This is a genomic window from Bradyrhizobium sp. CCBAU 11430, assembly GCF_028128855.1.
Classification (GTDB): Bacteria; Pseudomonadota; Alphaproteobacteria; order Rhizobiales; family Xanthobacteraceae; genus Bradyrhizobium; species Bradyrhizobium ottawaense.
In genome coordinates, this window is sequence record NZ_LBJV01000071.1 from 56,890 (window position 1) to 281,152 (window position 224,263).

General features: G+C 65.2%; 219 protein-coding genes, 3 tRNA genes, 6 pseudogenes and 1 riboswitch (2 of these 229 running past the window's edge). Of the genes and pseudogenes, 116 read left to right on the top strand and 112 right to left on the bottom strand.

Annotated features, from left to right (window positions below; translation table 11 throughout):
• Both XI04_RS31450 and XI04_RS31455 read left to right on the top strand, forming a co-directional pair.
• Positions 1-820, top strand: partial view of a CaiB/BaiF CoA transferase family protein gene (locus XI04_RS31450; RefSeq protein WP_028140413.1) — the 3' portion only. 386 nt of this gene lie to the left of the window's left edge; 820 of the gene's 1,206 nt are visible here — the last part of the coding sequence; its start codon lies beyond the left edge, outside the window; the stop codon is at positions 818-820.
• Between the two features lie 327 nt (positions 821-1,147).
• Positions 1,148-1,794, top strand: a pseudogene (locus XI04_RS31455) (glutathione S-transferase family protein).
• 70 nt (positions 1,795-1,864) lie between these two features.
• Here the strand turns inward: XI04_RS31455 and XI04_RS31460 are convergent.
• The 6 genes from XI04_RS31460 to XI04_RS31485 all read right to left on the bottom strand — a co-directional run bounded on the left by XI04_RS31460 (position 1,865) and on the right by XI04_RS31485 (position 7,068).
• The gene (locus tag XI04_RS31460; protein ID WP_162832258.1) at positions 1,865-2,029 is read right to left on the bottom strand and encodes a hypothetical protein; all 165 of its coding nucleotides are present in this window, start codon (positions 2,027-2,029) and stop codon (positions 1,865-1,867) included.
• A gap of 25 nt (positions 2,030-2,054) precedes the next feature.
• Entirely contained in the window at positions 2,055-3,566 is a 1,512-nt protein-coding gene (locus XI04_RS31465) for a hypothetical protein (RefSeq protein ID WP_271609519.1), read from the bottom strand.
• A gap of 92 nt (positions 3,567-3,658) precedes the next feature.
• The gene (locus XI04_RS31470) at positions 3,659-4,633 is read right to left on the bottom strand and encodes a hypothetical protein (protein WP_271609537.1); all 975 of its coding nucleotides are present in this window, start codon (positions 4,631-4,633) and stop codon (positions 3,659-3,661) included.
• A 289-nt stretch (positions 4,634-4,922) separates the two neighbouring features.
• Positions 4,923-5,420 (bottom strand): TPM domain-containing protein, encoded by a 498-nt coding sequence (locus XI04_RS31475; RefSeq protein ID WP_028140417.1) that lies wholly within the window; start codon positions 5,418-5,420, stop codon positions 4,923-4,925.
• Positions 5,421-5,424: 4 nt separating this feature from the next.
• Positions 5,425-6,441 carry a TPM domain-containing protein gene (locus XI04_RS31480; RefSeq protein ID WP_370093082.1) on the bottom strand — a complete coding sequence of 339 codons (1,017 nt, stop codon included), beginning with the start codon at positions 6,439-6,441 and terminating at the stop codon, positions 5,425-5,427.
• 18 nt (positions 6,442-6,459) lie between these two features.
• The gene (locus XI04_RS31485; RefSeq protein WP_028140419.1) at positions 6,460-7,068 is read right to left on the bottom strand and encodes a LemA family protein; all 609 of its coding nucleotides are present in this window, start codon (positions 7,066-7,068) and stop codon (positions 6,460-6,462) included.
• 263 nt (positions 7,069-7,331) lie between these two features.
• Here XI04_RS31485 and XI04_RS31490 point away from each other — a divergent pair, with 263 nt between their 5' ends.
• From XI04_RS31490 to XI04_RS31500, 3 genes are read left to right on the top strand one after another with little or no spacing between them, the layout of a single operon-like run.
• A complete protein-coding gene (locus XI04_RS31490) occupies positions 7,332-8,186 on the top strand; it encodes an enoyl-CoA hydratase (protein ID WP_028140420.1) in 855 nt (284 codons plus the stop codon).
• Between the two features lie 5 nt (positions 8,187-8,191).
• Positions 8,192-9,331 (top strand): acyl-CoA dehydrogenase family protein, encoded by a 1,140-nt coding sequence (locus XI04_RS31495; RefSeq protein WP_028140421.1) that lies wholly within the window; start codon positions 8,192-8,194, stop codon positions 9,329-9,331.
• A 15-nt stretch (positions 9,332-9,346) separates the two neighbouring features.
• On the top strand, positions 9,347-10,543 hold the full coding sequence (locus XI04_RS31500) for an acyl-CoA dehydrogenase family protein (RefSeq protein WP_212474881.1): 1,197 nt from the start codon (positions 9,347-9,349) through the stop codon (positions 10,541-10,543).
• Positions 10,544-10,766: 223 nt separating this feature from the next.
• On the opposite strand, the gene XI04_RS31505 is transcribed toward XI04_RS31500, so the two are convergent.
• The 3 genes from XI04_RS31505 to XI04_RS31515 all read right to left on the bottom strand — a co-directional run bounded on the left by XI04_RS31505 (position 10,767) and on the right by XI04_RS31515 (position 15,194).
• Positions 10,767-13,091 carry a xanthine dehydrogenase family protein molybdopterin-binding subunit gene (locus tag XI04_RS31505; RefSeq protein WP_271609520.1) on the bottom strand — a complete coding sequence of 775 codons (2,325 nt, stop codon included), beginning with the start codon at positions 13,089-13,091 and terminating at the stop codon, positions 10,767-10,769.
• Positions 13,092-13,296: 205 nt separating this feature from the next.
• Positions 13,297-14,172 carry a dihydrodipicolinate synthase family protein gene (locus tag XI04_RS31510; RefSeq protein WP_038948201.1) on the bottom strand — a complete coding sequence of 292 codons (876 nt, stop codon included), beginning with the start codon at positions 14,170-14,172 and terminating at the stop codon, positions 13,297-13,299.
• A 56-nt stretch (positions 14,173-14,228) separates the two neighbouring features.
• Positions 14,229-15,194 (bottom strand): VOC family protein, encoded by a 966-nt coding sequence (locus XI04_RS31515; RefSeq protein ID WP_271623879.1) that lies wholly within the window; start codon positions 15,192-15,194, stop codon positions 14,229-14,231.
• Positions 15,195-15,380: 186 nt separating this feature from the next.
• On the opposite strand from XI04_RS31515, the gene XI04_RS31520 reads away from it, so the two are divergent.
• Together XI04_RS31520 and XI04_RS31525 are read left to right on the top strand one after the other, a co-directional pair.
• Positions 15,381-16,247: a S1C family serine protease gene (locus XI04_RS31520; protein WP_212474883.1), complete on the top strand. Its 867-nt coding sequence runs from the start codon at positions 15,381-15,383 to the stop codon at positions 16,245-16,247.
• Complete coding sequence (locus tag XI04_RS31525; RefSeq protein WP_028140427.1) at positions 16,244-16,615, top strand: response regulator transcription factor; 372 nt, start codon at positions 16,244-16,246, stop codon at positions 16,613-16,615. Before XI04_RS31520 ends, XI04_RS31525 begins: the two co-directional genes overlap by 4 nt.
• Here the strand turns inward: XI04_RS31525 and XI04_RS31530 are convergent.
• From XI04_RS31530 to XI04_RS31545, 4 genes are all read right to left on the bottom strand, one after another.
• Positions 16,610-17,680 carry a sensor histidine kinase gene (locus XI04_RS31530; protein ID WP_152103531.1) on the bottom strand — a complete coding sequence of 357 codons (1,071 nt, stop codon included), beginning with the start codon at positions 17,678-17,680 and terminating at the stop codon, positions 16,610-16,612. The genes XI04_RS31525 and XI04_RS31530 overlap by 6 nt on opposite strands.
• Complete coding sequence (locus tag XI04_RS31535) at positions 17,667-18,359, bottom strand: response regulator transcription factor (protein ID WP_038948196.1); 693 nt, start codon at positions 18,357-18,359, stop codon at positions 17,667-17,669. Before XI04_RS31535 ends, XI04_RS31530 begins: the two co-directional genes overlap by 14 nt.
• Positions 18,360-18,459: 100 nt before the next feature.
• A complete protein-coding gene (locus XI04_RS31540) occupies positions 18,460-18,906 on the bottom strand; it encodes a hypothetical protein (RefSeq protein ID WP_028140430.1) in 447 nt (148 codons plus the stop codon).
• A 245-nt stretch (positions 18,907-19,151) separates the two neighbouring features.
• Positions 19,152-21,488, bottom strand: coding sequence for a Tex family protein (locus XI04_RS31545; RefSeq protein ID WP_095426745.1), 2,337 nt, complete (start codon positions 21,486-21,488; stop codon positions 19,152-19,154).
• A 1,153-nt stretch (positions 21,489-22,641) separates the two neighbouring features.
• On the opposite strand from XI04_RS31545, the gene XI04_RS31550 reads away from it, so the two are divergent.
• A complete protein-coding gene (locus tag XI04_RS31550) occupies positions 22,642-24,111 on the top strand; it encodes an amidase (RefSeq protein WP_161966352.1) in 1,470 nt (489 codons plus the stop codon).
• A 112-nt stretch (positions 24,112-24,223) separates the two neighbouring features.
• Here the strand turns inward: XI04_RS31550 and XI04_RS31555 are convergent, their stop codons facing one another.
• Positions 24,224-24,544: a hypothetical protein gene (locus XI04_RS31555; protein ID WP_028140433.1), complete on the bottom strand. Its 321-nt coding sequence runs from the start codon at positions 24,542-24,544 to the stop codon at positions 24,224-24,226.
• 116 nt (positions 24,545-24,660) lie between these two features.
• Between XI04_RS31555 and XI04_RS31560 the strand changes: the two genes are divergently transcribed.
• Together XI04_RS31560 and XI04_RS31565 are read left to right on the top strand one after the other, a co-directional pair.
• Positions 24,661-25,569 (top strand): PaaI family thioesterase, encoded by a 909-nt coding sequence (locus XI04_RS31560; protein ID WP_271609522.1) that lies wholly within the window; start codon positions 24,661-24,663, stop codon positions 25,567-25,569.
• A gap of 67 nt (positions 25,570-25,636) precedes the next feature.
• A complete protein-coding gene (locus tag XI04_RS31565) occupies positions 25,637-26,002 on the top strand; it encodes a hypothetical protein (protein ID WP_038971066.1) in 366 nt (121 codons plus the stop codon).
• Here the strand turns inward: XI04_RS31565 and poxB are convergent.
• The 3 genes from poxB to XI04_RS31580 all read right to left on the bottom strand — a co-directional run bounded on the left by poxB (position 25,999) and on the right by XI04_RS31580 (position 29,407).
• Positions 25,999-27,735 carry a ubiquinone-dependent pyruvate dehydrogenase gene (poxB, locus tag XI04_RS31570; RefSeq protein WP_271609523.1) on the bottom strand — a complete coding sequence of 579 codons (1,737 nt, stop codon included), beginning with the start codon at positions 27,733-27,735 and terminating at the stop codon, positions 25,999-26,001. The two genes, XI04_RS31565 and poxB, sit on opposite strands and share 4 nt — an antisense overlap.
• A 111-nt stretch (positions 27,736-27,846) precedes the next feature.
• Complete coding sequence (locus XI04_RS31575) at positions 27,847-28,479, bottom strand: 2-dehydro-3-deoxy-6-phosphogalactonate aldolase (RefSeq protein ID WP_028140437.1); 633 nt, start codon at positions 28,477-28,479, stop codon at positions 27,847-27,849.
• Position 28,480: 1 nt separating this feature from the next.
• Complete coding sequence (locus XI04_RS31580) at positions 28,481-29,407, bottom strand: 2-dehydro-3-deoxygalactonokinase (RefSeq protein ID WP_271609524.1); 927 nt, start codon at positions 29,405-29,407, stop codon at positions 28,481-28,483.
• Between the two features lie 261 nt (positions 29,408-29,668).
• On the opposite strand from XI04_RS31580, the gene XI04_RS31585 reads away from it, so the two are divergent.
• Positions 29,669-30,766 (top strand): LLM class flavin-dependent oxidoreductase, encoded by a 1,098-nt coding sequence (locus XI04_RS31585; RefSeq protein ID WP_271609525.1) that lies wholly within the window; start codon positions 29,669-29,671, stop codon positions 30,764-30,766.
• Between the two features lie 58 nt (positions 30,767-30,824).
• Positions 30,825-31,394: a flavin reductase family protein gene (locus XI04_RS31590; protein ID WP_271609526.1), complete on the top strand. Its 570-nt coding sequence runs from the start codon at positions 30,825-30,827 to the stop codon at positions 31,392-31,394.
• A 101-nt stretch (positions 31,395-31,495) separates the two neighbouring features.
• Here the strand turns inward: XI04_RS31590 and XI04_RS31595 are convergent, their stop codons facing one another.
• The 4 genes from XI04_RS31595 to XI04_RS31610 form a co-directional block, all read right to left on the bottom strand.
• On the bottom strand, positions 31,496-33,361 hold the full coding sequence (locus tag XI04_RS31595; protein ID WP_271623880.1) for a sigma-54-dependent Fis family transcriptional regulator: 1,866 nt from the start codon (positions 33,359-33,361) through the stop codon (positions 31,496-31,498).
• Positions 33,362-33,456: 95 nt separating this feature from the next.
• Positions 33,457-36,762 (bottom strand): acetyl-CoA carboxylase family protein, encoded by a 3,306-nt coding sequence (locus XI04_RS31600; RefSeq protein WP_271609528.1) that lies wholly within the window; start codon positions 36,760-36,762, stop codon positions 33,457-33,459.
• A gap of 125 nt (positions 36,763-36,887) precedes the next feature.
• Positions 36,888-37,556: an aspartate/glutamate racemase family protein gene (locus XI04_RS31605; RefSeq protein ID WP_271609529.1), complete on the bottom strand. Its 669-nt coding sequence runs from the start codon at positions 37,554-37,556 to the stop codon at positions 36,888-36,890.
• A 1-nt stretch (position 37,557) separates the two neighbouring features.
• Positions 37,558-38,328 (bottom strand): GntR family transcriptional regulator, encoded by a 771-nt coding sequence (locus tag XI04_RS31610; RefSeq protein WP_212474890.1) that lies wholly within the window; start codon positions 38,326-38,328, stop codon positions 37,558-37,560.
• 212 nt (positions 38,329-38,540) lie between these two features.
• On the opposite strand from XI04_RS31610, the gene XI04_RS31615 reads away from it, so the two are divergent.
• Genes XI04_RS31615 through XI04_RS31635 form a run of 5 tightly spaced genes read left to right on the top strand, consistent with a single transcriptional unit; the run spans position 38,541 to position 43,275 of the window.
• A complete protein-coding gene (locus tag XI04_RS31615; protein WP_370155037.1) occupies positions 38,541-39,653 on the top strand; it encodes an ABC transporter ATP-binding protein in 1,113 nt (370 codons plus the stop codon).
• Position 39,654: 1 nt separating this feature from the next.
• On the top strand, positions 39,655-40,704 hold the full coding sequence (locus XI04_RS31620; protein WP_271592417.1) for an ABC transporter substrate-binding protein: 1,050 nt from the start codon (positions 39,655-39,657) through the stop codon (positions 40,702-40,704).
• A complete protein-coding gene (locus XI04_RS31625) occupies positions 40,705-41,562 on the top strand; it encodes an ABC transporter permease (protein ID WP_271592418.1) in 858 nt (285 codons plus the stop codon).
• Entirely contained in the window at positions 41,552-42,361 is an 810-nt protein-coding gene (locus XI04_RS31630; RefSeq protein ID WP_212474893.1) for an ABC transporter permease, read from the top strand. The genes XI04_RS31625 and XI04_RS31630 overlap by 11 nt, the downstream gene beginning before the upstream one ends.
• A gap of 2 nt (positions 42,362-42,363) precedes the next feature.
• Positions 42,364-43,275 carry a polysaccharide deacetylase family protein gene (locus tag XI04_RS31635; RefSeq protein ID WP_271609530.1) on the top strand — a complete coding sequence of 304 codons (912 nt, stop codon included), beginning with the start codon at positions 42,364-42,366 and terminating at the stop codon, positions 43,273-43,275.
• Here XI04_RS31635 and XI04_RS31640 read toward each other — a convergent pair.
• Positions 43,272-44,954 (bottom strand): methyl-accepting chemotaxis protein, encoded by a 1,683-nt coding sequence (locus XI04_RS31640; RefSeq protein WP_038948182.1) that lies wholly within the window; start codon positions 44,952-44,954, stop codon positions 43,272-43,274. The genes XI04_RS31635 and XI04_RS31640 overlap by 4 nt on opposite strands.
• Before the next feature lie 286 nt (positions 44,955-45,240).
• On the opposite strand from XI04_RS31640, the gene XI04_RS31645 reads away from it, so the two are divergent.
• Both XI04_RS31645 and XI04_RS31650 read left to right on the top strand, forming a co-directional pair.
• Positions 45,241-45,741 carry a hypothetical protein gene (locus tag XI04_RS31645; protein WP_038948180.1) on the top strand — a complete coding sequence of 167 codons (501 nt, stop codon included), beginning with the start codon at positions 45,241-45,243 and terminating at the stop codon, positions 45,739-45,741.
• A gap of 11 nt (positions 45,742-45,752) precedes the next feature.
• Entirely contained in the window at positions 45,753-46,220 is a 468-nt protein-coding gene (locus tag XI04_RS31650) for a hypothetical protein (RefSeq protein WP_271609531.1), read from the top strand.
• A gap of 3 nt (positions 46,221-46,223) precedes the next feature.
• Here XI04_RS31650 and XI04_RS31655 read toward each other — a convergent pair whose 3' ends face one another.
• A complete protein-coding gene (locus XI04_RS31655; protein WP_028140447.1) occupies positions 46,224-46,823 on the bottom strand; it encodes a TetR/AcrR family transcriptional regulator in 600 nt (199 codons plus the stop codon).
• A 160-nt stretch (positions 46,824-46,983) separates the two neighbouring features.
• Between XI04_RS31655 and XI04_RS31660 the strand changes: the two genes are divergently transcribed.
• Complete coding sequence (locus XI04_RS31660) at positions 46,984-47,361, top strand: tautomerase family protein (RefSeq protein WP_038971074.1); 378 nt, start codon at positions 46,984-46,986, stop codon at positions 47,359-47,361.
• Between the two features lie 19 nt (positions 47,362-47,380).
• On the opposite strand, the gene XI04_RS31665 is transcribed toward XI04_RS31660, so the two are convergent.
• Positions 47,381-48,307, bottom strand: coding sequence for a CobW family GTP-binding protein (locus XI04_RS31665; protein ID WP_038971075.1), 927 nt, complete (start codon positions 48,305-48,307; stop codon positions 47,381-47,383).
• 3 nt (positions 48,308-48,310) lie between these two features.
• Positions 48,311-49,801 (bottom strand): amidohydrolase family protein, encoded by a 1,491-nt coding sequence (locus XI04_RS31670; protein ID WP_152103541.1) that lies wholly within the window; start codon positions 49,799-49,801, stop codon positions 48,311-48,313.
• 996 nt (positions 49,802-50,797) lie between these two features.
• Here XI04_RS31670 and XI04_RS31675 point away from each other — a divergent pair.
• The gene (locus XI04_RS31675) at positions 50,798-51,751 is read left to right on the top strand and encodes an alpha/beta hydrolase (protein ID WP_049801859.1); all 954 of its coding nucleotides are present in this window, start codon (positions 50,798-50,800) and stop codon (positions 51,749-51,751) included.
• 156 nt (positions 51,752-51,907) lie between these two features.
• On the opposite strand, the gene XI04_RS31680 is transcribed toward XI04_RS31675, so the two are convergent.
• On the bottom strand, positions 51,908-52,927 hold the full coding sequence (locus tag XI04_RS31680) for an NADP-dependent oxidoreductase (RefSeq protein ID WP_028140452.1): 1,020 nt from the start codon (positions 52,925-52,927) through the stop codon (positions 51,908-51,910).
• A gap of 70 nt (positions 52,928-52,997) precedes the next feature.
• Positions 52,998-53,852, bottom strand: coding sequence for an oxidoreductase (locus XI04_RS31685; RefSeq protein WP_028140453.1), 855 nt, complete (start codon positions 53,850-53,852; stop codon positions 52,998-53,000).
• Positions 53,853-53,967: 115 nt separating this feature from the next.
• On the opposite strand from XI04_RS31685, the gene XI04_RS31690 reads away from it, so the two are divergent.
• Both XI04_RS31690 and XI04_RS38940 read left to right on the top strand, forming a co-directional pair.
• Positions 53,968-54,519 (top strand): TetR/AcrR family transcriptional regulator, encoded by a 552-nt coding sequence (locus tag XI04_RS31690; RefSeq protein ID WP_028140454.1) that lies wholly within the window; start codon positions 53,968-53,970, stop codon positions 54,517-54,519.
• A 219-nt stretch (positions 54,520-54,738) separates the two neighbouring features.
• Positions 54,739-54,923: pseudogene (locus XI04_RS38940) on the top strand (hypothetical protein); the annotation flags it as partial.
• An 18-nt stretch (positions 54,924-54,941) separates the two neighbouring features.
• Here XI04_RS38940 and XI04_RS31700 read toward each other — a convergent pair.
• Positions 54,942-56,759: a DEAD/DEAH box helicase gene (locus XI04_RS31700; protein ID WP_095426753.1), complete on the bottom strand. Its 1,818-nt coding sequence runs from the start codon at positions 56,757-56,759 to the stop codon at positions 54,942-54,944.
• A 449-nt stretch (positions 56,760-57,208) separates the two neighbouring features.
• Between XI04_RS31700 and XI04_RS31705 the strand changes: the two genes are divergently transcribed.
• Entirely contained in the window at positions 57,209-57,679 is a 471-nt protein-coding gene (locus tag XI04_RS31705; RefSeq protein ID WP_028140455.1) for an aminoacyl-tRNA deacylase, read from the top strand.
• 182 nt (positions 57,680-57,861) lie between these two features.
• The gene (locus XI04_RS31710) at positions 57,862-58,281 is read left to right on the top strand and encodes a CBS domain-containing protein (RefSeq protein ID WP_028140456.1); all 420 of its coding nucleotides are present in this window, start codon (positions 57,862-57,864) and stop codon (positions 58,279-58,281) included.
• Positions 58,282-58,599: 318 nt separating this feature from the next.
• Here the strand turns inward: XI04_RS31710 and XI04_RS31715 are convergent.
• Together XI04_RS31715 and XI04_RS31720 are read right to left on the bottom strand one after the other, a co-directional pair.
• Positions 58,600-58,674, bottom strand: a tRNA-Glu gene (locus tag XI04_RS31715).
• Positions 58,675-58,731: 57 nt separating this feature from the next.
• Complete coding sequence (locus XI04_RS31720) at positions 58,732-59,076, bottom strand: hypothetical protein (protein WP_028140457.1); 345 nt, start codon at positions 59,074-59,076, stop codon at positions 58,732-58,734.
• On the opposite strand from XI04_RS31720, the gene XI04_RS31725 reads away from it, so the two are divergent.
• The 3 genes from XI04_RS31725 (at position 59,075) to XI04_RS31735 (ending at position 61,723) form a co-directional block, all read left to right on the top strand.
• Positions 59,075-60,082, top strand: coding sequence for an RluA family pseudouridine synthase (locus XI04_RS31725; RefSeq protein ID WP_028140458.1), 1,008 nt, complete (start codon positions 59,075-59,077; stop codon positions 60,080-60,082). The two genes, XI04_RS31720 and XI04_RS31725, sit on opposite strands and share 2 nt — an antisense overlap.
• Before the next feature lie 217 nt (positions 60,083-60,299).
• Complete coding sequence (gene rpoH, locus XI04_RS31730; RefSeq protein WP_018318222.1) at positions 60,300-61,199, top strand: RNA polymerase sigma factor RpoH; 900 nt, start codon at positions 60,300-60,302, stop codon at positions 61,197-61,199.
• A gap of 182 nt (positions 61,200-61,381) precedes the next feature.
• Complete coding sequence (locus XI04_RS31735; protein WP_271609532.1) at positions 61,382-61,723, top strand: hypothetical protein; 342 nt, start codon at positions 61,382-61,384, stop codon at positions 61,721-61,723.
• An 8-nt stretch (positions 61,724-61,731) separates the two neighbouring features.
• Here the strand turns inward: XI04_RS31735 and XI04_RS31740 are convergent, their stop codons facing one another.
• The 4 genes from XI04_RS31740 to XI04_RS31755 form a co-directional block, all read right to left on the bottom strand.
• Positions 61,732-62,358 carry a peptidoglycan recognition protein family protein gene (locus tag XI04_RS31740; protein WP_271609533.1) on the bottom strand — a complete coding sequence of 209 codons (627 nt, stop codon included), beginning with the start codon at positions 62,356-62,358 and terminating at the stop codon, positions 61,732-61,734.
• 33 nt (positions 62,359-62,391) lie between these two features.
• Positions 62,392-63,603 (bottom strand): GGDEF domain-containing protein, encoded by a 1,212-nt coding sequence (locus tag XI04_RS31745; RefSeq protein ID WP_038971079.1) that lies wholly within the window; start codon positions 63,601-63,603, stop codon positions 62,392-62,394.
• An 810-nt stretch (positions 63,604-64,413) separates the two neighbouring features.
• Positions 64,414-65,025 carry a LysE family translocator gene (locus XI04_RS31750; RefSeq protein ID WP_028140463.1) on the bottom strand — a complete coding sequence of 204 codons (612 nt, stop codon included), beginning with the start codon at positions 65,023-65,025 and terminating at the stop codon, positions 64,414-64,416.
• A gap of 240 nt (positions 65,026-65,265) precedes the next feature.
• The gene (locus tag XI04_RS31755; protein ID WP_028140464.1) at positions 65,266-65,640 is read right to left on the bottom strand and encodes a response regulator; all 375 of its coding nucleotides are present in this window, start codon (positions 65,638-65,640) and stop codon (positions 65,266-65,268) included.
• A gap of 120 nt (positions 65,641-65,760) precedes the next feature.
• Here XI04_RS31755 and XI04_RS31760 point away from each other — a divergent pair, with 120 nt between their 5' ends.
• On the top strand, positions 65,761-66,591 hold the full coding sequence (locus tag XI04_RS31760; protein ID WP_271623881.1) for an SDR family NAD(P)-dependent oxidoreductase: 831 nt from the start codon (positions 65,761-65,763) through the stop codon (positions 66,589-66,591).
• A gap of 213 nt (positions 66,592-66,804) precedes the next feature.
• Here the strand turns inward: XI04_RS31760 and XI04_RS31765 are convergent, their stop codons facing one another.
• On the bottom strand, positions 66,805-67,611 hold the full coding sequence (locus tag XI04_RS31765) for a lytic murein transglycosylase (RefSeq protein ID WP_028140466.1): 807 nt from the start codon (positions 67,609-67,611) through the stop codon (positions 66,805-66,807).
• A 216-nt stretch (positions 67,612-67,827) separates the two neighbouring features.
• On the opposite strand from XI04_RS31765, the gene XI04_RS31770 reads away from it, so the two are divergent.
• The 4 genes and pseudogenes from XI04_RS31770 (at position 67,828) to XI04_RS31785 (ending at position 70,665) form a co-directional block, all read left to right on the top strand.
• Positions 67,828-68,355, top strand: coding sequence for a hypothetical protein (locus tag XI04_RS31770; RefSeq protein WP_028140467.1), 528 nt, complete (start codon positions 67,828-67,830; stop codon positions 68,353-68,355).
• Positions 68,356-68,501: 146 nt separating this feature from the next.
• A pseudogene (locus XI04_RS31775) lies at positions 68,502-69,414 on the top strand (OmpA family protein).
• 117 nt (positions 69,415-69,531) lie between these two features.
• Positions 69,532-69,880, top strand: a pseudogene (locus tag XI04_RS31780) (hypothetical protein).
• A gap of 548 nt (positions 69,881-70,428) precedes the next feature.
• Positions 70,429-70,665, top strand: a complete 237-nt coding sequence (locus tag XI04_RS31785; RefSeq protein WP_028140470.1) for a hypothetical protein — start codon at positions 70,429-70,431, stop codon at positions 70,663-70,665.
• Between the two features lie 7 nt (positions 70,666-70,672).
• Here XI04_RS31785 and XI04_RS31790 read toward each other — a convergent pair whose 3' ends face one another.
• From XI04_RS31790 to dnaG, 3 genes are all read right to left on the bottom strand, one after another.
• Complete coding sequence (locus XI04_RS31790; protein ID WP_404536975.1) at positions 70,673-71,005, bottom strand: thiol-disulfide oxidoreductase DCC family protein; 333 nt, start codon at positions 71,003-71,005, stop codon at positions 70,673-70,675.
• A 472-nt stretch (positions 71,006-71,477) separates the two neighbouring features.
• On the bottom strand, positions 71,478-73,619 hold the full coding sequence (gene rpoD, locus XI04_RS31795; RefSeq protein ID WP_271611342.1) for an RNA polymerase sigma factor RpoD: 2,142 nt from the start codon (positions 73,617-73,619) through the stop codon (positions 71,478-71,480).
• Positions 73,620-73,994: 375 nt separating this feature from the next.
• Entirely contained in the window at positions 73,995-76,016 is a 2,022-nt protein-coding gene (gene dnaG, locus XI04_RS31800) for a DNA primase (protein ID WP_271610698.1), read from the bottom strand.
• 161 nt (positions 76,017-76,177) lie between these two features.
• On the opposite strand from dnaG, the gene XI04_RS31805 reads away from it, so the two are divergent.
• Positions 76,178-76,741, top strand: a complete 564-nt coding sequence (locus tag XI04_RS31805; RefSeq protein ID WP_152103548.1) for a chlorite dismutase family protein — start codon at positions 76,178-76,180, stop codon at positions 76,739-76,741.
• A 77-nt stretch (positions 76,742-76,818) separates the two neighbouring features.
• On the opposite strand, the gene XI04_RS31810 is transcribed toward XI04_RS31805, so the two are convergent.
• Positions 76,819-77,217: a gamma-glutamylcyclotransferase family protein gene (locus XI04_RS31810; RefSeq protein WP_095426760.1), complete on the bottom strand. Its 399-nt coding sequence runs from the start codon at positions 77,215-77,217 to the stop codon at positions 76,819-76,821.
• Between the two features lie 76 nt (positions 77,218-77,293).
• Between XI04_RS31810 and XI04_RS31815 the strand changes: the two genes are divergently transcribed.
• On the top strand, positions 77,294-78,097 hold the full coding sequence (locus XI04_RS31815) for an N-formylglutamate amidohydrolase (RefSeq protein ID WP_152103549.1): 804 nt from the start codon (positions 77,294-77,296) through the stop codon (positions 78,095-78,097).
• Between the two features lie 3 nt (positions 78,098-78,100).
• On the opposite strand, the gene XI04_RS31820 is transcribed toward XI04_RS31815, so the two are convergent.
• Together XI04_RS31820 and XI04_RS31825 are read right to left on the bottom strand one after the other, a co-directional pair.
• Positions 78,101-78,721, bottom strand: coding sequence for a LysE family translocator (locus tag XI04_RS31820; RefSeq protein ID WP_271610699.1), 621 nt, complete (start codon positions 78,719-78,721; stop codon positions 78,101-78,103).
• Positions 78,722-79,039: 318 nt separating this feature from the next.
• Positions 79,040-80,485, bottom strand: coding sequence for an LVIVD repeat-containing protein (locus XI04_RS31825; RefSeq protein WP_095426762.1), 1,446 nt, complete (start codon positions 80,483-80,485; stop codon positions 79,040-79,042).
• Between the two features lie 208 nt (positions 80,486-80,693).
• On the opposite strand from XI04_RS31825, the gene XI04_RS31830 reads away from it, so the two are divergent.
• The 3 genes from XI04_RS31830 to XI04_RS31840 are packed head-to-tail and all read left to right on the top strand — an operon-like array spanning position 80,694 to position 81,980.
• Positions 80,694-81,008: an ArsR/SmtB family transcription factor gene (locus tag XI04_RS31830; protein WP_028140478.1), complete on the top strand. Its 315-nt coding sequence runs from the start codon at positions 80,694-80,696 to the stop codon at positions 81,006-81,008.
• On the top strand, positions 81,001-81,471 hold the full coding sequence (locus tag XI04_RS31835) for an SRPBCC family protein (RefSeq protein ID WP_152103550.1): 471 nt from the start codon (positions 81,001-81,003) through the stop codon (positions 81,469-81,471). Before XI04_RS31830 ends, XI04_RS31835 begins: the two co-directional genes overlap by 8 nt.
• Entirely contained in the window at positions 81,468-81,980 is a 513-nt protein-coding gene (locus XI04_RS31840) for an SRPBCC family protein (RefSeq protein WP_271610700.1), read from the top strand. Before XI04_RS31835 ends, XI04_RS31840 begins: the two co-directional genes overlap by 4 nt.
• A gap of 18 nt (positions 81,981-81,998) precedes the next feature.
• Here the strand turns inward: XI04_RS31840 and XI04_RS31845 are convergent, their stop codons facing one another.
• On the bottom strand, positions 81,999-82,178 hold the full coding sequence (locus XI04_RS31845) for a hypothetical protein (RefSeq protein WP_028140481.1): 180 nt from the start codon (positions 82,176-82,178) through the stop codon (positions 81,999-82,001).
• A gap of 389 nt (positions 82,179-82,567) precedes the next feature.
• Here XI04_RS31845 and XI04_RS31850 point away from each other — a divergent pair, with 389 nt between their 5' ends.
• Both XI04_RS31850 and XI04_RS31855 read left to right on the top strand, forming a co-directional pair.
• Complete coding sequence (locus tag XI04_RS31850; RefSeq protein WP_271610701.1) at positions 82,568-83,374, top strand: transglutaminase-like domain-containing protein; 807 nt, start codon at positions 82,568-82,570, stop codon at positions 83,372-83,374.
• On the top strand, positions 83,374-83,565 hold the full coding sequence (locus XI04_RS31855) for a hypothetical protein (RefSeq protein WP_271610702.1): 192 nt from the start codon (positions 83,374-83,376) through the stop codon (positions 83,563-83,565). The genes XI04_RS31850 and XI04_RS31855 overlap by 1 nt, the downstream gene beginning before the upstream one ends.
• Before the next feature lie 28 nt (positions 83,566-83,593).
• On the opposite strand, the gene XI04_RS31860 is transcribed toward XI04_RS31855, so the two are convergent.
• Positions 83,594-84,367 carry a DUF2189 domain-containing protein gene (locus XI04_RS31860; protein WP_028140484.1) on the bottom strand — a complete coding sequence of 258 codons (774 nt, stop codon included), beginning with the start codon at positions 84,365-84,367 and terminating at the stop codon, positions 83,594-83,596.
• A 240-nt stretch (positions 84,368-84,607) separates the two neighbouring features.
• Here XI04_RS31860 and XI04_RS31865 point away from each other — a divergent pair, with 240 nt between their 5' ends.
• Positions 84,608-86,839 (top strand): ATP-binding protein, encoded by a 2,232-nt coding sequence (locus XI04_RS31865; RefSeq protein WP_028140485.1) that lies wholly within the window; start codon positions 84,608-84,610, stop codon positions 86,837-86,839.
• A 1-nt stretch (position 86,840) separates the two neighbouring features.
• On the opposite strand, the gene XI04_RS31870 is transcribed toward XI04_RS31865, so the two are convergent.
• The 7 genes from XI04_RS31870 to XI04_RS31900 all read right to left on the bottom strand — a co-directional run bounded on the left by XI04_RS31870 (position 86,841) and on the right by XI04_RS31900 (position 92,515).
• Positions 86,841-87,284, bottom strand: a complete 444-nt coding sequence (locus XI04_RS31870) for a hypothetical protein (RefSeq protein WP_028140486.1) — start codon at positions 87,282-87,284, stop codon at positions 86,841-86,843.
• A 2-nt stretch (positions 87,285-87,286) separates the two neighbouring features.
• A complete protein-coding gene (locus XI04_RS31875; protein ID WP_271596191.1) occupies positions 87,287-87,673 on the bottom strand; it encodes a nuclear transport factor 2 family protein in 387 nt (128 codons plus the stop codon).
• Positions 87,674-87,753: 80 nt separating this feature from the next.
• Positions 87,754-88,221, bottom strand: a complete 468-nt coding sequence (locus tag XI04_RS31880; protein ID WP_095426765.1) for a MarR family winged helix-turn-helix transcriptional regulator — start codon at positions 88,219-88,221, stop codon at positions 87,754-87,756.
• Positions 88,222-88,263: 42 nt separating this feature from the next.
• Positions 88,264-89,874 carry an acyl-CoA synthetase gene (locus XI04_RS31885; protein WP_038948147.1) on the bottom strand — a complete coding sequence of 537 codons (1,611 nt, stop codon included), beginning with the start codon at positions 89,872-89,874 and terminating at the stop codon, positions 88,264-88,266.
• Between the two features lie 159 nt (positions 89,875-90,033).
• Positions 90,034-91,170 (bottom strand): epoxide hydrolase family protein, encoded by a 1,137-nt coding sequence (locus tag XI04_RS31890; RefSeq protein WP_028140490.1) that lies wholly within the window; start codon positions 91,168-91,170, stop codon positions 90,034-90,036.
• Between the two features lie 127 nt (positions 91,171-91,297).
• A complete protein-coding gene (locus tag XI04_RS31895; RefSeq protein ID WP_095426766.1) occupies positions 91,298-91,753 on the bottom strand; it encodes a GatB/YqeY domain-containing protein in 456 nt (151 codons plus the stop codon).
• Positions 91,754-91,804: 51 nt separating this feature from the next.
• Entirely contained in the window at positions 91,805-92,515 is a 711-nt protein-coding gene (locus tag XI04_RS31900) for an alpha/beta fold hydrolase (RefSeq protein ID WP_038948144.1), read from the bottom strand.
• A gap of 146 nt (positions 92,516-92,661) precedes the next feature.
• On the opposite strand from XI04_RS31900, the gene carA reads away from it, so the two are divergent.
• Positions 92,662-93,852 carry a glutamine-hydrolyzing carbamoyl-phosphate synthase small subunit gene (gene carA, locus XI04_RS31905; RefSeq protein WP_271610703.1) on the top strand — a complete coding sequence of 397 codons (1,191 nt, stop codon included), beginning with the start codon at positions 92,662-92,664 and terminating at the stop codon, positions 93,850-93,852.
• Positions 93,853-94,025: 173 nt separating this feature from the next.
• Entirely contained in the window at positions 94,026-94,547 is a 522-nt protein-coding gene (locus tag XI04_RS31910) for a cupin domain-containing protein (protein WP_271610704.1), read from the top strand.
• 131 nt (positions 94,548-94,678) lie between these two features.
• Here XI04_RS31910 and XI04_RS31915 read toward each other — a convergent pair whose 3' ends face one another.
• The gene (locus tag XI04_RS31915; RefSeq protein ID WP_271610705.1) at positions 94,679-95,203 is read right to left on the bottom strand and encodes a Dps family protein; all 525 of its coding nucleotides are present in this window, start codon (positions 95,201-95,203) and stop codon (positions 94,679-94,681) included.
• A 115-nt stretch (positions 95,204-95,318) separates the two neighbouring features.
• Between XI04_RS31915 and XI04_RS31920 the strand changes: the two genes are divergently transcribed.
• Positions 95,319-96,020 carry a class I SAM-dependent methyltransferase gene (locus XI04_RS31920; protein WP_028140496.1) on the top strand — a complete coding sequence of 234 codons (702 nt, stop codon included), beginning with the start codon at positions 95,319-95,321 and terminating at the stop codon, positions 96,018-96,020.
• Between the two features lie 54 nt (positions 96,021-96,074).
• Positions 96,075-96,150, top strand: a tRNA-OTHER gene (locus XI04_RS31925).
• A 114-nt stretch (positions 96,151-96,264) separates the two neighbouring features.
• Here the strand turns inward: XI04_RS31925 and XI04_RS31930 are convergent.
• Positions 96,265-96,636 (bottom strand): ArsR/SmtB family transcription factor, encoded by a 372-nt coding sequence (locus XI04_RS31930; RefSeq protein ID WP_028140497.1) that lies wholly within the window; start codon positions 96,634-96,636, stop codon positions 96,265-96,267.
• A gap of 113 nt (positions 96,637-96,749) precedes the next feature.
• On the opposite strand from XI04_RS31930, the gene XI04_RS31935 reads away from it, so the two are divergent.
• The 3 genes from XI04_RS31935 (at position 96,750) to greA (ending at position 102,222) form a co-directional block, all read left to right on the top strand.
• Complete coding sequence (locus XI04_RS31935) at positions 96,750-97,919, top strand: MFS transporter (RefSeq protein WP_028140498.1); 1,170 nt, start codon at positions 96,750-96,752, stop codon at positions 97,917-97,919.
• Between the two features lie 142 nt (positions 97,920-98,061).
• The gene (gene carB / locus XI04_RS31940) at positions 98,062-101,526 is read left to right on the top strand and encodes a carbamoyl-phosphate synthase large subunit (RefSeq protein ID WP_028140499.1); all 3,465 of its coding nucleotides are present in this window, start codon (positions 98,062-98,064) and stop codon (positions 101,524-101,526) included.
• Between the two features lie 222 nt (positions 101,527-101,748).
• On the top strand, positions 101,749-102,222 hold the full coding sequence (gene greA / locus XI04_RS31945) for a transcription elongation factor GreA (protein WP_007596674.1): 474 nt from the start codon (positions 101,749-101,751) through the stop codon (positions 102,220-102,222).
• Between the two features lie 165 nt (positions 102,223-102,387).
• Here the strand turns inward: greA and XI04_RS31950 are convergent, their stop codons facing one another.
• On the bottom strand, positions 102,388-102,867 hold the full coding sequence (locus XI04_RS31950; protein WP_026201989.1) for an Lrp/AsnC family transcriptional regulator: 480 nt from the start codon (positions 102,865-102,867) through the stop codon (positions 102,388-102,390).
• A gap of 266 nt (positions 102,868-103,133) precedes the next feature.
• On the opposite strand from XI04_RS31950, the gene trxB reads away from it, so the two are divergent.
• The 5 genes from trxB to XI04_RS31975 all read left to right on the top strand — a co-directional run bounded on the left by trxB (position 103,134) and on the right by XI04_RS31975 (position 107,007).
• On the top strand, positions 103,134-104,099 hold the full coding sequence (gene trxB, locus XI04_RS31955) for a thioredoxin-disulfide reductase (protein ID WP_038971099.1): 966 nt from the start codon (positions 103,134-103,136) through the stop codon (positions 104,097-104,099).
• A gap of 5 nt (positions 104,100-104,104) precedes the next feature.
• Positions 104,105-105,028, top strand: coding sequence for a LysR family transcriptional regulator (locus XI04_RS31960; protein ID WP_026201990.1), 924 nt, complete (start codon positions 104,105-104,107; stop codon positions 105,026-105,028).
• Positions 105,029-105,487: 459 nt separating this feature from the next.
• Entirely contained in the window at positions 105,488-106,396 is a 909-nt protein-coding gene (locus XI04_RS31965; protein WP_271610706.1) for a 4-hydroxy-tetrahydrodipicolinate synthase family protein, read from the top strand.
• A gap of 160 nt (positions 106,397-106,556) precedes the next feature.
• Complete coding sequence (locus XI04_RS31970; protein WP_154694126.1) at positions 106,557-106,709, top strand: hypothetical protein; 153 nt, start codon at positions 106,557-106,559, stop codon at positions 106,707-106,709.
• A gap of 133 nt (positions 106,710-106,842) precedes the next feature.
• Positions 106,843-107,007, top strand: coding sequence for a hypothetical protein (locus tag XI04_RS31975; protein WP_131233054.1), 165 nt, complete (start codon positions 106,843-106,845; stop codon positions 107,005-107,007).
• A gap of 78 nt (positions 107,008-107,085) precedes the next feature.
• Here the strand turns inward: XI04_RS31975 and XI04_RS31980 are convergent, their stop codons facing one another.
• Both XI04_RS31980 and XI04_RS31985 read right to left on the bottom strand, forming a co-directional pair.
• A complete protein-coding gene (locus tag XI04_RS31980; protein WP_025032179.1) occupies positions 107,086-107,763 on the bottom strand; it encodes a ParA family protein in 678 nt (225 codons plus the stop codon).
• Between the two features lie 383 nt (positions 107,764-108,146).
• Positions 108,147-108,491 carry a hypothetical protein gene (locus XI04_RS31985; protein ID WP_271610707.1) on the bottom strand — a complete coding sequence of 115 codons (345 nt, stop codon included), beginning with the start codon at positions 108,489-108,491 and terminating at the stop codon, positions 108,147-108,149.
• Positions 108,492-108,919: 428 nt separating this feature from the next.
• On the opposite strand from XI04_RS31985, the gene XI04_RS31990 reads away from it, so the two are divergent.
• Complete coding sequence (locus tag XI04_RS31990) at positions 108,920-110,086, top strand: CaiB/BaiF CoA transferase family protein (RefSeq protein ID WP_271610708.1); 1,167 nt, start codon at positions 108,920-108,922, stop codon at positions 110,084-110,086.
• Between the two features lie 2 nt (positions 110,087-110,088).
• Positions 110,089-111,009: an HpcH/HpaI aldolase/citrate lyase family protein gene (locus XI04_RS31995; RefSeq protein WP_271610709.1), complete on the top strand. Its 921-nt coding sequence runs from the start codon at positions 110,089-110,091 to the stop codon at positions 111,007-111,009.
• A 48-nt stretch (positions 111,010-111,057) separates the two neighbouring features.
• On the opposite strand, the gene XI04_RS32000 is transcribed toward XI04_RS31995, so the two are convergent.
• Positions 111,058-112,224, bottom strand: a complete 1,167-nt coding sequence (locus XI04_RS32000; RefSeq protein WP_271623882.1) for a helix-turn-helix transcriptional regulator — start codon at positions 112,222-112,224, stop codon at positions 111,058-111,060.
• Positions 112,225-112,508: 284 nt separating this feature from the next.
• Here XI04_RS32000 and XI04_RS32005 point away from each other — a divergent pair, with 284 nt between their 5' ends.
• Both XI04_RS32005 and XI04_RS32010 read left to right on the top strand, forming a co-directional pair.
• Positions 112,509-113,447, top strand: coding sequence for an AEC family transporter (locus XI04_RS32005; protein WP_212474909.1), 939 nt, complete (start codon positions 112,509-112,511; stop codon positions 113,445-113,447).
• 84 nt (positions 113,448-113,531) lie between these two features.
• On the top strand, positions 113,532-113,936 hold the full coding sequence (locus tag XI04_RS32010; RefSeq protein ID WP_212429202.1) for a nuclear transport factor 2 family protein: 405 nt from the start codon (positions 113,532-113,534) through the stop codon (positions 113,934-113,936).
• A 35-nt stretch (positions 113,937-113,971) separates the two neighbouring features.
• On the opposite strand, the gene tenA is transcribed toward XI04_RS32010, so the two are convergent.
• The 4 genes from tenA to XI04_RS32030 all read right to left on the bottom strand — a co-directional run bounded on the left by tenA (position 113,972) and on the right by XI04_RS32030 (position 116,809).
• Entirely contained in the window at positions 113,972-114,655 is a 684-nt protein-coding gene (gene tenA, locus XI04_RS32015) for a thiaminase II (protein ID WP_271610712.1), read from the bottom strand.
• Positions 114,656-114,818: 163 nt separating this feature from the next.
• Complete coding sequence (locus XI04_RS32020) at positions 114,819-115,238, bottom strand: hypothetical protein (protein WP_271610711.1); 420 nt, start codon at positions 115,236-115,238, stop codon at positions 114,819-114,821.
• A gap of 594 nt (positions 115,239-115,832) precedes the next feature.
• Positions 115,833-115,909: transfer RNA gene (locus XI04_RS32025), tRNA-His, on the bottom strand.
• Positions 115,910-116,374: 465 nt separating this feature from the next.
• Positions 116,375-116,809: a phasin gene (locus tag XI04_RS32030; protein ID WP_028140510.1), complete on the bottom strand. Its 435-nt coding sequence runs from the start codon at positions 116,807-116,809 to the stop codon at positions 116,375-116,377.
• A 584-nt stretch (positions 116,810-117,393) separates the two neighbouring features.
• Here XI04_RS32030 and XI04_RS32035 point away from each other — a divergent pair.
• Positions 117,394-120,855 carry a PAS domain S-box protein gene (locus XI04_RS32035; protein WP_271611347.1) on the top strand — a complete coding sequence of 1,154 codons (3,462 nt, stop codon included), beginning with the start codon at positions 117,394-117,396 and terminating at the stop codon, positions 120,853-120,855.
• A 131-nt stretch (positions 120,856-120,986) separates the two neighbouring features.
• Here the strand turns inward: XI04_RS32035 and XI04_RS32040 are convergent, their stop codons facing one another.
• The 12 genes from XI04_RS32040 to XI04_RS32095 form a co-directional block, all read right to left on the bottom strand.
• Positions 120,987-122,960: a methyl-accepting chemotaxis protein gene (locus XI04_RS32040; protein WP_028140512.1), complete on the bottom strand. Its 1,974-nt coding sequence runs from the start codon at positions 122,958-122,960 to the stop codon at positions 120,987-120,989.
• 247 nt (positions 122,961-123,207) lie between these two features.
• Positions 123,208-124,380, bottom strand: a complete 1,173-nt coding sequence (locus XI04_RS32045) for a thiolase family protein (protein ID WP_028140513.1) — start codon at positions 124,378-124,380, stop codon at positions 123,208-123,210.
• A 234-nt stretch (positions 124,381-124,614) separates the two neighbouring features.
• Positions 124,615-126,204, bottom strand: a complete 1,590-nt coding sequence (gene serA / locus XI04_RS32050) for a phosphoglycerate dehydrogenase (protein WP_038947431.1) — start codon at positions 126,202-126,204, stop codon at positions 124,615-124,617.
• Positions 126,205-126,372: 168 nt separating this feature from the next.
• Positions 126,373-127,545, bottom strand: coding sequence for a phosphoserine transaminase (locus XI04_RS32055; RefSeq protein WP_212474913.1), 1,173 nt, complete (start codon positions 127,543-127,545; stop codon positions 126,373-126,375).
• An 81-nt stretch (positions 127,546-127,626) separates the two neighbouring features.
• Positions 127,627-127,818 carry a hypothetical protein gene (locus XI04_RS32060; RefSeq protein ID WP_240536301.1) on the bottom strand — a complete coding sequence of 64 codons (192 nt, stop codon included), beginning with the start codon at positions 127,816-127,818 and terminating at the stop codon, positions 127,627-127,629.
• A 172-nt stretch (positions 127,819-127,990) separates the two neighbouring features.
• Positions 127,991-128,455: a GNAT family N-acetyltransferase gene (locus tag XI04_RS32065; RefSeq protein ID WP_212474914.1), complete on the bottom strand. Its 465-nt coding sequence runs from the start codon at positions 128,453-128,455 to the stop codon at positions 127,991-127,993.
• Positions 128,456-128,472: 17 nt separating this feature from the next.
• Positions 128,473-129,063, bottom strand: coding sequence for a glutathione S-transferase family protein (locus XI04_RS32070; protein ID WP_028140517.1), 591 nt, complete (start codon positions 129,061-129,063; stop codon positions 128,473-128,475).
• A 74-nt stretch (positions 129,064-129,137) separates the two neighbouring features.
• Positions 129,138-129,947: an outer membrane protein gene (locus XI04_RS32075; protein ID WP_038947435.1), complete on the bottom strand. Its 810-nt coding sequence runs from the start codon at positions 129,945-129,947 to the stop codon at positions 129,138-129,140.
• Positions 129,948-130,115: 168 nt separating this feature from the next.
• Positions 130,116-130,967 (bottom strand): outer membrane protein, encoded by an 852-nt coding sequence (locus XI04_RS32080; RefSeq protein ID WP_244625847.1) that lies wholly within the window; start codon positions 130,965-130,967, stop codon positions 130,116-130,118.
• Positions 130,968-131,193: 226 nt separating this feature from the next.
• Entirely contained in the window at positions 131,194-132,438 is a 1,245-nt protein-coding gene (locus tag XI04_RS32085) for an MFS transporter (protein WP_173015920.1), read from the bottom strand.
• A 269-nt stretch (positions 132,439-132,707) separates the two neighbouring features.
• Positions 132,708-134,051: a phosphoglucosamine mutase gene (gene glmM / locus XI04_RS32090; RefSeq protein ID WP_028140521.1), complete on the bottom strand. Its 1,344-nt coding sequence runs from the start codon at positions 134,049-134,051 to the stop codon at positions 132,708-132,710.
• Between the two features lie 220 nt (positions 134,052-134,271).
• On the bottom strand, positions 134,272-134,439 hold the full coding sequence (locus XI04_RS32095; protein WP_162832259.1) for a hypothetical protein: 168 nt from the start codon (positions 134,437-134,439) through the stop codon (positions 134,272-134,274).
• Between the two features lie 116 nt (positions 134,440-134,555).
• Here XI04_RS32095 and XI04_RS32100 point away from each other — a divergent pair, with 116 nt between their 5' ends.
• Complete coding sequence (locus XI04_RS32100) at positions 134,556-135,692, top strand: alpha-hydroxy acid oxidase (protein WP_028140522.1); 1,137 nt, start codon at positions 134,556-134,558, stop codon at positions 135,690-135,692.
• 236 nt (positions 135,693-135,928) lie between these two features.
• Here XI04_RS32100 and XI04_RS32105 read toward each other — a convergent pair.
• From XI04_RS32105 to XI04_RS32140, 8 genes and pseudogenes are all read right to left on the bottom strand, one after another.
• Positions 135,929-136,530: pseudogene (locus tag XI04_RS32105) on the bottom strand (hypothetical protein).
• Positions 136,531-136,559: 29 nt separating this feature from the next.
• The gene (locus XI04_RS32110) at positions 136,560-137,186 is read right to left on the bottom strand and encodes a hypothetical protein (protein WP_018318290.1); all 627 of its coding nucleotides are present in this window, start codon (positions 137,184-137,186) and stop codon (positions 136,560-136,562) included.
• A 56-nt stretch (positions 137,187-137,242) separates the two neighbouring features.
• The gene (locus XI04_RS32115) at positions 137,243-138,082 is read right to left on the bottom strand and encodes a shikimate dehydrogenase (RefSeq protein ID WP_028140524.1); all 840 of its coding nucleotides are present in this window, start codon (positions 138,080-138,082) and stop codon (positions 137,243-137,245) included.
• 73 nt (positions 138,083-138,155) lie between these two features.
• Positions 138,156-139,898 carry a SulP family inorganic anion transporter gene (locus tag XI04_RS32120; protein ID WP_028140525.1) on the bottom strand — a complete coding sequence of 581 codons (1,743 nt, stop codon included), beginning with the start codon at positions 139,896-139,898 and terminating at the stop codon, positions 138,156-138,158.
• 95 nt (positions 139,899-139,993) lie between these two features.
• Entirely contained in the window at positions 139,994-140,266 is a 273-nt protein-coding gene (locus tag XI04_RS32125) for a helix-turn-helix domain-containing protein (RefSeq protein WP_026201995.1), read from the bottom strand.
• A 317-nt stretch (positions 140,267-140,583) separates the two neighbouring features.
• A complete protein-coding gene (locus XI04_RS32130) occupies positions 140,584-142,632 on the bottom strand; it encodes an elongation factor G (protein WP_028140526.1) in 2,049 nt (682 codons plus the stop codon).
• 183 nt (positions 142,633-142,815) lie between these two features.
• Positions 142,816-143,295: a DUF992 domain-containing protein gene (locus XI04_RS32135; protein WP_028140527.1), complete on the bottom strand. Its 480-nt coding sequence runs from the start codon at positions 143,293-143,295 to the stop codon at positions 142,816-142,818.
• Between the two features lie 428 nt (positions 143,296-143,723).
• Positions 143,724-144,926, bottom strand: coding sequence for a pyridoxal phosphate-dependent aminotransferase (locus XI04_RS32140; RefSeq protein WP_026201996.1), 1,203 nt, complete (start codon positions 144,924-144,926; stop codon positions 143,724-143,726).
• Between the two features lie 638 nt (positions 144,927-145,564).
• Between XI04_RS32140 and XI04_RS32145 the strand changes: the two genes are divergently transcribed.
• From XI04_RS32145 to XI04_RS32170, 6 genes are all read left to right on the top strand, one after another.
• Complete coding sequence (locus XI04_RS32145; RefSeq protein ID WP_271623883.1) at positions 145,565-146,215, top strand: glutathione S-transferase family protein; 651 nt, start codon at positions 145,565-145,567, stop codon at positions 146,213-146,215.
• Between the two features lie 150 nt (positions 146,216-146,365).
• Positions 146,366-146,542, top strand: a complete 177-nt coding sequence (locus XI04_RS32150) for a hypothetical protein (protein ID WP_018318299.1) — start codon at positions 146,366-146,368, stop codon at positions 146,540-146,542.
• Between the two features lie 73 nt (positions 146,543-146,615).
• Entirely contained in the window at positions 146,616-146,771 is a 156-nt protein-coding gene (locus XI04_RS32155) for a hypothetical protein (protein WP_092255007.1), read from the top strand.
• 128 nt (positions 146,772-146,899) lie between these two features.
• Positions 146,900-147,712: a PAS-domain containing protein gene (locus XI04_RS32160; protein WP_028140529.1), complete on the top strand. Its 813-nt coding sequence runs from the start codon at positions 146,900-146,902 to the stop codon at positions 147,710-147,712.
• Positions 147,713-147,783: 71 nt separating this feature from the next.
• Positions 147,784-148,239 carry a GNAT family N-acetyltransferase gene (locus XI04_RS32165; protein ID WP_028140530.1) on the top strand — a complete coding sequence of 152 codons (456 nt, stop codon included), beginning with the start codon at positions 147,784-147,786 and terminating at the stop codon, positions 148,237-148,239.
• Positions 148,240-148,491: 252 nt separating this feature from the next.
• A complete protein-coding gene (locus XI04_RS32170) occupies positions 148,492-149,433 on the top strand; it encodes an aldo/keto reductase (protein WP_028140531.1) in 942 nt (313 codons plus the stop codon).
• Between the two features lie 16 nt (positions 149,434-149,449).
• Here XI04_RS32170 and XI04_RS32175 read toward each other — a convergent pair whose 3' ends face one another.
• The 3 genes from XI04_RS32175 to XI04_RS32185 all read right to left on the bottom strand — a co-directional run bounded on the left by XI04_RS32175 (position 149,450) and on the right by XI04_RS32185 (position 152,627).
• Positions 149,450-149,764, bottom strand: coding sequence for an antibiotic biosynthesis monooxygenase family protein (locus XI04_RS32175; protein ID WP_028140532.1), 315 nt, complete (start codon positions 149,762-149,764; stop codon positions 149,450-149,452).
• A gap of 86 nt (positions 149,765-149,850) precedes the next feature.
• Positions 149,851-151,068 (bottom strand): DUF1501 domain-containing protein, encoded by a 1,218-nt coding sequence (locus XI04_RS32180; protein WP_271592891.1) that lies wholly within the window; start codon positions 151,066-151,068, stop codon positions 149,851-149,853.
• A gap of 2 nt (positions 151,069-151,070) precedes the next feature.
• Entirely contained in the window at positions 151,071-152,627 is a 1,557-nt protein-coding gene (locus tag XI04_RS32185) for a DUF1800 domain-containing protein (RefSeq protein WP_271610029.1), read from the bottom strand.
• A 114-nt stretch (positions 152,628-152,741) separates the two neighbouring features.
• Here XI04_RS32185 and XI04_RS32190 point away from each other — a divergent pair, with 114 nt between their 5' ends.
• Entirely contained in the window at positions 152,742-152,948 is a 207-nt protein-coding gene (locus XI04_RS32190; RefSeq protein ID WP_271610028.1) for a cysteine-rich CWC family protein, read from the top strand.
• Between the two features lie 172 nt (positions 152,949-153,120).
• Here the strand turns inward: XI04_RS32190 and XI04_RS32195 are convergent, their stop codons facing one another.
• Positions 153,121-153,825 (bottom strand): glutathione S-transferase family protein, encoded by a 705-nt coding sequence (locus XI04_RS32195; RefSeq protein WP_271610027.1) that lies wholly within the window; start codon positions 153,823-153,825, stop codon positions 153,121-153,123.
• 194 nt (positions 153,826-154,019) lie between these two features.
• On the opposite strand from XI04_RS32195, the gene XI04_RS32200 reads away from it, so the two are divergent.
• Together XI04_RS32200 and XI04_RS32205 are read left to right on the top strand one after the other, a co-directional pair.
• Positions 154,020-155,135, top strand: a complete 1,116-nt coding sequence (locus XI04_RS32200; protein WP_271610026.1) for an MBL fold metallo-hydrolase — start codon at positions 154,020-154,022, stop codon at positions 155,133-155,135.
• A 29-nt stretch (positions 155,136-155,164) separates the two neighbouring features.
• On the top strand, positions 155,165-155,740 hold the full coding sequence (locus XI04_RS32205) for an SCO family protein (RefSeq protein WP_244611395.1): 576 nt from the start codon (positions 155,165-155,167) through the stop codon (positions 155,738-155,740).
• A gap of 32 nt (positions 155,741-155,772) precedes the next feature.
• Here the strand turns inward: XI04_RS32205 and XI04_RS32210 are convergent, their stop codons facing one another.
• A complete protein-coding gene (locus XI04_RS32210; protein WP_038947450.1) occupies positions 155,773-156,003 on the bottom strand; it encodes a hypothetical protein in 231 nt (76 codons plus the stop codon).
• Positions 156,000-156,775, bottom strand: a pseudogene (locus XI04_RS32215) (TSUP family transporter). Before XI04_RS32215 ends, XI04_RS32210 begins: the two are co-directional and overlap by 4 nt.
• A gap of 274 nt (positions 156,776-157,049) precedes the next feature.
• Between XI04_RS32215 and XI04_RS32220 the strand changes: the two are divergent.
• The 4 genes from XI04_RS32220 (at position 157,050) to uvrB (ending at position 161,647) form a co-directional block, all read left to right on the top strand.
• Entirely contained in the window at positions 157,050-157,967 is a 918-nt protein-coding gene (locus XI04_RS32220) for a LysR substrate-binding domain-containing protein (RefSeq protein ID WP_028140186.1), read from the top strand.
• Positions 157,968-158,069: 102 nt separating this feature from the next.
• On the top strand, positions 158,070-158,294 hold the full coding sequence (locus XI04_RS32225) for a hypothetical protein (protein ID WP_018318312.1): 225 nt from the start codon (positions 158,070-158,072) through the stop codon (positions 158,292-158,294).
• Positions 158,295-158,348: 54 nt separating this feature from the next.
• A complete protein-coding gene (locus tag XI04_RS32230) occupies positions 158,349-158,579 on the top strand; it encodes a hypothetical protein (protein WP_095424825.1) in 231 nt (76 codons plus the stop codon).
• Between the two features lie 92 nt (positions 158,580-158,671).
• Positions 158,672-161,647, top strand: a complete 2,976-nt coding sequence (uvrB, locus tag XI04_RS32235; protein ID WP_271610025.1) for an excinuclease ABC subunit UvrB — start codon at positions 158,672-158,674, stop codon at positions 161,645-161,647.
• A gap of 59 nt (positions 161,648-161,706) precedes the next feature.
• Here the strand turns inward: uvrB and XI04_RS32240 are convergent, their stop codons facing one another.
• Complete coding sequence (locus tag XI04_RS32240) at positions 161,707-162,093, bottom strand: hypothetical protein (protein WP_038947454.1); 387 nt, start codon at positions 162,091-162,093, stop codon at positions 161,707-161,709.
• A 138-nt stretch (positions 162,094-162,231) separates the two neighbouring features.
• Positions 162,232-162,468 carry a hypothetical protein gene (locus tag XI04_RS32245; RefSeq protein ID WP_028140181.1) on the bottom strand — a complete coding sequence of 79 codons (237 nt, stop codon included), beginning with the start codon at positions 162,466-162,468 and terminating at the stop codon, positions 162,232-162,234.
• 295 nt (positions 162,469-162,763) lie between these two features.
• Here XI04_RS32245 and XI04_RS32250 point away from each other — a divergent pair, with 295 nt between their 5' ends.
• From XI04_RS32250 to XI04_RS32270, 5 genes are all read left to right on the top strand, one after another.
• The gene (locus tag XI04_RS32250; protein ID WP_028140180.1) at positions 162,764-163,210 is read left to right on the top strand and encodes a nuclear transport factor 2 family protein; all 447 of its coding nucleotides are present in this window, start codon (positions 162,764-162,766) and stop codon (positions 163,208-163,210) included.
• Positions 163,211-163,441: 231 nt separating this feature from the next.
• A complete protein-coding gene (locus XI04_RS32255; RefSeq protein ID WP_271610024.1) occupies positions 163,442-163,882 on the top strand; it encodes a nuclear transport factor 2 family protein in 441 nt (146 codons plus the stop codon).
• 271 nt (positions 163,883-164,153) lie between these two features.
• Positions 164,154-165,071 carry a hypothetical protein gene (locus XI04_RS32260; protein WP_028140178.1) on the top strand — a complete coding sequence of 306 codons (918 nt, stop codon included), beginning with the start codon at positions 164,154-164,156 and terminating at the stop codon, positions 165,069-165,071.
• Between the two features lie 328 nt (positions 165,072-165,399).
• Entirely contained in the window at positions 165,400-165,822 is a 423-nt protein-coding gene (locus XI04_RS32265) for a hypothetical protein (RefSeq protein WP_028140177.1), read from the top strand.
• A gap of 279 nt (positions 165,823-166,101) precedes the next feature.
• Positions 166,102-166,239: a hypothetical protein gene (locus XI04_RS32270; RefSeq protein WP_164936752.1), complete on the top strand. Its 138-nt coding sequence runs from the start codon at positions 166,102-166,104 to the stop codon at positions 166,237-166,239.
• 39 nt (positions 166,240-166,278) lie between these two features.
• On the opposite strand, the gene XI04_RS32275 is transcribed toward XI04_RS32270, so the two are convergent.
• The 3 genes from XI04_RS32275 to XI04_RS32285 form a co-directional block, all read right to left on the bottom strand.
• Entirely contained in the window at positions 166,279-166,425 is a 147-nt protein-coding gene (locus XI04_RS32275) for a hypothetical protein (protein ID WP_028140176.1), read from the bottom strand.
• Between the two features lie 198 nt (positions 166,426-166,623).
• Complete coding sequence (locus tag XI04_RS32280; protein WP_028140175.1) at positions 166,624-167,103, bottom strand: MaoC family dehydratase; 480 nt, start codon at positions 167,101-167,103, stop codon at positions 166,624-166,626.
• Entirely contained in the window at positions 167,103-167,555 is a 453-nt protein-coding gene (locus XI04_RS32285) for a MaoC family dehydratase (protein WP_271610023.1), read from the bottom strand. Before XI04_RS32285 ends, XI04_RS32280 begins: the two co-directional genes overlap by 1 nt.
• Positions 167,556-167,723: 168 nt before the next feature.
• On the opposite strand from XI04_RS32285, the gene XI04_RS32290 reads away from it, so the two are divergent.
• Complete coding sequence (locus tag XI04_RS32290; protein WP_038947458.1) at positions 167,724-168,020, top strand: DUF4282 domain-containing protein; 297 nt, start codon at positions 167,724-167,726, stop codon at positions 168,018-168,020.
• A gap of 134 nt (positions 168,021-168,154) precedes the next feature.
• Here the strand turns inward: XI04_RS32290 and ychF are convergent, their stop codons facing one another.
• The 4 genes from ychF to XI04_RS32310 form a co-directional block, all read right to left on the bottom strand.
• The gene (ychF, locus tag XI04_RS32295) at positions 168,155-169,252 is read right to left on the bottom strand and encodes a redox-regulated ATPase YchF (RefSeq protein WP_028140173.1); all 1,098 of its coding nucleotides are present in this window, start codon (positions 169,250-169,252) and stop codon (positions 168,155-168,157) included.
• Positions 169,253-169,257: 5 nt separating this feature from the next.
• The gene (gene pth, locus XI04_RS32300; protein ID WP_271610022.1) at positions 169,258-169,863 is read right to left on the bottom strand and encodes an aminoacyl-tRNA hydrolase; all 606 of its coding nucleotides are present in this window, start codon (positions 169,861-169,863) and stop codon (positions 169,258-169,260) included.
• A 58-nt stretch (positions 169,864-169,921) separates the two neighbouring features.
• Positions 169,922-170,632 (bottom strand): 50S ribosomal protein L25/general stress protein Ctc, encoded by a 711-nt coding sequence (locus XI04_RS32305; protein ID WP_028140171.1) that lies wholly within the window; start codon positions 170,630-170,632, stop codon positions 169,922-169,924.
• A 264-nt stretch (positions 170,633-170,896) separates the two neighbouring features.
• Entirely contained in the window at positions 170,897-171,157 is a 261-nt protein-coding gene (locus tag XI04_RS32310; RefSeq protein WP_095424820.1) for an accessory factor UbiK family protein, read from the bottom strand.
• Between the two features lie 162 nt (positions 171,158-171,319).
• On the opposite strand from XI04_RS32310, the gene XI04_RS32315 reads away from it, so the two are divergent.
• From XI04_RS32315 to XI04_RS32340, 6 genes are all read left to right on the top strand, one after another.
• Positions 171,320-172,057, top strand: a complete 738-nt coding sequence (locus XI04_RS32315) for a dienelactone hydrolase family protein (RefSeq protein WP_271610021.1) — start codon at positions 171,320-171,322, stop codon at positions 172,055-172,057.
• Positions 172,058-172,065: 8 nt separating this feature from the next.
• Entirely contained in the window at positions 172,066-172,911 is an 846-nt protein-coding gene (gene lgt, locus XI04_RS32320) for a prolipoprotein diacylglyceryl transferase (protein ID WP_038947460.1), read from the top strand.
• 20 nt (positions 172,912-172,931) lie between these two features.
• Positions 172,932-174,050 carry a class I SAM-dependent methyltransferase gene (locus XI04_RS32325; RefSeq protein ID WP_271592844.1) on the top strand — a complete coding sequence of 373 codons (1,119 nt, stop codon included), beginning with the start codon at positions 172,932-172,934 and terminating at the stop codon, positions 174,048-174,050.
• Complete coding sequence (pgeF, locus tag XI04_RS32330; RefSeq protein WP_271610020.1) at positions 174,047-174,814, top strand: peptidoglycan editing factor PgeF; 768 nt, start codon at positions 174,047-174,049, stop codon at positions 174,812-174,814. The genes XI04_RS32325 and pgeF overlap by 4 nt, the downstream gene beginning before the upstream one ends.
• 186 nt (positions 174,815-175,000) lie before the next feature.
• The gene (locus XI04_RS32335; protein ID WP_028140165.1) at positions 175,001-175,615 is read left to right on the top strand and encodes a hypothetical protein; all 615 of its coding nucleotides are present in this window, start codon (positions 175,001-175,003) and stop codon (positions 175,613-175,615) included.
• A gap of 191 nt (positions 175,616-175,806) precedes the next feature.
• The gene (locus XI04_RS32340; RefSeq protein ID WP_026202002.1) at positions 175,807-176,760 is read left to right on the top strand and encodes a ribose-phosphate pyrophosphokinase; all 954 of its coding nucleotides are present in this window, start codon (positions 175,807-175,809) and stop codon (positions 176,758-176,760) included.
• Between the two features lie 113 nt (positions 176,761-176,873).
• On the opposite strand, the gene XI04_RS32345 is transcribed toward XI04_RS32340, so the two are convergent.
• Positions 176,874-177,434: a 6,7-dimethyl-8-ribityllumazine synthase gene (locus tag XI04_RS32345; protein WP_038971140.1), complete on the bottom strand. Its 561-nt coding sequence runs from the start codon at positions 177,432-177,434 to the stop codon at positions 176,874-176,876.
• Between the two features lie 75 nt (positions 177,435-177,509).
• Positions 177,510-177,670, bottom strand: a riboswitch (FMN riboswitch).
• 411 nt (positions 177,671-178,081) lie between these two features.
• Here XI04_RS32345 and XI04_RS32350 point away from each other — a divergent pair.
• Together XI04_RS32350 and proC are read left to right on the top strand one after the other, a co-directional pair.
• Positions 178,082-178,582: a YbjN domain-containing protein gene (locus XI04_RS32350; protein WP_271610019.1), complete on the top strand. Its 501-nt coding sequence runs from the start codon at positions 178,082-178,084 to the stop codon at positions 178,580-178,582.
• Between the two features lie 127 nt (positions 178,583-178,709).
• Complete coding sequence (proC, locus tag XI04_RS32355) at positions 178,710-179,585, top strand: pyrroline-5-carboxylate reductase (protein WP_271610032.1); 876 nt, start codon at positions 178,710-178,712, stop codon at positions 179,583-179,585.
• 95 nt (positions 179,586-179,680) lie between these two features.
• Here the strand turns inward: proC and XI04_RS32360 are convergent, their stop codons facing one another.
• From XI04_RS32360 to XI04_RS32380, 5 genes are all read right to left on the bottom strand, one after another.
• Positions 179,681-180,085, bottom strand: a complete 405-nt coding sequence (locus tag XI04_RS32360) for a thioesterase family protein (protein WP_271610018.1) — start codon at positions 180,083-180,085, stop codon at positions 179,681-179,683.
• Between the two features lie 196 nt (positions 180,086-180,281).
• On the bottom strand, positions 180,282-180,548 hold the full coding sequence (locus XI04_RS32365; RefSeq protein WP_109866587.1) for a tautomerase family protein: 267 nt from the start codon (positions 180,546-180,548) through the stop codon (positions 180,282-180,284).
• Positions 180,549-180,603: 55 nt separating this feature from the next.
• Entirely contained in the window at positions 180,604-182,124 is a 1,521-nt protein-coding gene (gene hisS, locus XI04_RS32370; RefSeq protein ID WP_271610017.1) for a histidine--tRNA ligase, read from the bottom strand.
• Positions 182,125-182,269: 145 nt separating this feature from the next.
• The gene (locus XI04_RS32375; RefSeq protein WP_271610016.1) at positions 182,270-182,794 is read right to left on the bottom strand and encodes a YegJ family protein; all 525 of its coding nucleotides are present in this window, start codon (positions 182,792-182,794) and stop codon (positions 182,270-182,272) included.
• Positions 182,795-182,929: 135 nt separating this feature from the next.
• On the bottom strand, positions 182,930-184,012 hold the full coding sequence (locus XI04_RS32380; RefSeq protein WP_028140158.1) for a branched-chain amino acid aminotransferase: 1,083 nt from the start codon (positions 184,010-184,012) through the stop codon (positions 182,930-182,932).
• 336 nt (positions 184,013-184,348) lie between these two features.
• Here XI04_RS32380 and XI04_RS32385 point away from each other — a divergent pair, with 336 nt between their 5' ends.
• From XI04_RS32385 to XI04_RS32395, 3 genes are read left to right on the top strand one after another with little or no spacing between them, the layout of a single operon-like run.
• Positions 184,349-184,891 carry a MarR family winged helix-turn-helix transcriptional regulator gene (locus XI04_RS32385; protein WP_028140157.1) on the top strand — a complete coding sequence of 181 codons (543 nt, stop codon included), beginning with the start codon at positions 184,349-184,351 and terminating at the stop codon, positions 184,889-184,891.
• Positions 184,888-185,619, top strand: a complete 732-nt coding sequence (locus tag XI04_RS32390) for a response regulator (protein WP_028140156.1) — start codon at positions 184,888-184,890, stop codon at positions 185,617-185,619. The genes XI04_RS32385 and XI04_RS32390 overlap by 4 nt, the downstream gene beginning before the upstream one ends.
• 18 nt (positions 185,620-185,637) lie before the next feature.
• Positions 185,638-187,026: an ATP-binding protein gene (locus tag XI04_RS32395; RefSeq protein WP_028140155.1), complete on the top strand. Its 1,389-nt coding sequence runs from the start codon at positions 185,638-185,640 to the stop codon at positions 187,024-187,026.
• Positions 187,027-187,104: 78 nt separating this feature from the next.
• Here the strand turns inward: XI04_RS32395 and XI04_RS32400 are convergent, their stop codons facing one another.
• Together XI04_RS32400 and XI04_RS32405 are read right to left on the bottom strand one after the other, a co-directional pair.
• The gene (locus tag XI04_RS32400) at positions 187,105-187,635 is read right to left on the bottom strand and encodes a DUF3617 domain-containing protein (RefSeq protein WP_028140154.1); all 531 of its coding nucleotides are present in this window, start codon (positions 187,633-187,635) and stop codon (positions 187,105-187,107) included.
• Between the two features lie 45 nt (positions 187,636-187,680).
• Positions 187,681-187,980: a hypothetical protein gene (locus XI04_RS32405; protein ID WP_028140153.1), complete on the bottom strand. Its 300-nt coding sequence runs from the start codon at positions 187,978-187,980 to the stop codon at positions 187,681-187,683.
• A 185-nt stretch (positions 187,981-188,165) separates the two neighbouring features.
• On the opposite strand from XI04_RS32405, the gene XI04_RS32410 reads away from it, so the two are divergent.
• The 4 genes from XI04_RS32410 (at position 188,166) to XI04_RS32425 (ending at position 190,951) form a co-directional block, all read left to right on the top strand.
• Positions 188,166-188,627: a hypothetical protein gene (locus XI04_RS32410; protein WP_028140152.1), complete on the top strand. Its 462-nt coding sequence runs from the start codon at positions 188,166-188,168 to the stop codon at positions 188,625-188,627.
• Between the two features lie 131 nt (positions 188,628-188,758).
• On the top strand, positions 188,759-189,451 hold the full coding sequence (locus XI04_RS32415) for a ribonuclease T2 family protein (RefSeq protein WP_028140151.1): 693 nt from the start codon (positions 188,759-188,761) through the stop codon (positions 189,449-189,451).
• A 155-nt stretch (positions 189,452-189,606) separates the two neighbouring features.
• Positions 189,607-190,467: a 23S rRNA (adenine(2030)-N(6))-methyltransferase RlmJ gene (locus tag XI04_RS32420; protein ID WP_095424814.1), complete on the top strand. Its 861-nt coding sequence runs from the start codon at positions 189,607-189,609 to the stop codon at positions 190,465-190,467.
• A 268-nt stretch (positions 190,468-190,735) separates the two neighbouring features.
• Positions 190,736-190,951 carry a cold-shock protein gene (locus XI04_RS32425; protein ID WP_008544396.1) on the top strand — a complete coding sequence of 72 codons (216 nt, stop codon included), beginning with the start codon at positions 190,736-190,738 and terminating at the stop codon, positions 190,949-190,951.
• Between the two features lie 114 nt (positions 190,952-191,065).
• Here XI04_RS32425 and XI04_RS32430 read toward each other — a convergent pair whose 3' ends face one another.
• Complete coding sequence (locus tag XI04_RS32430; RefSeq protein WP_028140149.1) at positions 191,066-191,689, bottom strand: outer membrane protein; 624 nt, start codon at positions 191,687-191,689, stop codon at positions 191,066-191,068.
• Between the two features lie 249 nt (positions 191,690-191,938).
• Here XI04_RS32430 and uvrC point away from each other — a divergent pair, with 249 nt between their 5' ends.
• The 9 genes from uvrC (at position 191,939) to XI04_RS32475 (ending at position 200,736) form a co-directional block, all read left to right on the top strand.
• On the top strand, positions 191,939-193,993 hold the full coding sequence (gene uvrC / locus XI04_RS32435) for an excinuclease ABC subunit UvrC (protein ID WP_271610014.1): 2,055 nt from the start codon (positions 191,939-191,941) through the stop codon (positions 193,991-193,993).
• Positions 193,994-194,090: 97 nt separating this feature from the next.
• Positions 194,091-194,708 (top strand): CDP-diacylglycerol--glycerol-3-phosphate 3-phosphatidyltransferase, encoded by a 618-nt coding sequence (pgsA, locus tag XI04_RS32440; RefSeq protein WP_018318354.1) that lies wholly within the window; start codon positions 194,091-194,093, stop codon positions 194,706-194,708.
• Positions 194,705-194,956: a molybdopterin converting factor subunit 1 gene (gene moaD / locus XI04_RS32445; protein WP_018318355.1), complete on the top strand. Its 252-nt coding sequence runs from the start codon at positions 194,705-194,707 to the stop codon at positions 194,954-194,956. The genes pgsA and moaD overlap by 4 nt, the downstream gene beginning before the upstream one ends.
• A 3-nt stretch (positions 194,957-194,959) precedes the next feature.
• Positions 194,960-195,442 carry a molybdenum cofactor biosynthesis protein MoaE gene (locus tag XI04_RS32450; RefSeq protein WP_028140147.1) on the top strand — a complete coding sequence of 161 codons (483 nt, stop codon included), beginning with the start codon at positions 194,960-194,962 and terminating at the stop codon, positions 195,440-195,442.
• Positions 195,442-196,401, top strand: coding sequence for a 50S ribosomal protein L3 N(5)-glutamine methyltransferase (prmB, locus tag XI04_RS32455; RefSeq protein WP_028140146.1), 960 nt, complete (start codon positions 195,442-195,444; stop codon positions 196,399-196,401). The genes XI04_RS32450 and prmB overlap by 1 nt, the downstream gene beginning before the upstream one ends.
• Positions 196,402-196,492: 91 nt before the next feature.
• On the top strand, positions 196,493-197,080 hold the full coding sequence (locus XI04_RS32460) for a hypothetical protein (protein ID WP_028140145.1): 588 nt from the start codon (positions 196,493-196,495) through the stop codon (positions 197,078-197,080).
• Positions 197,081-198,211 (top strand): YihY/virulence factor BrkB family protein, encoded by a 1,131-nt coding sequence (locus XI04_RS32465; protein ID WP_271610013.1) that lies wholly within the window; start codon positions 197,081-197,083, stop codon positions 198,209-198,211.
• A gap of 149 nt (positions 198,212-198,360) precedes the next feature.
• Positions 198,361-199,866, top strand: a complete 1,506-nt coding sequence (locus XI04_RS32470) for an EAL domain-containing protein (protein ID WP_271610012.1) — start codon at positions 198,361-198,363, stop codon at positions 199,864-199,866.
• 15 nt (positions 199,867-199,881) lie between these two features.
• On the top strand, positions 199,882-200,736 hold the full coding sequence (locus tag XI04_RS32475) for a TIGR01459 family HAD-type hydrolase (protein ID WP_271610011.1): 855 nt from the start codon (positions 199,882-199,884) through the stop codon (positions 200,734-200,736).
• Between the two features lie 185 nt (positions 200,737-200,921).
• On the opposite strand, the gene XI04_RS32480 is transcribed toward XI04_RS32475, so the two are convergent.
• The gene (locus XI04_RS32480) at positions 200,922-201,317 is read right to left on the bottom strand and encodes a response regulator (protein ID WP_008567674.1); all 396 of its coding nucleotides are present in this window, start codon (positions 201,315-201,317) and stop codon (positions 200,922-200,924) included.
• 229 nt (positions 201,318-201,546) lie between these two features.
• On the opposite strand from XI04_RS32480, the gene XI04_RS32485 reads away from it, so the two are divergent.
• The 7 genes from XI04_RS32485 to arfB all read left to right on the top strand — a co-directional run bounded on the left by XI04_RS32485 (position 201,547) and on the right by arfB (position 210,539).
• Positions 201,547-202,518 carry a bifunctional riboflavin kinase/FAD synthetase gene (locus XI04_RS32485; protein WP_271610010.1) on the top strand — a complete coding sequence of 324 codons (972 nt, stop codon included), beginning with the start codon at positions 201,547-201,549 and terminating at the stop codon, positions 202,516-202,518.
• A 203-nt stretch (positions 202,519-202,721) separates the two neighbouring features.
• Positions 202,722-205,730 carry an isoleucine--tRNA ligase gene (gene ileS, locus XI04_RS32490; RefSeq protein ID WP_271610009.1) on the top strand — a complete coding sequence of 1,003 codons (3,009 nt, stop codon included), beginning with the start codon at positions 202,722-202,724 and terminating at the stop codon, positions 205,728-205,730.
• 10 nt (positions 205,731-205,740) lie between these two features.
• Positions 205,741-206,235 (top strand): signal peptidase II, encoded by a 495-nt coding sequence (gene lspA / locus XI04_RS32495; RefSeq protein ID WP_028140139.1) that lies wholly within the window; start codon positions 205,741-205,743, stop codon positions 206,233-206,235.
• A 95-nt stretch (positions 206,236-206,330) separates the two neighbouring features.
• Positions 206,331-207,056, top strand: a complete 726-nt coding sequence (locus tag XI04_RS32500) for a hypothetical protein (RefSeq protein ID WP_271610008.1) — start codon at positions 206,331-206,333, stop codon at positions 207,054-207,056.
• 190 nt (positions 207,057-207,246) lie between these two features.
• Positions 207,247-208,641 carry a M16 family metallopeptidase gene (locus XI04_RS32505; RefSeq protein ID WP_038974639.1) on the top strand — a complete coding sequence of 465 codons (1,395 nt, stop codon included), beginning with the start codon at positions 207,247-207,249 and terminating at the stop codon, positions 208,639-208,641.
• Positions 208,638-210,005: a M16 family metallopeptidase gene (locus XI04_RS32510; RefSeq protein ID WP_271610007.1), complete on the top strand. Its 1,368-nt coding sequence runs from the start codon at positions 208,638-208,640 to the stop codon at positions 210,003-210,005. The genes XI04_RS32505 and XI04_RS32510 overlap by 4 nt, the downstream gene beginning before the upstream one ends.
• Before the next feature lie 117 nt (positions 210,006-210,122).
• Entirely contained in the window at positions 210,123-210,539 is a 417-nt protein-coding gene (arfB, locus tag XI04_RS32515; protein ID WP_018321949.1) for an alternative ribosome rescue aminoacyl-tRNA hydrolase ArfB, read from the top strand.
• 62 nt (positions 210,540-210,601) lie between these two features.
• Here arfB and XI04_RS32520 read toward each other — a convergent pair whose 3' ends face one another.
• Positions 210,602-210,910: a hypothetical protein gene (locus tag XI04_RS32520; protein ID WP_028140134.1), complete on the bottom strand. Its 309-nt coding sequence runs from the start codon at positions 210,908-210,910 to the stop codon at positions 210,602-210,604.
• Between the two features lie 334 nt (positions 210,911-211,244).
• On the opposite strand from XI04_RS32520, the gene XI04_RS32525 reads away from it, so the two are divergent.
• Genes XI04_RS32525 through XI04_RS32540 form a run of 4 tightly spaced genes read left to right on the top strand, consistent with a single transcriptional unit; the run spans position 211,245 to position 214,177 of the window.
• The gene (locus tag XI04_RS32525) at positions 211,245-211,598 is read left to right on the top strand and encodes a c-type cytochrome (protein ID WP_333916314.1); all 354 of its coding nucleotides are present in this window, start codon (positions 211,245-211,247) and stop codon (positions 211,596-211,598) included.
• A complete protein-coding gene (locus XI04_RS32530) occupies positions 211,599-211,994 on the top strand; it encodes a VOC family protein (protein WP_028140132.1) in 396 nt (131 codons plus the stop codon).
• Between the two features lie 35 nt (positions 211,995-212,029).
• Positions 212,030-212,578 (top strand): gluconate 2-dehydrogenase subunit 3 family protein, encoded by a 549-nt coding sequence (locus XI04_RS32535; RefSeq protein WP_271610006.1) that lies wholly within the window; start codon positions 212,030-212,032, stop codon positions 212,576-212,578.
• Between the two features lie 30 nt (positions 212,579-212,608).
• Positions 212,609-214,177, top strand: a complete 1,569-nt coding sequence (locus XI04_RS32540) for a GMC family oxidoreductase (RefSeq protein WP_018321944.1) — start codon at positions 212,609-212,611, stop codon at positions 214,175-214,177.
• A 220-nt stretch (positions 214,178-214,397) separates the two neighbouring features.
• Here XI04_RS32540 and XI04_RS32545 read toward each other — a convergent pair whose 3' ends face one another.
• Positions 214,398-214,715 (bottom strand): ribbon-helix-helix domain-containing protein, encoded by a 318-nt coding sequence (locus tag XI04_RS32545; protein WP_271610005.1) that lies wholly within the window; start codon positions 214,713-214,715, stop codon positions 214,398-214,400.
• A gap of 254 nt (positions 214,716-214,969) precedes the next feature.
• Here XI04_RS32545 and mutL point away from each other — a divergent pair, with 254 nt between their 5' ends.
• The gene (gene mutL, locus XI04_RS32550) at positions 214,970-216,784 is read left to right on the top strand and encodes a DNA mismatch repair endonuclease MutL (protein WP_271610004.1); all 1,815 of its coding nucleotides are present in this window, start codon (positions 214,970-214,972) and stop codon (positions 216,782-216,784) included.
• A 107-nt stretch (positions 216,785-216,891) separates the two neighbouring features.
• Here the strand turns inward: mutL and rsmD are convergent, their stop codons facing one another.
• A complete protein-coding gene (gene rsmD, locus XI04_RS32555) occupies positions 216,892-217,446 on the bottom strand; it encodes a 16S rRNA (guanine(966)-N(2))-methyltransferase RsmD (protein ID WP_271610003.1) in 555 nt (184 codons plus the stop codon).
• A gap of 140 nt (positions 217,447-217,586) precedes the next feature.
• Positions 217,587-219,719 (bottom strand): pseudouridine synthase, encoded by a 2,133-nt coding sequence (locus tag XI04_RS32560; protein ID WP_271610002.1) that lies wholly within the window; start codon positions 219,717-219,719, stop codon positions 217,587-217,589.
• A 120-nt stretch (positions 219,720-219,839) separates the two neighbouring features.
• On the opposite strand from XI04_RS32560, the gene XI04_RS32565 reads away from it, so the two are divergent.
• The gene (locus tag XI04_RS32565; RefSeq protein WP_038947486.1) at positions 219,840-220,298 is read left to right on the top strand and encodes a nucleoside deaminase; all 459 of its coding nucleotides are present in this window, start codon (positions 219,840-219,842) and stop codon (positions 220,296-220,298) included.
• On the opposite strand, the gene XI04_RS32570 is transcribed toward XI04_RS32565, so the two are convergent.
• Entirely contained in the window at positions 220,295-221,200 is a 906-nt protein-coding gene (locus XI04_RS32570) for an alpha/beta fold hydrolase (protein ID WP_097669100.1), read from the bottom strand. The genes XI04_RS32565 and XI04_RS32570 overlap by 4 nt on opposite strands.
• A gap of 188 nt (positions 221,201-221,388) precedes the next feature.
• Complete coding sequence (purD, locus tag XI04_RS32575) at positions 221,389-222,672, bottom strand: phosphoribosylamine--glycine ligase (protein WP_095424798.1); 1,284 nt, start codon at positions 222,670-222,672, stop codon at positions 221,389-221,391.
• 212 nt (positions 222,673-222,884) lie between these two features.
• Between purD and XI04_RS32580 the strand changes: the two genes are divergently transcribed.
• Entirely contained in the window at positions 222,885-223,652 is a 768-nt protein-coding gene (locus XI04_RS32580; RefSeq protein WP_049801865.1) for an IclR family transcriptional regulator, read from the top strand.
• Here XI04_RS32580 and XI04_RS32585 read toward each other — a convergent pair.
• Positions 223,649-224,263: the 3' portion of an SDR family NAD(P)-dependent oxidoreductase gene (locus XI04_RS32585; protein ID WP_212429191.1), read on the bottom strand. The gene runs 144 nt beyond the window's last position; the window shows 615 of its 759 coding nt (coding positions 145-759); its start codon lies beyond the right edge, outside the window — the gene reads right to left on this strand; it ends in the stop codon at positions 223,649-223,651. The two genes, XI04_RS32580 and XI04_RS32585, sit on opposite strands and share 4 nt — an antisense overlap.

Consider the following 224,263-nt stretch of genomic DNA (forward strand, 5'->3'; position numbering starts at 1 on the left):
CGGCTATGGCGAGAAGGGCGAAGAGGCCAACAAGCCCGGCTTCGACAGCAATGCCTATTGGGCGCGCTCGGGCCTGATGGACCTGGTCCGTGCCGACATCGACACCACCCCGGCCCGCTCGGTCGCCGGCATGGGCGACCACCCCTGCGCCATGGCGTTCTACGGCGCCATCGTCACCGCGCTCTATCAGCGCGAGAAGACCGGCAAGGGCTCGCACGTCGCCTCCAATCTGATGGCGAACGGGGTGTGGGCCGCGAGCGTGCTGGCGCAGGCAAAACTCTGCGGCGCCAAGTTCGGCGAGCGGCGTCCGCGTGAGCGCGCGCTGAACGCAGTCGCCAACCACTATCAATGCAGGGACGGCCGCTGGCTGATCCTGTCGCTGCTGAGCGAGGAGAAGCAGTTTCCGACGCTGGCGAAATGTCTGGGACGCGAAGACCTCATCACCGATCCGCGCTTCGCCACCAAACCCGACCGTCACGCCCGTTCGGTGGAGTTGATCAAGATCTTCGACGAGACTTTCGCGACCAGGGATCTTGCCGAATGGCGCAAGATTCTCGACGGCAACGGCCTCGTGTTCGGCATCGTCGGCATTCTCGACGACATCCCCAACGACAAGCAGATGCTCGACAACGAGGTGCTGGTGCCGTTCGAGAACGACACCATGCTGACCATCTCCAGCCCGATCTGGATCGACGGCACCAAGAAGGTCCAGCCGCGCAAGCCGCCCGCTGTCGGCGAGCACAGTGACGAGATTTTGCGCGAGGCGGGATACGACGAAGCGGCGATCAAGCAGCTGAGGTCGTCGGGGGCGGTGGGCTAGGAGCGCACTCACACTCCGCCGTCGTCCCGAGGCGCGCAAAGCGCGAGCCCGGGACCCATAACCACAGGGAGTGGTTGTGGGCGCGACTGGTCACTCCGAGTCTTCGCCAAACCACGGCCTGTGGCTATGGGTCCCGGATCTTCGCTTCGCTCGTCCGGGACGACAGCGGGGAGACAGCCCGTCTTCACGACCTCCGTCATTGCGCGCAGCGAAGCAATCCAGAGTATCTCCGCGGCTGCATTGCTGGATTGCTTCGCTACGCTCGCAATGACGATGCCGGGCGATCTCGCTATAAACTACCGGCCCAAAACCACGCCGCGAGGTCCCATGCCCAGTTACCGCCTGCACTACTTCCCCGAATCCGGCAACAGCTACAAGCTGGCGCTGATGCTGACGCTTTGCGGCGAGAGGTTCGAGCCGGTCTGGACCGATTTCGGCGGCGCGTCACGCGCACGGCAGAATGGCGCAAGGCCGTCAACGAGATGGGCGAAATCCCGGTGCTCGAAGTCGATGGGCTGAAGATGACGCAGACTGCGCCGCTCCTCTTGAAGCTCGCCGAGCAGTACGGCCGCTTCGGCGCCGACACGGAGGAAGAGAAGTTCGAGCTGCTGCGCTGGCTGTTCTGGGACAACCACAAGCTCACCGGCTACATGGCGACCTATCGCTTCATGCGGGCCTTCACCGAGAAGAACGATCCGCAAGTGCTGAAACACTTTCGCCGCCGGCTCGAGGACTTCCTCGGCATCCTGGACGGGCATCTTCAGCACAACGCCTTCGCGATCGGCACTAGGCCGACCGTCGCCGACATCTCGATGATGGCCTATCTGCATTATCCGAGCGACGAGCACGGCTTCGATTTCGCCACGAGCCATCCTGCCATCCACGCCTGGCTCGGCCGCATGGCCGCACTGCCCGGCTGGAAGCCGGCGTACGAGCTGCTGCCGGGCAAGCGGATGACGAACTACGCGACGTGAGGGTGCGAGCACTGAACCCCCAGCCCCGTCATGGCCGGGCTTGTCCCGGCCATGACGAAAGAGAGCGCAGCTACCGCAGCGACAGCCAGCCGAGCGTGAACAGGATGCCACCGACGATAACGGCCATCGCGATCGCCCAGATGCTGACGCGGGCGCCGCCGGTGACCTGCTTGACTTCCTCGTTGCGTGCAATCTCGCGATTGCGCTCCTTGTTGGCGTCGCCGGTATTCGTCATGAATCATCCAAATCGCTTTGCGGGCTCAACGCGTCTTGATGAAGCACATGCCGATGCGGCGCGAGGCCGGGGCAGCCTGACAGGTGAGACCGTTAGCACAGCTCCATGACGTAAAACTCTCATCTCGCGTTCCCGATCCCGCATCTTGCAGGGAACAATGCGCGCCCCAGCCGTCCTGATATTCGCTCCCGGCGAGCTCCCGGCTGCCGCGGGTCTGCGGCCGGCTGGCAAATCCGCGTGAGAAATCAGGGCGTCTGCCTGCGGCGAACGCGGTCAGGATGTCGCGGCGGCGGGGCTGGTCGCCGAGAAAGTGGGGCGAGGCCGGTACGATGCTCGCATTGGACGGCCTGTCCGCCAGCCAATCGACGCCCGGAAAGTGAAAGCCGCCGATGCCGCGAGTCTGGTGGCAGCCTGAACAGGTGACGTCGTTGAGCCGGCGCTGGAAGCCCGCGACCGAGCGGATGTTCTGCATGTCGCCGCGCGCGGCCGCCTGCTTCAACGCACCGACCACGTCGTTATCGGTGAAGACCGCTTTGCCCTCCCCCTCAGCCTGCATCATGCCGAATTCCGGCTGCAGCGCCGAAGCATCGAGGCCGGCCGGCGTCGGCACCACCGCACTCCTTGCCAGGAATTTCTCGGGGATCAGCACGGTGCCGCGATCGAACTCGCGAAGATGCTCGGGTGCGAGCAGCCAATCCTTGAAGTCGCGCCGAAGCGCCTCGTCCGCCATGATCCGGTCGCGGTCGACCTGGTTCTCCAGCGTCGATTCCTCGAAGGCCTTCGTGGCGGAATTGTACTTGAACACCTTGAGCAGATAGTCGGAGCGGAAGTCATGCAGCGCCGACTTGGCCGCGACCGAGAGCTGGATGTTGGTCTCGATGCGTTCGAGCATGGCGTCGTCTCGACTGCCGATCAGCTCCTGCCAGTTGCCGTCGTCGAGCCAGCGCCGCGCGAGTTCGGCGCAATTGATCGGTTTGCCGTTCGCGTCCGTCTGGCGCGCATCCCGCGCCTTCATCACCAGATTGAGCGTCATCGGCAGCCGCGTCGCGGTTGTGCCGTCGAAGCGCGCCAGCCGATAGATCAGGCGGATCTCGCCGCAGGACTCCTCCGAGGCGTAGGCGCGGTCCATGCGGTTGACGATGCCGGCCAGCACGAAGCGCGTGTCGCGCGATTTCAGCATGGCCCGATCGAACAGCTGCACGTCAAAGCCCTCGCCGACGCCGATGCTCGCGCTCGGATAGGCCGCCTTCTGCCCTGTGATGTAGCGGTCGAACTCCGCATCGATCGCCGGCGGAATGTCCTTGAGCTGGAACAGCTCTGAAAACAGCCGGTCGGTCGTCAGCGAACCATTCGCTTTGCGCTCCGGCGCCAACAGGTGCTGGAGCGTGAGAGCGTCGCCGTCGTCGAGCTTGCGCAGCAGATCGGGATCGGTGATGGCGGTGCCGCGCGTCAGCGACGGGGTCTGCGCGGCCGACAGCGCGGCAGTACCGCCGAACAACACGGCGGCAGCAAGGAAAATTCGCAACGCGCGGCTCATGCCTGAGGTAACACCGCGGCGGTCCGCCTATTCAAGCAAAAAGGCGCTTCACATGGTGGTGAAGCGCCTTTCGAAAGTCGTATCTGAGCCGCTCAGCGTCCGGTGATCAGGCCCTTGCTGGTGACGACCACCCAGCGGCCGTCCTGGCGCCGGATCGCATCGACGCGACCAAGGCCGGGGATGGGATCGCCGGGATAGACCTCGTAGAGCCCGTCGCGGCCCTCGATCAGCGCACCGCCATTGCCGGCGTTGCGCAGCCGCCAGCCTTCGACCGTCGGCAGGCGGCCGACCTCGGTCTTGGGTGCGGCAGCCACTGGGGCCGGCGCGGCGGCGGCGGTCGCAACCTGGGTCGGCGCGATCGAGCCGGTGGTCTCCTTGGGCACCGCTGCTGCGGCCTGCGCGGGGGCGGCGGGCGGCGTGGCGCGGAGCTTGTCGACGGTCTCGGACAGCTTTGCGATTTTGGCCATCGGCTCGGCCTGCGCCTTCTCGAGCTTGTCGAGGCGGTCGTTGGCCCGGTTGAACTGGGTGACGCCGGTTTTCGAGCTGTGCTCGACATTGGCCTTGAGCGCGACGAGGTCGGCATCGATCCGGGCGACCGAAGCATCGAGCGCGCTGGTGTCGGCGACCTGCACCGGCACTTGGGCCGGGGCGGCGAAATGCATCATGCCGGCGGTTGCGAGCGCGCCGCTGATGGCGCCAACGCCGGCGGCGATCGCCACCACCGCGGCCATCGCCGACAGGCGGCGCTTGCTGCCGGTCTCACGCGGCTCTTCCGCCTTCACATGCGGAGCAAAATCCTCACGGTCCCAGTTCCGCTCCGACGGCGCCATGACGATCAGCTTGCCGGGCTTCGGCTCGGGCTTGGTTTCGGCTTTGGCTTCGAGCTTCGGTACGTCGATCCGGGATGCCTCAATCTTCGGCGGCTCGATCTTCACCGGATCCGGCTTGGGTGGCGCCTCATGGTCCGGCGCAATCGAGGGAGCCTCGATCCCAGCGGCCTCATTGGCCTGCGGCGCGGTCGCAGCAGCTTCGACGACGCCGGCGTCCTGGGCAGCCTGCTCGGGCATTGGTTCGCTCACGGCTCAAATACTCCAGTCTGGGTTGACCTTTTGGTAACTTTCATTGCTTGCGAAATCCTTACCTGCGGACCCGCTTACCGAAATTTTAGGAAGTTATCCGGGGCCGAATTTGGCCGGGAAAGTGGAACCGGTGTGGCGGGCGTGAAACAAATTGTAATCGGGCGAAGATGAACGGCCGCGGAATAGGCGCTGGGCGTCCCTTGTCACTTCCGTCATCCCCGCGCAACGGCGGAGCCGTTGCGCGGGGATGACGGTGAGAGAACGGAGCGCGCTCCGTTCACATCACGACCGGCGCATCCGGCAGCTCGTTCGCATGCGATGCGCCGGGCGGAAAATGCCGCGCCAGTTCGCGCGACACCGCCGTGATGCCGTCGATTACGCCGCGCTCGAACTGGCCCGACCTGAACTCCGCCTCCATGGCGCGGCAGATGCTCTCCCAGCCTTCGGCACCGACCTTGGCGTGGATGCCGCGATCGGCGACGATCTCGACATCGCGGTCGGCGAGCAGGAGATAGATCAGGACGCCGTTGTTATGCGCGGTGTCCCAGATGCGCAGATGCGCAAACACGTCGAGCGCGCGCTCGCGGGCCGGCTGGTTGCGGAACAGCGGCGCGCCGTCGAGTGCGCCTTCGACCACGAAGCGGACCTGGCCGGAATGGGTGGTCTCGCCCTGCCTGATCGCCTGCTCGATGCGGGCGAGCACGGCCGGCGGAAAGATCTGCTTTGCCCGCCAATGATGCTGCACGAGATGTCTGGCGATGCGCTTGATGCTCATACCGCTACCAGCTCCCCGAGGCGCCGCCGCCGCCAAAACTGCCGCCACCGCCGCTGAAGCCGCCACTGTCACTGCTCGACGATCCGCTGCTCCAGCCGCCCGACGAGGAGCCGCTCGACCAGGAGCCGCCGCGCGAGCGGCCAGTGCCCGGCGTGATCACCGAAAACAGATCGGCGACGAATCCGATGATGAAGCCGAGACCACCCAGCGCGAGGGCAAGTGCGAAAGACCCGAGAATGAACCAGGTCAGCGCCGCAATGATGCCTCCAGTCACGAACGATCCGAGCAGCCGTCCGAGCGCGGCCCGGAAGGCGCCGCCGATGCCCACCGAGACGAACAGCGTGACGATGAAGAGCGGCGCGAGATCGTCGAGACTGCCGAAGTTCACGGTGGGCGAGGGAACCGGCAAGGGTTCGCCGTCGATCACCCGCATCATGCGCTCGACGCCGTCAGCAATGCCGCCGGCGAAATCGCCGCTCCTGAATTTCGGTGTGATGATCTCATCGATGATCCGGCGCGAGGTGACGTCGGTGAGCGCGCCTTCGAGGCCGTAGCCGACCTCGATGCGCAGATGCCGGTCGTTCTTGGCGACGACGAGGATCGCGCCGTCGTCGACCTTCTTGCGGCCGATCTTCCAGGCCTCCGCAACGCGGATCGAGAATTGCTCGATCGTCTCCGGCTGCGTGGTCGGCACGATCAGGACGGCGATCTGGCTGCCCTTGCGTGTTTCGAAGTCCCGCAGCTTTTGCGACAGCGCGGCGGTCTCGCTGCTGGACAGCGTCCCGGTCTGATCGACCACGCGGCCGGTGAGCTGGGGGACGGCGACGTCGGCTGAGGCGGGGAGCGCGAAGGCGAGGACGAGCGCCGCAACGAAAGCCGCGCGCCACCAACTCGCTGTCCTCGCCCGGCTCGACCGGGCGATCCAGTATTCCAGAGACGCCAGAAGCCCACGGAGAGGCCGCGGCGTACTGGATTCCCCGCTTCCGCGGGGAATGACGGCGGTGGGTGGAGCTTGGCGCATTCGCAAAACGGCGCGCGCTTACTTCGACGGTGCCGGCGCCGGGTTGAAGTCCACCTTCGGCGCGGTCGAGATTTCCTTCTCGTTTGCGACCGAGAAGTTCGGCTTCTCCTTGTAGCCGAACATCATGGCGGTGAGGTTGCTCGGGAACGAGCGGATGGTGACGTTGTAATCCTGCACCGCCTTGATGTAGCGGTTGCGCGCCACCGTGATGCGGTTCTCGGTGCCCTCGAGCTGCGACATCAGATCCTTGAACAGCGCGTCCGACTTGAGCTGCGGGTAGTTCTCGGTGACGACCAGCAGTCGCGACAGTGCGCTGGAGAGCTCGCCCTGCGCGGCTTGGAACTTCTGGAAGGCGGCCGGATCGTTCAGCACCTCGGGCGTCGCCTGGACGCTGCCGACCTTGGCGCGGGCATTGGTGACGCCCAGCAGCACGTCCTTCTCCTGCTGGGCAAAGCCCTTCACCGAGTTGACGAGATTGGGCACGAGGTCGGCGCGGCGCTGATACTGGTTCACGACCTCGGACCAGTTGGACTTGATCTGCTCGTCCTCGCTCTGGATCGCGTTGTAGCCGCAATTGGTGAGGCTCAGCGAGGCCAGCGCCGCCAGCACGGTCAGGATCTTGCGCATTAAATTTCTCCCGGTGGAATCCCGTAACTCAATATCAGATAGCGATAACGCGGTACCAGCTTTTCGGGTTCATTCCGGGGCGCGAAGCGAGCTATGGTGCGCCCTTGCGCAACTGAAAATCTCGAGATTCCGGGTCTGGTCCTTCGGACCATCCCGGAATGACTGCGCTGCGCACCCCAGCCGACTGACGCAAGCCTCTTGCCTATCCCTGACCGACATAGTCAACTCGACGAAACAATAAGACAGAACACCGGGGGAACGCGATGACCTCGTTCGAGACCATCCTCGTGGAGAGGCCGGATCCAGCGATCACCCGGATCGTGATGAACCGGCCGGAGGCGCGCAACGCGCAGAACCTGCAAATGACCTACGACCTCAACGCCGCCTTCGACGCGGCGGTGCAGGACGATTCGGTCAAGGTGATCATCCTCGCCGGCAACGGTCCGCACTTCTCCTCCGGCCATGATCTGCGTCCCGGCGGCAAGAATACCGCCGGCGTCGATTTTCCACCGATCGGAAATTGGGGCGGTTTTGCCGAGCCAAATGCCCATGGCCGCTTCGCGCGCGAGCAGGAAATCTATCTCCAGATCACCCGGCGCTGGCGCAATCTGGCCAAGCCGACCATTGCCGAGGTGCACGGCAAGTGCATCGCCGGCGGACTGATGCTGGCCTGGGCCTGCGACCTCATCATGGCCAGCGACGACGCGCAGTTCTGCGATCCCGTGGTGACCATGGGCGTCTGCGGCGTCGAATGGTTCGTGCACCCCTGGGAGCTCGGCGCGCGCAAGGCCAAGGAGTTCCTGTTCACCGCCGACAACTGGAGCGCCGAGGTGGCGCGGCAGCTCGGCATGGTCAATCAGGTCGTGCCTCGCGCGGAGCTTTCTGCGCGCACTCTGGAGCTGGCGCGCAGGATCGCGGCAAAGCCGGCCTTCGCGCTGAAGATGACCAAGGAAGCGGTGAACCGCTCCGTCGACGTGATGGGCCAGCCCGCCGCGATCGACCAGGCCTTCGCGCTGCATCAGCTCTGCCACGCCCACAATCTTCAGGAATTCGGCATGATCGTCGATCCCTCCGGTCTGCATCCCTCCGTGCGCAAGCCGCCGGCGGCCGCGGAGTAATTGCGATGGATCTTAACCTCAGCGACGAGCAAAGACTGCTGCGCGAGAGCGCGGAGCGCTTCGTGGCCGGAAGCTACGATGCCGATCACCGCCGCAAGATGGCGAACGATCCACTCGGCTTCAGCCCGGCGGTGTGGAAGCAGTTCGCCGAGCTCGGCTGGCTGGCGCTGCCGATTGCGGAAGAGTTCGGCGGGCTAGGCGGCGGTGCCGTCGAGATCGGCATCCTGATGGAAGCGTTCGGCCGCGGGCTGGTGTCGGAGCCCTATGTCGCGACCGTGGTGCTGGGTGCTGCACTGATCGACCGCTGCGGCACCAATGAGCAGAAGCAGGAGAGCCTGCCGAAGATCGCGGATGGATCCTTGAAGCTTGCGTTTGCGCATTCCGAGCGCGCGGCGAGGTTCGATCTCGCCAAGGTCGCGACATCAGCCAACAAGACGGCGAACGGCTGGCGCCTTGCCGGCAGCAAGATCGCCGTGCTCGACGGCCATGCCGCCGATGAGATCATCGTCTCCGCGCACATTCATGATCATCAGAGGCCTTCGGGACGGATCGGCCTGTTCCTCGTGCCGGCGACGACGCCTGGCCTCGTCGTCAGCGACTATCCGCGCCTCGGCGGCGGACGCGCCTGCAACATCGAGCTGTCCGACGTGCATCTGCCGGAGGACGCCCTGCTCGGTGACAGCCACGACGCGCTGCCGGCCATCGAATGGGCCATTGACCGCGCCATGGCCGCGCTCGGCGCAGAAGCCGTCGGCATCATGCAGACGCTGCTGGACACCACGCTCGAATACACCAAGATCCGAAAGCAGTTCGGACGGCCGCTGTCGGCCAACCAGGTGATCCGCCATCGCCTCGCCGACATGGCGATGCAGGTTGACGAGGCGCGCTCGATGGCGCTGCGGGCTGCGCTGAAGGCGGATAGCCCGCCGGTCGAGCGGGCCCGTGCGGCGTCTGCCGCGAAAGCCAAGATCGGCAAATGCGCACGGTTCGTCGGCGAGCAGTCGATCCAGCTTCATGGCGGCATGGGCGTCACCGAGGAGCTCGAGGTCGGCGCCTATTTCAAGCGGCTGGTCGCCTTCGACACGCTGTTTGGCGGCAGCGCGCACCACTATGCCCGTCACGCCGAACTTGGCCGCAAGGCCTGATATCGGGAGAGCCTCATGGACCTGTCGTTCAATGCCGAGGAGCGCGCCTTCCAGGACGAGGTGCGCGGCTTCATCGCCAAGAATCTCACCGAGGAGATGAAGCGCGCGACCGCGCTGACGCCGTCGGTATTCTCCGACCCTGATATCGGCATGGCCTGGCAGCGCGCGCTACACAGGCAGGGCTGGGGCGCGCCGGGCTGGCCGGTCGAGCATGGCGGGCCGCGCTGGACGCCGGCGCAGCGCTGGATCTTCGAGACCGAATCCGCACGGGCCGGCGTACCGAACGTCAATGTGATGGGGGTAAAGATGGTCGGGCCCGTCATCATCGGGTTCGGCTCGCCCGAGCAGAAAAACTTCTACCTGCCGCGGATTCTCTCCGGCGAGGATTATTGGTGCCAGGGCTATTCCGAGCCGGGCTCCGGCTCCGATCTGTCCTCGCTGAAGACGCGCGCGGTGCGCGACGGCGACGACTACGTCATCAACGGCACAAAAATCTGGACCACGCATGCGCATCACGCCAACCGCATGTTCGCGCTGGTGCGCACCAGCGACGGGCCGCGGCAGCAGGACGGCATCAGCTTCATCCTGATCGACATGAAGACGCCGGGGATCACGATACGCCCGATCCTGACGATCGGGGGCGACCACGAGGTCAACCAGGTGTTCTTCGACGACGTCCGCGTGCCCGTGGCCAACCGGGTCGGCGAGGAAGGCAAGGGCTGGACCTACGGCAAATATCTGCTCGAGTTCGAGCGCGGCTCGGGCATCGCCTCGGCCAAGCTGCGCGAGGGGCTGAAAGCGATTTCGGATCTCGCCGAATCGGACCTGACCGGCCGCGCCATCGACAGCCCCGATATCGCGGCGCGCATCTCGGAGGTGGAAGTCGATATCGACGCGCTTGAAATGACCGAGCTGCGCGTGCTCTCGGCATTGCAGACCGGACAGAATCCCGGCGCGGTGTCGTCGATCCTGAAGCTGCGCAACAGCGAAATCCGCCAGGCCGTGACGCGGCTCGGAGTCGACGTGATCGGCCACGACGCCCTCGCCGTCGAGCCCATGCGACCGCTCTACCAGCTCAATCACGAGCCGGCGACGCCGGAGGAGATGCTGACAATGGTGCCGGAATATCTCAACGGCCGCGCCTACACCATCTTCGGTGGCACCTCGGAGATCCAGCGCGATATTATTGCGAAGATGATGCTGGGGATTTAGCGCCGTAGCCCGAGCATTTGGCGCGAGCGAGCGCTACACACTCCGCTGTCGTCCCGGACAAGCGTAAGCGCAGATCCGGGACCCATAGCCACAGGGAGATGTGATTGCGGGGATTCGGAGTTACCAGTTCGCGCCACAACCACTCCCTGTGGTTATGGGTCCCGGATCGGCGCGCGCTTATGGCGCGCTTGTCCGGGACGACAGCGGAGTTTGGAGCGAACGACTACCCCGCCGCCTTCGCCTCCTTGATCGCCTGCCAGACCTTCTGCGGCGTCAGCGGCGTGTTGAGCTGGGTGATGCCGAGCTCGGCGAGTGCGTCCATCACGCCGTTGGTGACGCAGGGCGGACCGCCGATGGCGCCGGATTCGCCGCAGCCCTTGGCGCCGAGCGGATTGGTGCGGCACGGCGCGGAATCATCCAGCGTCACCACGATCGGCGGCACGTCGTCGGCGCGCGGGATGCAGTAATCCTGGTAGCTGGCGGTGAGGAGCTGGCCGTCGGCATCATACGAGACGCCCTCATACAGCGCCTGGCCGATGCCTTGCGCAACACCGCCATGGATCTGGCCGGTGACCAGCATCGGGTTCACGGCGACACCGACGTCGTCGACGGTGGTGTAGCGCACGACCTTGGAGACGCCGGTCTCGGGGTCGATCTCGACCTCGCAGATATGCGTGCCGTTCGGCCAGCTCGGACCATCGACCTCGCCTTCGGAATCAACGCTGAGCTTGGCCCCGCTCTCCTTCTCGGCGATGTCGAACAGGCTGATGCGGCGATCGGTGCCGACCACGGTGAGCATGCCGCCCTGATATTCGATGTCCTCGATCGAGGTCTCCAGCACGTTCGCAGCCTTCTCGCGCGCCTTCTGGATCAGATCGTTGGAGGAGACCGCGACCGCCGTGCCGCCGACGAACAGCGAGCGCGAACCGACGCTGCCGAAGCCCATCGCCAAATCGGTGTCGCCCTGGACCACGTCGATCTTGTCCATGGCAATGCCGAGCGTGTCGGAGATCATCTGGGTGTAGGTGGTCTGCAGCCCCTGCCCCATCGCCATGGTGCCGGAATGCAGCACGACGCGCCCTTGCGAGGTCGCGTGCAGGCTGACCTTCTCGGTGTGGGCGCGGCCGCCGGTCCATTCGATATAGGAAGTGAGCCCGCGTCCGTAGAGCAGGCCCTTCTTCTTCGCCGCCTTCTTGCGCGCGGCAAAGCCGTCCCAGTCGGCGAGCTTCACGGCGCGGTCGAGCATGTGCGCGAAGGCGCCGGAATCGTACACCTGTCCGGCGGCATTCGTGTAGGGCAGCTGCGCCGGCTTGATGTAATTGGCTTTGCGGATCGCGCGCGGATCGATGCCGATTTTTCGCGCAGCAGCGTCGAACAGGCGTTCGACGATGAACACGGCCTCGGGCCGGCCTGCGCCGCGATAGGCGCCGACCGGCGCGGTGTGGGTCATCACCGACTGCACCTCGAAATGCACCAGCGGCAGGTCGTAGACGCCGGTCTGCACGAACGGGCCGAGCACCAGCGGGATGATGTTCGCCGCGCCCGAGGAATAGGCGCCGGTGCAGCCGATCGACTTGACGCGATAGGCCAGCACCTTGCCCTTCTCGTCGAGCGCGAAGGACGCCGTCGAGGTGAGATCGCGGCCGTGGGTGCCACCGACGAACTCGTCGGTGCGATCGCCGCGCCAGCGGATCTTCTTGCTCAGCTTGGTTGCGGCGTAAGCGACGATGCCGTCCTCGGGATAGAGGTTGGTCTTCTGGCCAAAGCCGCCGCCGATGTCGCCGACCAGCACGCGCACGCTGTCCTTGGGACGCTTCAGCACGGCCTCGGCGAGCACGTCGCGGGTCGAGGCCGGGGTCTGCGACTGCACGTGCAGCAGCAGGCGGCCGGTCTTCTTGTCGATCTCGGCAATGGTCGAGCGCGGCTCCATCGCGGACGGCACGAGGCGCTGGCTGACGAGGTCGAGCTCGACGGTGTGCGCCGCCTTGGCAAACGCCTCGTCCACCTTGGCGGCATCGCCATAAGCCATCGCGCCGACGATGTTGTCGGGCGCCTCCGGCCACACCACGGGCGCGCCTGATTTCACGGCCTCGACGGGGTCGACCACCGCCGGCTGCACGTCGTACTCGACGACGATTGCCTCGGCCGCGCTCTGCGCCTCGACGCGGGACGACGCCACGACGGCCGCCACGGCCTCGCCGGCGTAGCGGACGACCTCATGGGCGAGCAATCGGCGCGGCGGCACTGTCATCGGCTTGCCGTCGGGGCGCTTGAAGATGCTCAGCGTCGGGATGCTGCCGACATCGTCCTTGACGAGGTCGGCGCCGGTGTAGATCGCGGTCACGCCCGGCATCGCGGCGGCTGCACTGGTGTCGATCGAGACGATCTTGGCGTGGGCATGCGGCGAGCGCAGGACGTAGAGCCACAGGGCGCCGTCGCCCGGCTTGTCGTCGATGAACTGCCCCTTCCCGGTCAGCAGCCGCTGGTCTTCCAAACGCTTGACGGGCTGCCCCGCTCCGAATCGCAAATTGCCGGGAAGAATGTTCATTCCGTGGGGTCCTCGAGGTCTTTTCGAAACTGCGGGCAGCCTTTTAGCGGATCGATCAAGGGCATACCAGCCGCGGTTTTGGGCTGGATATCCGCGGATTCGGCATGCTGTCCCGCGACACGCGAATCCGTGGGGTGGGCAAAGGCGCACTTGCGCCGTGCCCACGATCTCTTTGACGTCAGTCGCTTTGCCCACCCTACGGAAGCTACGCCAGCTCCCGCAGCGCCGCCTCCACTACCTGGCGCGCCTCGGCCGTCAGCGCCGCCTGCGGCGGGACGGGGTCGCCGACGTCGTAGCCCTGGATCGAAAGCCCGGCCTTGATGCAGGCGGCGAGATTGAAGCGGGCGAAGGCCTCGTTGATGCGCCACAGCCGGCGCTGCAGCGCCATGGCCTCGTCCCAGCGGCCAGCCTCGCAGAGGTCGTAGAGCGCGACACTCTGGCGCGGGATGATGCAGGCCGGTCCCGCCATCCAGCCAAGCCCGCCGATCAGCATCACCGCGGCCGGGATGTGGGCGGAGGCCGAGAACACCCGCAAGGCATCGCCGCAACGGTTCATGATCGAGAGCAGCCGACCGGTGTTGGTCGATGCGTCCTTGATGTAGCCGATGCGCGGATGCTCGGCGAGGCGCGCGATCACGTCGAGGGTGAGGTCCGAGCGCTGGAATTGCGGATTGGTGTAGATGACGACGGGAATGTCGACGGCATCCGCGATGGCGCGGAAGTAGGCCTCGACCTGGGCGTCGGTGAGCGGAAAATACGCCTCCAGGATCGCCAGGATGCCGTCGGCCCCACACTTCTGGTAGGTCCTCGCCTGCGCCACCGCATCCGCCGTCGAGGTCGAGGCGACGCCCGCGATCACGGGCACCCGGCCCCTCGCGGCCTCGATCGTGGTCTGCACGACCGCCGTGCGTTGCGCGGCACTGAGATAGGCGAACTCACCGGTCGAGCCCAGCGGCGTCAGTCCGTGCACGCCGGCGCCGATCAGATCGTCGCAGAGCTTTGCGAGGACGCCGGTGCGCACCGTGCCGTCGGCATCGACGGGGGAGACGAGGTAGGGAAAGACGCCGTGGAATTCGGACATGTCGGGGGCTCCGGAAGCTGGCACCCGACGGGTCTTAGCAATGCCCGCCCCCGCGATCAAACCTTGAGCAAGCGTACTCGCGTGCCCCAGGGATCAATCGCCTCCACGCCGTCGGCAAGCGCCGTGACTTTCGCACCGCCTTTGCGCAGGCGCTCTTCCTGCGCGGCGAGCAGCTCCGGCTTCGCCATGACCAGCGAGAACCAGGCGAGACCCGTCATCTGATCGTCGCGCTGGCCGGCACCCTGGCTCTGCCAGACGTTCATGCCGAGGTGATGATGATAGCGCCCCGACGACAGGAACGCCGCGCCATTGCGGCTGCGGGTCGGATCGAGGCCGATCGCGCCATGATAGAAGCCTCCGGCCTGCGCGAGATCGCCGACCCGCAGATGCATGTGGCCGATGCGCATTCCGTCCGGTGCCCTGGCGTAATCAGGCACGCGCGTATTGGTCAGCGACAGCAGGTCGGGAATGTTGAGCTCGTCGGACGCCATCTTCACGCTGCCCTCGCTCCATTGCCATTGCGAGGGATCGCGGTCGGCATAGACCTCGATGCCGTTGCCTTCGGGGTCATCGAGATAAACGGATTCGCTGACGAGGTGATCTCCAAAGCCCGACAGCTTCACGCGGTGCGAGGCCGCGTGCACAAGCCAGCGCGCCAGGTCCTTGCGGGTCGGCATCAGGAAGGCGGTGTGATAGAGGCCAGCGGCATTGCGCGGCTCGATTTCCGCATCGGGGCGGGCCTCCAGCACCAGCAGCGGGATGCCTGATGTGCCGAGCTTCGCCGCAGTCGCCGAGCGCTCCATCACCGTGAGGCCGATGACATCGCGGTAGTAGTCCGCAACCTTGTCGAGATTCTTCACCCGCAGCGTCACCATGCCGACCCGCATCGGCGTGCGGCTGCCAAAGGTCGGGCCGCCGCCCTGCGGGGTGCCCTCGGCGCGCGCCGCGGCCGCGGCGGCCATGGCCAGCGAGGTCGCGCCGGCGAGTTGCAGCAGGGTGCGGCGGGTGAGGTCGATGGTCATGGTCAGTCAGGGCTCGCTGAAAGGGCTTAAGGCCGTGCGGCGCAATCTCGGGCCGATTGCTACACGTTCCCGTGAGCGGCTCCCAATCACATGTTCGTCGGCCGTAACAGGCTCTGTCCTGACCACCCGGCCAGTTTCGCGTTTCCCCCCGACATCCCAGATTGGGGCAGCTTACAGGAGCCAGCCATGACCGACCCAACTCCCCTGTCCTCACTATCGTCCGCCCTCGCGGACGTAGTGGCGCACACCGCGCCCTCTGTCGTCTCCGTGCACTCGCATCGCTCCCGCGCGACCGGCTTCGTCTGGAAGGGAGGCCTGATCGTCACCGCCGACGAGGCGCTGGCCGATGAGGGCGAGGTCGAAATCGGCTTGCCCGACGGCAGCCGGGCGGCCGCCACGATCGTGGGCCGCGACCACACCACCGATATCGCGCTGCTACGCACTGAGGCCGCTGTTACGACGGTCAAGCTCGCCGCAACCGTCCCGCCCCTCGGCGCGTTGTCGATCGTGGTGGCCACCAACCGCGAGACGCCGAGTGCCGCGCTGGGGCTGGTGTCGGCATCCGGCAGCGGCTGGCGCTCCTTGCGCGGCGGCGAGATCGATGCGCGGATCGAGCTCGATGTCCGCCTGCGCGGCAGCCAGCAGGGCGGCCTCGCACTCGATGCTTCGGGTGAAGCCTTCGGCATGGCGGTGCTCGGGCCGCGGCGCGTGCTGGTGATCCCGACGGCGACGATCGAGCGGGTCGCGGCGCAACTCGAGACGCGCGGCCGCATCGCGCGCGGGTATCTCGGCCTCGGGCTCCAGCCGGTCCGGCTCGACGACGGCATCGGCGCGATGGTGATGAATGTCGACAAGGCCGGTCCGTCGGCCGCGGCCGGCATCCGCCAGGGCGACGTGATCGTCGCGGTCAACGACCAGAAGCTATCAGGCGTGCGCGCGCTGTCACGAACGCTGGGACCTGCGAGCGTCGGCGCGGTGGTCGATGTCGCGGCGCGCCGCGGCGGCGAGCCGGTCAGCTTCAAGGTCACGGTCGGCGAGAGGCCGGAGGCGTGAGCGAGGACAACGCACCGGAAATCGTGCTGTCGCTGGAGATCGACGATCCCGCCCTCGCCGATCGCCTGGCGGCTTTGCTCGGCAATATCGCCGGACTTCGCCTTGCCGCGCCGGGCGAGGCCGCCACGGCGACGATCGTCGCCCGCGATCCACGCATCATGCCCGCCGACATCGCGCTGACGCAGCGCGAGCTCGACGTGCTGGCGCTGATGGCCGAGGGCGCGTCCAACAAGATGATCGCGCGACGGCTCGGCATCTCCGTGCACACCGTCAAATTCCATGTCGGCTCGCTGCTCGACAAGCTGGACGCCACCGGCCGCACCGACGCGGTGGCGCATGCGGCACGCCGCGGCGTGATCGAGCTATAGCGCGATCGGGAAGCTGAGTTCGACCGTCAGGCCCGGCGCATTGTCGCTTAGCGCTACTCCCGCGCCGTGAAGGCGCGCGACCGCGGCGACGAGACTGAGACCGAGCCCGTTGCCCGGCGTGTAGCGGCTCTGCTCGAGCCGGTAGAAGCGCTTGAAGACGTGATCGCGCTCCTCCGTGGGAATGCCCGGACCATCGTCGGCGATCGCGATCACCGCGCCGCCCTCGGCGCTGCGGCACGTCACGGTCACCTGCCCGCCCGGCCGGCCGTGCTTGATCGCGTTGTCGACGAGATTGGCGATGGCATCGAACAGCAGGTCGCGATCGCCGGTGATCGGCACCTGGCGGTCTCCGGCAAGGCTGAGGCGGGTTGCGACCTGCTCGGCGGCGGCGTCGTAGAGCTCGACGACCTCGCCGGCGATTTCAGTCAGGTTCAGCGCGCGGAAGGCGCCGGTGCGGGCACGGGTCTCGATCTCGGAGATCCGGGTGATGGAGGCGAACATGCCGAGCACGGCGTCGAGATCGGCGATGGTGTCGCCGATCAGCGCGGCATCCGCCTCGCTGTTGCGCTCGTGGTGATAGGCCTTTTCCAGCCGGCCGCGCATCCGCGTCAGCGGCGTGCGCAGATCGTGGGCGACGTTGTCGCTGACCTGCTTGACCTCGCCCATCAGCGTCTCGATGCGGTCGAGCATCTGGTTTAGGTTTTCGGCGACGCGGTCCCATTCGTCATGGCTGCCGCGCAAGGGGATGCGCTGGTCGAGGCCGGAAAGCATGATGGCGCGGCTGGTGGCGTTGATCTCCTCGATCCGCCCCACCGTGCGCCGCGTCACCAGCACGGCGGCGAGCCCGGCGAGCACCAGCAGCAGCACGGCAACCGCGGCCATCGCAAGCTCGATCATCGCGGTGAACCCACCGTGATCGCCGGCGTCGCCGACCCGGCTCTCCACATAGGCCAGCGTGCCGAAATAGACATAGGCCATGATCGCCGCGACGATCAGCCCGAAGGCCGCGATCGCGATCAGCGCCAGGCGGAAGGTCGAGGAGCGGAGCGTCTTAACCAGGAGCACGGAGGCAATATCCGATGCCGCGTATGGTATGAATCAGCGGATAGGCCTGGGCATCGTCGACCTTGCGGCGGACGCGACCGACATAGACGTCGATGATGTTGGTGGAGGGGTCGAAATGCAAGTCCCAGACGTGCTGGAGCAGCATCGCGCGGGAGACGACGCGGCCCTCGTTGCGGACGAGATATTCGAGCAGCTGGAATTCGCGCGGCAGCAGCGGGATCTTGCGGCCGCGGCGGCTGGCGTTGCGTGCGATCAGGTCGATGGCGAGATCGCCGACCCGCAGCAGCGTCTCCTTGGCGATGGTCTCGCTGCGGCGGCCGAGCGCCTCCAGCCGCGCCAGCAATTCGGTGAAGGAGAACGGCTTGACGAGATAATCGTCGCCGCCGGCGCGCAGGCCGCGGACGCGATCATCGACCTCGCCGAGCGCGGAGATGATCAGGAACGGCGCGGCGACGCCGTCGTCGCGCAATTGCCGCATCACGCTGATGCCGTCGATATCGGGCAACATGCGGTCGATCGTGATCACGGCATAGTCGCGCGCGGCGCCGTGGCTCAGGGCTTCACGGCCGTTGGCTGCGAGATCGACGTCGTAGCCGGAGGTCGTCAATTCCTCGACGAGCTGGCCTGCGGTTTCCGGATCGTCCTCGACGACCAGGATGCGACGGTGACCTCCGGTCATGCAAAACTCCGCGCGACGATCGCCACCAGACTATCCCGTTCCGGGGCTGGACGGAACCGCCCGGTGGCGACCGCGACAATGGTGCGGTACGGCGATGCGACTACCAATAGTCTCCGCACACATTGACCCATTGCCATCCGTAGGGCGTCCAGCTCCTGCGCCAGCAGCCGTCATTGTAGCCGGCGTAAATGAAGGGCGCGCCGAAGACGGCGAAACGACGGAAATGATGATGGTGGAAGCCGCGGTGACCGTGCCAGCCGGCACCGGCGAACCGCGGCCCGATCCCCGCATGCGCGAAGCGTGCGCCGCCAAAGGCGGGACCGCCGACATGGGCGAAGCGCGCGCCGCCCATCCCGCCGACATGCATGCCGCTAAAGCCGCCGGCGCGCATCCCGCCGCCACCGAAATGACCACCACCACCGAAATGGCCACCACCACCGAAGCCGCCATGTCCGCCACCGCCGCCTCTGGCGAGCACCGGTGAAGCTGCCGCCATCACCGCGGCGAGCGTCACCGCGGTGAGGCCTTTGAGAAGCCTGCTGTTCATCGAAGCATCCTCCTTGCAGTGCGGCGGTCTCAACGCCGCACGAGGACGATCAGATGAGAGGAAGCGAGCGGCGCCTGCAACTTACAAACGCGCCAGATTCTGACGCGGGTGTTAGGGAGAGGGAGCCCAACTCTCTCCCCGTCATTGCGAGGAGCCCTTGCGACGAAGCAATGACGACGTGGAGAAAGCTTTCCACCGTCGAGCAGCTCACCTCTCCCCGCAAAGGACGGGGAGAGGTTAAGATCTCACGCCCGCTTGCCGTTGTTCTTCTCCGCTGCCCTGCGCAGGGCTTCGGCGAGCGCACCGCCGCCGGACGATTCCTGCTTGCGCGGTGCGGACGACGTCATGCGGGAAGGGTTGCGCGAGCTGTTGTCGCGCTGCATGCCGGGGGCGTCCTTCTTGGCGCCGACCTCGTCGTCGAGGCGCAAGGTCAGCGAGATGCGCTTTCGCGCGACCTCGAAGTCCAGCACCTTGACCTTGACGATGTCGCCGGGCTTCACCACCTCGCGCGGATCCTTGATGTAGGTCTTGGACATCGCGGAGATGTGCACGAGGCCGTCCTGGTGCACGCCGATGTCGACGAAGGCGCCGAACGCGGCGACGTTGGTCACGGTGCCCTCGAGGATCATGCCCTTCTGGAGATGCTTGATCTCCTCGACGCCTTCCTTGAACACGGCGGCCTTGAACGCCGGACGCGGATCGCGGCCGGGCTTTTCCAATTCCTTCAAGATGTCGGTGACGGTCGGCAGACCGAAGGTCTCGTCGACGAAATCCTTCGGCTTCAAGGTGCGCACGATCTCGCTGCTGCCGATCAGCGCCTTGATGTCGCTCTTGGTGGCGCTGAGGATCCGGCGCACCACCGGATAAGCTTCCGGATGCACGCCGGACGCGTCGAGCGGGTCCTCGCCGCCGAGGATGCGCAGGAAGCCGGCGCACTGCTCGAACGCCTTCGGCCCGAGCCGCGGCACGTCCTTCAGCGCCTTGCGCGACTTGAACGGGCCGTTGGCGTCACGGTGGGCCACGATGCTCTGCGCCAGACCGGAGCCGACGCCCGACACGCGGGCAAGCAGCGGTGCGGACGCGGTGTTGACGTCGACACCGACGGCGTTCACGCAGTCCTCGACCACGGCGTCGAGCGATTTTGCGAGCTTGGCCTGGCCGAGATCGTGCTGATACTGGCCGACGCCGATCGCCTTGGGCTCGATCTTGACGAGCTCGGCGAGCGGATCCTGCAGACGCCGCGCGATCGAGACCGCGCCGCGCAGGGTGACGTCGAGACCGGGCAATTCCTCCGAGGCGAAAGCCGAGGCCGAATAGACCGACGCGCCGGCCTCCGACACCACGATCTTGGTCATCTTCAGCTCGGCCAGACCCTTGACGAGATCGCCTGCGAGCTTGTCGGTCTCGCGCGAGGCGGTGCCGTTGCCGATCGCGATCAGCTCGACACGATGCTTCAATGCGAGCTTGCCGAGGATCGCGAGCGACTCGTTCCACTGCCGCTGCGGCTCGTGCGGATAGATCACGGCGGTATCGACCACCTTGCCGGTCGCATCGGTGACGGCGACCTTGACGCCGGTGCGGTAGCCGGGATCGAGCCCCATGGTGACGCGGGTGCCGGCCGGCGCGGCCAGCAGGAGATCGCGCAAATTGGAGGCGAACACGCGCACGGCCTCGGTCTCGGCGGCGTTCCACAGCCGCATGCGCAGGTCGATATTGAGATGGACCTGAATCTTGGTGCGCCAGGCCCAGCGCACGGTGTCGATCAGCCAGCGGTCGCCGGCGCGCTTGAGGTCGGCGATGCCGAACCGCTTCATGATCTTCAGTTCATAGGCGCTGGGCACGCCCGGCGGCGGCGCCTCGGCCTCGGCCTGGATCTGCAGGTCGAGGATCTCCTCCTTCTCGCCGCGGAACATCGCGAGGATGCGGTGCGAGGGCAGCTTGGTCAGCGGCTCGGAGAACTCGAAATAGTCGGCGAACTTCTCGCCCTCGGTCTTCTTGCCGTCGCGCACCTTGGAGGCCATGCGCGCATTGGTCCACATTTCCTCGCGAAGCGCGCCGATCAGATCGGCGTCCTCGTCGAAGCGTTCGACCAGGATGGCGCGGGCACCATCCAGCGCGGCGGCGGCATCCGCAACGCCCTTCTCGGCGTTGATGAAGCCTTCGGCCACGACCTTCGGATCGTTGGTCGGCTCCGCCATCAGCTGGTTGGCGAGCGGCTCGAGGCCGGCCTCCTTGGCGATCTCCGCCTTGGTGCGGCGCTTCGGCTTGAACGGCAGATAGATGTCTTCGAGACGGGCCTTGCTGTCGGCGGCGAGAATGGAGGCCTCGAGCGCGGCATCGAGCTTGCCCTGCTCGCGGACTGATTCGAGGATGGCCTTGCGGCGGTCCTCGAGCTCGCGCAGGTAACCCAGGCGCTCCTCCAGGGTGCGCAATTGCGCGTCGTCGAGCGCACCGGTCGCTTCCTTGCGGTAGCGGGCGATGAAGGGAACCGTGGCGCCGCCATCGAGCAGCGTCACCGTCGCCTCGACCTGCTCCGCCCGAACCCCAAGCTCCTGCGCAATTTTCTGGTTGATATTTGCCACGCGAGAATTCCTCTATCCAAGCACGCAACGCGGGGGCGAACCACCGGCCACGGGACGCCGCTTATGGACCAACCGGGGTTGATTCATCAAGGTACCGCGGAGGACCGTCGACAGGGGATTTTTTTGTCGAACAGATGCGATCTCGCCACATTCGTGGGGGCGTGCTGCTCTCGTGTCCCGGACGCGCTGCAGCGCGCTAGCGATGCGGTGCAGAGCCGGGATCCAGGAGGCCGCACGGCACAATGCGGGCGAGATGGGCCCCGGCTCTGCAGCGCACCGCTGAAGGAGCGCTGCGCAGCGTCCGGGGCACGAGAGCGCAATTCGCTTCATTTTCATCTTCAAATCGCAGACACGCTTTTTCGTCCTCGCGGCGCATTTCGCCCGAGCTTTGGCTGGTCGCTCCACCCTCGAAGCCAAGAGGGCGCAGGGAAGGCCGGGTGCTGACCTCGCACCCACGGTCTGCTGCGCGAAGTGTAGCGCAAAGAGACCGCACAGCAGCATACAGGTGGCGCCAATCACTCGGCCTTCCCTGCGCGATGGTCGGACGGCTTATGCCGCGCTCTCCCGGGAGCCGAACTTTCCTTCTGGCCTCCCTCGCCCCGCGAATTGACGATGCCGTCCGCCCGGTTGGGCTCGCGCGCATCTCCGCCAAGGGCTTGACCGTAGCAACGACGGCCAGGACCACACGGTTTTGCCGTACGCATCAGCGCCGCTCGTCCGCACGCGGCCAACGGGCTCACAGGGACTACCCGCCCTGCCCTTGACCTCTCGTGACGACGCTGCTGCGTCCATCGCAACCCGGCTCGCATATCGTGACGACGTACGACCGCCCCTCAAGGATGAGCCGGGATGGGCGACACATACGCCGAAACCGAATTTCGGTAAAGTGGAATATTTTTGCGCTTATGGATTGACAGAGGGCGACACAGTAACGATGGATGCAGCGCAGGCGTAATCCGGGATTGGCGCGGCAGGCTACGGGCTACGGTCGATCGTCGCGCCGGCCCGGTTGCAACCATCGCACCACTGCCGGATTGAGACCCGCCTTGCGACCTCTCCGCCCCATGCAACCCTGCCCCTCGTGCCGGCTCAGTTGATTCATGCGGCCCCTTGCTAAAGGAAGGTGGCGCCGCATCAAAGGGATTTGAATTTCATGACTTTGCCGATGAGCTGGACTGAATGGGCGCAGCACGATGGCGTGGGCCTCGCGGCGCGTGTCCGCAAGGGCGAGCTGACGGCGAAGGAATTGGCGCGCCAGGCTGCCGCCGGTGTCGCCAAGGTCAATCCGGCGCTGTCGGGCGTGGTCGAGCTGTTCGAGGACGTGATCGCCGATCCCGCCAAGGACGGCGCCAATCTCGCAGGTCCGTTCGCCGGCCTGCCGTTCCTGATGAAGGACCTCGGGCCGACCATGAAGGGCCGGCTGCAGGAAATGGGCTCGCTGTTGATGCGCGGCAATCGCGCCGCGGCCGATACGTTCCTCACGGGCAAATTCCGCCAGGCCGGCCTCAACCTGATCGGACGCACCACGACGCCGGAATTCGGCGTGTGCTCTTCGGCCGATAATCCCGCCGTCTACGTCACCCGCAATCCCTGGAATACCGACTACACCACCTGCGGCTCGTCGGCCGGCAGCGCCGCGATGGTCGCGGCCGGCGTGGTGCCGATCGCGCATGCGACCGACGGCGGCGGCTCGATCCGCATTCCCGCCGGCGTCAACGGCAACATCGGGCTGAAAGTCTCGCGCGGCGTGTTCTCGCTCGCCCCCCACATGTCCGATCTCACCGGCCTCGTCTCGATCCAGGGCTGCCAGTCGCGCTCGGTGCGCGACACCGCCGCCTTCGTCGATCATGCCCGCGGGCCGGCACCCGGCGAGTTCATGCCGTTCTGGACCACGGCGCAGCCTTATTCCGAGATGATCAAGCGCGATCCCTCGAAGCTGCGCATCGCGTTGTCCCATACATGGGGCAACTACACCGCGACGCCCGAGCTCGCGGCCGAGCTGGAGAAGGCCGGACGCTTCCTCGAAGGCCTCGGCCATCACGTCGACTATGCGCTGCCGGAGATCGACCTTCCCGCTGCATTCGAGGCGCAGACCACGTGCTACATTTCGAATTTCGCGGTGGTGATCTCCAACATGCTCGCCGCCCGCGGGCTGGAAAGACCGCCGGAGGACCTGATCGAGCCGATGAACATCCGGATCTGGGAAGCCGGGCGGCACACCAGCTTCGCCGAGCGGGCGAAGATGCAGGGCGTGTTCAACACCACGTCACGCGGCTTCGGCGCCTTCTTCGAGCAGTGGGACGTGATCCTGACGCCAATCACCGCGCTGCCGACGCCGAAGGTCGGCACCAGGGAATATCTCACCATCTCCGACAATCCCGATGTGCGCGACTGGTTCGACAATCTCTGGCGCTTCTTCGCCTTCACGCCGCTCGCCAATCTCTGCGGCATGCCTGCGATCTCGATGCCGATGGCGGCCCAGGACCACGGCCTGCCGCTCGGCATCCAGGCCATCGGTAAGCAGGCCAATGACGGCCTGTTGCTGCAACTCGCCGCCCAGATCGAGCGCGCCCTCGACGGCAAGTGGAACGGCGGCAAGAAGCCGAAGGTGCATGTGGGCTGAGGCAGGCCTATTTGTTTCGTAGGCCCTCGCGGCCATCCTTCGAGACGCCCGCCGATGGCGGGCCCTCAGGATGAGGTCTTGTTTCGCGACGGGATCCTAGAGCGTTCCGATCTCAATTCTTCACCGCGGGGATCTCCTCCGTCACCGGCTGTTGCTGGCCCTGCCGGAACATCGCCAGTGCCTTGTCGAGGGCTTCGCGCAGCGCAAGCGCTGCGGCGACGCTGCAGCGCAGATGCGCGGTCTGGATCACGTCGACCCTGACGGCCGCGCCGACCGGCATCAGGAGGTTCGCGGCGAGCTCGATCTGGATCGCGCCGTTGTGATGGCCGAAGCAGGACGCACCGTCGAAATAGATGATCGGCGCCCGCTCGGAGCTGGAGCTCGAAATGGTGACGGGCCCCTGATTGTTGGCGGGCGTTTCGGGGTCGGCCATGGGCGCTCCTTGCGGCTAGTCGGCGAACGAAGCGCCCACCATCGGTGCTTCGGCCTGCCCTGTCGAGGCCAATTCGGGGTTTTGCGCGGCGCCCGACACTGGTCTAGAACCTTCCCATGAGCACCATACCAACCACGCTCCCGTTCGAGGAACTCGCCGACGCCGTCCAGGGCCGCCGCTCCGATTACGGCCATATCAGCGGGCTCCAGCTCGACCGCTTTGCGCCGGCTGAGGCCTGGTCGAGCCTGCCCTATCGTCCCGTCTTCGTCGGCGACACCGAGACCGGCGTGCTGCATGGCGGCGTCGTCACCGCGATGCTGGACGAGAGCTGCGGCATGGCGGTGCAACTTGCGCTCGACGGCACGCGCGCGATCGCAACCCTCGACCTGCGCATCGACTACCAGAAGCCGGCGACACCCGGCCTCGACATCAAGGCGCATTCGGTCTGCTACCGCACCACGCGCTCGATCGCCTTCGTGCGCTCCACCGCCTATCAGGAGTCCGAGGACGATCCGGTAGCGACTGCGACCGCCTGCTTCATGATCGGCGCCAACCGCACCAACATGCTCGCCGACCGCAGGATGGATGCGCGCAGCATCCCGGTGCTGGAGGCGCCGGAAGATCCGGATGGCCCCTTCGCGCGCAGCCCGTTCGCGCGCGCTCTCGGCATCCGCGTCAATGACGACGGCACACTGACGATGCCGTTCTCGCCAAAAATCATCGGCAACCCGATCCTGCCCGCGATCCATGGCGGCATGACCGGAGCCTTCCTCGAGACCACGGCTGTCATCGGCGTCGCGCGCGAGCTCGGCGCCGCCGCGCCACCCAAGCCGATCGGGCTCACCGTCAACTATCTGCGCTTCGGCCGTGCGCTCGACACGTTTGCCAACGTCTCGATCGTGAAGCAGGGTCGGCGTATCGTCGCCTTCGAGGCGCGCGCCTGGCAGGATGACGCGGCCAAGCCGATCGCCACCGCCTTCGGCCATTTCATGCTGCGCCCGACGCCCGGAAGTGACGAGGAATAAGCGCATTTTGACTTGACGGCCGCAGCTCCGGCCACAACGATAGCGCGTCCCCGCGAGAGGTATTGAATTGCGGCATCCGCTCGACATCGTCGCCATGTTCGCCGCACTCTGGCTGCTGGCCGCGATGATGCTCGACGCGTTGACGCCGAAGGAGCTGACCGCGATCATGATCGGCGTTGCGATCGGCCCCACGATCGTCATCACCGCCGTGTTCTACTATTTGCGCTGCGCGCGAACGGACTTTGCGGTGATGTTCGCAGCGCTCTGGCTGATCTCGGACATCGCCATCGCCTTCGTCTCGCCGACGCAGCTGCCGCATTTCCTGATCGCGCTCGGCTTCCTGCCGGCCCTGCTGATCGGCAGCGTGCTGCACTGGCAGCGCTTCCAGCGCCGCCAGGAGCAGCTGCCCGCGCCTTCGGTGAAGCGGGGCTAACGCGGCAACAAATTCGTCTTCGCAAGATCAAGCACCTCGTCACCGCGGCCGTTCATCACCGCGCGCAGGACCCAGAGGCTGAACCCCTTGACCTGCTCGGTGGTGATGGTCGGCGGCATCGACAGCTCCTGCTTGGCGGTGACGACGTCGAGCAGGGCCGGGCCGTCATGGGCGAGCATCTCCTTGACCGCACCGGGGAGCTCGCCGAGATCCTCGACGCGTTTGGCAAAGATGCCCATTGCGCGCGCCATCGCCGCGAAATCGGGATTCTCCAGGTCGACATTAGTGTCGACGAAACCTGCCGCCTTCATCTCCAGCGCGACGAAGCCGAGCACGCCGTTGTTGAAGATCACGACCTTCACCGGCAGCTTCTCTTGCGTCAGCGTGATCAGATCGCCCATCATCATGGTGAAGCCGCCGTCGCCGGAGAGCGAGATGACCTGGCGGCCCGGCTGGGCGGCCTGCGCACCGATCGCCTGCGGCATCGCGTTGGCCATCGAGCCGTGCACGAAGGAGCCGATCAACCGGCGGCGGCCGTTCATGTCGAGATAGCGCGCGGCCCACACCGTGGGTGTGCCGACATCGGCGGTGAAGACCGCATCGTCGGAGGCATGATCGCTGATGATCTTTGCGAGATATTGCGGGTGGATCGGCTTGCTGCCCGGCGTGCCCTTGGCGAGCGAGTCCAAACCCTCGCGCGCCTTCTTGTAGTGCGCGACGGCGTCGTCGAGATGCTTGCGCTGCGTCTTCGCTTTCAGCAGCGGCAGCAGCGCTTCGATGGTCAACTTGACGTCGCCGACGAGGCCGAGATCGATCTTGCAGCGCCGTCCCAGATTTTCCGGGCGGATGTCGATCTGCGCGACCTTCGCATCGGTCGGAAAGAATTGCTTGTAGGGAAAATCGGTGCCGAGCATCACCAGCGCGTCGCAGGCGTGCATGGCGGCATAGCCCGAGGAGAAGCCGATGAAGCCGGTCATGCCGACGTCATAGGGGTTGTCGTATTCGACGTGCTCCTTGCCACCGAGCGCATGCACGATCGGGCTCTTCAGCGCTTCGGCCAGCTGCATCAAGGGCGCATGCGCGCCGGCGCAGCCGCGACCGCAGAACAGGGTGACGCGCTCGGTGCCGTTGAGGAGATCGGCGAGCGCCTTCAGCTCATTCGCCTGCGGCACCACATGGGGCGCCGACAGCGCGAGTCCGCGCGTGGTCGACAGCGCGCGCTTGGGCGGGCTGCGGAACGCGACGTCGCCGGGCATGGCGACGACGGCGACACCGCGCAGGCCCACCGCCGCACGGATGGCATTCTCCAGCACGTAAGGAAGCTGGCTCGGGTCGGACACCAGCTCGCAATAATGGCTGCATTCGCGGAACAGGTTCTGCGGATGGGTCTCCTGGAAATAGCCACCGCCGATCTCGGCGGTCGGGATCTGCGCCGCGATCGCCAGCACGGGAACGCGGCTGCGATGTGCGTCGAACAGGCCGTTGATCAGATGCAGATTGCCGGGGCCGCAGGAGCCCGCGCACACCGCAAGGCTTCCGGTCATCTCGGCTTCGCCGGCGGCGGCGAACGCGGCGACCTCCTCGTGGCGGACATGGATCCATTCGATGGTGCCGCGGCGGCGCAGCGCCTCGGTCAGGGCGTTCAGGCTGTCGCCGACGATGCCGTAGATGCGCTTGACGCCGGCCTGCTCGAGCGTTGCCACGAACAGATCGGCCACGTTGTTGATCGCCATGTCGGTCTCCTGATTCAGCCAGTCACATCACACGATGCGCAAATATCAGCATCGCGACTCCATGTGGTGGCACAATAGGCTATGTCAGGATCACGGCTAGTTATTGTCCGTTCAATCTTTCTGAATTGCCCGATCGTAAGCCGCGATCGTCGCCTTCGCGCGCGCGGCGACGTCGGCGACGCTCATGCCGGGCTTGTAGAGGCTGGAGCCGAGCCCGAAGGCGGTGACGCCGCCCTTGATGTACTCGGCAAAATTCTGATCGGAGACGCCGCCGACGGCCGCGATCATGACGCCTGATGGCAGCACGGCGCGGATCGCGGCAATGCCGGAGGCACCTAGCACGCTGGCCGGAAAGAATTTCAGGCCCGATGCGCCGGAGCGCGCGGCAAGCAGCGCCTCGGTCGGCGAGAACACGCCGGGTAGCGTGACCATGGCGTACTGATGCGCACGCACGAGCACCTGCGTGTCCACATTCGGCGAGACCATCAGCCTGCCGCCGGCGTCGTTGAGACGATCGACATCCGCGGTCGCCAGCACCGTGCCGGCGCCGATCAGCACGCCCGGAGGTGCCTGCTTCACCGCCGTTGCAATGGAGCGGAACGGATCGGGCGAGTTCAGGGGGATCTCGATCGCGGTCATGCCGGCTTCGATCAGCACGGCGACGATCGCCTCGGTCTCCTCGGGCTTGACGCCACGCAGGATCGCAACCAGCGGCCGCTTCATCGGCGGAAAGGGAACGCTCATCTCAAAGATCCTCTGATTTCGTCCAGATCGCGGCAGCTGCCATCGAAAGGCCACGGCGGACGGCTTCATCCGCATCGACCGTATCAGCGTTGACCGACAGCGCCTCAAACGCCAGCCGGTACAGCATCGCAAGCCGCCCCGAGGCGATCAGCTTGACGCCCGCTTGCGGCACGAGGCCCGAAAGCCCCGCCGCCAGCTCGACGCCGATCAACGTCCCCGACAGCGTCTCGCGCGCCGCGGCCGGCGTGCCGCCGAACAGAAGCTGGCGCGACCGCGCGCCGAACAAGAGATTGGCGGCGAAGGCCGGCGCCTCATAGGCGGCCTTCACCGCCGCCTTGAAGCTCGCGACATCCTCGGCCTCGTCGGCGCCGGCGACCGCGAGCGACAGGATGGTCTCGCGCGAGACGACGCTGAAGAGCTCGCCGGTCATGAAGGTGGAGAAGCGTTCGACCACGCCGTCCCTCACGCGCACCCATTTCGAATGCGTGCCGGGCATGCAGACCAGCGCCTCGCCCGCGGCATCGAGGCCGAGCGCGCCGAGCAGCTGCGTTTCCTCGCCGCGCATGACGTCCGGCGCGGCTGCATCGCGCTGCGCGATGCCCGGCAGGATGCGGATGTCGCGCGCTTCGCCGGGGACGCGCACGGCCTGTTTCAGGACGGCCGAGAGCGGCGCCGGCGTGTCGACATAGCCGGCTTCGACCCAGCCGTTCCTGGCGCCGGCCATGCCGCAGACGAGAACCGGCAGATGATCCGGCGCTTCGATCGCCGCAAGATGCGATCGCAGCACGGCGGGAAAGCCTGCCTTCGCCGCCGCCAGCATGCCCTCGCCGCTGCGGCGCTCGGTCAGCACCTGGCCGGCACGATCGACCAGCCACAGCCGGAAACTGCTGGTGCCCCAGTCCACCGCGACATAAGCGGGTTCGGTCATTCGAAACTGTCCTCGTCTCACGGCCGGGACGCCGTCTCGCGACAATGAGACGACGTCTTGCGGGTCTACCGCCGGGATACCGGCTATTGTGCGGGCAAACCAGCCCTTTCTCCGCAATTCGAGGCTCAGCCGTGCTGGCACAGCGCTTGCTGAACCGCTGGCACAGCGCTTGCTGAACCGCTGGCACAGCGCTTGCTGAAGCTTCGTTGCTCAACTCCGTCAACGCGCGACAAGACGCGTCAACATCAGATGAGGAAACCCATGGAGATCGGCTATTTCACGATGCCTTCGCATCCGCCGGAGTGCGGCCTGAAGGAAGGGAACGATTGGGACCTGCAGGTCATGCGCTGGCTCGACGAGCTCGGCTATCTGGAGGCCTGGGTCGGCGAGCACCACACCGCGCCCTGGGAACCCAATCCCACGCCGGACCTCCTCATCGCGCAGGCCCTGATGCAGACCAAGAAGCTTCGGATCGGGCCGGGCGGATTCCTGCTGCCCTATCACCATCCGGCCGAGCTCGCCAACCGGGTCGCGATGCTCGACCATCTCTCCGAGGGCCGGCTCAATTTCGGCGTCGCGGCCTCCGGGCTGCCGAGCGACTGGGCGATGTTCAACGTCGACGGCATGAGCGGGCAGAACCGCGATATGACGCGCGAGGCTCTGGAGATCATCCTGAAGCTGTGGACCGAGCCCGCGCCCTTCACCCACAAGGGCAAGTTCTGGACCGTGACCAAGCCGGACACGATGTTCGACTTCCTCAAGCCGCACATCAAGCCGCTGCAGGCGCCGCATCCGCCGATCGGCGTCGCCGGGCTGTCGAAGAACTCGGACACGCTGAAGCTCGCCGGCGAGCGCGGCTTCATCCCGATGAGCCTCAACCTCAACCCGGCCTATGTCTCGAGCCACTGGGACTCCGTCGAGATCGGCGCCGCCAAGACCGGGCGCAAGCCGAACCGGCAGGATTGGCGTCTGGTGCGCGAGGTGTGTGTCGCCGACACCGACGAAGAGGCCTGGAAGCTCTCGACCGGCGACATGATGGGCCGGATGATGGGCGAGTACTTCCTGCCGCTGCTCGGCCATTTCGGCTTCAAGGATTATCTCAAGCACGCCCCCGATGTCCCCGACGGCGACGTCACGGTCGAATATTGCGCCAAGCGGAACTGGATCGTCGGCTCGCCCGCGACCGTCGCCGAGAAGATCGAGAAGATCTACGACGAGGTCGGCGGCTTCGGCGTGCTGCTGGTGTTCGGCTTCGACTACAAGCACAAGGCGGAAGCCTGGCACCACTCGCTCTCGCTGCTGAAGAACGAGGTGATGCCGCGCCTTGCGCATCTCGGCTCCGCGAAGAAGGCGGCTTGACGCTCAGCGGGTGCGGCGCGATCGTGCCGCACCCGCTTCTGTTTTCGGAGATGTTCGCGTGACGTTCGACGCCAGTCCTTTCGACGCAAAGGATTTCAAGCAGGCGATGCGCCAATGTGCAGGAGCCGTGGCGCTGGTCACGGTCGGCGCCGAGCACGGCAAGCGCACGGGGCTGACGGTGACGTCGGCCTGCTCGCTGTCGGATAGCCCGCCCTCGCTGATCGTCTGCGTCAACCGCAACGCCAGCGCACATGCGCGCATCCGCGAGGAAGGCGCCTTCGCGATCAACTTCCTGCACGAGGATCACGCGCTGCTGGCGCTCACCTTCAGCGGCCAGAAGGGCGTCAACGGCGACGACCGCTTTGCGTTCGGCCAATGGACGCGTGACGTGACCGGCGCCCCGGTGTTGACCGACGCGGTCGCCGCGTTCGACTGCGTGCTGGCGCAGGAATTCGAGACGACGACGCATTCGATCTTCGTCGGCGAGGTACGTGGGGTGTCGCACGGCGCGGAAGCGACCCCGCTGATTTATCTCCGCAGCAGCTTCCACACGCCGCGCGAGATGCGCGGCACCGTCACTGTTGGCGATCTCGACTCGCGGCATCTGAGCTGGAGCGACTTTTCGTAAGGAACGGCGCTCTCTTTCCTTCTCTTGTGACCCCTCACCCGTCTCGCCGCTACGCGGCGATCCACCCTCTCCCACAAGGGGAGTGGGGAAGAAAGGGACGCCTACTGCGCGGTCTCGATCTTCAACTGCTTGATCTTCCGATACAGCGTTGCGCGGCTAAGCTTCAGCGCGCGGGCAGCCTCCGTCACGCGGCCGCCGTGCTTGCGCAGGGCCTCGACAATCGTCGCACGCTCGGCCGCTGCGAGATCAGGCTCTGCTCTCCCGCCGAACGGCGGCAGATCGAGATCGGCATCGGTGATCACCCCATCCTCCGCGGTGCAGCCGGCGAGCCGCAGCACGTGGCGGAGCTGGCGCATGTTGCCGGGATAGGAATAGGCCGAGAGCAGCGACCACGCTTCGTCCGAGAAGCGGCAGTTCGGCGCCTCCTCGCGCGCGATCCGGCGGATGACGTCGTCCCGATCCGCGCGCTCACGCAGCGCCGGCAGCCGCACCTCCAGGCCGCGCAGGCGGAAATAGAGATCGGCGCGGAAGGCGCCCTCTTCGGCCATGCGGCCGAGATCGCGGTGGGTGGCGCTGATCAGGCGGATATCGACGCAGACGGGCTTGAGCGCGCCAAGCGGCCAGACCTCGCGGTTTTCCAGCACGCGCAGCAAGCGCGTCTGCAGCGCAATCGGCATGTCCCCGATCTCGTCGAGGAACAGCGTGCCGCCGTCGGCCTGCACGATCAACCCCTTCGAACCGTCGCGCCGCGCCCCGGTGAACGCGCCGGCCTCGTAGCCGAACAGCTCGGCGTCGATCAGGCTCTCCGGCATCGCCGCGCAATTCAGTGCGACATAATTGCTGCGCGCCCGGCTGCTCGCGGCGTGAATGGCGCGCGCGAACACGTCCTTGCCGACGCCGGTCTCGCCATGGAGCAGCACCGGCAGATTGTGATCGCCGATGCTTCGGAGCCGCTTCACGCTCCTGATCAGCCCGGGATCGCGACCGGCAAGCCGGTGCAGCGCGTCGAAGCGATCGACAGGCGCATCGCGGCGCGGCGCGAGCGGACGCGCCGATGATCTCGTCTGCAGGGGCGGCGCAACATGCCCCTGCCCTAACGCACTGCCATCGGCGCGACGCAACTCGACTGTCTCGTCCGCGCCGCGGGCGGCATGACGATCGAACTTGACGTAGCGCGACAGGTCGATGCCGGATGCGATCAAGCCGTCGGTGAGGCCCAGCAGTGCGCGCGCCGAACGGCAGGCGCCGACGATGCGGCGATCGTCGTCATAGGCCAGCAGACCGCTGCCGCCGTCGCCCGGCACGGTCGCGATCCAGGCGTTGCGGAAATGACCGCGGAAGATCGCGCCCTCCATGCGCCGCGTCGCCTCCATCGTCACCGCGAGCGCGAGCTGATGCGCAGCGCGCTCGAGATCCTCTCGGCAAGAGGTGATGTTCACGGCACCGGCGAGGCGACCGGCGTGGTCGAACAGCGGCGCCACGGCGCAGGAGAACATGTGCCACTGCGCGCGAAAATGCTCGTCACGATGCACCAGGATCGGCCTTTGCTCCGCAAGTGCGGTGCCGAGCCCGTTGGTGCCTTCGAAAGCCTCGGAAAAATTCGAGCCGGTATAGACCTTCCAGCGCATGAATATCTCAGTATCGGCCGGGCCGGGCAGCCGGCTCCACAGCATCGTGGCGCTGGGGTCGGCGAGATTGACGCAATAGCCGGCCTCGCGCAGCACCCGCGCGAGGTCTTCGAGCTCCGGCGTCGCCAGCTGGATCAGCTGCTCCATCGGTTCGGCGACATGCCGGACCTCGGCCTCGGTCAGCGTCTGCGGCGGTCCCTGGCGGGCGGGGTCGAGCTTGTGGCTGATCAGGCAGCGCCGCCAGGAATCGGCAATGCGCGAAGAGGCATCGACGTCGGCCAATTGATTGGCGACGGACAAGACGCGGGCGACATGGTTCGAGGCCGACAGGCTGGCCATCGCGGACGTCTCCACCCTGTATTATTGTGCAAAGTCTGGCACCACAGGCGGGGATGTCAATCCGGAACCGAAACGCAGCTATTGCTGCACCGCCCTCACCACGTATCGATGCACGGCCGCTTCTTCCCGGCCCTGGCCGGCGGCTTCGGCACCGAACGGAGTCCGGCCATGATCCAGCGCCGCGTCTCGGCGGGGTCGATGACGTTGTCGATCTCGAACACCGAGGCGATCGAGACCGCCTTGCCGTTGGCATAGAGCTCGGCGACCTTGTTGCGGTAATAGGTCTCGCGCTCCTCGGGGTCGGCGATGGCTTCCATCTCCTTGCGGAAGCCGAGGCGGACGTACCCCTCCAGCCCCATGCCGCCGAACTCGCCGGTCGGCCAGGCCGCGGTGAAGAACGAGGCGTGGAAGCCGCCGCCGATCATCGACTGTGCGCCGAGGCCATAGCCCTTGCGCAGCACGATGCCGAACAGCGGCACGGTGAGGCTCGCGCCCGTGACGAACATGCGGGAGACGTGGCGCACGATCGCGGTCTTCTCCGCTTCCGGGCCGACCATGAAGCCGGGCGTGTCGCAAAGCGAGACGACGGGCAAATCGAAGGCGTCGCAGAGCTGGAGGAAGCGCGCGGCCTTGTCGCCGGCATCGGCATCGATGGCGCCGCCAAGGTGACGCGGATTGTTGGCGATCAGGCCGAACGGTTTTCCTTCGATGCGGATCAGCGCGGTGATCATGCCGACGCCGTAGTCGCGGCGCAGCTCCAGAACGGAATCCTTGTCGGCGACGAGATCGATGACGCTGCGGATATCGTAGACGCGCAGGCGATTCTCGGGGATGGCCCGGCGCAGCAGGCGCTGGTCGGCGGCCTCCCACCCCGTCACCGCGCCCTGGAAATAGGACAGGTATTTTTGCGCGACGGATGTCGCCTCCTCCTCGTCCTCGACGAGGATGTCGATGACGCCGTTCGGCGACTGGAACGAGACAGGGCCGACCTCGGCCGGATGATAGACGCCGAGGCCGCCGCCCTCGATCATCGCAGGGCCGCCCATGCCGATCGAGGCGTTCTTGGTGGCGATGATGACGTCGCAGCAGCCGAGCATCGCGGCGTTGCCGGCGAAGCAATAGCCGGAGACGACACCAATCACGGGCACGAGGCCGGAGAGCCTTGCGAACTGCACGAAGGACGGACCGTCGAGACCGGTCATGCCGAGCCGATCAGTGTCGCCGGGCCGGCCGCCGCCACCTTCGGCATAGAACACCAGCGGCACGCGCCAATCTTCCGCCAAGGTCAGCATGCGGTCGATCTTCTTGTGGTTCATGTGGCCCTGCGTGCCCGCGAGCACGGTGTAGTCATAGGCCACGACGATGCAGCGCGCACCCTCGGGCCCGAACTTCTCGCCATTGACCGTGGCGACGCCCATGACGAGACCGTCGGCCGGCGTGTTCTTGATGAGATCGTCGAGCTTGCGGCGGCGGCGCTGCGCCGCGATGGCAAGGCTGCCGTATTCCATGAACGAGCCTTCGTCGACGAGCTGGGCGACGTTCTCGCGCGCGGTGCGCTGATTGGTGTTGCGGCGGCGCTCGACCGAGGCGGGGCGATTCGCATCCAGCGTGTTGGCCTGGCGCGCGATCAGCTCGGCGAGGTCGGGGCGGATGTGGTCGAGATCGATATCGGCTTCGGCCGTCGTGCTGTCGGCCGCGACGTCGAGCGGCTCCAGATAGAGGATCGCCTCGCCATGCAGCAGCGTGGCACCGTCGCCGGCGGCGAGTTTTGTCACCCGGCCGCCCTGCTCGGCCATCACGAGATGCTCCATCTTCATGGACTCGATCACGGCGAGCTGCTGGCCGGGGCGCACGATCTCGCCCTCCTTCACCTGAATGGTGACGATGGTTCCTTGCAAGGGCGCTGCGACCATCACCGTGCCTTCAGGCACGATCTGCGCGACATGCGTCTCCGCGCCGTAAACGCCACTTCCTTCGGTCGGCGCAAAGTAGAGCGGCTTGGCCGCACCGTCGGCGGCATCGACGAGCTTTGCGATATTGCGATCGATGAAGTCGGTCGCGATTCGGTTGGTCCTGAAATCAGGATGCGCCAGCACCGCCTGCAGGAAGGCGATATTGGTGACCACGCCGTCGATCCGGAACTCGCGCAAGGCGCGCGAGGCTTTTGCAACGACATCATGCCAGGTTTCGCCCGGCGTATGCACGATGACTTTCGCGAGGAGCGAGTCGAAGGCCGCGCTGGTCTTGTAGCCGGCGTAACCAAAGCTATCGACGCGCACGCCCGGCCCTGACGGCGGCTCGAAAACAGCGAGCACGCCGCCGGTCGGATGCGTCGCGCCTGATGCGTCCAGCGTCTCCATGTTGACGCGGAGCTGCATGGCATGGCCGCGCGGCTTCGGGATCGATCCCTGCGCAAGGCCAAGCGAGGCGAGTGTGCTGCCCGCCGCGACCGCAAGCTGGGCGCGGACGAGGTCGAGCCCGAGTACCTCCTCCGTCACGGTGTGCTCGACCTGAAGCCGCGGATTGGCCTCGATGAAGGCAAAGCTGTCCTCGGCCGTGCCGTCGACCAGGAACTCGAAGGTGCCGAGATTGTCGTAAGCAGCCGCTGTCGCAAGCTGCTTCGCCGCCTCGATGATTCGGCCGCGCAAGGGCTCGCTCAGCGAGGGGCTCGGCGCCACCTCGATCAGCTTCTGGTGCCGGCGCTGGATGGTGCATTCGCGCTCCCAGAGATGGGAGATCGCGCCGTGCTTGTCGCCGATGATCTGCACCTCGATATGGCGCGCCTGCCGGATCAGCCGCTCGGCATAGACACCGTCGAAGCCGAAGGCAGCCTTGGCCTCGGACTGGCAGCGCGCATAGGCCTCCGTGAGATCGGCCGCGTTCTCGACGACGCGCATGCCGCGCCCACCGCCGCCAGCCATGGCCTTGATCACGATCGCAGCATTGCTGCCGAGGGAGCTGAAGAACGCCGTGATCTCCTCCAGCGAGGACGGCCCGCTGGTGCCGGCAATGATCGGCACGCCGCAACGCTTTGCCAGTTGTCGTGCCGCGACCTTGTCGCCGAACAGTTCGAGCGCGGCCGGCTTCGGGCCGACGAAGGTGAGTCCTGCATCGGCGCACGCGTTGGCGAATGCCGCGTTCTCGCTAAGGAAGCCGTAGCCGGGATGCACGGCATCGGAGCCGACGCTCTTTGCCGCCGTCACCACCGCATCGATGTCGAGATAGGCCCTGGCGCCACGGCCGGGGATTTCGACCGCTTCGTCGGCAACACGCACGTGAAGCGACAGCGCATCATCAGCGGGATGGATCGCGACGGTCGCGATGCCGGCGTCGGCCGCCGCGCGCGCGATGCGGATGGCGATCTCGCCGCGATTGGCAATCAGGAGCTTCTTGAACGACATGCGGCGGTCTCCATGCCCGCAAGCGGAGCGGGTCGGCAGGTTCGATGGTCCTGCTTCTTCACTTTAGCCGCTGCCGTCAAGGCTGGGGAAGCCGGTTGCGATGACCGCTCCCGCGGGCCGGAATATCAGCCGGCCGCACGCGCTGCGACGAGGCAAATAATCCGCGCCACGGCAGACGGGATCGGCGCGATGATCGGCACGGCGAACATGGGCTGAAGCGTTCGCGCAGCTCCGCCGAGCGGCCCGCCACCGATGATCACAGCCTCAGCTCCGTCCTTCACGATGCAGGCTTCGACCGCGCCGGCAAGAGCCGCGCGCAGCCGTTCCGAATCGCGCATCAGCTCGTGCGGATCGCCATCGGCGAAGCGCGTGCCCGTATAGCTGGATCGCAAGCCCAGCGCTTCAGGCAAGGCGTCGATCTTCGCCCCGAGCAGCGGCGTCGTGGTCGCCACGCCGAAGCGACGACCACCTTCGGCCGCCGCGAGCATCGACGCCTCGCCGATGCCGACTGCAGGCAGGTTCAGCGCGCTCTTGATCCCGGCGAGGCCCGGGTCGCCGAACGCAGCGACGATCATGCCGTCGCAAAGGTTCCGATGCGCGCTCGCGATCTCCTCGACCTCGGGCGCAGCCGCGTCCAGCGCAGCCGCCGAAACGATCATTTGGGGAGCGCGTGTTGCGGTGGCGCCGACGATGTCGAAGCTGTCGGGAATTGCGGACCTCGCAATGGCGACCATCATCGCGGTGGTCGCCTCGAGACTGTTCGGATTGATCAGGAGGATGCGACGGCCTGACATGTCAGGCGCCGGCCCGTGAGCGCGCACCGATCTCCTTGAAGATCGCAGTGAATTCGTCGACCTCGTCCTTGTCCCCCTGCCGGCTGATCCGGCGCTCCATCTCCTCGATGTGATGACGCATCGCGTGGATCGCGCCCGCCTTGTCCCGGGCGAGGATCAACGCCCCGATGTCGGGGTGTGCATCGGGCGAGCAATCCGGCTCGCCCGGCTGCTCGAACGTCGCGATGGCCAGCGATGTCCGCAGCATCAGCTCGCGCGACATGTCCAACAGAACGCGGTTGCCCGCAAGCTTGGCGACCAGGATATGGAATTCCGCCGTAAGCGACAGCGAGGCCCAGCGGTCGTTGCGATCGTGGCGCGCCTCCAGCTCCATGTGCGCCTTCAGCGCGGCTCTGCCGGACTTGTCCAGCCGGTCGACTGCCGCGGCGACCGCGGCGACCTCGATGATGCGGCGCGCGGCAAAGATGTCCTGCGCCTCCTCCCAGCTCGGCCGGTACACGAACGCCCCGCGGTTGGGGATCTGCATCACCACCTTGCGCGAGGCGAGATGGGCGAGCGCCTGCCGGACGTGAATCCGCGTCGTGCCGAAGGCAGAAGCAAGCTTGTCCTCGCCGAGCTTGGCGCCGGGCTTGAGCCGCTTCTGGCTGATGGCGGTCAGGATGCCCTGGACCACCGGATCATCGTCGATGCTGCGCGGATCGACGGCATCTGGCTCCCCGTGTTTCGGCGCGGGGCGCTTCCGCGGGCGCTTGAGGGGGCGGGTTCGCTTCATGCCTCGCTTTTACAGGATTCTGGAATGTTGCCGCAGCCTATTTTTTATACAAACGAGGCCAATATATGTTTACAATGTAGCCACAATATTGGCGCCAATATTTGGCGACAATCAATTACCTGCGTATTCACAATGTGTTGGCGAACCGTCTGCATTGGCACGGCGCTTGCTGACGCCCCTCCGGCAGGACAACGCAAACGACGGAGCTGGCGTTGAGTGACGTGCGCGGACATTCGCTGGATCTGAAGGGCATCGGCCATGCTTTCGGCGCGACGGTCGCGCTGGACGAGATCGATCTTGCCGTCGCAGCCGGAGAGCTGATCGCGCTACTCGGGCCGTCAGGCTGCGGCAAGACCACGATGCTCCAGATCATCGCCGGCTTCCTGCGGCCGTCCAGAGGGGAAGTCCGCTTCGACGGTGCACGCGTCGAGCATATCCCCGCAAACCGCCGCCGCATCGGCATGGTGTTCCAGAACTACGCGCTGTTTCCGCATCTTTCCGTGTTCGAGAATGTTGCCTACGGCTTGCGGGCGCGCAAGACGCCCGGCGCCACGGTCTCTGCCAAGGTCGAGCAGATGCTCGGCCTCGTCCAGATGACGGCGTTCGCGCGCCGGCTGCCCGGAGAGCTGTCCGGCGGACAGCAGCAGCGCGTGGCTCTGGCGCGCGCGCTTGCGATTGATCCAGGCCTCGTCCTGCTCGACGAGCCGTTCTCGGCGCTCGACAAGAATCTGCGCCTCGACATGCAGATCGAGATCAAGAGCCTGCTGAAGACCTTCGGCGTCACCTCCATCATCGTCACGCACGACCAGGAGGAGGCGCTGTCGATGGCCGACCGCATCGTCGTCCTCAACAAGGGACGCATCGAGCAGATCGACAACCCGGACGCGCTCTACGACCGGCCGGCCAGCCTCTTCATATCGAGCTTCATCGGTCACACCAATTTGCTGCGCGGCACCGTCACCGAGGCGGACCGCGTGTTGCTGGAGGCGGGTCCCGAGATCGACCTCGGGCGCTCCGCGCAACGACGGCGCGGCACGCCGGTGACGATCTCGGTGCGACCCGAGAACATCGCATTCGGCGCCGCCGATCGACCCGGCGCCATTCCCGTCACGATCCGCGCCACCGTGCCGCTCGGCGCCGTCAGCGTCACCGAGGGCGTCACCCCGAGCGGCGAGGCGGTGAAGATCAGCCAGGCGCGCGCCGCGACCACGGCGAAGGCGCAGACGGGATCGACCGCCTGGCTCGCAATCTCCGACGTCTCGCGCGTCAGCGTTTTCAGCACGCCGGTCGACGGCGTCCCGGACCATCAGCAAAGGAGCGTTTGACATGAGCCTATCCCGAAGATCGCTGCTCACGACCGGTTCGGCCGCGCTTGCGGCGGCAAGCCTCGGATGGCCGACATCATCGCGCGCCGCGACCTCGATCGTGGCGACGACCTATCCCGGAAGCTTTGACGAAGCGTTTCGCGCCGTGGTCGGGCCGGCCTTCAAGAAGACCAGCGACGGCAGCGTCACCTTTACGCCCCTGCTCGGCGTCGACCAGATCGGCAAGATCCAGGCCTCGCGCAACGCGCCGCCGTTCGACGTGGTGCTGTTCGACGAGGGCCCGCTGATTCCGGCGATCGCAAGCGGCGTGTTGGAGAAATTCCCGGTCGAACAGTCAAAATCATACGCCGACATTCCGAGCGCGTTCCGCCATCCCGACGGCTACGCCCCCGTGATCACCTGTCAATTGATCGGCATCGCCTACAATCCGAAGAAGATCACGACACCGCCGACCTCCTGGGAGGATCTGTGGAAGCCCGAATACAAGGGACGCGTCGGCATCACCGGGCTCGGCTCGAGCCTCGGCACCGCCTTCATGGTCGAGATCGCAAAGCTGAACGGCGGCTCCGAGACCAATATCGAGCCGGCTTTTGAAGCGATGAAGAAGCTGCTGCCGAACGTCGGCGCGATCGCGGCCTCGCCCGGCGCGCTGGCGGCGCTGTTCCAGCAAGGTGAGATCGATATCGCCTTCAACTTCTGGAACAACGTGGCGCTGCTCGCCGCCAAGGGCGTCGATATTGCCTTCGCCAAGCCGAAATCGGGCGCCGTCGTGATCCGCACCAGCGCGCAGATCGTGAAGAACAACCAGGATCCGAAGGCGGTGCTCGAGTATCTCGACACCGCGATGTCAGCCGAAACGCAAAAGGGCATCGAGGCGGCGCCCTGGGTGATGATGCCGACCAACAGAAAGGTCGTGCTGACTGGCGCGAATCTCACTGTCGCCAAGAGCGTCGACGAGCTCGTTTCCAACAATGTGCTGCTCGACTGGACCAAGTTCCAGCCGCTGCGCGGCGAATGGATCACCCGCTTCAGCAAGGAAGTGAAGATCTAGATGATTCGAACTAGCACGAGCGCATCAAGACAGCTGCTGCCGGTGGTCCCGCTGGCGACACTGTTCTTCGCAGCCTTCGTGCTGCCGCTGCTCGCGCTCGTCGCGATCAGCCTGTTCCGCACGCCACAGTTCGCGGAGCTGTCGCTGGCGCAATATCTGCGCTTCTTCACCGATCCGTTCAGCATCAAGGTGCTGACGGACACGTTATGGTTAGGGGCAGAAGTCGCGCTGGCGACGCTGGTCCTCGCCTATCCGCTCGCGCTCGTCTATGCTGCGAGCGGTCCGTTCATGCGCACCCTGATCACCTTCTTGATCATGCTGCCGCTGCTGACCAGCACGGTGGTGCGCACCTTCGCCTGGATCGTCATCCTCGGCCGCGACGGCATCGTCAACTCGGCGATGCTGTCGCTGGGGTTCTGGCAAGCGCCTGCCCGTCTGCTCTACACCTGGGAGGGCATGGTCCTGGCGCTGACGCAGATACAGCTCCCGTTGATGGCGCTGCCGGTCATCAACAGCCTGCTGCGGCTCGACGGCAACTTGACGCGGGCGGCAGAGGGCCTCGGCGCAAGCCGCGCCCGCATCTTCGTCACTGTCATCCTGCCGCTGACGCTGCCCGGCGCCATCGCCGGATGGCTGCTCGTCTTTGCCGCGGCGGCGACCGCCTTCATCACCCAGACGCTGGTGGGCGGCGGACGCATCATCCTGATGCCGTCCTACATCTACCAGCAGGCGGTCGGCGTGCAGGACTGGCCGTTCTCGGCCGCGCTGTCGCTGATCTTCACGCTGGCCGTGACCGGCATCGTCTTTGCCGTCGGTGCGCTGTCCCGCCGCTACGTGCGAGGCGTCGATGCAGCGTAGCTTCGTCGATCGAGTATATTCGGGCGTCGTTGGCACGATCACCGGCCTCGGGATGCTGCTGCTATTGGCGCCGACACTGGTCGTTGTCATCATTTCCTTCACCGGTGGCATCACCCTGAAATTCCCGCCGCCGAGCTGGTCGCTGCGCTGGTATGTCGAACTGCTGCAATCGCAGGAGATCGTCGAGCCCGCGCTGACCAGCTTCAAGGTCGCGGCGGCGGCGACGATCCTCTCCGCGATGCTGGGCGGCGCGGCGGCGCTCGGACTGGCGCGCAGCAGGCTGAAGATCGCTCGCGTGCTGGACGCGCTGTTCATGTCGCCGATGGTGCTGCCCGCGATGGCCTTCGGCCTGTCGCTGCTGCTGGTCTTCAACCTGCTCGGCATCCGCCTGTCCGCGGCGACGCTCGTGCTCGGCCACACCGTCATCTGCGTGCCCTTCGTGATCCGGATGGTCGGCGCTTCCGTGCAGCAGCTCAATCCGGTGCTGATCACCTGCTCGCTCAGCCTGGGCGCCAGCCGCTGGTACACGTTCCGTCGTATCACGCTGCCGTTGATCCGCCGCGGCATCGTCGCGAGCTGCTTTGTCGCGTTCCTGACCTCGTTCGACAATGTGCCGGTGTCGCTGTTCCTCGCCGATGCCCGCACCGAAGTCCTGCCGATCAAGCTCTGGGCGATCCTCGAGGGCAGCCTCGACGTCCGGGTCGCCGCGGTCTCCGGCGTGATCGTACTGGTGACACTCGCCGGGCTCGTCTGCGCCGAGATCTTCGGCGGCGTCAGCCGCCAGATCGGGAATCGCTGATCATGCCGATCGAACGCGATCTTCGCGGATACGGCCGCGCGCGCCCGGATATCGTCTGGCCGAACGGCGCCCGCGTCGCGGTGTCGCTCGTGGTGAACTTCGAGGAAGGCGCCGAGCTCGCAGTCGAGCAGGGCGACGCCGAGACCGAGCGCTACGGCGAGGTCGCATCGACATCACCGCCCGGCGTGCGCGATCTCGTGCAGGAGCAGGTGTTTGACTACGGCATGCGCTCCGGCCTGTGGCGCTTCCTCGACGCCTTCGCCGACGCGAAGGTACGCTCGACCTTCATGATGTGCGGCCGCGCGGTCGAGCGCGTGCCTGAGCTTGCCCGTGCCGTGATCGAAGCGGGACACGAGCCGGCGGTGCACGGCTGGCGCTGGCTGCCGCACGCGCGCTACGGCGATGCCGAGACGGAGCGTCGCGACATCGAGCGGACGCGCGACGTCATTGCCCGCGCCACGGGCGTCACGCCGGTCGGCTTCATGACCCGCGGCAGCCAGAGCGCCTGGACGCGTGACATCCTTATCGATCTCGGCTTCGCCTACGATTCCAACGCACTCGACGACGACCTGCCCTATTGGAGCCGGTCGCCGCACGGATCGATGCTGATCCTGCCCTACGGCTTCGACACCAACGACATGAAGTTCTTCCATCCGAACGGCTTCGTGCAGCCGGATGATTTTTCCGGTTACGTCAGCGCCGCGGTCGCGACGCTGATCGAGGAGGCCGAGCGCGGCCGCTCCGCGATGCTGTCGATCGGATTCCACCTGCGCATTTGCGGCCGGCCCGCGCGTTTCCGCGCAGTGAAGGCCATTCTCGCGGAACTGGCGCGACTCGAGGGCCGCGTCTGGGTGGCGACACGCGTCGACATAGCGAACCATTTTCGCGGCGCCGCAAGCGAGCGCCGGACCTAGGCCGCGCGCACGCCCGCGACGAAAGCGCTGACTTCGTTTTCGAGCGATTGCAGCTTCTGCGTCAGGCGGCCGCTCGATTGCAGCACGAGGCCTGCGGCCTGGCCGGTCGCCGCGGTCGCGTCGCTGACGCCGGAGATGTTCTGCGAGACCTGGTCGGTTCCGGAGGCCGCCTCCTGCACGCTGTGGGCGATCGCCTGCGTCGCGGCGCCCTGCTCCTCGACCGCGGCAGCGATCGATGAGGAGATCTCGTTGACCTCCATGATGGTGGCACGGATGCTCTCGATGTTGCCGACGACCTGATTGGTCTCGGCCTGGATCGCCGTGATCTGAGCGCCGATCTCGTCGGTCGCTTTTGCCGTCTGGCTCGCCAGCGACTTCACTTCGCTCGCAACCACCGCAAAGCCCTTGCCGGCTTCGCCCGCCCGCGCCGCCTCGATCGTGGCGTTGAGCGCGAGCAGATTGGTCTGCGAGGCGATCTGGTTGATGAGGTCGATGACCTCGCCGATCTTGTGCGCGGCCGCTGCCAGCCCCTGCACGGTGTCGTTGGTGCGCTGACCGTCGGCGGCGGCCTTGTCGGCCACCGTCGCGGCCTGTGCGACGCGCTGGCTGATCTCCGAGATCGAGGACGACAGCTGGCCGGCGGCGGAGGCCACCGTCTGCACGTTGCTCGAGGCCTGCTGGCAGGCGGAGGCGACGAAGCTCGCGCGGTCGGTCGCCTTGTCCGCGGTTTCCGACATGCCCTGGGCTGCCTGCTGCATCGCGCGCGCCTCGTTGAAGACGTCGCGGACGACGGCCTGAACGCTCGCCTCGAACTTGCCGGCGAGATCGGTCATCGCCTTGCGCTTCTCGCCGTCGGCCCGCTGCTTCGCCTCCTGCTGCTCGGCATGCATCCGCCCGACGGCCGACGCATTGTCCTTGAACACGGCCAGCGCCTTGGCGAGCCCGCCGACCTCGTTGTTGCGGTCGGTATAGGGCACCTCGAACGCGCTGTCGCCGGCGGCAAGCCGCTCGGTCAGCGCGGTGATTTTTGCCAGTGGCCGGGTCACGCTGCGGCCGATCACGAAGGACGCACCGAGGACCAGGACCAGCACGGCCAGACAGACATAGCCGAACGTCGTCGCGGCCTGGCGGAAGACGGCGTCGACATCGTCGAGATAGATGCCGGTGCCGATGATCCAGCCCCAGGGCGCAAAGCCCTTCACATAGGAGATTTTCCCGACCGGCTGGTCGAAGCCGGGCTTCGGCCAGAGGTAGCCGTAGAAGCCCGCGCCCTGCTTCTTGACGACGTCGACGAAGCCCATGAACAGCGCGTTGCCGGCGGGATCCTTCATCCCGGACAGATCCTTGCCGTCGAGCTCCGGCTTGATCGGATGCATGACCATCTTCGGGGCCATGTCGTTGATCCAGAAATACTCGACCTTGTCGTAGCGCAGGCTCTTGATCTCGGCGATCGCGGCGGCCTGGGCCTGCTCGCGCGGGAGTTTCCCGTCGCTCTCGAGCTTCTGGTAGTGGGCGAGGATGCCGTAGCCGACATCGACCATCTGCTGCGTCTTGGCCTGACGATCGGCGACCATCTGCGTGCGCAGGGTCGACAGCGCGATCGGCGCCAGCGCGATCATGCCGAGAAGGCTGATGCCGACAATCAGGACCAGCTTGAAACTGATGCGGGAGAAAATCATCGGAGCTCACGAAATTTGGCGGGACAGACATGCCAATTTATCCCGATCCTCTTAGCAAAGCTTTAAGCATTCGGGTTCCCCAAGCGGCCGCCGAGGCCCGGCCCGCCGCGCACGGCTTTCGCGCCCTCGCGGCGCCGCGCCCGTCTTCGAATATAAACCTCTTCAAAACTAGAAGACCTCGATATCGCCCCTGCGAGCGTTGACTTGGGGCGGGCTCCGGCAGAACGATCGATGCAGACAATCAGCGCCAGCTGTGGCGTGAGCGCAGCCAAGGGCCAGAGGTTTCATGCATCAATCGACATCATCAGGGTCTGTCGACCTTCCCGCGCTCAGTGCGGCGGAACGGCTCTTCATCTGGGGATTCCGGGCCAAGGCACGCAGCGGCGGCGCCGTTCCGACCGCAGCCGATGTCCAGGAGGTGTACGACCATTTCCGCGTGGGCGATGCCGTGCTCTCGCTGGAATCCATCATCGAGATCTTCGCCTGCACGGCCCACACCGCGATCGAGGTGCACTGCCCGACCTGTCCGCGCATGTCGGACAGCGAGCGCGGGATTCTGCAGGCCATCGCCGCGGCACAACAGGATCGCATCGACATCGTGCGCGAACGGTTCGAGAGCTGGCTGCCGCCGGTCGGCGCCGATTGGGCGCTGGCGCCCGTGCGGGGTCTCGCCACGATCTTCCGCATGGCTGGTCTCATCATGCCCGACCGGCAGGTGCGATCCTTCGACCATGACCGGACCATGGCGATGAAGAGCTGGCTGGTCGGAAGCCCGACATTGCACTGACGAGATCGGTCATGACCCCGGATATTTGCGGTTCTATGCCGGACGCCGGCCAATCGCGGCTCTGTCCGCTCCAGGCCGCGCTTGGAGCGCGCCCCTGCGTCGACAGCTACGATGATTTCTGCCGCGTCGCGCTGTCGCTGTTCCGCTTCATCGGAGCGGCCTACACCACCGGCGCCTCCGATTGCTGGGAGGCCGCCTATCGCTTTGCCGACGAGGCACCTGATATTGCCGACAGTCCGCTGCTGGTTGCGCGCGTGGCCGCGCTGGTCAGAATCCTGCGCAGCGGCCGGCCATGCGAGCTGTGCTTCATGCCGCCGTCCTGTCGTCGGCTGTCGAAAGACGAGACGGAATTGATGCGGTTGCTGGCGGTCGCGCGCCGCAAGCAGCCGGGCGATCTCGAATCCATCGTCTGCGCGTTCGTCGGCTCGGGCAAGGAAGCCGCGGCGACACGGGCGGTCAACGCGCTTGCTCTGTGCTGACATCTAGCCGCCTTTCCTGCCGAGCACGAGATCAATGGTGTGCGCGGCGATCTTGCGCAATTGCGGCTCGTCGCCGAAGGCACGTTCGAGCACGGCGAGGCCGCGCGTCACGGTGACGATGTGCAGCGCCGCGGCCGCGGCATTGCCGTTGAACTCGCCGCGCTCGGCGCCTGCCGACAACGTGTCCTGAACCAGTGCTGTGATACGCGAAATAAGGCCCGCAAAGACCTGGCGCGCGTCTTCGTCCAACCCCTCGCCTTCCGCGGCGCCGAGCTCCATCAGCCCGCGCGTGGTCGGACAGCCGCGCGGCGGCGTGCCCGAGCGGAAATTGGTGATGGTCAGATCGAAGAACGCGGTGAGGCGCTTGCGCAAGGAGCCCGTCCCGAGCGCCTTCTGCAGCGCTGCGAGATAATCCCCGGCATAGCGTTCATAGGCCTGCAGGAACAGCGCTTCCTTGCTGCCGAAGGCGTTGTAGAGGCTGCCGCGCTGGACGCCGGCATCGCGCGCGATGTCCGACAGCGAGGTGCCGCGCACGCCCTTGCGCCAGAACTGGTCGAACGCGATGCGCAGGACCTCGTCATGATCGAATTCGCGCGGCCGCAAGCTCGGCTCCTTTTGGAAGTATTTGACACGACGTCAAGAACATGCTTTCTCGACATCGTGTCAAAAACCAATTGGAATTGATAGCCCGTTTCAACACTGGGCCGAACAGCGGCGCACGCATTCGCCCTGCTGGTCGGGCCCGCATGCAAAGGGACGCGCGATGCCTCTGCTCCACATCTCGATGCGCGCCGGCAAGCCGCAAGCCTACCGGCAGGCGATTCTCGACGGCCTCTACCGCGCCATGCGCGAGGCGCTGAGCGTGCCCGAGGGCGACGAGTTCATGACCATCAGCGAGCACGAGCCGGCGAATTTCCGCTGCGGCAACGCCTACGGCGTCGAGCGCAGCGACGACGCGGTGCTGATCCAGATCACGGTGTTCGCCTCGCGCACTCCCGAGCAGAAGAAAGCGCTGTACCGCCGCATCGCGGACATTCTCGGCGAAAGCCCGGGCATCCGGCCCGAGGACGTGTTCGTCAACGTGCTCGACGCCCCAGCTGAAAACTGGTCGGTTGGAAACGGCATCGCGCAGTTCGCGTGAGACGGCACAGACTGCAGCTTCATTCGGCAACGCACGCCTCCATGATGCCGTCGAGCTCGGTCTTCGACAGCACGCCGAGCTCGGCGATGAAGACGATCCGCGACCGTGGCACGCCTGCCGCCGGCGCCTCGCCAGGCGCGAGCGTGGCGCGGCCGGCGGCGAATTGAAACACCATCAGGCGGCCGGGCTGCTCGACGGTCTCGAACAGGCCTTTTGCGCGCGCGAGTTTTGGCGCCAGCTTGCCGATGGCCTGCTGCAGGCGGGGCAGCGAGATCGCGCGGTCCGAGGTCCAGCTCAGCGTCTCGAAGCGCTCCTCTGCCGGTCGTTTCGGGCCCGGATCGCGCGCCACGGGCGGACGCTCGACGTTCGCGGGGAACAGCAGCGCGGACGGAATCTCGCCATGCCGCGCCTCGACCACCACGGCGGGAAGGCGCAAGGCGCGGATGGCCTGACGCATCCGCGCACCCGCGCCCTCTTCCGCCAGATCCAGCTTGGTCAGCGCCACGATATCGGCGACGCGCAATTGCGAGCGCTGGAGGGCATCGTCCAGGGCGGCCGGCGGTGTCGCGGCGTCGATCACGCACAGCACCGTCTCCAGCGGCGCCTCGCGCAGGATCACGGGGTCCATCAGATTGCGGACGATGTCGGCGGGATCGGCGACGCCGCTGGTCTCGATCACGATGTAGTCCGGTTTCGGATCTCGCCGCAGCAGTGTCGAAAGCGTGCGCAGGAGATCGCCTTCGAGCGAGCAGCAGATGCAGCCGTTGGCGAGGCTGACAACGCCGTCGCTGGCGCCCGCGATCAGTTCCGCATCGATGTTGATAGCGCCGAAATCGTTGACGATCGCGGCGATCCGCCGTCCCTCCGCATGCGCCAACAGATGGTTCACGACCGTGGTCTTGCCCGCCCCCAGAAAGCCCGTCACCAGGAGAATGGGGACCGGCATGGGTCAGCCCCCGACGACGGGGCGGCGCACCGGCTTACCCGGCCGCGCCGCCAGATCCAGCACGCCGTCGCTGATCAGCACCTGGCCGCTGACCACGAGATGCCGCACGCCTTCGGAGGGACGGTTCATCGCCGTGAAGGTCGCACGGTCCGAGAGCTTCTCGTAGTCGAACACGACGATGTCGGCGTCCGCGTCCTTCGTCAGCCGGCCCTTGGCGCGCATCGCCGGCGTGCTCTGCGACAGGATTTCCGCCGGGATCAGCGCGCATTTGCGCACGCCTTCGAGCAGCGACACGGTCTTGCGCTCGCGCACCCATTCGCGGATGAATTTCGTGAAGCAGCCGGCCGAGCGCGGATGCGAGGTGGCATCGTCAGGCAGCGGCCAGGCATCACCGGTGTAGGTCTTGCCGTCCGACGTCGTCCACGGCATCGCGTCGGACGCGATCGCGCCGCCGGGATACAGCACCGACATGTCGAGCAGGTCGCGGTGATGCGCATTGTTATCGATGTCGAGGATGTGCCAGAGCACCAGCGAGGACGGCTCTTCGGCCTGCGCCTTCAAGAGCTCCTCGCGGTCATGGAAGCGATAGCCGTCGGTCACGCGCTGCACGGAATCGTAGCCGGTGCCGTTGCGTTCGACGAATTCGGGGTCGCTGAAGAAGGCGGCGGCCAGCACGGTCGAACCGGTGCCGTAAGGATAGGCTTCGACCGTGATGGGCAGGCCCTGCGCCTGCGCCTTCGCGATCAGCACGCGGCAACGCTCGACGTCGGTCTTGCTCGACGAATTGAAATGGCAGATGTGCATGTGCGCGCCGGTGGCGCCGGCATAGCCGATCAGGCGAATATAGGCTTCCACCGCGCTCTCGGGGTCGATGCGCGACATGAAGGCGACGTGGGTGAAGGTCGGCACGTCCTTGGCGGCGGCGAGCTGGCAGACCGCGGTCAGCTCCTGCACGCCGGCGCCCGGCGCGTAGGCATTGAGGATGCCGACGCCGATGCCGCCTTCATCGAGACCGCGCGAAAGACGCTCGAGAATGCCGGCGACTTCCGCATCACTCGCCACGTTGTCCATCCAGCGGCGGTCGCGCATGGCGTTGCCGAACGCCTCCAGCGAGCTCTCCGCATTGGAGCCGGTCATCGCGCCGATACGCGCAAACGCCCAGTTGGTAGCGGCGCCGTAGTTCAGCACGCGGCCTTTTCTCGCCTGGCGCTCATACCAGGACCCGACCGGCAGCACGCCGGCCTCGAGATCGAGCGTCGTCGTCACCCCGTCGAACGCCTGCATGCGGTCCGCCGGAATGGATTGGCCATGGGCGTGCAGGTCGATGAAGCCGGGGGCGACCACGAGCCCGGTCGCGTCGATCACCCGCTCGGCGCTGCCGAGGCCCGTGCCGACCGCGGCGACCTTGCCGTCCACCACCGCCACGTCGCCGACGGCGTCCATCCCAGTCGCGGGATCCACCACCCGGCCGCCAGAGATCACCAAGCCGCTCATATCGTCACTCCCTCCACCTCGAAAACGCATCAAGGCAGATTCCGGAAGCGACGACCACCTCCACTGAAGCCGACGCAGCATGCTCGCACGGAAGGTCATCTGGCAGGCAACCCGCGGACGCGCGCACGCGTCCTCGCGGCATGTTTTGCCCGAGTGATGCTGCTCTCCTCACCCTCTCGAAAGAAAGGGCGCAGGGAAGGCCGGGCGCCGGCTGGCACCCGTAAAGCCCCCGTGCTGAACAGATTGCACACGCAATGCACAGGGGAGACACAGGGCAGCCGATACCAGGCCTTCCCTGCGCGATGGTCTGACGGCCAATATGCCGCGCTCTCCCGGGAGCCGAACTTTCCTTCTGGCCTCCCTCGCCCCGCGAATTGGATGATGCAGTCTGCCCGGTTGGGCTCGCTCGCATCTCCGCGAAAGGCTTGACCGTAGCAACGACGGCCAGGACCACGCGGTTTTGCCGTACGCAGGAGCGCCGTTCGTCTTCGCGGGTCACGCGCGCTCACGAGGTTCTCTCGCCCTGCACGCGCAAGCTCCGCCTTTAACGCCGCCCGCATCCACCGCAACTCCCCGCCCGCGTTCGAAACGACGTACGACCGCCCCTTTGGTGGGCTGGGATGGCCGACACATACGACAAATCCGAATTTCGGTAAAGGGGAATATTTTTGCGGGGAGGGGTTTGACAGAACTCTGGCCTGTTTCGCTTGACGGGGCGGGGCCTACGCGGCGAAAGCCACGGAGTAAGCCTTGCGCGATTGTGCACGCTCCACGCGATCGGCATCATCGGCTGATGCGGCACCTGTTCGAAGGCCATGACTTTTGAACCGGCCGCGAAGCGGCTCCGCCGTCTTCTCGCCTGCATTGTCATTCAGTGAGCTAGGCGGGGCGGCGTGAGGTGGGCAAAGTTCCCAAAGGTTCCCAGTGATCGTCCGACGTCCTCAGCAACGCGACTCCCGTCATTCCGTTTCGCGCCGCGCTTTCCTCGGCGGGCTTATGTCGGCAGGAAGTGCCGTCGCACTCGGCGGATGCGCTGGCCTGGGTGCAACCGGCGCGCGCTTCGACGCGTCGTCGCTCTCGCTTGACCCGACAGTGCTTGTCACCACCACGCGCAAGCCCGTCAACGGCGCCCGTGCCAAACCCTGGTTTGGGCCGGAACGCGCGACGGCCATGACGGTCGCGCGGGCCAAGCTGGCGGCGCCGGACGAGAGCCGTTTGTCCCTCGCCTCCGTTGGACTTGGCGACTGGCGCCTTGATCGGGTCGAACCGGTGCCGGCCGACGCTGGCGATCTCGCCGCGCAGGCCGGGACAGGCGACGTGCTGATCTATGTGCACGGCTTCAAGCAGACATTCGAGACGGCCGTGCTGGACGGCGCCCATCTCTCCGATGGCATCAAGTTCCGCGGCCGGACGATGGTGTTCTCCTGGCCCTCCAAGGCCGGCCTGTTCGACTATGCCTATGACCGCGACAGCGCGATGTGGTCGCGCGACGATTTCGAACGCGTGCTCTCCGCGCTCGTGTCGGCGCCAAGCGCCGGCCGCGTGCACATCGTCGCCCACAGCATGGGAACCATGCTGACGCTCGAAAGCCTGCGTCAGCTCCATGCGCGATACGGCGACACCGTCACGAGCAAGATCGGCGCGGTCGTGTTTGCCGCGCCCGATATCGACATGGACGTGTTCTCGTCGGCGATCCAGCGCATCGGTCCGCTGGCCGGCAAGATCACCGTGATCGCCGCGACGAACGACCGCGCACTCGCGCTGTCGGGCCAGATCGCAGGTGGAATGACCAGGGTCGGCGCCGCCGAAAAGGCCGTCATCGCGCGGCTCGGCGTGCGCGTGGTCGATGCCTCCCAGGAAGGCTGGGGCATCATCAACCACGATCTGTTCCTGTCGAATTCGGAGGTGCAGAAGGTGATCCGCCGCTCGATCGACGGCACGACGGCGTGAGAGAGTGGCTGCGCCGAGCCATGCGAAAGCTGGCTCCTGAGCATCGTCGTCGCGGCTACGAGGGGAAGGCGGCCGAATTCTGGGGGTGGCCGACGAAATGGCGCTCCCCGGGCCCTTCCGAAACACCTCGTTGTTGGACGCGGTATGGACGTTTTGTTAGCCAGAATTGGCGCTTGACCTCATCTGGACTACGACCTTCCCCTTGGCTCGCCCCTTTTCGAGATACGCCAGCGCCGCCTTCGCCTGTTCGAACGGAAATACCTTGTCGATCACCGGCCGGATGCGCTCGGCCTTGAGAAGCTCGCCGATCTCGGCGAGTTGGCTACCGTCGGGATGCACGAACAGGAATGAATATTCCGCGCCAATCTTGCCGGCATGGCGAATGATCTTGCGGCTCAGCAATCCGAACAGGAACACCATGAAGAAGTTCATCCCTCGGGCGCGCGCGAACGCGGCGTCCGGTGGCCCGATGAGCGAAGCTATCGTGCTTCCCGGCTTCAGGATCCGAAGCGATTTTTCGAGCGCATCGCCCCTGACCGTGCCTAGCACGGCGTCGTAGTCCCGCAGCACGTCCTCGAATTGCTGTGTCTTGTAGTCGACCACCTCGTCAGCCCCGAGGCTGCGCACCAGATCGACATTTCCTGTGCTGGTCGTCGTTCCCACCCGGGCTCCGAGATATGTCGCGAGCTGGATCGCAAAGGTGCCGATCCCGCCGGCGCCCGCGGGGATGAACACCTTCTGATGGGGCTTGAGACGCATGCGCTCCTTGAGCGCCTGCCACGATGTCAGGCCGACCATCGGGATCGAGGCCGCCTGCACGAAGTCCAGGTTTGGCGGCTTGAGCGCGGCGGCATGCTCCGGCACGCGCGCGAATTCGGCGAGAGCACCGGTTCCGAAATCGAAGATGCTGGCGAAGACGGCATCGCCCGGCTTGAAGCGGGTCACGCTGCTTCCGACCTCGACGACGACGCCCGCAAGATCACTGCCCAGCGTTGCCGGCAGCTGAAACTTGAGGATGGGCTTGAATGTTCCTTTGGGAATCATGTTGTCGATCGGGTTCAAGCCCGCGGCGTGAACCTGGACCAGAATTTCGTTCGGCTTGGGCGTCGGCCGGGGAATTTCAGCCAATGCGACCTGATTCGGCTTGCCGTAACGTTTGAAGACAAGAGCTTTCATCTTCCCTCTCGGTCCGAAGGTTCCTTGCAGTCGCGGTGGCAAGTGGCCGCGCGTACGCCGGTTGTTGCGGTCAGAAGGCCCGGGCGGTGCGGGCGGACTGCGACGCCCGCACATCAAGACGCAGGTCTTTTCGTATGCCGGCATCCACCAAGCCGACTGGCGCAAATCGCCGCAAGAATCGCAGGCGCTTCGCGAGGCTGCCAGCCGCGTACCGGACTTGCGGCCGCATCGCGCTCGCCGCCTTCAGCACGGTCTCGGCCACTACGGCCGGCTGTTCGGCCGTTGCCATCACCTCGTTCACCCTCTTGGTCACGCCCGCGCGCGCCTCGCGATATTCATCGAGCTTGGCATCGGGCTCCAGGAAGTTCGCGTCGAACGGCGTCTTGGTGTACGCGGGCTCAATCACCGAGACCCGAATGCCTCTCGTGCGCAGTTCATGGTCGAGCGACTCCGAGTAGCCGGCCACCGCGTGCTTGGTTGCGGCATAGAGCGCGCCATACGGCATCGGTAGAAAGCCAAGCACAGAGCCGATGTTGATGATGCGGCCACTCCCCTGGCGTCGCATGTGTGGCACGACGGCCCGCGTCATCCGGATCAGCCCGAAGAAGTTCGTGTCGAAGATCGCTCGTGCCTGATCCATCGAGCTCTCTTCCGCCCCCGCAGGGGCAACACCAAAGCCGGCATTGTTCACGAGCAGGTCGATGCGGCCCTCGCGCCGTATCACTTCGCTGACGGCTGCTTCTACCGATGCATCGCTGGTCACGTCGAGTGACAGCATCTCGAACGGATGCTTGCCAGCCTGTGTGCCCCGCCTGCTGGTGCCAAACACGTTATAGCCGGCGTTCGCAAGCCGCTCCGCCGTGGCCTGTCCGATTCCTGACGAGGCGCCGGTCACCAGCGCGATCTTCGGTTCAATCCTGTTCATAAGCCTCTCCGGCGCCACCACTCGGCTAGAAACATTTTGATTACGATCGTAACTATTGATATACATGACGACCGTAATTATAATTGTCAAGCCCCGTGATTGAGGACCAGCGAACATGCGCGTTTCAAAAGAACAGGCGGCGAAGAATCGCGAGCGCATCCTCGATACCGCCTCCCGCCTGATGCGCGAGCGCGGCATCTCCGGCGTGGGTGTCGATGCTCTTGCCGAGGCGGCCGGGATGACACACGGCAGCCTGTACAGTCAGTTCGGTTCCAAGGAACGGCTCGTCGAAGAAGCGGTGGCCTACGCGATCGCGGCCAAGGCGCAGGAATTGCCCGAGGCCTTTGCTCTCGACGATTACGTTTCGGACTACCTCTCGCCGGCCCATCGCGACGATCCGGCAAGCGGCTGCCCCTTTGCCGCCCTGGCTTGCGAGATGTCGCGCCAGAGCCGCGGCGTGAGAGAGCGCTTCACGGCCGGCGTGCGGGGCGCGATCGCTTTCCTGAGCGGCCGAATGGCCTCCACGCTGAAGCCACGGCAGAGTAGGGACAAGGCGCTCGCCGCCACCGCCTCCCTGGTCGGGGCCTTGGTCCTCGCCCGGGCGGTGAACGATCCCAAGCTGTCGGACGAGATACTTCGCGCGACGAGGAATTCGCTATCGGGGTGACGGGGCACTCAATTCACCGCTAGTCGAAGCTGCGAATGCAGCAGCTGCCACTGATTGCATTTCCATGGGAGGCGAGATGGTCTGTCTCGCCTTCGCGCAATCATCAGAATTACAAGTGACAGTGTACTCAATTGGATTTCCATAATGAGCCAGCTCTCCGCTATCGAGTAGCGACGATGGAGCGAATTGAGTGCACTGTCACCATAATTGCGCCCGACATCGACATCGATCGCAGGCGGAATGACGCGGGTCGGCGCCGCCGAGAAAGCCGCCATCGCCCGGCTCGGCGTGCGCGTGGTCGATGCCTCCCAGGAAGGCTGGGCATCATCAACCACGACCTGTTCCTGTCGAATGGGGAAGTGCAGAAGGTGATCCGCCGCTCGATCGACGGCACGACGGCGTGAGGGAGCGGCTGTGCCAGTCTACGCAATCAAACGCTGCACCAAGGCGGACTCGCTCGAATAGGTCAGGAGCGCCTCGTGAGTCGCCCGGGTCACCCCGACATAGGTCAATCGGACGCATTCCTCGACGGTCTCACCGTGACGGCCGAGCAAGCCCAGGCCAGCGATGGCGACGCAGGGAAACTCCAGCCCCTTCGCACTGTGCATGCTCAAGAACCGCACGGCCACCCGCTTGATCGAGACTCTGTTGCGATTGTCTTTGGCCATATCGATCGGCACGCCATGCGTGGCGAGTATCTGCGCGACCCGCCCGCCGATCCAGTGCTCCGGATAGAGACACGCCATCTGCGACCACTCGTACCCGGCCTTTTTCCGATCGAGAAACCATTCGGCGACGCAGTGAGCTTCTGCGTCGACGCTCACGCACCGCCGAACGTCCGGCTCCAGTCCTTGCCGACCCGCATCTTCGGGCAACAGGATGGCGTGCTCATCGTCGGCCGTGATGCCCGGAGCGCCAATGACGTCTGCAGCGAAGCGTCTCGCGAAGGCGACGATTTGCGCCGTGTTGCGGTAGTTGACTTTCAACACGGTCGTTCTGCCCTTGGCTTCGATGCCGAGCTGACTCCACACCGGCCGTTCACGTCCTTTGTAGATGGCCTGGATGTCGTCGTAGACGACCATCAACGCCTTGGTGCGCGGGTTCACCATCTTGGCCGCAAGCGCGAGCCATTGCGGCTCGAAGTCGTGGGCCTCGTCAATCAGGACAGCGTCGTACTGCTCCGCCGGGATATGGCCTTCATCTACAGCCTTCACGACCTCTGAAACGCTCGCAGCCAGTCGCTTTGCGTAGTCAGGATAGTCTCGCTCTGATGGGGCGGGAATCCCATACGTCCGCAGCATCCGGTAGCACCAGGAATGAAAGGTAAGAACCTGAACGCGGTTCTCTACGCCCCGGCTCTGCATGGCATCCTCAAGCCGCCCGGCGATGCCATTGGCGTAGCACAGGATGAGCACCGGCTTTGACGCCGCGCGCGCCAGATACTCGGCCCGGAAGGCCAGGATCAGCGTCTTGCCCGATCCGGCGACGCCGCGAATGATCCGATGCCCCTCTCCCAGACTGCGCGCGAACTGCTCCTGATGCATATCCATGACCGCAAGCGTCCGGTCCGCAGGATCGACCCCAGTCGCGTCGTCCAGAGGCAGGGCAATCTGTCGTATGCGTATTTCTGGAAAGAGCAGCGCACGCAGCCGGTCGAACTGCGGCATCGATAGAGGTTCTCCGAGACGCGGATAAACCATGCGCCACAATCTCGACCGGAATTCTTCGGGATCGGCGCCCTCCGTCATTTCATCCTTGAACACACATAAATGCTCGACGAAGACATCCTTGAGATTGGTCTGGTCGAACTGCTTGCGCGTGATATTCGTGAACACGGCCCCGAAGCCGAACGAAAGAAGGGATCGGCCCATGTAGCGATGACCGGGCGGAAACAGCAATTGCCCATCGCGCTCCAAGGTGCGCACGACCTCGAACGTATATTTGCGAGCCTGCTCGAGGGGATTGGTCTCCCGTACGACACCACGACTTGTCAGCAACTCGACCTTGGTCTTGTCCGCCGAAACGATCGTCTCCAGCCGCCAGTCTTTCACCTCGAGCACGAGCAGGCCGCTCGCGGGATGAACGATAATGAAATCCGGATGCCGGTTGAGAGGGCCAACAGGGAGGTTGTGCCAAACGACGGCGTTCTCTTCGAGGAAGTCCTTGAGCCGTTCCGCGAGTCGTAGCTCTCCACGGCTGTCGAAGCGCGCGAAGCCCAGACTGGGGATCAGGATTGCCATGCTGCGACCGCGAGGTTGATTTGAGCATCCGGCGTGACGATGGGAGCGGATGTTCGCGAAGCGCGCTGCATGTGACCCGAAGTCGCCATTGCGGACCATCCTGTGAGGCTACGTGCGTAGCAGAGCGGTCTCTCCAGGCTCACATGGTTGCCCAGAGTGTGCAGGTTTTCAATGGCTTAGGATTTGTCCGGCGCGCCGCTCAGGACATCGCGAACTCTTATGTAATTGAAATTGCCATACAACTTCGGCGAGACCTGGTGCCCAAACGGAGCGCAGCAAGAGCCGGTTCGAAAGAGGAGGCGATTATCCGACTATCTGATGATGATTTGCAGCTTGCGGATGGAAGACCTATGTTGAGTCTCTAGTCAGGCAGCCGCCCATCGTATGGCGAGAGTCTGCAGGGTCGACCTCACGGTGGATGGTTTGCATTCCGCATCGGAGGTGATGTCATGGCCATTGCTCCCACGCTCCAAAAATACCTCGCCGCTGAGAACATCCAGTACGAGGTGATCCCGCACGAACTCAGCATGACGTCGGCTCGAACGGCCGAGGCATGCCATATCTCGGGGGACCGCCTCGCCAAGGGCATCGTGTTGCGGCGCGACGGCGGATACATGCTGGCCATCTTGCCCGCATCGCATCACCTCCGCCTGTCGGACCTGAGGACAAGCCTCGGCGACAATGTCCACATGGCCAATGAAACCGAGGTCAATCGGCTGTTCAGCGACTGTGCACACGGTGCGGTTCCCGCCGTCGGCAAATGCTACGGATTGGAAATGATCGTCGACGACAGCATCGAGGCCCAGCCAGACATCTATATGGAAGCCGGCGATCATGAGACGCTGCTCCATATGGGTCACGCGCAGTTTGCGCGCCTGACGGCCAACGCACCGCACGGGCGCTTCAGCGCGCATGACTGAGGATTTTGTAGACCGCCCATTGCCGTTGCGATCTTGGGCGGGAACTCTGGCCGCGAGGTCGCCGTCATACTGTTCCGCAGGGTGGCGGCGAGAGTGTCTGCGCTTGTCTGGTCGGAGTTCGGAAGATTGGGGGGCCGTTGCATTGCATCAACGCACTTGAAACCCACGAACGGAGGCTCGCCATGAAAGTCAAAGACGTGATGCACAAGGGTGTCGACTGGGTCAGCCCCAACACCCCAATCACCGAGCTTGCCAAACTGATGCGGGCGCATGACATCGGCTGCATTCCGATTGGCGAGGATGACAAGCTGGTCGGAATGGTGACCGACCGCGATATCGTCTGCAAAGGGCTCGCGAGCCACAGCTTCGATGCCGGCCGCGCGACGGCGCGCGACGTGATGACCGAGGGCATCCATTGCTGCCGCGAGGACGATGACCTCGCCAAGGCGATGCATCACATGGAGAAGCTGCAGGTCCGCAGGCTGCCGGTGATCAACAAGAGCAAGCGGATGGTCGGCATCATCAGCCTGGGCGACGTCGGCCATTCCGCGTCCGGTGATATGCTCACCGAGACCGTCAGGAGCATTTCGGCGCATCACTGAACTTGCGGCCAGGACTCACGGCCAAGGCTTACGGCCAGGGCTTACGGCCAGGGCTCTTCTCGCGATCGCCGCTCAAACAGGCGTCGAGCGGAGCCCGAGCCGCGCGCCTCGTCATGCAACCATCGCGCGGCACGGAAGCGACGGCGCGATGTGGCTTACTTTGCGCCGGAGTGAATGTGAGGGCGGGTCCACTCGATCGCTTCATCAGCATCAGCGTCGACGCTGCGGCGCGCAACCTATGACCAAGCGAGATCGCGCGGCCGGACGGGGCCGCCGTCGGATGGGGGCGCAGCAAAAAGTCGAGGAATATCGCGGATTTGGCGCTCCCTAGGGGAATCGAACCCCTGTTTCAGCCTTGAGAGGGCCGCGTCCTAACCGCTAGACGAAGGGAGCGTGAGGGCTAGCCAATAGCCTCGAAATTTGTCCGCCGCAAGGACCCCGAGGAGCCTTTTACGGCTCATTGGCGAATTTCAGCCGTCCGGCCGGCTTGAGGGTATGGGCGTCGAAGGTGCGGATCTCGATGACACCGCCGACATCCAGGCTGACAACGAGGCGGTCGCCGGCGAGGCCGGTCGAGACGATTTTGGCGCCCTTCGGCAGGATGGCGGTGACGTCACTGGCCGCCTCGGCCGCCCTTCCCTCGGACTTGAAAAGGCGGTAGCCCACCGCGATCAGCACGGCGCAGATCGCCAGCGCCGTGGTCAACCCCGCGATCAGCATCATCCGCCGCACCCGCGCGAACAGCGCGGCCTGCTCGGGGCTCGGTTCGGGAACAGCGGTATCAGTCGTCGTCATGGAAAATTCTGGCTCTGCGCAAAGGTTGGAGGTTGTCGTCGCCGGCAACGAGGGCTCGACCCGGCTCGACCGCGTGCTGGCGGTCCACCTCACCGACCTGTCGCGATCGAGGCTGAAAGCCCTGATCCTGGCGGGCGCGGTGAGCCTGAAGGCCTCCGCGGTCCGCGACCCCGCTTATCACGTCACATCCGGCGATACGATCATAATCGACGTGCCGGAAGCGGCCCCGCCGGAGCCGAAGGGGGAGGATATCGCCCTCGATATCGTGTTCGAGGACGACGACATCGTCGTCATCAACAAGCCCAAGGGCCTGGTCGTGCACCCCGCGGCCGGCCACGAGACCGGCACGCTGGTGAACGCGCTGATCGCCCATTGCGGCTCTTCGCTGTCGGGCATCGGCGGGGTGCGCCGGCCCGGCATCGTGCACCGGCTCGACAAGGACACCACGGGACTGATGGTGGTCGCCAAGAACGACCTCGCCCACGCCTCGCTGACCGCGCAATTCGCCGACCACGGCCGCACCGGTGCAATGCGCCGCGGCTACATGGCCTTTGCCTGGGGCGTCCCTGGCCGCCATCGCGGCACCGTCGACGCGCCGATCGACCGCCATCCGCATGCGCGCGAGAAGATGGCGGTGCGCCAGGGCGGCCGCGAGGCGGTGACGCATTGGGAGATCCTGGAGAGTTTTAACGGGCGCGACGGCAAGCCGATCGCGACGCTGCTGGCCTGCGAGCTCGAGACCGGGCGCACCCACCAGATCCGCGTCCACCTCGCCCATATCGGTCATCCCCTGATGGGCGATGCGGTCTATGGCCCGCATTTCAAGACCAAGGCGAACCAGCTCGGTCCCGAGTCGCAGGTCGCGCTGACCGCGCTTGGGCGGCAGGCCCTGCATGCGTATTTGCTGGTATTGGAGCACCCGAGGACCGGAGAATTACTCCACTGGGAGGCGGCTTTGCCGGAGGATTTGCTTCTCCTCCAGGGCTCCCTGAAAGCGGCGGTATGACGCAGGCCCTTTAAGAAAAGCGTTACATTACAAAAAGTTATAGCTGCCACACGGGGTCGTGACGTCAGCAATCCTTCCCTTTTTGGCCCCCCATGGGGTATATTGCGCGTGCGTTGGAAATGACCAACGGAACATCGCAGCTACGGCCGGCTTTAACACAGCGGTCGTCTGCCTGGCCCGCCGCTATCGGGGGCCTGAACCTTTGGAGGGCTTCAGTATGGCCCGTACCGCTGCTTTGCCGGTCCTCAATGGAGAATCCGGCCTTTCCCGTTACCTCGCCGAGATCCGCAAGTTCCCGATGCTGGAACCCCAGCAGGAATACATGCTCGCCAAGCGTTGGCGCGAGCATGACGATCGCGACGCGGCGCACCAACTCGTCACCAGCCATCTCCGGCTCGTGGCCAAGATCGCCATGGGCTATCGCGGCTACGGCCTGCCGATCTCCGAGGTCGTCTCGGAAGGCAATGTCGGCCTGATGCAGGCGGTGAAACGTTTCGAACCCGAGAAGGGGTTCCGTCTCGCCACCTACGCCATGTGGTGGATCAAGGCGTCGATTCAAGAGTACATTCTGCGTTCCTGGTCGCTCGTGAAGATGGGCACCACCGCGAACCAGAAGAAGCTGTTCTTCAACCTGCGCAAGGCGAAGAGCAAGATCAACGCGCTGGACGAGGGCGATCTGCGCCCCGACCAGGTGAAGATCATTGCCAAGCGCCTCGGCGTCACCGATCAGGACGTGATCGACATGAACCGCCGCCTCGGTGGCGACGCGTCGCTCAACGCACCGATCCGCGACGACGGCGAAGCCGGCGAATGGCAGGACTGGCTGGTCGACAATACGCCCAACCAGGAAGCCATGCTGGCCGAGCACGAGGAGTATGACGAACGCCGTGACGCGCTGAACGGCGCCATGGGCGTGCTCAACCCGCGCGAACGCCGCATCTTCGAGGCTCGCCGCCTCGCCGATGAGCCGATGACGCTGGAAGACCTCGCTGCCGAGTTCGGCGTGTCGCGCGAGCGCGTCCGCCAGATCGAGGTCCGCGCCTTCGAGAAGGTGCAGTCCGCGGTCAAGGGCACGATCGCAAGGGCCGAACAGGCCGCGCTGGAAGCCGCGCACTAAGCGGGCTTCGCCGCGGCGAGAAATTGGCGGATCGAAAAGACAGAAAGCCGGCGGCAACGCCGGCTTTTTTGCGTGTGATGTCCAGCATGTTCGCGGAGGCGCGGGGCCAGTCATCTTGAACCGGCCTCGCCGGTCATCCGACCCAGAATGATCGGACCGACAGCATCGATTGGACGATCACCATGTCGATCATCCTGCAATCCACCGTCGGCGGCTTCTCAGCCCAGTTCATGCGCAAGCTGCCGCTGGTCGAGCAGGCGATGCGCGAGCGCGGGCTGGAGCCGTCCGAGTTCGTGATATCGAAGGATTATGCGGGCACAGCGACCATCCCGCTCATGGATCCGTTCTTCTTCAGTTACAGCGTGTTCTTCGGCGAGGAGAATTTCACCGTCACCGAGCCGAACGACGTGGTGTTTTTGGATTACTTCTTCAAACGCGTGCTGGCGGCAGATGGACCGCCCGAATTGCCGGAGCGGCCGGGATTGATGCGACGGTTCTTCGGCTGGATGGCGCAGGCGGTGTGACGCCTCCGTCACTCCCCCCACATCCTCGCCAGGGTCGCGAGCCAGCAGCCTTCGCAATAGCGCGCGTCCTTGTAGTCGATCCAGTTGTGGGCATAGACGCGTTCGAGCGGGATGTCGTAGCGCGCGCGCAGCACCTTCACGAGGATCTGCCACGCAGCGACCTGCGCCTCGGTGGGGCCGGCCGCGACATCAGGATAATTGCCGGCGAACTCGACGCCGATCGAATTGTCGCGCACGACCTGGCGATAGGTCGCGCGGTTGTCGATGAACTTGTTGTCGTTGCGGTTGGCGCCGTCGCCATGGGTCGGCACCAGGTTTTCCGCGACCGCCCAATAGACCGTGCCGTCGGTCTCGACCCACACGGTGACGCCGCGCCGCGTCGGGGTCTTCGCTTGCGCTTGCGCGCCGCCGCGCGCCGAGCCCGCCGGCCCTTCGGTCTGGTGCACGATGATGTTGCGCCAGGGTCTTGCGCTCCGGACGTCACCCCATGGCGCCAGCCAGACTATCTTCAGGCCGGGAATGTCGGGCGTGCCGGAGGCGCGGGCGAGCTTTGCGAGCTCAGCATCCACGGCAGCGGCGGGGGCGGTCAGAAAGAAAACGGCCAGGGCGGCCGCGAGCAGGCGAGCGATCATCATGCAGGTCCAACAGAGACCAAACCTAGCATGGCCTCAGGCGAAATGGCGCGCGGTCTCGCCCCGGCCGATCGGCTCAGGCGAGAGCGGCGGCGACGGATCGTAGACGGCAAAATCGTTCTTGCCGTTCTTCTTGGCGGCATAGAGGGCGTGGTCGGCATTGGCCATCAGGCGATCCGGGAATTCTCCGATGCCGCGATCCCACTGCGCGACGCCGATCGAGATCGCGATCGGGATCTCGCTGCCGGTACAGGCCTCGGCATCCTGGCGGCAGACCTCGAGCACGCGGCGGGCGATCGCGGCGGCCTCGCGCAAGGACGAGGACGGCAGCACGACGCAGAACTCGTCGCCGCCGGTGCGGGCCAGCATGTCGCCGGGCCGGAGCCGCGTCTGCGCCATCAGTGTGAAGTGCTGCAGGCAGGCATCGCCGGCGGCATGGCCGTGGGTGTCGTTGATGGTCTTGAAGCCGTCGAGATCGATCACCAGCAGCGAGAACGGCGCGCCGCTACGCTCCGAGCGGGCGCATTCCTCGGTCAGGCGCTGCAGCAGATGCCGCCGGTTGGCGACGCCTGTGAGATCGTCGAGCAGCGCGAGATCGGCGACCTCGCCGCGCAGCCGGTCCATCGCCATCAGCAGGAAGCCGAAATTGAGCGTCATCGACAGGAACAGCAGCCCCAGCACCATGACGGCATGGGTCTGGCCGCCGGCCTTCGCCGAGAGATCATGCCCGAGCAGATTGCCGATCGTGCGGGCAATGAGGATCGCGATGATGGTGAGGATGACGATGCCGGACAGCCGCGCGCCCGGGCTGACGCGCCCTTCCGGCGGCGACAGCAGCAGGCGCAGCGCCAGCACCAGCGGCAGGGCCTGACCGAGCGTGTAGCTGAGCATGCGCAGTTGCATGTGCTCGAAGCCGACCATGAAGACCACGACGCCGGCAAGGCTCAAGCCTCCCGTAGCCGTCATGAGGCGCCAAGAGACCGGCCGGCCATAGAAGCGCTCAATGCCCATCGCGGCGAGGCAGCTCGCGGCGATGACGCCGGCCGCGCCGAGCAGAAGCGGGAGGGGAGAGGCGACGAACAGGCGGACCAGGGCCGTCATCGCCCCGATCGCGCCGACGAAGGACGATGCCATCCAGAACCGCGCGGCGGCGAACTTCGGATAGGAGCGCGTCACGTAGGCCCAGATCACGCCGAGCGCCAGGAAGTTGACGACGAAGACGGTCCAGAGCGTCGGTACGTTCAGCATGACGCGCGCGGCATGCGCAGCGTCGCGCCCCCCGTCCCTGGCAGCCGTCCGTCCATGACCCATCCCCGTTTTCTTGCGGAGAAGAATGCGGCCCTCGCGCTTAATGGAGTCTCACCGCGATCCGGCAAAACGCGCCTTTGGTTTTGGATTCATGAACGGCGCCGCTTCGTTGTCGGATCGTTAGGGATGTCGGCGACGACGCGGCTTCGACGCCGCGATGCGGATTCGCGCACCAAAATCACCCGAAAATGCATCTGAGCTGTGGATAACGCGATGACACGGATGTGACAGCGCGGGGCAGAGACCCGCGAATCTGCTGAGTTTGTCGTCGAGGATGTTGCGAGGCTGGCCCTCCGCCGAGCATCCCTCGTGTCGCGTTCCACCATTAACCCTTAAGAGGATCCTATGGCTAAGAAAGCGAAGAAGGCGACGAAGAAGAAGGCGAAGAAGGCCAAGAAGGCGAAGAAGAAGTAACGAGGCTTCTGTTTCTTTGCCCGGGTGGAGCCTCGCTCCGCCCGGGCTTCGGGTAGAGAGTTTGAAGGCGGCGGGCGCGAGGCCCGCTTTTTTATTGGCTTGCTCTCTCAATCGTACGACCGAGCAATGGCCTATAGCGGCTGCACCTGAACGCACGCCTCGTCCTTCGAGACGACCGCCTCCGGCGGTCTCCTCAGGATGAGGCTAAGCGGCACTGTGCCCGTTGAAGCAGCCGCTACGCACCCCGCCCTCATCCTGAGGAGCCCGCCTAAAGCGGGCGTCTCGAAGGATGGCGGCAAGTGCAAATGCCTAGCCACGAGCGACCGGAAGAAGAGCCTACCGTTCCGCGAACGCCAGCTTGGCGCCGAGCGCGGCGAAACCGGCGGCGAAGCTGCGGCGCAGCCAGGCCATGATGCGCGGGCGGGAGATGACGTGCTCGCGCACCGAGGCGGCGCAGAGGCCGTAGACCACGAACACCGCAAGGGTCATCGCCATGAAGGCGCCGCTCAACTCCAGCATGCGCGCCAGCACATGGGCTTCGTCCGCGGCGATGAACTGCGGCAGGAAGGCGAGGAAGAAGATCGACAGCTTCGGATTGAGGATGTTGATCAGAAAGCCGGTGACGATCACACGGCCGACCGAACGCTCGCGGATCTCGCCCTCGACCGCCAGCGCACCTTGTTCGCGCAGCGCCTGCCAGGACATGTAGAGCAGATAGAGCACCCCGCCCCATTTCAGCGCGGCAAAGGCGAGCGCGCTGGTGTGGAGCACGGCGGCGAGCCCGAGCATCGCCGCCATCATGTGCGGCACGATCCCGAGCGTGCAGCCGAAGGCGGCGGCGAGGCTGGCACGCGAGCCGCGCGTCAGCGCCGCAGCCAGCGTGTAGAGCACGCCGGTGCCGGGGGAAGCGACGACGATGAGCGAGGTGAGCAGGAAGGACCAGGACATGGGCCGACGCTATCACCCGGCGTCACGGCGGGAAAGTCGGGCCTTGGGCCTTCAGGTTCTCATCCGTCACCCCCGCGCAACTGCGGAGCCGTTGTCGCTGGAGGTGCTAGCCTCTTCGGCGAGCCTCGAAGGGCGAGGGCCCGGCTGCATCTCGGGCGTGCATCCTTCGAGGCTCCCGATGGGGCGCTGAGCGCCCCATCACTCGCCTCAGGATGACGGATTTGATAGTGAAACCTTCGCTCAAGCCAGTTGCGCGAGCTCGGCTTCGCGCAGCACGTCGAGTGGCGCCCAGGGTTTGGCCCAGAACTTTGCGCCGTCGGGCAAGGGCTGCCTCAACGGTCGGCCGGAGGTGACGACGACGTCGAGCTTGGGATTGCGGTCCTTGGCGACGTGCGCGAGCTCGACGCCGGTCATGCGCCCCGCGAGCTGGACGTCGGTCATCATCAGGCAGAGCGCGCCGGCGCTCTTGTCGAGGACGCGCTCGGCGGCCTCGGCGCTTTCGCACTGGATGACCTGGTAGCCGCTCTCCTCCAGCAGCAGGCTGAGCATCTCCCGCTGCATGACGTCGTCCTCGACGATCAGCGCAGTCGCGCGAAATGGTTGTGCTTGTCCCATCGGCGTCTCCCAATGCTTGCTCGCGTAACGTAAGTTAAGGAGCCAACTCGGCTGCGGTTCGGTTCCATTCTGAAAAAATGTAAAGCATAGTTCCCGCATCAGGGGTTGACGGGGAACATCATGACCACGATTCGCGGCGCCGCCGCCATCACGGGAGCCGCCAGCGGCATCGGCCGGGCGCTGGCGATCGAGCTTGCGCAGCGCGGCCGCGATCTCGCGCTGGCCGACCGTGACGAGGCCGGGCTGAAGACGCTCGCGGCCGAGATCGGTGCGGGACGCAAGGTCAGCGTGCACCGCATCGACGTCGGCGAACCCGACGACATCGCGCAGTTCGCAAACGAGGCGATCTCCGCGCATCCCGCGCTCGGCATCGTCGTCAACAATGCCGGCGTCGCGCTGATGGGCTCGTTCGAGGAGATCGACCAGGCGCAGATGGACTGGCTGTTCGACATCAATTTCTGGGGTGTGGTGCACGGCACGCGCGCCTTCCTGCCGCATCTGAAGACGAGGCCCGAGGCGCATATCGTCAACCTCTCCTCGATCTTCGGCATCATCGCGCCGCCGGGGCAATCGGCCTATGCGGCGGCGAAGTTCGCGGTGCGCGGCTTCTCCGAGAGCGTGCGGCACGAGCTCGCGGTGGCGGGCAGCCCGGTCAGGCTGTCGGTCGTGCATCCCGGCGGCGTCGCCACCGCCATCGCGCGCAACTCCCGCACCGGGGTCGGCGTCACCGACAATTCCCGCCGCGCGCAATCAATCGAGCGGTTCGAGACCGCGGCAAGGACCACGCCGAAGGACGCTGCGCTGCGCATCATCAGGGGTGTCGAGAAGAACGAACCCCGCATCCTGATCGGCAACGACGCGCGCTTCATGGACCTGTTGCAGCGCTTCCGCCCGGCAACGTATTGGGCGCCGCTGCAGCGGCGGCTGGAGAAAATGGCGAAGGGGACGTGAATTCGTAGGATGGGTAGAGCGCAGCGAAACCCATCATGTTTCCGCAAAGAGAGTACGCGATGGGTTTCGCTGCGCTCTACCCATCCTACAAACGACAAGCTGGGCCGTCGTAGGGTGGGCAAAGCGGAGCGTGCCCACGACTTCCGACGACGGATGGAAATGGTGGGCACGGCGCTTTGCGCCTTTGCCCACCCTACGAGACTGCGTGTGTCGTCACTGCCCCGCGAGCCGATCGGCGAAATACCCGATCGTCTTGCGATACACCACCGCCCTGTTCCACTCGCGCATCGCTTCGAAATTGGCGGTGCCTTCGCCGTAGGGCTGGCCCATCTTGAAGCCGCTGGTGTGGAGCAGGTTTGCGGTCGAGGCGAGCACGTCGGGGACGCTGTGGCGGAGGTCGACATGGCCGTCGCCGTCGAAATCGACGCCGTATTTGATGTAGGACGACGGCAGGAACTGGGTCTGTCCGATCTCGCCGGCAAAGGCGCCGATCAGGTCGCGCAGCGGCAGGTCGCCGCGCTGCACGATCTTCAGCGCAGCGAGCAGCTCGCCCTGGAACAGGTCGGTGCGGCGGCAATCATGCGCGAGCGTCGCCAGCGTACGCACCACCGGCATCTTGCCGATGTCGCCCTTGCCGAAATCGCTCTCCAGGCCCCAGATCGCGACCAGGATAGTGCGGGGCACGCCGAACTGCTGCTCGATGCGCGAGAGCAGCGCGGCGTGGCGCTGCAGCAGCGCGCGGCCGCCATTGATGCGGCCGGGGCCGACGCGGGTCGAGACGTACTGCTCAAAGCTCTTGTTGAAGGTGTGGCGCTGGCGCCGGTCGAAGGCGAGCACCGCGCCATCGGGGGTGACGCCGCTGAGCGCCGCGCTGGTTACGCTTGCCGAGACGCCGGCCGCTTGCGCTTCCTGGGCCATGCTGGCGACGAAGCTGTTGAAGTCGCCGCCGCAGCGCGCGGCCTGCGCCGATCCGCCGGCCAGACAAATGACGGACGCGGCGGCGAGAAGCAGTCTCAGCATGTGGAGCAATCCCCTGAAAAACCTGCGCGAAGCAGCGCGCGGATCATGCCCGGGAAAGCTGCGAGCGTCAAAGCGCAAGGCTTGAAGGCTCAAGGCTTGAAAGCGCAAGGCTTGAAGGCGCAAGGCTTGAATCAGAAGGCTTGATCCGCATCAAACTGTCTCACGTCCCGCTTCCTAGATTGCAGCGAACAGGAGAGTCGCCCAGGAGAAGCGTCCATGACCGGAATTACCTTGACCGCCGAGCAGATCCGCAATGCCCCCGCAGCGGTACGGCAATGGATCGAGCAGGAGGTCATCACCTCGCTCGGCCTTGCGCCGCGCGCGCCCGTGACGATCCCGCCCCAGGCCTCCCATCTCGTCGCCTGCAGCGTGGAGGACGTTGCCGGCGTGCTCGAGCACATCAGGGGCGTGCTTCCGGCCGTGAACGTGCTGCTCGAGCTCGGCCGTCCCGGCATCAGCTTCGGCCAGCCCGCGGTGATGACCTTCCGCCTGATGGACATCCTGCATCACACCCGCCTGCCCGACATCGGCGGGGTCATGACGTGCCTGGAGATGATCAACCAGGCGCTGATCGAAGTGAAGAAGGACCCCTCGGTGCGGTTCTGCGGCTTCGACAATGAAGGCCACTGCCTGATCGCGCCGCAGACACAAGCGAGCATCGCAACGCTCTGGCAGACCATGATGGAACGGCAGCAGGCGGCGCAGGAGCGTGCGGCCGTCGGCCGGGCCACACCTGCGGCCTGAGGCGGCAGCGCGCTTTCCGGGACAATCGAACCGGGATTGGTTCGTCGGTTAGAACCGGCAGGACGGCGCGCGAGACTAACGTCTTGCGTCCCGTCCCCCGCAACCGACAGAGAGTGCCGATGTCCGCGCCGCAGAACATCCCGGGAATGCTCGTCCTTGCCGCCCTGCTCGTCCTGCACGCAATCCCCGCCTCCGCGCAGACGCGCGACGTGGCGGGCGCGCGCGACTATCCCGGCATCGGCCGGTTCGCCGGCAGCGTCGTCACCGGCTATGTGGTGAAGGATTTTGACGCGGCACGGATGCAGGCCGCAAGCTTCAGGGACGGCCAGCCGACCGACGCGCGGCGGCTCGAGGGCCGCATCATCCGCATCGCCTATCGCACCAATCCCGGGCCCTCGATCCTGGAGGTGTCACGCAATTTCGAGACGCAGCTTGCCAAGGCCGGCTTCGAGACCTTGCTGGCCTGCGACACCGACGCCTGCGGCGCCATCCCCTTCACCGAAAGCATCGACACGCTGCCGGTGCCGCAGATGTGGGTCGACGGTTTCAACTACCGCTATTTTGCCGGCCGCAAGGCCGAAGGCGGGCGCGAGATTTATGCCAGCGTCATCGTCAGCCAGAACAACCAGGACATCACCGCGCAGGTCACGATCGCCGAGCTCGGGGCCATCGCGAACAAGATGGTCGACGCCGCCGCGATGGCGAAGGGTCTTGGCGAGACCGGCCACATCGCGCTCTACGGCATCTATTTCGACACCGACAAGGCGGTGCTGAAACCGGAAAGCCGGCCGACGCTGGAGCAGATCGCCAGGCTGCTCGCGAGCCAGCCGCAACTGAACGTCTTCATCGTCGGCCACACCGACAGCCAGGGCGCCTATGAGTACAATCTCGACCTCTCCAAGCGCCGCGCGGAGGCGGTGGCCGCCGAGCTGGTGAAGAGCTTTCGGATCGTGCCGACACGCCTGCGCACCGCCGGCGTCGGATTGCTGGCGCCGGTCGGCCCGAACGCGACGGACGCCGGCCGCGCTCAACCGGCGCGTGGAGCTGGTGGCGCCGTGAAACGTCGCGCGGGAGTTTGATGCGGGTCAACATCGCGGCGCGGACGGCGTGAGATGGATGCCGCAGACTTCTCTCTCTCGTCATTCCCGGGCGCGACAAAGTCTGAGGCAACCAGCGATGCCCGACCATCAGAACAAGCCGGCCCGCCCCTCGCTCCTGCGCATCCCCTTGTTCCGCCTGCTCGCCATCAACCTCGCGATCGGCGCCTGCGCCGCGGCGCTGCTCGTCGGCGGCCTGCTCTGGCTCAACCCCGGACATCTGCGCGAGCTGATCTTCGCCGACAGTTCGCCCGGCATCGCGCTCGCGCTGCTGCTGGCATCCTTCCTCATCACCTTCGGCTCGGCTGCGATGGGCAGCGCGATCATGGCGCAGGGACTTAAAGAGCACAGCGGCAAGGGCGGCGGACACGGATCGCGGCTCGCGGCTCGCGGTGCAGGAGACGGCGCGGCGCACGCGCACGCATTGAGACATGAGCGGCGACGATGGAACCCGCTATTGCGGATCGGGATCACACTGTCTGCACGCAGGCGGGAAGAGGTGCAGGTTGGCGCGCCTTCCGACACAGCACGGCACGCGCGTTGCATCGCGAAGCCGGCAAGATGAACAAATTGATTTGACGTTCTAAACAATTGCTTCGACGTGGATGGTAATCACACGTCGCAACCACCGCATATCTGATCCGCTGGCTGCGACATCGACGCCGCCACGATTTGCCTTGCCATCGCAGGGCACTTTCTATAGCCTTCTATTTTAGGTTGTCGCCCCGCCAGCCCCGGGCGACACTGAAGACCAGAAATAGACGGCGGGCTTCGGCCCGCCGTTTATTGAGGCAAGCGTTGCCTGAACAAGGGCTGGTTGAGCAAGGGTCTCGCCAGATCGCAACAGGCGCCCGCCGCCCTCCCCGCAGCCCGATTTCAATCAGCCGCATCGATCCCCGTCGCGTTCGGGCCTGGACTGACGTCGGTGGCCGCCAAAGTCATTTGACTGCGGCCCTCCAATCGACGACAAGCCGCCATGGCCAAGAAACCCGGAACCAATCCCAAAGGCGAATTCGCCTTCTTCAACGTCTTCTATGAAGACGATTCCCAGCGCTCCAACCGCCGCGTGCCCTCAGAGCTGCTCGGCGGCCTCGACGGCGACGAACCCGCGCGCAACTTCATCATGGAGCAGGACCGCGAGATCGCGGAAAAGAGCGGCCGCCCCGCGCTCGAGATCAAGCGGATCGAGCGGGTCGGGGTGAAGAAGAAGTAGGACGACATCAGCAGGCGCTCACCAGCGCCGTGAACGGCAGCGCTACACGGTTGCCGAGCAGCGCCGCAAGCCACCCCTCCCCCGGCGTCAGCCTCCACAACGCTATCGCGACATCCGCACCGACGATGAGCCGGCCGGCCTCATCCGTCGCATGCAGACGGCGCCTGATGTCGTCGAGCGAAGCGCCAAAGTGCGCCAGCGCATCGGGCTGCTCGTTGATGTCATTGAACTCAACCGTCCCCGCGCGTACCAGCGCCAGCAGCTTGTTGCGCTGCCAGTCGATGCCGGCGTCGCAGACCGGGCAGCGGGTGTTGTAGTAGACGGTGAGGTGGGACGGCAGCGAGCACTACTCGTGTTGGCTCTAATCTCGGGAGTCAACTACTCGACCAAATCATATGCCTCGCTCGCAGATCGTCTTGCGTTTTTTACGATGGGATTCCTACGTAATCCATCGGGCAGGCCGTCTATAGCGGCGAACTCGCGGCCAAGAGGGACTTTCTCATTGAGTGAATTCTTTGGCCCCCAAGAGAAACCGGCTCCGGTGAACAGGATCGCGCGTCCCGGACGCGGGCGTGACAACCTTCTCTCGAGCTCAGGCAAATCAATCATGATGTACACCATTGCAGTCTGAAGGAATGACAAGCGTCCGCCTAATGGGACGGCGCCGCGTACCCTGAGTTCAATTTGTTCCTAAAATCTCAGCTACCTACTTCGGCACACCTCTACCTATAATTGTCAATTATACGAAATTTGGCCAAAATAAAACCCGGCGCGAACGCCGGGTTTTCTGATTGCTGCACTGCAGCTCGAGCCTAATTATCCAAGAAGCTCCGCAGCTTCCTCGACCTTGACGGATGCTTCAGCTTCCGCAGCGCCTTCGCTTCGATCTGGCGAATACGTTCGCGCGTCACGCTGAACTGCTGGCCGACTTCTTCCAGCGTGTGGTCGGTGTTCATGCCGATGCCGAAGCGCATGCGCAGGACGCGCTCTTCGCGCGGCGTCAGGGACGCCAGCACGCGCGTGGTGGTCTCGCGCAGGTTCGACTGGATCGCGGCGTCGATGGGGAGGATCGCGTTCTTGTCCTCGATGAAATCGCCGAGGTGTGAATCCTCTTCGTCACCGACCGGCGTCTCCAGCGACAGCGGCTCCTTGGCGATCTTGAGGACCTTGCGGACCTTCTCGAGCGGCATGCCGAGCTTTTCGGCGAGCTCTTCCGGGGTCGGCTCGCGGCCGATCTCGTTGAGCATCTGGCGGCTCGTACGCACGATCTTGTTGATCGTCTCGATCATGTGCACGGGGATGCGGATGGTGCGGGCCTGGTCGGCAATCGAGCGGGTGATCGCCTGCCGGATCCACCACGTCGCGTAGGTCGAGAACTTGTAGCCGCGGCGGTACTCGAACTTGTCGACCGCCTTCATCAGGCCGATGTTGCCTTCCTGGATCAGGTCGAGGAACTGCAGGCCGCGGTTGGTGTACTTCTTTGCAATCGAGATCACGAGACGGAGGTTGGCTTCCACCATCTCCTTCTTGGCCTGGCGTGCTTCGCGCTCGCCCTTCTGCACGGAGTGCACGATCTTGCGGAACTCGACGATCTCGAGGCCGGTCAGCGCGGCGAGCTGATGCACCTCGTGACGGAGGTCCTTGATGCGGTCCTTCTCGTGATGGACGAAGTTCTTCCAGCCCTTGGCCGACAGCTTCGAGACGCGGTTGAGCCAGCGCGGATCGAGCTCCGAGCCGGTGTAGTTGCGCAAAAAGTCCTCGCGCGCGACGCCGTGGCTGTCGGCAAGGCGCATCAGGCGGCCCTCGTGCGAGACGAGGCGCTTGTTGATGTCGTAGAGCTGCTCGACGAGCGAGTCGATACGCGCCTGGTTGAGGCGCAGCGACTTCACCTCGACGATGATCTCGTCCTTCAGCTTCTTGTACTTGCGCTCCTGGTGCGGCGAAAGCGACTCGTTCTGGAGCTGGTTCTGGATGTCCTGCTCCTGAAGCTTGCGCAGCTTCTTGTAGCTGTCGGCGATCTTGTCGAAGATCTCGACCACCTTCGGCTTCAGCTCGGCCTCGATGGCCGCGAGCGACATTTGGTTCTCGAACTCGTCGTCGTCCATGTCGGACTCGGCCGCGGCCTCGCCCGGATCCTTCTCCTCGCCGGCTTCCGTGCCGCCCGGCGCAGGTGCGGCACGGAACGGGGTCGGCGACGGCGGCGCGGCGGGCGGAGCGACATGCGCGGGGGCGCCGGTCGCAGCGGCGGCCTGGCCCTCGGCGGGCGCTTCGCCGTTCTCGCCGGTGGGACCTGCGATCATCGCATTGTTCATGCCGGCCTTGGCGTCGGGGCCGGCATAGGTGGCTTCGAGATCGATGATGTCGCGGAGGAAGATCTTGCCTTCGTTGAGCTCGTCGCGCCAGATGATGATGGCCTGGAAGGTCAGCGGGCTTTCGCAGAGACCTGCGATCATCGCCTCGCGGCCGGCCTCGATGCGCTTGGCGATGGCGATTTCGCCTTCGCGGGACAAGAGCTCGACCGTGCCCATCTCGCGCAGATACATGCGCACGGGATCGTCGGTGCGCTCGCCCGGCTCGCTCTTCTTGACCTCGGTGACGGCCTTCTGGGTGACCTCGACGAGCTCGTTGTCGGTCTCGTCCTCGCCGCCCTCGTCCTTGTCGTCCTCGCCTTCGCTATCGTCGGCTTCGGTGACGTTGATGCCCATGTCGGAGAGCATCGACATGATGTCCTCGATCTGTTCGGGCGAGGTCTGGTCGGACGGCAAGACTTCGTTGAGCTGATCGAAGGTCACGAAGCCGCGCTTCTTGGCCTGCTTGATCATCTTCTTTACGGCGGCGTCGGACAGGTCGAGCAAGGGCGAGGGCGCGTCCTGGGAATCCTTTTCCGGCGCGTCCGCTGCCTTGTCGTCTTTTTCCTTGTCCTTCGCCTGCAGCGTCTTTGCCTTGGTGGCCATCCATTGCTCCTAAACGCGCTTCAATGCAGTCGGCTCGCCGCGTCTGCCTGAATTCACATGAACCTGTTGCCCGACGCTCTCGCTTCGGCAGCTCTCGACACGGAAAGGGCGGCGCACATGTCTCTCGCCACCCCCAACTCTCTCTCGCCGGAAATGCCTAACGCTTCGTCAGCCTCTTTGTCGCAGCGGATGCAGGTGTAGTGCCAACAGCAATGCGCGGATTCATTCCTGACGCGTCTGTTCTGCCTGCGGCCGCCTGGTGGCCAAAGTGCTACAAGACCGTTAAGCCTCGATTAACCCTGTTTTTGCCGCCAAACCTTGGATTTGGCGAGTCTTTTAGCGGTTCCGGCTCCGGCCGTCCGCATGATTCTTTCATCACACGCTCTTCTGGAACCGGCCCGACAGCTCGCCAAAACCCTCGATCAGGGCCTCGGTGCCGTCGACCTCGGCCAGACGGGCCTTGACGTCACGCAGCCACGCCAAATTGGCCTCGCTGGGGTCCTCCCCCAAGGCCAGCTCGGCGTCCTTCAACTCTCTAAGTAGTGAATGGTATTGCCGATGCAAGGCAACCAGCTGGTGCCAGGTGGCGAGAACGTCGTCGGGGGCGGCCCCTTCGCGGGCGCCCCACACCGCCGCGGTCGTGATGCCGCTCTCAACCCTTTGAAGAACTTGCGAAAATCCGCTCCTGGCGAGATCGCCGCGCATCTTTTCGGCCTGCTCGCCGGGGTCCGGGGAGTGGTGGTGGTCGTTGGCAAAGGCGGCGATGATGCCGGCCCTGAGCTTGTGGGCCTCGGGATGGGCCAGCTCCAGGGCGGCGACCTCCTCGAGGTGGTCGTGCAACAGCCAGGGATGGTTGATCAGGCTTTGCAGGATCAGGGCCTCACGGCGGGAGATGGCGCTGCGCTGGCCGCGCATGATCGGGCTTGCCGCCAGCTGCGGGCTCGCCGCCTGGTAGGGGCCGGAGGGTAACAGGGTGGGGCCGGGCGCGCCGCGGCGGCCGCCACCGAATCCTTGCCCCCCGAATCGATTCGCGCCTCCCGCAGCCCGGGGCTGGAATTGGCGACCGGAATTGCCTTGAAAATTGCCTTGGAAATTACCCCGGCCGGCAAAGCCGCCGCGGCCACCCTCGGGCGCGAAAGTGCGCCGAAGCCGCTCGGCAAAATCATCGCGGTAATAGCGCCGCACCACCTCGTCGCGGATGCCGTTCGCAAGCTCCTTGATGCGCGCCTCCAGCGCAGCGCGGCGCTCGGGGGTGGCAAAGTTGCCGCCTTCGAGCTCGCGCGACCAGATCATCTCGGCAAGCGGCTTGGCCGCCGCGATGACTTCCTCGATGGCGCCGCGACCGCCCGAGCGCGCGAGATCGTCGGGGTCCTGGCCCTCCGGCAACAGCGCGAAACGAAGACTCTTGCCGGGTGCGAGGAAGGGCAGCGCGAGATCGGCAGCACGATACGCCGCCTTCTGACCGGCGCGGTCGCCGTCGAAGCAGAGGATCGGCTCATCCGCCATCTTCCAGAGCAGCGCCAGCTGGCTTTCGGTCAGCGCGGTGCCGAGCGGCGCGACCGCGCCCGCAAAGCCCGCGGTGACCATGGCGATGACGTCGACATAGCCCTCGACCACGATCAGCGCGCTGCCGTCATGGGTGGCCTTGCGCGCGGTCTGGTGGTTGTAGAGATTGTCGCCCTTGTGGAAGAGCGGCGTCTCCGGCGAATTCAGGTATTTTGCCGGAACGTCCTTCTCCAGCGCGCGCCCGCCGAAGGCGATGACGCGGCCGCGCAAATCGGTGATCGGGAACATCACGCGATCGCGGAAGCGGTCATACGGCACGGGAATGTCGTTGCCGGCCACCAGCAGGCCGGTCTCGACCATGTCGTCGACGGAAACGCCGAGCTTGCCGAGATGCTCCTTCAGCGCGAAGCGATCGGGCGAGGCATAGCCGAGGCGGAATTGCAACTGCGTCGCCGGCGAGATCGCGCGGTCGGCGAGATAGCCGCGCGCCTTGGCGCCGACGCGCGAGGCCAGGGTCTCCGCGAAATAGGTCGCGGCGAGATCCATGACGTCATGCAGCGTGCGGCGGCGCTGCTCGTGCCGCGCCGCATCCGGCGTCACTGCCGGCAGCGCCAGGCCCGCCATGCTGGCGAGCCGCTCGACGGCCTCCGCGAACGGCAGGCCGTCGGTCTCCATCACGAAGCTGATGATGTCGCCGTGCTTGCCGGAGGAGAAGTCGTGGTAAAAACCCTTCTGGTCGTTGACGTAGAAGGACGGCGTCTTCTCCTGCTGGAACGGCGACAGCCCCTTCCACTCCCGCCCCGCCTTCTTCAGCTTGACGCGCTTGCCCACGACTTCGGAGACCGAAAGCCGGGCACGAAGCTCGTCGAGGAATTGGGGTGTGAAGCGCATTATGCTGATTTCTGGGCTGAGTCGGGCGTTATGGCCAACCGGATAGGCATATAGGGACGGTCCCGGGAAATACGAAGCATGTGTGGCTTCTCCCGGCTATTCACAGGCGAAAGTTTCGACGGAAAGCTTGAACCCGCCCCGGTTCCGCGCTTCCATAGGCCATGTTCAGGACGTTTCGAGGCGGCCACAGCGGGGGTTGGCGCGTCACCTCGATTTCATCAGTGACGGGCGAGCCCCTGCCCTTCATGCCTGCGCTGTCGGTCACCGACAGCGAGGCCGTCTCATTGCCGCTGGTGCCCTCGCGCAATGCGTGGCGGCTGGTCGGGGCCCCGAGCAATTTGCGCTACACCGAGCGGCCTGAGAAGGAGCAACTCGTGGCCGTGCAGGCCGGGCTCGGCCGGATGGAAGCAACCAGCGCGGCGCTGATCCCGATCCGCAAATCGCAGGCCTGGTGGGAGCTGACCCAGGAAGAGCGCCGCAAGATTTTCGAGGACAAATCGCACCACATCGCGAGCAGTCTTCGTTTCCTGCCCGCGATCGCGCGGCAGCTCTATCACTGCCGCGACCTCGGCGAGCCCTTCGACTTCCTGACCTGGTTCGAATTCGCCCCCGCGCACGCCCCGCTGTTCGAGGAGCTGGTGGCGATGCTCCGGGAAACCGAGGAATGGAGTTACGTCGAGCGCGAGGTCGACGTGCGCGTGGTGAAGGAAGTGCTGTCGGCTTAGAGCACGATCCGGACCCGGACGGCCGCGTCAGTGCAAAGTGCGAAGCGGTTTTCCGAGAAGATCATGCTCGAAAATAACTAATGCTTCAGAAAGCGCCCGGACTCGATGCGCGGCAGACCCGTGACCGGCCAGTTGTAGACATAGGTCCAGGCCTTCTCCGTGGCGCCATCAGCCAGCGTCACGTCGATCAGCCGGCGCAGATATTCGGTCGGCTCCGGAAAGCCTTCGCCGCAGGCTTCATACATGTCGAGCTCGCCCAGCAGTTCGTCAGGCACGCGCATCCGGAAGAGCTCGCCATGAACGATGTCGGAGGCCGCCTCCGACAGCAGCAATCCCGGATAATGCTTCACCAGGACGAGGCTGCCGCGGCAGGTCGCTTCACCCAGAAAATCCGCGTGGCCCGCAAGCAGCCGCGCCATCGGATGGTCGAAGCCGCGCATCAGGGTGCCGTAGACGAAAAGGCGATCGGAGGTCATGCTGCTCTAAAGTTGCGACGTCGGTGCAATATCGTTACTCCGTTTAGACAACGTAATCGTTTCATAGGCAATCAGGATGGACCTGCACACGGCCGAGGCCGCCGATCAACTGCTCGATGAGGGCGATATTCCGCCGGTGCATGAGGTGAACGCGGGAGGGACCTCACCCTTCCTGCTCACCTCGGATCATTACGGACGGGTGCTGCCGCGCGCGCTCGGCGATCTCGGCGTCACCGAGGCCGAACTGACGCGACACATCGCCTGGGACATCGGCATCGCCGGCGTCGCCGAGCGGCTCGCCAGGTTGCTGGATGCGCACCTGATCGCGCAGCGCTATTCGCGGCTTGTGATCGACTGCAACCGCCCGCCGGCCGCGGTGAGCTCTATCCCCGTAATCTCCGAAGCGACCGCGATCCCGCGCAACGAAGGGATTTCGGATGGGGAGCGCGAGGCACGGCGGCGCGAGATTTTCGAGCCCTATCATGATCGCATCGATGCCGCGATCGACGCCCGCCTGCACGACAAGCGGCCGACGGTGCTGGTCTCATTGCACAGCTTCACGCCCGTCTATGCCGGCGTCGCGCGGCCCTGGCACATCGCCGCGCTGTACAACCGCGACACCGTGCTGCCGCAGCTGTTGCTCAAGCATCTGCGCGCAGAGGGCGATCTCGTCGTCGGCGACAACGAACCTTACGCGGTCAGCGACCTCACCGACTACACCATCCCCGTCCACGGCGAAGGGCGCGGCCTCGTCAACACCGGCATCGAGATCCGACAGGATCTGATCGCCGACCACGCGGGCCAGCAGCAATGGGCCGAACGGCTGGCAAGAATCCTTGCCGAGGTCGCGGTGGAACTGAAGGCGGAGCTGCTGGTGTAAGCCTCACTTCGCCCTGGTCAGCGCCAGCCAGATGCCGCCGCCGATCATGAAGCCGCCGGAGATGCGCGACATCATCCGCGTGCGGCGCGCCGAGAAGAATTTTCGCGCGCGGCCTGCGGCAATGGCGTAAAGCGCATCGGTCACCACGGCGGTGACCATGAAGGTTGCGCCCAAGAGCGCGACCTGCGGAAAGTGCGGCTGGTTCATGTCCATGAACTGCGGGATGAAGGCGCCGAAGAACACCAGCACCTTCGGGTTCGACAGCAGCACCAGAAAACCCTGCAGGAAGAAGCCGCCGCGCGGCGGCGGAGGCGGTGTGTCGACATTGACGCCCTCGACCGGCGCCCAGATCAGCTTGATGCCGAGCCAGACGAGATAAGCGGCGCCGGCAAAGCGCACCCAGTCGAACCAGTAGCCCATGGTCGCCATCAGCGAGGTCAGGCCGACCGCGACGATGCCGATGACGATGGCAAGGCCGGCCTGCGCACCGGCCACGTTGGTCAGCGCAGCACGCGTGCCGTGGCGCAGGCCGTTGGCGATGACGAGGGTGACGATCGGCCCCGGCAGCAGCGCCAGCGCAATGCAGGCGGCGACGAAGGCGAAATAGGCTTGCATGGACATCATGGGGAGGACTCGGCTGGTGGCGCTGGCGGGTATTAATGCATGGGACGGGCGGGAACGGAAGCTGGCTTATTCCCTCTTCCCGCACGCGGCAGGGCAGTCGCCAATGGCATTTTTGCGCGACTCGAGCGCGCGCCTCGTCCTTCGAGACGACCGCTTCGCGGTCTCCTCAGGATGAGGCTAAGCAGTATCGGTGCTCGTTGAAACGACTGCCCACGCACGCGATCCTCATCCTGAGGGCCCGCCAACGGCGGGCGTCGCGAAGGATGGCCACGGGTGAAATCGCTCCATATCGATAGTCCTAGCGCCCGCGCCGCATCGTCAGTTCTTCGGCAGGCCGGCGACATTGCGCGCCGGGCCGGTCAGCTCCAGGATATGCAGGCCGGTATTGGCGCGGTCGACGATGTAGATGAAGCCGCGATCATCCGTCTCGACATTGTTGGTCTGGATCGCGACCTTGCAGCGCTCGCCGCCCTCGATCGGGATGCAGCGCTTGTCGGTTGCGCCAGTGATCGACGGAATGAAATAGCCGACCTCCTTCGGGTGATAGGGATCGCGGATGTCGAGCGCGCGCACACCGGCATTGAAGAAGGCGATGAAGGCCATCTTCTTGTAATAGACCGGCGCCATGCTCTCGTTGGAGGAATGCGAGCCGAACCGGCCGCCGCGCTGGCAGAACTGCCCGCTCGCCTCCGGCACGGTGTAGCTCGAGATCATCATCGGCCGCGTCTCGGTGGTGACGTCGGCGAACCACACCATCTGCCGCGCCTCGCCGCATTCGTTGAGGATCGCTTCATTCACGATCATGACGATGTCGCGGATCTTGCCGTCCTTGTCCTCGGCGAATTCGGCGATCGGCATGTCGAGCATCGGAAACGTCGTATGCGCTCCGTTGAAGGCCGACATCGGCATGCGCGAAATCTCGGGATAGCGCAGATTGTCCGGCGTCGGCTCTTTCGGCCCGTTCAGGAGCTTGTCGCGATCGACGATCTGCAAAATGCCGCCCTTGTTGGTGCCGTAACCGAAATAGACGCGGTTGCCATCGGGCCCGGTCGAGATCGGCCCGTGCAGCTCGGTCGGCACCGCGCCGGTCGAACCGGGCTCCTGACCGGGCAGTCCGAAGTCGCGGATCTTCTGCGGATGCGCGGGATCGGAGAGATCATAGATCTGCGTCATGCGCCGCGTGCGCCAGTCCGGCGCGCCCGAGACGAGATAGGCGATACCGGTGTCGCATTCCCACCAGCTCTTGTGCGTGTCCTTCAGGCCGCCGATGCGCGTGATGAGGACCGGGCTCGCGGGATCAGTGACGTTCCATAACTCATGCGCCTCGCCGCCGAAGGTCCTGAGCATGTAGACCGCGTTGGGATCACCCTTCGGCAACGCCTTGCCGTCGCACACCCGCACCATCTGCGCCCCGCCGGAGTCGTACTTGCCCTCCTGCCCCGGCAGATGCCGCAGATATTTCGGACGCGCGGGATCGGTGACGTCGACGATCGAGGTTCCGTTCGGCTCGGCCTTGCCCGTCATCGGGTTGACAGGCGCGGGCACATCATCAGTGCCGCCGTGATGGCCGATATAGGCGATCCAGCGATCCCCCTGGTGATGGATGGTCGGCTGATAGGCGCTGCGGGCCTGGAGGTCGTTGCTCCCGACGAGCTTCATGTTGGACGCTTCGGGCGGCGCGCCGATGGTCTGTTTCTGCGCCTGGGCCCCGGTGCTGCACGCGAAAAGGACGAGAGCGGCAGCAAGTGAAACGCGACGGAACATGAAAATCCTCCCGGAACCAATCTGCGTTGGCTGAGCTGAAAGGCTAGCACGGCCGATTGCGGGCGACCAAAACACGATTCTGCGGCTGGACATTGCGGGGCGCACAAAGTGCGAACCCGCAATCTCGAGATTCCGGATAATTGCTGCGCGGTTTCCGGAATGACGGCGCGCTTGACATGCAACCATTTGGTTGCCTATTATCGATGCCATGGATGAGGTCTTCAAAGCGCTCGCCGATGCGTCACGACGGTCGCTGCTCGACAGGCTTCACGCCAAAAACGGCCAGACGCTGAACGAGCTCTGCGAGGGCCTTGCGATGACGCGACAGGCCGTGACCAAGCACCTTGTCATTCTGGAAGAGGCCAATCTGGTCACCGCTATCAGGCATGGCCGCGAGAAGCTGCACTATCTCAACCCGGTGCCGATCCATCAGATCGGCGAACGCTGGATCAAAAAATTCGAGCGCGGCAAGCTCGCCGCACTCAGCGAGTTGAAACGCCAGTTGGAGAAGCGCGATGAGTAAGCCGGAGTTCGTCTACGTGACCTATATCGAGACCACGCCGGAAAAGCTATGGGAGGCGCTGACGTCGAGCGAATTCACCAGGCAATATTGGTTCGGCGCCGAGGTCCGCTCCGACTGGAAAGCCGGCTCGCCCTTTGCGCTCACGCTCGACGGCGAGATCACCGATTCCGGCGAGATCCTCGAGGCCGATCCGCCGCGCCGCCTGTCCTACAGCTTCAAGCACCAGAAGTTCGAAGAGCTGCGCGGCGAGCCGATCTCACGCGTCGTCTTCACCATCGAACCGTTCGGCGCGCTCGTGCGTTTGACCGTGTTGCATGACGGCTTCGTCGAGGGCGGCAAATATCTCGGCGCCGTCTCCAATGGCTGGCCGGCGATCCTGTCCGGGCTCAAGAGCCTGCTGGAGAGCGGCAAAGTGCTCGCCATCCCGCGCACGGCGCTCAACAAGGGATTCGACGCAAAATGAACCTCGATCAATTCAAGCCGCTGACGGTCTACACCATCTACATCGCTTCGACGCCGGAGAAGGTATGGGAGGCGCTGACCTCGGCCGAGTTCAGCAAGCAGTATTTCTTCGGCAATGCCGTGGAGGTCGAGCCGCGTCTTGGCGGTGCGTTCACCGTGCGCACGCCCGATGGCGCGTTGCACATCAGCGGCGAGGTTCTCGCCTACGATTCGCCGCGAAAGCTTTCGGTCACATTCAACGTGAACTGGTCCGAGCTGATCGAGAAGCTCGGCCCGACGCTCGTCACCTACGAGATCGAACAGGCCGGTGATGCGGTCCGCCTAACCATGAGCGAAGGCCACGACCGCCCGCTCAGCGACGACATCCTCGCCGGTGGCCGTTCGGGCTGGCCCGCGATCCTGTCCAGCCTCAAGAGCCTGTTGGAAACCGGCAAGCCGCTGGCGGTGAAGATGGGCCCGCCGCAGCGGATGCTGGATGCGCTGAAGGCGATGGGGATCAAGACGCCGTAGCGGCCGGAACCTGGGCCCTCATCGTTTCTTCTTCACCAGCGGCGGATGAATCTCGTCGATCTTGCGACGGCATTCCCCTTCAGAGTCGTGCGGCCCCGAGACAAAGGTCCCGCTGACTTTGATCGCGTACCAGCCCGACTCCACGCCGAGCCGGAGCGCTTCGTCTGCCTTGACGTGCCGTGGGGAGAGCGTTTGCATCAGGTGCTTTCGGTTGGCGTTCGATCTCACATCGACCGCGATGGAATCTTCCCGTCATCGAGCGGCACGAGCCCGCCGCGCGCGGCTCAGCCGCTGAAACGGGCAATACGCCAATGGTCGTCGTTACGACGTGTCGGTTCCGCCGACGCCAGAAATGAGCCGTTCACGTCGCGCGCTTGGAGTCGTAGCGGCCTGTGTGCGCAGAGACGACCGGCCTGCCCGACATTGGCGCACCGTGCGCGCAATCACTGCAATTAGCTATCGGTTTCTCGCCCGCGCCGCGCTTTTGAAGCGCCAAATGCCGCTCGCAGGCGAATAAGGCGGTCGAAGCCTTGTGTTCGACCGCTTCGTAGCCATGTTGAGAGCTTAGCCAAGGGAAAGTGTTTCGTATGAAGCTCCGCGTCGGGTACGAGATGCTGTACGAATTCCCGCAGCCGACGCCCATGATCATGGTGTTGGGCACGCACTTCACGCGCGCCTCCGATGTGATCGTGCCCGATCTGCTGACCACCAGCCCCTCGGTGGCGATCAGTCCCTATCGCGACCTCTTCGGCAATTGGTGCAGCCGCATCGTAGCGCCAGCCGGCGCCTTCCGCCTTGCCGGCGATGGCGTCGTTGGCGACAGCGGCCTGCCCGACCCGGCGTTTCCAAAAGCGATTCAGCACGCCGTCGAAGCGCTGCCGGCCGACGCGCTCGTCTATCTGCTCGGTAGTCGCTACTGCGAGACCGATCGCCTGTCGGACATCGCGTGGAAGTTGTTCGAGCAGACGCCGCCGGGCTGGGCGCGGGTCCAGGCCATCTGCGATTTTGTTCATCGCCGCATCACGTTCGGGCATGAGCACGCGCGTGCGACCAGGACAGCCCGGGAAGCCTACGACGAAGGCAAGGGCGTATGCCGCGACTATGCCCATCTCGCCATCGCTTTCTGCCGTTGCATGAACATCCCGGCGCGTTATTGCACCGGCTACCTCAGCGACATCGGCACACCGCAGCCGTGGCCTGCGGGAGATTTCGCGGCCTGGTTCGAGGCTTTCATCGGTGGGAGCTGGCACATGTTCGATCCGCGCAACAACACGCCGCGGATTGGCCGCGTGCTGATCGCACAGGGACGCGACGCCGCAGACGTCCCGATCACCCAGACCTTCGGGCCGAATACCCTGCTCAATTTCAAGGTATGGACGGACGAGGTCGCCTGATGACAGACAGCACCGCTGCGCTCAGCGCCGATGAATTCGCGTCGCTGGCCGAGGTCGGCAAGGGCAAGGCGCAAAACGAAATTCCGCAAGGACACGGCGAACGCCTGGTCAACCTGGGTTATGCGATCAGGCGGCTCGGCGAACTCGAACTGACCTCATCCGGCGTTCGCCGCTTGGCAACGGGCGAATAGCTCGCCGCCGTCGCGCCCGGCTCCCTTCTTACGCCGCCGGCACCACCAGCCGCCGATAAAGATGCCAGGTCGCATGCCCGAGCACGGGCAGTGTCACGATCAGCCCGAGAAAGTAAGGCAGCGCCGAGACGATCAGCAGCATCACGATCACGGCGGCCCATGTGATCATCGGCAGCGGGCTCGTCACCACTGCGCGCACGCTCGTCACCATCGCCGTGACGAAATCGACCTCGCGGTCGAGCAGCAGCGGAAACGACACCACGGTCAACGAGAACAGGATCAGCGACAGCACCGCACCGACCGCATTGCCGATGCCGAGGAACAGCAGGCCTTCATTCGTGGTCAGCACCACGGTCATGAATTCCTGAAGGCTCGAGAACGAAGCGTGCAGGCCGAGCAGGAGCGCGATCAAAAGCCGCACCTGGTACATCCATATCACGAACACGAACAGCGTGACGAACGCCATCCAGCCGATCTCGCTGCGCGCGCGCACGGCCGACCAGATCGCGCCGAAGGAGACCGGCTCGCCGCGCTCACGGCGGCGGCTGACCTCATAGAGTCCGATCGCCACGAACGGCCCGATCAACGCGAAGCCGGCCGCCAGGGGATAGACGAGATAGACCATGCCGAAGGCGGTGAGGCACAGCATGATGGCGATGCCGCCAGCGGCGTAGAGCGCGCCGAAGCAGAGACCGTAGAACGGCAGCGCCTGGAAATCGCGCAGACCCTCGACCAGCGCCTCGGCGATGTCGGTCGCCGCGACGCGACGTACCACCGGATCGACCTTGCCGGAGATGGACATGAGCTCCCTCCACACATCGACGCGATCTTCGTCGCGCGCAGGCTGCGATACTAGCGCCGCCGCGCGCAGGCGCAACTTGATGCGAGCCGGCGCGAAGAATAGCGGCGAGGTAACTATGCTCGCGGTGTGAAATCCTTGACCATCAGTGCGATTTTCGCCCAATGGCTATGGACTGAGCAGACGATCGTGCCGCAAATTATACCTCCGAGCAGATACGCCTGAGAGCGGACCGCCCCACCGATGAGCCTGCGTACCCGGTTACTGATCCTCGTCATCGCCGCCATGCTCGTGCCGGCGATCCTGGTCGGGCTGCGCTTCGTGCAGAACCGGGCCAGCGAGATCGACGCGGCGCTGGCCAATCTGGCCGCATCCGCCGACGACATCGCCAGCGATCTGAACGAGAAGATCCAGGGCACCGCCCAGCTCCACTACGGTCTGGCCCGGGCCCGCGACCTCGACACGCGCGACAAGGCGGCGTGCTCGGCGTTTCTGTCGGAAGTGCGCGAAGAATACCCGCAGTTCACGGGCATCCTGACCATCGATCCCGACGGCAGCCTGTTCTGCGACTCGCTTCGGACCAACCGCACCCTCGACCTGAACGACCGTGGCTATTTCAAAGAGGTCAAGGGTCTTCAAGGCGTCGTTGCCGCAGAGCCGGTGTTCGGCCGCCTCACCGGGCTATCGGTGCTGCAGATCGCCTATCCCGTGCGATCGGAGACGGGCGCGCTGAAGTTCGTGCTGCTCGCGTCCTTCAACTTGAACAAATTCGCGGAATTTCACGACAAGCGGCTGCTCGCCGAGAAGGATATCCTGTTCGTCGACGCCAAAGGTACGGTCCTGGTCGCCCCCAAGGGCGGCGGCTGGAGCGAGCCTGTCGGCGGGACCATTGCGGGCTCCGATCTGTTCCGCTTTGCCGCAGCGCCCGATGGCGAGCCATTTCGGGAAGTCACCGACCGCGGGGGCCGCACGCAGATCTGGGGCGTTGCCCGCTCGCCCTCGATGCGCAAGGCCGGCCTCACCATCATGGTCGGACGCTCCAAGGACGGACTGGTCGCGGCGGCGAACCGCCGGCTTTACGAGGACATGGCGATTCTCGCGGTGGCCTTGCTGCTGCTCCTCGCCGGCTTATGGATCCTCACGACCGTGAGCATCGGCCGCCAGATCGGGCGGCTCGCCACCATGGCGAAGAGGCTCGCGCGCGGCGATCTCAGCGCCCGCATTCCGGAGCCCCATCCGGGCGGCGAGCTCGGCGGATTGATGAGCCTGCTCAACGGCACCGCCGAATCGCTCGAACAGCAGCGCGCCGCGATCGCGGATCTCAACCAGAAGCTCAGCCAATCCCAGAAGATGGAAGCCATGGGCCAGCTCACCGGCGGCGTGGCGCATGATTTCAACAATCTCTTGACCGTCATTCTCGGCAACTCGGAGCATCTCGCCGACCGGCTGGCGGGAAACAAGGAATTGCACCGCATTGCCGGCGACATTGCGACCGCCGCCGAGCGCGGTTCTGACCTGACGCGGAGCCTGCTCGCCTTCGCGCGCAAGCAGCCGCTGCGGCCGAGAGAGATCGACATCGCCGAGAAGGTGCTCGGCATGGAGCAGCTTCTGCGCCGGACGCTGGGCGAGCACATCGAGTGCCGCTTCGCGTTCGACCGGGATTTATGGCCGACCAGCGTCGATCCCGGCCAGCTGACGACGGCCCTGCTCAACCTCGTACTCAACGCGCGCGACGCGATGCCGGAGGGCGGCAAGCTGACGGTCGAGGTCCATAACAGCTCGCTCGGTGAATCCGACCTCGACGTCAACGGCGAGCCGCGGCCCGGCGACTATGTGATGGTGGCCGTCACCGATACCGGCAGCGGCATGAGCGCCGAGGTGGTCAGCCGCGCGTTCGAGCCGTTCTTCACGACCAAGGAGGTCGGCAAGGGGACCGGCCTGGGCCTGAGCATGGTCTACGGATTTGCACAACAGTCCGGCGGACTTGTGCAGATGCAGTCCGAGCCGGGACGAGGCAGTGTCGTCAGGCTGTTCTTTCCCCGTATCGCAACACCGCCAGGCCAGGACCTGCGCCCGGCGGAAGCGACCGTCACACAAGCGGGACACGAGACCATTCTCCTCGTCGAAGACGACGACATGGTGCGGGCCTATGTCGAGAACGAGCTCAGGACGCTGGGCTACCGGGTCATCGCCACGTCGAACGGACCGGCGGCGCTGGAGGTGCTGCGCCAGCCCGGGGACATCCAGTTGCTGTTCACCGACGTCGTCATGCCCGGCGGCATGTTCGGGCCGGAGCTTGCGAGGCAAGCAACCGGGCTGCGGCCTGATCTCAAGGTGCTCTTCACCTCCGGCTACAGCCAGACGCCCGTCAAGACACCGGACGGGGTCGGCGACGCCCGCATTCTGACCAAGCCGTTCCGGCGAAAGGATCTTGCGGCGATGCTGCGGGCCGCGCTCTCGGAGCCGTCGCGGTAGATCAGGACGCTATCGCGAGCTGGAGCGCCACTGCGAGATTGGCCGCGAACAGGCCCGCGTCGATGACGAAGATCCGGAGCATCGGCCCCTTCAACACCGGCCAGTAGGCGACCCCGACGCGTCCGCCACGCATCAGCACCGGGAGGTTATAGGCGAATTGGCTGAAATGGCAGGCCGAAAAAAACAGGAACAGCGTGAGCTGCGCCTCAACCGGCTGAAAGAAGAGCGGGCGCGCAGCCAGAAGGTAGAACGACAACACCCCTATCGGCAGGTTCATCCCGCCCAGGAACGCGACGCTGGCCGCCAGGGTTGGCGCGATCGGATTGCTGCGCTCTTCCCGCGGCAGCAAGATCTTCAGGGTGTTGGCCTGCGCAATGCTGAACTGGATGAAGGCGCCGCCGAACCACAGCGTGTTGAGGAGCAGGACGATATCCGAAAGGCGCATGGTCATTTTCCGTAAAAGGCTTCGCTGCGCACGACGCGCCCCGTATCGTCGAAATCCATGAACTCGCTGGCGCGCGTGTCTCCCAGCTGCCACCACACCGTCAGGCGTGCGATGGTGTCGTCCCAGCTCCAGCTCAGGATCCTCAGGTCCGCGCTTTCGATGTGGCCATAGGCTTTGCGCCAATAGGCGCGGATATTCTCGATGCCGGCGACGACGGGAGAACCGGTCAGCGTCAGCGCCAGAGGGCTGCGCATCTGCGCATTCTCGGCAAAATGCGCCACCACCGCGTCGATATCGACCTTGCACCAGCTCGCGCACCAGGCCGCGACGAAGCGTTCGGCGGCCACGCGATTCATTTTCTGCGCGCTCAATGGATTCTGTCCGCTCATGACACGAGCCCTCCCCGGCTCGTTGCCAGGACAGTGACAAAGCCCGCTTCTCATGTCAACTATATTGACTTTAAGAACGGTCAATTGTTGTCGGCGATCGTCCCCATGACCGCCATCCATGCCGCCGCCCCGGATGCGCCGACGCGATCGAACGCCTCGCGCAAGACCTTGCGCTCGTGGTCCGAGGCCCGTTGCTCGATGCGCTGCCCGGCGGCCGTCAGACGCAGCAGCTTGGAGCGATGCTGCTCGGGCGAGCGCTTCGACGTCACCAGCTTGCGCTCGAGCAGCAGACTGAGCGGCCGGCTCAAGGCCTGCTTGGAAATGCCGAGGACCTCGAGCAGCGAGCCGATCGCAATATCGGGCCGCCGCGCCACCACGTAGAGGATGCGATGATGCGGACGCGACAGGCCCTGCTTCGCGAGATATTCGTCCGCTTCCAGCGTCATCCCGCGCCAGCCGTAATACATGAGCTCCAGCGCCGCATCGAGATCGTGCAGCTTGTCGAGCGAAGCGCGGTGAAGTCCCGCGGCTTGAGACGTCCTGGCCATTGTCGGAAGTCAGCCCTTGTAAGAAGTCAGCCCTTGTAAGCGTCAGCCCTTGGCCCGCAGCTCGCGCCGCAGCACCTTGCCTGTCGCCGTCATCGGCAGCGTCTCGGCGAATTCGACGAACCGCGGATATTCATGCGCGGCGAGCTGCACCTTGACGAACTCCTGGATCTCGCGCGCCAGCGCGTCGGTGCCGGTAAAGCCCGGACGCAGCACGATCCAGGCCTTGATCGATTCGGTGCGGATCGGATCGGGGATGCCGACCACCGCGGCCATTGCCACCGAGGGATGCTTCATCAGCGTGTGCTCGATCTCGGACGGGCCGACGCGATAGCCGGCGGTGGTGATGACGTCGTCCTCGCGGCTGACGTACCAGAAATAGCCGTCCTCGTCCTGCACGCCGAGATCGCCGGTGAGCAGGAATTCGCCGGCATATTTCTTCGCCGTCGCCTCCGGGTTGCGCCAGTATTCGAGCATGGTGACGGGGCATGGCTGGCGCACGCCGATGATGCCCCGCTGGCCGCGCGGCAATTCTTCGCCCTTGTCGTTGACGATGCGGACGTCGAAGCCCGGCGTCGCCTTGCCCATCGAACCCGGGCGGATCGGAAACAGATTGGAGTTGCTGCCGATCACGAGATTGCACTCGGTCTGGCCGAACACCTCATGGGCGTCGATACCAAAAGTCTCGCGAACCCAACCGAGCAGTTCGCCGCCGAGCGATTCTCCGCCGGTGAAGATGCTGCGGAGCTTGACGCCCGGATGCTTCACCCCGGCCTGCCGCATCAGCTTGAGCGCGGTCGGCGGCAGGAAGACGTTGCGGACGCCAAGGTCGGCCATCATCTGCATCGCCGCCTGCGGCTCGAATTTGCGCGCGCGATGCCCGACCAGGGGGATGCCGTGATACCAGAATGCGAGCAGGCCGTTGACGAGGCCGCCGATCCAGGCCCAGTCCGCCGGCGTCCACATGAGATCGCCGGGACGCGGCAGGAAGTTGTGACACATCTCGACATTGGGGAGATGGCCTAGCACGACGCGGTGCGCATGCAGCGCGCCCTTGGGATTTCCCGTCGTGCCCGAGGTGTAGATGATCAGCGCGGGATCGTCGGCGGCGGTGTCGACGGTCGCAAAGTCCTCGGACGCGGTTTCGATCGCCGGCCAGAATGGCTTTGCGCCGGCGTGGACGGCGCCGCTCGTGACATAGATGTCCTGCAGATAGGGCAGCCGCTCGCGGATCTTCGTGAGCTTCTCCCAGCCCGCCTCATCGGTGATGATTGCCCTCGCGTGTGAATTCGACAGGCGAAATTCCAGCGCGTCCTCGCCGAACAGTGCGAACAGAGGGATCGAGACCAGGCCTGAGCGGAATGCCGCCATATGCGCGATCGGCAGCTCCAGCGATTGCGACAGGAACACCGCGACGCGGTCGCCGCGCGAAAGCCCATCCGCCTTCAGCACGTTGGCGAAGCGGCGCGACATGTCCGCGACCTCGTCGAAGGAGGTTCGCGTGGTGGCGCCGTTCTCGTCGACATAGATCAGCGCGAGCCGGCCGGTGCCGTCGGCATGCCGATCGCAGCATGCTTCCGCCATGTTGAAGCGCGCCGGGATGTCCCAGCGGAAGTTGCGAGTGAGTTCGTCGTAGGTTGCGGCTTCGGTCAGCATGGGCTTGGATCGTTTCCGTCAGTCTCGGTCATGGCCGGCAAAAGCGCAAAGCGCGTCTTCGCGATCAAGTCCCGGCCATCCACGCTCTTCTTGCTTCACTGCTAGTCTAAGGCCGTGGATGCCCGGGACAAGCCCGGGCATGACGTTTGAGGGGACCCTTCACCGCACCGTCGCAAAGAACTTCCTGACATCGCGCACGAACAGCTCCGGCTGCTCGAACGCGGCGAAATGGCCGCCCTTCTCCATCTCGCTCCAATGCGTGATGTCATGGAAGTTCGGTTCCATCCAGCGTCGCACCGGCGTGATGATCTCCTTGGGGAACGCGGCGACGCCCGTCGGCACCTTGACGACAGGCGTGGTGCGGCGTTTGCCAAAGCTCTCCCAGTAGAGCCGCGCCGAGGAGGTCGCCGTCTCCGTCACCCAGTACAGCATGACGTTGTCGAGTAACTCGTCCCTGGTGAAGATGTTCTCGGGATGGCCGTCGCAATCGGTCCAGGCCCAGAATTTCTCCAGAATCCAGGCCGCCTGCCCGCTCGGCGAATCCGTGAGGCCATAGCCGAGCGTCTGCGGGCGCGTCGATTGCTGCTTGGAGTAGCCGGAGTCGAGATCGACGTAATGCTTGAGGCCGGCGAGCGCTCGCTTCTCCTCCGCGGTCGGCTCGCCCTCCATGCGCGGCGGCGAGTTGAAGGACAGCGTGATGTGAATGCCGGCGCAGTGCGCCGCATCCTGCGCACCGAGCGAGGCCGTCACCGCCGAGCCCCAGTCGCCGCCTTGCGCGCCGTAGCGCGCATAGCCGAGCCGCTCCATCAGCTTCGCCCAGGTCGCGGCGATGCGGTCGACGCCCCAGCCGGTGGCCTTCGGCTTGGCGGAGAAGCCGAAGCCCGGCAGCGAGGGACAGACGACGTGAAACGCGTCCGCGGGATTGCCGCCATGCGCGACCGGATCGACCAGCGGCGCGATCACCTTCTGGAATTCGACGATCGAACCCGGCCAGCCATGGGTGATGATCAGCGGCAGCGCGTTTGGCTCTTTCGAGCGCACATGCGAGAAATGAATGTCGAGCCCGTCGATCTCGGTGGTGAACTGTTCGAAGCGGTTGAGCTTTGCCTCGCGCGCCCGCCAGTCGTAGCCATCGGCCCAATAGGTGCAGACCTCCTGAATCCACTTCAGCGGCGCGCCTTGGCTCCAGTCGTCAACCAGCTCCGCCTCCGGCCAGCGCGTGCGGGTGAGACGCGACTTGAGATCGGAGAGAATGTCGTCGCTGATGGCGATGCGGAACGGTTTGATGGCGGTCATTGGCTGCCTCCCTTCTTCTTCTTGTCATTCCGGGGCGCGCGTAGCGCGAGCCCGGAATCCATTAAGCAACGGACTCAGCAGCGCGATGGATTCCGGGTTCACGCTACGCGTGCCCCGGAATGACGACTTAGCCCGACAGCGCCGCCTTCACCAAACCGCTGGCCTTGCCGAAATCCATCTGTCCGGCATACTTGACGCGCAGCACGGCGATCACCTTGCCCATGTCCTTCATGCCGGCGGCGCCGGTTTCAGTGATCGCGTCCGCGATCGCCTTCTTCACCTCGTCGTCGGCCATCTGCTTCGGCAGATACGCCGAGATCACTGCGATCTCCTCGCGCTCCTGGGCCGCAAGCTCGGCGCGGCCGCCTTTTTCGTAGAGCTCGACCGACTCCTGCCGCTGCTTGATCATCTTCTGAAAGACGCCGAGCAGGTCGGCGTCCGACAACGGCGGCTTGCCCTGCCCGCGCGCATCGATGTCGGCATTCTTGATGGTCGAATTGACCATGCGCAGCGTGGACAGCTTGCGCTCGTCCTTGGCCTTCATGGCCTCCTTGACCGCATTGTTGATGTCGTCGCGCAACATGATCGTGATCCCTTCGAATATCTGACGCCTGATCTAGGCCGTTCGCGGCCCCTAGACAACCTCGGTTCCAAGCCATTCGGTCAAGGCCCGCACTGTCGCTTGCGGCTGCTCGGCTTGCGGCAAGTGCCCGCAGCGATCGAGGACTTTGAGCCTAGCGCCGGCGATGCCCTCGGCCATCTCCCTGGAGAGAGCGTTCGGGATGGTGTTGTCAGCATCGCCCGTCAACACCAGCGTCGGGCATTTGATCGCTGCAAGCGTCGGGCGCGAATCCACCCGTGCGATGATCGCGGTCTGCTGCCGCAGATAGCCCTCGACACCGACATCCTCGTCCTGCGCATGCACCAGCTTGAGAATATCGGCATCATCGCGCCGCGACGGATGCACGAGCTCCGGAAAACTCTCCTCGCGGATTGCGCGGAGCTCGCCGCGCCGGGCGCGCTCCATCAGGCCGCGGCGGCGCACGGTCGCCTCCGGGGTGTCGGGCCGCGCCTGGGTGTTGATCAACGCGAGCTTGGCCACCCGCTCGGGCGCCTGGCGCATGATCTCGAATGCGATGTAGCCGCCCATGGAATGGCCAGCGAGCGCGAAGCGCGGCGGGGCCTCGCTCAGCACGCGGGCGGCGATCGCCGCCATGCTGTCGTCGCGGATATGGTTGGCAACCATGACCGGGCCGAAGCGCCACAGCGCCGGGATGACAGGGGCATAGATCCGGGCCGAGGAGGCCAGCCCCGGAACCAACAGAATCGGGGTGGTCTGGTCCATTATTGCCTCGCAAGCCCAGGAATTTGCCGGAAATTGTGCGGCCAAGCTTAGGAGCCCGAGACGGGCTGTCAAATATGCAAAAACGCATGTGAATCGGCGCATCTGCGCTTTGACGGGGGCGTCCGGCAGGCTTATGAAACGCGCTCATGACACAACATGACAACGATCCCGCCTGGCCGGACCATAAACCGACCGCGCTCCTCGTGCTCGCCGATGGCACCGTGCTCGAAGGCTTTGGCCTCGGCGCCGAAGGCCACGCCGTTGGTGAAGTCTGCTTCAACACCGCGATGACCGGCTATGAGGAGATCCTCACCGATCCCTCCTATGCCGGCCAGCTCATCACCTTCACCTTCCCGCATATCGGCAATGTCGGTACCAACGAGGAAGACATCGAGACGGTGAACATGGCCGCGACGCCGGGCGCGCGCGGCGTGATCCTGCGCACCGCGATCACCGATCCCTCGAACTACCGCGCCACCAAGCATCTCGACCACTGGCTGAAGGCGCGCGGCATCATCGGCCTCTCCGGCATCGACACCCGCGCCCTGACCGCGCTGATCCGCAGCAAGGGCATGCCCAACGCCGTGATCGCGCACGCCAGGAACGGCGAGTTCGACCTGCATGGGTTGAAGGAAGAGGCGCGCGAATGGCCGGGCCTCGAGGGCATGGACCTCGTGCCGATGGTCACCTCGGGCCAGCGCTTCACCTGGGACGAGACGCCGTGGCTGTGGGACAAGGGCTTTGGCCGTCAGGACAAGGCTGAGTTCAACGTCGTCGCCATCGACTACGGCATCAAGCGCAACATCCTGCGCCTGCTCGCCGGCGTCGGCTGCAAGGTGACGGTGGTGCCGGCGACGACCTCGTCCGAAGACATTCTGGCGATGAAGCCGGACGGCGTGTTCCTGTCGAACGGTCCCGGCGATCCGGCCGCGACCGGCAAATATGCCGTGCCCGTGATCCGGGACGTCATCAAGTCGGGCACGCCGACCTTCGGCATTTGCCTTGGCCACCAGATGCTCGGCCTCGCCGTCGGCGCGAAGACGAAGAAGATGCATCAGGGCCATCACGGCGCCAACCACCCCGTGAAGGACGAGACCACCGGCAAGGTCGAGATCACCTCGATGAACCACGGCTTTGCGGTCGACGAGACCACGCTGCCGAAGGGCGCGACGCAGACCCACATCTCGCTGTTCGACGGCTCCAATTGCGGCATCCAGCTCGACGGCAAGCCGGTGTTCTCGGTGCAGTACCACCCGGAAGCATCGCCCGGCCCGCGCGACTCGCACTATCTGTTCCAGCGTTTTGCGGATCTGATGCGTCAGAAGAAGAGCGCGTAAGACGCGCGCTCTCATGCCCCCGCTGAACCGGGGCCTACCACTCGCGGCTCTCTGGGTCCCGGCTCTGCGCCGCAGCGTTGCACGCTGCAGCGCGTCCGGGACAGGTGACCCGTTGAGGAACACCTCCACACGATAGAATGTTGTCCCGCTGTCTTTTGCAGCCGGAGCCCGCCATGTCCGTCGTCCGCGACAAGGCCGAGCCGCTCGCCATCGTGTTCGAGGATGATGGGCTCGTGCCGAACAACATCCGCCCCTTCCTGGTCTACCAGGGTGCGGTGAAGCTCGACCCGAAGCAGCCGGAAGAGACCATCGAGAACCTGTTCGAAGCGAACGGCTGGGGCGGGACGTGGCGCAACGGTGTCTACGATTATCTGCATTACCACGCGACGGTGCATGAGGTGCTCGGCGTGGCGCGCGGCAGCGCCCGCGTCCGCTTCGGCGGCGACCATGGTCAGGAGCTCGAGATCAAGGCGGGTGATGTCGCGATCCTGCCGGCCGGCACCGGACATCAATGCATCAGGGCGAGCGAGGATTTCTGCGTGATCGGCGCCTATCCGCCCGGCGCGAAGATGGAGATAACGCGCGCAACGCCGGACAACCACGCCAAGGCGCTGAAGACGATTCCACAAGTCGCGCTGCCGCCGGCTGATCCCGTGACGGGCAAGGATGGGGCGTTAATGCGGTTGTGGGGGTAGCCATAAAGGCGGTGCCGTAGGGTGGGCAAAGCGAAGCGTGCCCACCATCCGATTCGAGCCATAATGAGATCGTGGGCACGGCGCGCGAGAGCGCGCCTTTGCTCACCCTACGAACGCTACGGCAGTTCGCCCTACGCCTCGTTGCCGCCTTCCTGCCGCGTGGCCTCGAACAGGAACCACGTCCGGCGCTCGGTCTCGTCGATGAACACTTCCAAAATGCTGGCGCTGGCGACATCGCCGGCGTCGTCGCAGACGTCGTGCGCTTTGCGCATCGCGGCCGCGACGTGCTTGTTGTCCTGCATCAGTTCGCGCAGCATCTCGCGCGGCGGGACGTAGTCCTCGTTGTTGTCCTTGATGGTCTGGAGCTTTGCGACCTGGCCGATCGACTTCAGCGTGGTGCCGCCGATCTTGCGGACGCGCTCGGCGAGTTGGTCGGTGGTGGCGAAAATCTGGTCGGACTGCTCGTCGAGCAGCAGATGATAGTCGCGGAAGTGGCGGCCGCTGATGTGCCAGTGGAAATTCTTGGTCTTCAGATACAGCGCGAAGGCGTCGGCCAGAAGTACGTTGAGCGCCTCCGAGACCTTCTTGACCCCGTCGGGCGACAGGTCGGTGGGGGTATCGAGATCGGGCGAGACCTTGTTGTTGGTTTTGCTCACGGGAAGCCTTCCTGTTAGGACGCGGCCATTGACGGCGCGCCGTCGCACCCCTAACGCAAGGCGGGCAGCGCCGGTTCCTTGACGGGAACCGTTTGGGCCGGGACCTTCGAATACCATGGACGATTGGATCGATTATTACGACTCGACGCATACGATCTATGTCAGCAAGCTGCATCGCGACTTGCACTTCCAGATCATCGCGCGGGACATCATCGGCTACATCTCCTCGCCGGACGCGACGGTGCTGGACTATGCCTGCGGCGAGGCGCTGTCGGCGAGCCAGGTGGCTGGTAGCTGCGGCAAGCTGATCCTCGCCGAGCCCGCGCCGGGCGTGCGCGGCCGGCTGATCGCGCGGTTTGCCCCGAACACCAAGATCCGCGTCCGCTCGCTCGACGATGTCCGCAAGATGCAGGACCAGTCGATCGATCTCGTCGTGATGAACTCGGTCGCGCAATACATGGCGCCGGAGGAGCTCGACGCCGCGCTCCTCACCATCCGCCGTATCCTGAAGCCCTCCGGCAAGCTGGTGCTGGGGGACATCCTCCAGCCCAATGTCGGCATGGTCAGGGACGTCATGGCGCTGCTCGGCTTCGGCCTGCGCCACGGTTTCTTGAAGGACGCGCTGGTCGGGCTCATCAGCACCGCGCTGTCCGATTACCGACATCTGCGCACGCGCATCGGGCTCCAGCGCTACAGCGAGGAGGAGATCACCGCCAAGCTGAGAGCGGCCGGGTTCGCGGTCCAGCGCGCCCACACCAATATCGGCCATAATCGCTGGCGCATGACCTTCGTCGCGCGGCCGCCTCTGGTTCGTTAAGCATAACAATTAGCCGTTGTAGCTTGTCGCACTGCAATCGGTAATGATCGCCGTGGCCCGGTGGCGGAAGCGTCTACGCGAGGGCGGTGCAACGCTCTACATCCTGGTTCAAATCCAGGCCGGGTCTCCACGCTTCGCCCCTTCGGGCTACGCGTGGCGCAGCCACGCTTGACCCGAAGGGGCGAAGCGTGTCCGGCGTAGCTGGAGCGCAGCGGAAGCGTAGACGGACTGCCCGGCGCAAACCTCAACCTGCCTCCACCACTTCACACTCAGCCATCAGCTGAAGCCGCTCCGCATCCTTGCTCGCGGACTTGATCACCGCATCGAGCAGGCCGGGAAAACGCGCGTCCAGATCCTCACGGCGCAGCCGCATGAAGCGGTTGGTGCCGGCCACGCGCGTCTGCATCAGGCCGCATTCGCGCAGCTTGGCGAAGTGATAGGCGAGGTTGGACTTGCCCGCGAGCCCGTTGAAGTCGCCGCAGCAGAGCTCGCTGCTGACACGTTCCTGCTGGGCAAGCTGGTAGACGATGGCGAGCCGGATCGGATCGCTCAGGCAATCCAGCACCATCGGCAATTCGATCTGCTCGCGGGTCGGGTGGAGAGGTGTGCGGCTCATGACCCGGGAATCATAGCGAAGCGGCCGCAATGTTCAATAGTTCTTGAACCAATTGACTTACAAACCACCGTATCCAATAGTTCAATAAACGTTGAACATAGGGATATCGTCCAATGAGCGTATTCTGGCTGGCCCTGGCGGCCTTTGCGATCGGCACCGAAGGCTTTGTCATCGCGGGTCTTTTGCCCGGCATCGCCGCCGATTTGCAGATTTCGGTCTCCGCCGCCGGCCAATTGGTCACGGCCTACGCCCTCACCTATGCCGTGGGCTCGCCGATCCTGGCCGTCGCGCTGAACAATATCGACCGCCGAACCGTGCTGGCCCTGGCGCTGGCGACCTTCATCGCCGGAAATCTCGCCGCGATGGTGGCTTCCAGCTACGCCCTGCTGCTGGCTTCGCGGATGCTGATGGCGCTGGGCTCCGGGCTTTGCATGCCGACGGCGCTCGCGGTGTCCGTGGCGGTCGCCTCGCCCGAACGGCGCGGCCGAGCGGTGGCGCTGGTCACGTCGGGCCTGACGGTCGCGACTGTCATTGGCGTTCCCCTCGGCAACCTCGTCGGCAGCCTCCTCGGCTGGCGCGCGACCTTTGCGATGGTCGCCATGATAGGCACCGTCGCGCTCGCCGGTCTGCTGCTCGGCCTGCCCCGCGGCCTGCCGCGCAACACGGCCTCGCTCGGCGAACGGCTGGCGGTGGCGCGTCACAGCAATGTCCTGGTCGCGCTTGTGATCACGATCCTATGGGCGCTCGGCGGCTTCACCGTGTTCACCTATTTCGCGGTTCCGCTGCGCGGCCTCGGCTTCGATGCGTCGCAAATCAGCCTTGCATTGCTGGTGTTTGGCGGCGCGGCCGCGATCGGGAACATGTTCGGAGGCTTACTTGCCGACCGACTCGGTACGCTCGCCACCGTGGGCCTCGGCCTCGCCGGGATGGCAGCTGCACTGATCCTTCACTCGGTGGTCCTGAAGCTGATGCCGGGCCAGGCGCACTATGCGGTGCTGGGCACGATCTTCCTCTGGGGCATCTCGGGCTGGGCATTCTACCCGGCCCAGGTCTCCAGCATCATCCGGATCGAGCCGCAGGCCTCGATGATCGCGCTCTCGCTCAACGCCTCCGCCATGTATCTCGGCTTCGCCATCGGCGGGGCATTGGGCGGGGCGGTGCTGGCCACCCTCTCGCCGAACGACCTCGGCTGGATCGGTGGAATGAGCGTTGCGGCCTCACTTCTGGTGCATCTCGCCCGTGGCTGGCAGGCCAGGCCAAAACCCGTCAAAATTGCCGGTTGATGGGCGTTTTTCGGGGTTTCGCCGCCCCGGAATCTGGTCTAAGACCCACCCGCGCGCGAGGGAGACCACCGCGCTCTCGGCCAAAGGGACGCGCAGGAGCGCGCCCTTTTTTTGTGCCCAAATTCCAGTCCGGCGAGAGTTGATGCCCAAACGTACAGACATCACCACCATCCTGATCATCGGCGCAGGTCCCATCGTGATCGGCCAGGCCTGCGAGTTCGACTATTCGGGCACCCAGGCGGTGAAGACGCTGAAGGAAGAGGGCTATCGCATCGTCCTCGTCAATTCCAACCCGGCCACCATCATGACCGATCCGGAATTGGCCGATGCGACCTATATCGAGCCGATCACGCCCGAGATCGTCGCCAAGATCATCGAGAAAGAACGTCACGTCATTCCCGGCGGCTTCGCCCTGCTGCCGACCATGGGTGGACAGACCGCGCTGAACTGCGCGCTGTCGCTGCGCCAGCAGGGCACGCTGGAGAAGTTCGACGTCGAGATGATCGGTGCCACCGCCGACGCGATCGACAAGGCCGAGGATCGCCAGCTGTTCCGCGAGGCCATGACCAAGATCGGTCTCGAGACGCCGAAGTCGCGGCTCGCCAATGCCTCCGCCCTGAAGAAGTCCTTCCGCGACAAGCGTCAGGCTGAACGCGAAAAGCTCTCGGGCGCGGCCCTCGAAGAGCACGATCGGCAGTGGACGCTGGGCGAAAGCGACCGCCGCAAGCGCTATCAGGAATATGCGCTGGGCCAGGCCATGATGGCGCTGTCCGAGATCGGCCTGCCCGCGATCATCCGCCCCTCCTTCACCATGGGCGGCACCGGCGGCGGCATCGCCTACAACAAGGAAGAGTTCCTCGACATCATCGAGCGCGGCTTAGACGCGTCTCCCACCAACGAAGTGCTGATCGAAGAATCCGTGCTCGGCTGGAAAGAGTACGAGATGGAGGTGGTGCGCGACAAGAAGGACAATTGCATCATCGTCTGCTCGATCGAGAACCTCGATCCGATGGGCGTGCACACCGGCGATTCCATCACGGTGGCGCCGGCCCTGACGCTGACCGACAAGGAATACCAGATCATGCGCGACGCCTCGCTGGCGGTGCTGCGCGAGATCGGCGTCGAGACCGGCGGCTCCAACGTGCAGTTCGGCGTCAATCCCGAGGACGGCCGCATGGTCGTTATCGAGATGAACCCGCGCGTGTCGCGCTCCTCCGCTCTGGCTTCGAAGGCCACCGGCTTTCCGATCGCCAAGGTCGCAGCCAAGCTCGCGGTCGGCTACACGCTCGACGAGATCGCCAACGACATCACCGGCGGCGCCACGCCGGCCTCGTTCGAGCCGACCATCGACTATGTCGTCACCAAGGTGCCGCGCTTCGCCTTCGAGAAATTCCCCGGCGCCTCCACCACGCTGACCACGTCGATGAAGTCGGTCGGCGAAGTCATGGCGATCGGCCGCACCTTCCAGGAAAGCCTCCAGAAGGCGCTGCGCGGGCTCGAGACCGGACTGACCGGCCTCGACGAGATCGAGATCGAAGGTCTCGGCCGCGACGACGACAAGAATGCGATCCGCGCCGCGCTCGGCACGCCGACGCCGAACCGGCTGCTCCAGGTCGCCCAGGCGATGCGGCTCGGCTGGTCGAACGAGGAGATCTTCAACTCCTGCAAGATCGACCCGTGGTTCCTCAGCGAGATGCGCGGCATCGTCGACATGGAGGAGAAGGTCCGCAAGAACGGCCTGCCGGGCAATGCCTTCGGCATGCGCACGCTCAAGGCCATGGGCTTCTCCGATGCGCGGCTGGCGGTGCTTGCCGAGACGACGGAAGCCGAGGTCACCGCGAAGCGCCACGCGCTCGACGTTCGCCCGGTGTACAAGCGCATCGACACCTGCGCGGCCGAATTCGCCTCGCCGACCGCCTATATGTATTCGACCTATGAGGCGTTGTTCGCCGGCGCACCGGCGGACGAGAGCACGCCATCCGACAAGAAGAAGGTCATCATTCTCGGCGGCGGACCGAACCGCATCGGCCAGGGCATCGAGTTCGACTATTGCTGCTGTCACGCCTGCTTCGCGCTGCACGATGCCGGCTACGAATCCATCATGGTCAACTGCAACCCGGAGACGGTGTCGACCGACTACGACACCGCCGACCGGCTCTATTTCGAGCCGCTCACTGCCGAGGACGTGCTGGAGATCATCGCCAAGGAGCGCACGAATGGCACGCTGCACGGCGTGATCGTGCAGTTCGGCGGCCAGACCCCGCTGAAGCTCGCGCGCGCCCTGGAGGCCGCCGAAGTGCCGATCCTCGGCACCTCGCCTGATGCCATCGACCTTGCCGAAGACCGCGACCGCTTCAAGCGCGTGCTCGACAAGCTCCGTCTCAAGCAGCCGAAGAACGGCATCGCCTATTCGGTCGAGCAGGCAAGGCTCGTCTCCGCCGATCTCGGCCTGCCGCTTGTGGTGCGCCCGTCCTACGTGCTCGGCGGCCGCGCGATGCAGATCATCCGCGAGGAGAACCAGCTCAACGACTATCTGCTCGGCACACTGCCGGAGCTGGTGCCGGCCGACGTCAAGGCACGCTATCCGAACGACAAGACCGGGCAGATCAACACCGTGCTCGGCAAGAACCCGCTGCTGTTCGACCGCTATCTCTCGGACGCAATCGAGATCGACGTCGACTGCCTCTGCGACGGCAAGGACACCTTCATCGTCGGCATCATGGAGCACATCGAGGAAGCCGGCATCCATTCCGGCGACAGCGCCTGCTCGCTACCGGCGCATTCGCTCGAGCCTGAGATGATCGAGGAGCTGGAGCGGCAGACCCGCGAGCTCGCGCTCGGCCTCGACGTCGTCGGCCTGATGAACGTGCAATACGCCATCAAGGACGGCGAGATCTACGTGCTCGAGGTCAATCCGCGCGCCTCGCGCACCGTGCCCTTCGTCGCCAAGGTGGTCGGAACGCCGGTCGCGAAGATCGCCGCGCGCATCATGGCCGGCGAGAAGCTCGCCGATTTCAAGCTGAAGAAGGCAAAGCTCAAGCACGTCGGCGTCAAGGAATCGGTATTCCCGTTCGCGCGCTTCCCCGGCGTCGACACGGTGCTCGGCCCCGAGATGCGCTCGACCGGCGAGGTCATGGGCATCGACCGCAATTTCGAGGTCGCCTTCGCCAAGAGCCAGCTCGGCGGCGGCACGCGAGTACCGCGCAAGGGCACGGTGTTCGTCTCGGTGCGCGAGAGCGACAAGACGCGCATCGCCGAGGCGGTCCGCGAACTGCATTCGCTCGGCTTCAAGGTGTTGGCGACCTCGGGCACCCAGCGCTTCCTGACCGACCAGGGCATCCCGACCGAGAAGGTGAACAAGGTGCTGGAGGGCCGGCCGCACATCGTCGACGCCATTACCAATGGCGACGTCCAGCTCGTCTTCAACACCACCGAAGGCCCGCAGGCGCTCGCCGACAGCCGTTCGCTGCGGCGCGCGGCCCTCTTGCATAAAGTGCCGTATTACACCACTCTTTCCGGGGCCGTGGCGGCCGCGCAGGGCATCCGCGCCTATCTCGGCGGGGACCTTGAGGTTCGTACCCTGCAGAGCTACTTTTCGGAAACCTGATCGCGAGCGGACGGCCGAGCCTTAAGGGTTAAGCCATCCGTTAAGTGATTGGCAATGAAGCCACAATGGCCGGAGGAACTGTCCGGCCATGGTGGTTGTTCTGTTCCGGCGCCAGCCCACATAACGTTCCGGTGGCCGCGTGTTCAGGGCCGGGAATACCGACGAATCAAGGTTGCCGCGCCCGCTGTTGTGGGGACGCGGAGCCGAAGGACGAGAGAAGAGATGGAAAAGGTTCCGATGACAGCGGGCGGCTTTGCCGCGCTCGGGGAAGAATTGAAGAAGCGCCAGTCCGAGGACCGTCCGCGCATCATCGAGCACATCGCGGAGGCGCGCTCGCACGGAGACCTGTCGGAGAACGCGGAATATCATGCCGCGAAGGAAGAGCAGTCCCACAATGAAGGCCGCATCGCCGAGCTCGAGGACAAGCTCGCGCGCGCCGACATCATCGACATCTCGAAACTGTCCGGCGATACCATCAAGTTCGGCGCCACCGTGACCTTGGTCGACGAGGACACCGAGAAGAAGACGGTGTGGCAGATCGTCGGCGAGGTCGAGGCCGACGCCAAGAAGGGCCGCATCTCCATCACCTCGCCGCTCGCCCGCGCGCTGATCGGCAAGAAGAAGGGTTCGACCGTCGAGGTCAACGCACCCGGCGGCGCCAAGGCGTATGAAATTACCAAGGTGGAATGGCGGTAAGAATTTGCCGCCCGCGCTGAGACGTTTCAAAAGGCCGCGCATCGCGCGGCCTTTTTGTTTCGGCGTGTTGCTTGTGTGGGTGGAGCACGCTCTCTCACCGCTGGTCGTTGCGAGCGCAGCCCGCACCTCAATCAGGATGACGGGACTGGCAGGACCTTGGAGCGGCTACCGCCTCCCCTTCACGTCCAGCGGCACCGCCGCCTCGTATTTCGAATTATGCAGTACCAGCGATGTCCGCACATTGCGCACGTGGGGCGCGGCGGTCAGATGCGTGACGAAATCCTGGAAGGTCGCCATGTCGGGGGCGACGCATTTGAGGATGAAATCGACCTCGCCCGACAGCATCCAGCACTCCCGCACCAGGGGCTCGGCGCGGACGAACTCCTCGAAGGCGCGTAAGTCCGCCTCGGCCTGGCTGGACAGGTGCACGGCGGCAAATACGGTGACGTCGAAGCCGAGCTTGCGGGCGTCCAGCAGGCCGCGATAGCCGTGGATATAGCCCTCCTCCTCCAGCGCCCGGACGCGGCGCAGGCAGGGCGGCGGCGAGATGCCGACCCGCTTGGCCAGCTCGACATTCGTGATTCGACCGTCAGCCTGAATCTCGGAGAGAATTTTCAGGTCGATGTCGTCTAGGTTCCGCGACACTTGATTGGAACTCCTGGCCTTTGCGGCTGTATTGGTGGGTTTGCCGCAATCCTCATAGCCCAGTCCGCGCGGCTAGCGCAATTTTATTGCGCGTGCACCGCAATCGACTTTTGTTCCCTGTTGGAAAAATCCGCCGACAGGCAATGCAATTCTTGCATAGCTCACCAGAAGGCTTAGATTAGCTCTGATATTTCAGCGCCTCCGCGAGGCCTCCCGGCACGTTCCGCTCCCGCGCTGTGAATCCCCCGTGAAAGGCGTCCGTCAATATGTCCGCCCCTGTCCATGCAAAGGTCGTCATTATCGGCTCCGGCCCCGCCGGCTACACGGCGGCGATCTACGCCGCGCGCGCGATGCTCGAGCCGATCCTGATTCAGGGCATCCAGCCGGGTGGCCAGCTCACCATCACCACCGACGTCGAGAACTATCCGGGCTTCGCCGACGTGATCCAGGGCCCCTGGCTGATGGAGCAGATGGAGAAGCAGGCGGTCCATGTCGGCACCAAGATCGTCTCCGACCTTGTGATCAAGCTCGACAGCTCGCAGCGGCCGTTCCGCCTCACCTGCGACTCCGGCGACGTCTATCTCGCCGACGCCGTGATCCTCGCCACCGGCGCGCAAGCGCGCTGGCTCGGGTTGCCGTCCGAAGTAAAGTTCCAGGGCGGCGGCGTGTCGGCATGCGCCACCTGCGACGGCTTCTTCTACCGCAACAAGGAGGTCGTGGTGGTCGGCGGCGGCAATACCGCGGTCGAGGAAGCTCTGTACCTCACCAACCATGCCTCGCAGGTCACCATCGTGCATCGCCGCGACCACTTCCGCGCCGAGCGCATCCTGCAGGAACGTCTGTTCAAGCACCCCAAGATCAAGGTGATCTGGGACAGCGCCGTCGACGAGATCTGCGGCACCGAGAACCCGAACAAGGTCACCCATGTGCGCCTGAAGAACGTCAAGTCCGGCGCGCTGACGGACGTGAAGACCGACGGTGTCTTCATCGCCATCGGCCACGCGCCGGCGACCGAGCTCGTGAAAGACCAGATCAAGCTCAAACCGTCGGGCTATGTCGAGGTCGCCCCGAACTCGACCGCGACATCGGTGCCCGGCTTGTTCGCCGCCGGCGACGTCGCCGACGAAACCTATCGCCAGGCCGTCACGGCCGCCGGCCTCGGCTGCATGGCAGCTCTCGAAGCCGAACGTTTCTTGGCCCTGCGCGCCAGCGAGCGCGCGGCAGCGGAATAAAGATCATGCCCCGAACACGCGACGGATTTACAGATATGGACTGGGACAAGCTGAAGGTGTTTCACGCAGCGGCGGAAGCTGGCAGCTTCACGCATGCGGGCGAGCAGCTCGGCCTGTCGCAATCGGCGGTGTCGCGCCAGGTCTCGGCGCTGGAGCAGGAGCTTTCGGTCTCGCTGTTCCACCGCCATGCCCGCGGCCTGATCCTGACCGAGCAGGGCGATTTGCTGTTCCGCACCGCGCATGACGTGTTCATGCAGCTCCAGGCGGCGCGCGCCAAGCTGACCGACAGCCGCGAGCGGCCGAGCGGCGACCTCAAGATCACCACCACCCCCGGCGTCGGCATCAACTGGCTGATCCCGCGGCTCGGCGAGTTCACCGCGCTCTATCCGGAAATCCGGATCTCGCTGATCGTCACCGACGAGGAGCTCGACCTGTCGATGCGCGAGGCCGACGTCGCGATCCGCACCCGCAAGCCGACGCAGCCGGATCTCATCCAGCGCAAGCTGTTCGCGATGGGCTTCCACGCCTACTGCTCGCCGGAATACATCAAGCGCTTCGGCACGCCGCGCACGCTGGAGGAGCTCGACTCCCACCGCATCATCACGCTCTCGGACGGCAACTTCGCGCCGCATTTGCAGAACCGCAACTGGCTGGTCGAAGCCGGCCGCAACGGCTCGGGTCCGCGCGAAGCCTATTTCAGGGTCAACAACATCCTCGGCCTGGTGCGCGCCTGTCAGCAGGGCCTCGGCATCGCGGCGCTGCCCGACTACCTCGTCGAGGAACAGAGCAAACTCGTGCAGCTGTTCGGCGAGTCGGATTCGATCCAGCTCGATACGTACTTTGTCTATCCCGAGGAGTTGAAGACGGTCGCGCGCGTGCAGGTGTTCCGCGACTTCGTGGTGAGCAAGGCGCAGCGCTGGCCTTCCTGATTTCCGCATGACTGACATGCGGCCTCGGCTGTTGCTGCATGGCGCTCGTCAAGCTCATACTGCTTGCACGCTGAGCCTTCGCGTTGCGCATTTGTCCCCCTCCTCCAGTGGCGCGGGAGTTCAGTAATCCCTCTTGGAAGGTGATTGTGTCGGCCTCACGTGGCCAATACCTTAAGCCGGGCTCATTCGAGCCCGGCTTTTTTTCGGTCAAATCGGCTTTCGCCTTCCGCGTGTATTGACAGTTCCAGGCATACCCCGCATCATTTGCACATGATCACGAAGTCGTGCGCAATCTCGTCGAAGGCGATCGCCTCGAAAAAAGGCCCCCATTTGGGGACCTCGGAGTTTTGCGTGCGCTAGACCGGCTTCGTCATCGCTGCAATCCCGAAAACCCCGCCGCCTGGACGGGGTTTTTTCATGTGCCCTCCGTCTCAGGTTTCCCGAGAAGGAGATGGAAACATGACCGGACTTGAAGATCATTTGCACGGGCTGTGGCTGCCGCTGGTGACGCCGTTTCAGGGCGGCGCGCTCGACGAGCGATCGCTGCGGCGGCTGACGCGACATTACAGCGCGCAAGGCATCGACGGCTTCATCCTGGGGGCGACCTCCGGTGAAGGCATGACGTTGCGCGAGGCCGAGCTCGAACGCCTCGTCGCCATCGTGGGCGACGAGATGGCGGCGGGCCGGCGCACCTTGCCGATCTGCCTCGGACTGTCAGGCGCGGACACCGCGCGGCTGAAGGACCGTCTCGACGAGACCGCGGACTGGCCGATCGACGGTTATCTGATCGCAAGCCCTTACTATGTGCGCCCCTCGCAGCGCGGCCTCTTGGCGCATTTCGAGACGCTCGCCGATCACGCCGCCTGGCCGATTGCGCTCTACAACATTCCCTATCGCACCTCGGTGAACATCACCAACCAGACCATGCTGCGGCTCGCCGAGCATCCGAACATCGTAGGCTTGAAGGATTGCGGCGCGAGCCGCGAGCAATCGATCGCGCTGCTGCGCGACCGTCCGAAGGATTTTCGTGTGCTCACCGGCGAGGACGCCAACTATTTCGAGGCGCTCGTCGACGGCGCCGACGGCGGCATCGTGCTGTCCGCCCATGTCGAGACCGCGACGTTTGCGGCGGTGTATGCGGAAGCGAAGCGCGGCAACCACGACGTGGCTCTGGCGCGCTGGCACGAGGTCGCCGATCTGACGCAACTGCTGTTCACCGAGCCGAGCCCGGCGCCGGCAAAGTATTGGCTGTGGCGGTGCGGCCTGATCGACAGCCCCGAAGTACGCCTGCCGATGGTGGAAGTGAGCAGCGAGCTCGCCGCCGCGATCGATCGCGAGATCGAGCGACGGACGAAGGTCGCGGCGTAGTATCGTTTACCCTCCCCTGGAGGGCCCCTCCAGGGGAGGGTAAGAGCGCCGCCCGTGGTTAACATCACCCCAACGGCCTTCGCGCCCGCCGCATGGCCCATCCACCGCTCGTTTACCCATCCGTCCCTATCGTTGCTCTCCAGGAACTTCCAGAGGGGGAATGACCATGGGACATCGCACCCGGCCTACGGCCGCGAGCCAATACGCGCCGGCCGATCTTTTGCAGGGAATTCTCGTCGTTTCGTCGTTCGGGTTCTGGGCAGTGATGCTCGGCCTGATGCCGGTGCTGCTGTATCGGATCTGGCTCGCCTGAAGGCGGCACGTCGCGCGGATGGTTAAGCGGCCGTCACAAATGCGCTCAAAATGCGCAGCGGTTTGCAAGCCGGAATCTTAAAACATCCCGCGTATCGTTCACGCCCATAAGCGAAGAAATCGCGGGGGCGTTTATGAATAGTCATAATGAGATGGCGTCGTATTTCGGCGCCGGACAGGAGAAGCTGTCCACCGAGCAGAGCTTTACCACCGAGGACATTCTCTGGGCCGCCGGCATCTGGTCGGTGATCCTGACTATGTCGCCGGTCATCGTGTTCTACATGCTGATGGTGGCGTAGCCGCTTCAAGCAGTTTCCGAAAACGCAAAACGCGCGGACGTTCCCGCGCGTTTTTCGTCCGGGGAATGATTTAAAGAATTAAGCAGCCTGCTTGTGCATTGCGCCGGACGCCGACGCCGTGCCGCGAATGGCCTTGACTGAACGCTCGATCGCCGCCCACAGCCTTGCGATTTCCTGAGCCGCACGGCTCTCGGCCTGATATTCCCGCGCGCCCTCGCCGTGGCTCAGCGCCATCAGCAGGTCCGAACGGTTGGTGATCTGGCCGCCCCACACCGGAGCCCGGAATTTGGCCAGCGCTTCGCGGGCGATGGTGACGATCGGGCTTTCGGCTTCGTCGCGCTTGGCCGGTGCACCGTTGAGCACGACCGCATAGGGCTTGCGCGCGGCGCGGCACATCTGGATGGTTTCCTGCACCGCGTTGACGTCGAACACGCCGGGACGCGCCGGAATGACCACCATCGTCGCGTTCTTGATCGCGTCGTCGACCACGGCCGAGAGGTTCGGCGGCGTGTCGATCAACACCCATTCATAACCGTCGCGCTTGGCAGCGGAGACGATGCCGCTGACGGAGTTCACGGCCGCCTTGATCGGCGGCTCGTTGGTGCCACGCAGCTTGTGCCACAGCGTGAGCGAGCCCTGCGGGTCCGCGTCCACGAGCATGACCTGCTTGCTCGCCTTGATCTGCGCGGCGAGATGCGCGGCTAGGGTACTCTTGCCCGAGCCGCCTTTACGCGATGCAAAAACAATAACGTTCATACCTTCGGCCTCCAGATTGACCCCAGGCCGCGAAAATGAATCACCGCGCTGATTCGTGAAAGAAAAATTTATCGGGGGTTGCGTTACCGCCACGAAATAACAAGGCGTGTTGGCTTTTGAGTCACACTGCGTCGCAGGACGAGAGACCAACTGCAACGAAACGCCGCCCGCGCGAGCATCTGTGCGTTCTTTGAGCAGCCGAGCGGGACCAGGCGGAATGCAACCCTCCCGCGCAAACCCTTATCCGACTCTTTTCCATCGCGCGTTCGCAATTGCCGCAGGCATCAGCGCGGCCTGCGCGAACAAAAGGAGTCCGCTCGCTGGCGCGGAGCTGATGCCGGGCATGACGAAGGTTTCAGACAAGGAACGCGGCTGTCCCGCGCTCAGCTGTCGCTGGTCTTTTTCTTCTTCGCCGCCGGCTTGGTGCTCTTCCTCGCGGTTTTGGGCGCAATGTTGGTCGGCTTGCCGGCGCGAGCCTCGCCCGGCTCGGGCCCGGGGCGGAAGAACACCCGGCATTGCGGCGAGAGCTGCGCCTTCTTCTTGATCATGCAGGCGGTGATGGCGTCGACGTTCGGAACGAACTCGCCGCACAGCCGCATCGCATCCGGCGTGCAGGCCTGCTGCTCCTCCGGGGTGTAGGCGAAGCCGGTGCCGGGCTGGACCAGCACGGCCAGGGCCATCCCGAGAGTTGCAGCAGCCAAGGATGTCTTGAAGCGAAACGCCGGCATCGATCCCCCCAACATGTCGAGTCGGAGGGAATAGTGGGTGAACGGCGGTTCGTTGGCAACGAGGGCAGATGCGAAAGGTCGGACCTGTGCGGTCTTGGCAACAGGATGGGGCAGACTTCCGCTAGCTGTCCACGACGTCATGGCCGGGCATGTTGTTTAGCCCGGGCATGACGACCACATGGAGGCGCGGGGGATGACAGCTGTGCGCGAGGAAAGAGTGCCCCGCCCCACAAAAAACGCGAAAACAACCCCATGCACAGTAGCCAAGTCGCGGCAATCGTTACGCATTTCACGACTTAGGATTTAACGAAGCCGAATTTGACTCGTCGGGCAAAACGGGAGCATGATGTCATCATCAAGAAGATGCGCGTGGGTGGTCGGCCTGTCTCCTGCGCTGGTCGGAAAGCGCACGAGAGGAAGCGATCGCAATGGAAGGGAATGAAGCAGATCTGCCGCTGTCGGGCGTCACGGTGGTCTCGCTCGAGCAGGCGATCGCAGCGCCGCTGGCCAGCCGGCACCTCGCGGACTGGGGCGCGCGGGTGATCAAGATCGAGCGGCCGGGCACTGGGGATTTTTGCCGCGACTACGACCACGTGATGAACGGCATGTCGACCCAGTTCGTCTGGACCAACCGCTCCAAGGAAAGCCTCGCCATCGACATCAAGAGCGAGGACGGCCGCAAGGTGCTCGATGCCCTGCTGCCGCAGGCCGACGTGTTCATCCAGAACCTGGCGCCCGGCGCTGCCGAGCGGCTCGGCCTCGATGCCGCATCGCTTCTGCGCAAATATCCGCGCATCATCGCCTGCGACGTCTCGGGCTATGGCACTGGCGGCCCCTACAGCGACAAGAAGGCCTATGATCTGCTGGTCCAGTGCGAGGCCGGGGTTCTCGCCATCAACGGCACCGAGGCGGAGCCGGCCAAGGTCGGGCTGTCGGTGGTCGACATCGCCACCGGCATGTACATCCTCAACGGCGTGCTGATGGCGCTGTACCGCCGCGAGCGGACCGGCAAGGGCACCGCCTTTCAGGCCTCGCTGTTCGATTCCATCACGGACTGGATGAGCTATCCCGCCTTCTACACGCAAAGCACGGGACGGCCGCTGCCGCGAACCGGGGCCAGGCACGCGACGATCGCGCCGTACGGCCCGTTCCGGGTCGGCGACGGCAACACCATCTTCTTCGGCATCCAGAACGATCGCGAATGGCGCTCGCTGTGCCGCATCGTGCTCGGCGACGCCGGCTTCGCCGACGACCTGCGCTTCCGCACCAATCCGCTGCGCATGCAGAACCGCGACGATCTGCAGGCGCATATCGAGCAGCGCTTTGCCGCGATGGTCAGCGAGGAGGTGCTGCGCCTGCTGGATGAGGCCGCGATCGCCAACGCGCATCTGAATTCGGTCGAGGCCTTTCTGGAGCACGAGCAGCTCCGCGCGCGGTCCCGGGTGCAGAGCGTCGGCTCGCCGTGCGGGCCGGTGATGAGCTTCCTGCCCGCGCTCACCATTCCAGGCGTCGAGCCGCGGATGGATCCGGTGCCGGATGTGGGACAGCACAATCAAGCCATCCTCAGCGAACTCGGTCTGGCGAAGGACATTTGACGATGGCACAACGGCCAACGCGGGCCTACCTCGCCGTCCCCGCGCATCGCTCCCGTCTCGTCGCCAAGGCAGCGGCCTCGGCTGCGGACGCGGTGTTCATGGATCTCGAAGACGCGGTGCCGCCATCGGAGAAAAGCCTCGCACTGGAGGAAGCCGTCCGCTCCCTCTCCTCGCTCGACTGGGGCAACAAGCGCGTCACGGTGAGGATCAACGCCGCCGACAGCCGCTTCATCGCGCAGGAGATCCGCGCGCTGGCGACGCTTCCCCGGCTGGATGCGGTGATCGTGCCGAAGGCGGAGCGCGCCGGCGACATCGTTGCGATCGCCGATCAGCTGCGCGCCGCCGCGCCGGATCGCGCTTCGCCGGTCGCGCTGGAATTGCTGATCGAGACTGCGCTCGGTCTCGTCAATGTCGACACGCTCGCCGCATGTCACGACAGCGTCGCCGCGCTGCATCTCGGCGTCGGCGATTTCGCGGCGTCGATCGGCGCCCGCTCCTCCGACATCGGCGTGTCGCCGGATGGCTACCGCCATGTCGGATCGGCGCAAAGCGGCTATGCCTCTGCCCCGCTCGACCTGTTTGCCTACCCGATGATGCGCCTTCTGGTCGCCGCCCGCGCGTGCGGCCTTCACGCCATCGACGGCCCCTGCGGCGCGTTCCGCGATGCCAGGCTGACCGAAAGCAGCGCCCAGAAGGCCGCGGCGATGGGTTTTGACGGCAAGCAGGTCATCCACCCCGACCAGATCGAGCCGACGCTGCGCGCGTTCATGCCGTCGGACCAGGAGCTGGCCCAGGCGCGGCGGATCGTCGAAGCGATGGAGCAGGCGGAGGCGCAAGGCCAGGGCGCGGTGACTCTCGACGGCAAGATGATCGACTACGCCAATGTGCGGATGGCGCGCAGGATCATCGCCCTAGGGTCGTAGCGGCGCTTACGAGCCGCTCCCGACGCTGATCCTTCAAAGGCCGGTGACTCAAGGCCCTCGCAACACGAGCCGGCCGAGCAGTGCCGCGAGCTCGCTTTGCCTGGATATGCCGAGCTTCTGAAATACGCGCTTCAGCACATTGCGCGCCGTGTCTTCGGCAATCCCGAGCCGGCCCGCAGCTTGTTTCGGCGGAACGCCCGAGCCCACCAGCGAGGCGATCCTGGCCTCCCCGAGCGTCAAGCCCAGGATGTCCCGCACGATGGCGGGATCCGGAGGCTCGGCAGATTTCTGCTCGATCGCGAGCACGATCGCTCGCGTGCGGGTCAGAAAATGGCCGTCTGAAAGTGCGCCGGCGGTGATCGGGAGCAGGTAGATGACGAAACGCCTGCCTGTTGCGCTCGACTCGACGAGAATGGGTCTCGGCTCGGCCAGCAGATCGCGCGCCTCGGCGCGAAGCGTTTGCGTCATGGCGGCCTCGAACGGCGCCCGGCTCGCCACCATGCGAACACGCAGACGATCGTTCACGAGGTCGAACACCTCGCCGAGAAGGCTCTCCCCCACCGGATTGGCGAACAGCACACGCGCGGACGAGTCCAGCGCGAACACGCCGATGCCGATCCGCGCGAGGGCGTCGCCAAGGCCCAGATTGGCCAGTTCGGTATCAAGCAGCCTGATCGACAGCCGCAACGATTTCTCGGCATGGCGCCCGAGCGTCGCTATCAGGTCCAGTTCGGCGTCGGAGAACTGCGGCCTGGCGAAGGCTCGCTGCACGCTGAGAGCCACGATGATCCGGGGGTCGGGTGACACCCCGATCGATCCGAACCAGCCCAAACCGTGCCTTGCAAGGAATTCCCTGCTGAACGGATGGTTGAGGTAGGCGTCGTCGATCGGGCCGATGTGTCGATCGGTGAAGGGCTCGCCGCTGACGTAAAGGCCGGCCGAGATGCAACGTTCGGCCTTGAAATCGTGCTGCGCCCAACGCGTCCCATAGTCGGTGAGCGCCGGCGCGAGGTTTTCGGAGGCGATGGCTCCGAAGGCCCCGTCGTCCCTTCGCCATTGCAGGATCGCGCCGGCGTCATCGAAGCAGCCTGCGATCTTGCCAAGAGCGGATGGCCAGAGTGATGGGCTCGCTGCTGTATCGTAGATCGCTTCGACGGCAGCGAGGAGACGGTCGGCGGCAAGGGGCATGGGATCCAAATCGATCAGAGAAGGCATTCAGGTTACACGAGATTGCCCTCCAACAATTGCCGTCCGGCCGCTTTCCCGGGACTTCTACCGGATTTCTACGTGAGAGATCGGTTACGGGGGCGGTGCACAAAATTGTCTTTGGTCCGCCTTGCGGCTAACGTGGGCTCTGCGGTGCGGGCGTTCTTGTGGACTATCACCGTCATCAAGCACTGCCACCGTCATCAGGGGCGGTGACGCTGGAAGGCAAGATGATCGACTATGCCAATGGGCGGATGGCACGCCGGATCATCGGACTGGGGTCGTAGCGGCGCATGGCCACGCTATTGATCGTCGCGCCGGTGTTTGCGCTGATCGCGGCCGGCTATGCCGCGGTGCTGTTTCGCTTCGTCTCCGAGGCCGCGCACAAGGGCATCAGCGAATTCGCCTTCAGCATCGCGATCCCAGCGCTGCTGTTCCGCACCATCGTCGTGTCGGAATTCCCCGATGTCAGCCCCTACAGGATGTGGGGCGCCTATTACGGCGCGCTGGCCGTCATCTGGATCGCGGCGCTCGCGATCTCCGCGCTGCTCCGCGCGCCGCGGGAAGATCGCGAGGACGGCGTCGTGTTCGCGATCGGCTCGGTCTACGGCAACATCGTGATGCTCGGCATTCCCCTGACGCTCTCGGCGCTGGGTAATGAGGCCGCCGGACCGATGGCCCTGATCCTGTCGGTGAACACGCCGCTGCTCTGGCTCTGCGGCATCCTGCAGATGGAGCTGGTCAACCGCAAGCGGACCGGCTCGGCCCTGTCAGTCATCTGGCCCGTGCTCACGGACCTCGCCCGCAACCCCTTGATGCTCGCGATCGGTTTCGGCGTGATCTGGCGTTTTACGGGCCTCGGCCTCACCCCTGTCGTCGACCGCACCATCGAGCTCCTGGCGCAGGCGGGATCGCCGACAGCCCTGATCGCGCTCGGCATCAACCTGTTCCGCTTCGAGGTGAAAGGCGAGAAGCTGAGCATCTTGGTGATGTGCGCGCTCAAGCTGGCGGCGATGCCGGCGGCGGCGTTCGCCCTGGCAAAGCTGCTCGACCTGCCCCCGATAGCCACCGGTGTCGTCGTGCTGTTCGCGGCAATGCCGACCGGCGCGAATGCCTACATCTTCGCGGTGCAGTATCAGCGGCTGGTGAACCCAGTGTCGGGCGCGGTGGCGCTGGGGACGCTGCTGGCGGCGGTGACGTTGCCGGTGGTGGTGTGGGTGGTGGCGCGCTGAGCACGCGCAGCATCGTCTCGAAGATTTTGCCTTTACACGCGAAGGTCGCTAGGCTGCCCTGATACGTGTTGCAGGGAGGGTGACATGGCACAGCGCGAAGACATGCTCGCATTGATCAGGACCGCCTACGCCGCGCGCGGCGACGGCGACGTCGAAGGCCTGGTGGCGGCTTTTCATCCCGACGGCCACTTCACCTTGATGGGCGACAAGGGTGCGCTCGAACTGACGGGACGCATGGAGGGGCACCCGACCCTGCGCGGGGCTTTCACTCAGTTCACTGCCGCCTTCGGCTTCGAAAGCCGCGAGATCCTGGCTGAGCTGGTCGACGGGGATCGCGTTGCAGTCCATTCCCGGGTTCTCGTTCGATACAATCCGAGCGGAAAGACTTTCAGCACCGAGATCCTGGACCTGTTCAGATTTCAGGATGGCAAGATCGCCGAGCTGATCGAGTTTGCGGACACGGCGCAGATCAAGGCGATGATTGCGTGAGGCGGGATGCAGCTCCGCAGGAGTTTCGCGCACTGTCACCGTAACTCGGCAACACGCTGGCCCTCGCGCCAGGCCATCTCCCAGAAGTCTGCCTCGAGCCGGGTAGCTTCCTTGAAGATCGCAGTCAGCTCGGCCTCGCGGGCCGGCGTGGCGTAGATATCGGCGAGATGGTCGAGGTGCGCACGGGCTTTGGCAGCGACCTCCTGGTACGGCACGCCGGCGTACTCCGCGATCCAGACGCGATAGGCGTTCGTCGCAGCGTCCGCATGGGGTCGCGAGGCGAGCCGCGTTGCGATCTCGGCGTACCCGATCACGCAGGGGGCAAGCGCCACCTTGAGTGCCAGCAGATCGCCGCGCATTCCAGCGTCGAGCACGTAGCGTGTATAGGCCAGCATCTCGGCCGCCGGAGGGGCCTGTTCAAGATCGGCCGGGGATAGGCCCCATTCGGCACAGAGCTTCACATGCAGGTTCATCTCGACATCGAGGATGGCCGACAGGCCGGCCGCCGCTTCACGCATGTCGGCAAGCCGCGGCGACTTGTAGACCGCGAGCGCGTAGGCGCGCGCAAACTCGATGAGGAACAGGTAATCCTGAACGAGGTAGTGACGAAACGCAGCTTCAGAGAGCGAGCCGTCCGCCAATCCGTTCGTGAAGGGATGCTCGGTGTAAGCCCGCCACTCAACGGATGCTGCTGTCTTGAGACGCTCGAAGAAACTCACGATGGTTTTCGCCTGGCATGCTGGTCCAAGAACTCTTTGGCTCGCTACCGATAGCGCATTGCGAACGGAGGAGCTACGGTGGCGGCGGACGAAATTGGCTTTGAGCAGCGTTGCGGGCACTCCCCGCGTCGGGAGTTTTGTGCACTGTCACCGTAATCTAAGATCACGGTCTTGCTGACATCGCTTTCGATATCGCCGTAAGCTTTTGCTGGTTCTTGAAGAGTTGAGCGAGATAAGCCTGCGGGTAAAGCTTGTTCGTCTCCAGGGAAAGGTCGCGATAGACAGCGTCGACCAACTTCGAGATGTCCTGGACTATGGCCGCCGGCAGCGGTGTTGACACGTTGACGGCGGTTGCGGGCAACCGCTGGAAAACGTTATGGGCAATAAAACGATTACCGTGGATGAAGAATCCCTCTTCCCGCCCACTTAATGTCTTAAGTCTATCGGCTAGAGCTTCTTCAATGACGCGGAGTATTTTTACAGTCTGCCAGAGCTTCAGACCCGAAACGCCTGAATTGAATAACGCCTTGTAAGGGGCTTTTGTAGTATCTTCCCAAAGACGGCCGATTTCACGCTTTGCCAACGTGGAATGCGAGAGCTCCGGACTAGCGCATGCAAGGGCGACGGTCGCTTCCTCGAACCGTCACGGAAATTCGTGGGACCACTTTTCGGTTTACTTGACCATCCGCGACCAGCATCTCCGAGAAATTGAGGCGCTGCTCCTGCGAATCACGCGCCCTCCAGGTGCCAGGCAGACGGGGAAGCTTGCCCAATCACGCGATATGAAGCGGCAAATAACGCGCTCCATTCGCGCCAAGCAAGCGAAGCACATTTCTTCCTTGTTTGAGTGGCGGTAGATTCGTCCAGAACGGGACGAACCAAAGAAGATCGCTGGAGACTCCGACCTTGTTCGGTTCCTCCCAATGGGCGCGAAGCTACGGGCTGATTACAAGGGCAAGATATACCGTGCTCGCGCGCGCAGGGATGGTACGGTTCGCTATCAAGGGACGACTTACGATTCCTTGAGTCAGGCGGCCAAGACGCGACTTACGGGAGCATGGATTGTCAGCAAATACTTGGGACTATCGAATTTCGCGCATCGAATATTGCACGCAGCGTACTAGTCGATGGAGAAACGTTTTGAACAAATACGGCTTAGCTAAGTGGTTGTTTTTATTGGTACAGTTGGGTGGGCTCGAACCACCGACCTCCTGTTCCACAGACAGGCGCTCTAACCAACTGAGCTACAACTGCATCCTGGCGAGCCGCCCTCGGGCTACCTGAAAAGGCCGTCGACCTAGGGGGCTGGACGGGGCGGAAACTAGGTGCAACGGCCCGGTTTGGCAAGGCCGCAATGGGGCGAAAAACCAGCTGAAATCGCCGTCAATGCGACGAAATCAGGCTTGATGGCGGGCATCGAGGGGGTGCGCTGCCCGCCGTCCGCTCGAGCAGAGCACCGCGTGTGACGCTGAAGCTTTGGGCGCTCAGGCTCCCACATCGTCATGGCCGGGCTTGGCCCGGCCATCCACGCCTTTGCCCGCAGCACTGAGAACGTGGATGCCCGGGCCTTCGCCTCGCCGAAGCGGCTTCGGCCGCGCAGGCGGGACAAGCCCGGGCATGACGACCTTCGTGGCTACCAGCATACCCGCAAGCGGGAGAGGCAAAAGAAAAACCCGGGCGCTTGGCCCGGGTTTCGCCAGTTCAAACCTGCCTCACCGCTCAGGCGGCGGGCTTGTAGAACTTCGAGGCGCTGGCCTTGATCGGCTCGGCGGTCTCGGCGGCGACGCGCTGGGTGAGCTCGACCAGCTCCTTGGCCTGGGACTGGAGGGTCTCGAGCTGGGTGCGGGTGTGGCCGGTCCACAGCTCCAGCGCTTCCGCCGGCGACTTCAGGCCGAACAGCTGCTGTGCGAAGTCCAGCTGGGCGCTGGTGTTGGCCTTCATGAACTCCACCAGCTTGGCGGTGTATTCGCTCGCGCCCTTGCTGGCCGAGGTGAACACGGCCTCGACGGTGCCGTTGTGGCTCTCGGCCACGTCCTTGAACTTGGCGTAGTTTTCGCGGGCCTGCGACACGCCCTTTTCGGCGAACGCACGCATCTGCTCGGGGACCTCGAACGGAATGATCGAGGCAGAAAACGGATCAGTCGCACCTGTCATGGTTGTCCCTCACGCTAATTGAAAAAAATGGAGTGAGCCTTCTGGCGCGCCCGCCGGCCCCCGGTCTGGGCCGTCACACATTGAGCGGGTACGAAAGACTGGAAACGCGAAACAAAGAGATGGCTCGCCCAGCGCCCAGCATTATGGCTGCCTATCGTGTCAACATTGTGCAGCGCAATGCGCCAACAGGGTGCGCTGCGAAATTTAATCTAGGTTAGGATGAGGTTCCGGTATGAGGGAACCGGGGGTTGAGGTGGGGTGGGTCGGGCTAGCCCGCTGTCATTCCGGGGCGCGACGAAGTCGCGAGCCCGGAATCCATTCCGCCACCGTCTCTGCGGCCCGATGGATTCCGGGTTCGCGCTGAGCGCGCCCCGGAATGACGGCGGAGAGCGCCTCGCCCCGAATCCCTTGGATGAACCGGGCGGCGGCTTGCGGGTTCGGGCGGATTAAGGTTATCGCGGCTTAGGGCCGCCGCCGGGGAGCGGGGCCGTGGACCTGCCCGCGGGCGCGGGCGATACTAACCCTTTCTTAAGGCTGTCATTCCCGGCAGCCGCCAGCTTCAAGCGTGAGACACAGCCGGTCGGATGACGAGTTCGGATTTCCAGTTGCGAGGTGTGGGCGATCCCCGGCTGGCCGTGCATGCGACCTCGCAGCTCGCGACATGGCTGTGGTCGATCGACGGGACGCGCGTGCTGTGGGCCAATCCGGTCGGCGCAAAGCTGTTCGGCGCGGCGAACGGCGCAGCGCTCGCGGACAAAATGTTCGGCCCGGCCGACCCCCATCGCCGCCAGGTCGCCCGGCTCGCCCGGCAGCTGCCGGCCAACGGCACCGTGCGGCTCGAACGTCTGCGCGGCTTCGGCGCCCGGTTCGGCACGCTAATGACCTGCGCCTGCGCCCGGCTCGACTTTGCCGATGGCGGACACGCGGTGCTCGTCACCGCGATGGACCCGACCTTGCGCGCCATGCCGCTGGTCGAGCGGCTGCATCGCCTGGTCGAAGGCGTGAAAATGCCGATGGCGGCGTTCGCGCCCGACGGCCTGTTCGTCGGCGCCAGCGAGGCCGCCCGCTCCCTGCTCGGCTTCCGCGATCTCGGCGAGGCCGGCCTCCAACAGGCGCGCAACGATGCGCTGCGCGAGGGCCGCGTCGAAACGCCGATCGGCATCGGCCAGATGGTGCTGCAACGGGTCGGGATCGGCGCCGATGTCGGCCTGATCGCGCTGATCGAGCCGGCCACCCAAGCTGCGCCCGCAGCGACCGTGCCCGAGAGCACGGCGGAAACCGCAAACGAGACGCCGGTTGAACCTGCGCAGCAGGCCGCGGCCATGCCGAGCGAGCCGCCACCGCCGCAGGACGGATCGGCCGGGATCTCGTTGTTCGATGCGTTCGCCGAGCCGATCGAGGCGCCCGCGGCAACCGAGACGATCGCGCCTGAACCGCAGGACGCGGCAAGGATCGAGGACGCGGCCGAAGAGCCTGTTCGAGAACCAGTTCGCGAAACGCCGGACCGGAGCGCCGACATCGCGCCAAAGACTCCGGTTGAAAACCCGCATCAAGCCATTGTGTCGCCGCAGGCTGCGCCGATCACATCAGCCATGGTCGAGCCGCCGTCGGGCCAGGAATCGTCTGGCCGGGATTCGTCGGGCCAAGAGCCGCCCGCACCGCGTCAGCATCCGCTGCGCTTCCTCTGGCAGATGGATGCAGAGGGCCGCTTTGTGCTTCTCTCCGACGAATTCATCCGCCTGATCGGCGCGCGCACCGCCGCCGGCTTCGGCCATCCTTGGCGCGAGATCGCCGAGCAATTCTCGCTCGATCCTGATGGCCGCGTCGCAGAGGCGCTTGCGAGCCACGACACCTGGGCCGGGATCACCGTGAACTGGCCGGCTGACGGCGGCGAGCATCTGCCGGTCGAACTCGCGGGCCTGCCGGTCTACGACCAGTCGCGCAACTTTGCCGGCTTCAAGGGCTTTGGCGTCTGCCGCGATCTCGACGGCCTCAACCGCCTGGAAGCACTCAGGCGCTTCGAGACGGTGACCGAACCGCCGGCGCAGCACGGCCCGTCTGCCGAACTGGTCGCGCCCGAGGCCGAGCCGCTCGCGGAGGCGCCGCCTCCGCCGATCGAGCCGCCCGCAGCCGAGCCCGAGCCAACACCCGAACCTGAACTGCTAGAGCCCACCAGCGACGCGAATTCACATCCAACCGATCCGGACATTTCAGTGGAAACGCCAGTCGAAACCCCTCCGAATGTCGTGCCGTTCCGCCCGCACGGCGACGTCAGATCACTCAGTGATCAGAGATCGCCGACGCTGACGCCGGTCGAGAACAGCGCGTTCAATGAGCTCGCCCGGCAATTGTCCGAGCGCCTCGAACGCGAGCGCGAGACGATCGCGGCAGAAGCTTCCGAGCCTGTGGCGGAGACCACCATAGAGCCGCCGGCGCCGGAGCCCGAACCGCCCCACGCGCCGGCCGAATGGCTGACCGAGCCCGCGCCGCCGGCGCGCGGCGCCAGCGCGCGCGACCGCACCCTGCTCGACCTGTTGCCGACGGGGATCCTGATCTACCGGCTCGACCGCCTGCTCTACGCCAACCCCGCCTTCCTCGCGCGCATGGGCTATGCCGGCATCAACGCGCTGGAGAATGCCGGCGGGCTCGATGCGCTCTATGTCGAGCCCGGCGTGTCCTCGGCCAGCAGCACCTCGCAAGCCGGCACGCCTGTCACGATCAGCGCGACGCTCGCGAACGGCGAGCAGCCGCTTGCGACCACCGAGGCGCATCTGCACACGATCGACTGGGACGGCGAAAGCGCGCATGCGCTCATCTGCGCGCTGCCGCAGGCGGCGCCCAGCGTCGCGGCGTCCGTGATCGCACAGACGATCGTCACTGAATCTGTTGTCGCCGAATCCTTCCCCTACGCGCCCGAGCTGGACTCCGCGGCCGGCGATGCCGATGCCGAGGATCTCGCCGCGATCCTCGACACCACCGCCGAGGGCATCGTCATGTTCGATGCCGAAGGCAACATCCACGCCTGCAACCGCAGCGCCGAAGCGCTGTTCGGCTATGACGGCGCCGACCTGCTCGAGCAGAATCTGGCGACGCTGTTCGCGCCGGAGAGCCGGCAGATCGTCGCCGACTATCTCGAAAGCCTCAAGAGCCAGGACATTTCGAGCCTGCTCGACCACGGCCGCGAGGTGCTCGGACGCGAGAAGAAGGGCGGCGTCATTCCGCTCGCGATGATCATGGGCCGCACGCGGCCGGACGGCCCGAACTTCTTCGCCGTGTTCCGCGATCTCTCGCAGAGCAAGAAGGGTGAGAGCGAGCTGACACAGGCGCGCCACCTCGTCCACAGCGCGGCCAACGCCAAGGCCGACATGCTGGCGCGGATCAGCCACGAGATCCGCACGCCGCTCAACGCCATCATCGGCTTTGCCGAGGTGATGATCTCCGAACGCTTCGGCACGCTCGGCAACGAGCGCTACGGCGAATACATGAAGGACATCCGTGCCTCCGGCGAGCGCGTCATCGCGATCATCGACGACCTCCTGGAGCTGTCGCGGATCGAGACCGGCAAGCTCGATCTCAACTTCGCCAACCTCAGCCTCAACGACCTCGTCGAAGCCTGCGTGACCGTGATGCAGCCGCAGGCCAATCGCGAGCGCATCATCATCCGCACCTCGCTCGCGCATGCGCTGCCGCAGGTCACGGCGGACGCGCGCGCGATGCGGCAGATCACCATGAATCTGATCTCGAACTCGATAAGGCTTGCCAGCGCCGGCGGCCAGGTCATCGTCTCCACCGCGCTGTCCGACCGCGGCGAGATTGCGCTGCGCATCCGCGATACCGGCCATGGCCTGTCCGAGCGCGAAGTCGCCGCCGCGATGGAGCCGTTCCGCACCCCGCCGCCCGGGGACGCCGCAGACAATTCGGCGCTAAGCCTGTCGCTGACCAAGGCCCTGGTCGAGGCCAACCGCGCCCGCTTCAACATCAAGAGCGCGGGGAATTCCGGCACGCTGATCGAAGTGGTGTTCGCACCGGTGGTGGCGGGGGCGTAGGCGTCGCCACAGGCGTCATGCCCGGGCTTGTCCCGGGCATCCACGTTCTAGGTACCGCAGGCAAGACGTGGATGGCCGGGACAAGCCCGGCCATGACGATGTGGAAGCATCGACGCGCTAGAACTCAGACATCACGCCGCGCGCACGGTGTCCAAGAACCTGCTCACCTCGATCTTCAGCCGGCTGCTGTCGTTCGACAGCGACTGCGCCGCGGACAGCACCTGCGAGGAGGCCGAGCCCGTCTCGGTCGCGCCCTGGCGCACGCTGCTGATGTTTGCGCTCACCTGCGTGGTGCCGGCGGCCGCGTTCTGGACGTTGCGCGAGATCTCGCCGGTCGCGGCGCCCTGCTCTTCCACGGCGGCAGCGATGGTGGAGGAGATCTCGGACAGCCGCTCGATGGTGCCGCCGATGGTCTTGATGGCGCCGACCGAATCCTCCGTCGCAACCTGGATGCTGGAAATCTGCTGACCAATGTCGCCGGTGGCCTTCGCGGTCTGCTCGGCCAGCGCCTTCACTTCCGAGGCGACCACCGCAAAGCCGCGCCCGGCTTCGCCGGCACGCGCGGCCTCGATGGTGGCGTTCAGCGCCAGCAAATTGGTCTGACCCGCGATGGCGCTGATGAGCTCGACCACGTCGCCGATGCGCGCAGCCGCTTTCGACAATTCGCTGACGCGGTCGTTGGTCTGCCCGGCCTGGCTGACGGCTTCGCCGGCCATGCGCGCGGAGGCCTGCACCTGGCGGCTGATCTCGTGGACGGAGGCGGTCAGCTCCTCCGCCGCGGAGGCCACCGACTGCACGTTGGTCGCGGCCTCTTCGGAGGCCGCCTCGACCAGCGTGGCAAGCTCGGTCGAGCGGCTGGCGGTTGTGGTCAGCGAGGTCGCCGACGCCTCGAGCTCGTTGGCGGCAGACGACACGGTCTCGACGATCTCGCCGATCGCGCCTTCGAAATCGTCGGCCATCCTGATCATGTCGGCGCGGCGGCGCTCGGCGGCAAGCTTGTCCTGCCTGATCTTCTCTTCCGCCTCTTCCTGCGCCTTCCGCTCGGCATTGACCTTGAACGTCTCGACGGCCTGCGCGATCTCGCCGATCTCGTCGGGACGGCCGAGCCCGGGCAGCACGATGGCGAAATTGCCGTTGGCGAGCTCGATCATCGCCGCGCGCATGGCCGACAGCGGCTTGGAAACCGAGCGGCCGATGAAGATGCCGAGGCCGAGCACGACGGATGCGATCAGCGCGATCGCAACGCCGATCCACCATTGGATGCTGTCGCGCTGGGCATCGTTCAGCCGGTCGGCTTCGGCGCGGATCTGGTCGACCGCTTGCGACACCTGCTCGATGACGGGCTCGACCGCGGAGAAGGCCTCCGACATCGCCTTGAGTTCGATTCCCAGAGCCAGCGCGGTCTCCATCCAGGCGAAGAAGTCACGCTGGTAATCGGCGAGCTTCTGGCGCAACTCGGCCTTCGCATCGGCGGGAATGGAGGGCTCGTCGAGGCCCGTCACAAACTCGGCCGCGCGCTTCTTCATGTCGTCGCCGTATCTGGCGTCGCGACGCAGCATGAAGTCCTTCTCGTGCCTTCGCATCATCAGCATGGTCACCTTGAGCGACGGATTCCGGAGCTCGCCGACCTTGGTCTCGATGTCGTGGACCGAGGCCCGCAAGCGGCCTTCGAGACCGGACTTTTCATCGAGTCCGAGCCGCTGTCTCTGCTCGACCACCGCGGCGAAACGGGTCTGATAGGTCTTCAGCGATGCGGTCATCGCGTCGATCCTCGCGACCAGCTCGGGCTTGCCGAGCCCTGAAATCCTGGCGCGAAGCTTCTCGATATCGAGCGAGACCTGCTGGCTGATCTCGGCCTGGCGCTGCGCCTTGGCCGGTTCGCTGCGCAAGAGGAAGTCCTTCTCGGCGCGGCGTCCCTCGAGCAGCTCGACGGCGATCCTGTTGTTCAGCTCGAAGATGGTGCGCGCCTTCTCGGCGGCGTCGCGATAGAACGCCATCGCGTTCTCGCCGTAGAGATGGATGCCGCCGATCAGGACGACACCGATGACGCCGATGACGCCGATCGCGGTGATCTTGTGGGTGAGACGAAGGGAGAGAAATCGCATCTTGGCTTCAAAAATCGGTTGTGGCTGATGCGAGTATGAAACGTCAGGGCGAGGAAACTACCGTTAATTTACCGGCACGTATGAATACGTACTTGTGCACGATACCCGTCATACGAGAGGTAACGAACTCCCCACGCCAGGTTTCTACTGGCATGTTATGCACGGTGAGATACACAGGCGCGGACAAAAAAACACGGCGCTCGTGGCGCCGTGCTGTCCTGTCTTCAAACGACGGTGGCGGTCCGGATCAGCTGTAGATCTCGAACAGGCCGGCGCCGCCCTGGCCGCCGCCGATGCACATCGTCACGACGCCCCACTTGGCCTTGCGGCGCGCGCCTTCCTGCAGCAGGTGGCCGGTGAGGCGGGCGCCGGTCATGCCGAAGGGATGGCCGATCGCGATCGAGCCGCCGTTGACGTTGTATTTGGCGGGATCGATGCCGAGCTGGTCGCGGCAGTACAGGCACTGGCTGGCGAAGGCTTCGTTGAGCTCCCACAGGTCGATGTCGTCGACCTTCAGGCCGGTGCGCTTGAGCAGCTTCGGAATTGCGAACACCGGGCCGATGCCCATTTCGTCGGGCTCGCAGCCCGCGGTCGCCCAGGCGACGAAGCGGCCGAGCGGCTTCAGGCCGCGCTTCTCGGCGTCCTTGGCTTCCATCAGCACCACGGCGGCGGCGCCGTCCGAGAGCTGGCTGGCATTGCCGGCGGTGACGAACTTGCCGGGACCCTTCACCGGCTCGAGCTTGGCGAGGCCTTCCATCGTGGTCTCGGGCCGGTTGCACTCGTCGCGATCGACGACATAGTCGACGATGCTCTCCGCCTTGGTCGCCTTGTCGACGACCTTCATCTTGGTCTTCATCGGGACGATCTCGTCCTTGTACTTGCCCGCCTGCTGCGACGCCGCCATGCGGCGCTGCGATTCCAGCGAGAACTCGTCCTGATATTCGCGGCTGAGCTTGTAGCGCTCGGCGACGATGTCGGCGGTGTCGATCATCGCCATGAAGATATCGGGCGCGACCTTGAGCAATTCAGGATCGATCGATTCCTTCGGGGTGCCGCCGCCCGGCATCGAGATGCTCTCGACCCCGCCGGCGACGATGCAGTCGGCGCCGTCCGAGCGGATCGAGTTGGCGGCCATCGCGATCGTCTGCAGTCCCGAGGAGCAGAACCGGTTCACCGAGACGCCGGCGGTGGTCTTCGGCAGGCCGGCGAGCAGCGCGGCCTGGCGGCCGATGTTGGGCGCGCCATGGGCGCAATTGCCGAGATAGCAGTCCTCGACATAATCCTTGTCGACGCCGGCGCGCTTCACCGCATGCTGGATGGCGTGGGCCGCGAGCGACATCGGCGGCGTGATGTTGAACCCGCCGCGGCCGGATTTTGCGAGGCCCGTGCGCGCATAGGAAACGATGACGGCTTCACGCATTGTTTTCTCCCTTGTCGAGCGATTTTGAACGGAGCGCTCTTTGAACGAGTTGTCCTGGCGCCATTGGTACACAAAGTTTGGCAGGCGCGGAAAATAAAAACGCCGCCTCCGGTGAGGAGGCGGCGTTGTTCCGCGGGTCGGAATTTGATGCATTCCGGGGCGGCTCGGAGAGCCGAACCCGGAATCTCGAACTTCCGGGTTCGATGCTTCGCATCTCCCCGGAATGACGGCCTCCTAGAACGTCAGCGCCTTGACCTGCTTGACCTGCGGCAGGGCCTGCACCTTGGCGAGCACCTCCGCCGGGACCGCGCCATCGACCTCGACCAGCGCGATAGCGTCGCCGCCCTGCTCGACGCGGCCGAGATGGAAGGTCGCGATGTTGATCTTGGCGTCGCCCAGCAGGCCAGCGAAACTGCCGATGAAGCCCGGCTTGTCCTCGTTGGTGACATAGATCATCGACTTGCCGAACTCGGCGTCGACGCGGATGCCCTTGATGTCGACCAGGCGCGGCTTGCCGTCGTGATAGACGGTGCCGGAGACCGAGCGCTCCTGGCGTTCGGTCGCGACCGTCACGGTGATCAGGCTCTCATAGTCGCTCTGGGCGGCACGCACGATCTCGTCCACCACCATGCCGCGCTCCTTGGCAACGACGGGCGCGGACACCACGTTGACCTCGCCCAGCATCGGCCGCAGCAGGCCCGACAGCACGGCGGAGGTGATCGCCTTGATCTTCATCTCGGCGACGTGGCCCTCATAGGTGATCTCGACCTTGAGGATGCCGGTCTCGGTGAGCTGGCCGGCGAACGAGCCGAGCTTCTCGGCGAGCGAGATGAACGGCTTCAGCTTCGGCGCTTCTTCCGCCGTGATCGAGGGGAAGTTGACCGCGTTCGAGATCGCGCCGGTGAGCAGGTAATCCGACATCTGCTCGGCGACCTGGAGCGCGACGTTCTCCTGCGCTTCGGTGGTGGAGGCGCCGAGATGCGGCGTGCAGATCACGTTGGGATGGCCGAACAGCACGTTGGCGTTCGCGGGCTCCTCGACGAAGACGTCGAACGCGGCGCCGGCAATGTGCTTGGAATTGAGTGCATCGACCACCGCCTGCTCGTCGACGAGACCGCCGCGCGCGCAGTTGATCAGGCGCACGCCCTTCTTCATCTTGGCGATTGCGGCAGCGTCGATGATGTTCTTCGTCTTCTCGGTCAGCGGCGTGTGCAGCGTGATGAAATCGGCGCGCTTGAGCAGGTCGTCGAGCTCGACCTTCTCGACGCCGATGTCCTTGGCGCGCTCCGGCGACAGGAACGGATCGAACGCGATCACCTTCATGCGCAGGCCGAGTGCGCGGTCGGCGACGATCGAGCCGATGTTGCCGCAGCCGACGACGCCGAGCACCTTGCCGGTGATCTCGACGCCCATGAAGCGATTCTTCTCCCACTTGCCGGCCTGGGTCGAGGCGTCGGCCTGCGGGATTTCGCGCGCGAGCGCCAGCATCAGGGTGACGGCATGCTCGGCGGTCGTGATCGAATTGCCGAACGGCGTGTTCATCACGATGATGCCCTTGGCCGTGGCGGCGGGGATCTCGACATTGTCGACGCCGATGCCGGCGCGGCCGATGACCTTGAGGTTGGTCGCCTTGTCGAGAATCTTTGCGGTCGCCTTCGTCGCGGAGCGGATCGCAAGGCCGTCGTAATTGCCGATGATCTCGGCGAGCTTGTCCTTGTCCTTGCCGAGATTGGGCTGGAAGTCGACCTCGACGCCGCGGTCTTTGAAGATCTGCACGGCAGCGGGCGAGAGCGCGTCGGAAATGAGAACTTTGGGTTTGGTCATGGGATGTGTCCTTCACACCCTCCCCTGGAGGGGGAGGGTCGGCGCGAAGCGCCGGGGTGGGGTGAAGCTGCGAATTCGAAATTCGCCAGTGCGCCGTGTGGAGAGATCACCCCACCCCGCCGCACCTGACGGTGCGTCGACCCTCCCCCTCCAGGGGAGGGTCAGAACTCAGGCCGCCTTGGCGAGCGTGGCCTTGGTCTCGGCAAAAGCCCAGTCGATCCACTGCGTCAGCAGCTCGACGTCCTTGGCCTCGACGGTGGCGCCGCACCAGATGCGCAGGCCGGCCGGCGCATCGCGATAATACGCGAAGTCGTAGCCGGCGCCTTCCTTCTCCACCAGCGCCACCAGCTTCTTGGAGAAGTCGGCTTGCGCATCCTCGGACAGCGAGGTGATGGCGGGATCGGTGAACTTCAGGCACACCGAGGTGTTGGAGCGGATCGAAGCGTCCTTGGCCAGGAAGTCGATCCAGGGCGTCTTCGCCTTCCAGTCGGCGAGCACCTTGGTGTTGGCGTCGGCACGCGCGATCAGCGCCTTGAGGCCGCCGATCGACTTGGCCCAGTTCAGCGCGTCGAGATAATCCTCGACGCAGAGCATCGACGGCGTATTGATGGTCTCGCCGACGAAGATGCCTTCATTGATCTTGCCGCCCTTGGTCATGCGGAAGATCTTCGGCAGCGGCCAGGCCGGCTTGTAGGTTTCCAGCCGTTCCACCGCACGGGGCGACAGGATCAGCATGCCGTGCGCGGCTTCGCCGCCGAGCGCCTTCTGCCAGGAGAAGGTGACGACATCGAGCTTGGCCCAGTCCAGCGGCTGCGCAAACGCGGCCGAGGTCGCATCGCAGATGGTCAGGCCTTCGCGGGCAGAGCTGATCCAGTCGGCGTTCGGCACGCGCACGCCCGACGTGGTGCCGTTCCAGGTGAAGACGACGTCGCTCTTGGGATCGACCTTGGCGAGGTCGGGGATCTCACCATAGGCTGCGTTGAGCTTGGTGACGTCCTTGAGCTTCAATTCCTTGACGATGTCGCTGACCCAGCCCTCGCCGAAGGATTCCCAGGCGAGCGTGGTGACGGGGCGCGCACCGAGCAGCGACCACAGCGCCATCTCGACCGCGCCGGTATCGGAGGCCGGCACGATGCCGATGCGATAATCGGCGGGCACCTCGAGCACTTCGCGCGTCAGATCGATCGCGAGCTTGAGCTTGGTCTTGCCGACCTTCGCGCGATGCGACCGGCCGAGTGCTGCGTCCTTGAGATTTTGGGCGTTCCAGCCGGGGCGCTTGGCGCAGGGGCCGGAGGAGAAATGCGGCACGTTCGGCCGCGAAGCGGGCTTCGCTACAGTCATAATATCTACCCTTCCAGATAGTCAGCCTCCCGTTGGGGGGAGGTGTCCCGCCGCGGCTGATACGGGAAACAGGAAGAGTCGTCAAGGAAGTTCCGGCGTCTCACGGCGGCGTGATGGTGCTTCCGGTGCGATATCAGGGGATTCGACGACCGCGAGCGCATTCAGCAAGTCCGTGGCCTCGCTGATCAATTGCGCGGCTCTGCGACGGCTGCCGACTTTCAAAATGCACTTGTCATTGGCCTGCACGACGTAATCGTTGCCGACCTTGATCATTGAATAGCTTGTCATCGAAATCCCCGAACCGACAGAGCCCGGTGTCTGACGCTGCCTAGCACCGTTCGTTCCCGGATCAACGTGAACGACGGCTGGGTAGTTTATCAGCTGTTAATATGAACAAGCGCGCGATCCGAATTCGCTGATCGCGCAAGGCTCGCGAGGAGCTGCCTCAAAAGCGGACAGTCATACCGAGGTGGCTCGCCGCGAATCCGAGCCGCTTGTAGAAGCGCTGCGCATCGACGCGGCTCGCATGCGTCAGCAACTCGACCAGACTGCAGCCGCGCGCTTTCGCTTCCGCGATCGCCCATTGCACCAACCGCTCGCCGATGCCGCGGCTGCGACAATCCGAAGCAACGCGAACGTCTTCGAGCAGGCCGCGCACGCCGCCTTGCGAGCTGATGCCCGGCAGGATCGCGAGTTGCAGGCAGCCGACCACCCTGCCCTCGCTCTCGGCAACCACGAGCGTGAGGTTCGGATCGCGCTCGACCCGCGCGAAGGCCTCGTAATAGGCGGCAGGCAACGGATCCTCGACGCGCTCGCGCGCGCGGCCCAGATGATCGTCGGCGAGCATCGCCACGATCGCTGGAACGTCGTCGCGGCGCGCGCGGCGAATGGAGACGGATTCGGCGTTCATGTCAGGCAACTCCAACCTCAGCGCGCCGGCGGGAGGCCGAGAAGCGCTTCGACCTCGCCGATCCAGCGGCGGAGAGCGGCATAGCGGCCGAGATCGAAGCCGCCTTCATGCGCCACGCGGGTATAGGCGAGCAGCGAGACGTCGGCGAGCGAAACCTCTTCACCGGCGAAGAAGCGGGAGGCCAAAAGATGCTGCTCCATGCGGTCGAGCGCCGCATAGCCGCGCTTGACCTTTTCGGGGTCGAGCTCGGATGCGTCCTTGCCGAGATAAACGAGGAGGAAGCGGCACACCGCGATATAGGGCTCGTGGCTGTACTGTTCCCAGAACAGCCATTCGTCCATCTTGGCCGCCATGAAGGCGTCGCGCGGGACGAGCGCGCTGTCGCGGGCGAGATAGCGGATGATGGCATTGGACTGCGCCAGCGTGCGGCCGTCGTCGAATGCGACGGTGGGCACCTGGCCGGCGCCGTTCATCTCAAGGAATTGCGGCGTGCGCGTCTCGCCCTTGCGCGTGTCGATCTCGATCCATTGGTAGGGCAATGCGAGCTTGTCGCAGACCCACTTCACCTTCAGACAATTGCCGGAATTGCTGTCGCCGTAGATCTTCATCGCTGCCGCCCCGCGTTGGAACGACAGAGCATCAGGACGGCGCGGAGCTGTCAACCGCGGCGTGCGCGGCTGCGTCAGAACTTGTAGCCGAGGCCGGCGCGGACGGTGTTGATACTGGTGTCGACCTGGGAAGTGAAGCGAATGTATTCCCACTCGGCGCGCATGAAGAGACCGCCGACGAGGTTGACGTCCACGCCCAGCCCCCCGCTGTAGCCGTAGATCAGATGATTGTGCTGCGCCTCGCTCGCGGAAACCGGCCCCAGAAGAACGCCGGCAGGCGTCACGAAATCCTGAGCGCTCACCGTGCGGACGATATCGGCATTGCCGAGCGCGAGCCCGCCGAACACGTAGGGCAGGAAGCATCCCCATGCATAACCGGCCCGGCCGCGAAACGTTGCCATGTCCTTGATCGCGATCGAAGCCGTCGAGCTCGCCGTCACCGTGTGCACGTTGCCGTCGGACAGCGTATTGCTGCGAGCTTCGCTGGCAGTGGTCGATCCGCCGAACTTACCGTGCAGGTAACTGGCCTCCAGGCCGATCACGACATCGTCCCATTGGGCATTGTAGCCCACGAAAGCACCATATCCGCTGCTGCGCTGAGAGGCCTTTCCGAGGCCGAGATTCCATTGCGAGACCTGCATCTCCTGCTCGATCAGGGTGTCTGCGAGCAGCGCCGCCATCATATTGCTGGTCGACCCGTTGAAATTCTCATCGGACGAGCCGTAGCCACCCTGCCCGCCGACATAGAAGCCTTGCCAGTTGACGCTGGACCTGGTGAGACCGTCGGTGAAGCTGCCGCGCAGGATGGGAAGATCGGGCATATCGGCCGCATGCGCGGCAGACACCGTCCCCAACATCGCCGCCGCCAACAAAAGGCCACGCATCGCAACGCTCCATCGAACTCGAACTTTCATCCGTGATCATGGCTCGTTAACCTTAACCAATGGTTGCGCCGGCCGCCTTCATCGCTACTCGCCATGAAAAATACGCAAAGCAAAACGGCGCGGGATGATCCCGCGCCGTTAAGAAGTCCTAACCGATCGAAGTGTCGATCAGCCCTTGGTGACAAGCGGCGGCGGCGGCATGTAGGCCGGCGCGCTGTCGAGATTCCAGCGCACGCCGAGCTTCAGGTCGTGCGAGGTGATATCCTTGAACTTGAAGACGTTGCCCGTGGTCCCACCGGTGTAGTCCGACAGGACACCGGTTTGTCCGGGGCCCAGGTCGACATAGCTGTAGGCGAGTTCGAGGACGAGATTGGGATTGACCTTATAGGCAAGACCGGCATGGGCCGCCCAGGCGAAATTCCACTTCGAGCCGGACGGCGCGCTCGCGAAGCTGGTATTTCCGACGGCGAGGTTGTTGATGCCCGTGTCGGTGAAGTTCGCGATCGAAACGCGTGCACCGCCGACGCCGGCGCCGATGAACGGCGTGATGCACCACCAGGTGCCCAGATCAACGTACGCGTTGGCCAAAACCAGCCATTCGGACTTGCTTGCGCTGTAATTGTCGATGCCGCTGTACGGCACGCCGCCCGCGGTCCCGGTGAAACGATCGGTGCCCTTGAAATTTGAATTGCCGCGATACTGCCCGGTCACGTCGGCACGGAACCAATTGTTGAACCGGTAGCCAACGCCCACGCCGTAGATGCCGGCCGCGTCGAACGAAGTCTGCTGATCGAACGAGGTGAGCTGCGAATAAGCCGACTCGCGACCGTAGCGCAGATCCTTCGTCTTCTGATTGCTGAAGCCGATGTCGCCGCGCAGATACCAGCCGCCGAAATCGGCGGGCGGGGCCGGCGGCGCGTACATGGGAGGGGGCGCCGCGATCGGCATATCGGCGGCGAATGCCATCGACGAGATCAGGGTTGCCGCACCCGCGGCAAGGAGAGACTTAACGCTACGCATTGGCTTCGTCCTTTTGGCCGGTGAGGCAAATACGCAGGCCTCACGTTCTGGAAACTCACGGAGCGGACGATGCCAGCAAATGTTTAAGCGCCACTTAACCCTAATTTTTAAGGTTGATTTTTCCTGACTGCTCGCGCGCATGGACGAGAAGCGTTGCAAAATTGCAGCGCCTCACGCCGCAATTGCTAACGATGTGTAAAGCCGCAGTGCAGCGGGAGAGAATCCGTTAACGCGCGTGCCGCGGCAGCTTGGGCAGGAACACCGCAAGCAGGCCGATCGCCGGCAGGTAGGCGCAGACCTGGTAGACGAACTCGATCGAGGTGTGGTCGGCGAGCTTGCCGAGCACGGCGGCGCCCAGGCCCCCGATGCCGAAGGCAACGCCGAAGAACACGCCGGAGATCATGCCGAATCTGTGCGGCACCAGCTCCTGCGCAAATACGATGATCGACGACGTCGTCGAGGAGATGATCAGGCCGATGATGACTGACAGCACCGCGCTGCCGATGAGCCCGGCATAGGGCAGCGCCAGCGTGAACGGCAGCGCGCCCAGGATAGAGATCCAGATCACGATCTTGCGGCCGAAGCGATCGCCCAGGGGACCGCCCAGAAACGCGCCGACCGCATTCGCCGCGAGGAAGATGAAGAGATAGATCTGCGCTGCCTGCGTCGACACGCCGAACCGGTCGATCAGGTAGAAGATGTAATAGCTCGACAGGCTCGAGACATAGAGCTGTTTTGAAAACAGCAGCGCGACCAGCACGAGCAGCGCAACGGCGACGCGGCGCGAGCTCGGCGCGTCGGGATGCGCCTGAACGGCCGCCGTCTTCTTCGCCTTGATCTGCGGCGCATACCAGCGGCCGATGCGCCAGAGGATGAGGATTGCGAGGAATGCGATCGAGGAGAACCAGGCGATGCTGCCCTGCCCGAACGGCACCACGATCAACGCTGCCAGCACCGGCCCCATCGAGGTGCCGAAGCTGCCGCCGAGCTGGAACACCGATTGCGCAAAACCGTAGCGGCCGCCGGAGGCGAGCCGCGCGATGCGCGCGGATTCGGGGTGAAACACCGCCGAGCCGAGACCGACCAGCGCGGCGGCGACGAGGATGACGAGATATTGGTGCGCGGCACTGAGCAGCAAGAGGCCGAAGAAGGTCGAGGCCATGCCGATCGCCAGCGAATAGGGCTGTGCCTTCTTGTCGGTGTAATGCCCGACCACCGGCTGCAGCAGCGAGGCCGTGAACTGAAAGGCGAGCGTGATCATGCCGATCTGCGCGAAGTCGAGCGCGTAGGTGTCCTTCAGGATCGGATACACCGAGGCGATCAGCGACTGCATGGTGTCGTTGAGGAAGTGCGAGAAGCTGATGCCGGCGAGCACGACATAGGCCGGCCCTGCCGTTTTGGCGGCGGGTGCCACGTCGACGACGACGGGCTCGGTCAGCGTTTCCTCTGAGACGACGACAGGCTTGTTCAATGCAGCGGTCCCGGCCGGCGCGGCGAACCGCCGCATCGGCTCATTACGATGCAAGCGGCGATGGAACCACCGTCAATCGCAAATGGCTGGAATGCGCGGGTCTTACCCTCCCCGCGAGTCCGATATCGGAGGGTGGGCAAAGGCGCCCTTGCGCCGTGCCCACCATCTTTCCGATACGGCGCCAGAATCGTGGGCACGCTGTCGCTTTGCCCACCCTACGATACTGCCCGTGGGGTGAGATCACCCTACCCGCTAGTGCTTGAAAGACCTCAGGCCGCCGCCTGGCCGAGTGCGAAGACGATGGTGTCGACGACGTCCTCGACCAGGATGCGGTCTTCGCCCTCGCCCATGACGCGGATCACCGGCTCGGTGCCGGAGGAGCGGATCAGGAGGCGGCCGTGGCCGTTGAGCCGTTTCTCGCCGTCGGAGATCGCCGACTTGACGTCGGAATCGTCGAGCGGCTTGCCGCCCTTGTGGCGGACGTTCTTGAGGATCTGCGGCAGCGGATCGAAGCGGTGGCAGACTTCCGACACGGGGCGGCGCAGCTTCTGCACCACCGCCAGCACCTGCAGCGCAGCGACAAAACCGTCGCCGGTGGTGGCGTAGTCGGACAGGATGATGTGGCCCGACTGCTCGCCGCCGAGATTGTAGCCGCCGTTCAGCATCTGCTCGAGCACGTAGCGGTCGCCGACCGGCGTGCGCACCAGATCGAGCCCCTGCCCTTTCAGGAAGCGCTCGAGCCCGAGATTGGACATCACGGTGGCGACGATGCCGGGACGCGACAGGCGGCCGTCTTCCTTCCAGCTCTGCGCGATCACCGCGAGCAACTGGTCGCCGTCGACCACATGACCGCGCTCGTCGACCAGGATGACGCGATCGGCGTCGCCGTCGAGCGCGATGCCGATGTCGGCGCGCATCTCGCGCACCTTCCGCGACAGCGCTTCCGGCGAGGTCGAGCCGCAATCCTTGTTGATGTTGAAGCCGTCGGGCTCGACGCCGATCGGCACGACGTCGGCGCCCAACTCCCACAGCGCTTCGGGCACCACCTTGTAGGCGGCGCCGTTGGCGCAATCGATCACGACGCGCAGGCCGTCGAGCGAGAGGTCTCGCGGCAACGTGCGCTTGGCGAATTCGATGTAGCGGTCATGCACGCCGTCGATGCGGCGGGCGCGGCCGAGGCTCGCGCTCTGTGCCAGCCGCTTGTCGATGGGCTCGTCGAGCAGCTGCTCGATCTGCCGCTCGACGTCGTCGGAGAGCTTGAAGCCCTGCGGGCCGAACAGCTTGATGCCGTTGTCCTCGAACAGATTGTGCGAGGCCGAGATCATGACGCCGAGATCGGCGCGCATCGACTTGGTCAGCATCGCAACCGCCGGCGTCGGCATCGGGCCGACCAGCAGCACGTCCATGCCGACCGAGGTGAAGCCGGCGACCATCGCGTATTCGATCATGTAGCCGGACAAGCGGGTGTCCTTGCCGATCACGACTCGGTGGCGGTGGTCACCGCGCTGAAACGCAAGGCCTGCGGCCTGGCCGACCTTGAGGGCGAGCTCCGGCGTGATCAGTCCGTTGGCGCGGCCCCGAATCCCGTCCGTCCCGAAATATTTGCGACTCATATCGTCCCCCAAGCAACAACCAGGGGATCCCCTTGACAACCACGGGCTGCCCGAACGGGGCCCGCATCCCTGATTTGCTAGGCGTGTTATAATGCCTGTGAGGCTAACTTGGCTTCAAAAAATATGATGAATCATTACGGAACCGGGGCGCCGCCGTACCGACAACGTCTTGTTAACATTATATTTCCGGCCCATGGCCTCGAAACAGGGTGGAACCCGTTTAATCGCTGCGCTTCACGTGGCCATCGCCGCGGCTCGGCGCCGGCTGGGTGACGTTGACGGGATCGGAGCCCGGAAAGGTCTCTTCCAGACCCTCTTCCAGGGCTTCCTCGAGATCACGCTTCTCCTTGATCTCTTCCGGCGAAGGTCCAGCGTGCGGCTTCGTCATGGCGCCCTCCTGCAAAACGGTCTGCAAACGGATTTGGCTGTGCATCCAACCATGCTAGATGACCCCGAAATCTTCCGATGCAAGACTCTTGGTACAAGACGGGCCGGGGAACGATCATGAAACATATCACCTGTATCGACGATCTTCGCACGCTGCATAAGCGCCGCGTGCCGAAGGCGTTCTTCGACTATTGCGACCGCGGCTCCTATGCCGAGGAGACGCTGCGCGCCAACCGCGAGGATATGCAGGCGATCAAGTTCCGCCAGCGCATCCTGGTCGATGTCTCCAAGCGCGACACTTCGACCACGATTCTCGGCGAGCCCTCGACCATGCCGCTGATGCTCGCCCCCGTCGGGCTGCTCGGCATGCAGCATGGCGACGGCGAAATTTATGCCTGCCGCGCCGCGCAGGCCGCCGGTATCCCGTTCACGCAATCGACCATGTCGATCTGCTCGATCGAGGACATCGCCGCCAATGTCGAGAAGCCGTTCTGGTTCCAGCTCTACGTCATGAAGGACCGCGGCTTCATCAAGGAATTGATCCAGCGCGCGATCGCGGCCAAGTGCAGCGCGCTGGTGCTCACCGTGGACCTCCAGGTCATCGGCCAGCGCCACGCCGACATCAAGAACGGCATGACCGTGCCCCCCGAATGGTCGCTGTCGAAGCTGCTGGATTTCGCCAGCAAGCCCAGCTGGGTCTCCGGCGTGCTGCAGGGCAAGCGCCGCACCTTCGGCAACATCGCCGGCCACGTGAAGAACACCGAGGATCTCAATCGCCTCGCCGAATGGACGGCCTCGCAGTTCGACACCTCGCTGAACTGGAAGGACGTCGAGTGGGTCCGCAGCATCTGGCCGGGCAAGCTGGTCATCAAGGGCATCCTCGACGTCGAGGATGCCGAGGAAGCCGCCAAGACCGGCGCGCAGGCGCTCGTCGTCTCCAACCATGGCGGCCGGCAGCTCGACGGTGCACCGTCATCGATCGAGGTGCTGCCGGAGATCGCCGATGCGGTCGGTGACAGGATGGAGATCATGTTCGACGGCGGCATCCGCTCCGGCCAGGACGTGATGCGCGCGCTCGCGCTCGGCGCAAAGTCCTGCATGCTCGGCCGCGCTTATGCCTACGGCCTGGGTGCCGGCGGCCAGGCCGGCGTCGCCAAGGCGATCGACATCATCCAGAAGGAGCTGCTCACCACCATGGGCCTGTGCGGCGTCAACCGGATCGACGAGATCGACGATCATGTCATCGCGATGTGAAAGGCATGCCGGGACGCGGCAGCAACAACGGCTGTCGTCCCGGACAAGCGCAGCGCTCGACAACGCGTAGCGTTGTCGGGAGCGGAGCGCTGATCCGGGACCCATAGCCACAGGAAGGTGTGGTTACGGGACTCGGGGTTACCAATCTTCGCCAAACTCCGCCCTGTGGTTATGATCCCGGATCTGCGCTTACGCTTGTCCGGGATGACACCGAGAATGCATCGGCGACTCTAGCCTCACATCGGTGGCGTAACTCCATCGCGCCCGACATTGACGCGGTTGGCCTCCAGCGAGCCGTCGTCCTTCTTCGCCGCGCCGAAGATGATCAGCTTGGCGCCCGGCTTCACTTCCGACTTGTCCGTGGCGATGAAGGTGACGATTGGCGTGTCCGGCGGCACCACGACCTTCTTCTCGCCGTCCTTGTATTTGACCGTGATGTTCTGGCCGTCGGTGCCTTTCACCGTCTGCGCCACGGTGGCATGGTCATGGTCGAATTGGCACGCGCGTCCCAGGGACGAAAACCCTCGGCCGCGCCGCGCTGGTTCTCCGGGAAGATACGCACCGCGATCGCCTTCTGCGTGCCGTCCGGTTCAGGCATGCCGGTGACGCCGATATAGGAGCCTTCCTTGATTTCCGACAGCTCCGTCTTCACCACGGCGAAGACGGCGACGTTGTCGGTCATGCGCACCTTCACGTCGCTGCCTTCGCGCGTCTTGATGCCGAGCATGTTGCCGTCGACACTTTCGATGGTGCCGCGGATGCGGACCGTCGGCGCCTGCTGCGCCGAGGCCGCGAACGAGGCGAGAGCGAGGACCGCTGCGAGCAGGCCGGATTTCATCGTCGAAGTCAGCATGATCCGGTCCTTTCTCACATCGGCGGCGTCAGGCCGTCACGGCCGACGCTGACGCGGTTGGTCTCGAACGAGCCGTCCGGCAGTTGCTTCATGAAGGCGATGACCTTGGCGCCGGCCTTGAGGTCGGATTTGTCGCCGGGCACGAAGGTCACCACCGGCGTGTTGTCGGCGACGAACACCTTCTTCTCGCCGTCCTTGTACTTGACCAGCAGCGTATGGCCGTCATTGCCGACCACGCTCTCCGACACCGTGGCGTTGGTCATGCTCGAATTCGGCTTGAGGTCATAGGGCCGCGAGCCCTCGCCGGTGCCGCGCATGCTCTCCGGAAACACGTGGACCTCGACCGCATTCTGGCCGCCGTCCGGTCCGGGCACCGTGGTGGCGCCGACGAAGGAGCCGACCTTGATGTCGGCGAGTGAAATTTTGGTAATCCCCGATACGTTCACGTCGGGAGCGATGCGCAGCTTGACGTCCTCGCCGCTGCGCGACTTGACCTGCATCGTGTCACCATTGACGCTTTCGATCGTGCCGCGCACGCGCGTCGGCACCGGTGCCCTCTGCGCGTAGGCATAGAGGGTGGAAGCGGCCACCATCGCGACGGCGATCAGCGGACGTGTGAAAGTTGCACGTTGAACAGACATGACGGTCTCCGATTGTCCCCACGGATGGAGAACTCCGGACGACGCGCGCTATTCTCTCAAGTCTTTGTGAGATCGGCCTCGACCAGCGCCCGCAGCTCGGCCGTGACCTCCGGCCGCCGGCCGAACCACAGCTCGAAGCCGCGCACCGCCTGATGCAGCAGCATGCCGAGCCCGTCTGCCGTCTTCAGGCCGCGCGCCGTTGCGGCGGCGAGCAGCGGCGTCACCAGCGGCACATAGACGAGGTCGGCGACCACCGCCGCCTGCGGCAGGCGCGCGACATCAACATCGAGTGAGGGCTGGCCGTGCATGCCGAGCGAGGTCGTGTTCACGAGAAGTTTTGCGCGCGGCAGCACGTCGTCGATCCCGTCCCACGTCACGGGATGCACGTTCGGCCCGAACTGTCTTGCCAGCGTCTCGGCCCGCGCGATGGTGCGATTGGCCAGATGGATGCGCTTGATCCCACGCTCGAGCAGACCGAACACGACCGCCCGCGAGGAGCCGCCGGCGCCGAGCACCAGCGCCTCCTCGGCGGCATCCCAGCCGGGCGCGCTGGCGTCGAGATTGCCGATGAAACCTTCGACGTCGGTGTTGGTCGAGCGCAGCTCGCCGTCGGCAAACCACAGCGTGTTCGCCGCGCCGACGGCCTTGGCGCGGGCATCGGGCGCCGACAGCGCCAGCACGCCCTCCTTGTGCGGGATCGTGACGTTGGCCCCGACGAAGCCGCGCAGCGACAGCCGCAGCACGAAATCCCTGAGATCCTCGGGCGGAACCGCTTCGATGACATAGCCGCCGGCAATGCCGAGCGTGCGCAGCCAGTAATGATGGATCAGCGGCGAGCGCGAATGCGCGGCCGGCCATCCGATCAGACAGGCTGCAGGAGCTTTGGGCGCGGTCATCTTTTCCTCGGGGTCGTATTCCCGAGGCGATCCATTTCGCGTCCCGTGGGGCCTGTCAAGCGTGCGGACGTCGCTAGTCCGCCGCTGCCTCCTCGCCCGCAGAGCCCTTGATGTCGGCAATCGCGCGATCGAGGCTCTGGCGATAGCGCGCCCGCGGCGGCGTCACGCCATGGGTGAGCAGCGCGCGGCGGACCGCGGGCGAGGCGCCGGTGATGAACAGCCGGATGCCCTGGCGGTGCGCCTTGGCGGCGACGCGGCCCAGCACGTTGGCCGCCGTCGAATCCAGGAACGGCACCGCGGCGAAATCGACCACGAAGGCCTTGCGCTTGTCGGCGACCTCGTCGAGCACGCCTCCGATGGCGGAGGCCGCGCCGAAGAAGAACGCGCCGGTGATGCGATAGACCAGCACGTCGCGATCGACCGCAAGCGCAGGATCGTAGCGAACGCGCTCGCCGTTGCCGTCGTCGGGACGATCGCCGGCGACCAGAGGCGAGCGTTCCTCGATGCCCGTCATCTCCGCCATGCGATGGATGAACAGCACGGCGCCGAGCGCAAAGCCGACCAGGATGCCTTCGGTCAGATCGCGGAAGATCGTCAGCAGGAAGGTCGCAAGCAGCACGACGGCGTCGCCCCACGACGAACGCAGGAGCGTGGCGAATTCGTGCTTCTCCGCCATGGTCCAGGCCACCACGACCAGCACCGAGGCGAGCGCGGCCAGCGGAATGTAGCTTGCGAGCGGCGCCGCGATCAGCATGAACAGCAGCAGGAACACGGAGTGCAGCATGCCTGCCAACGGCCCGCGCGCGCCGGCGCGGATGTTGGTCGCGGTTCGCGCGATCAGGCCGGTGACGCAGATGCCGCCGAACAGCGCCGAGCCGATATTGGCGGCGCCTTGCGCCACCAGCTCGCAATTGGAGCGGTGACGGCGCCCGGTCATGCCGTCGGCCACCACCGCCGACAGCAGCGATTCGATGGCGGCCAGCAGCGCGAATGAGATCGCATCCGGTAGCACGGCGGTCGCCTTCGCAACCGAGAACGCCGGCAGCACCGGCGAGGGCAATTCGCGCGGAATGCCGCCGAAGCGCGACCCGATGGTTTCCACCGGCAGCGACAGCACGGCACACGCAACGGCGGCGAGCACGACCGCGATCAGGATGCCGGGCCAGGACGGCCGCCAGATCCGCAAGGCCGCGATGATGGCGATGCTGATGATTGCGACCGCCACGGCGGATGGATTGATGGTGTTGAGACCGCCGGCGAGCGCGACCAGCTTTGGAACGAACTCGCTGGGCTCTTTCCCCGCAAGCGTGATGCCGCCGAGATCGCGGAGCTGGCTGGCGAAGATGATCACGGCGATGCCAGCGGTGAATCCGACCGTCACCGGATAGGGAATGAACTTGATGTAGGTGCCGACCCGGAGCAGGCCCGCGGCGATCAGGAATACGCCCGCCATCAGGGTGGCGAGGATGACGCCATCGACGCCGTGACGTTCCGCGGTCGCCGCGACCAATACGATGAAGGCGCCGGCGGGTCCGCCGATCTGGAACCGGCTGCCGCCGAGCAGCGAGGCGATGAAGCCGCCGACGACGGCGGTGTAGAGACCGCGGTCCGGCGTCACGCCCGAGGCGATCGCGATCGCCATCGACAGCGGTAGCGCCACGATCGCAACCGTCAGGCCCGCGAAGACGTCGGCGCGGAAGTCCGCGGCGCCGTAGCCTTCACGCCAGACGGTGACGAGCTTTGGCAGATACAATTCGGCAAAGGTCGGCTGACGCAGCTGGTGCAGCCGGCTTGCGTGATCGCTTGTGATGCTCATGCTCCGCTGCCCCACAATGCTCCACTGCATCGTGCGGCCGCGATTCGGACGCGACGGTGCGTTGGTTCAGTCTGCTCCGGGCATGACCCGCAAGATCACGCCCCCACCCGACGCGGCGGCCCGGGCTCCTTCAGGCGGACGCCACGCCCGCCGCTGTCGCTGCGGACCTGCTCGCCGATCAGCTCGACACCGGCCCGGTCGAACGCCTCGACCACCTTGATCAGGGTCTCGACCACGCCACGCACATTGCCGGTGCTGGCCTCCATCCGCTGGATGGTCGGCAGCGAAACGCCGGCGAGCTCGGCCAGGGTTTTCTGGTCAATGCCCAGCAGCGCGCGGGCTGCCCGCATCTGGAACGACGTGATCACCTTGGCCTCACTTACCAGAACTTATAAATGATATCTGAGACGTGTACAATGATGTAAAATACATCATCGGTGGGCAAGCGCAAGAGGGCTTGCGCCTATCGCCTCCGTCATCGCGAGGAGCTCTTGCGACGAAGCAATCCAGGCTCCCTGCGCAGAGACAGTCTGGATTGCTTCGCTACGCCCGCAATGACGAGTGGAGAGAGGGCGCGGCCTGAATGAAGCGCCGCACCCGTGGAGACAGCCCTCACCCCAACCCTCTCCCCGTAAGGACGGGGAGAGGGTGTGAGAGAGTGCGGTCCCTGACTAAGCCAGCTTGATCAAGCCGCGTGTTGATGCGCGGCGATGATCTGATCGGCGGCGCGGCCCGTGACTTCGGCCATGTGGTCGAACTGGCGGGTGAAGCTGCCGGCGCCGGCAGTGGCCGAGCGCAGCTCCACGATCAGTTCGCCGATCTCGGCTTCCGGCATCATGGCGCGAACGCAGTCCCAGCCGCCCCAGCCGTCACGCGTGTCGAAGCCGAGGATCTGGCCTCGCCGCGCCGACAGGATCGCGTTGATCTTGGCGGTGGCGTCGGTCGGACAGACGATCTCGACCACGTGGATCGGCTCCAGCAGCACTGACTGACAATGCGGCAGGCCCTCGTTGAGTCCGATCCGCGCCGCCGTGCGGAAGGCGAGATCGGAAGAGTCGACGCTGTGATAGGAGCCGTCGGTCAGCGTCACCTGCAAATCGGTGACGGGGAAACCGAGCGGACCTCGCGTCAATCCGTCGACGACGCCTTCTTCCACCGCGCCGATGTAGTTGCGCGGCACGGCGCCACCAACGACCTTCTCGGCGAACTTGAAGCCCTCGCCGCGCGGCAAGGGCCTGATGTCGAGCACGACGTCGCCGAACTGGCCGTGGCCGCCGGACTGCTTCTTGTGGCGGCCGCGCTGGACGATCGGCTTGCGGATGGTCTCCTGATAGCCGATGGCGGGTGGATGCGATGTGATCTTGACGCCGAAGCGGTCGCGCAACCGCTCGCCTGCGACGCGCAAGTGCATCTCGCCCTGCCCCCACAGCACGGTGTCGTGGGTCTGGGCGTTCATCACGATGACGAGCGACGGATCCTCCTCGTGCAGCCGCGTCAGCGCCTGGCCGAGCTTGACGTCGTCCTTGCGGTCGGTGGCCGCAACCGAGATCGCGAGCACCGGTGGCGTCGGCTCCGGGACCGCGAGCGCCGCAGGCGGGGTCTTGCCGCTCGAGACCGTGTCGCCGGTCTTGACCGGATCGAGCTTGGCGAGCGCCACCGTGTCGCCGGCTTCGGCAGCGGCACGCTTGGTGTCGTAGGCGCCGTTGACGGCGAGGATGCCGGAGATGCGGCCCGCTCCTCCGGAAGCGGATTGCAGCGTGGCGCCGTCGTCGAGATGGCCGGCGAGCAGCCGCGTCAATGACAGTTTGCCGCCATGCTGCGAATGCAGCGTCTTGAACACGAAGCCGAGCGCGTCCCTGGTCTCGGGAACGCCGAGACGTTTTGCGGTCTCCGCTATTCCCGGCGCCTCGTGACGCAGCGCCTTCATCAGGCGCAGCACGCCGTTTTCGCGCGCGGCTGCCCCTAACAGCACAGGGCAGATCACCCCTTCGCGCAATTCGCGGGCGAGATCGTCGAACACGGCATCACGCGGCGGCTGGATGTCTTCGAGCAGCTGCTCCATCAGTGCGTCGTCGTGATCGGCGAGCTTCTCCAGCATCGAGAAGCGGGCTTCCTTCTCGCGATCGAGATTGCCGCCTTCGAGCGCGACCACCTCGGAGGCCTTGTGCTCACGATAAATGAAGGCGCGTTCCAGCGCGAGATCGACGAAGCCCTCGATCAGCTCGTCCTTCCAGATCGGGATCTGGCGCAGCACCAGCGGCACGCGGGAGGCGGGCTGCAGCATTGCGAGCGACTCGCGGATGCGCTGGCTCGCGCGGTCGATCTTGTTGAGGAACAGGAAACGCGGGATCTTCAGCTCCTCCAGCTCGCGCAGGATGATCTGAAGCTGCGGCAGCTTTTTCTCGTCGGCCTCGCAGACCACGATCGCGGCATCGACCGCGGGCAGCGCGGCGCGCATGTCGTGGGCAAACTCGACGGAACCGGGACAATCGAGGAAAGTGTAGCTGTCGCCCATGAAACTCGTGGTAGCGGCAGTGAGCCCGACGGTCATCTTGTGATGACGGGCCTCGGGCGCAGCGTCGCCGACGGAAGTTCCGGCGTCGACACTGCCGGCACGCGGGATTGCGCCCGTTCGCGCCAGTATTGCTTCGAGAAGTGTGGTTTTACCGCTTTGGAAAGGGCCCACCAGCGCGATGCACCGTGGACCTCGGGGACTTCTGACGTCTTGTCCCATTCGCCGCCTCCTTGGTGTGGAGCTCGGCCCGTGATTGGGTCGGCAATCGCGGATGCTCTGCCCGTCCCCGAGATTTGGCAAGCATCAAACGTCGCTGCGGTGCGTCGTCGATTAGACCAAGTCTTAACAGTGGTGTTCCACCTCTGGGAAGAGGTGGAGCAGCACCACCCGCCCGGCGCGCGATCAACGGCCCGGACGAAGTTCCAGGCTCTCGAGGCCGGCGGCAATGTTGAGGCCAACCTGGCCCTGCACGCTGAGCGGCTGGAGCGCGATCGAATTGTTGGAGCCGCCGACCAGCACGTTACCCCCCAAGCCGACACCGACCGAGGCGCTGCCCTGCGCACCGGCATAATTGCCGGAGAGGTCGCCGGGGCCGAGCCGGTCGACCGGCGCGAACACGCCCCACGCCAAAGCCGTCTCCTGGGTGATGCCGATGTCGAGACCGACTTTGCGGATGGTTGCGACGTAACGATCGTCGGGCAGACCGTCGGCGCGCAGCACGCAGCCGAGATGGGTCACCGATCCCACGATGAAGCCGACGCTGGCGCCGCCGCGGCATTCGAGCACGCCGACCCGCGCCATCCGCTGCTGCGCACTGCCGCTCACGCTGGAGGCAACGAGGCTGGCGGCGGCGAGCCCGGCGAAGATGAACGAACGGCGCATGAAATGTCTCCGGCGATGAAGTGATGCGAGCAGAGAAGGCGCACTGCACGCTGCGCGATGGTCTATGCCACAAGTGCGTTGTGGGTGCCAGATCGCAGGCGGTTAGAATCGAGCTTGTGGAGAGAGCCCCTCACCCCACCCTCTCAGGGCGAGCTTTGCTCGTCCCGCCCCCGTGAGAACGGGGCGAGGGAGTGAGAGAGCGGCGCGCCCCTCGCCCAAAGCCAATCAAACTTCAATCGCGCGTGGCGGGCGTCCTAACCTCTCCCCGCTCTTCAGCGGGGAGAGGTCGGATCACATCGCAGATGTGATCCGGGTGAGGGGCATGGCAAAATGTCGGCCAGATCAATCGTCCATCCAACTCCACTTATCGAACACGCATAAAAAAGGCCCGCACGAAGCGGGCCTTTTCAATTCTCGTTGCGACGGTCTCAGCGCAGATTACCGCAGAAGCGCTGGATACGTTTGCAGGCATCTTCGAGGTCCGAGGTCTTGGTCGCGTAGGAGATGCGGAACGCCGGGCCGAGGCCGAAGGCCGAACCCTGCACCACCGCGACGCCTTCGGTCTCAAGGAGCTCGGTGACGAAAGTCTCGTCATTGTCGATCACCTTGCCCGACGGCGCGGTCTTGCCGATCGTGCCGGCGCAGGACGGATAGACGTAGAAGGCGCCCTCGGGACGCGGGCATTCGATGCCCTTGGCCTGGTTGAGCATTGAGACGACGAGGTCGCGCCGCTCCTTGAACACCTTGTTGTTGGCGGGGATGAAGTCCTGCGGACCGTTCAGAGCTTCCACCGCGGCCCATTGCGCGATCGAGGACGGGTTCGAGGTCGACTGCGACTGGATGGTCGACATCGCCTTGATCAGCTGCGCGGGACCGCCGGCATAGCCGATGCGCCAGCCGGTCATGCAATAGGCCTTCGACACGCCGTTCACGGTGAGTGTGCGGTCGTAGAGTTTCGGCTCGACCTGCGCGACCGTGGTGAACTGGAAGTCGTCATAGACGAGATGCTCGTACATGTCGTCGGTCATCACCCACACATGGGGATGCTTCACCAGCACGTCGGTGAGCGCCTTCAGTTCCGAACGCGTGTAGGCGGCTCCCGTCGGGTTCGACGGCGAGCACAGGATCACCCATTTCGTCTTCGGCGTGATCGCGCGCTCGAGCGCCTCGGCCTGGAGCTTGAAGCCGGTCGCGGCGGTGCAGACCACCGGCACCGGCTCGCCGCCGGCGAGTGCCACCATCTCAGGATAGCTGACCCAGTACGGCGCGGGAATGATCACCTCGTCGCCCGGATTGATGGTCGCCATCAGCGCGTTGTACAGCACCTGCTTGCCGCCGGTGCCGACGATGATCTGGTTCGGCTTGTAGGCAACGCCGTTCTCGCGCTGGAATTTCGCGATGATCGCGTCCTTCAGCTCGGGAATGCCGTCGACCGCGGTGTACTTGGTCTTGCCGGCCTCGATGGCGCGGATCGCGGCCAGCTTGATGTTGGCGGGCGTGTCGAAGTCGGGCTCGCCGGCACCGAGGCCGATGACGTTGCGGCCCGCCGCTTTCAGCGCGCGTGCTTTATCCGTGACCGCGATGGTCGCGGACGGCTTCACACGGTCGAGCGCAGCGGCAAGGAAGGACATCGTCATCTCCTGACAAGCGTCGAAAAGCCCTGGGCCTCACGACTCTGATTGTGGGAATGAGATACCCTAAAACGTGTGCCGCTGCGCCGCAAGAAACTTCGGCCCGATCTCGGAAAAACTTACGGATCTGGAGTGGTTCAAGCAACGATTCCAAGCAATTTTCCGCAACTTTACCGCGCGAATCGCTCATATCCCGGAAAGCTTGTCCTCGGAGCAATTTTGCGTGTTGCGCGCTCAAGCTCCGTCATGGCCGGGCATAGCCGCCCGAAGGACGGCGTCGCTCTCCGCTCGCCTGTGTCCCGGCCATCCACGCCTCACCGCGGCACGACGAACGTGGATGCCCGGGGACAAGCCCGGGCATGACGGCACACTGGATTGCACTGGATTGATGACAGCGCTCTTCCCCAATCGCTCGCCCTGCGCACGATCGCGCGAGCCAAGCGCTCGCATGCTGACGCAAGCGTGATCTGATTTGCATCGTCGCGCGGAAATGATCTTTCGCGGCGTTGCAGTGCGGTAGGGATTTCGAGTTTTTCTATTGGCCGGCCCTTGCGGCGGATTCGCATCGGCATCATTGTTTAGCCGCCTCGCGCGGCAACGAGCGACGCGCGTCCCCGTCTTCCGGAATCATTCTCAGAATGTACAAGCTCTATTCGATGCAACGCTCGGGCAACAGCTACAAGGTCCGCCTTGCGCTGGCGCTGCTCAACGTGCCTTACGAAGCGATCGAGGTGGACATTCTGCGCGGCGAGAGCCGCACGCCGGACTTTCTGTCCAAGAACCCGTCGGGACAGGTGCCGCTGCTCGAGGTCGGAGACGACCGCTTTCTCGCGGAGTCCAACGCCATCCTCTGGTACGTCGCCGTCGGCACGCCACTCGCGCCGCAGAACCGCATCGACCGCGCCGAGGCGCTGCAATGGATGTTCTTCGAGCAGCACGCGCTGGAGCCGAACATCGGCGCCGCCTATTTCTGGCTATCATTGGTCAAGGGCGGCCGCGACCTCCAGACCCATTCGCTGGAGGACTGGATGGAGCGCGGCTATGGCGCGCTCCAGGTGATGGAGAACCACCTCAAGACCAACGCCTATTTCGCCGCGCGCCAGCTCACGGTCGCCGACATCGCATTGTACGGCTACACCCACCTCGCCGACCGCTGCGACTTCGACCTCCAGGCCTTCCCGGCGATCCGCGACTGGCTGAAGCGGGTGGAAGCGGCGCCAGGCTTCGTGTCGATGGACTGGCGGCCGGCCGACGTCGACGACCCCGCCAGCATTGCCGCCGGCGCCTGAGCGCGCGCTCTGGCGAATAGCGGGTACAAGGGCAACATTCGCCGCAATCCCGCCATTTTCCGCGCGATAGCCGCCGCAATATTGCCGGTTGAAACTGGGAAATTGTGGAAAGTCGCGGGTGATTCGCTCGCGCGTTGAAGGATTTAGACCATGATACGGGCGTCCGGCACGGCAGGCTTTCAGGGCCATCCCGCTACCGTCGCGTCTTCCCGGCTGACCAACGCGGTCGCGGCCTCGCTCGCCGTCGCCGCGCTCTCGCTGTGCCTGATCGTCACCCTGACGGTGCTGTCGACCAAGGCGACCATGGCGATGGGCCTGCCGGTCTGATTCCCGTTTCATCCTGGTCCAGCCTTCAAGGCGCCGCGTGCCCCGCGCCTTCAGGCATCGCGACAGGACGTCGATGAAATCACCCGTGGTAGTCGTTGCAATCACACTGACTGCGGCCATTTTGGTCGCGGCGTCGCTGTTGATTGTCGTCACGCGCAAGGGCCCGGGGATTTCGACGCTGAATGCGCCGGCGCTGCAACAGCCCCTCAAGCACGCCCACTTGGTCTAAAATCATCCGAAAACCTGAAGCTTGCACGCAAGCGGGCCTTAAACACATCGCGGGAAAACGTATCGCGGTGACGCAACGATCAGTCAGTGTTGCGACGTTACCTCGTTCGGGAGTAGCGAGACGGGTCCATGCGGTTCGGATGGCGTGCGATCTCCGGTCCGGTGCTGACGGCAGCAACCCTGCTGCTGGCGATGCTTTTCGATCGCTTTCTCCCCACTACCTCGCCCGTTCCGCTGCTCGTCGGCATCGTGGCGCTCGCCGGCGCACTGTCGGGTCTCGCCTCCGCCGTCACCAGCGCGGCCGTCGCGGTGATCGGTGCGGCGCTGCTCCTCCTCGGCCGCCACGGTGTTTCCGGCTTGACCATCACCGATCTGGTCCAACTCGGCCTGCTGGCGATCACGGCTGCCGCCACCGCCGGCATCACCGGCCTGATGCGCGAGCGGCTGCTCGGCACGGTCGCGGCCGAGCGCCGGAGCCACGCCACGGCGGCACGGCTGTCGGCCGCGCTCGACCAGGTCGATATCGGCATCGTGCTGCTCGATACCGAGACGCGGGCCGAGTTCATCAACCGCGCGTTTCGCGATTATTTCGCGGTGCCGGACGAGATCGCCGACGGCAGGCCGCCCTTCATCGCCCTGATGTATCACGGCCGCGACACCGGCGCGTTCGAGCTGCCCGAAGACGAGCTCGGCACCTTCATCGCGCAGCGCATGGAGATGGTGCGCATCGGCGATGCCACGCCGATCAACATCGCCTTGCGCACCGGCGAGGTGTTGCGCTTCGTCTGCGCCGCGCTGCCCGACGGCGGACGCATGCTGAGCTACACGCCGGTGACCGACCTCGTCCGCCACACCGACGCGCCCTCACGCGCCGACTACTACCGCTCGCTGCGCGATCCCACGGGCCGCAGGCTGATCCGGCATCTGCGCGCCGCGGAGTGATGCGACTGGCGATTGATCGGCACGCCCGTCATCACGTATGAAGGACGTCCCATCGATCGCAGGAATTCCACATGTCGCTCACCATTCGCGCCGTCACCAGGCAGGACTACGATCAATGGCTGCCGCTGTGGGACGGCTATAACGCCTTCTACGGCCGCTCCGGCCCGACCGCGCTGGCGGGCGAGATCACTGCAATGACGTGGCAGCGTTTCTTCGATGCCTATGAACCGGTGCATGGGTTGGTCGCCGAGAGCGACGGCAAGCTGCTCGGCATGACGAACTACCTGTTTCATCGCAGCACCACCGCGATCGAGCCGTCCTGCTATTTGCAGGACCTGTTCACGCTGGAAGCCGCGCGCGGCAAGGGCGTCGCCTCGGCGCTGATCCACGGCGTGTATGAGCGGGCGAAACTGGCGGGATCGCCACGCGTCTATTGGCAGACGCACGAGACCAATCTCACGGCACAGCGCCTGTACGACAAGGTCGCGGAGCGTTCCGGCTTCATCGTCTATCGCAAGCTGTTCTGATCCCCGCCCGCACCCTGTGGATAACTCCGCCTGTCACCCGCCCGTAACATAGCGGGGCTACGCTGCATTTGCGTCTGATCAGGCCCCCCGTCACCGATCAAGCGCCCCAAGCGGTCCCCGTCAGTCGCCGCGTCTGACAGGGGCCGCATTTTTTTGTCCGCCTTGTCAGCATGGCAGCAGCGCGGCGCGCGCCTTGCTGCTGCGGCGCACGATGGTCACAATGAGTGGCTGCTCTCTCTGACAGGATCTCCCATGGAAATTCGCAATCTCGGCGCCTCCGGCCTTCGCGTGTCCGCGGTCGGGCTCGGCTGCAACAATTTCGGCCAGCGCACGGATCTGGAGACCTCGCGCAAGGTGATCCATCGCGCGCTCGACCTCGGCATCACGCTGTTCGACACGGCCGACATCTATTCGAACATGGGCGGCTCGGAAAACGTGCTCGGCGCCGTGCTGGGCGACCGCCGCAAGGACATCGTGCTGGCGACGAAATATTCAAAGCCGATGGCGGAGGACGGAACCAAGCAGGGCGCCTCGCGCCGCTACATCATGGACGCCGTCGAAGCGAGCCTGAAGCGGCTGAAGACCGATTACATCGATCTCTATCAGCAGCACGACTATGACCCGCTGACGCCGATCGAGGAGAGCCTGCGCGCGCTCGACGATCTCGTCCGCCAGGGCAAGGTCCGCTACATCGGCAATTCCAACTTCCCGGCCTGGCGCGTCGCTGAAGCCGAGTACGTCGCGCGCGCGATGAATGTCAGCCGCTTCGTGTCGTGCCAGGACGAATACAGCCTCCTGGTGCGGGACATCGAAAAGGACCTGCTGCCGGCAGCGCAGGAGTACAAGCTCGGCCTTCTGCCGTTCTTCCCGCTCGCCAGCGGCCTCCTGACCGGCAAGTACCGGAAGGGCGAGGCCGCGCCCGACGACACCCGCTTCGGCAAGGTGGAGCGGCTGCGCGACCGCTACGTCACACCGCGCAACGAGGACATCGTCGAGAAGCTCCAGGCCTTCGCCAAGGCCCGTGGCCACAGCATGCTAGAGCTCGCCTTCTCCTGGCTCGCCGCCCGCCCGCAGGTGTCCAGCGTGATCGCCGGCGCCACCCGCGTCGAGCAGATCGAGCAGAACGTCAAGGCGATCGCCTGGAAGCTCAGCGCGGATGAGATGGCGGAGATCGACAAGATCACGCTGGGCTGACGTTCGAGGCGCGGCGCTACTTCGCGACGGTCTGAATCACCTCAAAGCCTTCGAACTGGGGATGGCCGAGATAGAGCGGCTTGTTGTCGCCTGCCTTGTGGTGCGCGGCCCGAAACGCTTCGGACTTGGTCCAGGCGTCGAACGCGGCATGGTTTGCCCACACGGTGTGCGAGGCAAAGAGCGTGTGGTCCTCGAGCTCGGGGCCGCGCAGCAGATGGAATTCGACGAAGCCCGGCACCTTGTCCAGATGCGTATCGCGGCCGAGCCAGACCTGCTCGAAGGCGGCCTCGGAGCCCTTGACGACACGGAAGCGGTTCATGGCGATGTACATGGGGATGGTTCTCCTGATGCTGCACCATTATCTCGTCATTCCGGGATGCGCCGCAAGGCGCAGGCCCGGAATGACGGCGCGTGGGGTTAGGCGACCAATCCCTTCATCGGCCGTGCTCCCGCACTATCCGGGAACACCGTCTCGGCCAGCACGCGATCGGACAGGCCGAACTGGCCCTGCAGCACGCCCTTGATCACGGAGCGAAGATCGGTGGTCGGCTTGAGATCGCGAGCTTCATACAAGTTCGCGAGCTTGAGGCCCGGCCAGTCGGAGATGACCCGGCCGCCTTTCACGGCGCCGCCGGCGAGCAGCGCGATCGTCCCGGTGCCGTGATCGGTGCCGTCGGTGCCATTGATGCGCGCGGTGCGGCCGAATTCAGTGGCGACGATGATGACGGTGTCGCGCCAGCGCTCCCCCAAACCGCTTTGGAATTCGGCGAGTGCGCCATCGAGCCCGCCGAGCAGGAAGGCGAGACGACCGACCGGGCCGCCTTCATTGGCATGCGTGTCCCAGCCGTCGAAGGCGAGCGCGGCGATGCGCGGGCCATCGTCGGCCGCCATCAGCTTCGCAGCGCCGCGCGCGACCTGGCGCATCTGCATCACCGCATTGCCGGGTTTTGGCTTCATGTCGTCACCGCTCGCGGCCTTGTCGAGCTGAAGGCCTTGCGACAAGGCCATCGCCAGCGCGGGATCGCGATGACGGTAGAGATCGACGAGGCGCATCGCGGTGTCGTCATCCGCCTGCGGCAGCGCCACCGGCGCCCAGCCGACGGTCGGCGCGTTTCCGCGCAGCACCAGCGGCGTGGTAGGCCCGACCGCAAGAGCGCTCGATACGCGCTCGCCGCGCGGCAGCGCTTCCAGCGCGCGATTGAGCCAACCGGACTGCACGCGGCCAGGCCCGGCATAACCGCTCTCCAGCACGTCCTGGCCGTCGAAATGCGAGCGGTCGCGATAGGGGGTCGCCACCGCATGGATCACCGCAGCGTGCTTGTCGCGATACATCCGCGCGAATTCCGGCATCGCCGGATGCAGCGCGAAGAAGGAGTCCAGCATGATCGCGGGATGCGCGCCGTCCGCGGCCAGCGCGATCGAACCGTGCAGGCCGGCATAGTCAGGGTCGCCGATCGGCGCGACGGTCGAGAGACCGTCGAGCGCGCCGCGCAGGATCACCACGAGCAGCCGGGGATCGCGCCCATCGGCGGCGCGTGCGAATTTCGGCAAGTAAGCCCAGGCCGCGAAGGAGGCGCCGCCGAGCAGCAGGCCGCGGCGCGAGGTGAGGAGCCGGTTCTCGACGCAGTCGACCATCATCATCTCCTCTGCATTTCCGGCGACATCAAGAGCAGCGCCAGCGCCTGCTGGCGCGACTCCGCGCGCTCGATGGTCCGGCGCGTTTCGATCGAGGCCGCATCCGCCGCCGCGAACTCCAGCAGATCCAGCGGATCGATGTTGGGCCCGAGCCGTGCGCCCATTTGCGCGGCGATATCGAGCCTGAGCTTCATGCCCTCGGGCGCGGCCCATGCGGCGCTGGTATCGGGGAAACCATTGGGGCCGGCCGGCGACCACAGCGGCTGTCCAAGCAGATTGAGATTGTTCAGATAGGCGCCGGGATCTTCCGGGACGCGCGCGAGCAGCCGGCCGCTCGCGACGAGGAAATCGTAAGGGCTGCGCATCTTGGTCAGCGGCGCCGTCCACGCCTCGTCGGAATCGACCAGCCCCGCGGCAAGCGCCTTGAGGTCGCCGTCGGTCTTGACGAAGAGTTCGCGCAGCCGCGCCACCAGGCCCGGCGGCGGATCGTCGGCAACGAAGTGGCGAACGAACTTGGTCGCGATGAAGTTCGCGGCCGACGGATGGCGCGCGATGTCGGCGAGCGCGGCCTCGCCTTGCGCGAGACCCGTCGCCTCGTAGCTCTTGCCGAGCAGCATCTGCGCGCCGGGCTGGTGCGCATTGGTGTTGAACACGAAGGAGCCTGGTGTGCCGAGCTGCCCCTGCCGTCCGGCAAAGGTCCAGCCGGTGATGATGCGCGCGAGCGAGGTGACGTCCTCCTGCGTATAGCCGCCACCGACGCCGAGCGTATGCAGCTCCATGATCTCGCGCGCGAGATTCTCATTGAGCCCGCGCTTGCGATTCTGGCCTGCGCGCGAATCCGGCCCCAGCGATTGCTGGTTGTCGAGGAAGAACAGCATCGCCGGATGCTGCTCGACCGCTTTCAGCATGTCGGCGAAGCGCCCGAGCACGTGCGGCCTGATCGCCTCGCGCTCGAACACGCCGGCCCAGATCCGCGCCAGCTCGCCCTTCGTCGCGGAAATGCAGAAATGGTTGGACCAGAACGCGACGAGACGCTCGGTGAAGCCGCAGGTGGCCAGCGTCGCGCGCTGCAGGCGCGCCAGCGCTTCGGTACGGAAGGTCTTTTGAATTACGTTGACCGGCTGCGGGGCCGGCTTTGCCGCCGGCGGTGCAGCCGCATTGGGCTGCATCGCGTCCGGCTTTGCCGCATTGTCCGCCGGCTTGGTCTCCGTCATCTGGCCGGCGACCTCCGTTGCTGCCGCATTCAGCGAGAGATTGCGGCGGAGCCCGGGCTTCTGTTCGGTCGGCGCAGGCGACGGCGTCTCGGCGGGCGCGGCGGCCTTCGCCGCTTCGCGCGCCTGCCTGACCTGATCCTGATAGGCGAAGACGGCCTGCCCGAGTTGCTGCGTCGATTGAAGACCGGGCGCCTCCAGCAGCACCCCGCTCGCACGGACCAGCTCTGCCTTCACGAAACCGCGCGGATCGGAGGCTGCGTTGATGAGATCTCCGGACGCGCCGCCGCGGGCGCCGAAGCCAAAACGGTTGAGCGCGACGAGCGCGGCTTGCGAATCGCGGGCCATCGATTTGTCCTTCGCGTGCCGGGAGCCGCTTTCGGAGTCCGTGCGCGACGCCTAATATACCGCAACGACCGATGAACCCGACATGAAAATCACGGCGAAGCTTCGACGCAAATCATGACAAATCCGAAAGAATCCCCGCCGCCGGAACCGCGCCGCCTCGCCTGCGCGCGCTGCGGCACCGAATTCGGCTGCGACCTCTCGGGCGCCTGCTGGTGCGCGGAGGAAACCGCGAAGCTGCCGATGCCGGTCGAAGGCGAGGATTGCTTATGCCGGGAGTGTTTGCGCAAGGCAGCGGCGGAAGCGAGCGCGGCGGCTCGTTAACCGCGAGAGGATCACCGCACCCTCCCTGTCGTCCCTGCGAACGCAGGGACCCATAACCACAGGGAGAGGTTTGGCGAAGACTGGTCGTCTGGTACTTCGACCATCCGCGCTCGAATAGATCACGCGGTATGGATCCCCGCGTTCGCGGGGACGACGTCGGAGAGACGGTACCTTACACCTCATGCCCCGGCGATTTCCGCGCCATGCCGTCGAACGCATCGAGCAGTGTCTCGCGCCAGGCACACACCGGATCGTCCGCCTCGAGCAGCTTGAACGGGCTCACCACGCGCGCCCACTGGAAACCGCCGAACACGATGTAGTCGGCGTAGTTCGGCGCGGCGCCGCCGAGATAGGGCTGCTTCTTCAACGTCTGCCGCATCACTTCCAGCGACTTGCGGAAGGCGACCACGCCGATGTCGCGGCTCGCCATGACCTCTTCCAGGCTCTTGCCGCCGAAGCGCGCCTCGCGCGACTTTCGGAAATAGGCAGCGTCGACCTCGGCGAGATTCTTCGGGATGTCGGCAACGATCAGCGGAAAGATGCCACCGACCAAGGCGATGTCGCCGAAGGCGTTGATCATGCGCGCCATGGCGCGGCCGCCCTCGCCGCCGAACAGCGACGGACGGTCCGGAAAATTGTCCTCGAGATAGGTCGCGATCGTCCAGGAGTCGACGACGGGCTTGTCATCGTGCAACAGCACCGGAACCTTCTCCGACCCGTGCGGCGCGAGCGCGCTCTTCTCGGTGAAGCGCCAGGGCAGCGATTCCGCCGCGAGGCCCTTGTGCGCCAGCGCCATCCGTGTGCGCCAGCAATACGGGCTGAAGGGACGCGAGGCGTCGGTGCCGACGAGTTCGAAGAGGAAGAGTCTGAGTGACATGGCTGATCCAGCTGCTGTGATTGGCGATCAGAGTCATGCCGACGAGCGCAAGCAAGCCGTCTTGCCGCCGGTGTCGGGGTGTGACCGGCGACCGGCTGCCTCGCCCGTGCCGGATTTGGCCACGGCTTGTTGAGCCGGCACCGGATTGGACCTAAGCTTGGGCATGTCCAAGATCCGATACAGGAGGCGTTGCAATGACCAGGACCATTCAACGGCGCGATCTTCTCTTGGGCTCGGCGGCACTGGCCGGAGCTGCGGCCGCCAGCGCTTTCACCTGCGTCGAGATCGCGAGCGCTGCCCCGATTGCCGTTCCGACCGTCGACAAGCTCTCGATCCGCGTGCTGGTGGATTCGAGTTTCGACCTGTTCTTCCGTCCCAAGCAGATCAACGGGGTCTCCATCACTCCGGCTGCACGCGGCGGTGATTTCCGCAAATCGCTGCACAATGAATGGGGCCTGTCGCTTTGGCTGGAATCCGAGGGCGGCGGCAATCAGCGCACGCTGATGCTCGACTACGGCTACACGCCCGACGTGCTGCTCAACAACATGGCGTTGATCGGCGTCGATCCGGCCAAGCTCAACGCGCTGATCGTGAGCCACGGCCATTACGATCATTTCGGCGGCTTGAACGGCTTCCTCGACAAGTTCCGCGACAGGCTGCCCGCCGACCTCAAGCTCTATGCGGGCGGCGAGGACAATTTCTGCCATCGCGTCACCCCGACGCCGACGCAGGGGCAATTCGCCGATTTCGGCACCCTCGACCGCCGGCAGCTTGCGGCGCAGAAAGTCACGACCGTGCTGTGCGAAACGCCGACCGTGATTGCGGATCATGCCTTCACCACCGGCAAGATCACCCGGCGCAGCGGCGAACGCGTACTGCCGAACACGCTCGTCGAGTTCGGCATCAAGGACGGGCTGGGCTGCAATGTCGGCCACTATTTGCCCGCGGAAATGGAGGGCAAGATCGTGCCGGACGAGCACATTCACGAGCACGCCACCTGCTTCAACGTGCGGGATCTCGGTCTCGTCGTGATCTCGTCCTGCGGCCATGTCGGCATCGTCAATTCGGTAAAGCAGGCGCAGGAAGTGTCGGGCGTCCAGAAGGTGCACGCCGTCGTCGGCGGCTTCCATCTCGGCCCGGCGCCCAGGAACTACCTCACGCAGGTCGTGAGCGAGATCAAGGCGCTCAATCCCGACGTCGTGGTGCCCATGCATTGCAGCGGGCTCAACTTCGCACAGGAAGCCAATGCCCAGATGGAGGGCAAGGTGGTGGTGACGACGACAGGCAGCCGTCTCACCTTCGGGCTGTGATGCGGCTCGCCAGCGCCTGGCTGTACGTGATGCTGACGCTCGCCTGCGCGGCAGCGGCGCAGGCGCGCTCGGCCGCCGAGACGATGGACATCCTGATGTGGAATCGGGAGCCGGTCGGCGGACCGTTCCAGTTGATCGACCAGACCGGCAAGCCGCGCAGCGAGGGCGACTTCCGCGGGCGGCTGATGCTGGTCTATTTCGGCTTCACCTATTGCCCCGACGTCTGTCCGACCGACCTGATGGCGATCGGACAGGCGCTCGAGCAACTCGGACCGGACGCAGAGGCCGTGCAGCCCGTCTTCATCACGCTCGACCCCGAGCGCGACACGGCCGAGCATCTTGCCGAATATGTGCCGCTGTTTCATCCGCGGCTGCTCGGGCTCACCGGCAGCCCCGAAGCGATCGGAGCAGCGGCAGAGGCCTACAAGGTCTATTTTGCCAGGATTCCGATCGGCAAGGGGGCCAACGACTACACGGTCGACCACACGTCCTTCATTTATCTCATGGACCGCGACGGAAAATATCTCGGCTTCTTTCCCCCGGGCACCTCGGCCGAGCGCATGGTCGAGATCATCCGGCCACGGCTTGCGGTGCCTTCGCGATAGCACTCCGGCGAGAGCCGTCGAAAGCGACGCGCTCACCGCCCGTTCGCGCGCAAGAACCTTTCGCCACCTTCCGTCACCGCGATGACGAGGCCAAGGCCTGCAATGGTCTCGCGCGCGACGTAGCCGCGATCGGCGGCGTCTTCCCAGATGGTGAGGCGCGGGCACGAGGTCTTCCAGGTCGCGATCACCTCGGCATAGGCGCGCGGCTCGCGCGCGACCCATTCGACGAAGTCCAGCACCAGCGGATCGGCGTTACTGCTCATTGCAAACCTCCCTTGTCGAAGGCGGCCAGCACCGGTGTGCGAACCATCAGCCAGCCGCCATAGGCGATGTAGTAGCAGGCAATCGTGGTGATCAGCTTGTTCGACCAGGCCACGAACTGCTGGTCGGTCATGGCTTCGAGGATGCGCCGCGCCAGCGTGGTGCCGAGCATCGAGGCAAGGATGGCGACGCCGGCGAGCACGGGATCGAGGCTCGCGGCCTGGTCGATGATGCCGCCGAAATAGACGAGCTTGGTGAAATGGCTGACGAGCTGGCACATCGCCTTGGTCGCGACCTTCTCGCGCCGGCCGAAATCGCCGCCGAGGAAGAAGGTGTCGAGCAGCGGACCCGACACACCGGTCATCAGCATCAAGCCCATGCAGATCGTGCCATAGACGGTGCCCTGCCAGAGACGATCGGGGTCCGGCTTGATGTTCGACGGCAACAGCCGCGCCATGAACGGGGTGATGCCGAGCAGCAGCAGGGCCATCGGCTTGTCCGGCACGTAGCGCGTGATCGACCAGGCCGCGAGCGCGACGGCAGCGCCGACCATATAGTTCGCGACCGGCCGCCAGCGGATATGCGCGCGCCATAGAAGCGCGCGCCAGCCGTTCGAGGCCATCTGCGTGATCGCATGCAGCACCATCGCGGTCGGCAGCGGCATCAGTGCCAAGAGCACGCCGATCAGGATCAGCCCGCCCGCCATGCCGAACAGTCCCGACAGGAACGCGGTGGCGACCATCATCCGAGGGCAGCGATCATGATGGGCGTCACGTGGGGAATCTCCGGTGGTGGGGCCGTTGAGCAGGGCACGCAGGCTGCTTCACTCCCTCGCCCCGTTCCTACGGGGAGAGGGGGGTGAGGGACCGCTTCCGCAGTCACGCTGCCCCGCGGAGACTCCCCCTCACCCGCCGCGCTCTGCGCGTCGGCCTCCCCCCGCAAGCGGGGAGCGGCGAAGGGAACGTGCCTCGCTTGCCCCTTCCGCGCAAACTGAGTTATCTTGGCCTGGCATCAGTTTTCCTGAGGGTCTTGCATAAGGGTCCTGCCTTTGCGGCGTCTGCTGTTTCTCAACGGCATCAAGGCATTCGAGGCGGCGGCGCGGACCGGCAGCTTTGCCGCCGCCGGGCTCGAGCTCAGCGTATCGGCGGCCGCCGTCAGCCGCATGGTGCATCTGCTGGAAGAGCGGCTCGGCGTCGCGCTGTTCGAGCGCAAGGCCAATCGCCTGGTGCTGACGCAGGCCGGCCGCGCCTATCAGAGCGGGCTGACGCCGATCTTCGACGCGCTCGCCAGCCTCACCGCTCAGGTGACGGCGCCGGCAAGCGTCCGCGTGCTCACGATCGGCGTCGGCCACACCTTTGCGATGCGCTGGCTGATCCCGCGCCTGTCGGAGTTTCGCAGCGAAGAGCCCGACATCGAGGTGCGCTTCACCACCGGCGGCGCGTCGGTACCGTTCGGCGAGGACTGGAGCTGCGGCATCAAGCTCGGCACCGGCGACTGGCCTGGTCTCGTCGCCGAGCCCCTGTTCGCCGGCGATCTCACGCCCGTCTGCGTGCCCCGCCTCGCGAGCGGCCTGAAGCGCCCGGCCGACCTGAAGGGACCGAGCCTGATCCGCGTCGAACATTCGCCGGAGGACTGGCCGATCTGGCTGAAAGCCGCGAACCTCACCCGCATCAATCCGCGCGGGCCGGAGTTCCAGTTTTACGGCCAGGCGCTGCAGGCCGCCGCCGACGGGCTCGGCATCGCCATGGGCATCCGCCCCTATATCGACGACGATCTCGCCGCCGGCCGGCTGGTCGCCCCGTTCGACCTCTCGGTGCCCAAGGGCATGCGCTGGTACCTGCTCTATCGCAGCTTTCAAACCGAGCACCGCGACTTTGCCGCGTTCCGCCGCTGGATCATGCGCGCGGCCTCGGAACCCGCCGCCCGCCCGGTCAAGCGGACGGGCCGTGTCGCCGCGCGGAACTGACGCCCGAGGCAAAAAAGCCTGCCGCTTGTGAACGGCTTCACATTCCGGAATCCGCAAACGTGGTCCCCTGACCCTCCGAAAAGAAACGTGGGACCGACAAGAATGACGACCCTCTACGACGGCTTTGACATTGAATCCTTCGAGGCTGGCAAAGGCCTCTGGCACGCCCGCATCCGCCGCGCCGATCTCAGCCCCGTCGCCATCGACGGCGTGCTGTTTCCGGCGATGGAAGTCGGTTTCGCCTGGCCCGATCAGAACGCCGCGATCGCCGACGCCAAGCACCACATCGACCGCTTCCGCCGGCGGGCCGACAGCGACGACGAATAAGCGAGCCGGACGGCAAGCGAACCAGGGCAACAGCATAAAGGGGGGAACCGGGTCATGTCAGTCATCGAAATCGAAGACGCGCCGCGGCCGAGAATTTATGCCCGCAATGTGCTGTCCAACTGCCCGGAATGCGACGGCGATCTCACGGTGCTCCGCGTCATCGGCGGCCGCGCAGGACGCGAGTACTGGACCATGCGCTGCACCGATTGCGGCGGCATCCATCTCGACATCCTCAAGCCGCATCAGGCGGGCGAGGACGACGAGGGTCCGCTGCCGACCGCGTAGGGCCGAGGCTGCTGCCAACCTGCTGTCAGCAGGCTGCATGAGGACGGTCATTCACCCTTTATCGGGAGGCGGACTCATCCCATATTCGGCTCATGGCGAAGAAACCTGCTCCCCCAAAATCCCCTAAATCCAAAGCTCCGAACTCCAAGGCACATCGGCCCGACGTGCAGCCGATCGGGCCGGCCCTGGCCGAGCTGCTCAATCCCGCGATCAATCGCGGCGACGCCGGACTTGGCTCGGGCACCGGCCTGCAGCCGCCGCCGGACAATTCCCGCGACCGCCGCTCCGGCGGCGAGGCCGCGGCCCATCGCGCGCGGGCCTCGACGCCCAAAGACCTTCAAAAGCAGTTTCCGCAGGATAGTGCGCGGCCGATGCCGCTGCGGCCCAACCCGCAGCCGCCGGGCGCCCGGCAATCCACCGAGGTTGGTGGGCTGGAAGAAGCGCCGCAGGCCAATTACGGAACCGCGGCCACGATCCCGACGCTCGATCCGGAACTGGCGCGGCAGCTCGGCCTGCCCACCGAGGAGGACGATGCCGAGGCGCTGGCGCGTCCGCCGCGCAACAAGATGGAGGCGCTCGGCGTCAAGGCGACCGCGGAGGCGCTGGAGTCGCTGATCCGCGAGGGCCGGCCGGAGTTCCGCAAGAACGACGGCTCCACCAAGGTATGGACGCCGCACCGGCCGCCACGTCCGGAGAAGTCCGAAGGCGGCGTGCGCTTCGAGATCAAATCGGAATACCAGCCCAAGGGCGACCAGCCGACCGCGATCGCCGAGCTGGTCGAAGGCGTCCAGCGCAACGACCGCACCCAAGTGCTGCTCGGCGTCACCGGCTCGGGCAAGACCTACACGATGGCGCAGGTGATCGAGAAGACGCAGCGCCCCGCGCTGATCCTGGCGCCGAACAAGACGCTCGCCGCCCAGCTCTATGGCGAGTTCAAGAACTTCTTCCCCGACAACGCGGTCGAGTATTTCGTCTCCTATTACGACTACTACCAGCCGGAAGCCTACGTCCCGCGCACCGACACCTATATCGAGAAGGACTCCTCGATCAACGAGCAGATCGACCGCATGCGCCACTCGGCGACGCGCGCGCTGCTCGAACGCGATGACGTCATCATCGTCGCCTCGGTGTCCTGCATCTACGGTATCGGCTCGGTCGAAACCTACACCGCGATGACCTTTGCGCTGAAGAAGGGCGAGCGCATCGACCAGCGCCAGCTCATCGCCGACCTCGTCGCGCTCCAGTACAAGCGCACCCAGGCCGATTTCACCCGCGGCACGTTTCGCGTGCGCGGCGACGTCATCGACATTTTCCCGGCGCACTATGAAGACCGTGCCTGGCGCGTGAATTTGTTCGGCGACACCATCGAAAACATCGAGGAGTTCGATCCACTCACCGGCCACAAGCAGGACGAGCTCGAATTCATCAAGATGTACGCCAACTCGCACTATGTGACGCCGCGCCCGACGCTGGTGCAGGCGATCAAGTCGATCAAGTTCGAATTGAAGCAGCGGCTCGATCAGTTGAACGACCAGGGGCGCCTGCTGGAAGCGCAGCGGCTGGAGCAGCGCACCACCTTCGACCTCGAGATGATGGAGGCGACGGGAAGCTGCGCCGGCATCGAGAACTATTCGCGCTACCTCACCGGACGCCGCCCCGGCGAGCCGCCGCCGACGCTGTTCGAATACGTCCCCGACAACGCGCTGGTGTTCGCCGACGAGAGCCACGTCACCGTGCCGCAAATTGGCGCCATGTTCAAAGGCGACTTCCGCCGCAAGGCGACGCTGGCCGAATACGGCTTCCGCCTGCCGTCCTGCATGGACAACCGCCCGCTGCGCTTCGAGGAGTGGGACATGATGCGGCCGCAGACCGTCGCGGTGTCGGCGACGCCGAGCGGCTGGGAGCTGAACGAGAGCGGCGGCGTGTTCGTCGAGCAGGTCATCCGCCCCACGGGGCTGATTGATCCGCCCGTCGACATTCGCCCGGCCCGCACCCAGGTCGACGACCTCGTCGGCGAGGTCCGCGCCACCGCGCAGGCCGGCTATCGCTCGCTGATCACCGTGCTGACCAAACGCATGGCGGAGGACCTCACCGAATATCTGCACGAGCAGGGCATCCGCGTCCGCTACATGCATTCCGACATCGACACCATCGAGCGCATCGAGATCATCCGCGACTTGCGTCTCGGCGCGTTCGACGCGCTGGTCGGCATCAACCTCTTGCGCGAAGGCCTCGACATTCCCGAATGCGCGCTGGTCGCGATTCTGGATGCCGACAAGGAAGGCTTTTTGCGCAGCGAGACCTCGCTGATCCAGACCATCGGCCGCGCCGCGCGCAACGTCGATGGCAAGGTGATCCTCTACGCCGACCAGATGACGGGCTCGATGGAGCGCGCCATCGCCGAAACCAACCGCCGCCGCGAGAAGCAGGTCGAATACAACACCGCCAACGGCATCACGCCGGAGAGCGTGAAGAAGCAGATCGGCGACATCCTCAACTCCGTCTACGAGCGCGACCACGTGCTGATCGAGGTCGGCGGCCACGACATGACCGACGACGTCATCTCGATCGGCCACAACTTCGAAGCCGTGCTCGGCGACCTGGAAACGCGGATGCGCGAGGCCGCAGCCGATCTGAACTTCGAGGAAGCCGCGCGCCTGCGCGACGAGGTCAAGCGCCTGCGCGCCACCGAGCTTGCCGTCGTCGACGATCCCACCGCCAAGCAACGCACTGTGCAGGGCAAGGCCGGCGCCTATGCCGGCAGCAAGAAGTACGGCGACGCCGCGAATTTACCGGTCAGCGCCATGAAGAAGAAGACCGTGGGCTCCGCGCTGAAAGCCAGCGGCGGCGGAGGCGGCTCGAAGGTCCACAAGCCGCATCTCGACGAGATGCACGGGCCGGAATCGCTGCCCTATCGCGAAAAGCCGACGCTGCCGGCAAAGCCGTTCGGTAGCACGAGCCGGATCATCCAGCCGACGGACTCACGGCAGTCGGGACCGGAGTTCGGGCCTGCGCCGAAGTCGACGGGCGGGATGCCTGGGCGGCGGGGTGGGTGGAAGAAGAGGTGATTGTCCGACACTGCGGCAGGGGTTGATCGTCGGCAAGCGAGACTCGCTCGGCGTTCCCCTCACCCCACACTCGCCGTCACCACCGCCATCACCGACAGCAGCAGCACGATGGTCACCAACTGCAGCGAGGCGACGGGCTGGGTGCGCCAGGCCGTGATCTTGTCGGACAGCGACAGATGGGCCTCGAAGAACTTTGGTTCGTAGACGGTCTTGAACAGGTGCGGGAAGCTCGGGCCGAGGGTCACGGCGAGCATGGCGTGGGCGAGCGAGGCGATGGCGACGAAGATGGCGACGCCGGGATCGCCGACGAGATCGTGGTTGCCGCAGAGCTTGAGCAGGAAGGCGGCAGCGGCGAAGGTCGGGAAGCTCTGCAGGATCGTGGTCAGCGCGAGGCCTTCGAGCGCGTTGTGCAGGCGGGACTTTCTGACGGTGGCGAGGGCAGCCATGGCACGTCTCCCTGATGACATGCCGATGACGTTAGCTGCGATGGGATGGGCGTGATGTGAGATGGATCACGCGCCCTTCTTCACCTCGCCCGCTTGCGCGGAGAGGAAGCAGACTGCCGCTGCGGATCGAGGTCGCCCCTACAGCTTGCCCTGGCCGTTCACCTGACCCTGCTGCTGCCGCTGCTTGTCCTGTTCCTTGGCGTGATGCCTGCCGTAGAGGCAGCCGGCGGCGGCGCCGAGGACGCCGTGGTGGCCGGCGTAGTGACCGGCGACGCCGCCGACGACGGCGCCCTTGATGCAGCCCTTGGCGCTGGCGGCTGAGGTCGCGCCAAGCATCAGAAGCGCGGCGGCGATGGCGAAAAGCGGGGCCTTCATGGATCGATGTCTCCGGATGCGGTATCGGCGTCTCAACGGGCGCCGATGGGTCCGGGTTCCAACGCCCGGCGCATGGCAGGAGGCGACCGCGATGTGCCCGCGGCGTCACGCAGGACGCAAAGCGCCGAGCGAATTCTTGCATGCGGAAACGCACGCAACCCGCAATTGCACCCCATGAACCGGGCATTGTGCTCGCGCGTCATACCCTGCAATCACTCTGTGATTTTGCGGATTGATGGACCCGCGAGCCGCACGATAGCGTTTGCAAAGCACGGCCGGTGAGGGCAGGAGCAGCATGACGGTTGAGAAGCTGAACAGGCAACGCGTGCTGCATCTGCTCGACGCCTTCGCGCGCGGCGATCTCGAGGCCGCGCTGGCGTGCTGCACCGACGACGTCGACTTCCTCACCCATGCGCCCATCGACGTGCTGCCGCACATGGTGCCGCGCCACGGCAAGCAAGAGCTGCGCGAGCTCTGGCAGACGGTCTGGTCGCGCTATTCGGAAATCCGCTACAAGGCACCGCACATCCTGGCCGAAGGCGAGGCGGTCGCGACCTACATGCAGGCCTATTTCCGGAAGCGCAGCAACGACCGCATCGTGCAGTTCGACATGGCCGTGTTCTACACCTTCCGCGGCGGGCTGGTGGCGGAGATCCGCGAGATCATCGATTCCTACGATCTGGTGCAGCAGGTGCTGGAGCGCGAGATCGGGCCGCTGATCGTGGGTGCACGGGTGGACTGAGCCTGCTCCTCCCCTGGAACCCGCACGCGATCCGCCGGGACCCGGGAGATTACGGGGTTCTGTTGCAAATCTCACATATCGCCATCAATTGTGCATTGCGAAAACGTGAATTGCGTCTTGGCCGAAATCGGGTATTTTATTCGTATACAAATGAGTTGAGCCCCACTGCCTGACTGCGCTGGGGTCGTTTTCCGTTTTTCTTTCGCAAAGCCAGCTTCAGGACTGCCCAAAATGACAGAGCACAGCCTCTGGCGTTTCTCGCGCGCGTTGCACCGCGCGATCAACGACCGGCATTTCGAGGACATCGAGGCCCTGATCGACGAGGACGTCGAATGGGCGCTCTACGGCCCGATCGACATGTTTCCGTTCCTCGGCGCGCGCCAGGGCAAGGACGCCGTGCTCGACGTCATCCGCCAGCTCGCCGACAATTTCCAGGTTCGCCGCTTCGACCGCGAGAGCATCATGCTGGGCGTCGATTCCGCCGCCTCGATGCTGCGCTATTCGCTGACGGCACTGGATTCCAACAACCCGATCAGCTTGCGGGTCGCGCAGTTCGCCCAGTTCAGGGCGGGCAAGCTCACCAGCATGCGCGTCCTGATCGACACCTTCGACCTGGTCGAGCAGGCACTCGGCCGCGCCATTCATCTGCCGAAGATGACCAGCGTCGGCTGAGGGGGACGCCAACGGGCCCCGCGGTTCGGGACCGATGACAATGCCTGACGCGACGTCCTGGCCTCCAGCCCCGCCGGATGCCGTCGTGCCGGAAGCTCGTCGTCGGGCGCGCGCCTCTCGCGCGGCCCGTTGGTTCGCGTCCCCACGCGAGTTGCCACAATTTCGCAACGATAAATCCGCATTGATGCGAGCAGACCGAATGGCGCATGGTCATCACCAAGCACCGCCTTATATTGGCGGACAACATGCGCTGGGGTTGGCGGGCAGGACGATGGAATTCTCGACAGGTTGTGGCTGGACCAGGCTGCCGGTGCTGGCGGCCGCGTTCATCTTGGGCTCTGTGCTGACGGTTTCGGCGCAGATCATTCCCCCCTTCTCCCCACCCGCGGGCGCGTCCGACGAGGCCGAGACCGAGACGGCAGAGGCCCCCGACGTCAACGACCCCGACGTGCTCAAGGGCATCGACGTCGACAAGCTCGACTGGAGTCAGCTCGCGGTCGACGCCGGCACCGGCATCGACCCGATCGCCGCCAAGAAGCGCGCCCAGGCCGCCGCCAAGGACGGCCTCGACTGGTCGTCGAATGCCAATGCGAACGGCTCCTCGGCGGTGACGGTGAAACAGTCCGTGTTCTCGTTCTGGGATACGCGGATCGGCGCCGACATGACGGTGACCAGCGAGCCGCGGACGATGTCCGAGCTGCTGGCGCAAAAGGCCACCAATGGCGGCAACCTGCCGCAATCCTCCGGCAGCGCCTGGGCGACGGCGACCGCGCCCGGCGCCGGAGTCATCTGGGACAAGACCGCGGTGGAAGCCCGCGTCGATCCCGGCTCGGAACAGAGCAAGCTCGGGGCCTCGCTGACCAAATCGGTGCCGCTGTCCGGCGACACCTCGCTGACGCTGCAGAACGGCTATAGCGTCAACCAGCAAGGCACGAGTGCGGTCCCCGGCATCGGCGGCCACATCACCCGCAATTACGAGACCGACCAGTCCGCCAAGGTCACCCTCACCGACACCGGCACCAGCGTCACCGCCGGCCAGACGCTGTCGACCACGGACGACAAATGGCTGCGCAAGGTCGGCGCCGAGCAAAAGCTGTTCGACAACGTCACCGTCTCCGGCTCGGTCGGCGAGACCTCGCAGGGCGCGATCAACAAGAGCGTGACGGCGGGTTTCAAGAAGAGCTGGTAGGCCAAGCCTATACTCTTGCCCTCATCCTGAGGGCGCTCCAAAGCAGCGCGTCTCGAAGGATCGAGGCCGCGCTGCGAGAGCGGGGCCGGCATGGTTCGAGACGCGCGCGAAGGGGCGTGCTCCTCACCATGAGGGGATGGGTTCCGACGCGGTTACCGCCATTCAGACTCTCGTAACCATACGCCACGGCAAAACCCCCGAATGGTCCGCCCTTGCCGCATCTCGGCCCATTTGCGGCCCAATTCCGGCGCCCTGATGCAGCCTGCCTCACAGACGTCGTCGTGCGGGGGACACTCGCGCTGCGCTCAACGCGAACAGGGGAATAACGATGAACGCCATGCGTCCGGAAAAGACCGAAGCCGCCGAGACCGAGACGGTCGACACCAACCTCGCTGCAGTTACGGAAGTCGAAGCCGGCATCCGCGACTTCGTCCGCAACGACATCGCCTATCTCCGCCGTCCGGCGGCGACGACCACGGATGCGCCCCCGCTCGATCCGAGCGCGGAGGCCACCGTCACCAACGTCAACTCGCTGATCCAGCGCGTCGCCGGCACCTCGCTCGCCGAGATCGAGAATCTGATCTCGGAGCTCGAGAGCCTGCGTGACCTGCTCCATGCCGAGGGCCAGCGCGTTCAGCGCGAGATCTCCGGCTATGCCCAGCTCAGCCAGGCCGCGATGAAGTCGACCCGCATGATCGCCGACAACGTCGCGCAGTGGAAGCGCGCCGCCGACGGCCTGCGCAATAGCTGATCGTATTGAGCATCACCGAACCGCCGCGTTCCGAAAGGAACGCGGCGATTTTGATTCTGGGGGGTCTGTGCCCCGGCTCTGCGGCTCGCAGTGACGCGCCGCAGAGCCGGGGCCCATGGTCAGGATTCATGCGCGGCGCAATGGGTCCCGGCTCTGCGCCGCAGCGTTACACTCTGCGGCGCGTCCGGGACACGAGAGTGCACATTTGAACCCCCCGCGCCTTCCCGGCGACCAATGCCAAGCGCCCGCTTCTCTTGCGGCCGGGCCGGGGGACATTTCATGGAAAGCATTCGGCCCGACAACACGGACCCGATCTCGCTGCGGCCCGCGCCCAATCAGCTCGGCACGATCATGCTGCGCTTCGTCGGATTGCTGGTGGTTGCGATCGCGGTGCTGGCGTTCGTCTACAGCCGCTGATGCGGGGCCGTTTTCCGGCCCCGAGAACTTAACAGATTCCTACCGGCTCGCGTCGACAGCCGAGGCTTCCAGGGTGTAGGCGCCATCGGCATAGCCCTTCACCACCATGCCGGCGACCAACATCACTGCCAGCGTCGCGGTAGCGAAGAGAAATCCGACAAGCTTGAGTGCGCCGCGATCTGCCATGGTCCTCGTCCCCTGTACTCTGCCCAATTCGTTTCAATTAGACAGCGACAGGTTCATAATTAGTTAGCAACTCACTGGTTCCGCCAAACTGCTTCGCGGTAACCATGTTGCGCAGGCTTATGGCAGCCGCCCGGAATCGCGTCCATAGCGCGCGGGCAACACTCGCGCACTCATTTGCCCGTTCATCTTGGAACAGATCTAACCGCTCTTCCGCATCGGCACGAAGGCGCTGGCGGTGATGGAATAGACGTCCTCGCCGCGCTGGTTGGTGCCGGTGGTGCGGGCGGTCAGGATGCCCCAGCCCGGGCGCGAGGCCGAAGTGCGCTTGTCGGTGACGACGTTGACGTAGGCGACGGTGTCGCCGGCGAGCACCGGCCTGATCCAGCGCAGATCGCGAAAGCCCGGCGAAGGTCCCCACACCGCAACCTCCTCACCGCGCGATACGGCCTCGCGCGCCAGGCGCTGGCCGTCGGCGACAAGCAGGCTCATGCAGGCCGAGCCGACATGCCAGCCCGAGGCGGCAAGCCCGCCGAACAGCGAGCTCTTGCCCTCCTCCTCGTCGAGATGAAAACGCTGCGGATCGAACTTCGCGGCGAAATTCTTGATGGCCTCGGCCGTGAACGTATAGGTGCCGATCTCGCGGCGCTGGCCGATCTCGATGTCGTCGAAGAACCGCATCAGACCGCCCCCTCGCGCCGCTTGATCAGGATCGGCGAGGTCATCTCGCCCAGCGGCTCACCCTTGGCGTTGCGCACGGTGCATTTGAACTTGACGATGCCGAGCTCGGGGCGGCTCTTCGAGGGGCGCGCCTCCAACACGTCGACGTCGAGCATGAGATCGTCGCCGGGCCGGAGCGGCGAGAGCCAACGCACCTCGTCGACGCCGGGAGACCCCAGCGACGCGGCGCGGGTAATAAAACCGTCGGCCATCATCCGCATCATCAGCGAGCAGAGGTGCCAGCCCGAGCCGGACAGGCCACGCAGCATGCTCTTGCTGGCAGCCTCCTCGTCCAGATGCATCGGCTGCGGATCGAACTCGGCCGCGAAGGCCAAAATCTCGTCGCGGGTGACGTTGCGCGGGCCGAATGTTCCGAACCGGCCGGGCGGGAAATCTTCGAAGGTCAGGGTCATCTTGGGATTGGCTAGCGGAAATGACAGATTGTGGCCGCACTTTGCGGCAATCTCAACCCGCCGGCCCGCATGGCTCGTGCTACATACGGGGTGGCGGCGTTGGTCTTGAGTCGGATCAACCGAGGGCCAAGATCCATTTTACCAAGGCCCGATGCCCTGGGGAGAGCAATGTTTTCATTCAGCGATCTGTTTCAGTGGGACCGCTTCATCACGCCGACGATCATCAAGACCTTCTATTGGCTGGTGATCGCGTTGATCTGCCTGTTCGGCCTCTCCGGCATCTTCTCCGGCCTGGCTGCGATGGCGATCAGTCCCTTCGGCGGCTTCCTGGTGCTGCTGTCGTCGATCGCCAGCGTCGTCGTCGGAATCGTATTCTCGCGCATCGCCGCGGAGCTGATCCTGATCGTCTTCCGCATCAACGAGCATCTCGGCGCCATAAGGGATCAGGGCGGCGGGTTGCGGTGAGGCAGACGCAGGTGGCGTAGTCACCGGCCTCGTAGGGTGGGCAAAGCGAAGCGTGCCCACGTCTTCCGTCGCAATATTGGTTAGATGGTGGGTCGATGCGACTTTGCCCACCCTACGGCACCGATGTCAGCGTCTTACGTATTAAACCGGAAATGCATCACGTCGCCGTCGGCGACGACGTATTCCTTACCTTCGAGGCGCAGCTTGCCGGCATCGCGGGCGCCGGCCTCGCCGCCCAGCGCCACGTAATCCTCGAACGCAATCGTCTCTGCGCGGATAAAACCCTTCTCGAAATCGGTATGGATCACGCCGGCCGCGCCCGGTGCCTTGGTGCCGCGGTAGATGGTCCAGGCGCGTGCTTCCTTCGGGCCCACCGTGAAGTAGGTGATGAGGTCGAGCAGCGTGTAGCCGGCGCGGATCAGGCGATCGAGGCCGGCTTCCTCTAGACCCAGCGTTTCCAGGAAGTCGGCGCGTTCCTCACGCGAAATGGTGGCGATCTCGGATTCGATCTTGGCGGAGATGACGACGGCAACCGCGCCTTCCTTGGCGGCCTGCTCCTGCACCGCCTGGGAGAACGAATTGCCTGTCGCGGCCGAGCCTTCCTCGACGTTGCAGACATAGAGCACGGGCTTGGACGACAGCAGGCCGAGCATGCCGAAGGCGCGCTCCTCCTCCGCCTTGCGCTCGACGAGGCGCGCGGGCTTGCCTTCACGCAGCAGCACCAGGGTGCGGTTGACGAGGTCGAGCTGCTCCTTGGCGTCCTTGTCGTTGCCCTTGGCCTTCTTGGTGAGGTTGTCGACGCGCTTCTCGAGGCTGTCGAGGTCGGCGAGCATCAGCTCGGTCTCGATGGTCTCGATGTCGGCGAGCGGGGCGATCTTGCCCTCGACATGGGTGATGTCGGAATCTTCGAAGCAGCGCACGACATGCGCGATGGCATCGACCTCGCGGATGTTGGCGAGGAACTGGTTGCCGAGGCCTTCACCCTTGGACGCACCGCGCACGAGGCCGGCGATGTCGACAAAGGTCAGCCGGGTCGGGATGATCTGGCCGGACTTGGCGATCGCCGCGAGCTTGTCGAGCCTGGGATCGGGCACCGCGACCTCGCCGACATTCGGCTCGATGGTGCAGAACGGATAGTTCGCCGCCTGCGCCGCGGCCGTCTCGGTCAGCGCATTGAACAAGGTCGACTTGCCGACATTGGGCAATCCGACGATTCCGCATTTAAATCCCACGAGTGTTATTCCTTGCCGTTCTCGTCCTTGGTCAAAAATCCCTCCGCCTGCATGGCGAGATGCACCCTGTTGGCGAAGGTCGCGTCCGTGCCCTTGGCGACCAGGCCTGCGTGCTCGGCCACCGCTTCGCACAGCGCCGTCACCCAGTCGTTGTCGGCCTTGGCGAAGTCCGACAGCACGTGGCCGTGCACCAGTTCCTTGACGCCGGGATGACCGATGCCGAGTCGCACCCGGCGATAGTCGTTGCCGATATGCGCCGAGATCGAGCGCAGGCCGTTATGGCCGGCGATGCCGCCGCCGATCTTCACCCGCACCTTGCCCGGCGGCAGCTCGAGTTCATCGTGAAACACGGTGACGTCGCCCATGGCGATCTTGAAGAAGCTCGCCGCCTCCTGAACGCTGCGGCCGGAATCGTTCATGTAGGTCGTGGGCTTGAGCAGGATCACGCGCTCAGTGCCGAGCGTGCCTTCCGAGGTCTCGCCCTGAAAACGACGGCGCCATGGTGCGAAACCATGACGCCGCGCGATCTCGTCGACGGCCATGAAGCCGATATTGTGCCGGTTACGTGCGTATTTCGCGCCGGGATTGCCGAGCCCAACAAAGAGTCGCATGACGCGGCGCGCCCCTCGCTCGGCGCGCGATCAGGGACCGCGCGCCAGCTTTGAGAGATTACTTCTTCTTGTCGCCGCCGGCGGGAGCCTTGGCAGCCGCGGCAGGTGCAGCAGCAGCCGGAGCCGCAGCGCCAGCCGCCGGAGCAGCCGCAGCAGCGCCAGGAGCTGCAGCCGCAGCCGCGGCCTTCTGCTCTTCGGCGTAGCCGGACGGCGGCACGATGGTGACGAGGGTTGCGTCCTCGCGGGTCAGCGCCTTCACGCCGTTCGGCAGCTTGACGTCCGACAGATGCAAGGAGTGACCGATTTCCAGCGAGCCGACATCGGCCTCGATGTACTGCGGAATGCTCTCGACGCCGCATTCGAGCTCGATCGCATGGGCGACGATGTTGACCGTGCCGCCGCGCTTCACGCCCGGGGAGGCTTCCGACTTCACCACGTGCAAGGGCACGCTGATGCGGATGGTGGCGCCTTCGCCGAGCCGCATGAAGTCGACATGGATCGGGAAGTCCTTGACCGGATCGAGGTGGTAGTCGCGCGGAATCACGCGGTGCTTCTTGCCCTCGAGATCGATGTCGACCAGCGTGGTCAGGAACCGGCCGGCGAGGATGCGCTGGCGCAGTTCGCGATCTTCGATCGAGATCGTGACGGGGGGCTGGTTGTTGCCATAGATCACTCCGGGCACTCGCCCGGCGCGACGCTCAGCCCGGGCGGCCCCCTTGCCGCTCTTCGGACGTGCGGTCGCCTTCAATTCCTTGACGGTCGTCGCCATGTCGTTAAGTCCTTGTTTTTGCAAAAGTTAATGGGCCGCAGCGCGGCCCATGGCATCGTTCGCAGCAAGCCTCCAGGGGTGCGGGGGCCACGAACTGGCGGGCTTTTACCCGGAAGATGCGGAAATGACAAGGAAATGCGAGGATTTTTTGTGCGGCCGGTATCCCGGGGAACACCGTCATCGCCGGGCTTGTCCCGGCCATCCACGTGTTGCCGGGCACCAGGTTAGACGTGGATGCCCGGGACAAGCCCGGGCATGACGACCTCAGCTCGGCGCCCCGCCGAGCTTGGCCTCCACAGCCGCGAGTCGCGCCTTCAGCGCCTCGTTCTCCTCGCGGGCCAGGCGGGCCATGTCCTTGACCGCCTCGAACTCCTCGCGCTTGACCAGATCCATGTCGCGCAGGAATTTTTCGGCCTGGGTGCGCAGCACCGTGTCGAACTCGCGCTTGACGCCCTGGGCGGCACCGGCGGCATCGTTCATCAGGCGGCCGATCTCGTCGAAAAACCGGTTGTTGGTCTGGGTCATTTCGGTCTCCTGGCGGCCTCTACTTTGCGCGAACTCTCGAAAAGACAATGGCAATCCGAGCGGAACGGTTCAAGGCCCGATCGGCGGTATCCTTGTCATGCCCCGGTTTCCTTGCAATCGTATTCATCGTCCCTGCATAAGAAGAATCACAAGGCGCATGAGATGATCGACCAGCAGATCGCGATCCCCACCAGGGACGGCCACACCGCAACCTTCATCAGCCATCCCGAACGTGGCGGGCCGTTTCCGGTCATCCTGTTCTACATGGACGCGCCGGCGATCCGCGAAGAGCTGCGCGACATGGCGCGCCGGCTCGCGACCTCGGGCTATTACGTGATGCTGCCGAACCTCTATTATCGCTCCGGCGTGATGGAGCTCGGCGCGCTTCCGGCCGACCCGAACGCGCCGGAGCGCAAGCGCATGTTCCAGCTGATGGAGTCGCTCACCATCCCCATGATCATGGACGACACCCGGGCGCTGCTCACCTATGCCGAGGGCCAGGCGGCCGCGAACACCAAGCTGGTCGGCACCGTTGGCTACTGCATGAGCGGCCGCTACGCCATCAACGCCGCCACGCATTTTCCTGACAGCGTCAAGGCAGCCGCCTCGGTCTACGGCGTGCAGCTGGCAACGGATCAGACCGACAGCCCGCACCTGGCTGCGGCTAAGACCAAGGCCGAGCTCTATTTCGCCTGCGCCGAGACCGATGTCTACGCGCCGCCGGAGATTATCGAGAAAGTCAAAGAAGGCATGAACGGCGCCAAGGCCGAGGTCGAGATCTATCCCGGCACGCATCACGGCTTCGCCTTCCCCAAGCGCCCGGTCTATGACCGCGACGCCGCCGAGCGGCATTGGGAGCGCCTGCTGGCGCTCTATCGCCGCAATCTCGTCCAGATATAGAAGGCGAGATGCAGCTTCTTCTCATCGACTTCCCCGCCTTCAAGCCGATTGCGCTCGAGATCGGCCCGTTCGCGATCCGCTGGTATGCGCTGGCCTATATCTGCGGCATCGTGTTCGGCTGGCTCTATGCGCGCTCGCTTCTGAAGAAGGAGCGCCTGTGGGGCGGCCCCGCGCCGATGTCGCTGCTGCAGATTGACGACTTCATCCTCTGGGTCACGCTCGGCATCATTCTCGGCGGCCGCACCGGCTACGTGCTGTTCTACAATCTGCCCTTCTTCATCGATCATCCTGCCGCGATCTTCCGGTTGTGGGAGGGCGGCATGTCCTTCCATGGCGGCTTCCTCGGCTGCGTCGTCGCGGTGATGTGGTTCGCCTTTCGCAATGGCATCTCGATCCTGTCGCTCGGTGACATCACCACCGCGGTCGCCCCGGTCGGGCTGCTGCTCGGGCGCATCGCCAATTTCATCAACGGCGAATTGTGGGGCCGCGCCACCGATGCGAGCCTGCCCTGGGCGATGATCTTCCCCAACGATCCGACGCAGCTGCCGCGTCATCCGAGCCAGCTCTACGAGGCCGGCATGGAAGGCATCCTGCTGTTCACCGTGCTCGCGGTGATGATCCGGCTCGGCGCGCTGAAGCGGCCGGGCATGATCCTCGGCGCCTTCATCCTGATCTACGGTCTGACCCGGATCGCCGGCGAGCACTTCCGCGAACCGGACGCCCAGCTCGGTTTCCTCTGGGGCGGATTAACCATGGGCATGCTGCTGTCGATTCCGATGCTTATCGTGGGCGGCATACTTATTGTATTGGCAGTCCGGCGCGGTGCGCCGAAGCCCGCAGGGGCCGTTCGTTAATTCATTTCGAGAAGATAGCCGTGACCGAACAGCCGCTACTCAACGAGATCAAGGCGCTGATCAAGTCCTCAGGTCCCATGCCGGTCTGGCGGTACATGGAACTGTGCCTGATGCATCCGCGCCATGGCTATTACGTCTCGCGCGATCCGCTCGGGCGTGAGGGCGACTTCACAACCTCACCCGAAGTCAGCCAGATGTTCGGCGAGCTCCTGGGGTTGTGGACCGCCTCGGTGTGGAAGCAGATGGGCTCGCCGCAGTTCCTGCGGCTGATCGAGCTCGGCCCCGGCCGCGGCACCATGATGGCGGACGCGTTGCGCGCCCTTCGCGTGCTGCCGCCGCTCTACCAGGCGCTTCACATCCACATGGTCGAGGTCAATCCCGTCTTGCGCGAGCGGCAGAATGCGACGCTGTCGGGCGTGCGCAACATCGCCTGGCACGACAGCATCGACGACGTGCCTGAGGGACCGAGCATCATCCTCGCCAACGAATATTTCGACGTGCTGCCGGTCCACCAGATGGTCCGCCACGAGAACGGCTGGCACGAGCGCGTCATCGAGATCGATCCCAACGGCAAGCTTCAATTCGGCGCAGCGCCCGAGCCGACGCCGCGCTTCGACGTGCTCCTGCCGCCGCTCGTGCGCGCCGCACCCGTCGGCGCCGTGTTCGAATGGCGCCCCGACGGCGAGATCATGAAGCTCGCCACGCGCGTCCGCGACCAGGACGGCGCGGCGCTGATCATCGACTATGGCCATTTGCGCAGCGATGCCGGCGACACGTTCCAGGCGATCGCGCGCCACACCTTCGCCGATCCCTTGAAGGCGCCGGGCCAGGCCGACGTCACCGCTCATGTCGACTTCCAGGCGCTGGCGCGCGCGGCCGAAGATGTCGGCGCGCGCGTGCACGGGCCGGTGACGCAAGGCGACTTCCTCAAGCGGATCGGCATCGACACAAGGGCCGCCGCCTTGATGCAGAAGGCAACGCCGGAGGTCGCCACCGACATTTCGATCGCCCTCAAGCGGCTGACGGATACCGGGCGCGGCGGCATGGGCTCGATGTTCAAGGTGCTCGGCATCTCCGAGCCGCGGTTGACAGGCATTGCCGGCCTCAGCGATCTCGAACAGGCCGGAGAAGCCTCATGACGCTCGCTTCGTCGCTGCTGTCGGCTGTGCCCGGCCTGCGCCACTCGTTCTTCACCCGCGAAGGCGGCGTCTCCAGTGGCATCTACTCCGCGCTGAACGGCGGCCTCGGCTCCAATGACGATCAGGCCCTTGTCGCGGAGAACCGCCGCCGCATGGCCGAGCATGTCGGCGTTGCGCCGGAACGCTTCCTCAGCCTGCACCAGATCCATTCGCCCGACGTGCTCGTCGCAGAAGCGCCGTGGCCGAACGGGCCGCGGCCGAAGGGCGATGCGCTGGTGACGAACACGCCCGGCATCGCGCTCGGCGTCTCCACAGCCGATTGCGGGCCGGTGCTGTTCGTCGATCCCAACGCGCGCGTGATCGGTGGCGCCCATGCGGGATGGAAGGGCGCGCTGACGGGCGTGCTGGAGGCGACGATTCTAGCGATGGAAAAACTCGGCGCGACGCGCAGCGGCATCATCGCCGCGATCGGCCCCTTGATCCGCCAGGACAGCTACGAGGTCGGCAACGAGTTCGTGGCGCGCTTCATCGAGGCCGATGCCGACAACGCGATGTTCTTCATCCCCTCGGTGCGGGAGGGACACGCGATGTTCGATCTCGCCGGCTTCATCCGCAAGCGGCTGGAGGCCGCCGGCATCCTGATGATCGACGATCTCGGCGTCGACACCTACGCCGACGAGCGCTTCTTCAGCTATCGCCGCTCGGTGCATCGCAAGGAGCCGGATTACGGCCGCCACGTTCACGCAATCGCACTGGAAGGGTGAACACAAGGGCAACACTGTGTGTCATTCCGAGGCTCGCGAAGCGAGAACCCGGAATCCATCGTGCAGCATTCACGCGGCGAAATGGATTCCGGGCTCGCGCCAAGTGGCGCGCCCCGGAATGACCGTGTGTTGTGTCGCTCCCGCCCTAGACCTTAATCGATTTTAACGATATCGCTGCCCTCCATAATGAGGGACGCGTCATTCATCCTGGGCCGTGCGGGTTCGCGCGTGCTGGCGGTCATGCTGCTCGCGGCAGCGACCGCGCTTGGCGGCTGCGCCGGCGGCGGTGGGGCCGCCAACTCCTATGCGATGGCGCCGAGCGCCGGCTCCGGGGCAACGGTCGCCTTCGAATCGATCGACGGGCCGCCGCCGCAGGTGTTCGACCGCATGGTCGGCGTGATCGACAGCGAATCCAAGCTGCGCAGCCTGTCCGTCGTCTCCCGCGAAGGGACCGCCGCCTACCGCGTGCGCAGCTATCTCTCCGCCCAGGTGGTGCGCGGCAAGACGGTGATCGCCTGGGTCTGGGACGTCTACGACGCCAACCAGCAGCGGGCGCTGCGCCTCTCCGGCGAGGAACCGACCTCGGCCAAAGGCGGCCGCGATCCGTGGGGAGCAGCTGACGACCTCGTGCTGCGGAAGATCGCCCAGGCCGGATTCAGCGGACTTTCCAACATGATCAACGGAACGCCGGATGCCCCGGGCACGGCTCCTGGCTTGCGGGGCCCGGCGGTGGCGAGCGTGATCCCGCAGGGCCCAGTAGCGGAGATGCCGGCCACGGCACTCGGCTACGCCGACCGATAACCCCCGCTAAACCACGGCCTCAAGTTGCGGCCAAGCCGTTGGCCCGACTCAGGATTTCGAAGGGAAAACGTAGCATCCCGGGTTGCCATTGCAGCCTCCGGCCTGATATTTCCTCGCCCGTCGTAACCGTGCTTCCAGTGGGATCTGAGATGTTGAACGTCGTATCCAGCAAAGCGCGGGAGGAAGCGTCCATGTCGGCCAAAAACGGCTCCATCAAGCTCGTCGCCGGCAACTCCAATCCGGCCCTCGCGCAGGCGATCGCGCAGGGCCTGGACCTGCCGCTGACCAAGGCGGTGGTGCGGCGCTTCGCCGACATGGAGATCTTCGTCGAGATCCAGGAGAACGTGCGCGGCTCGGATGCCTTCATCATCCAGTCGACCTCGTTCCCGGCGAACGACCATCTGATGGAATTGCTGATCATCACCGACGCGCTGCGCCGCTCCTCGGCGCGCCGCATCACGGCGGTGCTGCCCTATTTCGGCTACGCCCGGCAGGACCGTAAGTCGGGTTCGCGCACGCCGATCTCGGCCAAGCTGGTCGCCAACCTGATCACGCAGGCCGGCGTCGACCGCGTCATGACGCTCGATCTGCACGCCGGCCAGATCCAGGGCTTCTTCGACATCCCGACCGACAACCTTTACGCGGCGCCACTGATGGTGCGCGACATCAAGGAGAGGTTCGACCTCTCCAAGACCATGGTGATCTCGCCCGACGTCGGCGGCGTGGCCCGCGCGCGCGGCCTCGCCAAGCGCATCAACACTCCGCTCGCGATCGTCGACAAGCGCCGCGAACGGGCGGGCGAATCCGAGGTCATGAACGTGATCGGCGACGTCGCCGGCTACACCTGTATCCTGATCGACGACATCGTGGACTCCGGCGGCACGCTGGTGAACGCGGCCGACGCGCTGATCGCCAAGGGTGCCAAGGACGTCTACGCCTACATCACCCACGGCGTGCTCTCCGGCGGCGCGGCCGCCCGCATCGCGGGCTCGAGGCTGAAGGAGCTCGTGATCACCGACTCGATCCTGCCGACGGACGCGGTGACCAAGGCGCCGAACATCCGCACGCTGCCGATCGCCAGCCTGATCTCCGACGCGATCGCGCGCACGGCGGCGGAAGAGTCGGTGTCGAGCCTGTTCGACTGACACCGTCATTCCGGGGCGGCGCGAGAGCGCCGAACCCGGAATCCATCTTGCAGCAATCCGTGTCGATCTATGGATTCCGGGCTCGCGCTTCGCGCGCCCCGAAATGACCATGCCTACCCCACGATCCCCGCCGCGACCTGGCCGCGCAGGCGCTCCAGGCCGAGCAACGTCTCTGCACAAGCGGCCGCGACCTCGACGCCCTTGATCGCAAAATGCTTGCGGAAGAAGTCGTAGTGCACCTCGGTCTCGTGGAATTGCTGCGGCGTCAGCACCGCGGAGAACACCGGCACTTCGGTGCGCAGCTGCACGTCCATCAACGCCTTGATCACGGTGTCGGCGACGAATTCGTGGCGATAGATGCCACCATCGACGACCAGGCCGGCCGCGACGATGGCGGTATAGCGCCGCGTCTTGGCGAGGACCTGCGCGTGCAGCGGGATCTCGAACGAGCCAGGTACCTCGAACACGTCTACATGGGTGAGATGGCGCGCCTCGGCCTCCTTGATGAAGGCGATACGCGCCTCCTCGACCACGTCGCGGTGCCAGCAGGCCTGCACGAAAGCCACCCGCTGCGGTTTGGCAAAGCGCGGGTGGTCGGGCGCCGGGTCTTGCGGAACCGGCGGTTGGCTGACTTCGGAAGTTTCGGTTTTGGGGTCTTGCAGCATCTGATTCATGGCTTTCCTTCTCAAGGACCAGAATCAGGGCACACGGAACGACAAACAGCCGCATCTTGCGATGCGTCTGCCTCCGACCGTTCTCTTTCATCCGGACTTTAACCGTCGGCTTCGGAGTTGCACCGAATCTGCTGACCCTTCCCCTCGGCAAGAAGACCTTAGGCAAGGCGCTCGCGGGCTTAGGCCTTTCGGCCCTTACCGCCGGTGGGGACTTTCACCCCGCCCTGAGAACATCGGCCGTCCGGGATGAACGGCCTGGCTGGAAATATGACGCCAGCCGGCGGCCGCAGCAAGCGTGTTCCGCATGGGGAAAGCGCATGGTCCCATGCCGTCATGGCGGCCCGGCCCTCGCGCGGCGGAATTAACGAATGGCGCCCTCCCCCGCGAATCCGATTCCGGTTTGTTCTCATCCATCCGGATCGAGGACTTCCCTCCGTTAAGAATTGTGGCGGAGATGAGCTGTGGACGAACGAGTCCTGACTTGTGGACGGACTCGGGACCCCGTTGCGCAGATTCCGCAAATCACATCACTTGATCCGCGACAGGCCCGCGCTGATCCGAGGGATCGCACCAGCGACGTTGAGGGAGCGTGCCGGGCCGACCGCGTGCGTATCAAGGACAACAAGAAGGCAAGAGGTCGAGACGGCATGTCCCTGCTCGAAAGCACTATCGATTCCAAAAGCCATCCGCTCGCGGTGGTCGAGGATATCGCTGCCAGCAACAACTGGCCGTTCGAACGCTCCGGCGAGGACGAACTCACCATTGTCTCCAAGGGACAATGGACCGACTACCAGCTCTCCTTCACCTGGATGGGCGAGATCGAGGCGCTGCATCTGGCCTGCGGGTTCGACATGAAGATTCCGGTTGCGCGCCGCGGCGAGGTGCAGCGGCTCGTCGCCGCCGTGAACGAGCAGTTGTGGGTCGGTCATTTCGATTTGTGGACCAACACCGGCATGGTCATGCACCGCCAGGCCCTGGTGCTGCCCGGCGGCCTGACCGCCTCGACCGCGCAATGCGAGGCCATGCTCGCCGGCGCCATCCACGCCTGCGAGCGCTATTTCCCGGCGTTCCAGTTCGTGGTGTGGGCGGGCAAGACCACGACCGAAGCGATGGACGCGGCGATGTTCGACACGGTGGGAGAGGCGTAAGTCTCGCCCAGCGCTGCGCCGTCGTCCCGGACAAGCGAAGCGAAGATCCGGGACCCATACCGCGTGATGCCTCTTGTGGCGCGCGGCTTGTTGCTCTGCTCTCTATCCACTAGAACCGCCGGTGGTTATGGGTCCCTGCGTTCGCAGGGACGACACCGTTTGCAAGGTGATCGCAGTGGCAGATAGCAGCACCCTCAAAAACATCACCGGCACCATCCTCCTCGCCGGCGCCGGCAAGATGGGCGGCGCGATGCTGACCGGATGGCTGTCGGGCGGACTCGACCCGCGCCGTGTCGCGGTGGTCGATCCGCACATCTCGCCCGAGATCACCGGGCTTGCCGCCAAGGGCGTCGCGCTCAATCCTGATGTGACAACGGTCGGCACGGTCGAGACGCTGGTCGTCGCGGTGAAACCGCAGATGTTCCGCGAGGCCGGCGCGAAGCTGAAATCGTTCGTCTCGGACAAGACCTCGGTGGTCTCGATCATGGCGGGAACCACAATCGCATCGCTTGCCGAGGTCTGCGGCGGCGCCGTGGTGCGCGCGATGCCGAACACGCCGGCCGCGATCGGCCGCGGCATCACCGTTGCGGTCGCCGCGAAGAACGTCAGCGCCGCGCAGCGCGCGGTGGCCGATGCGCTGCTGCGCGCCACCGGCTCAGTCGAATGGGTCGATGACGAGAGCCTGATGGACGCGGTGACCGCCGTCTCCGGCTCCGGCCCGGCCTATGTGTTTCTGCTCGCCGAGGAGCTCGCCCGCGCCGGCGTCGAGGCCGGATTGCCCGAGTCGCTCGCGACCAGGCTGGCGCGCGAGACCGTGGCCGGCTCCGGCGAGCTGCTGCACCAGTCGGAGCTGCCATCGAGCACGTTGCGTCAGAACGTCACCTCGCCCGGCGGCACCACGGCCGCCGCGCTCGGTGTGCTGATGGCCGAGCCGGGTCTGCGCGATCTCATGATCCGCGCGATCGCGGCGGCGACAAAGCGGTCGAAGGAATTGGCGAACTAGGACTGTGCCGTAGGGTGGGCAAAGCGGAGCGTGCCCACGATCTGTATCCATCGCGGAGAAAATGGTGGGCACGACGCCTCGCGCCTTTGCCCACCCTACGGCGTCGTGCCCGCGGCTAACCGCCTGTTGAACATCTCGACATTGACGAGCCCGCGCGCGTGGCGGCCCTCGCCGAGCTTGCGCGTGTCCTCGAACGCCTCGACCTCGAAGCGGATGACGCGGCGTTCGACGGCGACGACCTTCGCGGTGGTCCGCACCGTCGCGCCGACGAGCGCGGCTGCGAGATGGCGGATGTCGACCTCGGTGCCGACAGTGACCCAGCCGGGCTGAAGCGCAGCGCGGATCGAATCGCCCGCGGTCATCTCCATTTCCAGGATCATCATCGGCGTCGCGTAGACAAACGGCATGCCCGGCACGAAATGCCCGACCGTGCGCTCCGCCGGGACCACCAGCGTGCGCTCGGCATTCATGCCGACCTTGATGAAATCGCGTGCGTCCATGGTGCCTCAAACTCCGCTGTCGTCCCGGGCAAGCGAGCGTAGCGAGCGCTGATCCGGGACCCATAACCACAGGATCGAGTTTGGCGAAGATTCGGAGTTACCAGCTGGCCAGATAACCGCTCCCTGTGGTTATGGGTCCCGGATCTGCGCTGACGCTTGTCCGGGACGACAGCGGTGAATGCCGAACCGCCAGTGGCTATTTCTTCGCCGCCGCCGCGCGCTCCACGAAGGTCTTGCCGCCCTTCATCTTGTGACGGAGCGGGGCTTCGTTGATCTGGATGACGACGGCATCGGCATCGACGCCGAGATTCTTCACCAACGCCTGGGTGATGTCGCGCATCATGCCGGCCTTCTGCTCGTCGGTGCGGCCTTCGGCCATGCTGACAGTGATCTCAGGCATTGTTTTCTCCCTGTTGCTGTCGTCATGGCCGGGCTTGTCCCGGCCATTCACGTGCTTATCCATCAAACAAGACGTCGATGCCCGGGACAAGCCCGGGCATGACGGCCTGGCGGAATAGCTATCCCCACTTTACGTCATGACGGGCCAGGACCTCACGCACCTTGGCGACGAGATCGGCTTCGCTGCACGAGAATTGCGCCGGTCGGCTCTCGCGCCATTCCTGGTTGGAGGCGATCGCCGCGGCCGCCTTCGCGCCTTCGATCAGATCCTTGATCTGCAGCTCGCCGCGCGCCTTTTCATCCGAGCCCTGGATGATCACGCACGGTGAATTGCGGCGGTCGGCATATTTGAGCTGGTTGCCCATGTTCTTGGGATTGCCGAGATAGAGCTCGGCGCGGATGCCGGCGGCGCGCAAGCTAGCCACCATCTTCTGATAGTCGGCGACGCGGTCGCGGTCGAACACGGTGACGACGACGGGACCGAACTCCGGCTTGGTGTCGAGCTTGCCGAGCAGCATCAGCGCGGCCTGGAGCCGCGAGACGCCGATCGAGAAGCCGGTCGCCGGCACGGGCTCGCCGCGGAAGCGCGAGACCAGGCCATCGTAACGCCCGCCCCCGCCGACCGAGCCGAAGCGCACCGGGCGGCCCTTCTCGTCCTTGGTCTCGAGCAGCAGTTCGACCTCGTAGACGGGGCCGGTGTAGTATTCGAGGCCGCGCACGACGGAGGGATCGATCTTGATGCGGTCCGCACCGTAACCCGACGCCGTGACCAGCTTGGCAATCTCTTCCAGCTCGCTGACGCCGGCTTGACCGATCTCGCTCTTGGCGAGGTAGGTTTCGGCCGCGGCAATGGCCTCTTTCCAATCCTCGCGCGGCTTGGTGATGGCGAGCACGACGTCAGCTTCAGCGGCGCTCAGATTGGCGCCCTTGGTGAAGTCGCCCTTGCCTTCCTCGCCGCCGTCCCATCGTCCGGGACCGAGCAGCTTGCGCACCTCGTCGGCGGAAAACTTGTCGAGCTTGTCGATCGCGCGCAGCACGGTCAGCCTGCGGCCTGCGTTCTCGTCGCCACCGAGCCCGATGGCTTCCAGCACCCCGTCGAGCACTTTGCGGTTGTTGACCTTCACGACATAGGAGCCGCGCGCGATGCCGAGCGCCTCCATCGTGTCCGCGGCCATCATGCAGATCTCGGCATCCGCCGCCGGCGTTGCCGAGCCGACGGTGTCGGCGTCGAACTGCATGAACTGCCGGAATCGGCCCGGGCCGGGCTTTTCGTTGCGGAAGACATGGCCGACCCGGTAGCTGCGGTAGGGCAAGACAAGAGCGTCGGTGCCGTAGCGCTCGCCGACGTAGCGGGCGAGTGGCGCGGTCAAATCGTAGCGCAGGCTGATCCACTGCTCGTCGTCGTCCTGGAACGAGAACACGCCCTCGTTCGGACGGTCCTGGTCGGGCAGGAACTTGCCGAGCGCATCGGTGTATTCCATCGCCGGCGTTTCCACCGGCTCGAAGCCGTAGAGCTCGTAGACGGCGCGGATCTTCTCGACCATCTCGCGCGTCGCCCGGATCGCTGAGGGATCGCGATCCTCGAGCCCGCGCGGCAGGCGCGCCTTCAGTTTCTGGGGTTTTTTGGGTTTCTCGGCCATGCGCCGGCATTTACCAGCCGGGGCGCGAAGCGGCAACCGGTGCTTAGGGGACGCCGTCATTCCGGGGCGATGCGCAAGCATCGAACCCGGAATCTCGAGATTCCGGGTCTGGTCCTTCGGACCATCCCGGAATGACGGCCAACCTTTACGGCTTCTCCATCCGCGCCCTCAGGGCATCCGCGTCTGCCTTCGGCAGCGACTTCAGCGTCGGCTTGATGGTTTCGCCGCCGACGATCTTGCCGTTGCGCATGAACATCCAGTCCGAGATGTCGGCCTCGCCAAAATCCACCTCGTCGCCGGCCCGCTTGCCTGGCAGGTCACGCGGTTCGTTGGCCAGGAGACCAGAATAGGTCCCGTCAGGCCGCTTCTTCACCTCGCCGATCCAGATGTGCTCACCGCCCTTGCGGGTCGAGAAGCGCACCTTCAGGGCGTGCCCAGCCTCCGACGGCTTCGGCGTGTCATAGGAGGCCCAGAAAGTTGGAAGCGAGCCACGGGCGCGCGCGATCGCGGCATTCATCTCGGGATCGCTGGTGCGCACATCGACGATCGGCGAGCGATCTTGCGCGACCACCTCATGCATCGGGCCGATGGTCAGGATGCCGAAAACGGAAACGCCGGCGATTGCGGCGAGAACGACCCATTTCATGGGTTGGGAGAGTTTCGTTGCCATGGTTGCGAAGTCCTGATGTCCAGATGTGTCCAGACTTTGTCGCATGTCGGCAACGGCACGTTCAGTGCACGAAAAACCACAAACGATGCGCGTTTCCCCTCTCCTCACGAGAGGGGAAACGCGCATCGCCGCATCTCAAAACACCTTGCGGATCCAGTTGTGGGGATCGTTGGTGCGGCCGTACTGGATGTCGACGAGCTGCTTGCGCAGGCCCATGGCGACGGGGCCGGCGGCGCCGCCGCTGATTTCGAAATCACCGCTCACCGAGCGCACCTTGCCGATCGGCGAGATCACGGCCGCGGTGCCACAGGCAAACGCTTCCTTGAGCTTGCCGCTGGCCGCATCCTTGCGCCACTGGTCGAGCGAATACGGCTCCTCCCGCACGGTCTTGCCGGCATCCTTCGCGAGCGCGATGATGGAATCGCGGGTGATGCCGGGCAGGATGGTGCCGAGCGGCGGCGTCGAGAGCGAACCGTCATCGAACACGAAGAACACGTTCATGCCGCCGAGCTCCTCGATGTAGCGGCGCTCGACCGCGTCGAGGAAGACGACCTGATCGCAGCCATGCTGGATCGCTTCGGCCTGGGCGCGCAGGCTCGCGGCATAGTTGCCGCCGCATTTGACGGCACCGGTGCCGCCGACGGCCGCGCGCGTGTAATTCTCCGAGACCCAGATCGACACCGGCGCAGGCCCGCCCTTGAAGTAGGAGCCGACCGGCGAAGCGATGACGGCGAAGATATATTCGGACGACGGCTTGACGCCGAGGAAGGTCTCGCTCGCGATCATGAAGGGCCGCAGGTAGAGGCTGCCCTCGCCGCCCGGCATCCAGGCGCGGTCGATACGCACGACCTGCTCGACCGCCTCGATGAAGACGTCCTCGGGCAGCTGCGCCATCGCCATGCGGTCGGCGGAATCCTTGAAGCGCCGCGCATTGGCGTCGGGACGGAACAGGTTCACGCCGCCATCGTCGCGCTTGTAGGCCTTGAGGCCCTCGAAGATTTCCTGGGCGTAGTGCAGCACCGCGCCGGCCGGATCCATCTGGAAATTGGCGCGTGCCTCGATCTTCGCCTCGTACCAGCCGCCCTTGGCCTGGTTGTAGCGCACGATCGCCATGTGATCGGTGAAGACTCGTCCGAAGCCGGGGTCCACCAGCTTGGCCACGCGGTCCTTCTCGGACGTCGGATTGGATGCGGGCTGGATGTCGAATTTCATGCTCATGTCCTTGCCTCCCGCTTGCCGGTGGCGGCGCCGTTCTGGCACCGGCCTGCCCTTTTCGGGCCCGGCTGGCTTGATTGGTTTTAGGCCGGACCGCCGCCAGCCTTGTTACGGCCGGTTTCCGTGGCCAGCATATCGCCGAGGACATGCTTTTGCGGAAGGCGGAAGTCCAGTATGTTTTGCCGAAACGCCGCTCGACAATCGCACGGTAGATCTGATCCGGCCGTCGTCGCCTGTCCGGCTCTCTCCAGCCGCCTGCTTCGATGCCACCCGCGCGAAACGATCTAAAATTTCGTGCTGGTCAATCGTTTTGTAACATTGAACCCAAGATACGTCAATATGCCTGACATAAATTTCGCGACTTCCTCTCACGACGCCGCCGAGCCCAAGCCGGCCGCAGACGACGGAGGCAATTTGCGCTGGGATATCATCGAGCTACTGTTCTTCGCCTATCGCGACTTCGTCGGCGATCCCGACCAGGAGCTGGAGGCTTTCGGCTTCGGCCGCGCCCACCACCGGGTCATGCACTTCGTCTACCGCTATCCCGGCCTCAAGGTCGCCGATCTGCTCGACGTCCTGCGCATCACCAAGCAATCGCTCGGCCGCGTGCTCAAGCAGCTGCTGGACGAGGGCTACATCGTACAGAAGACCGGCGACAATGACCGCCGCCAGCGCCTGCTCTACGCGACGCCGAAGGGCGAGGCGCTGGTGCAGAAGCTCGCCGGTCTGCAGACCACGCGGATCACCAAGGCGCTCGCCGAAATGGGTCCGCAGGATGCGGAAACCGTCAAGCGCTTCTTGCGCGCGATGATCGATCGCGACGATCCGGACAAGGTGCTCGAGACGATCTTCGCTTCCGTCAACCACGACGCCAAGGAGTGACCGTGACGCTCGCTGCCACTCTCGCCCGCCCGCCGGCGCGCCCGGCCGATGACGCGCCGCATCTGCTGCTCGTCGACGACGACCGCCGCATCCGCGATCTGCTCTCGCGCTTCCTCGCCGCCGAGGGCTACCGCGTCACCACCGCCGCGAGCGCCGGCGATGCACGCTCGAAACTGCTGGGCCTGCATTTCGACCTCTTGATCCTCGACGTGATGATGCCCGGCGAGACCGGCTTCGATCTCGCCCGCTTCATCCGGACATCCTCCTCCGTGCCGATCGTGATGTTGACGGCACGACATGAGGCGGAAGCGCGCATCGAGGGCCTGCAGATCGGCGCCGACGACTACGTGGCGAAACCGTTCGAGCCGCGCGAGCTGGCGCTGCGCATCAACAACATCCTCAAGCGCGCCGCGCCGCCGCCGCAGGCCACGGCGGTGGAGAAGATCGCGTTCGGTCCCTACGTCTATCATCTCGATCGCGGTGAACTGCGCCAGGGCGAGGAGGTCATCCACCTCACCGACCGCGAGCGCGAGATGTTGCGCATCCTCTCGGAGACGCCGGGCGAGACCGTGCCGCGCAGTGCGCTGACCGGCAACGGCAGCGTCAACGAGCGCGCCGTCGACGTGCAGATCAACCGCCTCAGGCGCAAGATCGAGACAGACCCCGCCAATCCGCTGTTCCTCCAGGCGGTGCGCGGCATCGGCTACCGGCTGGTAGCCTCGCCATAAATCAGTGAAGCGCGACCGATGAGCACGATCGATACCGGCCTGACGCTGCTCCGAAGCGCCGCCGGCCGCGTCTCCGCCGTCAACGGCTGGATGGGCAACGCGTTCAAGGGGTGGATGCCGACCGGCCTCTACGCCCGCGCGCTGCTCATCATGATCGTGCCGATGGTGGTGCTGCAATCGGTCGTGGCCTTCGTGTTCATGGAGCGGCACTGGAATACGGTGACGCGCCGACTGTCGGCCGCCGTGGTGCAGGACATCGCCGCGCTGATCGACGTCTACAAGGGGTATCCGCAAGACCGGGATCGCGAGCAGATCCGCCGCATCGCCCAGCAACGGCTCGGCCTCGTCGTCGATTTCCTGCCCGCCGGCGACATGCCGCCGCCGGGACCAAAGCCGTTCTTCTCGCTGCTCGACCAGACGCTGTCGGTGCAGCTCGGCCGCCAGATCGGGCGCTCGTTCTGGATTGACACGGTCGGCCGCTCCAATCTCGTCGAGATCCGCATCCAGCTCGACGATGCCGTGATGCGCGTGTTCGCGCAGCGCAGCGCCGCCTATGCCTCCAACTCGGAGATATTCCTGTTCTGGATGGTCGGCACCTCCTCGATCCTGCTGATCGTGGCCGTGCTGTTCCTGCGCAACCAGATCAAGCCGATCCTGCGTCTTGCCGACGCCGCCGAAAGCTTCGGCAAGGGCCGTGAAGCGCCGAACTTCCGCCCCAGGGGCGCGCGCGAGGTGCGGCGCGCGGCGGTCGCCTTCCTCGAGATGAAATCGCGCATCGAGCGCACCATGGAGCAGCGCACCGCGATGCTCGCCGGCGTCAGTCACGATCTGCGCACCATCCTGACCCGCTTCAAGCTGGAGCTGGCGCTGATCGGCGACAGCCCCGAGCTCGAGGGCATGCGCAAGGACGTCGACGAAATGTCGATGATGCTGGAGGATTACCTCGCCTTCGCCCGCGGCGATTCCGGCGAGCAGTCGCAGCCGACCGACATGGCGCAGGCGCTCGAGGAGCTGCGCGGCGACGCCGAGCGCCACGGTCACACCGCGACCGTCGCCTTCCACGGCCTGCCCGTCGTGACGGTGAAGCCGGCCTCGTTCAAACGCTGCCTCGCCAATCTCGTCACCAACGCGGCGCGCTACGGCAAGGCCATCGCCATCACCGGCCAGCGCGATCACCGTTATTTGACCGTGACGATCGACGACGACGGCCCCGGCATTCCCGCGCATTTGCGCGAAGAAGTGTTCAAGCCGTTCCTGCGGCTCGACAACGCCCGCAACCAGGATGAAGGCGGCACGGGCCTTGGCCTTGCCATCGCCCGCGACATCGCCCGCTCGCATGGCGGCGACATCACCCTCGGCGACAGTCCGATGGGGGGACTGCGGGCCAGCGTGCGGATACCGGTGTAGCTGTAGCTGTAGCTGCAGCCTCACCTCTCCCCGTAAGAACGGGGCGAGGGAGCGCACCGGTTTCGGGGCAACGCTTACCTACTTCGGCAGCAGCGCCTTCAGCTTATCCATGTCGCGCACGTTCATCTTGAAGCCGCCGGGCATCACGATGTCGCCGGGCTTCTGGTCCGGTTTGCAGGCCCCAAGCCATTTGGCTTGCAGCGTCATGGTGGTATCGCGTCCCGCAGCGCCGGCGACACCGCCTTGTGCGTGCGAGGAGGTCTTCACCGTATAGGCCGAGTTGAAATCGCCCGTGATCTCGGCATGCGAGGTCGTGCTGACGCCGGCGACGCTGCACTCGGAATCGCTGACATAGCCGGTCGCGGTCTTCTTGATCTCCTGCTTGGCGCAGATCTGCTTGGCCATCGGGGAGACGTTGTTGCTCATCTCCTTGTCGACGGTCTCGTCGGTGCAGTGCTGCATGGTCATCTCGGGCACGGGCGAGCCGCTCGTGACCAGCTTCATCTCCCAAAGACCGGCCTTGCGCACCGGCAGGTCGTCGGCAAAGGCACCGCCTGCCGAAACCACGAGGCAAAGGGCCGAGCCGAGCAAAGCGAGTTTGCGCGTCATGTGAAAAGGCTCCCGGCTGAGAGAGTGCGGCGTTACGACAGCGCCTCAGTAGAGCGTGCGGATCGGCTGGTCGGCGGCGCCATAAGGCACCCAGCGGCAGGAGAACGAGATGTAACCGCCCTCATAGGCCTGCACCGCCAGGAATTTCACGACCTTGCCGTAGCGCGCGCAGTGATCGACCGCGGCCTGCCGGGCGTCGACCTGGGTGGCCATCGAATAGGCGATGATGCCGCCGGTGTCGTTGCCCTTGAACGGCGGCACATAGTCGGCGCGCGCCGACTGGCTCGCCATCAGACCCGAGACAACCAGGCTGGCGAGAAGACCCGCGGCCGCAATGATTCGCATTCCCGTCACTCCAATTGGCTGGTCGCCAGTTTACGGTGCCGGAAGGAAAGTGGAAAGAACCCAAGCCCTGCCAACCACGAAGTTGTGGTCAACTCCTGGCGAAGTGTTGCCGCGCTGCACTTGACCTCCCCCGGCCTTCGCGGCACCGTCCAACCTTCGCAAGACTTTAGCTGTCCGGATTGACCATGCGCGCCCCCCTCCTGAAATTGCTCCGCTATGCCGCTGTGCTCGGCCTCATGTTCGGAGCGATGTCGCTCGGTGAGGCCAGGGCCGCCAATCCGCTGGAGCTGAACTTCTGGCTGAGCGGACCGCGCTATGACGGCGCCGTCGCCGATTGCGACAGGGCGCTACCGACCATCGCTACCCAGTTCTGGGAAAAGGAAAGCACGTTCTGGAATTCCTCGTTGAGGATCACCGGCTTCTCCGCCGTTCGCGAGACCGCATTCCGGCCCTGGCAGTCCGACAACATTCCGCGCCGCTATTGCACCGGCGAGGCCATGCTCAATGACGGCAAGGTGCGCAAGGTGCACTTCTCGATCATCGAGGATGGCGGCTTCGCCGGCTATGGCAACGGCGTCGAATGGTGCGTGGTCGGGCTCGACCGCAACTGGGCCTACAATCCGGCCTGCCGCGCCGCCAAGCCCTGATCAGGAAGCCCTGATTAGGAAGCCCTGATTGGTCGCTCGAGGCGCCGAACGGCGGCCGCCGGAATTTTGTTCTTGAAATGTTCCCATCGCCTGCTAGGCTTCCTCGCACAGTCTAGTTGAGGGGCGTCGCCATGTTTCATTCCAGATTGCATTTGTTTTCCCGTCTCGTGATCTCCCTGACCCTTGCCGCCGGACTGGCCTTGCTCGCCGGCAGCGCAAGCGCCCAGGACAAGCGGCAGAACGCGCCCGGCGAATTCGACTTCTATGTGCTGTCGCTATCGTGGTCGCCCTCGTTCTGCGAGGAGGCGGCCGAGCGTGGCGGCCGCTCGCAGATCCAGTGCAGCGGTCGGCCCTACGCCTTCGTGGTGCATGGGCTGTGGCCGCAATATGAGAACGGCTTCCCGGAATATTGCCAGCGGCCCGCACCGCGGCTGAACCGCAGCATCGTCTCCTCGATGCTCGATTTGATGCCGGCGCCGGGCCTGATCTTCAACGAATGGGACAAGCACGGCACCTGCTCGGGCCTCGAGGGCCGCAGTTATTTCGAGACGATCCGCAAGGCGCGCGCTGCGATCAAGATCCCGACCGAATATCTCGATTTGCCGCAGGCCAAGTCCGTGGCGCCGGCGGAGGTCGAGGAAGCCTTCATCAAGGCCAACCCGGGACTGAGCAATGCCGCCGTCTCGGTCACCTGCAACCGGACGCGGCTGTCCGAGGTCCGTATCTGCCTCAGCAAGGACCTGCAATTCCGCGCTTGCGACGAGATCGAACGCCGCACCTGCCGCCGCGATCAGGTGACCATGCCGCCGATCAGGGGCGGATAGGCCGACTTCTCAGACCGTCATTCCGGGGCCGCGAAGCGCGAAGAATCCATTGTCCCGCATAGCCGGTGGCGAAATGAATTCCGGGCTCGGTGCTGCGCACCGCCCCGGAGAATGACGGCAGTTACTTTCATCGCGCGATGTCGTAACTCTCCGCCATGAATTATCGTCACGCCTTCCACGCCGGCAACTTCGCCGATGTCATCAAGCACATCGTGCTGGCGCGCATCATCACCTATCTGCAGGACAAGCCGGGGGCGTTCCGCGTCATCGACACCCATGCCGGCGCCGGCCTCTACGATCTCGACAGCGACGAGGCGCGCCGGGGCGGCGAATGGCTGACCGGCATCGCGCGGCTGATGCAGGCACGCCTGTCGAACGAGACCCTGGCGCTGGTACAACCCTATCTCGATATCGTCCGCGCCTTCAATCCGAAGGGTGAGCTCAAAGCCTATCCGGGCTCGCCGTTGATTGCGCGCGGCCTGCTCCGGCCGCAAGACCGACTCGTCGCCTGCGAGCTCGAGCCGAAGGCGCGGAAAGCGCTGATCGCCGTGCTGCGCCGCGACGAACAGGCGCGCGTGGTCGACCTCGACGGCTGGGTGGCGCTGCCGGCCTTCGTGCCGCCGAAGGAGCGGCGCGGCCTCGTGCTGATCGATCCGCCCTTCGAGGCCAAGGACGAGTTCGAGCGGCTGGGCGAAGCCTTCTCCACCGCCTTCGCGAAATGGCCGACCGGCATCTATGTCATTTGGTATCCCGCCAAGAACCGGCGTGCCACCGACACACTGGTCCAAACGGTGGCGCGGCTCGCAGCTGCAGCAAAGCCGCCGGGAAATTGTCTGCGCCTCGAGTTCAGCGTCGCGCCTCAGCTCGATGGCGGGGCTCTCGCCTCCACCGGGCTCCTGATCGTCAATCCGCCCTACACGCTGCAGGGCGAGCTCAAGACGATCCTGCCCGAGCTGGAAATGCCGCTCGGCCAAGGTGGTGCTGCCAGATTCCGATTGGAGGTGCCCAAGCCCTAGAGCCAAGAAGCCGTAACACTCCGGCATTCTTGGGAAAAATATGCAGGAGCGGTAGTCAATCTGCAGAGAACCGTATTATGCTGTTTCCGTGACTGGCTTTACGTTCCGCTTCCGCGAATGGTTGCGGCGGAGTGAAGGCCTAAGAAAGATCCGGCCGGACCGCCAGCGGTCCGCCCAAGGATGGCCAGCTCCCGGGCTCCGTAGTGCCCGGTCATGTCGTGACGTGAGTCTGCGTCGCGGCGGAGGAGCAATGAGGGGGAGTTTCCCGATGGCCATGACGGGAACGGTCAAGTTTTTCAACGGCGAACGCGGCTACGGTTTCATCAAGCCTGACGACGGCGGCCGCGACGTATTCGTACATATTACTGCTGTGGAGCGAGCCGGACTGAAGGACCTTGCGGAAGGACAGCGTATTACTTTCGAAGTCGAACCCGACAAGAAGGGGAAGGGACCGAAGGCGGTCAATCTGGTCATCCTGTCCTAGCGGGCCTGACGCACAACATTCGGCGCAATACTTGGCGCAAAAAATACCTGGCGCAAAAAATTCCCGGCCGCGAGCGGCCGGGAGGTTGTGGTCCGGTATTTTCTTCTTCAGCTATCAGAAACGATAGTTCACGCCTGCGCGCACAACGCTGGCGCTATAGCCGTTTGACACCCCTGTAATTGCGAACTGTGTCGTCGACAGATCGATGTAGAGATATTCCAGCTTGGCGCTCCAGTTGGGGGCCAGACCGACTTCCGCACCGGCGCCGATGGTCCAGCCGGCGGTGGTGTGCGATTCCGTCCAGCCGAAGGTCTGCGCACGCAGCTCGCCGAAGGCGAGGCCGGCGGTGCCATAGAACAGCACGTTGCTGAAGGCATAGCCGGCGCGGCCGCGCAGGGTGCCGAACCACGGATTGGAGAATTTCCACGGTGCGAAGGTGTCGTCGGCACCGGCGGCCTGGATGTCGCCCTCGACGCCGAACACAAACGGGCCATTCTGGAAGTTGTAACCGGCTTGCACGCCGCCGACGAAGCCCGACGGCTTCGAGGGGTTGTTGTCCACCGAGCCCCATTCATAGCCGATGTTGCCGCCGAGATAGGGGCCTGCCCAGCTATACGCGTTGAGCGGCTGGTTGACGGTATAGGGCGCGCGCTGACCGTAATTCATGTCGGCGGCCTCCGCCGAAGCTGTCCAGCCGGCGGCAACCAACGCGGCTGCGCCCACAACGAGCCTCTTCATCACACACTCCAACGCAACTGCCGTCACCGGTGCGGCGCCCGCGCCGCCGCGCCAGGCAAACCGCATGGTTACGGAACCACGACCTTTTCGGGTAAGATTTATCGAGAGTTTTAAGTTAAAGGGCTGTTAAGCCGGGTTACCGCGCTGTTAACAGGCTTAAGCAAGCGTTACCGGGAACTGCGGCGCCATCCTGTGCGTGCCGCACGGCCGGAACTTCAAATCGGCACCCCCAGCGCCTAAATTCGCTCCATGGTTCACGATTCCACCGACAATCCGGACGACCGCGCGCCCAAACCCGTGCTTGGCACCGCGCCGGACGTCCCAGCCGAGACGCCTCCGGATCTCGATCCCGCCACCAGCGGCGGCGATGACGAGGACGATGCGCGGCTGCCCGATATCCTGGAAGAGAGCGGCGTCGTCGGCGAAGGCCCGCTGGCGTCCGGCCATGAGGCGATCGAGCGCGCGGTCCGGCTCGCCCCGACCTCGCCCGGAGTCTATCGCATGCTCAATGCGAATGCCGACGTGCTCTATGTCGGCAAGGCCAAGAACGTCAAAAAGCGCCTCTCCAACTATGCGCGCCAGAATGCGCCACAGCCGGCCCGCATCCTGCGCATGATCGCGGCCACGGTGACCGTGGAGATCGTCTCGACCAACACCGAGACCGAGGCGTTGCTGCTGGAAGCCAACCTCATCAAGCAGCTGCGGCCGCGCTTCAACGTGCAGCTGCGCGACGACAAATCGTTTCCCTACATCCTGATCACCGGTGACCATTGGGCGCCGCAGATCCTGAAACATCGCGGCGCGCAGAGCCGGCCCGGGCGCTATTTCGGTCCGTTCGCCTCCGCCGGCGCGGTCAACCGCACCATCACGGCGCTGCAGCGCGCCTTCCTGATCCGCTCCTGCACGGATTCCTTCTTCGAGAGCCGCAGCCGGCCCTGCCTGCTCTACCAGATCCGCCGCTGCGCCGGCCCCTGCACCCGCGAGATCGACTTTCCCGGCTATACGACCCTGGTGCGCGAGGCGAGCGACTTCCTGTCCGGCAAGAGCCATGCGGTGAAGCAGGAGCTTGCGGGCGAGATGGAGAAGGCGTCCGGTGAGCTCGAGTTTGAGCGCGCCGCACTCTACCGCGACCGCCTCGCCGCTTTGTCGGCGATCCAGTCGCAGCAGGGCATCAATCCGCGCACCGTCGAGGAAGCCGACGTGTTCGCCATCCATCAGGAGGGCGGCTTCTCCTGCGTCGAGGTGTTCTTCTTCCGCACCGGCCAGAACTGGGGCAACCGGGCCTATTTTCCGCGCGCGGAGAAGACGTACACCCCCGAAGAGGTGCTCGGCTCCTTCCTTGCCCAGTTCTACGACGACAAGCCGCCGCCGAGGAACATCCTGCTCTCGCACGAGATCGAGGAGAGCGAGCTGCTGGCCAATGCGCTCTCGATCAAGGCCGGCCACAAGATCGAGGTCGCCGCGCCCAAGCGCGGCGAGAAGAAGGAACTCGTCGCCCATGCGCTGACCAATGCGCGCGAGGCCCTCGGCCGCAAGCTCGCGGACACCGCCACGCAAAGCCGCCTGCTCGACGCCATCGCCACGACGCTGAGCCTGCCGCATTCGCCCAAGCGCATCGAGGTCTACGACAACAGCCACATCCAGGGCACCAATGCGGTCGGCGCCATGATCGTCGCCGGCCCCGACGGTTTCGTGAAGAACCAGTACCGCAAGTTCAACATCAAGTCGGAAGGGATCACGCCGGGCGACGACTTCGCCATGATGCGCGAGGTGCTGGAGCGGCGCTTCAAGCGCCTGATCAATCCGCCCGAGGAAGGGGCGGCCAAAGCCAAGGACGACGATTTCCCGCAATGGCCCGATCTCGTCATCATCGACGGCGGCCGCGGCCAGCTCAACGCCGTGCGCGAGATCTTTGCAAATCTCGGCCTGACCCAGGTGTCGCTGATGTCGGTCGCCAAGGGACCGGACCGGGATGCCGGCCGCGAGACCCTGTTCATGCCGGAGCGTGAGGCGATCAAGCTGGAGCCGCGCGATCCCGTGCTCTATTTCATCCAGCGGCTGCGCGACGAGGCCCACCGCTTCGTCATCGGCTCTCACCGCAAGCTGCGCAAGAAGGATATCCGCGAGGCTGGTTTGCAGGAAATTCCGGGCATCGGCCCGTCACGCAAACGTGCCTTGCTGCATCATTTCGGAACCCTGAAGGAGATCGAACGGGCCTCGATCGCCGATCTCGGCAAGGTTCCGGGGGTCAGTGCCGAGAGCGCGCGCAGGATTTTCGAGTATTTCCATCCCCAGCCGGGATGAATTAAAGGGGGACCGCAGTCATATGATCGTCGTGTCCGCACCTCATTTGGGGCGCGGGACGGTTGACGTTCAGGCAGCAGCGGTATTGGTAGGACGGATGAACATCGCCACCACACGAGGGACGACCAGCCGCGCGATGTCCCTCCCCAACATCCTGACCTATGGCCGGATCGCCGCGATCCCGGTTGTCGTCGGATGCATCTATGCGCAGTCGATTCTGGATCAGCCGCTCTGGCTGCGCTGGGTGGCGGTGGCCCTCTTCATCGCGGCCGCGGTCACCGATTACCTCGACGGCTATTACGCGCGGATCTGGAATCAGCAATCGGCGTTCGGCCGGATGCTCGACCCGATCGCCGACAAGCTGCTGGTCGCCTCGTGCCTGCTGATGCTGGCCGCCGACGGCATCATCCATGGCTGGTCGTTGTGGGCCGCCATCGTCATCCTGTGCCGCGAGATCCTGGTCTCGGGCCTGCGCGAATACCTCGCCGCGCTCAGGGTCAGCGTGCCCGTGACCAAGCTTGCGAAGTGGAAGACCACGGTCCAGCTGGTCGCCATCGGCTTCCTGCTCGCGGGACCCGCCGGCGACGAGGTGGTGCCCGTCGTCTCGATGATTGGCCTCGCGCTGCTGTGGGCCTCGGCGATCGTGACTATCTACACCGGTTACGATTATTTCCGCGCCGGCATCCATCACCTCATCAAGGAGGACGAGGGATGAAGGTGAAATATTTCGCCTGGGTGCGCGAGCGCGTCGGCAAGGCGGAGGAGACCATCGAGCCGCCGGCGACCGTGCGCACCGTCGAGGAGCTGATCGCCTGGCTGTCCGGCCAGAGTGAGGCCTATGCCTACGCGTTCGAGAAGCCGAAGGTGATCCGCACCGCGATCGACCATGCCCATGTCAAATCGGATGCCGCGATCGCGGGCGCCCGCGAGATCGCGTTCTTCCCGCCGATGACCGGCGGCTAGGCCATGACTTCCCCTGTCGCCAGCTGCCCCGTCACCATCCGTATTCAAGAAGACGATTTCGACATCGCGCGCGAGATCGCGGTCCTGACCAAGAGCCGGACCGACATCGGCGCGGTCGTGAGCTTCTCCGGCATCTGCCGCGCGGACGATGACAGCGCCAAGGTCGCCGCGCTCACGCTCGAGCACTATCCTGGCATGGCCGAGGAAGAGATCAGGCGTCATGCCGACGAGGCGACCTCGCGCTGGCCGCTGAACGGCGTCACCGTGATCCATCGCGTCGGCCGCTTCATGCCGGGCCAGAACATCGTGCTGGTGCTGACCGCCTCGCAGCACCGCCAGGCCGCATTCCATGCCGCCGAGTTCCTGATGGACTACCTCAAGACCAGTGCCCCGTTCTGGAAGAAGGAAGAGAGCGAAGCCGGCACCGGCTGGGTCGAGGCCCACGCCCGTGACGACGAGGCCGCCGCGCGCTGGACCCGATCCTGATGGCAAAAGCATCCAAAAAGACCGTCGGCGGCCGCGCCGCGCCCAAGCTCGCCAAAGTCGGCCCGGGCGAACTTCTCACGCTGCTCGATTTCGTCCGCTACGGGGTGAGCCGCTTTGTCGAAGCCGAGCTCGCCTTTGCGCACGGGACGACCGATCCGATTGCCGAAGCAGCCTTCCTGGTGAGCGAAGCGCTGCATCTCAATCCCGAGCAGTTCGAGATTTTTGCCAACGCACGGGTCACCGCGGCGGAGGGCAAGACCATCCTCGACCTCGTCCATCAACGCGTCACCACGCGCAAGCCGGCCGCCTATCTCGTCAACAAGATCTACATGCGCGGCCTGCCCTTCTATGTCGACGAGCGCGTCATCGTTCCACGCTCCTTCATCGGCGAGCTCCTCGAGTCGCATTTCGGCGGCGAAGGCAATGCTGGAGCGCTGATCGCCGACCCTACGGGCGTCGAGCGCGTGCTCGATCTCTGCACGGGATCGGGATGCCTCGCCATCCTCGCCGCGCATCATTTCCCGAACGCCGCCGTCGATGCCGTCGACATCTCCAAGGGCGCGTTCGAGGTCGCCACGCGCAATGTCGGCGAATACGGGCTCGAGGACCGGATCAGCCTGTATCGCGGCGATCTGTTCGCCCCGCTCGGCGATGCGCGTTACGACCTGATCATCACCAACCCGCCCTATGTCGACGCAGAAGGCATGGCCGCACTGCCGCCTGAGTGCCGGGCCGAACCAAAGCTCGCGTTCGACGGCGGCGCCGATGGCCTCGACGTGGTCCGCCGCATCCTGGCTGAGGCGCCCGATCACCTCACCCCGGACGGCGGACTGATCTGCGAGATCGGCCGCGGCCGGGAATTGGTCGACGAGGCCTTTCCGGAACTGCCGCTGCTCTGGCTCGACACCGAGGACTCCGAGGGCGAGGTGTTCTGGATCGCGGCCGCCGATCTCGCCTGATTCACCAAACGGACGGAGCTCCGTCGGAACAAGTCAAATTCCGCCACGTTCATCCCCCGAACGAATTTTCTCGCTCTCGGAGGATGTCCGCATGCTCGCGCCATCGGGCGAATTGCTGCGCGCCGGCATGGCGCTGAAACTCAACCACCTCAAGCGCGCCGCGCAATCCTATTTGCGTGACCGCACCAGCCAGGCCACCGGGCGCGCGACGTCCTACGCGGTCGCGGCCGGTCTGTTCGCGGTCGCCGGGCTGTTCGTGATCGCGACCTTCTTCGTCGGCCTGATCGCCCTCTACCGCTGGGTTGCAATCACCTACGGACAGTTCTGGGGCTTTGGTGCCGTCGCCGCCGTGCTGCTGGTGCTCGCCGCGGTTTGCGCCGGCGTCGCCATGGCGATGATGAAGCGGCCGACCAAGCAGATCGTACCGCTCGCCAGCCGGATGCGCGTTGCGATCGCCTCCCCTCGGATTCCGCGCGGAACGGTCAAGCAGGCGGTGAAGGAGGTCGCGACGACGATTCCCCTGGTGCCGCTCGCGCCGGGCGAGCGCGGCCATGGCAGAAGGGCCTCACCCGTTCGCACCAACCGGCCCGTGCAGCTTGGCCTGATGCTCGCGGCGATTGGGCTGGCGGGGTTTACGGCGGCGCGCCGCAGACGTCACGGTCAAAGATTGGACGCTTGAATGCTGCTGCGGCGCTCCGAACAGCTCGACTCCTGGCTGCTGGTGGCAGCGACGGCCGTCTTCGTGCTGACGGCGGAGCGCTACTTTCAGGACAGGGACCTGGTCCCATCGGGGCCGCCGCAAGACCATCGCAAAGGCGAGGCGAATTCTCCGGAGACGCACCCCGCGCACGCGGCCGTGCAGCCCGGCCATGGCCGCCGCGCGAAGAGCCCGCTTGAGATCCCCTGGAAGGGCTGGAAGGATATCTTCTGGCGGACCTATCAGCGCATCGACGAGGATCGCCTTCTGGCGACAGCGGGCGGCGTCGTGTTCTTTGGGCTGCTCGCGATCTTTCCGGCGGTTACGGCGCTGGTTTCCTCCTACGGCCTGTTCGCCGATCCTAAGACGATCAGCGCCAATCTGCAGACGCTCGCGACGATGCTCCCTGAGGGCTCGTTCCAGATCGTCGAGGAGCAGGTGGCGCGCGTGGTCTCGCATGGCAGTACCACGCTCGGTGCGACGTTCCTGTTCGGCCTTGTGCTGGCGATCTGGAGCGCCAATGCGGGCGTCAAGGCGATCTTCGATGCACTCAACGTCGCTTATGAGGAGCGCGAGAAGCGCAGCTTCATCAAGCTTAACATGGTGTCTCTGGCCTTCACGGTCGGCGGCATCGTGGCGCTGCTGGTGATGGTGGGGCTTGTCGTTGCCTTCCCGCTGGCGCTCAATCATCTCGGCATGGCGCCCGAAAGCAAGCTGATCGTGGCGCTGGCACGATGGCCGCTCATGTTCCTCGTCCTGCTGGTGGCGCTTGCGATCCTCTACCGCTTCGCGCCCAGCCGCGATGCGCCGCGCTGGCAATGGCTCAGCCTCGGCGCGGTGATTGCCGCCATTCTCTGGATCGCCGGCTCGGCGCTGCTCTCCTGGTACCTCTCGGAGTTTGCCAATTACAATGCGACCTACGGCTCCCTCGGCGCCGCAATCGGCCTGATGACCTGGATGTGGATGTCGGCGATCGTCATCATGTTCGGCGCCGAGCTGAATTCGGAGATCGAACGGCAGACGCTGAAGGACACGACCGAAGGGCCATCCAAGCCGCTCGGCACCCGCGACGCCGTCTCGGCCGACACGGTCGGAGCCGCCGCGCCAGCCTGACCGCGCCCGGGAACGGGCTGCTATCCCCTCGAATCAACAATGATGCTAAGCTCATACGGCCTAAGGGGAGCATGAGGCGTGACGGGTTCGCACAGTGACCCGTGTTTTCCCGGGTGAGGCAGTCAGCTCTTTGAGGCGTAACGCGCGGCATGATTCGCATTTCGACGATCTTCATCGCCATCTGCATGGTACTGGTCGCGGCCTCGCTCGGGCTTGTGCTCTACGCCGTCGCCGGCATCAGCGGAACCGAATCCGCCATCGTGGCCCTGACCGCGCTGACCTTCCTGATCCTCTACAACGCGGTGTCGATGCGGCTGCGCGACCGCAGCGACGTCGGCGGCCAGATCGCCGATTTGTCGCGCGGCACCGCCGATCTGGCCCGCCAGGTGGCGGAGTTCGGCCGCCGGTTAGCCGCGATCGAGGGACGCATCGCCTCGTCCAATTCGACCAGCTCCGACCGCATCCAGTCGGTGGTCGGCGAGATCAACGAGCTCGGCGGATTGGTCAGGCAGCTCGCCACCACCGTATCGACCCATGAGGATCTGTTGGCCGGCCATGCGCCAGCGCCGGCTCCCGTTCCCGCTCCGATCGCCAGGCTTGAGCCGGAGGCGCCGATCGACCTGATTGCGCCGTTCGAGGAGCGGCCGGCGGCCCCTCCCCCGTTGCCCGCACCGCCGTCACGACCGGCACCGGCGATCCAGAGCCAGGCCGCCAATCCGGTTCCGGCAGTCACCGGGCGCAACCAGACCCAGCTGCTGGCGACGCTGCGCAACGCTATCGATGAAAACCGCATCGACATCTTCCTGCAGCCGATGGTCACGCTGCCGCAACGCAAGGTGCGATTCTACGAGGCGGTGACGCGCCTGCGTGACGAGCGCGACCAGCTGATCGCCGCGGAGGAGTTCATCAGCATCGCGGAAGCGTCCGGGCTGATCGGTCGCATCGACAACATGGTGATGCTGCGCTGTGTGCAGGTGCTGCGGCGCCTGATGGTGCGCAACAAGGACGTCGGCGTGTTCTGCAACGTCGCGGCCTCCACGCTGGGCAATTCCACCACCTTCGCGCAATGCCTCGACTTTCTCGAAGCCAACCGGGCGCTGGCGCCCTCGCTGGTGCTGGAGTTCAAGCAATCGACCTTCCGCAGTCTCGGCGCGGCCGAGACCGAGAATCTCGCGGCGCTCGCTCAGCGCGGCTTCCGTTTCTCGATCGACCATGTCACCGATTTGCGCATCGAGCCGCGCGAGCTGGCCGACCGCGGGGTGCGCTTCATCAAGGTGCCGGCCACGCTGCTGCTCGACCCCAGGCAGGCCTCGGCCTCGGACATCCATCCCTCCGACCTCTCCGACCTGCTCGGCCGCTTCGGCATCGACCTGATCGCGGAGCGGATCGAAGGCGAGCGTGCGGTCGTGGACCTGCTCGACTATGACGTGCGGTTCGGCCAGGGGTTCCTGTTCGCGCCGCCCCGGCCATTGCGGCCTGAGGGGGCATCTGCTACCGGCGGGGCCTCGCCGAACCAGGCGCAGGACATTCAGGGATCCAATGGCTCCGCTCCCCCCAGCCAAGGTACGAAATCTGGCGCGACACCTGGCGCAACGTCAGCCGCTCCTCCGGCGCAACGCATCACCGGCAACGCGGCGCTCGCGCGCCGCATCTGATCGGCGCTGCGCATCATGACCACGCTGCATTTCGCCGAAAGCCTGCGCGAGCTCGTGGGCGGTGTCGATGTCGTGCTCAGCGACATCTGGGGCGTGGTCCATAACGGTCTCGAATCCTTCCCCGAGGCCTGCGAGGCGCTGCACACTTATCGCAGCCGCGGGGGTACGGTGATCCTGATCACCAACGCACCGCGCCCGGCCGATAGCGTGCAGCGGCAATTGCGCAAGCTCGGCGTCGCCGACGAGACCTATGACGCGATCGTGTCTTCGGGCGACCTGACCCGGCTCTATGTCACCGAGCATCCCGGCCGCAAGATGTTCTGGCTCGGCCCCGAGCGCGACAACTCGATCTATCGCGGCCTCGATGCGAAAACCGCGCCGCTGGAGGAAGCCGACTACATCGTCTGCACCGGCCTCTATGACGACGAGACCGAAACGGCCGAAGACTATCGCGGCATGATGCTGAAGGCGCGCGAGCGCAAGCTGACGCTGGTCTGCGCCAACCCCGACATCGTGGTGGAACGCGGCGACCGGCTGATCTATTGCGCCGGCGCCATCGCGGAGCTCTATCGCGAGCTCGGCGGCGAGGTGATCTTCTACGGCAAGCCGCACCGACCGATCTACGAGCGCGCGATGGCACTCGCCGGCGAACGCCAGGGCCATCCGATCGACCGGAAGAAAGTGCTGGCGATCGGCGATTCCGTCCGCACCGACTTAACCGGCGCGCGCGAATTCGGCATCGACTGCCTGTTCGTGACCCGCGGCATCCATGCCGAGGAGTTCGAGGGTCTCGACCAGCTCGACCCGGCATCGGTGATGGAATTGTTCGGCCACCCGCCGAAGGCGCTGATGCGCGAACTGAAGTGGTGATTTTCTAGCTCCGTCATTCCGGGGCAGTGCGCAGCACTGAACCCGGAATCTCGAGGTTCTCAGGTGCAATCGCGCACCATAGTTCGCCCCTTCGGGCGCCCCGGAACGACGGTAACGCCAAATGCCCGGGACAAGCCCGGGCATGACGATCTCTTTTGAAAGCTGTGTTTGGATCAGGCGGCGCTTTACGCGCTCGCCATGTCCGGGAAGACCGCCTCGATCTTGGTCTTCAGCGTCGCCGCGTTGAACGGCTTGACGATGTAGTTGTTCACGCCGGCCTTCTTGGCTGCGATCACGTTCTCGGTCTTGGATTCCGCGGTGATCATGATGAAGGGCGTGGTGGCGAGGTTCGGATCCGCGCGCACTTCGCGCAGCAGGTCGTAACCCGTCATCGGCTCCATGTTCCAGTCGGAGATCACGAGCCCGTATTTCTTGCCGCGCATCTTGTTCAGTGCTGCCGAACCGTCGCTGGCATCATCGATGTTCTCGAAGCCAAGCTGCTTCAGCAGATTCCTGATGATACGGATCATGGTGCTGTAGTCATCCACCACCAGAACCGGCATCGACAAATCAACCGCCATCTCGACTCCCCCAACACAAACGCAGGAATATTACGATCGGACCTGCCCAAGCCGGAGCCCGGCAGTTCCACGCTCAAGGACTAGCACCAAGGCGTTAAACAGCGCGTTAATTGGGGACGCCTCCCAAGAACTGAAATCGCGTTCGATGCGGCCGCCCCCTCCCGCTTGACTTCATCCGGCCGCTCGCGCCACGGTCCCGGCCGGTCCTGCCGGTTTGAGAATTCCCCTGATGGCTCCGCATTTTACCATTATCCGCGACACCACGCCGGTCTCCGCTATTCCAAGGGGTGCCGTGGTTGCCATGGGCAATTTCGACGGGGTTCATCTCGGCCACCGCGCCGTGATCGCCGCAGCCCTGGAAATGGGCCGGGCGCAGGGCCGCCCTGCGCTGGCATTGACCTTCGAGCCGCATCCGCGGCGTTTTTTCAGCCCCAACACCCCTCAATTCCGTCTGACGGACGAGCGGGCCAAGTTGCGGCTTCTGGCCGGCACCGGGCTTGCCGGCGCCGTGGTCATGACCTTCGACAAGGCCCGTGCCGGAACCAGCGCGCAAGACTTCATTCACCATGACCTGATCGGGCGGCTCGGCGTCAGCGGGATCGCGGTCGGCTATGACTTCCATTTCGGCAAAGGCCGCGTCGGCTCGCCGAGCCTTCTGGTCAACGAAGCGCCCCGGCTCGGCATCGAGGTCGACGTGCAGCCCCATGTCGATATCGACGAGCGGCCGGTGTCCTCCAGCGCGATCCGGATCGCACTCGCCGAAGGCCAGCTGGACGAGGCCACCACCATGCTGAGCGCACCCTGGTTCGTCACTGGCGAGGTGATCCACGGCGAGAAGCGCGGCCGCGATCTCGGCTACCCCACCGCCAACATCCGCCTCGACGCCAATTGCGGACTGAAGCACGGCATCTATGCGGTGCGCGTCGGCCGCGGGCCTGAGCGGCTGGACGGGGTGGCGAGCTTCGGCCGCCGCCCGACCTTTGATAATGGCGCTCCCCTCCTCGAGATCTTCCTGTTCGACTTCAAGGGCGACCTCTACGGGCAGGCTCTGGACTGCGCCTTCGTCGGCTTCATTCGCGAGGAGCTGAAATTCGACAGTCTGGAGGCCTTGATCCGGCAGATGGACGACGATTCCGCCCGTGCCCGCGCCATCCTGGCGGCCGTCCCGGACGCGTTTCCGCGGCTCGGCACCATCGATTGAGCCCGAACCCGGCTTCCCCGAACCTTTGCGCTTCCCTTGGCCCCCTGCTATGGAGAGCCCATGTTTGCGCGGCGCATCATAGGGATTAGCGGCCCGGCTTCCGCCTGAGCCTGAGGGCTCCGCGCAAGACCGGGATTTTGTCGTTTCACCCCGCGATTCCGCATCGCCATCCGTTCCCGCGCCCTTCCGAGCCAGTCAGCCTCATGTCCGAAAAGCCGCAAAAGTCCCCAAAGTCTGAAGCCAAAGACTATTCGAAGACCCTGTTCCTGCCGCAGACCGAATTCCCGATGCGCGCCGGCCTGCCGCAGCGCGAGCCGGAGATCCTCAAGCGCTGGTACGAGATCGGCCTTTACGAGAGACTGCGCGAGAGCGCGAAGGGCCGCGCCAAGTTCGTGCTGCATGACGGTCCGCCCTATGCCAACGGCAACATCCATATCGGCACGGCGCTGAACAAGATCCTCAAGGATCTCGTCACCAAGAGCCAGCAGATGCTCGGCTTCGATTCCAACTACGTGCCAGGCTGGGACTGCCACGGCCTGCCGATCGAATGGAAGGTCGAGGAAGAGCACTATCGCAAGAAGGGCAAGCAGAAGCCCGATTTCCGCGACTCCACCGCGATGATCGACTTCCGCAAGGAGTGCCGCGCCTACGCCACGCATTGGCTCGGCGTGCAACGCGAGGAGTTCAAGCGCCTCGGCGTCATCGGCGATTGGGATCATCCCTACGCCACCATGAGCTATCCGGCCGAAGCCCAGATCGCGCGCGAGCTGATGAAGTTCGCCGCCAACGGCACGCTCTATCGCGGCTCCAAGCCGGTGATGTGGAGCGTGGTCGAGAAGACCGCATTGGCCGAAGCCGAGGTCGAGTACGAGGACCACACCTCCGATACGGTGTGGGTGAAATTCCCGGTTACGTCGCCCGCGCACGGCGCTCTCGCCCCCGCAAGCGTCGTGATCTGGACCACCACGCCGTGGACCCTGCCGGGCAACCGCGCCATCTCGTTCTCGCCGAAGATCGCCTACGGCCTGTACAAGGTGACGGACGCGCCCGCCGACAATTGGACCAAGACGGGCGACCTCCTGATCCTCGCCGATGCGCTCGCTGAAGAGGTCTTCAAGCAGGCCCGCGTGACGGCCTTCGAGAAGGTGCGCGATATCCCCGGCGACACCATGGACGCGATCGAATGCGCCCATCCGCTGAAGGGCCTTGCCGGCGGCTACGACTTCATCGTGCCGCTATTGCCCGGCGACCACGTCACCGACGACACCGGCACCGGCTTCGTGCACACCGCGCCTGGCCATGGTCGCGAGGACTTCGATGCCTGGATGGCGCAGGCGCGCGATCTCGATGCACGCGGCATCACCACGGCAATCCCCTATACCGTCGACGAGAACGGCGCCTACACCGATCATGCGCCGGGCTTTGCCGGCAAGCGTGTCATCAACGACAAGGGCGAGAAGGGCGACGCCAACGAGGCCGTGATCAAGGCGCTCGTCGAAAGAGGCATGCTGCTGGCGCGCGGCCGGCTCAAGCACCAATATCCGCACTCCTGGCGCTCCAAGAAGCCGGTGATCTTCCGCAATACGCCGCAATGGTTCATCGCGATGGACAAGGACGTTGCGGCGAGCGGCAAGGCGAAGAGCGGCGACACGCTGCGGGCCCGCGCGCTGCACGCGATCTCGGTGACGCAATGGGTGCCGCCTTCAGGCGAAAACCGCATCAACGGCATGATCGAGGCGCGGCCCGATTGGGTGATCTCGCGCCAGCGCGCCTGGGGCGTGCCGATCGCCGTGTTCGTGCGCGAGAAGGGCGACGGCTCCGCCGAGATCCTCCAGGACGAGGCCGTCAATACCCGTATCGGCGATGCCTTCGAGCAGGAAGGCGCCGATGCCTGGTACGCGAAAGGCGCGCGCGAGCGCTTCCTGGGAGCGCGTGCCAATGAAGACTGGCAGAAGGTCGACGACATTCTCGACGTCTGGTTCGATTCCGGCTCGACACACGCCTTCGTGCTCGAAGACCCCGTGCAGTTTCCCGGGCTCGCCGGCATCAAGCGCAAGGTCGACGGCGGCACCGACACGGTGATGTATCTGGAAGGCTCGGACCAGCATCGCGGCTGGTTCCACTCCTCGCTGCTGGAGAGCTGCGGCACGCGCGGTCGGGCTCCTTACGACATCGTGTTGACCCACGGCTTCACCCAGGCCGAGGACGGCCGCAAGATGTCGAAGTCACTCGGCAACACCATCGAGCCGCAGGCCGTCATCAAGGAATCCGGCGCCGACATCTTGAGGCTCTGGGTCGCGTCTTGCGACTACACCGACGACCAGCGCATCGGTCCCGAGATCCTGAAGAACACGGTCGAGACCTACCGCAAGCTGCGCAACACCGTGCGCTGGATGCTCGGCACGCTGCATCATTACAAGCCGACTGAGGCGGTCGCGCCCGCCGAGATGCCCGAGCTCGAACGGCTGATGCTGCACGAGCTCGCGATCCGCGCCGCCGCCATCGGCAAGGCCTATCAGGAGTTCGACTTCAAGTCGGTGGTCGCGATCCTGTCCGCTTTCCTGAACAGCGAACTCTCGGCGTTCTATTTCGACATCCGCAAGGACACGCTTTATTGCGATCCGCCGTCGTCGCCGACGCGCAAGGCGGCGCTGACGACGATCGACCTGTTGTGCGCCTCGGTCCTGAAATGGCTGGCGCCGATCCTCAGCTTCACCGCGGAGGAAGGCTGGCGCATGTATCGCCCCAACGCCGAACCGTCGGTGCATCTGACCCAGTTCCCGAACGATCTCGAAGCCTTGCGCGACGACAAGCTCGCCGCGAAATGGGAAGCGATCCGTAACGTCCGCCGTGTCGTCACGGGCGCGCTCGAGCTCGAACGCGCCGCCAAGAACATCGGCTCGTCGCTGGAAGCCTCGCCGGTGATTTATGTCGCCGACCGGGACATGCTGATGACGCTGTTCGACGTCGACCTGGCCGAAATCTGCATCACCTCGAACTACGAGGTGCGTGAGGGCGAGGCTCCCGCCGATGCATTCCGGCTCGATGCCGTGCCCGGTGTCGCGGTCGTGGTGGAGAAGGCGGTCGGCACCAAATGCGCCCGCTCCTGGAAGATCTCCCCGACGGTCGGCGAAGACGCTGAATACCCCGACGTCACCCCGCGCGACGCACAAGCACTGCGCGAGTGGAAGGCGTTGGGCGTGAGCGTCTGATCGGCACCCCATGACCCCGCTCCGCGCCGGCATCCTCGCGGCCCTGGTCACGCTTGTGGCCGACCAGGCCTCGAAGCTCTGGCTGCTGAACGGGTTCGACCTCGCCCGTCGCGGCGTGGTGAAGGTGACGCCGTTCTTCGACCTGGTGCTGGCCTGGAATATCGGCATCAGCTTTGGCTGGCTCCAGAACGACAGCCAGGCCGCGCAGCTCGCGCTGATGGCCGTCAAGGCCATCGCCGTGGTCGCGCTGGCGATCTGGATGGCCCGCTCGCACACCCGGCTTGCCACGGTCGCGCTGGGGCTGATCATCGGCGGCGCCATCGGCAACGGCATCGACCGCCTGGCCTATGGCGCGGTGGTCGATTTCGCCCTGCTCCACATCGAGATCGGCGGAAATACCTATAATTGGTATGTGTTTAACCTCGCCGACGTGGCCATCGTTGCTGGGGTGGCGGGGCTATTGTATGATTCCTTCCTGGGGGTACCCGCCGCAAAAGCGCCCTGATCCCGGTCGATACGGACCGGCAGGTGGAACCCGGCCTTTGCGAGGGTTTGCCGCGTGCGAGCGGCGATCTGACACAATATGGAACAGGTACAGTAATGCGCAGCTCGAAGACCAGCTTTTCGATGGTTCGAGACCCCCGATCGGGGCATTGGCGGGCGTTGAAATTGTCCGCCGTCGCGCTCTGCATCGGTCTCGTCATGTCGGTCGGCGCAGCGCGTGCCGGTGATGACGACGATGATGATGACGGGATGACCTTCGAAGAGAAGATCATCGACAATCTGATGTCCGGCATCGGCGCCAAGAGCATGGAAAAGCCCGGCATCGAATACCGCGAGCGCTCGCCGCTGGTGGTGCCGCCCAAGCTCGACCTGCCGCCTCCCGCGACCCAGGCCAAGGCCGCTCCGAACTGGCCCAAGGACCCCGAGGAGAAGCGCCGCAAGGAAGCCATCGCCGCGCGCAAGAAGGCAACCAAGGAAACGGAAAACTGGCAGGCCGCCCGACAGCTGACGCCTGCCGAGATGAAGGCCGGCCAGGTCGCCGCAGCCCCCCGGACAAGCAATGACCCGATCCAGCCGGGCACCAACGGCAATCCGTCACTCAGCCCCGCCGAACTCGGCTTCTCCGGCGGCCTGTGGAATATGATGAAGGGCGGCAACGCCACCGAAGAAAAGAAATTCACCGAGGAGCCGCCGCGCCAGTCGCTGGTCGAGCCGCCGCCGGGCTATCAGACGCCGTCTCCGAACTACTCCTATGGCGCCGGACCGGACAAGTCGCGGCGGACCTATTTCGACATCATGTCCGGCAAGGACAAGGAACAATAGCGTTCCTGTTCCACAGACCCGAAACCCCGCGCCGGCGCTTCATGTACGCCGGCCGAGGCGCATAAATTGCTGATCAGTAACTTGCCACCGCGTTGGGTTCTCTGCTTCGTGACGCGAAGCCTCAGCCGCACGGTGTAGCATGCCGTGCCGTCCGAGCCGGACATCCGGACCTCGGCCTTTCAAAAGGATCATGATGTCCTCTTACCGATCGGCTGCCTGCCTCTTTGCCGCGCTGCTTTCGACGAGCATTCTCTCGGCCGGCGCGGCCCTTGCCCAGACCACGGTAACATCGGCCCCGCCCGCCAGCTTCACGCTCAGCAACGGCATGCAGGTCGTGGTGATCCCCGACCACCGCACGCCCGTCGTCACCGAGATGATCTGGTACAAGGTCGGCTCGGCCGACGAGACGCCGGGCAAGTCCGGCCTCGCCCACTTCCTCGAGCACCTGATGTTCAAGGGCACCTCGAAGCATCCCGTCGGCGAATTCTCCCAGACCGTGCTTCGCGTCGGCGGCAACGAGAACGCCTCGACCTCGGTCGACTACACCAACTATTACCAGCGCGTGCCGAAAGAGCAGCTGCCGACCATGATGGAGTTCGAGGCCGATCGCATGACGGGCCTCATCCTGAAGGACGAGAACGTGCTGCCCGAGCGCGACGTCGTGCTCGAAGAGTACAACATGCGCGTCGCCAACAATCCGGACGCGCGGCTGAACGAGCAGATCATGGCCGCGCTCTATCTCAATCATCCCTACGGCCGTCCCGTGATCGGCTGGCATCAGGAGATCGAGAAGCTCGACCGCGAGGACGCACTCGCCTTCTACCGCCGCTTCTATGCGCCGAACAACGCGATCCTGGTGATCGCCGGCGACGTCGAGGCCGCCGACATACGCCCGCTGGTGGAGCGCAATTTCGGCTCCATCCCGGCGCAATCAGCGATTCCGGCGCGGCGCGTCCGTCCGCAGGAGCCGGAGCCCGCCGCCCCGCGCACCGTCACGCTGGCCGACCCGCGCGTCGAGCAGCCGAGCATGCGGCGCTATTATCTGGTGCCCTCGGCAACCACGGCCGCGGCCGGTGAAAGCGCGGCCCTCGACGTGTTGGCGCAGCTGATGGGCAGCGGCAGCAATTCCTATCTCTACCGCGCCCTCGTCGTCGACAAGCCGCTCGCGGTCTCCGCCAACGCCAGCTATTCGAGCATCTCACTCGACCCGACCCAGTTCGCGATCTCGGCCTCACCGAAACCCGGCGTCAGCTTTGCCGAGGTCGAGCAGGCGGTCGACGGCGTCATCGCCAATGTCGCGCAGAACCCGATCCGCGCCGAGGATCTGGAGCGGGTCAAGACCCAGCTCATCGCGGAGGCGATCTACGCCCAGGACAATCAGGCGGTGCTGGCACGCTGGTATGGCGGCGCGCTGACCACGGGCCTGTCGATCGAGGACATCAGGAGCTGGCCCGACCGCATCCGCGCGGTCACCGCCGAGCAGGTCCGCGCCGTTGCGCAGAAATGGCTCGAGAAGAAGCGCTCGGTGACGGGCTATCTGATCAAGGACACTGCCGCCACCAAGCGCGAGGAGAAGCGTTCGTGACCTATCCCTTCCTTCGACGCGCTGCATTCTCTTTTGCCACCGGCGCTGCGCTCGCGCTCGCTGCGGTCTCGCCGTCACAGGCGGCCGCAAAGATCCAGCACCTGATCTCGCCGGGCGGTATCGAAGCCTGGTTCGTGCAGGACGCAACCGTGCCGCTGATCGCCATGGAATATTCCTTTGCCGGCGGCTCGGCGCAGGATCCCAAGGACAAGCCGGGCGTCGCCAACCTGGTCGGCGACCTGCTCGACGAAGGCTCCGGCGATCTCGACTCCAAGACCTTCCACGAGCGGCTCGACCGCCGCGCCATCGAGCTCTCCTTCAGCGCCACCCGCGACACCTTCCGCGGCAGCCTGCGCATGTTGCGCGACAACAAGGACGAGGCCTTCGACCTGCTCAGGAGCGCGTTGACCTCGCCGCATTTCGACACCGCCGATGTCGAACGCATCCGCTCGCAGGTCGTCTCGGGCCTGCGCCGCGAGACCACCAATCCGACCTCGCTGGCGAGCCGCAAGTTCCTGGAGGTCGCCTTCGGCGATCATCCCTATGGCCGGCAGACCAACGGCAACCTCGACAGCGTGCCGACCATCACCGTCCCCGACATGAAAGACTATGTCGGCCGCGTGCTTGCAAAGGATGGGCTGAAGATCGCTGTCGTCGGCGACGTCGATCCGGCGACCCTCGGCAAGCTGCTCGACCATACCTTCGGCAGCCTGCCCGCCAAGGCCAACCTCACGCCGGTTCCGGACGTCGAGGCCGCAAAGCCGCCGCAGCGCGCCTTCGTGACGCTCGACGTGCCGCAGACCGTGATAACCTTCGGTGGCCCAGGGGTGAAGCGCAGCGATCCGAACTTCATGGCGGCCTATGTCGTCAATCACATCCTCGGCGGCGGTGGCTTATCCTCCAGGCTCTATCGCGAGGTCCGCGAGAAGCGAGGCCTCGCCTATTCGGTGTTCGAATCGCTGATCTGGATGGAGCATTCGGCGGTGTTCATCGGCAATACCGGCACGCGCGCCGACCGCGCCGGCGACACCATCGACGCCATCGAAAAGGAAGTGCGCCGGATCGCTGAGGAAGGCCCGACGCAGAAGGAGCTCGACGAAGCCAAGTCCTACCTCAAGGGCTCGCAGATGCTGGCGCTCGACACCTCCTCCAAGCTGGCGCAAGCGCTGCTGCAGTACCAGCAGGACAAGCTGCCGATCGACTACATCGAGAAGCGCAATGCCATCGTCGACGCCGTGACGCTGGACGACGCCAAGGCCGCCGCCAAGCGCCTTTGGGGCCAGGGTCTCCTGACCGTCGTCGTCGGCCGCGCCCCGCAGGCCGCGGCGCAGCCCTCCGCGGCTCCGGCGACGAAGTCGAACTGACGTCCCTCTCGGATGTCCTGAAATGGCCGGGCTCGCCCGGCCATTTGCGTTTCCACCAAGCACCATTGCCCAATGCAGACGTCCGCGATATGTCCGGACATCACGAATGGTGCCATCATGCTGCGGATATCCCGCGATCTCGTCATCGACGAGGACGACATCGAGATCGGCTTTGTCCGTGCTTCCGGCCCGGGGGGCCAGAACGTCAACAAGGTCGCGACCTCGGCGCAGCTGCGCTTCGACGCGCGCAAGCTGACCCTGCCGGAGGATGCGGCGATTCGGCTCGCCCGCCTCGCCGGTCAGCGCATGACCAAGGACGGCGTGATCGTGATCCAGGCGCAGCGCTTCCGTACCCAGGAGCGCAACCGCCAGGATGCGATCGACCGCCTCACGGAGATGCTGCGCGAGGCCATGGTGCGGCCAAAGCCGCGTCGGGCGACAAAGCCGACTTTTGGCTCAAAGCAACGCCGGCTCGAGGGCAAGAAGCGCCGCAGCGACGTCAAGGCCGGACGCGGCGGGCGCTTCGACGACTAATTAGCGCGGCAAAAAACTCCGGCCGCGAGGCGACCGGAGTTGTGCCGTCTTACGCGGCTGGACTAGTAACGCTTGGAAGGGGCTGCGCCGCCCGTCGCCGCATCGTCGGCCGTTCCCTTGTGCGCAGCGCTGCCCGTGGTGCCGACCGTACCTCTGGTGCCCTTGGTCGATTTCATGCCGGCCTTCTCGCCCGCCGCGCCCGGCTGAGCATTCATCTCCTCGTCGCCGCTGCCCATCGTGCTGCCTTGCATGGGTTTGCTCTGCACGGTGCCGCCCGGCTTGGCGGTGGGGGGCGCGCTTTGCGCGAGAACGGGCGTCGCAATGAGAGCCGACAGAGCGCATGCGATCATCGAGGTCTTGACCAACTTCATCCATTTCTCCTGGATTTTTTCGCGATGAATGGCCCGGCGGCTTTCACGCCGCTCGTCTGTACCGGGCCATTGCATCGCGTCGAGAATTCGAGCGGCGCAATCGTCATGCAATGCGCATGGTGTGGTGATCGTTTAGGGATTTGACGGCGGTTTCGCGGAATTGTGCTCCGCATATAAGGCGGCGCGGAACAGTGCGCATCACGAGCATCTCCGCGCGCAGCGAAACAGCCCGCTACTACCACCGCCCATCTGACGCCGCCTAGAGTTTGCGCAGATTGATGTGGATGGGCGGCTCTTGACGATGCGCGCGTTCGTGCTGGGATTGTGCACTGCAATGGTGCTGGTGGTGCGGGTTGCCGACGCGCAAATGCCTTTGCCGGCCGCAAAGCCGCCGGATGGCGCGACACTCTTCAAGCAACAATGTGCGGTGTGCCACACGTTGAGCCTGTCGGAGCCGGCGCGCCCGGGACCGCCGCTGCTCAAGGTCTTGGGCCGTCCCGCCGGCAAGGTCGAGGGCTTCAGGTATTCGCAAGGCCTCGCGAACGCGGATTTCACCTGGGACGAAGCCCGGCTCGACGCGTGGCTGACCAATCCGCAGGCCGTCATTCCCGGCGTCGTCATGGCCTACCGGCAAGGCAAGCCGGAGACGCGCGCCGCCATCATCGCTTACCTGAAGGAGCAGCACTGAATGGCAAAGCCGGTGCATTCCATGATCCGCGTGCTTGATGAAGCGCGCTCGCTCGACTTCTACCGGCGTGCCTTCGGCCTCGAAGTCGCCGACCATCTGAAATTCGCGGACTTTGCCCTGATCTATCTGCGTCACCCCTCCTCACCTTTCGAGGTCGAGCTGACGGTGAATTTCGATCGCAAGGAGCCGTACCAGCCCGGCGACGGCTACGGCCATCTCGCCGTCGTGGTCGAGGATCTCGAGACCGAGCATGCCCGCTTCGAGCGCGAGAAGCTCGCGCCAGGGCCCTTACGCGATTTCAAGCACGACGGCAGGACGCTGGCGCGCTTCTTCTTCGTCAGCGATCCCGATGGCTACAAGATCGAGGTGATCCAGCGGGGCGGACGTTTCAACTGATCCAATCATAAAATCAAAATTGACGGAGGAATGCCATGAGAGAAGTCGATCGTCGAAGCAAGCACAGCCGCCGCGTCTTTCTCAAGGGCGCAGCGACCGCCGTGCCGGTCGTGGCCGTCGCGACCAGCGTCGCTGTGAGCATCGAGGATGCGTGGGCCGATGATTCCAGCGCGCTCTCGCCCGCAACGATGAAGACATTGCTGAAAGTCGCGCGCGACATCTACCCGCACGACGTGCTCGGCGACAACTACTACGTCACCGCGATCAAGCCGTGGGACGGCAAGGCGGCGAAGGATCCCGCCGTCAAGTCGCTGATCAGCGACGGCATCACGCGGCTCGATCAGAATGCGCGGGATCGCCACAAGGTGCCCTATGTCGAAGTGCCATGGGAAGCCGACCGGGTCGTGCTCTTGAAGGAGATCGAGGGAAGCGACTTCTTCCAGAAGGTGCGCGGCGACCTCGTCGTGTCGCTCTACAACCAGAAGGAGGTCTGGCCACGCTTCGGCTACGAGGGCTCCTCGGCCGAGCACGGCGGCTACATCAACCGTGGCTTCGCCGACATCGACTGGCTGCCGAAGGCTTGAGACCCACCCCAACGGTTCAGGAGAACGCATATGGCAAAATTCGATCTGAACGACTCCAGCGTTGTGGTGATCGTCGGCTCCGGTGCCGGCGGCGGCACGCTGGGCAACGAGCTCGCGCAGAAGGGCGTCAAGGTGGTCATTCTCGAAGCGGGTCCCCGCATCGAGAACCACGACTTCGTCAACGACGAATGGGAGAGTTTTTCCCAGCTCGCCTGGACCGATGCACGCACCACGTCGGGCACGTGGCGCGTCGCCAAGGATTTTTCCGGCCTTCCCGCCTGGATCGTCAAGGCGGTCGGCGGCTCGACGACCCATTGGGCCGGCGCCTCGCTGCGCTTCGACGAGCACGAGTTCAGGGTGAAAAGCACCTACGGCAACCTTCCCGGCGCAAACCTCCTCGACTGGCCGGTTACCCTCGCCGAAATGGAGCCGTGGTACGCCAAGGCCGAGAACAAGATGGGCGTGACCCGCACCAACGGCATTCCCGGCCTTCCCGGCAACAATAATTTCAAGGTGCTGGAAGCCGGCGCCAGGAAGCTCGGCTACAAGACGGTGCACACCGGCAACATGGCGATCAACAGCCAGCCGCGCGACGGCCGCGGCGCCTGCCAGCAGATCGGCTTCTGCTTCCAGGGCTGCAAATCCGGCGCGAAATGGTCGACGCTCTATACCGAGATCCCCAAGGGCGAGGCGACCGGAAATCTCGAAGTGCGACCGAGCAGCATGGCGATCAAGATCGAGCATGACGCTGGGGGCAAGGTCACCGGCGTCGTCTACGCCGACGAGAGCGGCGCGATGCAACGGCAGAAGGCGCGCATCGTCGCGGTCGCCGGCAATTCGATCGAGAGCCCGCGGCTGCTGCTCAACAGCGCCTCGACCATGTTCCCCGACGGCCTTGGCAATTCATCGGGCCAGGTCGGCCGCAACTACATGCGGCACATGACCGGCAGCGTCTATGCCGTATTCGAGAAGTCCGTGCACATGTATCGCGGCACCACCATGGCCGGGATCATCCGCGATGAAGCCGCCAACAATCCGAAGCGCGGCTTCGTCGGCGGCTACGAGATGGAGACGCTGTCGATCGGGCTGCCGTTCATGGCGGCGTTCCTCAATCCCGGCGCCTGGGGCCGTCCATTCACCGCAGCGCTCGACGGTTATCCCAGGATGGCCGGCATGTGGCTGGTCGGCGAGGACATGCCGCAGGAGACCAACCGCATCACGCTCGACCCTCGCGTGAAGGACAAGTTCGGGCAGCCGGTCGCGAGCGTACATTTCGACGATCATCCCAACGATCTCGCGATGCGCGCGCACGCCTACAAGCAGGGCGCTGCGGTCTACGACGCCGTCGGCGCCACCGTGACCTATCCGACGCCGCCCTATCCGAGCACCCACAATCTCGGCACCAACCGCATGAGCGAGAAGCCGCGCGACGGCGTGGTCAACAAGTTCGGACAGAGCCACGACGTCAAGAACCTGTTCGTCTCGGACGGCAGCCAGTTCACCAGCGGGGCGGCCTGCAACCCGACGCTGACCATCGTCGCGCTGGCGATCCGGCAGGCGGATTACATTGCGGGGGCGATGCAGAAGAAGGAGATTTGAGGAGGGGGTGTTGTCACCGCGCCAGCGATGGCGACGTTGAAGGATTGCGTATCCACACCCAAGGTGTCGTCCCGGCGAACGCCGGGACCCATAACCACAGGCAGACATTCGGCGAAGATTGATCGTTCGGTACACCGACCTTCTGCAACAGCGAGATCACGCGGTATGGGTCCCGGCGTTCGCCGGGACGACATTGTGGAAGCGTGCTCGCGCCCGATTGCTACTCCGCCGCATCGAGAATCGGCGCCACCGTCGCCTTGAACTCCGGCACCGTCGCCATGCTCTTCGAGCGATAGATCAGACACGAGCAGCGCAGCAGCGAGGCGAAATTGTTGACCTCGCCGTGATGGTCGAGGACCTCGTTGTAGAGCGTGGTCAGGAACTTGCCGACGCTCATATGCTCCCTGGCAGCGATCTCCTCCAGCGTATCCCAGAACGCCATTTCCAGCCGGATCGAGGTGCAATGACCGTCGATCCGCAAGGAGCGGGTCTGGGATTCGGAGTCGCCCTGGGGCTGATGCGCAAAGAGATGGCACATGGCGTCCTCCCGTCCTGTTGCCGTTTTTTCACGATGCTACACCGCTGCCCGGCGCCTCACAATCCGGACCGTCGTCGGATGTCGGTCGGTCCCGGTTGCGCAATTTTCTCGAACGCTCAATGTCTTCAATGTGATAGGTAGCCCTCTTCCCCAGGCGGCTGCACGGCTGTTGCCCAACACATGCTTTTGACGCAACACGGCCTAGAATAGCGCTGTCCGCGAATCCAGATTCGTAAGCCTAAACTCAGAACCTCATGCCCGTCCGCCAATTGCCAGAACAGGTCGTCAACCGCATCGCCGCTGGCGAGGTGGTCGAACGACCGGCGAGCGTGGTCAAGGAGCTGGTCGAGAACGCCATCGATGCCGGCGCGAGCCGGATCGACGTCTTCACCGACGGCGGCGGGCGGCGGCGGATCGGCATCACCGATGACGGCGGCGGCATGACCGCGAAAGACCTCGCGCTCGCGGTCGAGCGCCACGCCACGTCCAAGCTCGACGACGAGGATCTGCTGCAGATCCGCACGCTCGGGTTCCGCGGCGAGGCGCTGCCCTCGATCGGCTCGGTGGCACGACTGTCCATCACCACCCGGCATGCCGGTGAGCCGCACGCCTGGGCGCTCACGGTCGAGGGCGGCGAGAAGTCCGAGATCATGCCGGCGGCGCTGGCGCATGGCACCCGTGTCGAGGTTGGCGACCTCTTCTATGCGACGCCGGCCCGGCTGAAATTTTTGAAGACCGACCGCACCGAGGCCGAGGCGATCCGCGAAGTGGTCAGGCGCCTCGCGATGGCGCGGCCCGATATCGCCTTCACGCTCGCGGGCGAAGAGCGCGCACCGGTGACTTGGGCTGCCGCGCTGCCCGGCGCGGCCGGACGGCTGACGCGGCTCGGCGACATTCTGGGCGCTGAGTTTCGCAGCCATGCCTTCGAGGTCCATGCCGAACGCGAGGGCGTGGTGGTCAGCGGCTATGCCGCAGCTCCCGCACTGACCAAAGCCAATGCGCTCGGGCAATATCTCTTCGTCAACGGCCGCCCGGTCCGCGACAAGCTGATCCTGGGCGCGGTGCGCGGCGCCTATGCCGACTATCTGCCACGCGACCGGCATCCCGTGCTGGCGCTGTTCGTCACGCTGGATCCGCGCGAGGTTGACGCCAACGTCCATCCGGCCAAGACCGAGGTGCGCTTCCGCAACGCCGGCCTCGTCCGCGCGCTGATCGTGCACGGGCTGAAGGAAGGCCTCGCGCGGGAGGGCCGACGCACGGCCGCCAACAGCGGTGAGAGCGCGTTGTCCTCGTTCCGGCCGGCCTTCACGCCCCCGCGCCCCGCAAGCTGGGACTGGCGGGCTTCGCCGTCCGCGCCCGTTGCGCCGATGCCGTCATTTGAAGGTGCCGCCGCACCCGCTTTCGCAGAGCGCACGCAGGCCGCCTTCGACGTCGGCACGCCCAGTGCGGACGTGAGGATCGAGTCGCAGCCCGTCAGCAACCTCGTCGACCGCCCGCTCGGCGCGGCGCGCACGCAGATCCACGAGACCTACATCGTCTCGCAGACCCGCGACGGATTGATCATCGTCGACCAGCACGCCGCGCATGAGCGCATCGTCTATGAGCGGTTGAAGGCCTCGCTGGCCGCGAACGGCGTGCAGCGGCAGATCCTCTTGATCCCCGAGATCGTCGAGATGGACGAGGCGACGGTCGAGCGCCTCCTGGAGCGCAGCGAGGAGCTCGCATCGTTCGGCCTCGCCATCGAATCCTTCGGCCCCGGCGCGGTCGCGGTGCGCGAGACACCCTCGCTGCTCGGCAAGACCAATGCGGGCGGCCTCTTGCGCGATCTCTCCGAGCACATGGCCGAATGGGACGAGGCGCTGCCGCTGGAGCGCCGCCTGATGCACGTCGCGGCGACCATGGCCTGCCACGGCTCGGTGCGCGCCGGCCGCAGGCTGCGGCCGGAAGAGATGAACGCCCTGCTCCGCGAGATGGAGGACACCCCGAACTCCGGGCAGTGTAACCACGGCCGGCCGACCTATGTCGAGCTGAAGCTGAGCGATGTGGAGAAACTGTTCGGGCGAAGGTGACGGTGCGTAGGGTGGATTAGCCGAAGGCGTAATCCACCTCTTCTGCTTCCGCGGAAAGAGACCTTGGTGGGTTACGCCTTCGGCTAACCCACCCTACGGCAGCGCAGCTACGGCCTCTTCAAAAACACGAACTCCGTGTCGTCATACGCCCGCCGCTCCAATTCCTCGAAACCTTCCGGCGTCGCGAACTGCGCGGCCTTCGCCTCCTCCACCACCAGCAGCGCGCCGGGCGTGAGCCAGCCGCCATCGCGCAAGCTTGCCAGCGCCTTCTCCGCAAAGCCCTTGCCATAGGGCGGATCGAGGAACGCCAGCGAGAACGGCTCGACGGGATGCGCGGGGCCGAGATCGGTCGCATCGCGGCGATAGACTTTCGTCACGCCGCCGAGGCCGAGCGACTCGACGTTATTGCGCAGCAGCGCCCGCGCTTCCGCGCCATTATCGACGAACAGCGTGAACTTCGCCCCGCGCGACGACGCCTCGATGCCGAGCGCGCCGGTGCCGGCGAAGAGATCGAGCACGCGCGCGTCTTCAATCGGATCGTCATAGGCGTGCACGAGGATGTTGAACACGGACTCGCGCAGGCGGTCCGCCGTGGGGCGGATGTCGCGCGAGGACGGTGAGGCGAGATTGCGCCCCTTCAAACGACCGCCGACGACGCGCATTATACGACTCCGTCATGCCCGGGCTCGTCCCGGGCATCCACGTTCTTCAGTCGGGGACGCGAGCAAGACGTGGATGGCCGGGTCAAGCCCGGCCATGACGACCTCTTGCGCGGTATCGACCTCGTCCCAACCATTGAAACTTACTCGCCATCCTTCGGCGTCAGATCGCGCTTGCCGTGATAGCCGCGCTTGGGACGGCGCGGCGGGCCGTAACCATTGGCTTCCTCCTCGTTGCGCTCGCGCGCCTCCTCGCTGCCGGTGCGCTGCACCAGCACGCGGCGGCCCTTGCGGTCGTTGATGACGGCACGCTTGCTGGCGGGCTTCGTCTCGCGCGGCGCATCGTCGACGCGCGACGAAGATTTCGAGGGCACGTCGAACTGCGCCCCCGACTTCTCGATCACCTTGTCGCCGAGCTGGTCGCGCAGCACGCGCGACTTGATCTCCTCGACCTGACCTTCGGGCACCTCGCCGAGCTGGAACGGGCCGTAGGAGACCCGGATCAGCCGGTTCACCTCGAGCCCGAGATGGGCGCAGACATTGCGCACCTCGCGGTTCTTGCCTTCGCGGATAGCGAACACCAGCCAGACGTTGGCGCCCTGGTCGCGCTCCAGCGTCGCTTCGATCGGACCGTATTTGACGCCCTCGACCTCGATGCCGTTCTTGAGCTCGTCGAGCTGCGCCTGGGTGACGTCGCCATGGGCGCGGACGCGGTAGCGGCGCAGCCAGCCGGTGTCCGGCAGCTCGAGCGTCCGCGCGAGGCCGCCGTCATTGGTGAGCAGCAGCAGGCCCTCGGTATTGAAATCGAGCCGGCCGATCGAGATCAGCCGCGGCAGGCCTTCGGGCAGATTGTCGAACACGGTCGGACGACCCTCGGGATCGTCATGCGTGGTCATCAGCCCGCGCGGCTTGTGATAGAGGAACAGCCGCGTGCGCTCGCGCTCCGGCAACGGCTTGCCGTCGACCAGAACGACGTCGTTCTTTGTAATGTCGAGCGCCGGCGAGTTGATGACGCGGCCGTTGACGGTGACGCGGCCCTGCGTGACCATCTCCTCGGCATCGCGGCGCGAGGCAAGCCCCGCGCGGGCCAGCGCCTTGGCGATGCGCTCGCCGGCCTTCTTCGGCTTCGGCTCTTCTTCCCGGCGCGGCCGCCGGTCGAAATCACGGTCGCGCTCGCGATAGGCGCCGCGGCCGCCGAAGGCGGGGCGTTTCTCGAAAATCCTGCTATCGTCTTCGTTTTCACGGCGCGGGCGATCACCGAAACGGCCTTCGCTGCGCGGATGCTCGTGCCAATCGGAACGGCCTTCCGACCGCTCGCGCGGACGATTGAATTTCGGCCGGTCACCGCCACGCCCGCCGCGGTCGCCATCGCCATCGCGACGGGGCCGATCGAATTTCGGACGGTCCTCGCGCGGCCGATCGAATTTGGGCCGCTCGCGGAACGGACGATCGCCCGATGTGCGATCGTCGCGCGAGCGCGAGAACCGCGGACGGTCCTCGCCGCCTTCGCGCTTTTGCCAGGGCTTGTCCCCGCCGCGGTCGCGGCCGCCAAAATCCTTGCGCGGGCCGCGATCAGGTGCGCCTCGCGAAAACTTTCGCTCGCCGTCGAACTTGCGCTCCGGACGGTCGCCACGCGGCGCACGATCACCGCGATCGAAATTCGGGCGGTCTCCACGCGGCTTAAAACTGCGCTCGCCACGATCTTCGCGCGGCCCGCGATCGGGTGCGCCCCGCGAGAACTTCCGCTCGCCGTCGAACTTGCGTTCCGGGCGGTCGCCACGCGGCGCGTAGGGCTTCTTGTCGCCAAACTTTCTGTCACCGGTCCGGCCGGCCGGGCGGGAATCGTCGCGATCCCTGCGCGGCGGACGGTCGTCGCGGCCATAGGAGGGGCGATCGCCACGCGGCTTGAAGGGACGCTTCTCGCCATCACGCGAGGAGCGATCGGAAAACGGACGGTCGCCACGCGGCTTGAAGCTGCGCTCGCCGCGACCCTCGCTGCCGCGGTCATCGCGCTTGAAGCGGGGACGGTCGGAAAAATCGCGGCGCGGGGCATCGCCCTCCTCGCGGCGGCGGAAGGGTTGACCCTCGCGGGGCGCGCGGCTGTCGCGGTCGCCACGGGGCGGGCGGCTGTCGCGATCGCCCCTCCCTTCGCTCTTGCCCTCAAAACCGCGCTTGGCGAACTTCTTCTCGGGGCCGCGCGCCTTGCCGGAACGGCCGCCTTTGGCCGGGCCTCGCCGGCCGCGGGAATCGTTGTCTTTGTCGCTGTCGCGAGGCATGAATGATCTCACTCAAGGGGGTGGCCGTTAGGCATTGTGCGCGCTCGTTCGGAGCCGCATGCCCAGGCAAAACCGGTAAGCACTTCTGCTGAAGGCGCAGCTACTAGCAGGTTTCTGGCGATGATACGAGGCTTGAAAGCCCCCTCCTTCATGGATTTGGCGCTCAGAACGGCCGAAAATGCCGGAAAAGCGGGCGAAGTTCCGATCGGGTGCGTGGTGGTCCGCAATTACGAGGTGATCGCCACCGCGGCGAACCGGACGCTGACCGATTATGACCCCACCGCCCATGCCGAGATCGTCGCGCTGCGCGAGGCCGCGAAAAAGATCGGCAGCGAGCGCCTGGTCGACTGCGACCTCTACGTGACGCTGGAGCCCTGCACCATGTGTGCGGGCGCGATCTCGTTTGCAAGGGTGAGGCGCCTCTATTACGGCGCCGCCGATCCCAAGGGGGGCGCGGTCGAGTCCGGCGTGCGGTTCTTCGCCTCCCCGACCTGCCACCACGCGCCGGACGTCTATTCCGGAGTCGGCGAGAGCGAGGCGGCGCGGCTGCTCAAGGAGTTCTTTCGCGAGCGGCGCTAGCTGCCTGCGAAAAACTCGCGCAGCGCCTGTGCTGTCACATCCGGGTTCTCCTCGGTGAGGAAGTGACCGGAATCCACCGGCATGCCCACAACGTTCGTCGCCCATTGCTGCCAGGTGTCGAGCGGCGTCGCCGCGGCCTGTGCCACGCCGGCGTTGCCCCACAGCGCCAGCATGGGAATGGTGATCTTCTTGCCGGCTTCGAAATCGGCCTTGTCGAGGTCGTAGTCGAAATAGGCGCCGGCGCGATAGTCCTCGCACATCGCGTGCACGCGGGCGGGATCGCGGAACGGGGCGATGTAGTGCTCGAGCGCGCGCGGGTCGATGGCATCCAGCGTCCTCGACCTGGTCTGGCTCGCCATCTTGAAGCGCAGGAAGAACTCGCCATTGCTCGAGATCAGCGTCTCCGGCAGCGGATAGGGCTGCGCCAGGAAGGTCCAGTGATAGATCTTCAGCGCGTAGGCGCGGTTCATCCGCTCCCAGTAATTATAGGTCGGCAGGATATCGAGCACCGCGAGCTTCGACAGCCGGCCGGGATGGTCGAGCGCGAGGCGATAGGAGACGCGGCCGCCGCGGTCGTGGCCGGCCAGCGCGAAGTGCACGTGACCGAGCCGCTCCATCACCTCCACCATCGCCTTGGCCATCGCGCGCTTGCTGTAGGGGATGTGCAGCGCATCGCTCTCGGGCATGTCGGACCAGCCATAGCCCGGCAGATCGGCGATGATCAGCGTGAAGTGCTTGGCCAGCTCAGGCGCGACCTGGTGCCACATCACATGGGTCTCGGAGAAGCCGTGCAGGAGCAGCAGCGGCGGCCCGCTGCCGCCGACGCGGGCGAAGATCCGGCCGAAGGAGGTGTTGATCCATTCGGAGGCAAAATCCGGATAAAGGTCGGCGAGATCGGACATCTTGTTGCATCCTTGAGAGGTCAGTCGGGGCCTGCCCCCGACACCTAAAATTGCGAAAACAACCCCATGCACAGTACCGGTATCATCATCGGGGTCAGTAAGCCCCGCGACTGATTACACATTGTGGGTGCACATGTGGCCATCCGGTGACGACGACCGCGCCAAGCTAGCTCTGGACGAGCCCTCGCTCAGCCCTTGGCCTTCTCCGCCTCCACCGCCTGCCAGCCGATGTCGCGGCGGCAGAAGCCCTCGGGCCAGCTGATGCGGTCGACGGCCTGATAGGCGCGGGCCTGGGCCTCCGTCACGGTCTTGCCGAGCGCGCAGACATTGAGCACACGGCCGCCATTGGCGAGGATCGCGCCGTCCTTCTCGACCGTGCCGGCGTGGAAGATCTCGACGGTGTCCACCTTCGCCGCGTCATCAAGTCCGTCGATCCGCGTACCCTTCTGGTAGTCGCCGGGATAACCCTTCGCCGCCATCACCACCGTGAGCGCGGAGTCCGGATGCCAGCGCAGATCGAAATTCTTCAGCTGGCCGTCGCAGGCGGCGAGGAAGGCCGGCACGATGTCCGACATCATGCGCAGCATCAGCACCTGGCACTCGGGATCGCCGAAGCGGACGTTGAACTCGAACAGTTTTGGCCCCTGCGTCGTCAGCATGATCCCGGCATAGAGGATGCCGCGGAACGGCGTGCCGCGCTGCTTCATGCCTGATACCGTCGGCAGGATGATCTTGGCCATGATCGCGTCGTGGATCGCGGGCGTGACCAAAGGCGTCGGCGAATAGGCGCCCATGCCGCCGGTGTTCGGCCCGACGTCGTGGTCGAACACGCGCTTGTGGTCCTGGGCGGAGGCCAGCGGAATCGCCGTCTCGCCGTCGCACAGCGCAAAGAAGCTGATCTCGCGGCCCGGCAAGAACTCCTCGATCACGACTTCAGTGCCGGCCTCGCCGAAAGCGCCCTCGAACATCATGGCGATGGCGTCCTCGGCCTCGCGCACGGTCTTGGCGACGACGACGCCCTTGCCGGCGGCGAGCCCGTCGGCCTTCACGACGATCGGCGCGCCCGTGCTCTGCACGTAGGCACGCGCGTCATCGGCGTTGGTGAAGCGCTTGTAGGCGCCTGTGGGAATACCGAACTCGGTGCAGAGCGCCTTGGTAAAACCCTTGGAGCTTTCGAGCTGGGCGGGGATCTTGCTCGGGCCGAACGCCTTGATGCCGGCAGCGGCGAGATCGTCGACGATGCCGGCCGCCAGCGGCGTCTCCGGCCCGACCACCACGAGCTCGACCTTGTTCGTCTTGCAGAAGTCGATCACCGCGGCATGGTCGGCGATATCGAGCGCCACGCATTCCGCCTCCCGCGCGATGCCGGCATTGCCGGGCGCGCACCAGAACCTGGTCACCAGGGGGGAAGCCGCGATCTTCCACGCCAGGGCATGTTCGCGGCCGCCGGAACCGAGCAGGAGAATGTGCATCGAAGGCTCAGAATGAAGGATTTGCTGGGGGCGGAGGTCGCACGAATCGGCTCGCGTCTCAAGGGGCTTGTCCCGAACTCCCCGCCATTCAATCTGCCCGTCATTCAGGGTACGCCCGCTCGGACCACGACTTTTCGCCGTGCGCACGATCAGGTACACGGTCTGCCGTCCCACAGCGCGCTTGCCGGGGCGGATCGTACAAGGGCTGATGGATGAACCCTGAGAAGCTGCAGCCGGGCGCTCCGGCCCTGGAGAAGGGACTGGACCTGTTGGAAGCGCTGGCGGGCGCGTCGCGCGGGCTCAGCCAGAAGCAGCTCGCCGAGTGCGTCGGCCGCTCCGTCAGCGAGATTTTCCGGATGCTGGTGGCGCTGGAGCGCCGCGGCTATGTCGCGCGGGACCCGGCGACCGGCGAATACACGTTGACGCTGAAACTGTTCCGGATCGCCTCGCAATTCCCGCCGACCGAGCGGCTGCTGAAGGCGGCGCTGCCGGTGATGGAGCAGCTCGCTTCCCGCGTGCAGTTGTCTTGCCACCTCACGGTGTTGCACGGCGAGCAGTTCATGGTGATTGCCCGCATCGAGCCGGAATGGTTGATGGGCTGGTCGGTCAAGGTGGGAGCAGTATTTCCCCTCACCCAGCAATACGCTTCTGCGAAGGTCCTGGCCGCATTTCAGCTCGAAGGCCGGCGCCAGGAGCTTGCCCATGTCATCGCTGAACACGATCGCATCAGCGCCAAGAAGGCGCTGGCAGCGCTCGACCGCATTTCCTCGGAGGGAGGAAACTTCTCCAATGACGACGGCTACACGCGCATCCTGGCCTATAGCTGCCCGATCATCGAAGCCTCCGGCCGCGCGGCCGCCGCATTGACCGTTCCACTGGTGAGGCAGGATCGGATTCCCGCGAACGAAGCCGACACCATTGCGGCCGAGCTGCGCAGCGCCGCCAGGATCGTTTCCGAGAAGATCGGCGGCGTCGCTTAAGCGACCGTGGTACCGCCGTCGACGACCCAGGCCGCACCGTTGACATGCGCGGCCTCGTCGGAGGCCAGAAACGCCACGATATTGGCGACATCCCGCGGCCGGCCATGAACAACCGCGCCGTTTCGGCGCAACGAAACGGCGTTATCGCGCGCCTGTCCCTCCAATTCCCGGATCATGCGCGACTCGATCGGTCCGGGGAGAACGGCATTGACCCTAATGCCGGTCCCGCTCACCTCGAGCGCCGCCGTCCGCGTCAGTCCAAGCACCGCGTGCTTGGACGCGACATAGCCGGCGAGCCCCGCACGCCCGCGGATCGCCGACGTCGACGCCGTATTGATGATCGCGCCCGCGCCACGTTGCGTCATTCGTGCAAGCACATGCTTGAGGCCGAGAAAGACCCCCTTCACGTTGACCTGCAGCAGCCGATCAAATGTCTCGTCGGGATATTCGTGGAGAGGAGCGACAACGCCCTCGATGCCTGCATTGTTGACGAATATGCCGATCGGCCCCAACTCTGCTTCGACCGTTTCGACGAAGGCCGCCGTATCGAGGGCACTGGAGACATCGGCGCGGATGGCAAGCGCCCTCACGCCGGCGTCCTCGACAAGGCG

Excerpts from the sequence above, each read along its gene's own strand:
- XI04_RS31460 (WP_162832258.1), bottom strand. The coding sequence starts at position 2,029 with ATGACGAATACCGGCGACGCCAACAAGGAGCGCAATCGCGAGATTGCA.
- XI04_RS31465 (WP_271609519.1), bottom strand. The coding sequence starts at position 3,566 with ATGAGCCGCGCGTTGCGAATTTTCCTTGCTGCCGCCGTGTTGTTCGGC.
- XI04_RS31470 (WP_271609537.1), bottom strand. The coding sequence starts at position 4,633 with ATGCCCGAGCAGGCTGCCCAGGACGCCGGCGTCGTCGAAGCTGCTGCG.
- XI04_RS31475 (WP_028140417.1), bottom strand. The coding sequence starts at position 5,420 with ATGAGCATCAAGCGCATCGCCAGACATCTCGTGCAGCATCATTGGCGG.
- XI04_RS31480 (WP_370093082.1), bottom strand. The coding sequence starts at position 6,441 with ATGCGCCAAGCTCCACCCACCGCCGTCATTCCCCGCGGAAGCGGGGAA.
- XI04_RS31485 (WP_028140419.1), bottom strand. The coding sequence starts at position 7,068 with ATGCGCAAGATCCTGACCGTGCTGGCGGCGCTGGCCTCGCTGAGCCTC.
- XI04_RS31490 (WP_028140420.1), top strand. The coding sequence starts at position 7,332 with ATGACCTCGTTCGAGACCATCCTCGTGGAGAGGCCGGATCCAGCGATC.
- XI04_RS31495 (WP_028140421.1), top strand. The coding sequence starts at position 8,192 with ATGGATCTTAACCTCAGCGACGAGCAAAGACTGCTGCGCGAGAGCGCG.
- XI04_RS31500 (WP_212474881.1), top strand. The coding sequence starts at position 9,347 with ATGGACCTGTCGTTCAATGCCGAGGAGCGCGCCTTCCAGGACGAGGTG.
- XI04_RS31505 (WP_271609520.1), bottom strand. The coding sequence starts at position 13,091 with ATGAACATTCTTCCCGGCAATTTGCGATTCGGAGCGGGGCAGCCCGTC.
- XI04_RS31510 (WP_038948201.1), bottom strand. The coding sequence starts at position 14,172 with ATGTCCGAATTCCACGGCGTCTTTCCCTACCTCGTCTCCCCCGTCGAT.
- XI04_RS31515 (WP_271623879.1), bottom strand. The coding sequence starts at position 15,194 with ATGACCATCGACCTCACCCGCCGCACCCTGCTGCAACTCGCCGGCGCG.
- XI04_RS31520 (WP_212474883.1), top strand. The coding sequence starts at position 15,381 with ATGACCGACCCAACTCCCCTGTCCTCACTATCGTCCGCCCTCGCGGAC.
- XI04_RS31535 (WP_038948196.1), bottom strand. The coding sequence starts at position 18,359 with ATGACCGGAGGTCACCGTCGCATCCTGGTCGTCGAGGACGATCCGGAA.
- XI04_RS31540 (WP_028140430.1), bottom strand. The coding sequence starts at position 18,906 with ATGAACAGCAGGCTTCTCAAAGGCCTCACCGCGGTGACGCTCGCCGCG.
- XI04_RS31550 (WP_161966352.1), top strand. The coding sequence starts at position 22,642 with ATGACTTTGCCGATGAGCTGGACTGAATGGGCGCAGCACGATGGCGTG.
- XI04_RS31555 (WP_028140433.1), bottom strand. The coding sequence starts at position 24,544 with ATGGCCGACCCCGAAACGCCCGCCAACAATCAGGGGCCCGTCACCATT.
- XI04_RS31560 (WP_271609522.1), top strand. The coding sequence starts at position 24,661 with ATGAGCACCATACCAACCACGCTCCCGTTCGAGGAACTCGCCGACGCC.
- poxB (WP_271609523.1), bottom strand. The coding sequence starts at position 27,735 with ATGGCGATCAACAACGTGGCCGATCTGTTCGTGGCAACGCTCGAGCAG.
- XI04_RS31575 (WP_028140437.1), bottom strand. The coding sequence starts at position 28,479 with ATGAGCGTTCCCTTTCCGCCGATGAAGCGGCCGCTGGTTGCGATCCTG.
- XI04_RS31580 (WP_271609524.1), bottom strand. The coding sequence starts at position 29,407 with ATGACCGAACCCGCTTATGTCGCGGTGGACTGGGGCACCAGCAGTTTC.
- XI04_RS31585 (WP_271609525.1), top strand. The coding sequence starts at position 29,669 with ATGGAGATCGGCTATTTCACGATGCCTTCGCATCCGCCGGAGTGCGGC.
- XI04_RS31595 (WP_271623880.1), bottom strand. The coding sequence starts at position 33,361 with ATGGCCAGCCTGTCGGCCTCGAACCATGTCGCCCGCGTCTTGTCCGTC.
- XI04_RS31600 (WP_271609528.1), bottom strand. The coding sequence starts at position 36,762 with ATGTCGTTCAAGAAGCTCCTGATTGCCAATCGCGGCGAGATCGCCATC.
- XI04_RS31605 (WP_271609529.1), bottom strand. The coding sequence starts at position 37,556 with ATGTCAGGCCGTCGCATCCTCCTGATCAATCCGAACAGTCTCGAGGCG.
- XI04_RS31610 (WP_212474890.1), bottom strand. The coding sequence starts at position 38,328 with ATGAAGCGAACCCGCCCCCTCAAGCGCCCGCGGAAGCGCCCCGCGCCG.
- XI04_RS31620 (WP_271592417.1), top strand. The coding sequence starts at position 39,655 with ATGAGCCTATCCCGAAGATCGCTGCTCACGACCGGTTCGGCCGCGCTT.
- XI04_RS31625 (WP_271592418.1), top strand. The coding sequence starts at position 40,705 with ATGATTCGAACTAGCACGAGCGCATCAAGACAGCTGCTGCCGGTGGTC.
- XI04_RS31630 (WP_212474893.1), top strand. The coding sequence starts at position 41,552 with ATGCAGCGTAGCTTCGTCGATCGAGTATATTCGGGCGTCGTTGGCACG.
- XI04_RS31635 (WP_271609530.1), top strand. The coding sequence starts at position 42,364 with ATGCCGATCGAACGCGATCTTCGCGGATACGGCCGCGCGCGCCCGGAT.
- XI04_RS31640 (WP_038948182.1), bottom strand. The coding sequence starts at position 44,954 with ATGATTTTCTCCCGCATCAGTTTCAAGCTGGTCCTGATTGTCGGCATC.
- XI04_RS31645 (WP_038948180.1), top strand. The coding sequence starts at position 45,241 with ATGCATCAATCGACATCATCAGGGTCTGTCGACCTTCCCGCGCTCAGT.
- XI04_RS31650 (WP_271609531.1), top strand. The coding sequence starts at position 45,753 with ATGACCCCGGATATTTGCGGTTCTATGCCGGACGCCGGCCAATCGCGG.
- XI04_RS31660 (WP_038971074.1), top strand. The coding sequence starts at position 46,984 with ATGCCTCTGCTCCACATCTCGATGCGCGCCGGCAAGCCGCAAGCCTAC.
- XI04_RS31665 (WP_038971075.1), bottom strand. The coding sequence starts at position 48,307 with ATGCCGGTCCCCATTCTCCTGGTGACGGGCTTTCTGGGGGCGGGCAAG.
- XI04_RS31670 (WP_152103541.1), bottom strand. The coding sequence starts at position 49,801 with ATGAGCGGCTTGGTGATCTCTGGCGGCCGGGTGGTGGATCCCGCGACT.
- XI04_RS31675 (WP_049801859.1), top strand. The coding sequence starts at position 50,798 with ATGTCGGCAGGAAGTGCCGTCGCACTCGGCGGATGCGCTGGCCTGGGT.
- XI04_RS31680 (WP_028140452.1), bottom strand. The coding sequence starts at position 52,927 with ATGAAAGCTCTTGTCTTCAAACGTTACGGCAAGCCGAATCAGGTCGCA.
- XI04_RS31685 (WP_028140453.1), bottom strand. The coding sequence starts at position 53,852 with ATGAACAGGATTGAACCGAAGATCGCGCTGGTGACCGGCGCCTCGTCA.
- XI04_RS31690 (WP_028140454.1), top strand. The coding sequence starts at position 53,968 with ATGCGCGTTTCAAAAGAACAGGCGGCGAAGAATCGCGAGCGCATCCTC.
- XI04_RS31700 (WP_095426753.1), bottom strand. The coding sequence starts at position 56,759 with ATGGCAATCCTGATCCCCAGTCTGGGCTTCGCGCGCTTCGACAGCCGT.
- XI04_RS31705 (WP_028140455.1), top strand. The coding sequence starts at position 57,209 with ATGGCCATTGCTCCCACGCTCCAAAAATACCTCGCCGCTGAGAACATC.
- XI04_RS31710 (WP_028140456.1), top strand. The coding sequence starts at position 57,862 with ATGAAAGTCAAAGACGTGATGCACAAGGGTGTCGACTGGGTCAGCCCC.
- XI04_RS31725 (WP_028140458.1), top strand. The coding sequence starts at position 59,075 with ATGGAAAATTCTGGCTCTGCGCAAAGGTTGGAGGTTGTCGTCGCCGGC.
- XI04_RS31720 (WP_028140457.1), bottom strand. The coding sequence starts at position 59,076 with ATGACGACGACTGATACCGCTGTTCCCGAACCGAGCCCCGAGCAGGCC.
- rpoH (WP_018318222.1), top strand. The coding sequence starts at position 60,300 with ATGGCCCGTACCGCTGCTTTGCCGGTCCTCAATGGAGAATCCGGCCTT.
- XI04_RS31735 (WP_271609532.1), top strand. The coding sequence starts at position 61,382 with ATGTCGATCATCCTGCAATCCACCGTCGGCGGCTTCTCAGCCCAGTTC.
- XI04_RS31740 (WP_271609533.1), bottom strand. The coding sequence starts at position 62,358 with ATGATGATCGCTCGCCTGCTCGCGGCCGCCCTGGCCGTTTTCTTTCTG.
- XI04_RS31745 (WP_038971079.1), bottom strand. The coding sequence starts at position 63,603 with ATGCTGAACGTACCGACGCTCTGGACCGTCTTCGTCGTCAACTTCCTG.
- XI04_RS31750 (WP_028140463.1), bottom strand. The coding sequence starts at position 65,025 with ATGTCCTGGTCCTTCCTGCTCACCTCGCTCATCGTCGTCGCTTCCCCC.
- XI04_RS31755 (WP_028140464.1), bottom strand. The coding sequence starts at position 65,640 with ATGGGACAAGCACAACCATTTCGCGCGACTGCGCTGATCGTCGAGGAC.
- XI04_RS31760 (WP_271623881.1), top strand. The coding sequence starts at position 65,761 with ATGACCACGATTCGCGGCGCCGCCGCCATCACGGGAGCCGCCAGCGGC.
- XI04_RS31765 (WP_028140466.1), bottom strand. The coding sequence starts at position 67,611 with ATGCTGAGACTGCTTCTCGCCGCCGCGTCCGTCATTTGTCTGGCCGGC.
- XI04_RS31770 (WP_028140467.1), top strand. The coding sequence starts at position 67,828 with ATGACCGGAATTACCTTGACCGCCGAGCAGATCCGCAATGCCCCCGCA.
- XI04_RS31785 (WP_028140470.1), top strand. The coding sequence starts at position 70,429 with ATGGCCAAGAAACCCGGAACCAATCCCAAAGGCGAATTCGCCTTCTTC.
- rpoD (WP_271611342.1), bottom strand. The coding sequence starts at position 73,619 with ATGGCCACCAAGGCAAAGACGCTGCAGGCGAAGGACAAGGAAAAAGAC.
- dnaG (WP_271610698.1), bottom strand. The coding sequence starts at position 76,016 with ATGCGCTTCACACCCCAATTCCTCGACGAGCTTCGTGCCCGGCTTTCG.
- XI04_RS31805 (WP_152103548.1), top strand. The coding sequence starts at position 76,178 with ATGTTCAGGACGTTTCGAGGCGGCCACAGCGGGGGTTGGCGCGTCACC.
- XI04_RS31810 (WP_095426760.1), bottom strand. The coding sequence starts at position 77,217 with ATGACCTCCGATCGCCTTTTCGTCTACGGCACCCTGATGCGCGGCTTC.
- XI04_RS31815 (WP_152103549.1), top strand. The coding sequence starts at position 77,294 with ATGGACCTGCACACGGCCGAGGCCGCCGATCAACTGCTCGATGAGGGC.
- XI04_RS31820 (WP_271610699.1), bottom strand. The coding sequence starts at position 78,721 with ATGATGTCCATGCAAGCCTATTTCGCCTTCGTCGCCGCCTGCATTGCG.
- XI04_RS31825 (WP_095426762.1), bottom strand. The coding sequence starts at position 80,485 with ATGTTCCGTCGCGTTTCACTTGCTGCCGCTCTCGTCCTTTTCGCGTGC.
- XI04_RS31830 (WP_028140478.1), top strand. The coding sequence starts at position 80,694 with ATGGATGAGGTCTTCAAAGCGCTCGCCGATGCGTCACGACGGTCGCTG.
- XI04_RS31835 (WP_152103550.1), top strand. The coding sequence starts at position 81,001 with ATGAGTAAGCCGGAGTTCGTCTACGTGACCTATATCGAGACCACGCCG.
- XI04_RS31840 (WP_271610700.1), top strand. The coding sequence starts at position 81,468 with ATGAACCTCGATCAATTCAAGCCGCTGACGGTCTACACCATCTACATC.
- XI04_RS31845 (WP_028140481.1), bottom strand. The coding sequence starts at position 82,178 with ATGCAAACGCTCTCCCCACGGCACGTCAAGGCAGACGAAGCGCTCCGG.
- XI04_RS31850 (WP_271610701.1), top strand. The coding sequence starts at position 82,568 with ATGAAGCTCCGCGTCGGGTACGAGATGCTGTACGAATTCCCGCAGCCG.
- XI04_RS31855 (WP_271610702.1), top strand. The coding sequence starts at position 83,374 with ATGACAGACAGCACCGCTGCGCTCAGCGCCGATGAATTCGCGTCGCTG.
- XI04_RS31860 (WP_028140484.1), bottom strand. The coding sequence starts at position 84,367 with ATGTCCATCTCCGGCAAGGTCGATCCGGTGGTACGTCGCGTCGCGGCG.
- XI04_RS31865 (WP_028140485.1), top strand. The coding sequence starts at position 84,608 with ATGAGCCTGCGTACCCGGTTACTGATCCTCGTCATCGCCGCCATGCTC.
- XI04_RS31870 (WP_028140486.1), bottom strand. The coding sequence starts at position 87,284 with ATGCGCCTTTCGGATATCGTCCTGCTCCTCAACACGCTGTGGTTCGGC.
- XI04_RS31875 (WP_271596191.1), bottom strand. The coding sequence starts at position 87,673 with ATGAGCGGACAGAATCCATTGAGCGCGCAGAAAATGAATCGCGTGGCC.
- XI04_RS31880 (WP_095426765.1), bottom strand. The coding sequence starts at position 88,221 with ATGGCCAGGACGTCTCAAGCCGCGGGACTTCACCGCGCTTCGCTCGAC.
- XI04_RS31885 (WP_038948147.1), bottom strand. The coding sequence starts at position 89,874 with ATGCTGACCGAAGCCGCAACCTACGACGAACTCACTCGCAACTTCCGC.
- XI04_RS31890 (WP_028140490.1), bottom strand. The coding sequence starts at position 91,170 with ATGACCGCCATCAAACCGTTCCGCATCGCCATCAGCGACGACATTCTC.
- XI04_RS31895 (WP_095426766.1), bottom strand. The coding sequence starts at position 91,753 with ATGTTGCGCGACGACATCAACAATGCGGTCAAGGAGGCCATGAAGGCC.
- XI04_RS31900 (WP_038948144.1), bottom strand. The coding sequence starts at position 92,515 with ATGGACCAGACCACCCCGATTCTGTTGGTTCCGGGGCTGGCCTCCTCG.
- carA (WP_271610703.1), top strand. The coding sequence starts at position 92,662 with ATGACACAACATGACAACGATCCCGCCTGGCCGGACCATAAACCGACC.
- XI04_RS31910 (WP_271610704.1), top strand. The coding sequence starts at position 94,026 with ATGTCCGTCGTCCGCGACAAGGCCGAGCCGCTCGCCATCGTGTTCGAG.
- XI04_RS31920 (WP_028140496.1), top strand. The coding sequence starts at position 95,319 with ATGGACGATTGGATCGATTATTACGACTCGACGCATACGATCTATGTC.
- XI04_RS31930 (WP_028140497.1), bottom strand. The coding sequence starts at position 96,636 with ATGAGCCGCACACCTCTCCACCCGACCCGCGAGCAGATCGAATTGCCG.
- XI04_RS31935 (WP_028140498.1), top strand. The coding sequence starts at position 96,750 with ATGAGCGTATTCTGGCTGGCCCTGGCGGCCTTTGCGATCGGCACCGAA.
- carB (WP_028140499.1), top strand. The coding sequence starts at position 98,062 with ATGCCCAAACGTACAGACATCACCACCATCCTGATCATCGGCGCAGGT.
- greA (WP_007596674.1), top strand. The coding sequence starts at position 101,749 with ATGGAAAAGGTTCCGATGACAGCGGGCGGCTTTGCCGCGCTCGGGGAA.
- trxB (WP_038971099.1), top strand. The coding sequence starts at position 103,134 with ATGTCCGCCCCTGTCCATGCAAAGGTCGTCATTATCGGCTCCGGCCCC.
- XI04_RS31960 (WP_026201990.1), top strand. The coding sequence starts at position 104,105 with ATGCCCCGAACACGCGACGGATTTACAGATATGGACTGGGACAAGCTG.
- XI04_RS31965 (WP_271610706.1), top strand. The coding sequence starts at position 105,488 with ATGACCGGACTTGAAGATCATTTGCACGGGCTGTGGCTGCCGCTGGTG.
- XI04_RS31970 (WP_154694126.1), top strand. The coding sequence starts at position 106,557 with ATGACCATGGGACATCGCACCCGGCCTACGGCCGCGAGCCAATACGCG.
- XI04_RS31975 (WP_131233054.1), top strand. The coding sequence starts at position 106,843 with ATGAATAGTCATAATGAGATGGCGTCGTATTTCGGCGCCGGACAGGAG.
- XI04_RS31980 (WP_025032179.1), bottom strand. The coding sequence starts at position 107,763 with ATGAACGTTATTGTTTTTGCATCGCGTAAAGGCGGCTCGGGCAAGAGT.
- XI04_RS31985 (WP_271610707.1), bottom strand. The coding sequence starts at position 108,491 with ATGCCGGCGTTTCGCTTCAAGACATCCTTGGCTGCTGCAACTCTCGGG.
- XI04_RS31990 (WP_271610708.1), top strand. The coding sequence starts at position 108,920 with ATGGAAGGGAATGAAGCAGATCTGCCGCTGTCGGGCGTCACGGTGGTC.
- XI04_RS31995 (WP_271610709.1), top strand. The coding sequence starts at position 110,089 with ATGGCACAACGGCCAACGCGGGCCTACCTCGCCGTCCCCGCGCATCGC.
- XI04_RS32000 (WP_271623882.1), bottom strand. The coding sequence starts at position 112,224 with ATGCCTTCTCTGATCGATTTGGATCCCATGCCCCTTGCCGCCGACCGT.
- XI04_RS32005 (WP_212474909.1), top strand. The coding sequence starts at position 112,509 with ATGGCCACGCTATTGATCGTCGCGCCGGTGTTTGCGCTGATCGCGGCC.
- XI04_RS32010 (WP_212429202.1), top strand. The coding sequence starts at position 113,532 with ATGGCACAGCGCGAAGACATGCTCGCATTGATCAGGACCGCCTACGCC.
- XI04_RS32030 (WP_028140510.1), bottom strand. The coding sequence starts at position 116,809 with ATGACAGGTGCGACTGATCCGTTTTCTGCCTCGATCATTCCGTTCGAG.
- XI04_RS32035 (WP_271611347.1), top strand. The coding sequence starts at position 117,394 with ATGACGAGTTCGGATTTCCAGTTGCGAGGTGTGGGCGATCCCCGGCTG.
- XI04_RS32040 (WP_028140512.1), bottom strand. The coding sequence starts at position 122,960 with ATGCGATTTCTCTCCCTTCGTCTCACCCACAAGATCACCGCGATCGGC.
- XI04_RS32045 (WP_028140513.1), bottom strand. The coding sequence starts at position 124,380 with ATGCGTGAAGCCGTCATCGTTTCCTATGCGCGCACGGGCCTCGCAAAA.
- serA (WP_038947431.1), bottom strand. The coding sequence starts at position 126,204 with ATGACCAAACCCAAAGTTCTCATTTCCGACGCGCTCTCGCCCGCTGCC.
- XI04_RS32055 (WP_212474913.1), bottom strand. The coding sequence starts at position 127,545 with ATGACTGTAGCGAAGCCCGCTTCGCGGCCGAACGTGCCGCATTTCTCC.
- XI04_RS32060 (WP_240536301.1), bottom strand. The coding sequence starts at position 127,818 with ATGATCAAGGTCGGCAACGATTACGTCGTGCAGGCCAATGACAAGTGC.
- XI04_RS32065 (WP_212474914.1), bottom strand. The coding sequence starts at position 128,455 with ATGAACGCCGAATCCGTCTCCATTCGCCGCGCGCGCCGCGACGACGTT.
- XI04_RS32070 (WP_028140517.1), bottom strand. The coding sequence starts at position 129,063 with ATGAAGATCTACGGCGACAGCAATTCCGGCAATTGTCTGAAGGTGAAG.
- XI04_RS32075 (WP_038947435.1), bottom strand. The coding sequence starts at position 129,947 with ATGCGTGGCCTTTTGTTGGCGGCGGCGATGTTGGGGACGGTGTCTGCC.
- XI04_RS32080 (WP_244625847.1), bottom strand. The coding sequence starts at position 130,967 with ATGCGTAGCGTTAAGTCTCTCCTTGCCGCGGGTGCGGCAACCCTGATC.
- glmM (WP_028140521.1), bottom strand. The coding sequence starts at position 134,051 with ATGAGTCGCAAATATTTCGGGACGGACGGGATTCGGGGCCGCGCCAAC.
- XI04_RS32095 (WP_162832259.1), bottom strand. The coding sequence starts at position 134,439 with ATGACGAAGCCGCACGCTGGACCTTCGCCGGAAGAGATCAAGGAGAAG.
- XI04_RS32100 (WP_028140522.1), top strand. The coding sequence starts at position 134,556 with ATGAAACATATCACCTGTATCGACGATCTTCGCACGCTGCATAAGCGC.
- XI04_RS32110 (WP_018318290.1), bottom strand. The coding sequence starts at position 137,186 with ATGTCTGTTCAACGTGCAACTTTCACACGTCCGCTGATCGCCGTCGCG.
- XI04_RS32115 (WP_028140524.1), bottom strand. The coding sequence starts at position 138,082 with ATGACCGCGCCCAAAGCTCCTGCAGCCTGTCTGATCGGATGGCCGGCC.
- XI04_RS32120 (WP_028140525.1), bottom strand. The coding sequence starts at position 139,898 with ATGAGCATCACAAGCGATCACGCAAGCCGGCTGCACCAGCTGCGTCAG.
- XI04_RS32130 (WP_028140526.1), bottom strand. The coding sequence starts at position 142,632 with ATGGGACAAGACGTCAGAAGTCCCCGAGGTCCACGGTGCATCGCGCTG.
- XI04_RS32135 (WP_028140527.1), bottom strand. The coding sequence starts at position 143,295 with ATGCGCCGTTCGTTCATCTTCGCCGGGCTCGCCGCCGCCAGCCTCGTT.
- XI04_RS32140 (WP_026201996.1), bottom strand. The coding sequence starts at position 144,926 with ATGTCCTTCCTTGCCGCTGCGCTCGACCGTGTGAAGCCGTCCGCGACC.
- XI04_RS32145 (WP_271623883.1), top strand. The coding sequence starts at position 145,565 with ATGTACAAGCTCTATTCGATGCAACGCTCGGGCAACAGCTACAAGGTC.
- XI04_RS32150 (WP_018318299.1), top strand. The coding sequence starts at position 146,366 with ATGATACGGGCGTCCGGCACGGCAGGCTTTCAGGGCCATCCCGCTACC.
- XI04_RS32155 (WP_092255007.1), top strand. The coding sequence starts at position 146,616 with ATGAAATCACCCGTGGTAGTCGTTGCAATCACACTGACTGCGGCCATT.
- XI04_RS32160 (WP_028140529.1), top strand. The coding sequence starts at position 146,900 with ATGCGGTTCGGATGGCGTGCGATCTCCGGTCCGGTGCTGACGGCAGCA.
- XI04_RS32165 (WP_028140530.1), top strand. The coding sequence starts at position 147,784 with ATGTCGCTCACCATTCGCGCCGTCACCAGGCAGGACTACGATCAATGG.
- XI04_RS32170 (WP_028140531.1), top strand. The coding sequence starts at position 148,492 with ATGGAAATTCGCAATCTCGGCGCCTCCGGCCTTCGCGTGTCCGCGGTC.
- XI04_RS32175 (WP_028140532.1), bottom strand. The coding sequence starts at position 149,764 with ATGTACATCGCCATGAACCGCTTCCGTGTCGTCAAGGGCTCCGAGGCC.
- XI04_RS32180 (WP_271592891.1), bottom strand. The coding sequence starts at position 151,068 with ATGGTCGACTGCGTCGAGAACCGGCTCCTCACCTCGCGCCGCGGCCTG.
- XI04_RS32185 (WP_271610029.1), bottom strand. The coding sequence starts at position 152,627 with ATGGCCCGCGATTCGCAAGCCGCGCTCGTCGCGCTCAACCGTTTTGGC.
- XI04_RS32190 (WP_271610028.1), top strand. The coding sequence starts at position 152,742 with ATGACAAATCCGAAAGAATCCCCGCCGCCGGAACCGCGCCGCCTCGCC.
- XI04_RS32195 (WP_271610027.1), bottom strand. The coding sequence starts at position 153,825 with ATGTCACTCAGACTCTTCCTCTTCGAACTCGTCGGCACCGACGCCTCG.
- XI04_RS32200 (WP_271610026.1), top strand. The coding sequence starts at position 154,020 with ATGACCAGGACCATTCAACGGCGCGATCTTCTCTTGGGCTCGGCGGCA.
- XI04_RS32205 (WP_244611395.1), top strand. The coding sequence starts at position 155,165 with ATGCTGACGCTCGCCTGCGCGGCAGCGGCGCAGGCGCGCTCGGCCGCC.
- XI04_RS32210 (WP_038947450.1), bottom strand. The coding sequence starts at position 156,003 with ATGAGCAGTAACGCCGATCCGCTGGTGCTGGACTTCGTCGAATGGGTC.
- XI04_RS32225 (WP_018318312.1), top strand. The coding sequence starts at position 158,070 with ATGACGACCCTCTACGACGGCTTTGACATTGAATCCTTCGAGGCTGGC.
- XI04_RS32230 (WP_095424825.1), top strand. The coding sequence starts at position 158,349 with ATGTCAGTCATCGAAATCGAAGACGCGCCGCGGCCGAGAATTTATGCC.
- uvrB (WP_271610025.1), top strand. The coding sequence starts at position 158,672 with ATGGCGAAGAAACCTGCTCCCCCAAAATCCCCTAAATCCAAAGCTCCG.
- XI04_RS32240 (WP_038947454.1), bottom strand. The coding sequence starts at position 162,093 with ATGGCTGCCCTCGCCACCGTCAGAAAGTCCCGCCTGCACAACGCGCTC.
- XI04_RS32245 (WP_028140181.1), bottom strand. The coding sequence starts at position 162,468 with ATGAAGGCCCCGCTTTTCGCCATCGCCGCCGCGCTTCTGATGCTTGGC.
- XI04_RS32250 (WP_028140180.1), top strand. The coding sequence starts at position 162,764 with ATGACGGTTGAGAAGCTGAACAGGCAACGCGTGCTGCATCTGCTCGAC.
- XI04_RS32255 (WP_271610024.1), top strand. The coding sequence starts at position 163,442 with ATGACAGAGCACAGCCTCTGGCGTTTCTCGCGCGCGTTGCACCGCGCG.
- XI04_RS32260 (WP_028140178.1), top strand. The coding sequence starts at position 164,154 with ATGGAATTCTCGACAGGTTGTGGCTGGACCAGGCTGCCGGTGCTGGCG.
- XI04_RS32265 (WP_028140177.1), top strand. The coding sequence starts at position 165,400 with ATGAACGCCATGCGTCCGGAAAAGACCGAAGCCGCCGAGACCGAGACG.
- XI04_RS32270 (WP_164936752.1), top strand. The coding sequence starts at position 166,102 with ATGGAAAGCATTCGGCCCGACAACACGGACCCGATCTCGCTGCGGCCC.
- XI04_RS32275 (WP_028140176.1), bottom strand. The coding sequence starts at position 166,425 with ATGGCAGATCGCGGCGCACTCAAGCTTGTCGGATTTCTCTTCGCTACC.
- XI04_RS32280 (WP_028140175.1), bottom strand. The coding sequence starts at position 167,103 with ATGCGGTTCTTCGACGACATCGAGATCGGCCAGCGCCGCGAGATCGGC.
- XI04_RS32285 (WP_271610023.1), bottom strand. The coding sequence starts at position 167,555 with ATGACCCTGACCTTCGAAGATTTCCCGCCCGGCCGGTTCGGAACATTC.
- XI04_RS32290 (WP_038947458.1), top strand. The coding sequence starts at position 167,724 with ATGTTTTCATTCAGCGATCTGTTTCAGTGGGACCGCTTCATCACGCCG.
- pth (WP_271610022.1), bottom strand. The coding sequence starts at position 169,863 with ATGCGACTCTTTGTTGGGCTCGGCAATCCCGGCGCGAAATACGCACGT.
- XI04_RS32305 (WP_028140171.1), bottom strand. The coding sequence starts at position 170,632 with ATGGCGACGACCGTCAAGGAATTGAAGGCGACCGCACGTCCGAAGAGC.
- XI04_RS32310 (WP_095424820.1), bottom strand. The coding sequence starts at position 171,157 with ATGACCCAGACCAACAACCGGTTTTTCGACGAGATCGGCCGCCTGATG.
- XI04_RS32315 (WP_271610021.1), top strand. The coding sequence starts at position 171,320 with ATGATCGACCAGCAGATCGCGATCCCCACCAGGGACGGCCACACCGCA.
- lgt (WP_038947460.1), top strand. The coding sequence starts at position 172,066 with ATGCAGCTTCTTCTCATCGACTTCCCCGCCTTCAAGCCGATTGCGCTC.
- pgeF (WP_271610020.1), top strand. The coding sequence starts at position 174,047 with ATGACGCTCGCTTCGTCGCTGCTGTCGGCTGTGCCCGGCCTGCGCCAC.
- XI04_RS32335 (WP_028140165.1), top strand. The coding sequence starts at position 175,001 with ATGAGGGACGCGTCATTCATCCTGGGCCGTGCGGGTTCGCGCGTGCTG.
- XI04_RS32340 (WP_026202002.1), top strand. The coding sequence starts at position 175,807 with ATGTCGGCCAAAAACGGCTCCATCAAGCTCGTCGCCGGCAACTCCAAT.
- XI04_RS32345 (WP_038971140.1), bottom strand. The coding sequence starts at position 177,434 with ATGAATCAGATGCTGCAAGACCCCAAAACCGAAACTTCCGAAGTCAGC.
- XI04_RS32350 (WP_271610019.1), top strand. The coding sequence starts at position 178,082 with ATGTCCCTGCTCGAAAGCACTATCGATTCCAAAAGCCATCCGCTCGCG.
- proC (WP_271610032.1), top strand. The coding sequence starts at position 178,710 with ATGGGTCCCTGCGTTCGCAGGGACGACACCGTTTGCAAGGTGATCGCA.
- XI04_RS32360 (WP_271610018.1), bottom strand. The coding sequence starts at position 180,085 with ATGGACGCACGCGATTTCATCAAGGTCGGCATGAATGCCGAGCGCACG.
- XI04_RS32365 (WP_109866587.1), bottom strand. The coding sequence starts at position 180,548 with ATGGATAAGCACGTGAATGGCCGGGACAAGCCCGGCCATGACGACAGC.
- hisS (WP_271610017.1), bottom strand. The coding sequence starts at position 182,124 with ATGGCCGAGAAACCCAAAAAACCCCAGAAACTGAAGGCGCGCCTGCCG.
- XI04_RS32375 (WP_271610016.1), bottom strand. The coding sequence starts at position 182,794 with ATGGCAACGAAACTCTCCCAACCCATGAAATGGGTCGTTCTCGCCGCA.
- XI04_RS32380 (WP_028140158.1), bottom strand. The coding sequence starts at position 184,012 with ATGAGCATGAAATTCGACATCCAGCCCGCATCCAATCCGACGTCCGAG.
- XI04_RS32385 (WP_028140157.1), top strand. The coding sequence starts at position 184,349 with ATGCCTGACATAAATTTCGCGACTTCCTCTCACGACGCCGCCGAGCCC.
- XI04_RS32395 (WP_028140155.1), top strand. The coding sequence starts at position 185,638 with ATGAGCACGATCGATACCGGCCTGACGCTGCTCCGAAGCGCCGCCGGC.
- XI04_RS32400 (WP_028140154.1), bottom strand. The coding sequence starts at position 187,635 with ATGACGCGCAAACTCGCTTTGCTCGGCTCGGCCCTTTGCCTCGTGGTT.
- XI04_RS32405 (WP_028140153.1), bottom strand. The coding sequence starts at position 187,980 with ATGCGAATCATTGCGGCCGCGGGTCTTCTCGCCAGCCTGGTTGTCTCG.
- XI04_RS32410 (WP_028140152.1), top strand. The coding sequence starts at position 188,166 with ATGCGCGCCCCCCTCCTGAAATTGCTCCGCTATGCCGCTGTGCTCGGC.
- XI04_RS32415 (WP_028140151.1), top strand. The coding sequence starts at position 188,759 with ATGTTTCATTCCAGATTGCATTTGTTTTCCCGTCTCGTGATCTCCCTG.
- XI04_RS32420 (WP_095424814.1), top strand. The coding sequence starts at position 189,607 with ATGAATTATCGTCACGCCTTCCACGCCGGCAACTTCGCCGATGTCATC.
- XI04_RS32425 (WP_008544396.1), top strand. The coding sequence starts at position 190,736 with ATGGCCATGACGGGAACGGTCAAGTTTTTCAACGGCGAACGCGGCTAC.
- XI04_RS32430 (WP_028140149.1), bottom strand. The coding sequence starts at position 191,689 with ATGAAGAGGCTCGTTGTGGGCGCAGCCGCGTTGGTTGCCGCCGGCTGG.
- uvrC (WP_271610014.1), top strand. The coding sequence starts at position 191,939 with ATGGTTCACGATTCCACCGACAATCCGGACGACCGCGCGCCCAAACCC.
- pgsA (WP_018318354.1), top strand. The coding sequence starts at position 194,091 with ATGAACATCGCCACCACACGAGGGACGACCAGCCGCGCGATGTCCCTC.
- moaD (WP_018318355.1), top strand. The coding sequence starts at position 194,705 with ATGAAGGTGAAATATTTCGCCTGGGTGCGCGAGCGCGTCGGCAAGGCG.
- XI04_RS32450 (WP_028140147.1), top strand. The coding sequence starts at position 194,960 with ATGACTTCCCCTGTCGCCAGCTGCCCCGTCACCATCCGTATTCAAGAA.
- prmB (WP_028140146.1), top strand. The coding sequence starts at position 195,442 with ATGGCAAAAGCATCCAAAAAGACCGTCGGCGGCCGCGCCGCGCCCAAG.
- XI04_RS32460 (WP_028140145.1), top strand. The coding sequence starts at position 196,493 with ATGCTCGCGCCATCGGGCGAATTGCTGCGCGCCGGCATGGCGCTGAAA.
- XI04_RS32465 (WP_271610013.1), top strand. The coding sequence starts at position 197,081 with ATGCTGCTGCGGCGCTCCGAACAGCTCGACTCCTGGCTGCTGGTGGCA.
- XI04_RS32470 (WP_271610012.1), top strand. The coding sequence starts at position 198,361 with ATGATTCGCATTTCGACGATCTTCATCGCCATCTGCATGGTACTGGTC.
- XI04_RS32475 (WP_271610011.1), top strand. The coding sequence starts at position 199,882 with ATGACCACGCTGCATTTCGCCGAAAGCCTGCGCGAGCTCGTGGGCGGT.
- XI04_RS32480 (WP_008567674.1), bottom strand. The coding sequence starts at position 201,317 with ATGGCGGTTGATTTGTCGATGCCGGTTCTGGTGGTGGATGACTACAGC.
- XI04_RS32485 (WP_271610010.1), top strand. The coding sequence starts at position 201,547 with ATGGCTCCGCATTTTACCATTATCCGCGACACCACGCCGGTCTCCGCT.
- ileS (WP_271610009.1), top strand. The coding sequence starts at position 202,722 with ATGTCCGAAAAGCCGCAAAAGTCCCCAAAGTCTGAAGCCAAAGACTAT.
- lspA (WP_028140139.1), top strand. The coding sequence starts at position 205,741 with ATGACCCCGCTCCGCGCCGGCATCCTCGCGGCCCTGGTCACGCTTGTG.
- XI04_RS32500 (WP_271610008.1), top strand. The coding sequence starts at position 206,331 with ATGCGCAGCTCGAAGACCAGCTTTTCGATGGTTCGAGACCCCCGATCG.
- XI04_RS32505 (WP_038974639.1), top strand. The coding sequence starts at position 207,247 with ATGATGTCCTCTTACCGATCGGCTGCCTGCCTCTTTGCCGCGCTGCTT.
- arfB (WP_018321949.1), top strand. The coding sequence starts at position 210,123 with ATGCTGCGGATATCCCGCGATCTCGTCATCGACGAGGACGACATCGAG.
- XI04_RS32520 (WP_028140134.1), bottom strand. The coding sequence starts at position 210,910 with ATGAAGTTGGTCAAGACCTCGATGATCGCATGCGCTCTGTCGGCTCTC.
- XI04_RS32525 (WP_333916314.1), top strand. The coding sequence starts at position 211,245 with ATGGTGCTGGTGGTGCGGGTTGCCGACGCGCAAATGCCTTTGCCGGCC.
- XI04_RS32530 (WP_028140132.1), top strand. The coding sequence starts at position 211,599 with ATGGCAAAGCCGGTGCATTCCATGATCCGCGTGCTTGATGAAGCGCGC.
- XI04_RS32535 (WP_271610006.1), top strand. The coding sequence starts at position 212,030 with ATGAGAGAAGTCGATCGTCGAAGCAAGCACAGCCGCCGCGTCTTTCTC.
- XI04_RS32540 (WP_018321944.1), top strand. The coding sequence starts at position 212,609 with ATGGCAAAATTCGATCTGAACGACTCCAGCGTTGTGGTGATCGTCGGC.
- XI04_RS32545 (WP_271610005.1), bottom strand. The coding sequence starts at position 214,715 with ATGTGCCATCTCTTTGCGCATCAGCCCCAGGGCGACTCCGAATCCCAG.
- mutL (WP_271610004.1), top strand. The coding sequence starts at position 214,970 with ATGCCCGTCCGCCAATTGCCAGAACAGGTCGTCAACCGCATCGCCGCT.
- rsmD (WP_271610003.1), bottom strand. The coding sequence starts at position 217,446 with ATGCGCGTCGTCGGCGGTCGTTTGAAGGGGCGCAATCTCGCCTCACCG.
- XI04_RS32560 (WP_271610002.1), bottom strand. The coding sequence starts at position 219,719 with ATGCCTCGCGACAGCGACAAAGACAACGATTCCCGCGGCCGGCGAGGC.
- XI04_RS32565 (WP_038947486.1), top strand. The coding sequence starts at position 219,840 with ATGATACGAGGCTTGAAAGCCCCCTCCTTCATGGATTTGGCGCTCAGA.
- XI04_RS32570 (WP_097669100.1), bottom strand. The coding sequence starts at position 221,200 with ATGTCCGATCTCGCCGACCTTTATCCGGATTTTGCCTCCGAATGGATC.
- purD (WP_095424798.1), bottom strand. The coding sequence starts at position 222,672 with ATGCACATTCTCCTGCTCGGTTCCGGCGGCCGCGAACATGCCCTGGCG.
- XI04_RS32580 (WP_049801865.1), top strand. The coding sequence starts at position 222,885 with ATGAACCCTGAGAAGCTGCAGCCGGGCGCTCCGGCCCTGGAGAAGGGA.